Below are 220,361 nucleotides of genomic sequence, written 5' to 3' on the forward strand. Positions count from 1 at the left end.
GGCGAGATCAATTTTCACGACTGGCTCAACGGTCAGTGGGCGGTGCTGTTCTCGCACCCGAAGAATTTTACGCCCGTTTGCACGACCGAACTGGGCGACGTGTCGCGCTTGAAACCCGAGTTCGACCGACGCGGCGTCAAGGTGATCGGCCTGAGCGTTGACGAACTCGCCAACCACGACCAGTGGGCCGACGACATCGAGCAGACGCAGGGGCACCGGCTCAACTTCCCGCTGATTGCCGATGCCGATCGCAAGGTGTCGACGCTCTACGGCATGATCCATCCCGGCGCCGACGACACGATGACGGTTCGTTCGGTCTTCGTGATCGGGCCGGACAAGACGCTGAAGCTGAGCATGACCTATCCGGCGAGCACCGGCCGCAACTTTGACGAAATCCTGCGGACGATCGACTCGCTGCAACTGACCGCGAAGTACAAGGTCGCGACGCCGGTGAACTGGAAGCAGGGCGAGGATGTTATCATCGTGCCCTCGGTCGGCGATGAGGAGGCGCACGAGCGTTTCCCCGAGGGATGGACGACGCTTCGCCCGTATTTGCGCATTGTCCCGCAGCCGGGCGAGTGATGGCTGCGCCGGGGAGCGAACACCCGCTTCGAGCGCGGCGGCCATAGGGTGGCTGCGTTCCACGATGCCGCCACCGGCAACTGCAATATATGATCGCCGCCCGCGCGTAGCGCGGTCGGCGATCATCGACCCTATGCTGGACTATGAACCGCGCGCCGGTGTGGTAACATACCTATTGTCGGCCGGCTGCCCGTTCATGTCCGGGACGAGCGGTTTAAGGTTGCTTCGGTGACAGGTCTGCTCGCAGCTTCGACAGCCGAAAGCCAGTCGCACGATGCTTCGTTGTAGATTTAGTCGTCATTGCTGTCAGTCATGAGAGTGTGCTGCCTTTGGGATCGGTTGATGGGTCGGCGATGGCCGCCGCGAGTTGGAGAGCTTCGGTGAAGCTAGCCCTGTGAGTGACCTGGCGGCCATTCAATCCCAGGGAATGACGCCTGAGCATGTCAAGCGGCTGGGCCTGAGTGCCGGAGAAAATGATATGCGTGCCTGCGGCACAAGCTTGAGTTACGATTTGCTCGAGCGCGGCCGCACCGCTCGCATCCAGGAGCGGCACGCGCCGCATGCGCAAGATGACCGCCTTTGGTGTAGGTCCGACCCGTCGCAAGATATCCAACAGTTCGTCCGCGACGCCGAAAAAGAGCGGGCCTTCGATACGGAAGACCTCGACCCCCCTGGGCAGCCCATCCCGCTGGCCGACGTCCTCGCGCTCGTCCTCCATGTCGCCAGAGAGTTCGTCAAGGCCGCCCGCGATGGCCACCGTTCGACTCATGCGCATCATGAACAGTAGCGAGGCCAGCGTCACACCGACACCGATCGCCACCGTCAGGTCCACCAGCACGGTAAGGGCGAAGGTCAGCAGGAGCAGCGCGCGGTCGCCGCCGGGCATGCGCAGCAAGCGCATGAAACGCTCGTGCTCGCTCATGCCCCAGGCGACCACGAACAGGATCGCAGCGAGCGCGGCCAGCGGCACATAGGCCATAAGGCCTGAAGCGAGCAGCATGAACAGCAGCAGAAAGATCGCATGGAGCATGCCGGCCACGGGGGTGAGCGCGCCGGCTTTGATGTTGGTCGCGGTGCGCGCGAGCGCGCCGGTAGCGGGCAGGCCGCCGAACAGGGCGGAGGCCATGTTGGCGACGCCCTGACCGACCAGTTCCTGGTTTGAACGGTGGCGCGAACCAATCATGCCGTCCGCGACCACCGCCGACAGAAGTGCTTCAATTCCAGCGAGGAACGCGATGGTGAAAGCGCTCGGCATCACCGCCTGCAGTTTTGCCCACGATATATCCGGCAAGGAGGGCGCTGGAAGGCCGGTAGGCAGGTCGGGGAAACGCGAGCCGATGGTTTCGACCGGAAGTTGGAGAAGCGTCGCCACGAACGAAGCGGCGATCACCGCGATCAGGAAGCCCGGCAGGCGCGGTGCCGAGCGCCGCAGCGCGAGAATCAGCAGAAACGATGCGACGCCCAGCACCAGCGCTTCCCATTGCACCGAGCCGAGCGCCGAGAAATAGGCTTGCCACTTGGCAATGAAGTCGGCGGGCAGCTTGTCGATTGAGAGGCCGAGGAAGTCCTTGACCTGGCTGGAGGCGATGATGACCGCAATACCGGCGGTAAAACCGGTGATCACCGGATGCGGGATATAGCGGATCAGACTGCCGAGCTTCGCGTAACCGGCGGCGATCAGCATAAGCCCGGCCGTCAGCGTCGCGAGCACGAGCCCATCATAGCCGTGCTGGGCGATGACGTTGAACACGACGACAACAAACGCGCCGGTGGGGCCGCCGACCTGGACGCGCGAGCCGCCAAGCGCAGAAATGAGAAATCCCGCCACCACAGCGGTGGCGAGCCCCTTGTCGGGTGACGCGCCGCTGGCGATCGCGAGCGCCATGGCAAGCGGCAACGCGACGATGGCGACGGTCAGACCCGCCACGGCGTCGCGGCGCAGCCTGTCCACGCCATAGCCTTCGCGCAAAACAGTGATCAGCTTGGGCGTTAAGGCAAAGCGCCGGGCATCAACCGGCATGACTAGTGCCCGCCGGCTCCTCGATCTGGTCGAACAGGACCGACAGGACACGTTTCGGGCTTTTGCCCGTGACGCTTTCCTTCAAGCGAACCCCGCGCCCCGCGCCGCTGCTCGGGGCATTCTCGCCGATGATCTCGATGCCCGCCGCTTCGAGTGCATTGATCACCTTGACCAGCGTGTCAACGACACTGCGCACCTGACCGTCGGACGCTTCCATACGCTGAATGGTCGGCAGCGACACGCCGGCCAAGGCGGCTAGCTGGCGCTGGTCCAGCCCAAGAAGGGCGCGGGCGGCCCGCATCTGCTGTGACGTGATCATTGGACCTCATGATGTATAAAACATCAAATTACAATCTTACATCTCACATATGCTATATGCTACCGGACTGTCACGGTATTTTCGTCGCTGTGCGACTCACGGTTCAAGGAGTTCAGCCATGCCCAACCTCTTCGCGCGCACCGTGCTGGCCGGAGTCAACGGCCATGCGCGCGCTCTCCATAACCTGGGCACGGCGCAGCTCATTGAAGAGGCGGTGCGGAATGCCGAAGGGCTGCTGTCTAGGGACGGCCCCTTCGTGGTCGCGACGGGCAAGCACACCGGCCGTTCGGCCAAGGACAAGTTCATCGTACGCGACGCCGAGACGACAGGCACCGTCTGGTGGGGTAAGACCAATGCGCCGATGACGCCAGAGCATTTCGCGAACCTGCGCGTGGACTTCATCAAGGCGCTCGAAGGCCTGGACAAGCTCTATGTCGCCGATCTCTTCGGCGGCTCGCAGCCTGAGCATCGCGTCAATGTGCGGGTGATCACTGAGCTCGCCTGGCACAGCCTGTTCGTGCGCACGCTGCTGGTGCGCCCGACCGCCGCTGATCTGGAGGGATTCTCGCCCGAATATACCATTATCGACCTGCCCAGCTTCCGGGCCGATCCCGCGCGGCACGGCACGCGCACCGAGACGGTGGTTGCGGTAAACCTCAGCGAAAAGCTGATCCTGATCGGCGGCACTGCTTATGCCGGTGAGATGAAGAAGAGCGTGTTTGGCATCCTTAATTACCTGCTCCCGGTGAAGGGCGTGATGCCGATGCACTGCTCGGCCAATATTGGCCCGGGCGGCGACACTGCGGTCTTTTTCGGCCTGTCGGGTACCGGCAAGACGACGCTATCGGCAGACGCCAGCCGCACGCTCATCGGTGATGATGAGCATGGCTGGTCAGACACCGCCGTCTTTAATTTCGAGGGCGGCTGCTATGCCAAGATGATCCGTCTGTCGGAAGAGGCAGAGCCGGAAATCTTCGCCACAACAAGACGCTTTGGCACGATTCTGGAAAATGTCGCGATCGATCCCGACACCCGTACGATCGACCTTGATGATGCCTCGCTCGCCGAGAACAGCCGCGGTTCCTATCCGATCGACTTCATCCCCAACGCGAGCAAAAGGAATCTCGGTCCTTTACCGAAGAACGTCATTTTCCTGACCGCCGATGCCTATGGCGTGCTGCCGCCGATCGCCCGGCTCACGCCCGACCAGGCGATGTACCATTTCCTGTCAGGCTATACCGCCCGCGTCGCCGGCACCGAGATCGGCGTGACGGAACCGGAAGCGACCTTTTCGACATGCTTTGGCGCTCCATTCATGCCGCGCCATCCATCCGTCTACGGAAACCTCCTCAAGGAGCGGATCGCAAAGGGGAACGTCAAATGCTGGCTGGTCAACACCGGTTGGTCTGGCGGCAAGGCGACAATGGAGGGCATCAAGCGTATGCCGATCAAGGCGACGCGCGCCCTGCTGAACGCGGCGCTCGACGGCAGCCTTAATGACGCCGAGTTCCGGGAGGATCCCAACTTCGGGTTCGAGGTTCCGGTTGCCGTGCCGGGCGTCGATTCCAGGCTGCTCGACCCGCGCGGCGCTTGGGCCGATCCGGTGGAGTATGACAAGACCGCCCAGGATCTGGTTGCCAAGTTCGTCGACAATTTTGCCCAGTTCGAGAGCCATGTCGACGAAAGCGTGCGCAAGGCTGCGCCGGCGGCCAGCGTCGATGCCTGACGAAGGCACTAAAGTCGCATCGACGGCTGCGCATGGAGGAGAAACGGCCGGAACAGTCTCAGTCTCGCTTTCCGCGCTCGAAGCGTTCAGGCGCGGCGCGCTTGGACGCTGTCCGCGTTGCGGCGGAGCCAAGCTCTTCCCAATATTCCTCAAGCCGATCGCACGGTGCGACACATGCGGTCAGGACTGGACGCCCCAGCAGGCAGACGATTTCCCAGCCTATGTTGCGATCTTCGTCACGGGACATCTGCTTGCCCCGCTGATCATTGTGCTGGTCAAGGATGCGAACCTGTCTGTCGGGGTGCTGACGGCGGTCATTCTGCCGTTCGCGATCGTCATGATGATGGCTCTCATCCAGCCGGCCAAGGGCGCCATCATCGCTATACAGTGGTGGTTTTCCATGCACGGCTTCGAGCGTTCGCCGGTTACGCGGGACTAATGCGCAATTATTTCTGACGCCCATCCCAACCCCGAAAGTCATCTTGTCGTTAGTGTGCATCACCCAATCTTGGGTCGATAATCCTCCATGGCTCAACCCCAAATCTGCGCCTCCGTTCCTACCGACGAAGGCTATGGCGTGCGCGCACCGATCAATATGCGGGATTATAAGGAGGCAGGGCTGCGCCAAGGTGGAAACAAGCTGGATCAAAGACGTGACCATGCGGGCTTCACCCTGGATCATGGGCCTTGAAGCTACTTTCGGGCAGGGCGGCGGCACACACTCCTCTTCAGGTCCGCTGGATGATCAGGTAGCTCAAATAAGCGATATAGGCACCTACGAAGAAACCTCCCTCCAGGCGGGAGATTTTCCGTCCGCTGATGAAGACGGGAATGCAGAGCAACGCGACCGCGAGCATGACAGGAATATCGATGCGGATCAGATGTGCGGTGACAACGACACCGCCTGCCGGAAACAAGCATATGACGCCCAGGATCACGAGGATGTTGTAAACGCTGCTACCGATCAAATTGCCGATCGCGATGTCACGCTCGCCGCGGATCGTGGAGATGATCGTTGTCACGAGTTCGGGCGCGGACGTTCCGATGGCGACGATCGTCAAGCCGATGAAGGCGTCCGAGACATGCCAGAGGCGGGCCAGCGCGATCGCGCCATCCACGAGCCAGTCTGCCCCTGCGACAATTACGATCAGGCCGGCGGCCAGCATGATCATTTCGGTGAGCGCCTGGCGGTTGACCAGGCGCCGGGGGCCGAACTCGCGGGCAAATTCGAGTTTGACCTTCATCGTTTCGCGGCGGGCGATTCGGATGACGGCGAGCGTAAAGACAGCGCCCATTGTCACGAGCACAAACCCTTCCAAGCGCGAAAGCACGCCGTCCCACGCAAAGGCAAGGAGTGTCGCCGACGCGACGACGATGACCGGTAATTCCAGTCGCAGGGTCTGCATCTGGATGGTGAGCGGTTGCAGCGCTGCGCTGAGGCCGAGGATAAGGAGGATGTTGACGGTATTAGTGCCTGCTATGTTGCCGACCGCGAGAGAACCATTGCCTTGAATAGCCGCATCGATCCCGACTGCGAGTTCAGGCGTGCTGGTTCCAAGGGCGACAACGGTAAGGCCGATTAGCAAAGGCGGTATGCCGAGTCTTGCAGCGAGCGCCGAACCTCCTCGCACGACCAGTTCGGCGCCGCCAATAAGAGCCGCGAGCCCGGCAAGTCCCCAGACGAATGCGAGGGTCATCCAGGGCTAGGTCTTACGCTTGGCCGGATCAGGCACGAGGAGGACGTCGCCGGGGACTGCATCGATGATCTTGCGGGCCGTGCTGCCGATAAGGGCTTCATAGATGAAGCCGCCGCCATGCGTCCCCACCACAGTGAGATGGCGCCGCGATTTCTCGGCATAGTCTCGCAGGAGCGCTTCGGGGGAACCATGCTCGACCACGCGGTTTACCTGCTGAGCGGCGGTGGTAGAAAGTCCGGCTTCCGCGAGAAACTTGTCGGCGGCGTCCTTGCCGAAGTCCTCGAACTGCCGTTCGACTTCGGACCGGCCGAGATAGCCGGCGAAAGGGACGTCATCGGCGTGGAAGAGCGAGAGGGCCGCGTCTGGGAACATCCGAACAGCCCATTCGAGCGCTACGCGTGAGGATTGTGAAAAGTCGGTTGTGACCAGCATGCTCTTGTAGGGTTCGAAGGCACGATCTCGGACAATCAAGATCGGAATGGTCGATTTGCGGATAAGCCGTTCGACAGTATCCCCCAGGAAAACGCGGGCAAGCAGTTCGTCGCGGGCCACCCCAGTCACGATCAAACCCGGGCCGGCTTGTTTCGCAGCGGTGAGCACGACCTCGGCGGGCGACCCTGTCTCGACCTGGACCGTAATGTCAGCGGACGGATTTTCGCGGATAAGGTCCCGGTAGATGTGATCGCGGGCTGCCCGGATGGGATCGGGAGGACGTCGCCACGAGGGAACATCGTCGGGGCGGCCAAACAGCGTCGCATTCTCCGGCGGAGCAAGGGCATGGATGACCATGAGTTCGGCTTGCCATGCCGTGGCCAGCAGTAAGGAGCGATCGAGGGCACGATCACAACGGTGACTGAGGTCGGTCGCGAGCGCGATGCGCTTGGGGAATCGGTCTTTAGTCATGTCGTCGTCCTTCTATCCGTTGAGTTCAGTGAACCAGCCGAAGCGCCGCATGACGTGCTTCTCAGCTTCCAGCAGGAGCAACAGCGCGAGGCCGATCATGAAGAGCAGTATGCAGTCCGCCATACTGATCGGTCGGGAGTCAAAGATCGCGTTCATAAAGGGGGCGTAGGTGAAGAGAGCTTGGCCAACGAGCAGGATGCAGATCGCGATCAACACCGGCGGCGTTCCGAGCGCCCCGCGCCAGGTCAACGAGGTCATGTGCAGGTAGCGGACGTTGAAGAGGTAGAAGATCTCCGCGACGATGAACATGTTCACGACCATCGTGCGGGCGACCTCGAGGCTGCGTCCCTGCCCAAGCATATAAAAGAAGAGCCCAAGGGTGATCCCAGCAAAAAGCAGCGAGACAAGGACGACGCGCCAAAGCAGAAAGGGCGAAAGCAAAGGCGCACCGCGCTTCCTGGGCCTGCGGGCCATCGCCCCCGGTTCGGTGGGCTCGAATGCCAGAACGAGGCCGAGGGTGGCGGCGAGGACGAGATTGACCCAGAGGATCTGCGTGGCCGTCATCGGAAGCGCGAAACCGAGCAGGATCGCCAGAACGACGGCCAGGGTTTCTCCGCCATTGGTGGGGATCTCCCAGGAGATGACCTTGCGGATATTGTCGTGGACCGTGCGGCCTTCGCGGACCGCGCTCACGATCGAAGCGAAGTTGTCGTCGAGAAGCACCATTGAGGCCGCTTCCTTGGAGGCTTCGGTCCCCTTGATACCCATGGCGACGCCGACGTCGGCCTGCTTCAGCGAGGGGGCATCGTTCACGCCGTCGCCCGTCATCGCCACGATCGCTCCTTGTGCCTGTAGCGCGCGCACGATCCGGAGCTTGTGCTCCGGACTGGTCCGCGCGAATACCGACACTTCCGCGACCGCCGTCTCGAGTTCTGCGTCCGAAAGCTTTTCCAGTTCGAGACCTATCAGCACCTGCGGGTCGTCGGTGAGGTTCAATTGCCGGGCTATGGCGAGGGCAGTCGCTGCATGATCGCCGGTGATCATTTTGACGGCGATGCCGGCGGAACGGCATTCGGCGATGGCATCCCGAACTTCCACGCGGGGCGGGTCGATGAAGCCGACCAGACCCAGGAGCTGCACGTCGGTCCCCACATCGTCGAATGAAATCCGCTCGCTGCCCGTTGGCATTTCCTTCGCACCAAAAGCAAGGACGCGCTCGCCGTGATTTGCGGCCGCAGTTATGGCGCCTTCCCAATAGGCCAATTCATTGGGTGACGTCATCGCGAAGAGCGCCTCGGGCGCACCCTTCACAAACATGACCGCCCTGTCATCCAGGCCACGGCAAAGTGTCGCCATGAACCGATGCCCGGCGTCAAAGGGAATCTCATCGAGCCGTTCCCATTCCGCGCGCGCTCGCTCGGGATCGACTGCTGCCTTCATCGCCAAGGCAAAGAGCGCGCCTTCCATTGGATCCCCCTCGACGCGCCATTCGTCACTAAGCTTGTGCAGCGAGGCGTCATTGCAGAGCAATCCGCAGCGGATTAGCGGCATCGCGTTCGCCATCGCCTCGGTCTGGTCGCCCGGCCCGTCGATCGTGATATGGCCCTCGGGGACATAGCCGGACCCGGTAGCCAGCATGGTATGGCGCGCGGTAATGATCCGGCGCGCTGTCATCTCGTTGCGGGTAAGCGTGCCGGTCTTGTCGGTGCAGATCACCGACGTCGCACCGAGCGTTTCGACGGCAGGCAGTTTGCGGATGACGGCATTGCGCCCCGCCATCCGCCGAACGCCTATCGCGAGTGTGATGGTTATGACAGCCGGCAGGCCCTCCGGCACGATACCTACGGCGAGCGCGACCACGGCGATCAGAGCGTTGATCCAGTCGTAGCTTCTGAAGAGGACGGCAAAGGCGAAGAGCGCCAGACCACCGGCCAGCACAAACCAGGTAAAGCGACGTGCGAAATGATCGATCTGCTTCAGAAGCGGGGTCGCGGTCTGCTCGACGGACTGGATCAGCGAGCTGATACGACCGATCTGGGTATGCGTCCCGGTGGCGACGGCTATGCCATGTGCCTGGCCTGCAGCAGCCAAAGTGCCGGAGAATGCCATGTTCTGCCGATCGGCAAGTTCGGTCTCCACGGGCAGCACTGCTTCATGCTTTTCTGCAGCTACCGATTCACCGGTGAGGAGAGCCTCGTCGATGAGAAGCCGCCGCGCATGGAGAAGCCTGAGGTCCGCCGGGACACGGTCGCCGGCCTCTATCAACACGAAATCGCCAGGCACGATCTCCGCAACCGCGATTGTCTGCCGGATGCCGTCTCGGACAACGCTCGCTTTCGGCGCGATCAGCTGCTGGATCGCTTCTAGAGCCTGTTCAGCCTTTCCCTCCTGAATGTGCCCGATAATGGCATTGACGATCACGACAGCGACGATGACAGCGGCATCGACCACTTGGTCGAGCAGCGCCGCGGCAAGTGCTCCGGCCAGCAGGACATAGATTAGCGTGTTGTTGAACTGCGCGAGAAAGCGCAGCAGCGGATTGCGGCGTGCGGCCTTGGGGAGCGCATTGGGTCCGAAACAGCTTGCCTGACGGTCGACTTCGTCGCTCGAGAGACCGGTGAGGCCAATGCCGAGGAGCGAACCGATCTCGTCGCCGGCCAATGCATGCCAGTCCGCTTCTTCCAAATCGACGGGTCCCGACATGGGGCCTCCTTGTGTGTTCTGGGCGACGGGATAAGCACGGGGCACGCCGCGCGGGGAGTCGCCGTTCAGATCCCGCTGTGCGCTTCAGTGTCGTTGCTTTTGGTCGACAATGCCTGCTGGACGAATATGCAAACGTAGGCCCGCGCTTGTTGTGAGCTTCGTTTCGTCCACCTGCCGGGTCAATTGCTCGCGGAAGTAGGAAAACATCGCGAAACCTCCGACGATATCGGGGCAGCGCGAGCCGGCAAATCCGCTCAATGGCTCATAAGAATGGGTAGCGGCGCGCCATCGATCAGATCGTGGGTAACCCCGCCAAGGAACAGTTCGCGCAGGCGCGAATGCGCCGACGCACCGATCGCGAGCAGATCGGCATGGTGGCGCCGTGCGAAATCGACCAGAATTTCGGACTCGTTCTGCCCTACGGAAGACAGCGCGTGAACGGTCACCTCGAACCCGTGACGGCTCAGGTTACGAGCGATATCGGCGCCTGGCTCCGATCCATGACCAGTGGTGCTTGGCTTGGCGTCGACGAGGAGGACATCGATCTTTGCGCCCGGTTGCGCGAGTTGCAGCGCATCGCCCAACGCCCGCGTGGACTCCCGGGTCGCATTCCATCCAATTGCGAGATGCGTGAACGGGTGGGGTTTCCATTGTGGCGGGAGGACGATCACCGGCCGTCCCGAGGACAGCGTGATATTCTCGAAAAGCCGTCGGCGAAGAGACTTATCGGCATAGGCGTCCGCTGGCCCGAACAGGACCAGGTCGGCGTAGCGTGCCTGGACCGGTGCTTTGTCCAGTACCGAGCCAGTACCATCGCTCAAAGTCCGCACTTCGAAGCCGTCGCGCTCGCCGATTTTGGTTACCTTTGCTTGCTTTGCCTTGACCGCCTCGAGATAGTCCGAAAAGAGGAAATAGGGCTGCGCGTAGGCCAGGGCATAGTTGGGTGTTTGGATTGCGGATAGGATCGCGACAGTCAGATGCGCTTCGTGATAACGCGCGAATTCGCGCGCATCCTTGAGGAACTGCTCATCTTCATCGCCGATGTCGATGATCGCCAACACATCCTTCACGGTCAGATACTCCTTGCGCACCAATGTCGGCGAGAAGGTCTATCATCCTGCCAAGCGATGCATTTGTGGAATATACGTATCAAGGCTGGTTGCGAGGATTCCGTCCCGCCTGTGCTGCCAGCCGCTGGCTACGCTCACACAGGTTTGTGAAGTGGAAGAAGACAGCCAGGGCAAGCCAAAGAGTTTTGGATCGGGCAACCAGAGCGCCTGGCCTCCGCTTATGGCGGGTCAGTTTGTGTAGGCATGACGACAACTCACGTCTGACGCTCGATACCAATGACTTGAGGCAGAACGCGACGGTCCCTCAACGCGAAGCGCTTGAGCAGTTCGGAAGAGAAAAGGTAGCCGAGAACGAGCAGTCCTATGCTGGCGAACACGGCGCCGCTGGGTAAGGCAAAGCCAAGGATACCTGACCACGGCAGCAGCACGAGTGAACTTGCGGCGGCAAGCCCGGCCAAAGCCGCCACCGTCATAACGATATGCGGCCGGCCGATCCATGCCGGCCGCGCGGTGCGGATGATGAAGACCACGAGGATTTGCGTTGCCATCGATTCGATGAACCAAGCGGCGCGGAACTCGGCAACGCCTGCATGGAAGACCTGGGTCAACAGGAAGAAGGTTGCGATGTCGAATAGGGATGAGAGGGGACCCATGATCGCTGTAAACCGGACGAGGCCGGGCATATCCCAGCCGTGCGGACGGGCGAGGTCGCCAGCGTCAGCGTTGTCGAACGGAATGCCGATCTGCGACATGTCGTAGATGAGGTTGTTGAGCAACACCTGGACGGCGGTTAGCGGGAGGAAAGGCAGCCAGAGCGAGGCCACCGCCATGGTCAGCATATTCCCGAAATTCGAGCTGGTCCCCATCCTGATATATTTCATGATGTTCGCATAAGTGCGCCGTCCCTCCGCGACGCCCTTCGCGAGTACGCCAAGATCCGCGGCGAGCAGGATCATGTCAGCGGCCTCGCGTGCGACATCCGTCGCACCTTCGACCGATACGCCGACATCTGCGGCGTGAATCGCGGGCGCGTCGTTGATCCCGTCACCGATGAACCCGACTGTATGGCCTCTTGCTTGCAGCGCGCGGACAATTCGCGTCTTTTGATCCGGCGTGACTCGGGCGAATAGGTCGACATCATCGACCCGCGCCGCGAGGGCCGGATCGTTGAGCTTGGCGATTTCTTCGCCCGTCAGCACGCCTTCCACGGGGAGAGCAAGGACGGACACCAGATGTTGCACGACAGGCGCGGCGTCGCCCGAAACCACCTTGATACGAATGCCGGCAGCCTCGAGTCTTGCGACAGTCGCTGTTGCGCTCGGCTTGGGCGGATCAACAAACACGCAGTAGCCAGCAAAAATCAGATCGTCATCACAGTCCGAGCCAATGCGCTCGGCACTGTCGGCCGGTTTCCAAGCCACTGCCAGCAGCCGCAACCCTTGCGCCGCGCGATGACCCTCGATCTGGACGAGACTTGTCCGCATGCCGTCGTCCAGAGGCACTATTGCACCCGAACGATCCTGAGCATGGGCGCACAGGGCGAGAAGCGCCTCGGGCGCTCCCTTGACGATTTCGATCCGCCCGTTGGAGTTTTCCGCCAGAACCGAAACCCGCCGCCGCTCGAAGTCGAACGGCCTTTCGTCGATCTTCCGCCAGGCATCCATCGGCGGGCCGGTCATATGGTGAAGCAGGGCCTCGTCGAGAGGACTCTTCAAGCCGGTTTCGAACCGAGCGTTGACCGCAGCGAGTTCCGCAACCCGGTCATCATCCTCCCCGTCGATCCCGGGGTATCCAACGAGGGCAATCTTCGCTTCGGTGAGTGTGCCGGTCTTGTCAGTGCACAAAATGTCCATTTGACCGAGGTCATGGATCGCCGATAGTCGCTTCACGACCACCTTCGCCCTTGCCATCCGCTGGGCACCGCGCGCGAGCGAGACGGTCATGATCATAGGCAGGAGCTCAGGGGTGAGGCCAACCGCGAGCGCCATGGCGAACAGGAAAGTCTGAAGGGGAGGGCGGCCTAAAGCCAGATGGGTCAACAGGACGAAAAGAACCAGGAACAAGGTCATCCGCAAAATGAGGATGCCGAGCCTATGGATGCCACGCTCGAAGGCTGTTGGAGGTTGGGCACTCGCGAGCGAGCCCGCGATCGCACCAAAGCGCGTGCGTTGTCCGGTCGCGACAACAAGCATTGTCGCGGTTCCGCCGATGACCGATGTGCCATGAAACAGTGCATTGTGGGCATCGGCCATTTCGGACGCAGAAGCGGCCGGATCGGCGTGCTTCTCGGCCGGATAAGGTTCGCCGGTGAGCATGGCCTCGTTCAGTTGTGCGCCGTTGGCGCTCAGCACCAAGCCGTCTGCGGGAACGAGATCGCCTGCCGACAACGTCACGACGTCGCCAGCGACGATGTCGCGCACCGGCAGATCGGTGGCCTGGCCATCGCGCAGTACCGTGGCCCGAAGCGCAATGGACCGCTTCAATGCTTCGGCGGTTGCTTCCGCGCGGTGCTCCTGCAGCATGTCCAGGGCGGTCGACAGCAGCACGACGAGGACAATGATCGCAAAGCTTGCAAGATCGCCCGTGGCGCCGGCGATCCCGGCGGCAACGAGCAGGATCGCTACGAGCGGGTTGGCGAGGCGGCGGAGAAGATCCGCCACGAGATGGCGGCGTTGACCCTCGGCAATCTGGTTCGGTCCGTCGCGTTCGAAGCGCTCGGTCGCCTCGGCTGTCGACAATCCAGCGGCCGTTGCGCCGAGACGATCGCACGTGTCGGTAAGCGAAGCATGCCAGAATGCGGGCTCTTCACTCATAAAGTCGATCTAGCGGGGATGGTCTGAGCAGATCACGGTTGTTCGTGATCGGACTGCCGGGAATGGCTTTACCAATTCGTTCGGTAAGCGCATCGCAATGCCCATGTTCGTTGTAGCCACATCGATTTCGAGGATCGAGCAAATTGCCGACGATGGATCGGGTGGCATCGAGGCGGTTGGCCGCTCAGGCCTTCATATCGAGGACGACGCGGCCCTCGATCAGACCCTTGTGCATGCGTTCGAACACAGTGTTGATCTCCGACAGCCGTGCCGTCTCCACCGTCGCTTGAACCTTGCCCTGCGCCGCAAAATCGATGGATTCCTGTAGGTCGAGCCGTGTCCCCACGATGGAGCCGCGCACGGTGATGCCGTTCAGCACCATGCCGAAGATGTTGAGCGGGAAATCTCCGGGCGGCAGGCCGTTGAGCGCGACCGTGCCGCCGCGGGCGACGACGCCAACGGCCTGCGCGAAGGCATTCTCGCTGACCGCCGTCACGAGTGCGCCGTTCACGCCCCCGCCGGTTTCGCGTTTGATGACCTCGGCCGGGTTTTCGTTTCGTGCATTGACGGTGATGGTTGCGCCGAGCCGCCTGGCAAGATCGAGCTTGGCGTCATCGATGTCGATCGCCGCCACATTCAAACCCATGGCCTTGGCATATTGCACAGCCATGTGGCCCAGCCCACCGATGCCGCTGATCGCGACATAGTCGCCGGGCTTGGTGTCGGTCATCTTCAGTCCCTTGTAGACCGTGACGCCGGCGCACAGAATCGGGGCGATCTCGATGAAGCTGATGCTGCCCGGCAGATGGCCGACATAATTTGGGTCGGCGACCACATAGTCGGCAAAGCCGCCGTTGACCGAATAGCCGGTATTGAGTTGGGTTTCACACAGCGTCTCCCAGCCGCCCAGGCAATGCACACAATGGCCGCAGGCGGTGTAGAGCCAAGGAACGCCTACCCGGTCACCCTCCTTGACATGGGTCACGCCTGCGCCAACCTGTGACACGAAGCCCACGCCTTCATGGCCGGGAATGAAAGGCGGATTGGGCTTTACGGGCCAATCGCCTTCGGCTGCGTGCAGATCGGTGTGGCAAACGCCTGAGGCCTGGATGGCGACCTGGATCTGGCCTGGACCGGCTTGGGGTACGGGCACCTCGTCGATCGTAAGCGGCTCGCCGAATTGGCGGACAACGGCTGCCTTCATGGTCTTGGGCATTGGGTGTTCCTTTTGGAGCGGATGGCTCCCTCATCGAGCGGCGAGGGCATACCTTCAGTGGCCTAGAATAAGCGGCAGTTTGCTGGTGCTCAGCATTCGGCGTATAGCGCCCCCGAACAGGGCTTCGACGAGGCAGAGGAAGTGCCGGGCGGCAAACAGGTTGCGCAGATCGTCGATCGTCTCATGCAGCGTGACGTCGGTGACTGTATGTGAAGCTTTCTGCATGGCGCACCTCTGATGACGCTGCATCTTTTCCGCGAACGCAGCGGAGTGAGTATCCGCAATGATACTTAAAACGGGCGGAGCCGACGCATCGATCCGCGGCGCCGCGACGATTTGAGAACGCCCTAACTGATGTTCATTTCGAGGTCCGTAAACTTACGGAATGCCGCTCATGTGCGTGGCGCTAAGACTGCGTCGCGACGGGCTCCGGGCAGTAAAAGGCGACTTTGCCCTGCGCTTGCCGCGTCGATTTATCCATCAATCGGCCGCTCAACCTAATGTCGAAACGTTCCGAGCGTTCAAAGACTTACGGAGAAGCATCATGTCCAAGGATCGTCATCTTCAGGAAAGCGTTCTCGCCGAGTTGACCTGGGAGCCCAGCGTCACCGCAGCCCATATCGGAGTCGCGGCTGATAATGGCGTGGTCACGCTGAGCGGCCACGTTACCAGTGTCGCCGAAAAGCATGCAGCGGAAGGTGCTGCCCGCAGGGTGAAGGGCGTCAAGGCCGTGGTCGAGGAAATCGAGGTTCGGCTGCCCGCCCATGCGAAGCGCCCGGACGAGGAAATCGCGGCAGCAGCGGTTCATCGACTCGCGTGGGATGTCTCTCTTCCGCGCGATGCCATCAAGGCGCAGGTCGAAAAGGGATGGATTACGCTGACCGGCGAGGTCGACTGGCACTACCAGAAAGACAATGCCTCGCAGGCACTCCTGCGCCTGAATGGCGTGAGCGGCATTTCCAATAAGGTCGCGATCAAGCGCAAGGTCGACGTGAACAATATCAGCGACGAGATCATGCATGCGCTGCATCGGTCGTGGTTTTTCGATCCGAAGACCGTCACGGTCAGCGCGGATGATGGCAAGGTCGTTCTGGCAGGGACGGTTACGTCGCCCCATGACAGGCAGGTGGCTGCTGCAACCGCCTGGGCCGCACCCGGCGTGACCGATGTCCGCAACGAAATCACGGTCGCCTAATTCCTCAAAGCGGCTCGGTCGTCAGTGCGTGTCCGATCATGGGTAGCCGGGCCGGCCGGGAGCCGGCCCGGACAAAGCTATGGAACGAGGACGGCCGCGCCTTCGAACCGTCCTGCTCTAAGGTCGCTCAGCGCCTGATTGGCCTGATCGAGAGCATAGCGGTTCGCACGCGTGACGATGCCGATCCTCGGCGCCAGCCCGAGGAAGTCGAGACCATCCTGGCGCGTCAGGTTGGCGACCGACATTATCTGCCGTTCTCCCCACAACAGGTCATAGGGGAAGCCTGGTATCTCGCTCATGTGAATGCCGGCGCACACGACGCGTCCGCCTTTGCGCAGTGCTTTGAGGGCAGCAGGAACAAGCTCGCCGGAGGTCGCATAGATGATGGCCGCGTCAAGAGGCTCGGGCGGCTGTTCGTCGGAGCCGCCTGCCCAGGTGACACCGAGGGATCTGGCGAACGCCTGGGTGGTGACATCCCCGGGGCGGGTGAAAGCAAAAACGGAACGGCCCTGCCATCGCGCCACCTGCGCGACGATATGCGCGGCAGCGCCAAACCCGTAGAGCCCGACCCGATGCCCTTCGCCGGCCATGACGAGCGAGCGCCAGCCGATCAGGCCGGCGCACAGAAGAGGGGCCAGTGACATGTCATCATCTGTCTTGCCGAGTGGAAAGGCGTAGCGCGCGTCGGCGATCGCCGACGTCGCGAACCCACCATCGCGCGTGAAACCGGTGAAAAGGGGGTGGTCGCAAAGGTTTTCCCGCCCCGCCATGCAATAGGAACAGGCTCCGCAACTATGCCCAAGCCAGGGAATCCCGACCCGGTCTCCCAATCCCAGTCCTCGTACGCCCTCACCGAGCGCATCGATGCGGCCGACGATTTCATGACAGGGAATGATGGGAAGGACGGGGTTGGGTAGATCGCCATCGACAACATGGAGATCGGTCCGGCAGACAGCGCATGCGGAGACTTTGACGCGGATCTCTCCCGGTCCCGGCGAGCGTCCGGAAGGTCGGTCCAGACGAGGGGCCGACCAAGTTCGTTCAGCACCATCGCCTGCATGTTGATGTCAGACCTTTGCCAGCTTTGTTATTAATGGGAGAGGAGGGCGCACCGGTTGGCGGCCAGAAGAAGATCGGCGGTGACTCCACCCATCACCCATTCGCGCAGACGGCTATGGCCGTAGGCGCCCGCCACGATCACGTCGGCGGACTGCTCCTGCGCAACGGCTTCGATCGCGGACGCATCGTCACCTGTGGCGCGCACCACAAGCGGTACAGCCGCGATACCGTGGCGCTTGAACCAGTCCGCGACATCGTCGAGTCGCTTGCCCGCCTGCGCCGTATCGTCTTCCGAGGCGATCTCGACGAGCGTGACGTGCGATGCCATTTCCAGCAGGGGCAGGGCGTCGAGCGTTGCCCGCCTCGCCTCCCGGCTATCCTTCCACGCAATCATCACCCGGTCAGGTGTGAGCCTGGTCGCGCCGGCGGGCACAACAAGAACCGGCCGACCGGCGCGGATGATCAAGTCACCCATATCGACGTTTCGCGTCCGATCGAGCAGAGAGCCGCCCCGGTCCGGTTTTGAGATCAGGAGATCCGCGCTGCGGACCTCTTCGCCGATGTAGTCGGCGATCGATGCGCTGGTAATCGCAAACCGCCAGTCGAGATCGGTCACTCTGTCGCCGAGCACCGCCCGGAATTCCGTTTCAGCTGCGGCGGCCTCCTGCTGAATCTCCGCGCGATTTTGGTCCAGCACCGCGCCGGATATGAAGCCGTCGCCATAGACATATTGGATCGGCTGGCATGCGGCGATGCCGATTACGCTCGCCTGAAACCGCTCGGCGAGGTCGCCGGTGATCGTCAGCAGATCGGCATTCGATTTGCCGAGCTCGAGGTGGACCATCATCGTAGCATAGCTCATCGGGGTATCTCCTGTAATCATCTCCGGCCTCTGCCCGCGTTCGCGTATTACCGGGCCGGCATAACCAATGGATACGCACTAAATCTAAGCCGCCCGCCCAAAGCCAAATATCGGGTGATATACTTATCTCCGCGCTGGCCACGTGATCGTGAGCGGCTGAGCTGTTGTACGCTGCGACTGCCATCCGGCTGGAGCATTGATGGTAAACAAGTTCGACTGCACTCAATGACTCATACTTCGTGGGTGCGCGATCCCAGGATGCGGCGGGCGGTGGCCGCCATCTCCCTGAGCGGACCTGTTGCCGAAATGCATTGCCACTGCCCCAGATCGCCAATCGTCAGATCGCCCTGTGCCTTTGCAACGGCGGCATCGGCATCCGATGCGTCGGCACCGCGCCCTTCGACTCGACGCAGTCGGGTATCTGACGCCGCTTCAAGCCACAGCCCGCTGAAGGGCACATCGGCTCGTTCGGCGACCGCCTCGATTCCAATTCGATGGGAGCGCTGCGCGAACACTGCATCCACAACGACGGACTGCCCGCAGGACAAGGCAGCTAGGCCCAGCTTGTCAGCGCAGTCATAGACCAATTCGGCTGCCCGATCAGAATAGCTGCCCCGAGGCAGCCTCTCCTCGGGCGGAAGCCCGGCAAGACGCTTACGCAGAACGTCATTGCGAAGGATCCGTGCTCCCGGTGCGCGCCCGATGCCTCCGCCCAGCACACGTGCCAAGCTGGATTTGCCCGTTCCAGACAATCCGCCGATAGCAACCAGTCGCGGTCGCGCGGGCCGAAGGAGAGCGAGCGCCAGATCGAGATAGCTGCGGGCATTGTCGACCGTCGATCGCTCAGCGCCGGCACGCATCGCCTGCGCAGCAAGCACATGGGCCCGTATCGCGGCACGCACTGATAGGAAGAGCGGCATCAGCGCAATGCCACCTTCATCTTCGCCTGACACATCCAGATAGCGATTGAAGACGAGATTGGCTTCGGTGCGCAGGTTACGGTGCCAAAGGTCCATCAACAGGAAGGCGAGGTCGTAGAGGACATCGATCGTGGCGAGCTCGGTGCTGAATTCGAGGCAGTCGAACAGCGTGGGCCTGTCCTCGATGAGAGCGATGTTGGCGAGGTGAAGATCGCCATGGGCGTGGCGCACGCGGCCCCGTGCACCGCGAGCATCGAGTAACGACGCCATCTCCGCTGTCAGATCGAGCAGTTGCTTGCCGAGGAGGCTGGATTGCTCGGGATCGAGGATATCAGGGCAACTCGCCATACTGTCGACATTGCCTTGGACCACGCTGCGAAAGCGGGCCGAGCCAGTGTCGGCTGCAAAGACTTCGGCTGCAGCATGGAAGGCGGTAATCTGATCGGCGAGCGCCATCAGCATTCGCTCATCGAGATGCCCATGGACGGCCTTCTCGTTGAGCAACGCATCGTCGGGAAAGCGCTGCATCTCGAGAATCCAGTCGATCGAATCTCCGAGGCCTCCGATTTCGAGGTGGCCATCAGGGCTTTGGCTGATGGGATGCACGGCACGATAGAGTTGCGGCGCTGTCCGCCGGTTGAGGCGCAGTTCGGTTTCAAGGGCGTCGCGCCGTCGCTGGGGCGTAGAGAAGTCGAGATAGCCGAACGTCACAGCACGTTTGATCTTCCACGCCCGATCCGCTTCGAGAAATATGCTGGCGCAGTGGGTGTCGATGCGCCGGGGGATTTCGCGGCTGTCGAAAGCCTCGCCGCTCTCGAGGAAGGCGATAATATCTTTCTGGGCGTCTTGGCAGGGCGCTCCTGATCGCTTTGCCGCCATGTGGTCAGATCCGGCCCGGGGCGCGGAGAACACGGTGGGCAAGACTCCCACCGAACACGCCATCCGCGCAATCCTTCCGGCACGAGCATCGACTGGCACCAATGGGATCAGGCAAACAGAGCATGCTCACCTGTTTCCTCAATCGGCTCGGGTATGACCAGCTGGTCATGGTCCTGATGAAAATGGTGCGGGTGTGGAAGGCGCGGAATGTGTGGGTAGAAAGTATCGACCACCGCGGTCCACCAGAGAGTGTAAAACGTCATCGGCGCTGCCAAAAACCGTTGAGCGACGAGGATCGGTTCCAACGCGGACAGAGCCTCCGACTGCCGCGGCACTTCCAGTGCAGGTCCATGAGCCATTTGAATTTCCTATGCCGAATCGGGCCAAAGATTAGGGCTGGGCCAGAATCGGCCCTATTGGGGAGTCTACCTAGAGGTCGCGGGATCTTGGAGAAGGAACGACAAGCTCGCTCATCCCTTATCCTAAGGGGCGCAGTCCGCGTGTAATCCTATCCGGGAATCCCCGTATTTCGGCAGGACTGTCGTTCCGCCACGCTGGATTGAAAGACGCGATTAGCGGCGGCCCGGCTGGCTCGATGCGAGCGTGCCTGTTGCCCGCACGACAAGCCCTGCTCGTGAGCAGACGTCGCGTTTCACGAACGACCAGAGGAGATCGTGACATGCCGGCATGCAAAACGCTTTCGCCAATCGTGACGACTGAGCCCGCCAAGGCAACGTTCAACATCATTGCTTGCGTGGGCCGCGGCCCGCACGCCGACTTCATTGTCCCGCACGCGCTTGCGGTGGGCAAGGCGCTGGGTGCGCCGGTCACATTGCTGCAGGTTATCGAGGCTCAGGCCGTGCGCGACCCCCGGCCCGATCCAATCGAATGGGATATGCGCCGTCATGACGCTCGCAAAATGCTGGGTGGTCTCGCAATGATCGCGGGCGAGCCGTCTCGGCGCGCCGACATCGCCCTTGCGGAAGGCCGGACCGTCGATGAGATTTGCCGCTACGCCAACGGCAAGGCTGAATGCGTCATCATTCTTGGACGTGGCGCGGGGGAAGACGTTGATCCACGTCGGATAGGTAGCACGGTCCACAATGTCGCAGGGCGGGCGCCTGGCTCGATCTTGCTCGTGCCCAACGATGCCACCGCCGATCCGGTACCGCGCTACCGGCGGATCCTGGTGCCAGTGGATGGCTCCGCCTGGGCCGAAAGCGTGCTTCCGCTCGCTGTACGGATGGCAAGAGCCAACGATGCCGAACTGATCCTCGTTCATGTCGTGCCGACGCCTGAACTGACCGAAATCGGTCCGCTCGAGCCCGATGACATCCAGCTTCGCACCCGTGTCGTCGAGCGCAACGAGCGAACAGCGAATGCCTATCTTGCGCGGGTCAAAGCCTATCTTGCGCAGAATGGGGTTCATGTTCGCACGCTGTCGCATCGAAGCGACGACGTCCGTGCCTCCCTGGTCGACCTGATCCGCAGCGAGGCGGCCGATCTGGTCGTGCTGTCTGCACGGGGACATGGCGGGCGGCATCATGCCGACCTGCGCTATGGCAGCGTCTCTGCCTATCTGATGGCGCAATCGCCCGTTCCGCTTCTCATCGTGCGCCCGCGGGAGAGCGAGACCGCAGGATTGCGGGACGAAAGCATCCATCTGCGGCGTCCTTCGGTCGGGCAAGCTTGACGCATGGCGGACATTGACCGGTCGGCTGCGCCAATTGCAGCGTCGGCCGATGAAAGTGCGATCCGACACCAACTGGCCGGACGGATGCCGCGCGCCGAGACTGTCCCGGTTTGGGCCGAGCTTTCTTCGCTACCAAAATGGTTGAGGCGTGCACGAGACGCAGCAAGCACCGCTGACAGCCGCAACGCCGTCGCCGCAGAATGGCTGCTGGACAATGATTACCACGTTCAGCGTGCGATCCTGCAGATCGGCGAGGACCTGCCCCCCAGCTTCTACCAGCGGCTGCCGGGCATTGCCGGGGAGCAGGCGAGGGGAGCCCCGCGCGTCTACATGCTCGCCCATTCCCTGCTGCGCGCATCGCACTTGCAAATCGCGCTTGGCTCGGCGGTGGAGTTTATCGACCGGTATCAGGATGAAGAGCCGCTCAGCATCGCCGAGCTCTGGGCATTCCCGACAATGCTGCGGCTTGCCTGCCTGGAACTGCTGATTGCGGGATTCGCACGGCTCTTCAAGGATGTGCCGCCGCCCTTCGAGATCCACCCCGAGGGGCAGCTGTCCGCAGGCGCAGACGATACCGAATGCGTATCGAGGGCGATCGCCAATCTGGCGGTCATCTCGTCGATCCCCTGGAAAATGTTCTTCGATCGGGTCAGCAGGGTGGAAGCCATCCTGCGACGCGATCCGGCAGCCGTCTACGCGCGCATGGATTTCGACACCCGCGATCGGTATCGGCACGCCGTCGAACAGCTCGCAGCCCACAGCGGTCTGAGCGAGTGGGATGTGGCGGAGCGGCTGCTCAGCCAGTGTTACACCCAGGGCGATCTCCCCACGGGTCACATCGGCTACTGGCTGGTCGGTGCCGGCCGGCCGGCGTTCGAGGACGCTCTTCATGCGCGCGCGCTGACATTTGTCTCGCTTGGCCGGTGGTTGGCCCGCTATCCCGCCGCGCTCTATACGGCCGCGCTCATTCTGGTCGGCATCGCCGGCTTCATATTGCCCGCTGCCTATCTTCTGACCGTCGAGGCCAAGCTCTCCTCGTGGTTGATCGGAATCGCTTTGATCACGATCCCGGCGTCGGTCCTGAGCTTGACCTTCGTCAATTGGCTCGTGACCTTGCTGGTCGCGCCGCGCGTGCTGCCCAAGCTCGACTTTGAAAAGGGCATCGCCGCCGATTGCCGGACCGCGGTGGTCATGCCCGTCATTGTTGGAAATGTCGACGATATCGCGCCTGTGCTGCAGCGGATCGAAAGTCATCGGCTGGCCAACTCCGATCCCTCGCTCCGGTTCGTCCTGCTGAGCGATCATGCTGATGCTGATGCGGAAGCGATGCCTGGCGATGGCGCGATCGAACGGGCGCTGATCGAAGGAATTGACCGCCTCAATCGACGCTATCCCGGCCCGGACGGGAAGGGTCCTTTTCATCTTCTCCACCGGCCGCGGCTCTATAACGCGGCCCAGGGCTGTTGGATGGGGTGGGAGCGAAAGCGGGGCAAGCTTGCGCAGTTCAACGCCCTGATCCTTCACGGGACATCGACGCCTTTCAGCGTTACGACCGGTGACCCCGGCCGCCTTGCCGGTCTCCGCTTCGTGGTGACCGCCGATGCCGATACCCGATTGCCGCCCGGCGTCGTCAACCAGATGGTGGCCGCCCTCGCGCACCCGCTCAACATGGCCCATTTCGATCCGCGCTCAGGCCGGGTGTCGAGCGGATACACCATCCTTCAGCCACGCGTGGAGATCGCGCCCGAAAACAGTGGGCGGTCGCTGTTTACCCATTTCTTCGGGGGTGACACGGCGATCGACATTTATTCCCGGGCGGTTTCGGACGTCTATCAGGACATTTTTGGAACAGGCATATTCGTCGGCAAGGGCATCTACGATGTCGCGGCCTTCGAACGCAGCCTCGCTGGCCGCATCCCGGAAAACACGCTGCTGAGCCACGATCTGTTCGAAGGTCTGCACGGACGGGCGGGGCTCGCCAGCGACATCATCGTCTATGAAGGATTTCCCGCAGGCTATCTCGACTATAGCCGGCGCTGGCACCGGTGGGTCCGTGGGGACTGGCAGATCGTGGCCTGGCTGTTTCCTTTGGTCCCGGGCGCCGATGGTAACCGCGTGCGCAACCGCCTGACATGGTTCGACCGGCTCAAGATCTTCGACAATCTGCGGCGCAGTGTCGTTCCGGCGAGCCTTGTCGCCCTGCTGATCGGCGGCTGGTTCCTGCTGGGGGGTAATCCCCTTGTCTGGACATTGCTCGCGCTGGCTGCCCCGGCTGCCTATCTGTTTACCGACCTGGTGACCGGCCTTGCCCAGGGCCGGCGGCGCGGCGTGCTCCAGGGGGTGCTGCGGCGCTTGTCGGACCATGCCGGCCGGTGGGCCCTCGCGATCACCTTCCTGGTGAGCGACAGCGCGATCGCACTCTCGGCCATCGTGACCACTCTCACCCGGCTCGCTACCAGGCGCCGTCTTCTCGAATGGACGGCGGCCGCGCAGATGTCAGCCCATGTCGCGACGCTCGATCCGAGGTGGGCCGCGTGGCGCGCGATGTGGGTGTCGCCCCTTTTCGCGATTGTCATTGCCGGAGCGCTGGCATTGACCGATCCGAAGGTCCTGCTGATCGCGGGCCCTATCTTGCTGCTCTGGCTGCTCGCGCCCGAGATCGCCATCTGGATCACGCGTCCGGTCGCGCGTTCTGTCGAGACGCTGGATGGTGAGGATCGCCTGTTTCTGCGTCGGCTCGCGCGGCGAACATGGCTGTTCTTCGAGACATTCGTGCGGCCCGAGGACAATTGGCTTCCGCCTGACAATTATCAGGCGCCTCCCGACGAAGCGACCGCGCATCGCACATCGCCGACCAATGTCGGCATGATGATTCTCTCGACGCTGACAGCGTGGAAGCTCGGCCATATCGGTGCGAACGAAGTCGCTGTCCGCCTGCGGAACGTCCTCGATACCCTCGACCGTCTCGAGCGGTATCGCGGCCATATGCTGAATTGGTACGATACCCGCACCGGAAAGGCGCTTGAACCGCGGTATGTGTCAGCCGTCGACAGCGGCAATCTGGCGGTCAGTCTGGTGGTCGCGAAGAGCGCCTGCCGCGAGGCGGTGCGTGCGCCGATTCTTTCGCTCCAGCGCTGGGATGGCTTTGTCGATGTGCTCGATCTTCTCGCCGAGGCGCTCGGCGTGGAGGGCATCGATGGCGACGGCGCCTGCCGCAAACTCGTCGCCGCGATGCGCGAATCCGCGAGGACTGCGCCCGGGGAACCGGCGGCCTGGCATCAGCGCCTCAGCACCCTGCTCGAGCGGGATTGCGGGCAGCTGCAGGGCCAGGTCCATCACATCATCGCCATGGGGGACATGCTTCCGACCGAAGCGCTGCACGAAGTCCAGGTCTGGGTCGAGCGGGCGGATCATCACCTTCGGGCGATGCAGCGCGATGTCGACACTCTGCTGCCGTGGCAGCCGCTTCTCGAGGCGCCGCCCGAAGGCTGCTCCGAAATCGCCGATGGGCTTCGTCCGATGCTGGTCGATGCCTTGTCGGCGGGCTCGGAAGCGACCGCCCTGCGGGCTCGCGCGACCATCGCCGCCTTCGAACAGAGCCAAGCGGAGGGCGGTATCCGTGATTGGGCGCGCGAACTGGGCGCTGCACTTGACCTCGGAGCGGCCACGTCCGCGGCGTTGCGCGATGATCTCGAACGCCTTGCGTCGGATGCTGCAAGGCAAGCCGAGGCGATGGACTTTGCCCTGATGTTTGATGCAACGACCAAGCTATTCAATATCGGCTATAATGTGAGCGCCGATCGGATCGACCCGCATCATTACGATCTGCTCGCGAGCGAGGCGCGGCTGGCAAGCTTTTTTGCCATCTCCAAGGGAGACGTGCCTGCCGAGCATTGGTTCTCGCTTGGCCGTCCGATCACCAAACAGGCCCGTGGGCTTGCTCTGGTGTCATGGAACGGCTCGATGTTCGAGTATCTGATGCCCAACCTGTTCCTGCGCAGCGATCCGGAGACATTGCTGGGACAAAGCGATCGGAGCGCCGTCGATCTGCAACGTGACTATGGCGCTGCGCGCAATATCCCCTGGGGTATTTCCGAATCCTCCTTCGCATCGATGGGTGCCGATCGCGTGTATGGCTATCACGCCTTTGGCGTTCCCGCGCTCGGCTTGCGCCGGGGCCTGTCGCGGGACCTGGTGGTGGCGCCCTACGCGACCGCGCTGGCGCTGGCCGCGCGGCCGGGGCTAGCGATCCGGAACATGCGCGAGCTCGCAGCGCTTGGACTGATCGGTCGCTACGGCTTCTACGAAGCGGTCGATTTCACGCCGGAGCGGGTTCCGGCAGGCGACCGATTCGCGATCGTCCGTTCCTATATGGCCCATCATCAGGGCATGGCATTGGCGGCGATGGGCAATGCCTTGTGCGGCGACATATTCGTCGACTGGTTCCATGCAGATCCGCATATCCGCACGATCGACCTGCTGCTGAACGAGCGCATCCCCTGGGAACTGCCTCCCGAAATCTCGCGGATCGAAACACGCGAAGTTGCGCCGGTGCCGGAGGGCGCCATCCCTCCCCTGCACAGCTGGCCGGCGGAAACCTCAGGTCGAACGATCGCGGTTCATGTTATCGGCAACGGCCGCATGGCGAGCCGCCTGGCCGAGGGCGGGAGTGGCAGTCTCCACTGGCGTCGGCACGCGCTGACACGGTCGGACGCATCTCCCTCCGGCAGCGGGATGTCGATTTATCTGCGGGAACGGGCTTCGGGCGCGCTATGGTCCGCCGGTCCGGAGCCGATCCGCTCGGGAGCGACTGACGTTCACACTCGATTCCACGAGCATCAAGTCGAATATCACCGACGCGATCATGGCATCGCCACCAGCATGACCGTCTCGATCGCGCACGGCGACGATGTCGAGATCCGCCGCATCATGGTCGTCAATGAAACCGATCGGACGCGCACCATCGATTTCACGAGCTATGCCGAGGTCGTTCTTGCGCCGGCCGCCGATGCCGCGCGCCACCCTGCCTTCAGCAAGCTGTTCGTTGGCAGCGAAATGCTCCCCGCAATGGACGGTCTTCTGTTCAGCCGCCGCGCACGCGATCCGAAGGAAAGCCCCCCGGTGCTCCTTCACCGCGCGATCGCCGATGAGCCAGGCCTGCGCGTGCGAGGCGTCGAAACCGATCGCCTCGCATTTCTGGGTCGGCACGGTCATGAATCAGCGCCGGCGGCATTGAACCGCGACAGCTTGCCCGGTGGTCTTGGCTGGACGCTCGATCCGGTGATCGGCCTGCAGGCGGAGATTGAGATACCGCCCTTCGGCCGACGTGAGATCGCATTCCTGACGATCGCGGCCGGATCCCGCGAGACCGTGCAGGAGATCGCGGAGCGGTACACAACGATCCCGTCCATGGACTGGGCGGTAAGCGACGCGGCAACCGCGGTGGCGCGCGAGTTGCATACGCTAGGGCTCGCGCCTCATCGCGTTCCCGAGGCCCAGAAGCTGTTGTCCCGGCTACTTCAACCCGCACCGCCACGAGCGACTTACGAGGGCGTGGGCAGGGGGAGAGCGAGCCGCCAAGATCTCTGGGCGCTTGGTATATCGGGCGATCATCCGATCCTCCTGCTAGGCGGAGGAGACACGGAGCGGTCGGGCCTGCTGCGGTTCCTGCTTTCCGCGCATCAGCTCTGGCGGCATCGCGGCGTGGCCGTCGATCTTGTCGTAATGCACGAAGGCGCCGAGGGCTATCTCGAGCCGGTACGCGAACGTTTGCTGGCGGTCCTGCGGGATGCGGGCGTCCAGGATCAGCTGGGCCAGAATGGCGGCGTCCATTTGGTCGGCATCGACCGTGCCGATGGCGACCGCGCGCGGCTGCTCGAGCGCTCCGCGCATCTTCGGCTCGATGAGCGGGGAGGGTCTATCGCCGATCAGCTTTCGCGTCTTGACGCCGAGCCGTTGTCGGGCCCTCGGTTCACGCCTGTCGTGCCGGAGGGGCCGGTCGAGGTGCCAGCGCCAGGAGCGTCACCTTCGAGGGAAAGCCTCGCCTTCGATAACGGACTGGGCGGCTTCACGGACGGCGGGAGGGAGTATGTCGTCGCGCTTGCGCCTGGGGTGCAAACGCCTGCACCCTGGTCGAATGTGCTCGCCAACAGCGGGTTCGGCACGATCGTCACGGAGGCGGGACTCGGGTTCAGCTGGGCGACCAACAGCGGTGAGAACCGCATCACTCCCTGGCACAACGACCCAGTCAAAGACACGCAGGGGGAAATCCTCTATGTGCGAGACGAGGAGAACGGGCGGGTGTGGACGACCACCCCACAACCGGCCGGGGGCGATTCCGCCGCGCGGGTGCGCCACGGTGCCGGCTACACGATCTGGGAGCGAGAGAGCGAGGGCCTTGCCCAGGAATTGACCGTTGCCGTTCCAAGTGACGATCCGGTGAAGCTCGTCCGCCTGCGTCTGCGCAATCTCCTCCCCCGAACTCGCCGGGTTACTGCGACCTATTATGCCGAGTGGTTGCTCGGCGCTGTGCGCGGCGAATCGGCGCCGCTGCGTGCTGCGGACTATGATGCGGGCGCGCATGTGCTTCTCGCCACCAATCCGTGGAACGAGGAGTTCCAGGATCGGACTGCTTTTCTGACGAGCACGGTGCCGCCACACAGCGTGACGACGTCGCGCTCGGACTTCATTGGGCGTGACGGCGATGCGCGCCGTCCGCAGGGTCTGGACAAATGGGACCTGGGCGGGCGGCAGCAGGCGGCCGGCGGCGATTGCTGCGCGGCGCTGCAGGTCCATCTCGATATCGCCCCGGGTGAGACAGCCGAGGTTTGCTTCGTGCTTGGACAGGGCACGGACCGCGCCCATGCGGTCGCGCTCGCGCAACGTTGGCAGGATCCTGCGGCGATCGATCGCGGCATTGTGCAGGTGTGCCAAGCCTGGGAGACCCGCCTCGGCGCGGTTTGCGTGACCACGCCTGACCCAGCGTTCGATATCATGGTCAATCGCTGGCTACCCTATCAGGTGACCAGCGCTCGGGTTCGTGCGCGCGCCGGCTTCTACCAGGCCGGCGGCGCTTTTGGCTATCGTGACCAGTTGCAAGATGTGCTGGCGCTTCTCCACAGTGATCCGGGGGCGGCACGCGCGCAAATCCTCGCGGCGGCCGCGCACCAGTTCGAGGAAGGCGATGTCCTCCACTGGTGGCATCCGCCCTTCGATCGCGGCGTGAGGACGCGCTGCTCGGACGACATGCTGTGGTTGCCCTATGCGACCGCGACCTATGTCGAGGCGACGGGTGACCGCGCGATCCTCGATGAAGAGCTGCCCTTCCTGCGCGGCCCGCAGCTTTCCGAAGGAGAATCCGATCGCTATGCCCGCTTCGATGTAACCGATTACCGGGCTTCGCTATTTGAGCATTGCGAACGCGCGCTCGATCGCGGTTATCGCCTGGGCGCACACGGTCTCCCGCTCATGGGAGCCGGCGACTGGAATGACGGGATGAATCGGGTCGGCGAGCATGGTCGCGGCGAGAGCGTTTGGCTGGGATGGTTCCTGATCACGGCGATCGATGGTTTTGTGAGACTGTGCGGCACGAGCCGCCCGGAACTCGCGGACCGCTGGACGCAGCGCGCGAGCAGGTTGGGAGAAGCCATCGAACGGTCCGGATGGGACGGCGATTGGTATCTGCGCGCATTCGATGATGATGGTCGTGCCTGGGGATCGCACAACGATGAAGAATGCCGGATTGACGCGATCGCGCAATCCTGGGCGGTTCTGTCCGGCGCAGGCGACAAGGCGCGGGCCGGTCGCGCGGTTGCCGCCGCGAGACGGGAATTGGTGCGTGATGACGATCGCATCATCCGGCTGCTGACACCGCCGTTCGACCGGACGCCGCGCGATCCAGGTTATATCAAGGCTTACCCGCCGGGCATCCGCGAGAATGGCGGGCAATATACGCATGCCGCTGCATGGCTCGGCATTGCCACCGCGCGACTGGGTGACGGCCAGGGCTCGATGGCGCTGTTCGAGCGTATCAATCCGATCAACCATGGCCGCAGCCCTGTCGAGACCGCGGTGTACAGAACCGAACCCTATGTGCTTGCGGGCGATGTTGCTGGGGCGGCCCCGCATGTCGGGCGCGGGGGCTGGAGCTGGTACACCGGCGCTGCTGGCTGGGTCTGGCGTTGGGCGATTGAAGAGATATTGGGACTGCGGCTGGTGGAAGGCGGAATCGCCATGTCGTGCTGCCTGCCGCCGACTTGGTCGCATTTTGAGGCCCGCGTCACACGCGCGTCGGGAAGCCTGCAGATCCGGGTGGATAATCCGGCCGGCCTCGCGACCGGCGTGGAACGGATCAGGGTGGATGGGGCGGTGTGGGACGAGGCGATCATCCCGTTCCCCGACGATGGCAGCACGAGGATTGTCCATGTCGAGCTCGTCCCGCCAGCCGGAACCTGAGCGCTGTATGGAACTTGATCACCAGATGCGGTCTCGCTTATTGCGTCGACCGGGCGAATAGCTGTTCCACATCATCGCGGTGACAAAGATCATTGCCCGGCGTCATCACCGCCGCTGTTCCTGCGGCCAGCCCGTACCTGAAGGCGTTGTGCGCGCTATGCCCGGTGGCAAGGGCATGGGTCATCGCCCCGACAAAGCTGTCGCCTGCACCAACTGCGCTTTGCGCCGCGACGGCGATTGCCGGCAGGCGCAATACCTCATCCGCGTTCGCGAGCAGGGCGCCATCATGGCCCATCGTGACGGCAAGATGAGTCGTCTGGCCCCGCGCCATGAGCGATCGAGCGGCCGCCATTAGCGTGTCCGGGTCGCGCAAGGGCGTGCCCATCAACTGTTCGAACTCTCCCAGACTCGGTTTCACGAGGAAGATCCCGCCAGAGGCCAGGGTGCGTGCGAGCGCTGGACCCGATGTGTCGAGAACGACACGTGCCCCACGGCTCCGTGCGACATCGCCGGCCCATATATAGAAATCCTCCGGAACGCCTCTTGGCAGGGACCCGCTCAAGACAAGCCAATCAAAGTCGAGGGATTCCAAAGCATTGAGGCAGGTCTGCCATTCTGTCTCGGCAATGTGTGGCCCCTCGGGCACGAAGCGATATTCCCGGCCTGTGCTGGCTTCATGAACCGCAAGGCTGATCCGCGTGTGATCTTCGATATCGATGCACAGCCGGGGGAGCGCATACTGGTCGACGAGACTGTTCAGCACCGTCCCTGTCGCGCCGCCGGCAAGATAGACGGCAATCACGTCTCCGCCCAATCTTTGTATGACCCGGCCCACATTGATTCCGCCTCCACCTGCATCATAGCGTTCATTGGTGGTCCGGATCTTATGCGTATGTCGCACTTCCTGCGCCGCACATGCGCCGTCGATGGCGGGGTTGAGGGTCACTGTCACTATATTCGTCATCAACGCTCCTGGTCATGCTCGTTTCGATGGGCGCCTCTCCTTATCGGTGACATTTTCAAGCGGCGGGGCGCTGGTCAAGAAAGATGCGCGGCTTGCCCTCGGAATGAAGATCCGCCTCCGCGACGCTAGGTTCGACGTGGTTCCGCGCGTGATGTGGTTTTATGACGCTTGATGCGGCATCTCCTTTGCACATAATGTCAATCCTCTCGCGAGCGTTGGCGACAGCATCTCCTATTTCCGCGAGTTCGCCACCAAGCGTCGTCCCTCCATCATCGCCTCGGACTTGGGGATATCCCTTATATCCGTGCAGGACTGAGGCGTCATGCTGAGGTCATGCAGACTCATTCAATCAGCGCAGTTCAAACCCCGCCGGCGGATGCCTTTCTGGCTGACGGTGGCGGCCCTTATATTGTCTGGCTCGAAAATGCGCGCAAAACCGATGTCGCCAGTGTCGGCGGCAAGAACGCTTCGCTTGGTGAGATGATCAGCGCTCTGCAACATCGCGGTATCCGCGTTCCGGGTGGTTTTGCCACGACTGCGAACGCTTACAGGGCCTTGGTCGAGGCGCATGACATCCGATCTCCGCTCAATGCATCGATCGAGGCATTCCGGGCAGGGCAATCCACCTTACAGGATACCGGCGAAGCGATCCGGCGCCTGTTCCTCGACGCTGACCTGCCCGAAGACGTTGCAGCCGCTATTCGGGATGCCTATCGCGCGCTGTCCCGCCGGTCAGGCAAGAAGGAAGTCGCGCTTGCGGTGCGATCGAGCGCGACTGCTGAGGATCTGGCGGATGCAAGCTTTGCCGGGCAGCAGGAGACATTCCTCAATGTCTTGGGAGAACGAGCGCTGCTGGATGCCTGCCGGCGCTGCTACGCCTCGTTGTTTACCGATCGCGCGATAGCGTATCGCGAGGCAAAGGGTTTCGACCATCTCGATGTCGCGCTGTCGATCGGCATCCAGTTGATGGTGAGATCCGATCTGGCCGGTGCGGGTGTGATGTTCTCGATCGATCCCGAGACCGGCTTTCCCGATGTGGCCGTCATCAGCGCAGCGTGGGGGCTGGGGGAGACCGTCGTCCAGGGATCGGTGGACCCGGACGACTATGTCGTCTTCAAGCCGCTCGCCATGAATGGGTATTGCCATCCCATCGTCGAGAAGCGCCTGGGTGAGAAAGCCCGCAAGCTCATTTACGCATCCGGAGGAAGTGCGCGGACGAATATCGTCGATACCGTCTCGTCGGAACGATCGCGATTTGTGCTGGAAGACGAGGAAATCCTCGAACTGACACGCTGGGCAATCATTATCGAAGAGCATTACGGCCAGCCGATGGACATGGAATGGGCGAAGGACGGTGAAACGGGTGAGCTGTTCATCGTCCAGGCCCGGCCGGAAACCGTGCAATCCTTACGCGATACGACGACGCTGAGAACCTATCGGCTTGAACGGTCCGGAACGCCTCTTCTGACCGGAGCCGCGGTTGGAGAGGCGATCGCCAGCGGCGAGGTCTGCCTCATCCGCGATCCTAAGGACATTGTCGGCTTCCGCGATGGAGCTGTTCTCGTCGCTGAAATGACCGATCCCGACTGGGTGCCGGTGATGAAGCGCGCTGCCGGCATCATCACCGATCATGGGGGCGCGACGAGCCATGCCGCCATTGTCAGTCGCGAACTCGGCGTCCCCGCCATTGTGGGAACAGGCACGGCCACTCAGTTGCTGCACGAAGGGCAGGCGGTGACGCTCTCCTGCGCGGAAGGGGACCGGGGCACGGTTTATGATGGTGAAATTCCGTTCCGGAATGAGGAACTGAGCATCGGGGAGCTTCCCGAAGTCGGGACCGAGTTGATGGTGAATGTCGCAAGCCCCTCGGCGGCATTCCGCTGGTGGCGGTTACCCAGCAGCGGCGTCGGTCTCGCGCGCATGGAGTTTATCATCAGCAACCTTATCAAGGTCCATCCGATGGCCCTTGTCCATCCTGAGCAGGTCCGGGATGCTGAGGCGCACCGGCAGATCGATGCCCTGACGCAAGGCTTCCCCGACGGAAAGGCGTATTTCATCGAGACATTGGCGCGCGGGATCGCGCGCATCGCGGCGGCCCATTATCCCAAGCCGGTCATCGTTCGGCTGAGCGATTTCAAAACCAACGAATATGCGCACCTGATCGGGGGCGCCGGATTTGAGCCGACCGAAGAGAATCCGATGCTCGGCTTCCGAGGCGCGTCGCGCTACTATGATGAGCGGTACCGCGATGGCTTCGGGCTTGAATGCCGGGCGCTCAAGAGGGCCCGAGAGCATATGGGCTTCAAGAATATTATCGCGATGGTGCCGTTCTGCCGGACGCCGCTCGAGGCCGATAAAGTGCTTGCCGAAATGTCGCGGCATGGCTTCGGTCGTCACGACGAGGGGCTTCAGGTCTATATGATGTGCGAGATCCCCTCGAACGTCATCCTGGCCGAGGACTTCGCAGCCCGTTTTGATGGCTTCTCCATCGGGTCGAATGACCTGACCCAGTTGTTGCTCGGCGTGGACCGTGACTCAGCGCTCCTCGCGCCGCTTTTCGATGAGCGCAACGAGGCGGTGACCCGCACGATCGCCGATGTCATCCAGCGTGCCCATGCCTGTGGCATCAAGGTTGGAATTTGTGGGCAGGCGCCGAGCGATCACCCCGATTTCGCGGCCTTTCTGGTCGACCATGGAATCGATTCCATTTCGCTCAACCCTGACAGTTTCGTGTCCACCTTGCTGCATGTGGCGAAAGCAGAACATACGCGGAGCGAAGGGCGATGACCGTCCCTGAGGAATGCAGGGCAGGGTGCGCAGGACCAGCACAACCAAACGGGAGCTGATGGCGCCGGTCTCGCGGTAGACTGCATGAAGGCCCGCGCCGGCTGTGACGATGGCCTCGCCCTGCTAGTGGACATTGGCTGTCAGTCTCGTCACTCTGAGCCGGAAACGGGAAACGTCGATGAATAGCGAGCGCTTAACCCGATGATTTTTGAAGCTGGCGGTGCTGATATCGGCGATCACGCTGCAAAGCGATAGCCAGCTTCACATAGAGCCGGAGTTTGCGGCCGCAATCGTTCGACTGACCTCGATGCGGATGGCTTCCGGGAGCTGCTGGGCGTCGAGATTGAGGAAGCCCTGGATGATCAGATCCCTCGCCGCGTCCTCGCTCATCCCACTCACCATCAGGTAGGAAAGTTTGGCCTGGTCGATCATGCCGATAGAGGCCTCGTGCGACAGCTGAGCCTGGGCGCTGCGGGCTCCCAACGCCGGCACCGACAGAATCTCTCCCTCGTCGCTGAGCTTCAGTCCGTTGCAGCCGAGGAAGCCCCGCGTGTCCCGCCCTTCGCCGACGAGGGTGGTGCGATTGACGATGGTGCCGCCGCCCGTGACCATGCGTGTGATGCTCGCCGAGCGCGCGCCGACGCCCTTGAGATGGATCTCGCTCTCCATGACGCGTTCGGTACCGGCCGGCGCAAAGATGACTGACTGGTCGTTTGAGACGCCGCCGTCTTCAATGACGGTGCGGCTTTGCGAGTAATGATGTTTGAGGGGAGACACCTGGATATTGCTTTCAATGACGCGCGCGTCCTTGCCGACGTGGGTGCGTGCGTAACTATGGACCTCCATCGCTGATCCCCAGTGTTCGATGGACACGGAGCGGCATGTCGCGCCTTCCCGAAGGTAGGTCTCGGAGATCGAGAGATGGTGTCCGGTATGAACCGACGCCGGGACTGCGGATCCGGAGATCATTTCGACTTCGGCGCCTTCCTCAACGACCGTGATGTTGTGATGGAACTGGCGACCCTGCGGTGTCTCGAGCAGCGTGAAGACCTGCACGGGCAGCCGTACTTTTGTGCCCTTGCGGATGCGGATGAAGTGACCGACCGGGGTATGGCGGCTTTCGGCGGCCTGGGCGACATGCTCGTTCTCAGCCGGGTCGATCAGGTGAAACATGAGATCCTGCACCCAGTCGTAGCGCGCCAGCGCGCCCTTGAGCGGGAGGATTTCAACGTCAGGGTCATTGACCGTGATATGGCGAACCTCCTGGTTCACTAGCACGCACGTTCCGCTGTGCTCGCCTTCGACGCTGTAGCCGACGCGAGTAAGCTGCTGCTTTTCTTCCGGAGAGATATCGTCGTCGAGCAGACTGGCCACGAAAAATTCCTTCCTTCAGATCGCTTGCTGAATATCTGCGCCGGCCGGCGGCAAAGAGTAGCCGTGCGCCTTGATGTGGCTGAACAGGGTGCGTGGATCTCCGGCGCCGACAATCCGGCCGTCGACCATCAGATGGCCAACATCGGCGTGAATATAGTCCAGAATGAAGCCGGTATGGGTGATCACAAGCGCGGTACGTTGCGGATCGGCGGGTGTATCGGCCCCGAGCAACCTGTCGATGGCTTTGCCGACGGCCGCGATATGCTCGAGGTCTACCCCGCTCTCCGGTTCGTCGAAAAGGCACAGATCGGGACGCTTGAGGAAAAGCTTCAGAATCTCCCATCGTTTGATCTCGCCGCCTGAGAACCCGACATTGACATCGCGTTCGGCAAAGCCGCTGAAATCGAGCGCCAAGGCTTCCGTTTCCAGCAGCGCGGTGGATCCGATCGCCGCCGTGAATGCCTCGACCGTGACGCCTTCCAAGGCCGGCGGCCGCTGAAACGACATACCGAGGCCCATCTGTGCGCGTTGATCGACGGACAGCGCATCGATACGCCGACCCTTGAACCAGATCTCCCCGCTCGTGACCCGATAGGGCACAAGGCCCATGATCGTCGCGAGGAGCGAAGATTTGCCCGATCCGTTCGGGCCGAACAGCACATGCGTTTCACCGATCGGGATCGTGAAATCCACGCCGTGCAGGACAGGCAGGCCGTCTGCTGAAACGTGCAGATTGCGGATCTCCAGGAGGATATCGGTCAAACGTGGAACTCCTTTGCTACCAAGCTCTCACGTCGATGGCCCCCCGAATATCTGTAAGGATACGTAGTTCGGGGTGCTGCAAACGATGCGCATTATAACGCGCACGCAAAGAGTCGGTTCGGGTCGGAATAAACTACCCTGTGGACACGCGTCGCCGAAAATCATAGCGTGCGCTGGCCTTTTCCGATCTTGATCGTGAGGAAATGGTCGCAATTGGCGCGTTGAACATAGGCTCTCGGCTTCGGTCGGGCGGCCTGCGAAATGAAAGACCTTCGGGAAATACGCAGGGCGCGTTTTCCTATGTTTGCGCGCGATCAACCGTCCCGACTGGCGGGGCGGCAGCGGGAGTGCGTGATGTCTTTGCCCTTTGAGAGGCGCTCCGCGCGCCGGAGCGCGAGCTATCCGAAGCGCGATCGTGCGGGGCATAACATTTTGTGCCCCTGCCGATTCTTACCTGGCTTTTCGGCATTGATCCGCGTGCATCTGGTTTCCCGGTAAATCTATGATGATCGGCAGCGAGGCACAGGTGAGACGTTCCCAGATCCTGGCGTCGATCATCACGGTAGCAGCGGTCTTGATTGCGGTCGTTGCGCGTTATACGCTCAAACCCTGGCTGGTCGCTGGCGAGCCCTATTTTCTGTTCTGCATTGCCGTCTTGGTCGCTGCGGTTGCCGGCGGCGCCCGTCAGGCGTTGCTTGCCGCGATCCTGTCGATTGTCGCTGCGACTCTGCTCGAACTCTTCGAACCCTCCTTCATGTTCGATACGATCAGTGTTGTGACAGCCCTGGCTTTGGCCGGCGGTATCATATTGTTCGCTGGGGGCAATGCCCCCTGGCAGCGACGGTCCCGCAAAGAGAATGAGCGTGTCGCCGCGCGTCTGCGTGAGGGCGCGGCCGCTGCCGAGGAGCTGAATCTGCTGGTCGACGGCGCCGAAGGCTATGCAATCTACATGCTGGACCCCGAGGGTCGGGTCACGATCTGGAATGAGGGCGCCGAGCGACTGAAAGGGTGGAGCGAGGCGGAGATAGTCGGCGAGCATTGCTCGGTCTTCTATCCGGTCGATGCTGTGGAGGCCGGAAAGCCGGGATCCGATCTCGCGCGCGCGCGCGAGCTTGGCAAATTCGAAGAAGAGGACTGGCGGGTCCGTAAAGATGGTTCGGAATTCCTGGGGCATGTCTCAATCACTGCGCTGTATAACGAAGAAGGAGCGCTTCGCGGGTTCGGCAAGGTCGTGCGCGACGCTACCCAGCAGCGGGCTGCGGAAAGTGCACTGCAAGCGAATGCCAGCCACCTGCGCTCGATCCTCGCGACTGTACCCGATGCAATGGTCGTGATCGATGAACAGGGCAGCATCATTTCCTTCAGCACTGCCGCCGAGAAGCTTTTTGGCTATACGGAAGCCGAGGTCGTCGGATCAAATGTCAGCCGACTAATGCCGTCGCCGGACAAGGAGCGGCATGACGGCTACCTTGAGCGCTATCTTACCAGCGGCGAACGCAGGATCATCGGCATTGGCCGCGTGGTGTTGGCCAGTCGGAGTGATGGTTCGACCTTTCCCATGGAGCTCTCGGTGGGCGAGGCGATCAGCGACAAGCAGCGCGTGTTCACCGGCTTCATCCGCGACCTCTCCGAACGACAGGAGACTCAGGAGCGCCTTGAGGAGTTGCAATCCAAACTCATTCATGTCGCCCGCGTTAGTGCGATGGGCACGATGGCGTCGACCCTGGCGCATGAACTCAACCAGCCAATTACGGCGGTTGCCAACTATGTCGAGGCGGTGCGGGATTTACTGGCAGAAGGCAATTCCGACGACTTGCCGATGATCACCGAGGCGCTGAACGACGCAGCTGGTGAAGCGATCCGCGCGGGCCAGATCGTTCGGCGGCTGCGTGATTTTGTCGCGCGGGGCGAAGTCGAGAAGACGGTTGAGAATCTGCCGGACCTGATCGCGGAGGCGGCAGCGCTCGGATTGATTGGTGCGAAGGAAAAAGGTGTTCGGTCCCATTTCGATTTCGACACCGGCGCGGTGCTGGTACTGGTCGACAAGGTGCAGATACAACAGGTTCTGATCAACCTCGTCCGCAATGCGGTCGAGGCAATGGCAAGCTCGCCTGAGCGGCAGATATGGGTTTGCACACGGCAAGAAGACAGTGGCATGGTCCGCGTCACCGTGGCGGACACAGGCCCCGGAGTTGCGGAACATGTTGCACGGCAGCTGTTCACCGCCTTTGTGACCACAAAAAGTGAAGGCATGGGCCTTGGGCTTTCGATTTGCCGGACGATCGTCGAGGCAAATGGGGGTCGTATCTTTCTTGAGCCGCGCAAGGGGGGCGGATCACAATTTCATTTCACGCTGGTTGGAGCAGACCCGGAGGCGATCAATGACGGATAGACGCATGATCCACATAGTCGACGATGAGGAGGCGATCCGGCGCTCAGCCGGGTTCATGCTGAAGACGTCGGGGTATACGGTCGCCACTTATCCGTCGGGCGTCGCGTTCTTGCGAGAGGTTCGTCATGTCGAGCACGGCTGCATCCTCCTTGATGTCCGGATGCCCGACATGGACGGACTCGAGGTGCAGAAGATGTTGATCGAGCGTGGCGTCGCGATGCCGGTCATCATCCTCACGGGCCATGGCGACATTTCCATCGCTGTCCGTGCCATGAAGGCTGGAGCGGTCGAATTTATTGAGAAGCCGTTCGAAAAGGCGACGCTGATCGAAGCAATCACCGCCGGTTTTGAGCGGCTTGACGGTTTGAGTAAGCGTTCCGAGCGTGCCGCGGAAGCGACTGTGCTGATCGCGGGATTGACGAGCAGGGAGCAAGATGTGCTCAAGGGGCTTGCTGACGGGCTGCCGAACAAGACGATCGCCTTCGACCTCGGCATATCGCCCCGCACAGTCGAGGTGCATAGAGCGAACCTCATGGCAAAGCTGAACGTTAAGAGCCTGTCCGATGCGCTACGCATCGCCTTCGCGGCCAACCTTGGCGATAAAGATGCCTAGGACCACTACGTAAAGACCAGAAGGGCGCCTCTCCGTCATCTGACCGATCCGGCACTTCGTCAGCCGGTCTGTCAGGACGATCATGAACGCACTTCTTCCAATTCTGGACGCAACCCGGCCTGTCATCATGCTCGTTGAGGACGATCCGGGTGTCCGCCGTTCTATCCAGCTCCTTCTTCAAGCAAAAGGCTACGATGTACGCTCCTATGCCTCGAGCAAGGCGTTGCTTGCCGATCCTCTCGCCTTGGCGGCTGCCTGCCTTGTCACCGACTATCTGATGCCGGAGATCGACGGCATTGGCGTCCTGCAGGCGCTGCGGAACAATGGTTGGAAGGGGCCGGCAGTGCTCGTTTCCGCCTATCATTCACCCCGTCTGGTCGACCAGGCAATGCGGGAGGGATTTTCCCGCGTCATCGAAAAGCCACTGCGTGAGCACAGCTTGGCGGACACCGTGGCCCGGCTCGTCGACTATTAGCCGGATGCGCATGATTGGCAGGGCAATCGCTCCTGATTGTCGCTGCTGTCGAAGATCGCGAGAAGGAGCGAGGGCGCGTAGACGCCAGGACGCTGGCGGTCGATCGAAGGGCGATGATGAACGAGGAAGAGTCTGTTTCACTGCAATTCCATGGTGCGGGCCGCACCGTGACCGGCTCCTGCATGGAACTGGTCTGCGGGGAGCGGCGTCTCCTGATCGATTGCGGGTTATTCTAGGGGTCACGCAGCCTGGAGATGCTGAACCATCAGGCGTTCGCTTTCCAGCCGAGTGCGATCGAGGCGGTCATCCTCAGCCATGCCCACATCGATCATTGCGGCTTGTTGCCCAAGCTGGTCTCATCCGGATTTACCGGAAAGGTTTGGTGCACTTCGCCAACACGAGATCTTCTCGCGTTCATGTTGCCCGATGCCGGGCGCATTCAGGAGAATGATACGGCAAGGCGAAACCGGCGGCCCGACCGCGCAGGCGAGCAACCCCTTGAACCGATCTTTACTGAACGGGACGGGACAAAAGCAGCGCTCCGGGCATGTGACATCCCTCTGGAGACCTGGTTCGAGCCGGTGCCCGGTATCCGCGCGCGTCTCTGGAATGCCGCACATATTCTCGGATCGGTTTCGGTCGAACTGGCTGTCGGGGGGCTTCGATTGCTTTTTTCCGGGGATCTCGGGCCCGAGCACAAGGCCTTTTATCCTGACCCGGCCGCTCCCGCCGGCTTCGACCATGTCATTTGCGAAAGCACCTACGGCGACCACACCCACAAGCAAGCCACCATTCGACAACGGCGCACACTGCTCCAGGGAGAGATCAGGCAAGCCATGGCGTTAGGCGGCAATCTGATCATTCCTGTATTCGCACTCGAGCGCACGCAGGAGTTGCTTCTCGATATTGCCAGCCTCCTCAACGCGGGGCGGTTGCCTCGCATGCCGGTCTACATCGACTCGCCGCTTGCGGGGAGGGCAACCGAGGTATTCGGGCGATACGCCGACGGGCTGGAAGACATGGGGCGAGGCAAAATCTTCGATCACCCTTCTTTCCATTACATCGAATCCTCAACGGATTCGATCGCGCTCAACGCCGCCTCGGGAGCGATCATCCTGGCTGCGTCGGGTATGTGCGAGGGCGGCCGCATCCGGCATCACCTCCGGCATAATCTGGCGCGTGCGGACTCGACGATCCTCTTCGTAGGATTTCAGGCGGCCGGCACGCTGGGACGCACTATCCTCGATGGCGCAAAGCGTGTGCGCATGTGGGGTCGCTCTATCGTCGTTCAGGCCCGGGTCCGGCAGATCAATAGCTATGCCGGGCACGCTGATCGCGATGGCCTTATTGGATGGATTGAGAACCGGCATCCCATCACGGGAAGCCTTTTCCTGACACATGGCGAGGCAGGAACAATCGAATCGCTGCGCGCCGAGCTGGTTGCCCGCGGCGCGGCACGATCGATCATGTCCCCTGACATTGGCGATTGCTACCATCTAGCTCGCGGCGGCGCGGCGGCGCGGCGGCGCGGCGAGCCTCATGAATCGAAATCGTGGCGAAGCCAACGAAGCAATCGGCCTGGACTGGCGAAACATGTGCGCGAGTCTTCTCGCCAATCTCAAGGAGGACCTCGAGGCGCTTCCAACGAACGCCGCGCTATCAGCCGCTCTGCGTCGTATGATGGATGCCCTACATCGCCCGCCGGGCTGAGGGAAGGCTCGGCTTGCGCATGGCCGGAAGCTTGGAGCGACGGTCGACGACTTACCGCCTCCCTCACAGCGACAGATCGGCTGCCGGTAACCCAATTCAGGCCCCGGGCGGCGTCGCCAAATTGCGTGTCACGAGAACGAGGGTGGGATCGCCGGGATATTCCTGAATTAAGAAACCGGAATCACGCTCGACCTCAATCGCTGTACGATTACCCCGGTTCTCGATCGATTCGATGACCTTTAGGCCACGCGCGGTCGCGCGCTCCGCCAGAAAGGCGAGCAGGGTCCATCCAATGCCTTGATTATGATGGCTCGCGTGAACGGAAATTGCGACTTCGCCGCGCTCGCCCTGCGTATCACAGGCGAGCATGCCAGTCGCCACTGCGGTGCCATCGGGATCGAATGCGATGTAGCTCTCGATCGTGCTATGATCGGGCTGCGTCATCGCCTTGATTTGATCGGCGCCGACCTGACTGAGGCCGGTGAGAAAGCGAAAGCGCAGCTCCTCCAGACTCACATTGTGGAACAGCTCTACCAGGATCGGTGCATCGTCCGGGCCTGCCTGTCTGACAAGGAGGGTGAGCCCGGTCCGGGTCTGCAATTTTGTGCTGATGTTGTCAGTCATGGATAGGATCCTTTCACGATATGGCCGGTCAGGCCAGCAGATGCTGGCCGCCGTCGACGGGAATGATGGTTCCGGTGATCCGCCTTGCCGCATCGCTGACCAGGAAGGCGGCGAGCGCTCCCACATCCTCGATGTCGACCGGTTGCTGGCCAGGCATTTCGGATGCCGCGCGGGTCAGCAGTTCATCGAACCGTTCGATGCCGCTGGCTGCCCGCGTGGCGATCGGTCCGGGCGAGATGGCGTGGACGCGTATGCCTTTGGATCCCAGTTCGGCAGCGATGTAGCGTGTGGCGCTCTCGAGCGCGGCCTTGACCGGACCCATTAGATTGTAATGCTGGACCACGCGTTCGGAGCCATAGAAGGTGACACATAGCAGGCAGCCGCCGACCTTCATCAGCGGTTCGGCCAGCTTTGCCATCCGCAAAAAGCTGTGGCAGGACACGTCCATGGCCATGGCGAATCCGTCGGCCGAACAATCGACTACCCGACCATGTAAATCTTCCCGCGGTGCGAACGCGATTGAATGGAGCAGAAAGTCGAGGCCGTCCCAGCGCCGTTCCACTTCGCCAAACAGGGCCTCGAGCTGTCCCGGCACGCGAACATCGCATGGTGCCGTCCACTCGACGCCGAGCCTCTCGGCGACCGGCGTGACCCAGTCTTTTGCTTTCTCGTTGAGATAGGTTGCGGCAAGACGCGCGCCGCATCCGGCAAAGGCATCGGCGCACCCGGCGGCAATGCTCTTGTCGTTTGCGATTCCGATGACCAGCCCGCGCTTGCCGGTCAGATCGACGAGCGGCTTCATGCGCTTCTCCGGACGATGTTCATGATATGGATCGTCCGCCTTGGTCGGACGACCGGGACTTTGACTCGGCTATCGGGCATGCAGATAGTCGGCCCATTGTCCACATGCTTGTTATGGCCAGGACGCGTCCTAGAACGGCATCGCGAACGGCAATCATGGTCGCGGCGCCGCGGTTGAACCCATTCGCTGTCTGTAGCGTAACGGCGGGCACCGGATGTTCATTGATATGGCTTTGCGGTTCGGCAAGCAGCTTCCTCGCCGAACCCGCGTCGATATGCAGTGCATCGTTAACTGGCGGCAAGTCCTCCACGGCGAATTGAATATCGACCACGGGACCCCCGAGGGCGACGAAACGTCCCTTTGGCACGAAGGGGGAAGCTGACACGGTACCAAGCTCGCTTTGCATGGCCCACAGCTATCGCCATTTTCCGCAGGGCCGATATGCGTGTCTTTACGGAGGGCTTTGGTGAGGTGCAGGTGCCTGCGGTTCGAGGCGTGCCTGGCCCGCAGCTGGGCCGTCCGCTAATTACGTACATGTCCCGATGGCAAGCAGCGCCAAGGCTTGCGACTTTACCATCCGCGGTCCTATGGCGCCTTAAGCCCACAAGAAACTGGAGAAGCTGACATGTCGCAACCCCTCGATAATGTGCTCGCGCTGACGCAGGCGAATTTGCGTCTTGCGCTGAAGCTTGCCGAAACCTGGCGTGAAAGCGGCCAGAAGATCATCGAGATCGGCGGGCGAGGAGCATCTGAGGTTGCCGCAGAGACCCGCGCTGCGATTTCGAAGAGAGTTGAAGGCGGCGTGGTCTCCTTGCCGGGCACGGGCCCTATGCAAGACTATCTCGGCGAGCTGGAAACGCTAAGGGTTGGCACGGCGGAAAAGGTGGAAGAAGCGGTCGCCGACTGGCGGAATAGCCTGTCCTCGACAGTAAGCTCAAGCCTCGATGCCACGGGCGCGACCCCATTCGATTCTCTTTTCAAGCCTTGGTTCACGTTGCTGCAGGGCGGTGCAACGGCCGAGAAGCCGGATGCAACCAAGCGCGGCAAATGACGAACGTCAGCGGCCGCGACGTGAATGGCCCGGGTTCAGATCAAAGCCCCAGAGAAAGTTCCGGTGCCATCCAAGCGCCGGTTAGCTGAAAAGGATTGAGTTCGATGGCACAATGGTCTGATCCGAAGGCAAACGCCATTCCACGCGCGGCAACCACAGCGGTTGGCGAGGCCGCATTCGACCGCGGGCTGCGCTCCTATATGCTGTCTGTCTACAATACCATGGCGTCGGGCGTCCTGCTCACCGGGATTGTCGCGTTGTTGTTCGCCTCCGGGGGCGCGACGTCGCTTGCGGCGCAGCTCTTTTCCCAGGGCGGCCCGCTGAAGTGGATCGTGATGCTCGCGCCGCTGGCCGTCGTGATGGTCCTCAGTTTCCGCGCCAACACGCTTTCGCTCGGTGCAGCGAAGGGGCTCTACTGGGCTTTTGCCGTGCTCATGGGTCTATCTCTGTCGACGATATTCCTCGTCTATACTGGCACCTCGATCGCACAGACTTTCTTCGCGACCGCAGCGGCTTTCGCCGGCCTCAGCCTCTTCGGCTACACGACCAAAAGGAATCTCTCGGCGATCGGCACGTTTCTCATCATGGGCGTCGTCGGTCTTCTGGTCGCGATGGTGATCAACATGTTCCTGCAATCGAACGCGATGGCGTTCGCCATCAGCGCGATCGGCGTCCTGCTGTTCGCGGGGCTCACCGCCCACGATACCCAGAAGATCAAGAGCATGTACTTCACGATCCAGGGTTCGGATCTCCTCGGCAAATCCGTGGTCATGGGTGCACTGACGCTTTATCTCGATTTCATCAACCTGTTCACCTTCCTGCTTCAGCTGACCGGTGACCGCCGTTAGGGCGGGCAGGGCGACCAGCAATCGCCTGCCGTTCGGGGCGTTGGGGGCAGGCGTTCCAATCAAAGCAGCGGGCTGATCAGGCGAGCTAGGTTCTCGGCGATTTTGCGGTGAAACGGACGGCTGGCCCAATCTTTTGCCAGCAGTTCGCGGCTTCCTGAAAAATAGCGCTCCTGCAGTGTGTTGAGGCGGCGGACTTGATCCGGAGTATAGAGGATGAGATTGGCTTCCGCGTTGAGCGTGAAGGATCGGATATCGACGTTGCTGGACCCGATCGTCGCCAGATCGCCATCGACACTCACATGCTTCGCGTGCAGCAATCGATCTTCGTACAGGAAGATGCGGACGCCGCTGCGCAGCATCTCAGCATAAAATGACCGTTGCGCGAGGCCAACGAGCCGCTGGTCCTGCACAAGGGACAGGACGAGACGGACATCGACGCCCCGCAGCACGGCCGACTGGATCGCCTCGATCAGGCCTTCGTCCGGAATGAAATAGGGCGTCGTCACGACCACCTGCTCACGCGCCGCATAAAGGAGAGCGACGGTCAGGCGCTCACTCCCGGACACCGGGTAATCGGGTCCGCTCGGCAGGAGCTGCAGCGATACGTCGCCGACGCTGATCGGTGGCGGAAAGAGCGGCGGGTCTCCGAATTGCTGCTCGGTCTCGAGATACCAGTCTGCCAGGAACACCGATTGCAGTTGGGCGACGATCGGGCCTTCGACGCGTGCCATCAGTTCTTCGTTCCGGATGCCAGGGCGGAAATCCGCCGCGACGATGTTTTGCGATCCGATATAGCCGATTGTCCCATCGACGATGCAGAGCTTGCGATGGTTACGCAGGTCGGCGCGTGCCGGTCGCCAGCGAAAGGGCCTGACCGGCAGAACTTCGCGCGCCTCGACGCCTTGCGCAAGCAATGCGCGGAGGACGGAAGAGGCCCAGGGCCGGGAGCCCAGCGCGTCAATCATAACCCGGCACCGCACGCCGCGCCGGGTTGCGCGGCCGAGGCACTCGATCACGCGCATTCCCACGGCATCGTCGGCGAATATGTAAGAGAGGAGGTGGACATGGTCGTGCGCTGCATCGATGTCGCGACACAGACGATCTATTACGCCCTGGTAATCGTCGAGCAGATCCAGGGCATTGCCGCCGACCGCGGGCAACTGACCGAGGTTCCTGGCAAGCTTTTCGATCGGTGCCCGTCCATGCTCGATGCCTGGCTCGAAGATCTTCGTCGCGGCTGCGATAAGGGCGTCTGCCTGGCCTGATCGCGGCATTCCCGCGAACCGCTGTTGCCGCCATTTAGGAAAGCGCGGCCGACCCACGAGGAGGTACAGGATAACTCCCGGGATCGGCAGGAAGAAGAGCAGCAGCAGCCAGCTGCGTGCTGCCTCCGGGGACCTTCGGAACGGGACCGCTATGACCATCGCGAGGCGGATGATCCATTCCGTCGAAAGATAGAAAAGGCCCCAATGATTCTCTAGATACGCCATGCGGCCATCGTCACCGCTATGGCGGTCGCCAGCAAGGCCGACCTATCTCGAGAGCAGCAGCGGGATGCGCACGTCTTGCAGCAAATGCCTGGTCACGCCGCCCAGGAAGATATCCCGGACGCGTGAATGCGCGAATGCGCCGATCGCCAGGAGGTCAGCACCGGACGAACTCGTGAATTCCTCAAGCGCGTCCGAGACGGTCCGGCCCACAGAGCTTTGTTGATGTACCTCGACGTCGAACCCATGTCGCGCGAGATGACGTGCGATGTCGGTGCCGGGTGAGGGGCCATGCCCTGACTCGCTGGGTTGGGCGTCGACCGCGACGATATCGATATGCGCGCCGGGGTCTAGTGCCGGCAGCAGATCTTTTGCGGCGCGGCGCGCTTCTGGCGATGCATCCCAGCCTAGGACCGCGTGGCGAACTCGCTCGAGCTGACTGTCATCCGGCAGGATCAGGATCGGGCCTGTGGATGACATCAGCGCGGCCTCGATGCTGCGGCGTCGCAGCTTGGGGTTTTCAAAGGCCGATGGTCCGCCGACCAGCAGCATATCGGCATATCGACCTTCGACGCTCGCTGCGCCGTTCAAATAGGCTGGCGCGTCGGTCACCGCGCGCACTTCGACAGCAATCGGTGCATGCTCGACTAGTGTCTTGACCGCTGTGATCCGGCGCGACTGTTCGGCCTCGATCTGTTCGAACACACCGGAATAGGCTTCATAAGGCGGCAGGATCGCAGGATCCCAGAAGATATCGGTCAGCAAGGTTATCGCGAAATGGGCATCCTGCGCTTTGGCGAACCCGATCGCGCGCTGCACAAATGCCGCGCTCTTTTCACCATTGTCCACGATTGCGACGAGATCCTTGAGCATCGAATCACCTTTTTTGCCTGTGCGGCCAACCTAAAAGGCCGGTAGGTGCGACACACTTGGGGAAACCCCGTAGTTTTCTGCCGAGCATCCAATGCGGCTAGCGAAAGCTTTGCGGCGCAGCGGCGTCGCTCACGCCTCGACACGCCTTACACAGGCCTCCATCCGCCGGAACGGGGGTGACGCGGTTGAGGGAACGCTCTACGGGCGCCATTCGGCCCTTGCTCCATAACGAGCAATGACGATCACTCCTGACATGGGCTGCCCCTCGGAGCCCTTGTCAGGAGACCAGTTTCGCCCTGTCGCTGGTTCACAGCTACGATTTCTTTCACAAGGGCAGACGCATATCGATCAGCAGGAGCGGAAGCATCAGTAACGCTCCGGCCATGCTGAGAAGGAGCGGGAGTGCTGCAGGAAGGCCGCGACGCGTCCCCGCAATCCCGATGGCGATACCTGCCTTCAAGAGCGTGTTGAGGAGAACCGGCGCCGCCAGGATCAGCCCTGCAGTGACCGGCGCAAGACTGGAGGGCGGGAGTCCTCCCATGGTGATGATGGCGGAATCGACATCCACCATGCCGGAAATGGCGAGGACTGTAGCCAGACCAGCATCGCCGAAACGGGCAAGGACCCAGCGTGCGATAAGGGAAAGGATCATGACCAGCGCAACGAGAATCAACGCTGGTCCAAGATCGAACGGGTTGCGAAGTACGAACTGCTTTTCCTCGGTGCTTTGTGGCTTGGCCACTGTGCGCAACGACCACCAAGTGGCGATGAGGCTGATCAATGCCGCAGGTCCGATGATCAAGGTGAGTGATCTCAGGGCAAAGGGCGCGAGAACGGCAACCATCAGCAGAACACGCAGGAACATGACCGCGGACGACACCGCGATGCCCGCAATCAAAATACCTGGCGCTTCATCGTTCGCTCGAAGACGGGTCGCAAGCGAGGCGGTGACTGCCGTCGATGACACCATGGCGCCGGCAGCGGCCGTGACGATCGTGCCTCGCGATGGCCCGAACCTCTTCGATGCAACATAGCCGACGAAGGACAGTCCGGAGACAAGAACCACCATCATCCAGAGCTGTTGCGGGTTCCACGCTTCATAGGGACCCATCGCGCGGTCGGGGAGAAGGGGCAGGATCGCAAAAGCGATCAGTGCAAAACGCGCTATGGCCTGAACTTCGATTTCGCTGAGGCGGCCGAGCCATCCATGCAACTGACGCCGAAACGACAAGACCAGCGTTACGACCGCGGCTGTGACGCTAGCCATGATCGGTTGGCCGATCGTCGCGAGCAATCCTATACAGAGCGTCAGCAGCATGACGATGGCCATCGTTGCGCTGACGTTGGGGGCATTTGCGAGAGACTGCCGATATCCGATCACCACCAGCGCAGCCACTGCTGCGATCAATATGGCCGCGAGAGCGATATGAACCGTCGAGCCGACCAGTCCGGCCAGGCCGCCCGCGAGAGCGATCAGCCCAAAGGTGCGAATCCCGGCAATGCGGGAACCGGCCTGCGCTTCGCGATAGGCCCATCCGCGCTCGACACCGATCAACAAGCCGAGCGCGAGCGCCAGGCCGAGATACCCAAGTTGCACCATCGCGCCCGTGGACTGGGCTGTCACGAGATCTGCCATATCAGACGCGATAGCGGTAGCGATTGAGTGGGAACGCGCTGCCTGCGGATCATATGATTTGAGCGCCCGAGTTTGGTAACGCGTGCGAATCTGTCACTCTCGATGCTCCAGTCGTTTCTTGAGGTGACGATACGGAAGCGCGGAGCCGCCCCGAATAAGCAATGCTACGCGGTCACCTTCGGGCGTCCAACCAGCGAGTGCCACCTCGGCAAACAGGCATTGGTGCGCTCAAAACATAGGAACGTTACGTAGGGACACGCGTCACCATACCGACACATATTGGAAACGATCAAGGACAGATTGGCTCGTGCGAAGATGCAAGAAATGACTGCCCCGGCATCACCGGCCCGCCCCCAGATCGTCCTGGTCGACGACGACATCATGGTCCGCCGATCGTGCCAGCTGACCCTCCAGGGCTGCGGTTATGATGTTCGTGCGCATTCCAGTCCGGTACAGGCGTTGGTGGATCCCGCCATCACCCAAGCGCTCTGCCTGATTACGGAGTTTCGCATGGTCGGCATGGACGGGATTACGCTGGTTCGCAGCTTGCGCGCCAATGGTTGGACGAGCCCAGCCATATTGGTCACGGCGCACCGCGTCGACTATGTCGCTGCGGCGCAGGGCGACGAGATCTTTGTGGAAATCCTGGAAAAGCCTTTGCCCGAGAGGCGCCTTATCGCTTCGGTCGATCGGGCGACGGGACGCGTGTGAGGGCGTGGAGTTGCAAATCATGAGCGATGATCCAACTATCCGTGTCACAACATTTGAGAATGCAGGCAATGCAAGCCGAAACCTCGTCATACCACTTGCTGGGAACGAGAGCTTTGCCCGCCTGCTCGCGGATGCGGAGGACTGGGAACTCGGCGCCGTGGAGACGAGAAGCTTTCCGGATGGGGAAACCTATTTGCGGATACTTTCCGACGTTGAGGACAGATCGGTCATCTTCGTCTGCACGCTCGCTCGGCCTGATGCGGGGTTCTTGCGGCTTGTCTTCGCGGCGGATGGGGCGCGTTCGCTTGGCGCGCGAAGCATCACCCTGATTGCACCTTACCTTGCCTATATGCGGCAGGATCGACGGTTCCAAACGGGCGAGGCAGTGACGTCGCTTAGTTTTGCACGTCTCCTCTCATCGAGTTTTGACCGGCTCGTCACGGTCGATCCCCATCTGCACCGCTATCTTGCTCTGACGGATCTCTACTCGATGCCGGCCATCGCCCTTCATGCCGCACCTCTCCTTGCGGACTGGATTGCTACCAATGTCGACAATCCGCTCCTTATCGGACCCGATACAGAGAGCGAACAGTGGGTCGCAGCCATCGCGGCGCAGGTCGGCGCTCCCTATGCGGTCGCTCGCAAGATTCGCCATGGCGACCGGAACGTGGACATTGAGCTACCCGATCTTTCCCGTTGGCGCGACCGCCAGCCGGTGCTGGTCGACGACATTGCTTCATCAGGACGGACCTTGATCGAAGCGGCGCGGCAGCTCGCACTTCGCGGATTGACGTTGCCCATCGTCGTGATTGTTCACGCCATTTTCGCTGGAGATGCCTTCGAACAGCTCAGCCCGCTATGTCGCCGGATCGTTTCGACCGACTCTGTCAGTCATGCGAGCAACGCGATCGCATTGGCTCCGATGATTGGGCGGGCGCTCGCTGGCCCGGAAGCGGTTGGGGGTGGAAACGTTCGACATCGGTGCCCGCCCGAGCCGATGGATGAAGTGGATCGAGCGGGGGTCGATTCCTTTCCGGCGAGCGATCCCCCCTCTTGGATGGGCGGCGTGGAACGGCACGGAGACTGATGAAGGCTGGCGGAGCGGCTATGGCCCCATTGCGCATAGCGACGAGACGATTGATGGTGTCGGAAGGCTCGCCGGATCAGGCAGGTTCGAACCCGGGCGGCTGTATTCCATTCTTGCGGCGGCGGACAGGCTCACCGCCGCAGCGATGTGGACCGTTATCCATATGACTTATGCCAAGCGCGTGGATCTCTCAGGCGAGCCGCTGGCCCGGGATGCCTTCAAGACGGCGCCCGAAGGTCATACCGGCGGATCGCTTAACATGGTTCCTGCCTTCGTGGGCTATCTGGCGGCCAACGCGCTCACCGCCACGACGCGCGCTTGGTTGATGGGACAGGGGCACTGCGTCGCGGCGATTGAGGCTGTGAATGCCCTCACCGGCGATGTCTCGCCCGCCCAGAAGGGGCGTTATGATCGGAGCGAGGCAGGTTTGTCGAGTCTTGTCGCCGATTTCTATTCATACAGGATCGGCGCAGATGGAGCGCCAGCCGTTCCTCTTGGCAGCCATGCCGGACCGAACACGGCGGGTGCCGTTTCCGAAGGTGGTTATCTCGGCTTCGCCGAAGTGCAATATGCCCATATGCCGCTCCCCGGGGAGCGGCTCGTGGCCTTTCTCAGCGACGGCGCATTTGAAGAACAGCGAGGCTCGGATTGGACGCCCCGTTGGTGGCGCGCCGAGGATTCTGGGCTGATCGTACCGGTGATGATTCTGAACGGCCGGCGCATAGAGGAGCGGGTCCAGATTGCGCAGCAAGGCGGCGCCGAATGGTTCTCCGAACATTTGAGACTCAATGGCTTTGCACCGCAGGTGATCGATGGACGGGATCCGGCAGCTTTTGTCTGCGGGATCCTGCAGGCCGAAGTCGACCTGGAGCGCTTCGCCGCCGATCCGCGGCATGTCTATCCGGCGCCGATCCCCTATGTGATCGCCGAGACGGTGAAAGGCTTCGGCTTTCCCGGCGCCGGAACCAATGCCGCGCACAACCTTCCACTTGGTACCAATCCGGCCGAGGACGAAGCCGCGCGAAACCGTTTCAATACCGCCGCGCGCGCGCTCTTCGTCGGGCCGGCTGAACTCGATCGCGCTGTCGCAGCGTTCACTGAGCATGAGACGCAGGGCCGAGCGCTCGAGAGCCGTCACCCACTGGCCGTGCGCAAGCCGCCGCTTCCGGTGCTTCCAGACGGTGACTGGACACGGGCGGGCGCTCCGGCAAGTTGCGCCATGCATGCGCTTGATGACTGGTTTGTACGCCTGGTCGATGCCAATCCGGGCCTCCGTCCTCGCGTTGGCAATCCTGATGAGATGCGTTCGAACCATATGGGCGCGGCACTGGAAAGGCTGCGGCACCGTGTCGCCGTGCCCGAGCCGGGGGTCGCGGAGGCTATTGACGGCGCGGTCGTCACTGCCCTGAACGAAGAAGCGGTGGCAGGCGCGGCGCTCGCCAACAAGGGCGGTCTCAATCTGATTATCAGCTATGAGGCGTTCGCGGTGAAGATGCTCGGGGCGTTGCGCCAGGAGATCGTCTTTGCCCGCCGCCAGCGCGAGGTTGGCCAGGATCCTGGATGGATTTCGGTGCCGCTCGTTGTCACATCGCATAGCTGGGAGAATTCCAAGAACGAGCAGTCCCACCAGGACCCGACCATTGGCGAGGCGCTGTTCGGCGAGATGTCCGACACCGCGCGGGTCATGTTCCCGGTCGATGCCAACAGCGCGGTAGCCGCGCTTCGAACGATTTACGCTGGCCGCGGCGAGATTGCCTGCCTGATCGTATCAAAGCGCGACATGCCGCATCGCTTCGCCGGCGAAACAGCGCAGCGCCTGGTGACGGACGGTGCGGCGCATGTCGAAGGCGAGGTCGCCGGGGCCGACATACAGTTGGTGGCGATCGGCGCCTACCAGCTAGAGGAGGCGATCAAGGCGGCGCAACGCCTGAAGGCGCGGGGTCGGCGGCCGCTCGTCACCGCCCTTCTTGAACCTGGCCGGTTCAGGATTCCACGGGACGCGATCGAGGCAGCTTTCACCGCGACCGATGAAGCGGTAAATGCCCTGTTTCCACCCGGCTTGCCACGCATCGTCGCATCGCATACTCGGCCCGAGCCAATGCTGGGTCTCCTCAGGCGGATCGATAGCGGGCCTGGCCGAACCACGGCGCTTGGCTATATCAGCCGCGGCGGCACGCTCGACGTCGCCGGCATGCTGTTCGCGAACCGCTCAACCTGGGCGCATCTCGTGGATGCAGCGCGTCACCTCTTTCCCGAACAAAGGGACGCGTGGCTTCGGCCGGCGGAAGTGGATGCGCTCAACGGACGCGGCGATCCGGCCGCGCTTGGTTTCATCATCGAATAGGGGTTGTTCATGCTGACTCTCACCTCACTTGGCGGCGCGGGGACCGTCACTGGTTCGAAGCATCTGCTCACTTGTGGCAACAAGCATATCCTCGTGGATTGCGGTCTGTTTCAGGGTCTGAAAAATCTGCGTGAACTCAACTGGCAGACGTTGCCGATCAAGCCGTCGAGCATTGATGCGGTCATTCTGACGCATGCCCATCTCGATCACTCCGGGTATTTGCCAAAGCTTGTTCGGGACGGATTTCGGGGCCGCATCTATTCCACGGACGCCACGCGCGACGTGGCCGAACTGATCCTGAAAGATAGCGGTTTTCTTAATGAGAAGGATGCCGACTTCGCCAATCGGCAGGGATTCACAAAGCACAAGCCTGCCCTCCCCCTTTACGGCGTGCAGGACGCGCAGCGGGCGATGGAGTTCTTCTCCACGGTCGATTTTGATGTCGAAACGGAAGTCGCTGAAGGTGCAGTCCTCAAATTCCGGCGTGCCGGCCATATACTCGGTGCGGCGGTCGCCGAGATCAGTTGGGGGGGACGCAACATCGTTTTTTCGGGCGATCTTGGACGCTATGGCGACCCTCTGATGCCCGATCCGGACAAAGGCATGGAAGCTGACCATGTGGTCATCGAGTCCACCTACGGCAATCGGAAGCATGACGCCGCTGATCCCACCGAAGTGCTCGGCACCATTATCAGCCGCACCGTAAAGCGCGGCGGCACGGTCGTGATCCCCGCCTTCGCGGTTGGGCGGGCGCAGGCGATCCTCTATCATCTGTGGCGGCTGCAAAGTTCAGGCAGGCTCACGCATATCCCGATCTATCTGGACAGTCCCATGGCGATTTCCGCGACTGGGCTGCTGCATGCTCATCATGATGATCACCGGTTGTCGCCGGAAGAGTGCGATGCGATTTGCGGCATCGCCACCTACACGCGGGAAGTGGAGGCATCCAAAGCGATCTCGGCCAGTTCCTGGCCCAAGGTCGTCATCTCGGCAAGCGGCATGGCGAGCGGTGGTCGCGTGCTTCACCATCTCAAGGCTTTTGCGCCTGATCCTAAGAACACAATTCTCTTTTCAGGCTTTCAGGCTGCCGGCACCCGCGGACGCAAGATGCTGCAGGGCGCGAGGGAAGTGAAGATTCACGGTCAGTGGATTCCTGTTCGGGCTGAGGTGGCGGATCTCTCCATGCTCTCCGCCCACGCCGACGCCGACGAATTGATGTTGTGGCTGCGGGGGTTTCGCAGGAAGCCCGATCGCGTTTTCATCGTTCACGGGGAGGACGATGCGTCGGAAGCGCTTCGCGTCCGAATTGACCGGGAACTGGGATGGGACGCAACCGTGCCACGCCAAGGCCAGGCATTCGATCTTTGATTGTGGCGGAGACAGTCATTCCTTCTCGGCCGGCGCGACATCGCGTTCGTCGGTTACGCCTCCACAGTCAGCATCAGGCGATTGTCCTGATGCGCGCCGATTGCGATGTTTGCCGGGCGGAGGGTTTCGCTGCGCGATCGCAGGTGGTTGTCAGGCACGGCCCATGTGAGGTCCAGGCGACGCTGTATCAGACAGAGGGCGACGACATATTGGCTCTCGACGAGATTGGGCTTTCGGAAACCGCCTGGAATCTGTTGGGCGTGGATGAGGGCGAGGAGGTCGAAATAGCGCATCCTACCGCGCTGGAATCGCTCGCACAGGTTCGCCGCCGTATCTATGGTAACAGGCTTGATTTGACGGCATTCTCGCAGATTGTGGAGGATGTCGTCGCCGGGCGTTATACGGATGTCCATCTCGCCGCCTTTCTCACCGCCAGCGCTGCGCTGCCACTCGATGAGGAAGAAACAACAGGCTTGACCAGAGCCATGGTGAATGTGGGCGAGCAGTTGCGCTGGGACGCGCCGATCGTTCTTGACAAGCACTGCATCGGCGGTCTGCCGGGTAATCGCACAACGCCGATCGTGGTGGCGATCGTTGCCGCCAATGGTCTCGTCATGCCCAAGACCTCTTCGCGAGCCATTACATCGCCGGCAGGGACTGCGGACATGATGGAAACCCTCGCGCCGGTCGAGCTTGATATTGATATGCTGCGACGGGTGGTCGCCGCCGAGGGCGGCTGCGTCGCTTGGGGCGGCGCCGTTGATTTAAGTCCGGCGGACGATATCTTCGTCCGCATCGAGCGGGAACTCGATGTCGATACCGAAGGACAACTGATCGCGTCCGTGCTCTCCAAGAAAATTTCGGCGGGTTCGACCCATGTCGTCATCGATATCCCGGTAGGGATGACGGCAAAGGTGCGCAGCGAAGAAGCAGGGACGCGGCTTGCCGATCGCATCAGTGGCGTCGCGGCGCGCTTCGGCCTTTCCGCGACGTGTTTCCTGTCCGATGGGTCACAGCCTGTTGGCCGTGGCATCGGGCCGGCGCTCGAGGCGTTCGATGTGCTTGCGGTCTTACAAAACGCCGGAAACGCGCCGGACGATCTGCGTCAACGCGCGGTGACTCTGGCGGGTGCGGCGCTGGAGATCGGCGGCAAGGCGGAGGCGGGGCAGGGTGGAGCGCTCGCCATGAAGACGCTCACCACTGGTCGCGCTTGGGACAAGTTTCAGGCGATATGCAAAGCGCAGGGAGGATTGCGCGTCCCGCCAAAGGCATCGCAGCGATATACGATTTCAGCGAAGCAGGCAGGACGGGTGACCCGCATTGATAACCGCAAGGTTTCGCGGCTCGCTAAGCTCGCGGGGGCACCTGCGAGCAAGGCAGCCGGCATTTCAATGGCTGTACGGCTTGGTGATGAGGTAGAGCGGGGCCAGCCTCTGCTTCATGTCCATGCTGCAACACGCGGCGAACTGGCCTATGCGCTGGATTACGCGAAACGGGCAGGGGATTTGATCCTCTTGGAGGCCAAAGACGAGACACAACCATAATAATGGGTTTGTGGTCAAGGTGGTGCAGTTAAACGTAGCAGAGATTAGTGTTCACGAACTGTCCGGAGACATCGCCTCCAACCGATCGTTCGCATCCGTCTGGCGCGCGGCAGCGATCATCAGGCGAAAATGATGATTGTCGCTCAGCGGAGCGCGCCGCCGGCGGCCGATGCGCAATCCTGTTTTCGTCGATAAAGGTCCATCTCGATTAAGTTCAGGCCCAGAGTTCAAATAAGACCGTGGCTTCCGGCTACCGCGCCGGCGACTGCGACGATGCTCGCTGCCAACAACATTTGATGCACGCGCTGCATTCGCACAAAATCCCTTGCGGGAGCGGGCGAGATTGCCATGCGGCGATGCAGAAACAATGGTTCAACGACGAACAGCATCACAGCGAAGATCGACCAAACCAGGACCATCACGTGCATCCACCAGAATGCCGGATTTAGAAAGCGGCCCCACATTTCCCCTTGCCAGGTCATCCAGAAACCGCTTGCGCCAGCCAGCAACACCCAGATGCGGGCCTGCGGCGCGAAGCGGCCTTCGATCCGGTGGAAGGCGGCCAGGCGTTCGTCGGGCGCGTGCAACGCGCGCACGGACGGCATCACCACCAGTGTCACAAAGGCGACGCCGCCGATCCAGAGCAAGACGGCTACGACGTGGACAACGCGTGCGATGGTGATCTCGTCCATGGCGCCTCTTTCAGGCCGCGAGCAGCTCGTCGGCGGGACCGAAGAACTCGTAATGGATACGGCTCGCTGGCACGCCGGCGAGCGAGAGCGCGGATACGGCGTGCCGCAGGAATGGACGAGGGCCGCAGATAAAATAGTCCGCCTCGGCCACCGGCGTGTTGGCGGTAAGCCAGTCGTCAGCGATGATCCCCGCATGATCATAGTCGCTACCCGCCACCTCACCGCGGCGCGGGGTTTGATGGAAGATGGTGGCACGCACCGATTTGCCCTGTATTACCAGATCACGGACCTGATCCCGCATTGCATGCGTCTCGCGATCATGTGTACCGTGGATGTAATGGATGGGCACGTCGGCACCGCCGGTGACAAGGGCTTCGAGCATCGCGATCATCGGGGTCAGGCCTACACCGCCCGAGAGCAGCACGACGGGACGCTCGGGATGGCCTTCGAGGAAGAATTCGCCGGCCGGGGCGGCGACTTTCAATATCGTGCCCGCCACCGCGTCATCGTGGAGCCATCTCGACGCGAGGCCATGCGGTTCGCGCTTGACTGAGATGCGATAGGTTTCGCCGTTGGACGCCGATGAGATCGAATAGTTGCGCTTGACCGGTGGATGACCAGGAATTTCGAACCAGAAGGTCAGGTATTGGCCGGGCTTATGTGACATAACCGGGCCGCCGTCGACGGGCCGCAGGGTGAAGGAACTGATGACGCTGCTTTCCCGAACAACTTCCTCAATGCGAAAATCGCGCCAACCGTTCCAGCCGCCGGTTGTGTCCTTCTGCTCGAGATAGATGCGTCCTTCGCGCGCGATCAGGATATTGGCGAGAAACCAATAGGCCTCGCCCCAGGCGGCAAGGATCTCGTCGGTCGCGACGTCACCCAGCACCGTCTTTATCGCGCCGAGCAGCGCTTCGGCGACGTGAGGATAATGTTCTGGCAGAATCTGGAGGCCAACATGCTTCTGCGCGATACGCTCCACCGCCGGAGCCAGCGCAGCCAGATTGTCGATGTTCGAGGCATAGGCAAGAATTGCACCGGTCAGCGCGCGCGGCTGCGACCCAGCGTCACCATGATGTGACTGGTTAAACAGATCGCGGATGTCAGGGTTCTGAAACATGCGCGAATACATCTCATGCACAATGTCAAGACCATGGGTTTCGAGCGCGGGGAGAGTGGCTTTGACGAGCGCGATGGTTTGCTCGCTCAAGGGCTGCGACATGATAGTCTCCTGTTGGATATAGGCTTGTGAGTAGTTCAGGCGTCTGCAGGCGGTTGATCATAGAAATCGACCCGCATTTTCATGGCTCCGACCGGCGTCACGAAATGCGGCTGCTGCGGGCGGATGAGGCCGGGATTGTCCGGGGTGAGCACGATCTCGGATGGCGGATCGAGATAGGTGAGCCTGAGCTCACCCTCGATCACCCTGACTATCCCCCAGACCCCGGCCTTGGTGTCGTGGCGGTTGCGTAATGCAGCAGGCAGCGTGTCCTGATCGAACACCGGAGTCGAGCGATAAGGGGATGGGGCCGTCATTTCAGGCGGCCATCCGGATGTCGTCGGCATGAGGCTGAGAAAGTGCAGCGCTACCGTTCGGCGCCGGGCCCGAACGTTCGCTGGCGAGGCCATGGCCGGTCGGCATGCCGACCATGCGAGGCACCGCGGCCACTGTCTTGAGCGCGTTGTGATTGCACAGATCGCGGGGCTGATGGAGGACGCGCAGGTTCACAAGGGAAATGTCTGTCATGGCAGCACGCTCATATGATCAGGGGCCGTCGCGTCGGCGATGCGGCGTCCGGGCGGGGAAGCCGGCTGGTCGTCCAGCCGGAAAAACATGGCGAGTTGCAGGCTCTGGGCGATGCGGCCGGCGCGGTCCTGCAGGGCTTCGGCCGCGTCCGGCACCATCAATTCGTTGGTGGTCTGCGCCCACAGCGCGAGCCAGCGGTCGAACAGCGCCGGCGTGATGTGATGCTTATGCTTCACATGGGCCGGCACCGGCTGCCCTTTGTAACGGCCGCTGGTTAGCATGACCGACGACCAAAAGGCGGCGAGCTTTTCCAGATGCTCGGGCCAGTCGGCAATCGCATCGTTGAAGATCGGACCGAGCGCAGGATCCGTCCGGACACGCGCATAGAAGGCATCGACGAGCACCCCAAGCCCTTTATCGTCCAGTTCCAGCACGGTTGTCACTCCCGAGTCGAAATCATGTATTATTGATGCATCTATATATCCGGACTAAAAACATGCAACAAAAATACCTCATTAATGGGTATCCGGATGCGCCTCATGGCACACGGAGTACGCCCTGCGCGTGTGCTCAACCTGGGACGCCCACCTGAGCAATTCTGCTCGATCGCGGAGATCGCCAAAGCCTTTGCGATTTCCCAGAAGCATCTGATGAAGGTCTTGAACGAGCTCGTGGATGGGGTCCTCTGGAGCGCGTCCGTGGCCGGAAAGGCGGCATCAAGCTTGCGCGTCCACCTGCCGATGTCAACTTCGCTGCGCTCGCCCCGCAAGCGAGGACGGGTTAGACCTGGCAGATTGCGGAAGCTGCGTTATCGCTCCGGCCCGCGGCCTCACCAGCGTGTTGGGCGAGGTTTCGCTGGCTTTCCTCACCGTGTTCAACGGTTATCGCAGGCCGATTTCCTCTCGCCAAAAGGGAATTTCAGCCACCCCTTGCACGGGATCGCGGCCTGATATCCCTGGTCAGGAGCGGTCGGCGTGTGCACCCATCTTAAGCTCTGAAACGTCTTCGGGCTAATGGATGACGTCTGGAACGCTGATTCTCAGGCTTGCATTATTCGATGCAGGCCTGTGGCGACACAGCGGGCAGGGTCGTCGGCAATCGTCACGTGCAGGCCGGTCTCCTCCCTGATCTTTCTCCGCAGGAGCGGCGTTACCGCGCTGCCACCGGTGAGCACGATGCCGCCGGTGTGGATGTCGCGGCTCAATTCGGGCGGGGTTATGTTCAGGATTTCGCGGATGACGTCGACAATGTGCATGACGTGCTTTTCCACCACGCCATCAAGTTCGCGGAGCGGAAGGTCTAACGCCTCCGGGCGCTCTGAGGCGAGATTGCGGCCCTTGATCGTGATCGTACCTTCATCTTGGGAGGCCGCATCACGCTCTGCGCCATAATCCTGCTTGATTCGCTCAGCGGTCAACGCGCCCACCAGAAATTTGCGCCGGGCGTGCAGATAGTCCGTGATGGCCTGATCGAGCGATGTTCCGCCTATGCGTCTCGACCGTGTGAGACAGAGGGCGCCAAGAGAGATCACGGCAGCTTCGGTCGTTCCCGCGCCGCATTCGACGATCATCGTGCCGCAGGGTTTCTCTATTGGAAGCCCGGCACCCACCGCTGCGGCGTAAGGCTCGTTTATGAAGCGCACAGAGTTCAGGCCGGCTTCGCGGGCCGCAGTCATCAACGCGCTTCGTTCCGCTTGGGTCGCATCGGCGGGCACAGCGATCATGACGGAAGGTCCCCCAGCGCGTTGGCGGCCGAGCACCGAAAGGAGTGCGTAACGCAGCAGTTCGGTGGCGGCCTGGATATCCTGGAGAACGCCCCGGCGGAGCGGACGCTTGACTGTAAGGTTCGAGTGGGTGCGATCGACCATGGCCGCCGCAGCAGCCCCTGCCGCGACGAGATGGGGACTACTGTCGAAATCGGCGAAACAGCAAAGCGAAGGCTCTTCGAACACAATTCCATCATCGCGCCGGATAAGGCGCAAATTAGCGGTCCCGAAGTCGATCGCGAGTTCGGGCTGTCGACAGGAGAATAAGGATAGCACAAAAGCGCCTGTAGCAAGTGGCAGTGGCCGTGTCGCGCCCCACGGTTGGCGATACGCCCGCAAGTGACTGGCCGGTCGCAGAATTTGACATCGACCGCCACCGGCACCATCATTCACATATGCAGACTCGCAGCCGTCCTTTGCGCTTCCGCCATCATGGGAAGCAGCTTCTCGCGGGCATCTAGCCCCGGGTCCGGCGCGCATAGGCCCTGGACTCGGGGCTCACTCCTTACAACCACCGCCGCGTCCCCGGGGTACTGCGCGCCAAATTCTTTGAAGGACATTGTTATGACGAGCAGCAGGGCGGCCAGGCGACCGCCTATTCAGATGATCGACGAGGAAGCCGAAGCGCTCACGGGGCTTGCCATTGGAGTCGAGGGCCGCCTGCCTCAGGTCGCAGAACTGCTGCTTGATGAGATTGGTCGGGCAAAAATCTGCAAGTCCGGTAGCATTGCAGCGGATATCGTCGTCATGAATTCAACGGTCGCGTTTCTGGACACGGCGAGCGGCAGAACCTACGATTATCAGCTCGTTTATCCCAAAGATGCCAACATTTCGGCAGGCCGGATTTCAATTCTGACGCCGGTAGGAGCCGGGCTCATCGGCCTGAGCGAGGGGCAATCGATCCTGTGGCCGGATCGCAGCGGCAATGAGCGGACACTGACGATCGTCAAGGTCAGCCAGATACCTAGAGACGGGTGAGGGGCATGCATCGAATGGCTGCCCAAAGATCGGCAGCCTCCGTCATCGAGCGCCCGGCTGACGAACGCGGCCGTGTCCCTCGCCGAGAGTCGCAAACGGTGTGCCGTCACCGTCGGCAGGCGGCCAAGCTCATCCAACGAGACCGCGCCTCCGCCACGACGAAGCCCTTGCTTCATGCTGGCGAGGATCACATTCTCTTCGCCGACCTCGGCATACATATATCCCCCGGTCAGAACAGAAGATCGCCTGCGTCAGCGCCGAGCGAACAGGTCGCGCCGCGTCACACACCAGGCACCTGGCCGCTCAAGCGCTCGGAGATCCCGGCGGAGGACCGTGCTGCTGCCGCAATCGGCTATCTATCGCAATGCTGTGACGCGGGACGGTCCGCCTTTGGTGGACGAGCCGCTACCGGTGGATCAGGCGGCGTCCAGAGTCTTGAGAGTGGCCTGCCGATCCTGCGAGAGCAGAGCGGAATCGCCAGGGACAGCGAAGAAGATCGCATTCTGAGCGGCCGTCCCCGCCACCTCGCCGAGATCATGGCCGATCACGCGCCTCAAGAGAATGCGAGTCGAGCGCAGGGCGATCCGAAGCGGCCCGGTCAGGCCGGGTTGCGCAGGGAGAGGAAAGGCCGGTGGCTCGGTCGCTTCCAGCAGATCCAGCAAGGTCCGCTCGTCATCGGTCAGTATGGGCACGGTCGTGTCACCGGCGGTGAAGCGTCGGCCCGACCAAACCTCATGAATCGCGAGCAAGGCCGCGATAGCGGGCGCGAGAAAGCCAGCCCCACGCATTTCGAGCCGGGCAAACAGTGTCGGGAGGATCGGGCGGTGCCGATCGACCGTTTCGCGCCAGCACCGTGCCGCATCGACGATTATTGCTTCAGGTGTAAGGGGTTCAGCGATAGCGCTCACGCAAGACAAGGCGATTTCCTCTCAAAATCCCCCTGTTCTTTATTGCCCGAGACCCATCTACGCCCTTCATGTTGCGCGAACAAGACAAGCGGGATGCCGCTAGCCACGGCGAACGACGAGATCCACCGCCGCTATCCGGGAGGTTTCGTGCTTTGCGGCAGCGGGCTGAGCGCAAGCCCGTAGCGGCATGTCCCACGTCGATCAAATCGAATTGGTGTTTGTGCAAATCCAGTAGCTCACCCGCCTCGGCGCGACCCATCTACCCGGCGCCCTTGAGAGGCTCTCCAGGAAACCTGCTGCCATCAATTGGCCAGCAACCAATTCAGATTCATCGCGCGCAAATCTTCAGTCATCCCACCGAAAATGCGTTCTTTCCACCGTCCCCGAGCGCGAGCACCTGTTACCAGCAAATCATATCCTTCACGCTCAGCGAACTCAGCGATCCATCGCGCGCCGTTGCCTTTGGGCGCCGCCGCATGGAAATATTTTGCGTCAATATCATGCGCGGCCAAATAGCCCTGGACGGCTTCGAGACACCCGGTCGGCGCTTCTTCACCAAGCCCGACAATCATGATCGTGTGAGCCCGACAGAAAAACGGCAGCGCCGCAGTGAGCGCGAGGCGTGCCTCCCGACAGTCCTTCCAGGCGATCAGTATGCGTTGAAACCCCTCCGGTGGCGTTGTCTTTCCGAGTCTGAGCACTGGCACACCCGTGCGTGCTGCTATGTCGATTGGATCTGCTTGAGCAAAATCATGCTCTTTCGGCGGTCCCATAATCAGTATGTCGGCCAGCAAAGCTTGCTCGCTCAGAACGACGCCAGGTTCGGCAATACGTTCGACCCAATCCCCCGAAACGGTGGAGCTTTCCATCGCGCTATCGAAAGCGAGGCGCGAGGCTGCAACGGCAGTTCGCAATTCCTGCTCCTGAGCCGTAACGTCAAGCGGATTGTGGAGCACAGCTTCCGTGAACGAGGTGCCACGGGGCCAAGCTGAGCAGACGCCGGTGAGAATGCCTTTTTCTTGATCGGCAATTTGCGAAGCCACGTTGATGCATTGCACAATTCGGCTGCCGGGACCGGCATCCACCACCAGGCGCCGTAAACTACCCATCATGCTTCATACGCCTCCAAATTATGCTCGACTAGACTAAGGTCGTCGACCACGATGTTCAACGCTTGGCCAGCCGCGAAAAACGATCGCGGAAGAGATGGTGGCGGTCACTCTAACCGGCGAGCACGAACGGAATCTCGACCGTTCCGCGGACCTGCATGGCTTTTCCATCGCGTCTTGTCGGGGACCAGCGCCATCGTCGAACCGCGTCAATCGCAGTGCTATCCAGGCGACTGTAACCACTGCTGCGTAGCACACGGATATCTTGCACAGTGCCATCCGTCGCCAGTAGCAGCTCGAGGAGCACTGCACCTTCTTCCCGCTGCCGTCTGGATTCGCGAGGATAACGCGGCGGAGGCGCATGAATCATGGAGGCGGAAAGATCGCCGACTACCGTCGGCCGGGGCGGTGCGGCGAAGGGCGCGGGCGATGGCGCCGTTACCGGCACTGTAACCGTGACTGGCACCGGTTCATATGTCGCTCCCACCGCTACCTCAACAGGTTCTGGCAGCTCGAGCACCGGCCGGGGCGTATGGATCTTTGCTGAGGACCGCTGCTGTTCCAGCTTGGGAAGCCGTTCAACTTTCGGCTCGGCAGGCGGCGTTTCGAGCTCGAACATATGGACGGTTAGCGTGCTCTGGACTTTGGGCGGTGCCATGGGAAAGCGATAGGTCGTAAGGCCAGCGAGCAGTGCCCCCTGCATGAGGATTACCATCAGTAGCGCCCGCGGCTCGAACCTGCGCGGCGCATAGCGGGAAGGCGGCGTTGAAGAATCCGTCGAGTGTGAGGGCTGGTGCATCATGCGCCGCGCACGAGCACCGCCCGGTCGATATCCGCAATGGTGGCACACCCCGTCAGCGTCATCGCCAACTCCAACTCGGCGCGCAGAAGGCGCAGCACATGCGCGACGCCCGGCGCGCCGGCCGCGGCGAGCGCATGCACATAAGGACGCCCGACCAACACCGCGGTCGCCCCCAGCGCAATCGCGCGCAAAATGTCGTTGCCGCGTCTGATACCCCCGTCCATCAGCACGGGCACCGCGCCATCGGCCGTCTCGACGATCTCCGGGAGCAGTTCGACCGTCGCGCGCACGCCGTCCAGCGTCCGCCCGCCATGATTGGAGACGATGATGCCATCCATGCCGGCCTCGATCGTCCGTGCTGCGTCCGCTGGTTCGGTGATGCCCTTGAGGAGGATGGGCAGGCGCGTAAGGCCGCGCAGCCAGGCCAGGTCCGTCCATGTCGGCGCGGCCGCCAGCAGCGGCGTGCCGAATAGCAGCGTCTCGGGCGAGGGCGGCGGCGGCGTCCGCATGCCCTGGAGGTTTACCGCCTCCATGCCGGCCCGCAGCGCGGTACCCGCCCGTTGCTCACGGTTACGCAGACCATTGACCGGCGCGTCGACAGTGACGACGAGCGCGCGATAGCCAGCTTGTTCGGCGCGCCGAACTAGTGCCGCCGTGAAGTCGCGGTCGGTCTGGATATAGAGCTGAAACCACAGCAAGGACCGCGCATGCGCGGCGATCTCTTCCAGCGAAATGCTGGCCTGCGTGCTCACCACCATGGCCGTGTCTAGCGCGCCCGCCGCAATCACGCTCGCCAGCTCGCCATCGGGATGCGCGAGCTTCTGGAAGGCGATTGGCGCGAGCAGGATGGGTGCGGCAAGTTCGGCGTCCAGCAGGCTGATCTTAGTCGAAGCGTCGGCCATGTCGCGCAGCACTCGGGAGCGTAGCGGGATTCGACTGAAGGCCGCGACATTTTCGCGTAACGTCCATTCGTCGCCCGACCCACCATTGAGATAGGCCCATGCCGGCTCGGACATGCGCTCGCGCGCCAGCGGCTCATAATCGGCAAGCGAAGCGACCTGCGGGGGGATGCGTTCCAGCGGCGGTGGCAGGCTCATGTCTCGGCCCATTCGCGCAGGAGATTGTGATAGAGGCCCGTCAGTCGCACGACTTCAGGATCGTCAGGGGCGCGCACGGCCAATGCCTGAATACTATCGTCGAGCTCAAGCAGGATGGCTCGGCGGCTTTGTTCGCGCACCAGGCTCTGCACCCAGAAAAATGCGGCATAGCGCGCGCCGCGCGTCACCGGCATGACCTGATGAAGCGAATTGGCCGGATAGAGCAGCAAATGACCGGCGGGCAATTTCACCCGCTCGCGCACCATGCCGAATTCGGCGATCAGTTCGCCGCCGTCATAATCCTCGGGATCGCTCAGGAAAAGCGTGGCGGAAAGATCGCTGCGCAGCCGCTCCGGTGAGCCGGGCGTGCTGAATACGGCGCTGTCGATATGGCGGCCATACGACCCCTCGTCGGCATAGAGATTGAAGCGCGGCGGAAGCACCTTGAGCGGCAGCGCGGCCGCGATGAAGCGCGGCGTGCGGGAGAGCCGCTGTATGATCTCCTCGCCCAGCGAGCGTCCCAGCGGATCATCGTCGGCAAGCTGGCGATTGGCTTTGGCGCGGGCCGCGACATGGCCCGCCGTGGTCCGGCCATCCGGCCAGTTCGCTTGTTCCAGGCGGCGCCTTGCGCTTGCGGCTTCCTCACGCGTCAGCACCTGTGCGATATCGATCAGCATATCCTCGCTCCTGTCCCGCGCCGCCGGTCTGCCCCGACGGCGCGGGCCATCGGATCAGAAGCGGAAACCGGCGCTGAGCAAATAGCTGCGCGGCGCGCCCAGGCTGGCGCGGGTGCCGTTCCAGTTGGTTGTCAGAGCATATTTCTCATTGAGGATATTGTCGACGTTGAGACGCAGATTGATGTTCTGCGTCAAGTCATAAGAAAGCAATGCATTGACGAGCGTATAGGAGGGCAGCTTTCCGAAGATGCCGTTGGGGATCACCCGCAACGCATCGTCGGGGCGGCCGAGATAAGACGATCCGACATGCTGCACGCCAGCCCCGACGGTGAGGCCGAAGGGCAGCTTGTAGCTCGACCAGAGCGTTGCGGAGAGGTTGGGCGTGAACGCCAGCCTGTCGCCGCTGAGACCCGACGCCGGGAAGGCGGCGCTGTAATCGCCGGGATTGCCCAGATTGAGCGCATTCTCCATCTCGTCGCTAAGCTGGCGCTTGCTTTTCATCACCAGCACGCCGCCGAAGATGTTCCATGCATCGGTGATGTTGCCGCTGACGCTGAATTCGCCTCCCTCGACGATCAGCTTCTGATAGCCCTGCAGGCTGTTGGCGGCGTCGCCGGGCCGCCGCCCGACCACCGTGACATTGCGCTTCTCGCCGCGGAAGCCAGCCAGCGCCAGAGAGAGATCTCCATCGAACAGGTCGACCTTAGCGCCGATCTCGTAATTGCGCGAACGGACCGGCCGCGCGCCGGCAACCAGGCCAGGGAAAGCATTGTCGCCCGTGCGCGAAATATCCGGGTTGGACAGATAGGAACCCGGCGGGAGCGCGGATGTGCCGAAGGAGGCGTAAATGCTGGCATTTTCTACCGGTTTCCAGTTGATGCCGACACGGCCACCCCAGGTGAACGGCGAATTGCGAAAGCTGTCGAACGCGCCGGTCGGTGCACCGGCAACGGTCCGGCTTTCGATCGTGACCTTGTATCCTTCGCCACGGATACCGCCGCTGATCTCGAAATGATCGCCGATCGAAATGGTATCGTAGAGGAAAACGGCCAGAGTCTCGATGTCGGCGCGCGCAAGCTCCGTCGCCACGAACGGCGCGGCACCCACGCGCGCCGGATCGGGGGCGAACAGATTGGCAGTTCCCGGATTGAACGGATTGGTCCCGCTCGGGCTGGCGAAGCGCGATGCGTTGGACTTCTCCCAGCTGAGTTCCGCCCCTGCCGCGACCGAGTGGCTGAGCAAACCGGTGTCGAACTGGGCGTTCAGCGCCGTGAGGTTGTTGAGGCTCCGGTTCGTCCGATCGTAGAACCAGGTGGCGGTGGGGACCGCGGCAGGCGCGGTGAAGCCGGTGGCGGCCGTCAGGCGGGATCGACGTTCCACGCGCGACCACCGGGTCTGGTTGCTGATGACGAAGCCCGGGAATGGTTCATATTCGATGCGGCCGAAGATGGCGTCGCTGGTCGCATCGTCGAAGTCGGTCGCCAAACCGTAGAAGGCGTCGCGCCGCACCCCCTTCGTCGCAGGATTGTACCGGAACGTGCCTTCGATGCTCGCGCCGGGCACGCCCCAGTCGGGTCGATCGTCACGCTTGACATGCTCCCAGGAAAGCGTCGCGCGAAGGTTGGTGCCGAGCCCCACCGCGACTGATGGCGCCACTCCCCAGAACTTGTTCCTGGCGAGGTCGCGGCCCGGAACGCCGCTATCCTCGATCACCGCGTTGAAGCGGATCGCAGCCGTCCCGCCAATGGGCTGATTGACGTCGATGGAACCACGCTTGCGCGCTTTGCTGCCATACTGGTCGAAACCGAAGCTCAAATCACCGACTATGAACGTGTCGAGCGTGGGCTTCTTGGTGTTGATGTTTATATAGCCGCCAGCACTGCCGCGACCGTTGTCCGCCGAGGCGCCTTTTACGACCTCGATCGACTCAACGTTGAAGACATCCCTGGAATAGCTGCCCGAATCACGCGCATTGTCGACGAACACGCTGCCACTGGTATCGAAACCGCGCAGCGTGAAATTGTTGGAAGACGTGCCGAACCCATTCTCTCCGGCGTCGAAGCTGATTCCCGGCGTGTTGCGCAATACCTCCGCCAGGGTGCGTGCGCCGCGGTCGCGAATTAGTTCCTGCGAGATGACGTTGATCGTCTGCGGGGTGTCGAGCAGCGGCGCGGTGCTCTTGGGCGAAGGCGTTTCGGTGCGGTTGTAGGTATCGACGATCGCAGTGTCGGTTACCGTGACGCCGCCAAGCCGCTGCGGCTCATCTTCGCTCTGTGCCTGCGCCGGCGACATGCCAACGATCAATCCGAGGCAGCCCAGTGCGAGCAATGCACTGGGCGAGGCGGAGGGAACGGATGTGCGACTCAACTCGATATCGCTCACTTTGCTTACCCCTTTTAAAATGATAATCAGTTGCAATTGCTTCGCTAAGGGGGGCTGAGCGGCCCAAGTCAATTCAAGTGGCCATGCTTAAAATTAGAAAATGCAGACGCAACAAACCCGAAACAATCACATGACGGGCCCCTCGATCCCTCGGTTATCTGCGCTGGGACCGCAGACGATCCTGATTGTCGACGACGATATCGGGATGCGACGGGCGCTGCATCGCATTCTTCGCTCCAATGGTTTCCGTTGCCTGCTGGCGGAGGACGGGGCCGCGATGCGCAGCGTGCTCGCCGAGGCGCGGGTCGACCTGATCCTACTGGACGTGATGATGCCGGGCCAAAGCGGCTTCGACTTATGCCGCGACCTGCGGATACGCGACGACAATCCCGTGCCGATCATCATGATCAGTGCGCGCGGAGAACAGACCGATCTCGTGATCGGGCTGGAATTGGGCGCGGACGACTATATTGCAAAGCCGTTCGGCGAGGGCGAACTGCTGGCTCGTGTGCGCGCCATGCTGCGCCGCAGCCGCACCCCTGTCGCGGAACCCGCGCGAACCCGCAGCCGATTTCTGCGCTTCGACGGCTGGACCGTGGATCTAGGTCAACGCGATCTCTTCACGCCCACGGGAGCGCGCGTCGAGCTTTCCGGCGCCGAGTTCGACCTCTTGCTCGCGTTGATCGAACATCCGCAACGTGTAATCGGGCGGGATGCGCTACTGGAAATGTCCAGAGCGCGGATCGGCAATGCATCGGATCGAACAATCGACGTGCATATCTGCCGCCTGCGCCGGAAGCTCGGCGATGAAGAGAAGCGCGAGACGATCCGCACCGTGCGGGGGTTCGGTTATATCTTTACGAGACCGGTAGAGCAGGCGTGAACATGCTGAGATGGTTGCTGGGCTGGTTCGACAGCCTGCGTGGACGGATCGCTATCGCGCTCCTCATCGGGCTTACTGTCCAGTTCATTGGCAGCGACATCATTTTCGAGCGCATCGAAGCAGCACGCCTGGAACGTGCCCGGGCACAGCGGCTCGCCGACTGGCTCTCCTTTGCGGACGAGTTTGCTGGGACGAGGCCTGATGCATTCGAGCGCATGACCAAACTCTGGCAACCAGACCTCATCGTCCGGCGGAGCCTCGCCGCAGTGCCGGAGGGCGGAGTGCGGTCCGACGGCGAAGCCCGGCAAGTACGGCAACTGATACTCGAAGCCCGGCCGCAACTGCGCCATCATGATGTCCGCGCGACCGCTGAGGGGAGGGATCTCGTCGGGTCAATGCATCTCGCCAATGGCGACTGGTTGGTCTTCCGGGCGGAAGACTATTTCACTTTCTCCTCGCAGCTGCAACGCTTCGCGGTGTCGGGGTTCCTGCTCCTGCTCTGCGTGACGTTTATCGTCCTTTTGTTCGGTCGGATGGTCGGGCGCCCCCTCGCCAGGATCGCGAAGGCTGCATCACGTGTGGGGTGGGATGAGGCGGTGCCTGTCGACGTGAACGGACCTCGCGAGGTGCGCCAGGTTGCCATCGCTTTCGGCCGCATGCAGTCGCGCCTGATGGAACAGGTCGCTGATCGAATGCAATCAATGGCCGCCATGTCGCATGATTTGCGGACACCCCTTGCCAGGATGCGCCTCAATATCTCGGCGGTCGGCGACGCTGAAGCGAGGGCCGCGTTCGAACAGGACGTCGAAGAGATGGAGGGGTTCGTTTCGTCCATCCTGGACTATCTGCGCGGCGACGAGGCGGAAGCAGAACAGCGTGTTGACGTCGCTTCGATCGTGATGACCGTTGTGGATGAAGCGCGCGACCGAAGCGAGAATGCCATTTATGCCGGTCCGGATCGACTGGAGGCAGTGACGCGGCCGCTCAAGCTCAAGCGGCTGGTGCGCAACATCGTTCAGAATGCCACTCGCCATGCGGACAACGCATGCGTCACCCTGACGCAGGGGAAGCATGATATCCACATCGTCGTCACCGATGAGGGCCAGGGTATACCGGATACCGATTTGGAGTTGGTGTTTGAACCGTTCCGACGCCTGGAAAACGCGCGGAAGCGCCACATCGGCGGCTCAGGTTTGGGGTTGACCAGCGCGAGGCGGCTTGTCGAGCGGCTCGGCGGTACCATTACCTTGGCCAATCGGCCGCAGAGTTGCGGTCTGGAAGTAACGATACGCCTGCCTCTCGTCAAAGTTTGATAGCGTTGCGCGGGATGGGCGCACCGCTCCATCTTGGCTAGACGACCGCAACGGAAGGCCCGGGATGGCTGTTGCACGCGCCTTACGTCGCTGGGATCATTCGTCGCGAATGAAACGCTAGCGTTGACTGCACTTCAAGTCGATTGATGACATGGCGAGAGGAGAGGGGGAACCGCCTACGTTCGCGACTTCCTTATCCACGCAGCGCCGCCTCGGGCTCCGGTCATCCTTTGGCCGAACAGGCACCACATAGACATCGCCATAACCCGGCACGTTGACGACGCGCGCAACCGAGCGTGTATCGTCTGAAGGCACGGGTTGGACGTAGACAGTGCCTTGTCCCGGTACGTTCACAATGCGCGGTTGTGGGGAGGCTTGCGTCTGATCGGACGACTGCGCCGCGCTCGAGGAGCTTGCAACGATCCCCAGCATCAAGGCTGTTATTGTCGAAGCTGTACGGCGCATGAGAGTGATGTGGGTTGAGCCGAGAGGACTATCAAGCATCGCAGGCAGGAGCTACAACGGCACCTCTATAGACTTTGCGAATCAATTCGCATCGGTGGGCGTTCGGTTTCCAACGCTGCATGACAGCTACCACGTTCGTGCCAGGAGGCGGGTCCCTTTTTCCGACGGCGTGGCGATGCGCTGATGGCAGGCACACGATCGCTTAGCTTCTTAACTCTTAGCATTTGGCGAAGAAAATAGCGCGACTATGCATTATCTTTGCGGTAGGAGTTAATGGGCAGGACGAAACTAAGCGTGACCGCACGGGGACAGGTGATGGAGCGGAGCTACGATGCGGTACGGCGCGACTTTGCCGCCGTGGTCCGCCCGGCATGAGCACGCGCAATGGCGTGGTGAACCGGCCTGTGGTCGAAGCGGGCGGCAACTTCGCGGACGGTTTAATCCTTTTTGACGGCCGATTCCACGGTGTCGAAACCTTCGTGTCGTTCGACAAGAAGGCAGTGAAGCTACTACAAGGGCAGGGGGTGACCGCCTCGTTTGTGAAGAAGCCATGAGGGCGATCTTCATCCGCCACGGCGAAAGCACCGGCAACGCCGGTGCGCCATGCCATGATCTCGCGACGATCCAGCTGACAGAGCGGGGCCACGAGCAGGCGCTCCAGGTTGCGTCGAGCTGGACCGAAGCGCCCGCGCTCATCGTCACCTCGCCCTATACCCGCACCCGGCAGACGGCCGCTCCGACGATGGCGCGCTTTCCCAGTGTGCCGGTCGAAGTGTGGCCGATCGAGGAGTTTACTTATCTTCAACCGGGGCGCTGGAACGGCACGCGCAGCGCCGAGCGGATGCCGCACCTCGAACGCTATTGGAGCGAGGCCGATCCCGATTATTGCGACGGCGAGGGGGCGGAGAGTTTCAGTACATTGCTCCGGCGCTGCGAGGCGGCGCTGACGCGGCTTGCCGCCATGCCAGCCGGGTCGCTGGTCTATGTGTTCGGACACGGGCAGTTCATCCAGGCCGCGCGTGCGATCATAGCCAACGTCGATCTGGATGATCAGGCCAAGATGCGAGGGTTCTGGCTCAAGGGGGAACCGCCAGCGATCAGCAACGCGCAACGGGTAGGGTTCATTTGGCAAGGCGGGTGTTGGCATTGTGCCACGGCGACGGCCGCTTAGATTGACAGGCGCAGGCCATCCGAAACGGATAGCGATCGTCGTTCATCGGCCTTGTGGTCGCAAGATCGTCGCTGGCAGACATTGAACAGGCTGCGCTCGGTCGCTGAATGTCGAGCTTGCGCCCTGGCTCGCTTTCTGGCCGGAGAGAATGGTGCCCTTGCCGTCATGACATGTGCCCCATGGCAGATGGAGGCACGGTCAAAAGTTCGCAGGAAGATAGTCTTGCAGATAGCGTAAATGGCTCTCGGATCAACGTAGGAATTTTCTGAACCGCCATAATGAGAACGCGAAAAAGGTCGAGCCGATGGTGATGAGGGCAATCACTTGCGGCCAGACGGCTTCCAGCCCGGCGCCGCGGAAAAGCACCGCTCTAGCCAGCGCCACGAAATACGTGTCCGGCGCGGCCGTCATCAGAACCCTGACGAAGCCTGGCATGCTCTCCACAGGCGTCACGCCGCCCGCTAGAACCTGGAGAGGGAAAAGAACCAGCATCAGCAGGAGGCCAAACTGCGGCATCGAACCAGCGAGCGTGGCAAGCAGAATGCCTAGCGACGTGGTTGCAAAAAGCTGGAGAGCGAGCCCGAGCATGAGTAGCCAGAGCGAACCAGCAACCGGGATGGCGAGCCAGGTCCTTATGACCACCGCGATGGCCACAAGCGCAGCGACGAAGACGACGAGCGCGGTGGGCCACATCTTGGCGATCATGATTTCGGTGGGGGTTACAGGCATCACCAGCAGGTGCTCGATCGTACCCCGCTCTCGTTCCCTGATCAGGAATGCGCCGGCAAGGATGACCGAAAGCAGCGAGACGTTGTTTACGACCTCCATCATCGCGCCGTACCAATTGGCATCCAGACCGGGATTGAAGCGCGGGCGAAGGACGAGTTCCACGGGCGCCGCCGGCGCCGACCGATAGTGCTGGACAAATTCCTCGACCTCACCGGAAACGATCGCCTGGATGTAGCCGGCGCCGGTGAACGCCTGCGTCATGCGCGTGGCGTCGATATTGAGCTGGATCGCCGGTGCGCTTCCCGCCAGCACGTCGCGCTGGAAACCGGACGGGATGACCAGGGCGAAGGTATCGACGCCGGCATCCATGCGGCGGTTCATCTGCGAAAGCGAGATCAGCTGCGGCGGATTGAACTGCGGCGGGTAGAAGGCTGAGCCTATGCGCGAGGATAGCGCGGAACCATCCTCGTCCACGATGGAGATTGGCGCCCGGTTCAGCGTTTCCGGCATGACCGTCGCGGCGGCGTAGATCTGCACCGTGAACGCCCAGACGATCAGGGCCAGAAGCGCCGGATTGCGCGCCAGGCCCCACAATTCCTTGATGCCCAACCGCCATATCGTGGATATCCGCATGGCTACCTCGCCTGCTTGCGCAGAAAGAGGACACTGAGGCCAAGCAACGTTAAAGCCGCGAGCAGCAAGGGCAAGAACGAACCTTGCAGTTCCGCGAGCCCGAGCGCCTTGGAGAAGGTGCCACGCGCGATCGTGACGAAGTGGGTGGCTGGATTGATCGAGCCGATAAGCGCCGCCGATCCCTCCATGGAGGAAACTGGATCGAGCATGCCGGAATATTCCACCGCAAGCAGCATCGTCGCAAGCGTAGCGAGAAAGATCGCGGCGATCTGGCTGTTCATGAAGCTTGAAATCAGGAGGCCCAGCCCCGTGGACGCAAATGCGTAGAGCACCGCACCGGCCGCAAGGGCGATCAGGCTGCCCGTGAACGGAACGCCCTGCACGAAGATCGCGAACATCGTCAGCGTCACGGTGTTGATCAGGGCGAGGGCGACATAGGGAAGTTGCTTGCCGAGCAGGAACTCCAGCCGCGAGACCGGCGTGACGTAGAGATTGACGATAGAGCCCATCTCCTTTTCCCGGACGATCGACAGCGTCGCCAGCATGGTCGGGATGAAGAGGAGCACAAGCGCGATGACCGCCGGAACGATGGCGATGAGGCTTTCCAAAGTGGGATTGTAGCGGAAGCGCGGCTCCAGCTCGAAGTTTCCTGCGACGGCTTTGGCGCCAATCATCTGTCTGGCCTTTTCCGCCAGCCAGTAGGCGTGCAAACCTTCGACATAGCCCTGCGCGGTTTCAGCGCGCGTAGGCATCGCGCCGTCGATCCACGCCCCAATCGTGACGCTTCGACCGGCGGAAAGATCGCGCGCGAATCCAGGTGGTATCTCGAGCGCGAGGCTGAGTTCACCGCTGCGCATGCGCCGGTCCATCTCGGCAGGGCTGGAGATCGGCGGCCGCTCGGTGAAGAAGCGAGACCCGGCGATCTGTTGCGTGTAGTCCCGGCTCAACGTCGTCTGGTCATAGTCCAGCACAGCATAGGGAAGGTCCTCGACATCCATGCTGATGCCGTAGCCGATCACGAAAAGCAGCAGGACGCTACCGAGAAAGGCGAAGGCGGCCCGGATCGGGTCGCGGCGCAGTTCGATGGTCTCCCGCCTCGCATAGCTCAGGAGACGTCGCGTGTTGAGCCCGCCGGACGCGGCCCTTGTTGCATCGTCCGGCGCACCCTTCGCTGGAGACTCGCCGGGTTGGCGGATGGTTTCCCCTCTATTTTCCTCCGACGGGTTGCGGCCATCCTCGCCCGCGATGGCCGCTTCCAGGTAATGGACGAAAGCCTGTTCCAGGTTTGTGCTGCCGCTCATCTCGACGAGCGCCTGGGGGGTGTCGCTGATCAGCACCTTGCCGGCGTGCATAAACGAGATGCGGTCGCAGCGTTCCGCCTCGCTCATGAAATGGGTGGAAATGAAGATGGTGACGCCATCGTTGCGCGAGAGGTCGGCGAAAATCTGCCACAAGGCGTCGCGGGCTATCGGATCCACGCCCGATGTGGGCTCATCGAGGATCAATATTTCAGGTGCGTGGATCATTGCGACCGCCAGCGACAGGCGCTGGGTCAGCCCGAGCGGCAGGGCCGCGGGCAATACGTCGAGAACCTCGGAAAGCCCGAAACGACGCGTCATCTCATCGATGCGCGCCGGGATGTCGCGCGCAGGCAGATCGAACAGCCGGGCGTGCAGATCGAGATTTTGGCGAACCGTCAGCTCCGAATAGAGCGAAAATGATTGCGACATGTAGCCGACCCGACGGCGCGTCGCGATGTCGCCGGTGTCGACCTGCTGGCCGAACAGACGGGCGGTGCCGTCGCTGGCCGGCAGGAGGCCGGTCAGCATCTTCATCGTCGTGGTTTTGCCGCAGCCGTTGGAGCCGAGAAACCCGAAAATCTCGCCACGCGGTAGGCGGAAGCTGACCTTGTCGACCGCAGTGAAGTCGCCGAAGCGCATCGTCAGCCCGTCCGCTTCGATCGCGGGCTGGCCATCGCCGCCAACAGGGCGTGGAGGAATGACGACACCTCGATGGAGCTTGCGCTTGGATTCCGGCATCAGGGCGATGAAGGCCTCGTCCAGAGACGAAACGCCCGTCTGCCGCCGAAGGTCCTCCGGTGTGCCGGTGGCGAGAACCCGTCCGCCGTCCATGGCGATGAGCCGGTCAAAACGCGCGGCCTCTTCCATATAGGCCGTGGCGACGATGACGCCCATGCCGGGCCGACCGGCGCGGATCGCATCGATGAGGGTCCAGAATTGCCGGCGCGCCATCGGATCGACGCCGGTGGTCGGCTCATCGAGGATCAGCAGGTCCGGATCATGGATAAGCGCGCAGCACAGGCCGAGCTTCTGCTTCATGCCTCCTGATAGTTTGCCCACCGGCCGGTTTTCGAACCGGGCGAGGCCGGTCGCTAACAGCAATTCGCCGATCCGCTGTTCCCGCACCGTCCGGGGATGTCCGAACAGCCGTCCGAAGAAATCGAGGTTCTCAAACACGGACAGTGTCGGATAAAGGTTTTTGCCCAAGCCCTGCGGCATGTAGGCAATGCGTGGCCCGACGTCGCGGCGCTGGCGCCCACTTCGCATATCGGCCCCGAGCGTTTCAACGCGGCCATTCTGGACCTTGCGCGCGCCGGCGACCAGCGAGAGCAAGGTCGATTTTCCAACGCCGTCCGGCCCGATCAGGCCGACGATGCGGCCAGCTTGAAAATCGAGCGTCACATCGTCCAAGGCGCGCGTCTTGCCGAAGACGTGGCTGACGCCTCGCAGGCAGGCAATGACGGCGGCCGGGTCCGGCGACGCCTCGTCCGTCATTCGAGAAGTCCCGTGGTCAGATGTTCGGGCCATTCGGCGGCCGGGTCGAGCCGCACATAAGCGACGCCGGGGAGGCCCGGCTTCACATAGTCTGAATATTTTTGCACGAGTCCGGGGGCGATGCGCACGCGCACGCGAAACATAAGCTCCTGCCGCTCATCGGCCGTTTCCACCGTTCTCGGTGTGAACTGGGCCATATCGGAAATGAAGGATACCGTGGCGGGCACCACGACACCCGGCGCGGTGTCGAGCACGATGCGCGCGGGCGCCCCCAGCCGCAATCGTCCCGCCTCCACTGTCGGCAGGAAGAACGTCATGTAGACGTCACCCAGGTCGATCAGGTTGAGCACCCGCCCGCCGCCCGCGACGACTTCGCCGGGCTGAGCGACGCGATACTGGACGCGGCCGCCGCGCGGCGCACGTAGATCACTGTCACCGATGTCCGCCTCGATCCGCTGGAGGGTAGCGCGGGCCGCGTCGACGTTGGAGCGGGCGCCGATCACCTGATTGCGGGCCGTGGCGATCGCCGCATCCACCGAAGCGAGCTGCGCGCGCGCCGCCTCCAACGCGGCGCTGGCGCCGTCTACCTGGGCGCTGTCATCGTCGCGCTCCTGTATCGCGGTCGCGCCCTCTCTGGACAGGGTCTCGGATCGGGCCAGACGCCTGCGCGCCGCATTAAGCTCCGCCTCGCGCTGCCGCACGACCGCGAAGGCCGAGGCTCGTTCGCTCTGGCGCTGCACGACCTGGCTTTGCGCCACCAGCACTGAGTTGCGCGCCTGCGCGAGTTGCGCCTCGGCCTCGGCGCGCTGGGCAGAGAGGATATCGACCTCCATATGGGCGACCACCTGTCCCGCCTTCACCATCTGCCCTTCCTCGGCGACGATGTCGCGAATCCGGCCCGGCGACTTGGCGGACACGTCGATCTCCACCGCCTCGACCCGCCCGTTGCCGCTGACGATCCCTTCCGGGAGCCCCGATGGTCTCAGCGCGGTCCACATCAGGAAGGCCGCAACGGCGAGCGCCAGGACGGCCCCACCGCGCACGATCCAGGTCTTCGGCGGCTTCTTCATGGGTTTACTATCCTGCGTGCAGCGGTCGTGGACGCGTCCTGATAAGAGAAGCCGCCGCCGAGGGCGGAATAAAGCGCGACGACGCTTGCCAGCTCGGCTCGGCGCAGTTGCACCAGCGCCTGCTCGGTCTCAAACAGATCGCGTTGGGCATCGAGCACTTCGAGGTAGGACGACCGCCCGTTGTCGAAGCTCAGCTGCGCCAGCCGCGCGCGTTCGGTCAGCGCAGCCAGCATCTCGCGGGTGGTCTCGATCTGCAGAGTCAGCTGGCGCCGGCGGACGAGCGCGTCCGACACGTCTCGAAAGGCGCGCTGGATCGTTTGCTCATATTCGGCCACAGCGAGATCGCGCCGTGCGAGGGCGACGTCGAGCGTTCTCTTGAGGCGGCCCGCGGTGAAAATCGGCAGCGTGATCGTAGGGGTGAAGGTCCATGCTTCGCTTCCACCTCGGAACAGGCCATCCAACTCGCTGCTCGCGGTGCCATAGGCACCGGTCAAGTTGATGTTGGGCAAAAAGGCAGACCGCGCTGCGCCGATGTTGGCGTTGGCCGCTTTCAGCCGATGCTCCGCACCGATGATGTCCGGACGGTCAAGTAGCAAATCTGAGGGGAGGCCAATCGGCAACACCATGCTGGGCGCCGCCGCGGCGAGGTGGGGGGGCTCGGGCGCGATCTGGACGGGTCGTCCGACCAGCAGGGCGAGCGCGTTGCGGTTCACCTCGCGATCCTGATCGAGCGCATGCAACGCATTGCGCGCCTGCGCGAGCAGGGTCTGTGCCTGCGTCATGTCGAGCTTCGATCCGGACCCCACTTCGTATCGCCGGCGCATGATGCGCAGTGCTTCTTCGCGGGTCTGGATCGTCCGACGGGCGAGCGCGGCGCGCTCTCCATATTCACACTCGAGGAGATAGCCGTTCGCGACTTGGGCGACGAGGTCAGTCGCCACTGCACGGCGCGCTTCCTCACTCGATAAATATTGCTCACGCCCCGCATCGCGCAGGTTGCGTAGCCTTCCCCAGAAATCGATCTCCCAGCCGGCGCTCATCTGCGCGCTCATCTGCCGAATATCGATCGTCTGCGGGCCAATGCCGGGAAGATTAAACAAGGACCGGCCACGCGTTCCGGTGCCGACCGCATCGAGCGTGGGGTAGAGGGCAGCCCCCTCGATCCGCCATGCCGCGCGCGCCTCGGCCACGCGCGCGGTCGCAATCCGCAAATCGCGGTTGTTGGCGAGGGCATCGGAGATCAGCTCGCGCAAGCCCGCCTCGCGAAAGAAATCCTGCCAACCGATCGCAGCCACCGATCGCTCGTTGACCGTGCCGCTCGGATAGTTCGCCGGGATGGGAGCCGCCGGCCGAACATGGTCGGGCGCAAACGAACAGCCCGCTAGCAGCGCGAGCATTGACACCGTAACGAAGATCGCCAGCCTTCCGGAGCTCCGCCTGATCGTCACGCAAAACATCCGGCGGTTCGACGAATGGAACTCGGCGACCAGTGGACCAGACCGGCTTCCCTCGGACATCTACGGACGAAGAAGCGATCAGGCCAACACCGCTGCAGTGGCCTCAGCGCTGATCGAACGAAGCGCGCTCTGCGAGGCGAGCGCTTCAGGCGCCTCGACAAACGCATTGTGGCAGCTGGTTGGACATCGACATGGGGCGCCCCTCCCGATAAGATGCGCGCATGTATCCAATATTTCCCGTTCGGGGTCAAGATGTGCAGGCTGCTGTAAAGGAAGATAAGGGCATGAACGGCGACGTGAAGCGAATTAACTTTCAGCTGCATCTTATGCTTCAGAAGCAAGCTTTTTCCGCACCGACTAGGGGTAGGAAAATGGTGTCGATCCACGCGGTACGAAGATCCGCGTCTGGCGCCGACCAGGTCATCAGCACATGATGCCGGAAGAGATCAGGCAAGAGGTGAGCGATCGGCGGGGTTAGTCTGCCGGCATCAATCTCCCCCCGCGCCACGCCGCGTTCAAGAATTAGCGCCAAGATATCAGGCTCGTCGTACGATAGCATCGCACGAAGATCGTTGGGCGCCTTGCCCTTGCTGCGCGAGTATTCCGTCGAAAAGAGTGTAAATGCCGCCGCCATCGCCGCTGCGCGTTTGGCGGCTAGGTCGAACATCTCGTTGAGCTCCACGCGCACATCGCCGCGATCGGGAACGTTGACGGGGTAATTGGCCATACGGCGCCGAATGGCAGCGATTACAAGCGCTGCCCGTCCGTCCCAACGGCGGGCTAGTACCGGCCGGCTGGTACCTGCTCGCGTCGCCACTGCGTCCATCGTTAGCCCGGCATAGCCATGTGCGTTTAACTCCGCCCAAGCTGCATCAAGGATAGCACCTTCCAGGTCTGCTCCTCGTCTCCGTTCAGGCATGTACCTGTCCTTATATCAGATGCGACCGCGCATCTTGAGCTCATATGGCAGCCATTGGGTACATGAACGCATCTTATCTGAGGCGGTTTCCATGTCGATGCTCGACCTCACATCGCAAGGCGCGCAGCCTCGCGCTCAGATCGAATCCAGCATATCACCGGGCTGCTTGCTTTGTTGGATCGGCATTCAGGGAACAGATGACATTCTTGGAGGCACTGATGCAGTGCTTATTGCAGGCGCTGGCTAAGGCGCAATCGTCACTTTCGTGAACCAATGACGGTCGTTGTCGCCGAGCTTCGGAAGGCCAGACAATGCGATCCTGCTCTATAACGATGTGTCGATTGCGAAACCTTTTCTAATCAGATCCGGAACTTTCCGCTGGTCTACATCGCCAGGCCATACCCGTATGACGGGGGCGATTTGCTCCATCCGTGGATGTGTGACGGCCTTCGCAGCCATATAGACCTCATCCGTGGATCCCATCGCCTCGACGATGATCGTCCGGACCTCGCCGGAGTCGCGCGACCGCGCCTCAAGAATGAAATCCGGGCGGCAGGAGCCGATCGGGGTGAGGGTGTCGAAGACGGGCTTCTCAAGAGCCAGATCAATCCCGATGCGATCGAACGACGCGCGTAGCTTGATAAGCTCGCGCAGCACGCTGCGCTCAAATTCTGAATCGACCGGTATGAACCTGTTGCCCGAATAGATGGGCTGGGCATAGCCGCGAAGCGGCGCATAGCCATGGGCTTCGGGATATTCGCCGGCGACCACGATCGCCAGATAGGGCCCCTTGACCGGGTTGCCACGTATCGAAGGCGACTTGACCCGGTTGGCGAGAACGACGGGATCGCTCCCGGCGACGTGGATCGTTGAGCCCCGGAACTCTTGAGCGAATAGAGCGAGAAACGCTTGTGGCGCGTGGCCGCGAGGCCAGGAGCGGGCGAGTTCACGCAGGCGAGCGTAGACACGCTTGCTCTGAAGCGCATGCGCATGTGTCCAGAAGGCTCTCCCCAGTTCGATGCCAGGGGCGATTTCGACTTTGCCGGCAGCGGTCGCCAACAACTTGAACTCTTCGCCGATCGAGCGTTCCGGCCGCTCTTCGAAGAGGGGCGGGCAGCGATTGAGCCCCGAGAGATTAAGCAGTCGCCATAAGAGACGTGCTAAGCGGGGAATTGACGCCTGCCTGGTCCGGTCGTCGGTGGTATCCTCTTCCGGTCGCTGGGCAAGTTTTTCAGGCGCGGGCCGCAAGACCTCGAAATAGCCCGTTGGCGGCTCGGCCGGACTTTCCTGCGTCCGCACCTCGGTGATGCGGTTGGTCGCCTGATCGCGGAAAAACGGGCAATCGGGCTGGTGTTCCGGCCGGTTGGTGCTCGTGAGACGACGCAGATAATAGGTTTCGGCTTCAGACAGGAAGGCAGGCGTCAGGATAGGCGGTGCTTCGCCAGGCGGGAGGCAGTCACACGCTATCCATTTCTCGCCAATCCGCGCCTGCTGGACAAGCATGATGCCAGCCTCTTCGTCACCGCGCGAGCCCGCACCCACATACCAGCGTACGAGTGCATCCCGCACTGGCGCAGGCAGCGGAATTCTGCCTGCGCCACAGCCGTTGCTGTGCCGCGCAATCAACCACATGACGGTCTGGATGACGGGTTGATTGCGGCCGCCTCCTCGTCCGGGTGATGGATTGACAAGGAAGGATCGGGTGATCTCCACTTTTCCCGTTGGTTAGTTGGGAGGTCATTATGCGATCGAATTTGACGGCCGTTGGGGTGCTGGCGGTGGCGTTGGGCGCTGGTGCGGCGGCTGCATCCCCTCCCGCGCCGACGGCCCGCAGCGTTCAACTCATCGTCATGGGGGCGCCAGCGCAGCCCGATACGACGTCCGTTCGCGGAACCGTGGCCGCGGAAGCTCCCCCACTCCTGGATACCGCCGAGTTGGCCTCGCAATTTCGCGTCCACGATCTCAGTCGGCGGTGGGTCGAACATCAGATGGGCGCCAGCTTTGCGGCTGGCCCCGAGGCGCAGGACGCCTCGGACGGCGATCCCTTCGCGTACGTCGGCATCGCGCAGCCGCTCGTCTCTCCTGTCGGAGTATCTGTTCTTCCGGCGGCGTTCATTCCCGTGCCGCCCTGGATGCGCGGCGGAGCTGTCTATGCGTCGGCCGCCGCGCGCTACGTCCCAGGGTGTTCGCTTGCGCCCTACAGACCGACGGGCTTCCTGAGATTGGATGCGGAGTCGCGCCGTGCCAGCTATTTCGGAATAATGAGTAACATAGCTTGCGAATACGGAATTCCGGTCGGCTTGTTCGATGCCATGATCATTCGCGAAAGCCAGTACCAGCCCGATGTCTATTCGCCCAAGAACGCATTCGGGCTCACCCAACTCATGCCGGCAACCGCGATTTCGCTCGGCGTCAATCGCTACAGTGTTGAAGGAAATCTGCGGGGAGGAGCAAGATATTTGCGCGAGCAGCTTGATCGGTTCGGCCACTACCATCTGGCGCTGGCAGCATATAATGCCGGGCCTGGACGGGTCCGTAATGGACGCATCCCGCCGATCGCGGAGACCCAGGCCTATGTTGATAATGTGCTGCTCAACTGGTCGCGACTGAGTGGTGTCGGTCGGCAGGCGACCATCGTATCGGGTGAGACAGCCTCCTATGCGCAGCCCGGTCTGAAGACCGGAAGGAGAGCTGCGGTCTCGACGTTCTAGCTCGGTCAGTTTCTGATCGCGGTGAATCACGTCACATCTGGGTTACAGGTGAAAATCGTCGAGCTTGGAGAGGCGATCCCTGCGTTCATGGATCGCTTCGATTTCTTCGGCGACTTTCTTGATGAAGGAGTTCTGAAACGCTGGACTCCAACTGTGCCTGACCTCTGTTCCATCAATTCCGCCAAGTGCCTCGAGCACAGGGATCATCTTCTGGGGTGCTCCGACGCATATGTCGCACAGCATGAAGACAACGCCTGAGTAGCATCGCCGGTGGTAGGCATCGAGATCTTTGAAGGCTTTCAGGCAGACGTATGCGTGAACCAAATTCATGTCGAGAGCATGCAGTATTCGTTCGAACTCTGGAAGAGTCATAGTCGAGCGCTTGCCAGGATCGCCGTGCAGCAAGGCGCCCAGTCTGGACTTGCTGATGCCAGTACGCACCGCCAGCTTGCGTTGCGTATCTTTCATTTCGGCCATAGTCGTGAGGATCAGGGGGACATAGTCCCCTCCGAGCTCATCGCTGTCGGCGACCTCCACAACTTACGCCCCTACCTTGGCATGAGACGACATATGATCCCCCAGCGCAGTACGGATGAGGAAAGAAATCATAGCGGAATAGCCAATGCAACCCCCCAGTTAGCGCCAGATCGGCGCCAGGGGGTTAGCTAACATCCGGTTAATGGGCAGTTTTAACTGCGGGGGTCGTCCCCAGACCCGTTGGAACGAGGTTGACCGGATCCGTCGAGTTCCAGCTTTGCGATCACGCTCGCAGCCTTCTGCTGAACGACGTAATCGAAAAGCAGCGCGGATAAAGCGTCCCCAACAGAAATATTTGTCGCAAGTCTCGTTTCAAGAAGATTTCGAACTCGAACAAGATTCTCCGCACTTGTTTCAGTAATTAACAGGTTTATTCGGATCGATCCGTCTGTTGGTAGCGCAACCAAGTGCTGCCGGATATTCTTCGCGTCCTCATCATCGATCTTTTCTATGCCCGGAACGCGACTGTTCACGAGGTCATCGAGAGTTTGAAAGCACTTCGTCTCATTCGAGCGAAGTCGAAGACTCTCGGTCGTGAGACGAAAGAGGGGTTCGGAAATGTCGAGTGTATAGCCTCGTGAGTCAGCGCCCATAGAGCCCACGTCCTGAATTGCCCTGGTTCATTTGAGCCCGGTTATGGTCGGTTGCCTTAGCAGGATAATGAACAGGCAATGGTTAATATCTGACAGGTTTACCCCCAACGAATCTATCGTGAAAGAGGCTTGTCCGCAATTGCGGGGCACGCTGCCCCGTCACCTCGGGCAGATTGCCCCGAAAACCGGGGCAAGGTGTCCCGCATATCGGGGCAAGCCGCCCCGATAATCCAGCCGATGAGCAGGGAAACGAAAAAAACTTTGCGATTCGCGGCGAGCGATCGCGTGCTCGGTTGCGACCGCCCGAACCGATAGCCCAGCTTTTCCATGGGCGCGGATCCGTCGCGTCTTCATGTGAAGGAAATCCCATCATGCACTCTGTCGTAAAAGAGAGCAGGCGCGCGGAACTGGTGGGCCTCGTGCTCGCGGCGCTGCTGTTCGCCTTTTTCTGGTTCGCCGCACCGGCATTCGCCGGCGCCGACACGACCTTCAACACCGCGCTGACCAAGTTCACCGACTTCCTCGAGGGCTCGGGCGGCAAGATCATCACCGTCCTCAGTCTCGCCGGCGGCATCGTCGCGCTCGCCTCAGGTCGTTTCTCGATGGGTCAGATCGCCATCCCCGTCGGCGTGGGCGTTGGCGCCGGCACCGGTATCCCGATCGTCACCTCGACCGTCACGGCGACGATCTGACAGTCCCGGTGATCGGTCGGAGTAGCAGCTTCGGCCGATCCAAAGGAGAGGGTGGTGCAATGGCTGCGGACAAGTACGTCATCCCAACGCATCTGGATGATCCCGAGCTGATCGGGCTGTGGACCCTGGATGAGTTCCTAGCGATGGTCATACCCTTCGCCTGGGGGATCCTGTCTCAGCACATCCTCATTGGCATAGCGCTTTCGGGTGCGGGCTGGTGGGGTCTCAGAAAGGCTAAGGCAGGTCGGGCGACGTCGTGGCTTCTTCACTTGGCCTATTGGTATCTCCCGGCCGGGTTCACCGGCCTGAGAGCCACGCCACCCTCGTTCCTTCGATTGATGGCGGGGTGATATGGAACTCTCGTACAGCCATTCGAACAGCCAGCGGATCCTACGGCAGCGGAATATCCTGGCGATCGCGGCCGCCGGGCTCTGCGCGTTGACGCTGCTGCTGTTGATCTTCGTTGTGTCACGCGACCGGGAGGTCGTCCTGCAACCGATCCTGCGCTCGCCTCTCACAGTCAGCTCGGCCGGAGTCAGCCGCGAATATCTCGAGATGGTTACGCGCGACACGGTCGTGCTGACGCTCGACCGCAGCCCCCAGAACCTCGAATACTGGATGAACGCCGTCCTCGATATCACGAGCCCGCGCATGCAGGGCAAGATCAAGGCCGACCTGCTCAAGATCGTCAATGAGCAGCGCGGATCGTCGATTTCCCAGTTCTTCACAATCGAGAAGATGGGGCTCGACACCAGCAAACTCCGCTCGGAGGTCACCGGCAGCCTGCACACGATCGTCGGCAACAAGGTGATCTCCAACGAGCGTCGGACCTTCCGGTACGACTGGGAATATTCCGGCCTGTCGCTGAAACTCATCGGTTTCGGGATGGTGACGGCCGAAGAGGGGAAGGACAAATGATGTCGGTCTTCGCAATCGGCAGCGCTGCTGCCGGTACCGTCTTCCTGTCGCGTGTCGACTGTGTGCTGAGCCGCGGTCTCGGTGCCGGACTGGTCGCGTTCGCAGTGCTTTTGGTGGCCGATCCGGCATGGGCGGATCAAACTGTCATGGCTTCGGACAGCGCACAGGTCGACTGCATGGCGTCCGCAAAGGATTTGACACGTATCAGTCTCGTCGAGGACGAGTTCGCGTCGGTCTCGAAGATCTCGACGGGCAATCCGATGGACGACTTCTCGGTGGTCAATGAGCCCGTCCGCGGCGACATTTATCTCTCGGTGCCCGACGGATTTGCCCGGCCGGCGCTGTCCTTTTTCGCCACGAGCAAGCGCGGCTACGTTTACAAGTTCGTCTGCCGGATCAGCGGCGAGCAGGCCGCGCAGGTCTTTGTCTCGAACCCTGCGATCGCCAACGAAAAGGCGGCCGAGAACGGACCGGCTCAGAAGCTCGCGCCCAGGGACGCCGCGGTCGAGCTGGTCCAGGCCATGTATTCCAACGCCGTTGCCGATGGTTACGAGATGCGCCAGCGCGCCTTACGACCCGTCTTCGTCGGCACGCTCAAGGTCCAGATGATCGCGGAGTATCGCGGGTCGGACCTCACCGGCAGGGTGCTACGCATCGAAAACAAGGGCGATCAGCTGGTCGAGCTCACCGAAGCCATGGTGGCGCCGGCGAGCGCACTGGCGGTGTCGGTCGCGGAGAACAAGCTCGCCCCAGGGAAGGTCACGACGGCCTACCTCGTTTCCCAGAACGGCCAATACGCCCAGACACAAAGGTGAGGACATGGCCCTTTCCGATTTCTTCAATCGCAAGCGTCCCCCTCTCGATGGAGGATCCGAGGAAGGCGTCTCGCCGCTCTCGAGCGATCTGGCAGCAAACGAGGCCGTTCGAAAAAAGCAGCGCTTGCTCCTCGCTGGTGTTGCGGGCGGCGGACTGATCCTGTCGTCCTTCTGGATCTTCGGCGGCAACGAGGACAAGAAGATGCTGGGCGAGGACGGAGTGGAAGAGGTCACCGTCTCGACCAAGGATCTCGTCAACCGCAACCTCTCCCAACAAGAGTGGATGGCGCTTTCAGAGAACCGCTTCCAATCGACAGAAAATCAATTGAAGTCAATCGACGGTCAGAACCGCCGGCTTGAGATGCTGACCGCGCAGGTCGAGACGCTGAAGGGCCAAAACCAGGCGATGCAGGCCGACGGGCAGCGTGTTCTGTCCGCCTACCAAGCCGAAAACGAGCAGCTGCGGCGCCAGGTCAACGAACACAGGGCCCCCGCCGCGCCAGCGCCGGGACCAGCGGCATTGTACGGCCCCAATGGACCGCAGGCCTACCAGCGGCCAGATGCCGCGGGCGGAGGGGCAGCAGCCGGGCCGTTGCGATCAGCGAGCGAGGTCAAGCTCGTCAATTTCTCGACCGCGGACACCGGCAATGCGACACGGGTGGCCAAGGGCAACACCGTCTATACCGACAGTGTCAATTACCTGCCGCCTAACAGCTTCGCGCGCGCAAAAGTCATCGTCGGCGTCGATGCAAGTGCGGGCGTGAACAGCCAGACCGATCCGCTCCCCGTCGTACTGCGTGTCACCGGTCCGGCACGGTCCGTGTATCAAAATGGCCGCCTTCTCACGACCAAGATCGAAGGTTGCCTTGTCAACGGCGCTGCCCGCGGAGAGTTGTCGAGCGAGAAGGTCTACGTGAAGCTGCAGAAGATGACCTGTCCGCAGCCCGGCGGCCGCTATGCCGTTTCGGAGGTGAAGGGCTTCATCGCTTTTGGTGGTAAGACTGGCGTCCGAGGACGGGTGGTGTCGCGCGAAGGCTCACTCGTGACGCAGGCGTTCATTGCCGGACTCGCGGGTGGCTTCGGCCGCGGCTTTTCGGCGAATGCGAACAGTGTCTTTCGTGGAACCAACATAAGCACGAACGGTCAGCGCAACCAGCTGTCGGCCGGGGAAATCCTCGAAGGAGGATTTGGGCAAGGCATGGCCCAATCTGGCGACATGATCTCGAAATATCTGATCGAGCGCGCCGAGCAATATCAGCCGGTCATCGAAATGCCGACCGGTGTGGATGTCGAAATCGTCTTCCTGGAGGGTGTTTATGTCCGCAATTGATCGTTTTCGTGTCCTCTCGCGGCCGTCAAGGCTTGTGGTCGCGACCGTCGTTGGACTCGGTATCGCCGGTATCGCGCTTGCCGCCGACACCAACCGCCCCGAGGATCGGGTGCGCTCCTTGCTGAAGACACGGCTGCCGAAAACCGCCATCAGCGCGATCGACTGCGGCAAGATCGGCGGGCTGTGCGAAATCACCGCCGGCGACAATCTCTTCTATGTCGACAGCGCCGCCCGCTATCTCGTGATCGGGCGGGTCTATGACATGCAGACGCGCCAGGACATCACTGCCGCTCGGCTCCTTGAGATGAATCCCGACATGCTCGTCGGCTCCGCGGCTCGAGCGAACGCCGGTGCTGCAGACGGCGAGGAAGGCACGCCACAAAGTATCGCTGCGGCGGCGACCCGGCAGGCAATGCCGGCGGCTCCCGCCAAAGCGCGCAAGCTCTCGCTGTCCAGCCTGCCCCAGGATGGCGCCATCGTCTGGGGAAATCCGTCGGGACAAACGGTGACCGTCTTCACCGATTTCCGCTGCGGCTATTGCCGAGCGCTCACCGCTGTACTCAAGGAGATGAACGTCAGGGTGGTCGAGCGCCCGATCTCTGTGCTGGGGAGCCGAGACGTCGCGGATCGCGTCTATTGCGCAAAAAACCGCGAAGCGGCACTCCACGCAGCCTATGCAGGAGAACCGCTAAAGGCGGGCCCTGCCTGCAACACCTCGGGGCTCGACGCGAATGAGGCGTTCGCGCAACGCCACGGCCTCAACGGCACACCGGTAATCGTTCGCGGCGACGGCGCTGTCATCGAGGGCTATCGGCCCCGCGCCTTTCTCGAACAGTGGCTTGGGGAGAAGCAGTCGTGAGCGCTTACGCCCACTGTCGTCGCCGTCTCGCTGCGTCGGCCGGGCTTGTGAGCCTGCTAACCCTTGCCGGCTGTGCAACCTTCGGCGGTAACGTCAAAGGCAGCTTCTCCTGCTCCGCCCCTGATGGAATCTGCGCACCGAGCTCCAACATCGATGATCGCGCGCTGGCGATGATCTCCGGAGATGCATCCGATGGCCAGGCGTCGCCGGCTGGCAGCTTCGAGCAGCGGACGCCTGATCGGATTCATCGCGCCTCCGCCTCGCAACCGCTGCGAATGGCGGCCAGCGATCCGGCACGCACGCACGAAAAGGTCCTTCGCATCGTTTTCCAACCCTATATCGATGAGCGCGGTCATCTCCATGAGGCCAGCGCCGTCCATGCTGTCGTAGCGAGCGGCGATTGGCAGCAGGCGTTTATGCAAACCGGGCCGGCTTCCGGCCGTCCCACCGCTGCATTGCCGGTCCGGCAAGAATCTTTCGCCGAGGCAGTCGACCGTGTCGACCCACCTGGCGGTCTCGCCGCGATCGATCCCCAGCTCCCCGACCCTGCCGCAGTTGCGGCCGCCCGCGCGCGCGCCGCGGATCCGGTCGGCGCGATCAAGGCGGATGTCGCTGCGCGCCTGGCACCCAAGCTGCGGAGTTCATCAGCGCCGGAGGCGGGGACGGGGCAGCCTGCTGCCGATGCGCCTCCTGCTTCGACACCCGCTATCCCCTCAGGGACATCGCCAGTCAGCTCCGCACCGGCTGGCGGAGCCGCGGGCAGCAGGTCTGTGCCTTCCGCAGAAGGCGTGGCGGCTGTCAATCGCGTCAAGGCCGATCCCGCCTATCAAGGTGTTGCAGCGGGCGTCGCCAAGAGCGCGCGGGATGCAGCAGCGGCCGAGAACGGCGCGGAGCCGGCACCGAAGGGCGTAACGGTCAAGGCCGGGAATTTCCCCGCAACTGTATCCGAGGACAACTGATATGCCGGGCGGGGGTGGTCTCTTCGAGAACCTGCTTTCCGGCATCCTTGGCGACGCCAAGCGCCCGGACGCCGGACGGCCGGAACTGGGCGTGCCCATGCTGGCGCACTGGCTGCCCTATCGCAGCTACGACGCCAAGACCGGGATTTTCTACAACAGCGCGTCGCGCGGCTTCGTCATCGAAGCCGCGCCGCTCATCGGCGCCGATGAGCGCACGGGCGAGATCCTTACTCAGTTTCTGTCTGAAGCGATTCCGGCGCCGGGCTGCCTCCAATTCCATCAATGGATGAGCCCGCGCGTGGGCGAGCGCCTGTCGAAGTGGTACCTGCCGCGCTACTCTGCGCGGGGCGTTTACGAGCGCATGGCCAAGCACCGGATCGATTTCCTGACCGACGGTGTCTGGCGATCGTTGTCGGCGGATGCGCCTTTTTCGCTCCGCCATCACCGCGTGGCGATCTCCTACTCGACGCCTGAGGCCTCGAACGTGTCGGTCGAGGAGATTACCGCGGTGATGGACGGGCTGATCTCGGCGCTCGCGTCGATCAATGTCTCGGCACGCAAGATGGATCCGACCGACCTTATTGGCTGGGTCGACGACATCACTTCACCGACGACGGCGGCGGGCGAGGATGTGGTGAACTACAACCCGCTCGACCCGATCGCCAACCAGGCGATCCGTCGTGACGTCGAGCTGCATATTGAGCCCGATCGGATGCTGCTGCGCACTGAGCGCTTCCGGCCAACCGGCAACACGGTCGATGATGCGCCCGAGATCGGCGAGATCCTACCGGATGTCTTCGACGTGCGGTCCTTTTCGGTCCGGAACCTTCCGACGCGCTGGGCGCCATGGGACGTCGCACGCCTCATCGGCGACCTGTTCACCGACAAGCTAAGGATGCCCTGCCCGGTGGCGACCAATTTATGCGTCGAATTCCCCGATCCTCAGGCATTGACGAACAAGGCCGGATTCAAGTTCATGCGGACGACGAGCCTTGCCGATTCAAAGTCCGCTCGCTTCCTGCCCCAGTTGCGCGATCAGTCGCAGGAATGGCGCTACGTGAACGATGAACTTCGGCAGGGCCGCAAGCTCGTTCGCGTCTTCTTCAGCGTGACCTCGTTCTCGCCCAAGGGCAGGGGCGACGCCAACGAACGAGTTCTGAAATCGGTTTACCGCGCGGCGGGCTGGGATCTGCTCGACGACCGGTATCTGCAGATCATGGGCCTCCTGTGCGCGATGCCGATGACAATGGCCAACGGGCTCTCGCGCGATCTCGACCGCATGAAGCGCATGCGTACACTGCTCACGACGACTGCCGCCAATCTCGCGCCCATTCAGGGCGAGTTCCTCGGCGGTCAGATTCCCCACCTGATGCTCATCGGTCGGCGTGGCCAGCCTTTCTTCTGGTCGCCTTTCGAGAACGCTGCGGGCAACCACAATGTCGCAGTGTTTGGCAAATCCGGGTCCGGGAAGTCGGTCACGCTCCAGGAGCTCTGCGCTTCGCTTTGCGGCGCCGGCGCGCGCGTCGTCGTGATCGACGATGGTCGCTCGTTCGAACATTCGGCCAAGCTGCAGGGCGGGGCGTTCGTGGAGTTCACGATCGCCTCGGGCTTCTGCCTCAATCCGTTCAGCATGATCGACGAGGAGCTGGCCGGGACAGACGAGGACTATCTCCTCGACTGCATGGCGATGCTCAAGGCCATCGTGAACCAGATGTCACGGCACATCGACCGGCTCAACGACACTGAGCGCGGTCTGATCGACGGCGCGGTCAACAGCGTCTGGGAAGCCAAGGGACGTAAAGGCTCGATCGACGACGTGATCGTGGCGCTCGATGCGACTGGCAACGGCCTTGCCATGGACCTGGGCATCGCCATGCGCCCCTTCTCTTCGGGCGGCACCTATGGCCGCTTCTTCCAAGGCGAGGTGTCCTTCGAGCTTTCTGCCCAGCTCACCGTCTTTGAGCTTTCGGACCTGTCGTCGCGTGAGGAACTCAGGAGCGTGGTGCTGACGGCGATTATGTTCATGTCGCAGCAGATGATGCGCAAGGTCGATCGCGCGATACCCAAGGCATTGCTGCTTGATGAGGCCTGGCAGATGCTGCGCGGCGGGGCCATGGCGGACTTCATTGAGACCTATGCGCGCACCTGTCGCAAATATGGCGCTTCGCTGGTGACCGCGACCCAGTCGCTCAACGACTACTATAAGTCGGCGGGCTCGATCGCCGCGCTCGAGAACTCAGACTGGTTCGTCATCCTTCAGCAGAAACCCGAGACGATCGCCGACTTCAAGAAGCACGACCGCTTCGAGATGGACGACCATACGGATGCGCTGCTCCGTTCCCTGAAGATCAACGGCCGCGAATATTCGGACATCTTGATCAAGGGACCGGAGACTCTTGCAGTCGGCCGCCTGGTGCTCGATCCCTTCTCGGCTGCGGTCTATTCGTCGAGCCCTACTGTCTATGCGGCGATCGAGAGCCTTGTCGCTCAGGGACACTCCATGGATGAGGCGATCGAGCGGATCGCATTTCCCGATAATCCGGAGAAATGGGCAGTCCATGCCGACACTGGCCTGGCTGAAGCTGCGGAGTGAGTCATGGCCACTAGAACCTCGCAGCCCCCTATTGCGCGAACCAACCGGCGACGGCTGCCCGATGGGCGCACCCTCCTTTATTTCTATCTGCACCTTGTCGGCTTCATCGTAACGACGCTGCTGCTCACCTGGGGCCTGTTCGCGCTTTTCTTCCTCGCCCTTGGCGGCTTCTCGCTCGACGGTTTCATGATTCAACTCGGCAACCTGACTAGCCGCTACATCGCCGCGAGCCCTGACCGGGTTGCTTCGTTCAAGCACATCTTTGTCGCCGCGCATCTCATCCTGGCAGCCGGCCTGATTGTCCTTCGGCGTCACAGGATCCTTCCGCCAGCGCTGGCCAACGGGAGTCACGACCATGGCTGAACAGCCCGAGCTCGATCTACCGGCGCCTGCGGCGCCGTCCCCGTCGCGGCGACGGCCAATGGTCTTTGCCGGCTTTACACGGCCCCAGATCCTGACAGGCCTCGTGGTACTTGTCGCGCTGGTCTGGGGCATGTGGGTGACCAGGTCGCTGGTGACACCCAAGCAGGATCGCATCGTATCGGCGCGCCTTTCATCGATCGTCGGCGAATATGTCCAAGCGCAGGCGCGCTCCGCGTCGCCGCCCGCTCAGGTCGAGACGGAGATGCGCAGGTTCATGGCATCGCTCGACACCGAGCTCCAGCGCAGAAGCGCAAGTGGTCAGATCGTCCTCGTCGGCGAAGCGGTCCTGACGAAGAACGTCCCCGACATCACCGACAAACTCCGGGAAGCGGTTTACGCCGCGGGCGTGACCCGTCCCAAGCAGGCGTCGGCTGCGGAGCTTCAGCAGCTGGAGCAGCAGGCGATGATGGCAGCGCAGCCGCAAGCTGCTTTGCCAGCGCAGTCAATGGTCCCGATGGGCACTGTCGATCCCATGGCGGCCGCGCCGATGCCCCAGACTGGGGAGCCGATGGCCAGTCAGCAATATGCGCCGCCAACGGCATCGGTCTCAACCTTCGGAGGCGGCGATGACAACGGTAGTCAATAACACGCCTGCGCGCCGGTGGCGCCCGAACCCGAGGCTCTGGCTCCTGTTCGGCACATTCGTGGCCGGAAGCGTGACGTTGGGGGCGATAGGCGACTGGCGGGATGGCCATCTCTTCCTGATCAACACCTCGCACTCGCTCCCGAACTGGGCGTTCCTCATCCGCCGCGGCCAGATGCCGGCAAAGGGCGACTACGTATTTTTCGACCCTCCGCAGAGCGCGCTCTTAAGCCGCCATTTCGGCGTGCGGCCAAAGATGTTCGGCAAGATCGTCTACGGCCTGCCGGGGGACATGGTCGGACATTCCGGACCCGACGTTACGATCAACGGCACCCGCGTGGCGCGCATGAAGGCCGTGACCAGGCTCGGCGAACCACTGACCCCCGGCGCAACGGGATCGGTGCCGCCCGGCTGCTATTTCGTGGGCACGCCTCACAAGGACGGTTTCGATAGCCGCTATGCGGAGATTGGCTTCGTCTGCAGGCGCCAGATCATTGGAACCGGGGAGCCGGTCCTGTGAGGGCCGCTCTGGGCGGAGCCGCTGGGGTCGTGACGCTCGTCGCGGCCGCGCTGCTGCTGGGTCCCATGCGCGGAGAGGCGAAGGATTATGGGCAAGCGGGGCAGGCCTTCCCGATAATCGAGCCCGACCTGCTTGCAACTATCGAGGCCCGGCTCCGCCGGGCAGAGGCAAGCGGCGAACTGACACGAATGAATGAGGTGTTTGCCAAGCGAGTGGAAGCCAAGGTTCGTCGTCCCAAGCCTGTCGAAGGGCTCACGCCGGCGCGGATAGCCCGGAGCTGGGACTATGATCCGACCGTCGCCATCGAGCGCGATATTCGCGACCAGAAGGGCAATCTCATCGCCGCAGCGGGTCAGAAGGTCAATCCGCTCGACTTCGTCGCGATCCGACAGGACCTCGTCTTCATAGACGGCGACAACACAGATCAGCTGGCTTGGGCGACAGCGCGCTACACCGATCTCAACGCCAAAATCATCTTCGTCAACGGTTCGCCGATCGAGCAGATGACGGCGAAGAAGCGGCGCTTCTATTTCGATCAGGAAGGCAGGCTCACCAGCACGTTCGGCATCGAGCACACTCCCGCTATCGTCAGCCAAGCCGGCAAGGTGATGCGTGTTACGGAAATGGTCATCAAGTCAGGGAGCCCGGGATGATGCCGCTCTGGCTGGACATGCTGCGAACGCCAATGGCGGCGCCCGAGACAGCGGGCCTGAAGCGACTGCGCTTCATTTGGCAGCTTCTTTGCCTGTCGCTCGCGGCGAGCATCGCGGGTCTTAGCCCGTTGCGCGCGCTGATCGGCCGCGCGGCGCCCTGCATGATCGCGGTGCTGCTCGCTACGACCCTGCTCACGACGCTCATCTATCTGCGCCGGAAGCATCGTGCCGACACGAGCTACCTCCGGGCATTCGAGGAGGGCCAGTGATGCATCTGCTTCGTTCGATCGGGGCTGCCATATTGCTGATGCTTGGCGCGATCGCCCTGCCACAGTCGGCCCAGGCTGCCGGGCCGACCTGCAACGGCAAGTTCGTCAATCCGATCACCGACGTCTGCTGGTCGTGCCTGTTCCCGCTATCGGTGGGCGGGCTCAAGATATGGCCGAGCGGCCGCCCCGATACCCCCAACCCGGCTTCGCCGATCTGCGCCTGCGCTGATCCCTTGCCGCGCATCGGCATTTCGGTGGGATTCTGGGAGCCTGCGCGGCTGGCTGATGTGACGATGAAGCCGTGGTGCTTTCCCAATCTGGGCGGGATCCGCATCGCTCCCGGCTTCGATATCGGCCAGGGCTATCTCGCCGGCCCTTCAATGGTCGGCGGTCGGTCGCAAAGCACCGCCAAGTGGCACGTGCACTGGTATATCTATCCGCTGCTTTACTGGATGGAGATCTTGACCGACTTCGTCTGTTTCGAGCAGGCCTCGTTCGACATCGCCTATATGACCGAGGTTGACCCGCTTTGGCAGGACGACTCCCTTGCGGCGCTGATCAATCCCGAGGCGATCATCTTCGCCAATCCCATCGCCCAGGCCGCCTGCGCCGGAGACTGCATCGCTGGGACAGTCCATCTTCCGCTCGATCCGCTGTTCTGGTGCGCCGGCTGCCAAGGCAGCATGTATCCCTTGAACGGGAACATCCCGTCCTCGATCGGGCATGTCCAGTCCTCGCGGCTCGCACTGTCGCGCTTCGCCTACAAGATGCACCGCCAGGCACTTGCCTGGGGCACGATGGGCTCGGCCGGCCTGTGCAAGAAGTACCTGATGCCGATCATGCGCAAGCAGCAATACCGGTTCCAGATGACCAACCCGATCCCCACCGTGAGCGGTCGCTTTGCCTGCTCGGCGATCGGAGCATCGACTATGCCGCCGGATGCGGGTCGGGCCTTTCCCGCTGCCGGTGAAGACATGGGCTACCTCGTCTGGCGCAAGCGCAACTGTTGCGTGCGAGCGCCGTGACGGCGCAGAAAGGAAATATGTATGTAATACAACAACATATCCTTTCATCGTCTTGCTGACGAATGACCGGTGGCTGCGATGCCACCCCACCCGGCGGAAGGAGTCGGGGCGGAAGGGGGTCTCCAAGGTTTGCCGCGTTCCGGCGGTCGGCCTCAGAGCAGGAGACCTGAACTGTACCGGATGCGGCCCGTCAGCCGCAGGCCGGGCTACCACAGGATCTATGGTGAGATACAAGCGAATGACGTGTCTGAAGCCTCTTTATTTACAGTTGAACTCCCGATCACCTGACGGGGTGGGGAAATCGCGGTGTGAACCGGTTGGCGTGTTGCGCTGCCTTCTGGTGGGTGCTCGCAGAGCACTCGTGTGCGGGTCGTCCTTTCTTGTCCGCACGCCCGAGCCGCAAGGGGTTAAGCGTCGCACCTACGGGTCCAAGGTTGATCGTCGGAACACGGGAACCATCATCGCCCGCCTGCTTCGGAGCAGGCTATCCGCGGAGACCGGGGATGGGCGCTGGTGGGGCGGAGCCTGCGTAGTAGTCCGAGGGCGGGAAAGCCGTCCACATGGCGAAGGCAGGCAGGAAGCCGGTGGGCTGTCATGACGGAGGAACTACCAGTGGACTCTGGTAATCAGGCCGCACAGGTCTGGCTCCTCGGCGTTCAGCGAAAGCTCTACCAGTGGAGTCGGGAACACCCCGAAGAACCATACTGCGACTTGTGGAATTGGGTAACCGATCCCCGCAATCTGCAGATGGCCTGGAAAACGATTGCCGGTAATCGCGGCAAGCGCACTCCGGGAGTCGACGGGGAGACCGTAGCGAGAATTGCATCCGGTATTGGTGCCATGGAATTTCTGCGGAAGCTTCGCGAGGAGCTTCGGTCGGGCGGCTACCGCCCGTCCCCTGCACGCAGGAAATGGATCGCCAAGCCGGGCAAACCGGGGAAGTTCCGACCCCTCGGTATCCCTACAGTCAAGGATCGCGTGGTGCAGTGCGCGGTCAAGCAAGTACTGGAGCCGATCTTCGAGGCCCGGTTCTGGCCAGTCTCTTACGGGTTCCGGCCCGGACGGGGCAGTCAGGCCTGCCTTGAACATATCCGTGTGACCATCCAGTCGCGGGGCAGACCTGCGGCTGACGGTCGCCGACACAAAGCGCCGTACCAATGGGTAATCGAAGGCGACATTGAGGGCTGCTTCGACAATATCGGACATCACCCGCTGATGGAACGCGTGCGCCACGGCGTCGCGGACCGCAAGGTGAACCGGTTGCTCGTGCAGTTCCTCAAGGCCGGGGTTCTCGAGGATGTTTCGTACAGCCCGACAGACACCGGCACGCCGCAAGGTGGAGTGCTCTCACCGCTGCTGGCCAACATCGCGCTTGGCGTGATCGAGGAACGGTATCGGGACTGGGTAAAACGCCCCGAGGACCCACAGCTGAAATCCGATGGGATAAGGCTGGCGGCAATCAGGCGCGACAAGGATCGCAAGGCCGGGCGACCGGTCTTCTATCCCGTCCGCTATGCCGATGACTTCCTGATCTTCGTGTCGGGAACGGAAGCTGACGCTCTTGCCGAAAAGCAGGCGCTGGCAACCTACCTGCACGAAGCGATGGGTCTGACGCTCTCGCCCGAGAAGACGCGCATCACCGCGCTGACCGAGGGCTGTCGATTCCTTGGATGCCGCGTGAGGCTCAAATGGGACAAGCGGTTCGGGCTGCACGCCCGCATCGAAATCCCGCGCGAGCCGATCAACGGATTCAGGATACGGGTAAATCAACTGGCCCGACGGCAGACGCTTCGGCGTTCGCTCAAGGCCATGCTTCAGGAACTCAATCCATACCTTCGCGGGTGGTCTGCCTACTACCGCTACTGCGTGGGGGCGAAGTCGATCTTCGCCAGTCTCGACTGGCATGTGCGGCAACGTCTCTGGCTGTGGCTGCGGGCCAAGCACAAACGTGTCCCCGGGAGGAAAATCGCATCGTGGCGCAGGCCGGGCATCGCCCATCCGGGCAGCAAGGTCTGGGCTGAAGGCAGCACGGAGCAATTCTTGATGAGCTACGTGCCAGTTCGGAGGTTCGATCTCAAATGGATGAAGAAACCCGAGTACGCCAAGGCTTCTGGAGAGCCGGATGCACAACGAAAGGTGCACGTCCGGTTCGGAGAGAAGGCGTGGGAAACTGGGCGTGGAGACACGCCGCAGCGCCCACGTCTTACTCTACTGTAGGGAGGGGATGATGCGACGCTATCTATTGGTTACTGCCACCATCATTGCAGTCGCCAGCGTCTCGGCGCTGCTGGCACAGACTGTTGACGGCATCGACATCCAGGCAATCAAGCAGCGCTCGGCGGATTTGCAAGCGGATGCGGAAGCCTTCGTCAACCAGGTGAAGGACAGAGGCTCTTCATTCCGCGAAGATGCAACCTCTGTGCATGAAGGGGGCACCGCGAACATGCGGCAGGTGTCTAAGACCGAGCTTCCCAAGGGGCCGGCGGGCCCGATCGATTTCGACGAGATCGTCCAGGGGGCCTCGTCGAATCTGGAGGCCGGTAAGGGAGAGGCCCCGCAGTTCATCGTGTTTGCCAGCTTGTCGATGCCGCCGCAGTCGCTCAAGAAGCTGATCACCGATACCGCCAGAGCCGGCGGGGTCGTCGTCTTTCGCGGCTTTCCCAACAATTCTATGAAGCAATTCGCGAGCCGTTTGGGAAAGATCGTCGACCGCCAAGACGACTTCGCAAACGTAGGTATCGACCCACGGTTATTCCGCGCGTTCGATGTGCAAGCGGTCCCAACCTATGTTGCGGTGTCGTCGGATTTCAATCTCTGCGCCGGCTTTTCGTGCCGAACGGTCGTGCCGCCCTATGATCGCATCGTCGGCAATGTCACTGTCGAATACGCCTTGGACAGCTTCGTCGAAGGCAATGGCCCCGGCGCCCGCGTCGCTGCGATCGGGCTTGCCAACTTACGCAAGGCTCTGCCGTGAAGGCGGCTGTCCTCTTGCTCGCCGCACTAGCTTGGGCAAGCGCGATATCACCCGCATCGGCGCAGATGACGCTTGAGGAGGCGCGCCAGCAAGGCAAAGCCATGGGTAACGACGCCAGACAGAACGACACGCTGGTGCCGACAACCAATGCCCAGGCCGAAGCGGTTCCCGGCTACGCGGGTACGTCCCTTCCTGAAGGCTCCTATTTCGACAGTCCAGAACGCCTCGAAGCCGCGGCCCAATCCTCAAAATCGAGCAACGAGCAATATCGTATTGCCACCGACGCTGAGCGGACCCGGCCCACGTTCAGCAATGCAGAAATTCGGGCGACGACAGCGCGCGCTACATCGGTCGAGGACGATCCATCGACTTACCTCGCCGGCGAGGAATTTGCGGGTGAATCTGGCACTTGTACGCCTTTACCTCCCGGATCGGGGACGCAGGGTTCCTATGAAGCGACCTGCAATAGCGGCACCAAGGTAGTGGAGAATCCGGCAAGCTGTTCGATAAGGATGATGCCCGAAGTCAGCACGGTGGAAAGCTATAATTATTATGTTGTGCCGGACAGCGCCTACGGCACGCCGTTCGCACGCTCCGCCACCGCTGCACCCTACATCTCATCAGGTGTCTGCAAGCCAACGGGAGTAATAAAGCGCGCCTGCGCCGCACATCTCGACTATGGCTGGCCATGGCCCGACAACAAATATTGCAACGGCTACAACGCCACTGAGTATGAGTGCACGGCGAACCTTGCGATTGCTATGGAGGTGAGCCCGAAAACGGGCGCATCATGGCACACGAAAAGCAGCGCGAGCACCGTCATCACAAAGAAGGTCGACACATGCGGTGGTCTCGAAGGTGACGACATGTGTACGCTCCAGTCCGCCGGTGACATCTGCACTGAGGGCCCTGAAACGAGGGTTTTTGATGGTGTTCCGGTTACCGAGGCATGCTGGGCGTGGAAGCGGGATTATCTGTGCAACAGGTTAGCGCCGGCGAATGATTGCACTGCGCTCGAAGCCAATGCGGGTTGCACCTTCCTGAGAACCGAATGCCTCGATGATGAGCCCGACGGCGGTCCCTGCAAGGTCGAGGAGAGGGTTTATCGTTGCCCGACGCCGGGCGGAACATCAGCGGAGACGCCCCAATATATCTGCGGCAACGATGTCTATTGCATCAATGGCGACTGCGAGCCGATCGTGCGCGAAGCCTCGACCGAGTTCAAGGATGCGCTCGTCGCACTCCGCTCGATTGATCAGGCAGGCAAGGAGTTCGACGAGACCAATTTCACGGTTTTCAAGGGCAACAGGGAAACCTGCCAAAAACCCGTCTTCGGCCTCATCAACTGCTGTGCGGGCAAGGTCTCGGGTGTTCTGACGGTAGGGGCGGGTGCCGCGGCATTGGCAGGCGGGCCCGCAGCACTCGCGGCACTCGCGACCCCCTTCCTGACGCTTTTCGCCTGTTCCCAGGATGAGATGAAGCTCGACATTCGGGATCGCATGGGTTTCTGTCACAAAGTCGGGACCTATTGTTCCTCGAGCTTCCTTGGCATCTGCAAGACCAAGCGCACGGCCTATTGCTGTTTCGAGAGCAAGCTCAGCCGTATTCTCCAGGAGCAGGGCCGCATCCAGCTCGGAAGGCCGTGGGGTGCGCCAAAGCGCGAGCAGTGCCTCGGCTTCACCATCGACGAATTCTCCCAGCTCGATCTGTCGATCATGGATTTTACGGAGGTGTACGCCGAGTTCGTAGATGCAGCGCGGCTTCCCGACGAGGTCGAGACGATGACCCAGATCCAGCAGAAGATTCAGGACTATTATGACCTGCGCGGCAAGTGAGATGAGTCGACCGCATCTCCTTACGGCGGGGCAGCAATCCGGTGCACCAGGCGAGGAAACAGACCATGCCGTTCCCCCTTTCCCAACTGTCCACCTTCCTCGCGTCACTCATCCTGCAACCAACGGCTGCGGGGCTGCCCCACCACTGCGGCAAGCCTCCCGCAACTGTCCCAGATTGCTGCGCCCGCTTCGCAGCCAGCGAAGACGTGGCAGCGTTCGCGCCTCCCACTCACTCTTCCGCGCAATCCGCCCCGGCCGATGAAAGGACGAAAAGTGATGCTAACGATCGCTAGACTTTCGTTGTTCATTGCCTTGTCGGTGAGCGCGGCGACGCCGCTCATCGCGCAAGACGCTGCGTCTTCACGCGATGTCATTGAGGAGGGCCGGCCAGACGATTTCTACTGCGGCGAGCGAAAGCTCGGTCAGTGGTTCTACTGTGCAAAGCCCAGGCCGAAAGCGGAGGATACGCAAAGCTCACCGCCACAGCAGAGCGCCGTCGATCGCATGAGCGCAATCACGCGCGAACTCGACGAATTGAAGGCTCGCGCCATCCTCGATCCCAGCGAGGAGAATGTGATCGCCTATGTCCGCTTCCAGCGTGAGCAGCTCGACCGAGCGTCGACCTTTTCGGACACCTGGCAGCGAGCGCTTTGGCAAAATCCCGACCTCGACTACACGCTGCAGCGGCCGGTCTCCACCGTCGGCAAACGCGCCTGGCTCGACAACCGGAAGGCTGATCGCGACGCCGTCCTCACCAATCTCGGTCAACGCTATGGCTTGTTCTACTTCTTTGCGCAGAGCTGCGGCGCTTGCGATCTGTTCTCGCCGATTCTCAGGTCGGTTGCGGACAGCCACCGCATGGCTGTGATGGCCGTATCGATGGACGGAGGCCCGAGCCGCGATTTCCCGAACTATGTCGTCGACGCGGGACAGCGGGCGCGCATGGGCGTGCCGGGCAACGAAACGCCTGCTCTCATTCTCTTTGACACGATGACCAAGCGGACCATTCCCGTGGGCTACGGCATCCTGAGCGCCGATGAGATTATGGATCGCATTTTCGCGCTCACCAACACCAAGGTAGGGAGCGATTACTGATGGCACAGCTTCGCCGCAAAGGCATTTTGCACCGGGTTCTTCGCGGCACGGCAGGCTGGGCCGGGCTGATCGCCGCCGCTAACCTGGCTCTCATCGGTACGGCGCGGGCGGATGTCGCCTCCGAGATGAACAATTTCTTCTCGGAGGCCGGCGGCGCCGCTAATGTGACCGGCCCTTCGGCCTTTCAGGGCCAGTCGGCAGGCTACTATTCTCTCGGTAATGTTTGGACGCGGTTTCCGCAGAAGAGCGTACAGCCGTTCAATCTGCAGCTGCCGAGCGCCCGGGCGGGCTGCGGGGGCATCGACCTTTTCAGCGGCAGCTTCTCCTTCATCAACGCGTCCGAGATCATCGCGATGCTGAAGGCCACCGCCAACAATGCGCTCGGTTTTGCTTTCAAACTGGCGATCGATTCCGTTTCGCCTGAGATCGGCAAAGTCATGGACGAATTCAGCCAGAAGGCCCAGCTCCTCAACCAGATGAATATTTCGAGCTGCGAGACCGCGCAAGCACTTGTCGGCGGAATCTGGCCCCAGATGGAAACGACCCGCGCGACGATCTGCGAGGCCGTCGGCAACAGCCAGGGCGTGTTCTCCGACTGGGCTGCAGCACGCCAAGGCTGCAACAACGGCAACCGCCGGGATTCGACGATTGCCGGCAACACCGATGCCTCCATGAAGGACCAGCTGGTGGGTGAGCCCCACAACTACACGTGGGAGGCGCTGAGGAAGTCGGCAAAGTTCGGAGCCTTCGACCAGACATTCTCGGAATATGTCATGACTTTGGTCGGCACCGTGGTGACGACGCCGTCGACCGATCCCAGTGTGGGTGGGAAGGTTGTGATGTTCGGACCGGCTGAAGAAGCCGTGGTCACTGCACTTCTCGACGGCACCGCAGACGCCCCGCCGGTCAAGATCTTGCGCTGCAACGACCAGAACTGTTACGATGTCGGCGAACAGACGCTGAGCGTGCCGGCATCCATGGCCTTACGGCCGCGGATCGCAACGATGATCCGGTCGATGAGCGACAAGATTCGCGCAGACACGCCGCTTGATGCAGCAGAGAAACAACTCCTGAACCTTGCCACGGTCCCCATCTACAAGATCCTCGCCGTCCAGGCCTATGCCCACTACGCACTTACCCAAGGCGAGATCGAAACGCTCTCCGAAATCGTCGCCGTCGATCTTCTATCGGCCATGCTCGACAACATGCTCGATCGGGTCGAGCAGGCGAAAGTCCACTATCAGACCTTCGATCAGGAAACCGCGGCGCAGTGGAAGCAGCAGATTGCGGCGACGCGTGCAAAGTTCAGCCAGCGCGATGTCAAACTGACCAACAAGCTGCAGGTTACCATGCAGATCATCAACCGCAGCGTCATGTTGGAATCAACGCTGCAGAACTCGATGACACCGGGGATGGCGGCGGCACTCAACTTCTCGCGCGGGCTCAACGCTCAGGGACTGAACTAGGCGTGGGGGCAGGGCGATGCTTGAGGTTTTTACGGTTGGCGGCGGCGAGTATCTCGTCAACATCTTCAATGCGGTCGCGGCCTGGTCGGGAGGAGGGGGCTATCGTTCTCTCATCCGCGTCGTCATGGTCATGGGTCTCATCTACTCGTTGCTCGTGGTCGCCTTCACGCTCAACTACAAAGCGTGGATGAACTGGTTCCTGCAGGCGACCGCAATCTATCTCTGCCTGATGGTACCCACGGTCGACATCAAGGTCACCGATCGGCTCAACCCGAGTCTGGCGCCAGCTACCGTGGACAATGTTCCCATGGGCCTGGGTATCCTCGCCAGTTTCACGACGCAGGTCGGCGACTGGCTCACCCGGACCGCCGAGACGGTTTTCGTCATGCCGAGCGAACTCAACTACTCTACCAACGGCATGGTCTATGGCGCACGGCTGTTCGACGCCACGCGCAATTTTGTCATCCGTGATGCGGAGTTCTCAACGAACCTTGAGAACCATTTCAAGAACTGCCTGTTCGGCGACGTCATGCTTTACCGGAAGTCGCTGACCAATCTGGCGAAGGCTACCGACCTATGGGCCGCGATTGGACCGGGGGCCGAAGCACGTTCGCAGCAATGGCTCGAGCGTCAGGGCGACGGGACGGTCAACAGTTACATCATCACTTGCCGGCAAGCCTATCAGGCGCTCGATGCACAATGGGGCCCAATGATTGAGGCCAATACGCCGCTCTGGGGCAAGGAGACCTACCCCAAGCTCAGCAATGCGCTGGCGGCCGACAAGCTCAAGCAGGACGTGCCGATCATCAGCGCGGCCTTTACCGGCGCGAGCACGAGCTACGCCGAGGTGATGCGGCAGAATACGGCAATCAACGCCTTCATGCAGGCGCGTAACAGCATGGCGGGCGGTGCTGGCGCGGCCTCGATCGACACCTTCGCGCAAACCCGTGCGGACATGCAGGCGCGCAACACTTACAATTCCATTGCGCAGCAGGCGATGGCTTGGGTGCCGATTCTGAACATCGTGCTGACTGTCGTCTTCTTCGCCATGTTCCCGGTGATCTTTCCGCTGTTCCTGATGCCGCAAACGGGCCTGAGCTCGCTCAAGGGCTACACCATGGGGTTCTTCTATCTTGCCGCCTGGGGTCCGCTCTACGTCATCCTGCATATGATCTGTATGACTCGCGCAACCTCGGCTGCGACAGGCGTCGCGGGCGGCGGCGTGACGCTGGCGAGTTATGCCGGGATTGGCGCGGTCAATGGCGAGACAGCGACGATCGCTGGCTTTATGCTCATGAGCGTGCCCTTCCTTGCCGCAGGTCTCGCACGCGGCGCAATGTCGATCGCGGGGCATTCCATGTCGATGCTGGCGCCGGCACAGAATGCGGCGGAGGCCGCCGCGCTCGAGCAGACAACCGGCAATTACGCCTATGGCAATGTGAGCTGGGCAAATTCGACCTCGAACATGCGCCAAGCCGACCAGTGGACCACGGCACCGAGCTATATGGGCGGCGCACCCAGTGTCGGATGGCGGCAGGACAACGGGGCAATGGTCACGGGCTTCGGCAATGGCCAGGAGGTATTCGACACCTCCGGCGCGATCTCGCGTCTCGGCTTCACGCCGACAATGACCACAGGTTCGGTGGCTGAATGGCGGGAAATGGCCAGTGAGGCGCACCGGCAGGCGCAGGCCTATGAGAATGCCGCGGCCGAGGTCCTGACCGCCACGCATGCCAATCGCAGCGCCTTTGGCACCTCGACGGAGCGTTCATCGGGCTGGGATTCAAGCAGCGGCCGTCAGGCGAACACGTCGGTCGATCAATTCGACCGGCGGACGGGGAGCAGCTCGCAGGGTCTCGAGGAGCGCGATACGATTTCCCAAGGCCAACGGATAACGCAGGGACATGACCGCCAAGCGCAGACCAACGACCAAGTCATGGGGTCTATCACAGCCAATGTTGGTGGTCGCCAAGCTGGGGGTCAGACAAGCGGTCGTGGCGGCATATTGGGACGCATGCCGGGCATTGGCGGAAGCGTCTCTAAATCTGGGAGTCAGATCGACGGACTGCGCTATGGGACGGACGAGACCCGCGGTAGCGACAATGCCAGCACATCGTCGAATGGGGTGCGGGATGAACATTCCAGCGGCAGTGGCGCTTCGATGTCTGACGGAACCTATTCGCGCAGCGGGAGCTTCAGCCGGGCATCGGCCACAGCGTCCGCTTCAGCGAGCACCGAGGACTCGCTGGCGCTGGCAAAATCCTATTCGGAAACGGCCCGCCGCCTTGAGGAGCTCTCCCAGCAGCTGTCGCGCGACGCCAGTTATGCGGAGACGCACGGCATGCAGCTCAGCGAGAATCTGAGCCAGGATCTCGCCCAATGGTATCGACGCCAGCAGGTCGAGAATCCGGGTCTCGACGCGCCCGAGCTTTGGGCAACCGATCTGACCGACCAACAGCGGCTCGTGCGACAGGAAATGATCACGCGCTGGATGCACGACAAGCAGGACGGCATCCGAGCCGAGATCGCGGGCCGTCTTCATGATCCGGACCTTGTCGACGTGAGCCGGCCGAGCGTTTCGAGCGCGGCGGACGTCAGGGCTTCCTATCAGCCGCACGGGCCTGGGCGTCTGGCTCCCGGCCCATCGGGTGGCGGCGACGTGGGAGCTGCTGCAATCATCGAGGCCGGCCAGACCGAACTCAGTGGCGATCGGGCGGGGGCGCAGACGATGCGCGGACAGCGCGTGCAGGGTTCCGCTGATCTGCAGCAGGAAGTGAACCGCGATCATGATCGCGGCTTCTTCCAGGATCCCAAGCTTCGCGAATGAACATTAGAGGATATAAAACATCATCCCGACAAAGCCAGCCATCAAAGCATAGGCGAGCGCATAGCCGATCAAGCCGCCTCGCGTCGGATTGCCTTCATCATCGGTAATCATTTCGATGTCAGCGAGTTCCTCTTCCACTACCGCATAAACAGGTCCTCCAGGAAGATCCTTTGTCTGATTGTAGGTATGGAGGTCGAATTTCTGGAAACGCATGATCATCTCCTGGACACGAAGAATAGCCTTTTTGTACGTCAATCTCAACCCAAGGAGAGAAGTTATAGAGAGATTAGCAAGTTTACAGAAAAACGATAAACTGCCATAACCTCGCTATGGATCCACGCCGCAACCCCTTCGCGCCCGGTGCCGGCACGCGTCCTCCCGAGCTCGCCGGTCGAGACGCACTGCTCGAACGCAATGCGGTTGCCCTAGACCGGATCCGCATGGGCCGCGCCGCGCGCCCCAGCGTTCTCTACGGCCTGCGCGGCGTGGGCAAGACCGTTCTGCTGACGGCGATGCGGGACGCTGCGGAAGGGGAGGGCATGGCGATCGTCGCGATCGAGGCACCGGAAAACCGGTCCCTTCCTGGCATTCTGGTGCCCGCCCTTCGGGCCACGCTGCTGAGGCTTGATCGCATGAAGCAGGCTTCGGAGGGCGTCAGGCGGGCGCTTCGGGCGCTGGCGGGATTCGCGAAGCTCAAAGTCAAATATGATGATCTCGAAGTCGGGCTCGATTTCGACGTTGAGCCAGGCCTAGCCGACAGCGGCGACCTGGAAGCCGATCTCGCCGATCTGATGGTGGCGATCGGTGAGGCGGCGCGAGAGAAGGGATCGGCCGTCGTACTCGTGATCGACGAACTCCAATATGTCCCGGAAGAGCAATTGGCCGCTTTGATCAGTGCCCTCCATCGCGCCAGTCAGAAGCAGCTTCCGTCACAATGATCGCCGCCGGCCTGCCGCAACTTGTCGGGCAGCTGGGCCGGGCCAAGTCCTATGCGGAACGGCTTTTCGAGTTTGCCGCCGTGGGCCCACTCGATGATGCGGCCGCCCGCGATGCCATTCGGCTTCCAATCAAGCGGGAAGAAGAAACCGTCAATGATGCGGCTCTGGATGCAATTCTCCAGCAGACCCAAGGCTATCCTTACTTCCTGCAGGAATGGGGAAAGCATAGTTGGGATGCTGCCATAGCCTCCCCGATTACTGGTGACGATGTCGCGGCTGCAACGCGCAGCGCTCTTGCCGAACTGGACGCCAGCTTCTTTCGTGTGCGGTTCGATCGTCTGACACCGGCGGAGAAGCGATATCTGCGCGCAATGGCCGAGCTTGGCGCTGGGCCCCACCGATCGGGTGACATCGCAGAAGCGCTAAGCGTGAAGGTGTCGAGCGTGGCGCCGACGCGAAACAGCCTTATCGCGAAAGGTATGCTCTACAGCCCAGCGCATGGAGACACGGCATTCACCGTACCTTTGTTCGACGCGTTCATGCGCCGCGTGATGTCTGAAGGATAATTGATGCGCTTTAGCTTGTTCCAGGTGCTGGCGCATTGGATCAGACGGATATGCCATGAAGGTAGTTCGCGCCGATAAATTGAAATCATTGCTCGATGCATGGGAGCCCTGCACCGTGGCGACGAACCCGCATCTCGAGGCTCTTGGGCTGACGGCGCAGAATCTGTAGACTCGCGCCCTCCCGCAGTGGCTGGTTTGGTTGGGCTAAGCCCTTCTTCCCCCATACCTATCTCCAGCCCAGAGCCACAGAGGAAGGACAGGCTCGATATCCAGGACGGCGAGGATCTGCCCAACCTCCTGGCAGTTCCTGTCTTGCTCGGCCATCACCTTCCGTTCCGCGCTTCATCCCGTTCAGGATTGCAGCCCTTGTCGGCGACCCTTGCAGTATCGAGGAGAGAACCGTATATGCTATGCCGTAAAGGTCGTATTTTGGTTATCGCAATGCAGCCGATTGTAACGCAGATTGTAAAGCGCCTGGAAGGGGGCGAGACATTGAGCCGCGCGGATTTCGCGCTCGATGCCGACTATGATTCCGTTGGCAGGGCTCTGCGTCAACTGGTCGCGGACAAACAGGTCGTGCGGGTCGGACGTGGGCGATATCGCAAGGCGAGCGGACCTGCGGGTGGTTCGTCGCTGGGCACGATCGCGGATGCGATCGAGAAGAAGGTGCGCCGCTCAAAGCGCAACGTCTTCCTGCGCGGCGATTTCGCTGACCTCGGAAGCTATGATGCGGTGGGCAGGGCCCTTCGGCAAAAGGCCAGGGACGGCAAACTCGTCCAGATCGGGTACGGACTCTATGCGAAGGCGGAACCTTCGCCGTTCACGGGCAAGCCGGCACCGGTCGTTGGCATCAAGCGCCTCGCTACGGAGGCATTGGGCCGGCTCGGCAAGAAGGTATCCTCGTCAAGCTTCGAGCAGGCCTATAACGGCGGCCGCTCGACGCAGGTGCCGACGGGCCGCATCGTTACGGTCAAGGATCGGGTTCGCCGCCGGATCGGATATGACGGCAATTATGTCATTCTCGAACGCACCCGATGAAGACCGGCTAGGCCGGGTCGCGGGTGCGCTGGCGGTCGATGAAGCCTTTGTCGAAAAGGACTGGTACGTCATCCAGGCGATCGGGCGCCTGAGTGAAATGGCGACCGACAATTTCGTGCTGGTCTTCTCTGGCGGCACATCGCTGCTCAAGGGTTATGACCTCATCCGCAGATTCTCCGAGGACATCGACTTCAAGCTCAGCCTCGCAGAGGGTTTCCTCGACCTGTCCCGTAACCAGCGGAAAAACGCGCTGAAAACCTTTCGCGAGAGCGTGGTCGCTGGCTGGCATGATCTCGGCTTCACGGTCACGTCATGCATTTCGCGCGATGAGTATCGGTTCATCGAGCTGGAGATGAACTACCCCAGCATGCTCGCACCGCATAATTCCCTTCGTCCCCATATTCTTGCGCAGATCTCAGCGAAGCCTCCCAGGCTCCCGGTCCAGCAGCGCGCGCTGTCGTCCTTTGTGGGGCAGGCGTCGAGGTCCGGTCCCGAGGTGCCAGCAATCGCTTGCGTGGACCCGGTCGAAACAGCGGCGGACAAGCTGAGCGCATTCTCCTGGCGGATGCTACTGCGCGATCGGACGCATCCCAATGATGATCCAGCAATCGTCCGCCACTTGCACGACCTGGCCGCGCTCGAGCCGCTGGCTATGGGCTATGACGATTTTGCCGAGTTGCTGCGGACCGTGCTGGTGGAAGACAGCGCACGCGGGCAGGGCGGCGTCGCGGAGCTCGGTCCAGTGGCCCGGCTTGCCGCCATGCGCGCCAGGCTCGCGGACGATCCGGTCTACGCCGAGGAATATGCGCGCTTCGTTGGCGGAATGGCCTTCGCCGGCGAGGCGCAGGTCCCCGACTACGAGGCGGCGGTCGCGGCCATCGGCCGATTGTGTGGTCTGCTGACCGACTGACTGGCGATTATCCGTCTCGACATCTTGACGGGAGACATCCCGATCCGAAGATGGTCCTCATGGACTGCTTTAGGATCGACGAGAGCGGCTATACGGGTTTCGACCTGCTGAATGCCGACCAGCGCCTCCAGGGCGCGAGCGCGATTGCCATCAGCGACGATGACGCTGCTCGACTGATCCGTGATCATTTTCCGACCCTTCAGGCGGCCGAGCTCAAATATCGCGCGCTCGCACGCCGCCCGGCAAACCATCCGCGTCTGATCGGGCTCATGCGCGATGCGCTGAGCGCGCACAAATGCACGACCTACGTGTGCGACAAGCGTTTTCTGCTCGCCCTCATGTTCGTCGATTATGCGGTCGAGCCTTTCTACTACGAGCGGAATCTCGACCTTTATGCCGATGGCCGCAACTATGCGATGGCCTCGCTTCTCCATAGCGTCGGGCCGACCTTGTTCGGTGCCGGCTCCTACAGGCGCCTGATGGCAGCTTTCCAGCGAGCCATGAAGGAAAAGAGCCCGACCGGCTTGAAAGCCCTTGTCGCCGCGGCGCGCGCGATGAACTGGCAGGCGCTCGACGAAGTGCTCGGGCCGCTCGCAACAGGGTCGAGGGCGTGCCTTGCGGCGATCGCGACCCCTGGCGTCAGTACGGATGCTGCGATGGTGGTCTTGCAGGCGCTGATCACCCGGATGGAAGAGATGACCGATGGGCCCTACCGCATGGAACACGATCAGTCGAAGAACCTGCTCACCTATCACGGGCTGATCCAGAAGCTGATCGAGCACGAGGATGAGATCGAGTTTCGCCAGTCCGAGATTGCACGGATGAAGTTTCCGCTGAAGCTGGCGGAAGTGACCCAGGTGGACTCGAAGACCAGCCCGGCGGTGCAGATCGCAGACATCCTGATCGGGGCGGCCATCGAGGCGGGAAATATGCGGGCGGGTCTGCGCAAGGGCGGACCCGATCCGCTTGCAGTCCTCTCGCTCTATGCCGAGGACCAGTTCATTCATCTGCTGCCCTCGATCGACTTCGAAGAACAGCATCGTTTCCGTTCGGGCACCCAGGCCTCGGAGTTCATCGACTATTATGCCGCGAACTTCGGTTCGATGTCGTAGGGAAGGGGGCGCCTCGACTCCATCGGAGCGAGGCGCCGGCCGCGAATTAGCCGTTGAGCTTGTCCTTGACCGCCTTCGCCACGGTGAAGGTGAGCTTCCGGGAAGCAGCGATCTGGATGGTTTCGCCATTGGCCGGGTTGCGGCCTTCGCGCGCGGGCGCGTCCTTCACCTTGAACTTCCCGAACCCGTTGAGGCTCACTTCCTCGCCCTTGGCGGCAGCCTCCGCGATCGCCGCGAAGACAAGGTCGACCGCCTTGCGGGCATCCGCCTTGGTCGTGCCCGTCTGGCTGGCGAGGGTCTCGGCGAGCTCACTATTATTCATTCGAACGGTCCTTCATGGCAGTGGAAATCGCTCACTGCATAACCGCCTGAACCGGCCCGCGCCATCGGCGTGCTAGATCTGCATGAAAATGTCGGCCTTATAAGTGTCCGACAGGCTCATGACACGATGGGCGAATGCCTCATTCTCTTCCGCGGCCTGATCGATGAGACGCGCCAGCTTCGCTAGGTTGTCGCGCTGCGGTTCGCTGAGCGCCGCGTGATCGGCACGAACGGTATCCAAGTCGGTGCCGACCACATAGGAGAAGAATTTGCCCAGAAGTCCGGCGACGACATCGCAGACCTGGATCAACGGCTCCTCCTGCGAGTCCACGAACCGGAAACTGTCGACCGGCACGCGGTCCCGCATCAGGGGATCGGCCATGAACTGGCGGCGGACGACCTCCTCGAGGTCGAGCACATGCGTCGAGTTGCGCAGCAGTGCGATCCTGTGCCGGAAGAAGATGTCGAAACCCTCGATGAGGATATGCCGATCCTCATCGCTGCCTTCGATGAATGGGAAGCTCTCGCGCTGAATGGCGTCCTCGAGCACCTGGGCAAGGAGACCCCCATAGAGGGGATGGAGCTGGTCTGCTTCCTCTCGAACCATCTGCAGCAGAACATGGTAGAATTGCGGACCATCGCGCGGATCGAGCGCTGGATAGTTGAAGAAGCGGAAGAGATCGGTGGTTGCCTCAATGTCCCGGCGAAGCGCGATGTTGAGCATGTCCTTGAGAGCCGGCGCAACCAGCAGTAGCTCTTCACGCTCGGCCGCCATAAGCGCGGCGTCGACAATGTCGACCAGCGACCAGTAGATCATGTCCAGGCACTGGTAGTGGAGGAATAGGTCGTTTTCAGCGATCCAGTCGAGAAGGATGCCTAGACGCCGGAAGCCCAGCAGGTCGAGGAAATCGCCCTTGCCGATGTGTGCGAGCTTCATCTCCTTGGTAGTCGGCTGCAGTTTGAGAGCGATGCGCAGAGGGGCGATGTCGATCGGCCTGCAGGCACCCTGATGAGCGATGCCGGCGAGAACGAAGCATCCCGGCTTATCGACATTCAGGCCATCGGCCGTGACATGCAAACGGCGGATGTTGTTCGTCTCGTCATAGTAGAGCGTGTAGGGTATATCGGCGCGATGCAGCCCGTGGAGCCGGACATCGGTGCGGCGGAGGTTGTCGATATCCATATCTCAGTCTGCTTGGCCCTATCCGCGCATCTCAGCGGTTCGTACTCCTGAGGCCCAGAACCCGGCGCCAACGGAGCTGAACAATCCCGATGGCTTGGCGGGCTCTAGTGCCAACTGTGTCACTTTACCTCGCGCCGGGTAAAGTGACGTAGATGGCAAACATTGCGATCGTCGCTTGCGGTTCAAGATGCGTATGATGTTCATGAAGGCCACGACAATGCCGATGGCCATCAGGATAAGCAGGCCCCCGGGAACCTCCCGGCGAAGCTGTCGATGATCCAGCCCAGCAAGGCGCCGCCCGCAACTCGCGCGAGGAAGCTCCGACAGCAGACGGTTGCCAAGCCTGTAGTGGGATCGGCGGGACGCGATCGTTCCTCCTCGGCCGAATGAGCTGCCGTCCGGCTGAGATTGCTCCCCGACAATGTCGAGATTTGATTCATTAGTGCTCATGCAGCAGGTCTAGCATGGCGTGACGACAAGAAGATAATGGGCTCGGGTGAAGTGACACGGATGGCAAAAGCGCCGATCGGCGTTTCCATGAGCATTTGGGGGATTCACAAGAGTCCAACTTTGTGCTTGATTCGTTCCATGATCCAGCAGGACCTCTTCACGGCGGCGGCCCCTCAGCGGAAGACGGGCATGCCCGACGTCGTTCGCACCATCGCGGAGCATTCCGCGCGGCCGCGCTATACCTTCATGGTGCTTGACCTCATTGCGCGGGTTGCCCGGGCAAACGGACAGGCGGGGCCGCTCGTTCGGGAAGGCGAGGCACTCGTGCCGATCCGCGAATGGCTGGCCGCAACAATCGCGCCAAGCGGGGCGCGCCATCATCAGCGCCGCGCGACCGCGGATAAGGTGCGGGCCGCGCTAGTTGGCAAAGGAAATCTGCCGGGCGACGCGGCCGAGGCCGATCGCCTGGTCGAGGCGGAAGTCAACGAGCGCATCCGCGAAACCGGCATGACGGCGATCAGTCGAGCGGTATCGGAGTTGGTGAGGGCAGGGCTCATCACGCGCCACTATCAGGGCTTCTTCGTGGATCACGAAAACCGGGGTGCCCAGCGTCATGCGGTGTACACCGTGACGGATGCGGTCCGGGCCGCGCTTCACCCGAGCATGGCCACCAGTGAAAATCGGCGGCAACCCTATGTCCGCGGGCCGCACGGGCAGCGCCGGGCAGCGGCAGCGCGCGCCGCGGGTTAGATGTCCTGCCCGTGCTGTGGGAGCGCGCGCTTCTCCTGGCGCTCCCAGGTCTCGATCAGGAACAACGCCAGCGAACTGGCGGCGTTGATCGCGAGGCGAGCGATGCGTGGATCGATCCGCCTGAAGCCCTTTTCACGCCCATGGGCGTCACCACCATGCGTTCGCAACGCACCGATGCCTTTCGCGACCGACGTCAGGCCGCTCAGAATCTGGCGGATGTCGCCCTCTATTTCAGCGGGTAGATCGGTGCGGCCCGGCGACAAGTTCAACGGCTCCTGAACGGCGCGGATGAGGCCATCGATGTCCTTGCGGGCCGGCAGGGGCAGTCCGAGCTCGATGAGGATGGAGCGGCAGACCGCCTCGATGAGCGAACAGGCGGCCGTCACCGCATCTTCCGGGTCGTCCTGAAGGTTGGGGAGGGCGCGCGCGATCTCCATCTGCACCGTGTCGAAGTCGAGTGTCGCCACCTTCTGGATGAAAGGCTCGACGATCGTCCCGGAGCTCTGGCGTCTGGTCAGCACCGCCTTGCCGCCGACGATCACCACCGCCAGCTTATCCGCGGCGAGCGCCTTGTTGAGATGCTCGCGAACCGCGTTCGCCTTGTCGGGCTCGGTCAGATATTCGCGCGGATCGCAGACTTTCTCGATGATCCGGGTGATGTAGATGTCGCCTTGGCCGTCATGGTGATTGGAGGTCTGGCGCAGGAAATCCGTCGTCGCCGGCACGCGCGAACTCGACCCAATACGCATGTCGAGGCCGCAATCGAGGAAGAATTGTTCGATCTTCGGGCCCGAGCGATAAATGCCGATTGCCGGGCTATTGTCGTTGCCCGCGCCGCCGGTGATCGTGTCGACCAGTGCCTTGATGACGAAGGTAGAGAATTTGCCGCTCATGGCTTGGTTGCCAGGAGAGCAAGGACCGATTGCTTTCCATCCATCCAGGCGGCGGCGATCTGGCTTCGCCAGGCGATCATGTCATGTATCCGCTGATAATCGTCGTCGATGTTCCGCGTGAACACTGGCTCATGATGCGCGATCCGGTTGCGCAGCAGCCGGATGATACGCAGATCCGCATGTGCTGTCGCACGGCACTGCGCGATGGTTTGAGCCGGCGGCGCACCTGGAAAGCAAGCGCGGAAATGCGCGTTCCATATGCGACTGTCCTGCCCTGCGGTGAAGAGGGTTTCCCAGAACGCGAATTTGAGTTCGGCGATGACTTTGCCCGTCGTAGGCAGGCTGGCTGCGCAGGTTTGCAGGTCGATTGCGGGGTTGTAGCGGAACCGGCCTTTGGGGCGAGGCAGGCTTCGGATGAAGCCGTTATTCCAGGGCCAATTTGCGCCGTGGACGCGCTCGATCGCTTCCGCAACGCCATTCCGGACCGCGACCTCGCATACCTGAAGCGGTACGATCAGGGCCGCGGAAAGGTCGAGATTCCATTCGTAGAGTGCGAGCGCCTGCTCCCGATCGTTGCCCATTGCTTGCAGATAGGTTGCAAAGCGGGGTGCAGAGATGACGATTGGCAGTTCGTGTATCTCGTCCTGGGAAAAGGGCAATGTAGGCGTCCTGTCGGAGGCTATTGACGATCCCGTCAACAACCCTATATAGAGAAGGCTGGCATTGAGAACGCGGGCTTACGCCCCCCCTCATTGCTTAAGGATATCGAAGGCCCGCCGTAAGGTGGGCCTTTTTTTGTGCCAAAACGTGGAGCGAATCGGCCCGAAAGGCAAGTGCAACCTAAGCCCAGATCAATCCAATATATATTGGATCCAGAACCGGGCGGGTAGCGCGGGGTAAGGAAGCCCGATACTCAAGAGCGTGCGCATTACAGAATCGGTCGATGCAACGGCGCCGCTCGTTTCGTGAGATGATGCCCCTTCTATCGTCGTATCGGCCAAACCGCTCGTGAGCACACGGAGGAGCGGGACGCTATTCTTTCGGAACATCGGTCTCGCCTGCCCTGCGGTCCCGATACAATGCGGCTCGCGCTAAGAGCATGAGGGTAACCGGCGTCGTCAACGTCACGAATATGCCGATCAGGATTTCATGCACCACAGGCCGGGATTGCAGCACTGAAAAGCAGGTGATCGAGGCGACCAGAATGCAAAGCGTGCCCAGCGTAGGACCTAAAGTGGGGGCGTGAACTCGCTCGTAAAAGCTGCTCAGCCTGATCAAGCCCAAGGTGCCCACCAAGGTAATCAGCGCACCTAAAAGCACGAATATCCCGACTATGAGCGCGGCCCAGAGCGGAAGTTCGGGCGCTTGGATCATTCGATTACTTCTCCGCGCATGAGAAACTTGGCGAAAGCCACCGTTCCTGCGAAACCCAGAAGTGCAATGACAAGGGCCCCTTCGAAAAACAGCGTTCGGCCGGTCTGTATGCCATAGGTGAGAAGCAGGAGCATCCCTGCGAGGTAGAGCGCATCGAGTCCCAGAACCCTGTCCTGCGCTCGCGGCCCGCGCATCACTCGAAAAGCTGCGCAGCCCATGGCGAGGCCGAGGATGATCTGCGCCGCGGTAATGGCCAGAGCCAGGATCAACGTGTTCAACCGAATATCTCCGTCAGAAGCGTCTCGTAGCGGTTCTTGATGAGCTCGATCCATTGCGCTTCGTCCACCAGATCGAGGACGTGGATCAACACGATCTTGTTGTGGGCTTCGTGCTGCAGCCACAAGGTGCCCGGTGTCGCGGTGATGATGATCGCAAGTGTGGCCAGCGCATAAGGGTTATCTAGCTCGATCGGCAGACGGATGAAGCCGGACTTCCGTTCGGACGGTCGAAAAAGGACGATACGGGCTACGGCGATATTCGACCTCACAATGTCCGCAAAAACGATGGCGGTGAGCTTCATCAGGGCCTTGCCAAACCGGATACGCGGCCGTGCGGGCGCGAGGGGCAGCATGACGCGCGAGAGCAGGATCGCGATCACCGCTCCGAGCAGAATATGACCAAGCGAGAATCCGGTCAGCAGCACCCACATGCCGAAGATCGCGGTTGCAAGCAGGGGAAATGGTAACAGGCGCTTCACGATGGGTCCTCGCCGGCGCGCGGGGCGGAGCGGACGATATCGATATAGCTTGAGCGGTCGGCGAGTGCTGCAGCGGTGGCCTCCATGTAGCGATACAGGGGCCCGGCTCCCACCATCAACGCCAGGCAAGCGGCGAGCAGGACACCGATGGGCGCGACTTCGATCACACTCAGTCGAGCCGGAGAATCCTCTCCGGGTGTCCACAGCAGATCGATGCCGGCCCGGGTCATGGCTATTAGCGTGGCCAGGCCGGAAAGGATGATGAGAGCGATGAGGATCCATGCGGCAGGTTCGATGATGACGTCATCGAACAGGGCATCGATGATCGCGAATTTCGCGATGAAGCCCGACAGGGGCGGCAGTCCGGCAAGGAGGAGCGTGCAGAAGATGAATCCGCCGCCCAGGATCGCGATAGTGCCAGGAATGACCACGCCGATTTCGGTTTCTTCCCCCACCACCGCGCCGGTATATTCGTCGTCGAACACCGGTTCGGCGATACCCGCGATGATGTCTTCCTCGTCCGCGTTGCGTTCAACGGGCTCGATGATCAAGTAAAGCGCGCCCACCGCGAGGGTCGAACTCACGAGGTAGAACAGCAGTGCTGCGGTCAAAGCCTGGCCACCCAGGCCGATAGCCGCCAGCAGCGTCCCCGAAGAGACCAGCACGTAATGACCTGCGACGTGTGTAAGTGAGCGGGTCGCAAGGATACCCAGCGTGCCGAATAGCATTGTCGCGAAACCTGCCCAGATCAACCATTGGTCGGCGAACCCCGCTGCGTCGCCCGATGTGTCGTCAAACATCAGCGAAGTCAGGCGCAGGACGATATAGATGCCGACCTTGGTCATGATTGCGAAGATGGCCGCGACTGGCGGTGCCGCCGCGGCATAGGTGCGCGGCAGCCAGAAACTGAGGGGCCAAATACCCGACTTGACGAGAAACGCGACGCCAAGGATCGCGGCACCGGCTTCCAGCAGCATCAGATCACTGGCCGGCACCATCGGGATCCGCGACGCGAGATCAGCCATGTTGAGTGTACCAGTCACAGCGTAGATTATTGCCACCCCGATCAGGAAGAGTAGCGATGTTGCGATGTTGATAGTGATGTAATGAAGGCTCGCCTTCGTCCGTTCCGCGCCCGAGCCATGCAGGATGAGACCATAGGAGGCCGCCAGCAGAACCTCGAAGAAAACGAAGAGGTTGAAGATATCGCCGGTGAGGAAGGCACCGTTCACTCCGGCCACCAGTAGCAAGAACAGCACGTGAAACCTCGGCCCCGAGCGGTCCCAGCGCGCCAAGGCATAGAATAACGCAGTGAACCCGAGTACGCTCGTGACGAGCAACATCAGGGCTGCAAGCCGATCCGCGACCAGCACTATTCCGAAGGGAGCAGGCCAGTTGCCGAGAAGATAGGCTCCTGCAGGACCGGTGTCACCGATAGCGAGGCGACCGTCGGCCTGCCACAGAAGCAAGGCTGCAATGACGACCAGCCCGGCCATGGTGGTCAGACTGAGCACCCGCTTCAACGCCCGCCGCCGCTCGTTGAATGCAAGCATGACGGCGCTGACCGCCATTGGCAAGACGATCGGGGCGATGATGAAATGCTGCATCCAGCCTGTCATTGATCGTCCTCCTCGCCGTCTACATGGTCTGTTCCGGTCAGGCCTCGTGAGGCGAGCAGGACAACCAGGAGAAGCGCCGTCGTCGCAAAGGAGATGACAATCGCCGTCAGAACGAGAGCCTGGGGGACAGGGTCCGCGTAGAGCGCGGGGTCGGCGACCTCCTTGCCGACGATCGGCGGTGCGTCCATACGCAACCGACCGGCTGCGACGATAAACAGGTTAACCGCGTAGGAGAGGAGCGAGAGGCCCAGCACGACCTGGAAGGTGCGGGGCCGGAAGAGGAGCCAGAGCCCGGAGGCCGTCAGGAAGCCAATGGCAAGTGCGAGCACGACCTCCATCAGGCGGACCTCTCCTGGCTGTCGCTGTCAACCGGAGAGCTTGTCGCCGATCGGCGTGCCGCTGGCGTGCGGATGGATTGGTGCGCGAGCGCGATAAGGATCAGAACGGTCGTACCCACCACCACAGCGAAGACCCCGATGTCGAACAGCAGAGCACTGGCGATGGGGATCTCGCCGATGATTGGCAGATCGAGATAGCTGGAGTGCGTCGTCAGGTAAGGGTAGCCGAATAACCAAGCGGCCGCGCCGGTCGCAGCTGCGCACAAAAGTCCGGCAGCGATCCAGCGAACCGGTTGCACATGAAGCCTTGCCTCAACCGATCGAGTTCCGTTGGCCATGTAGAGCAGGATGATTGCAATCGATGCCGTAACCCCGCCCGCGAAGCCGCCACCAGGAAGATTGTGGCCACGGGCCAGGAGGTAGAGCGCGCAGGTCAATATGAACGGAAATAGCCATTCCATAATGACTCGCGGCACAAGCAAATAGTGTTCGGCGGTATCCCCAAACGCATTGTCGTCATGGGCGTCATCGAAGGCATTCTGCACCTTCTGCTGGTCGGGTAATTCGATGCTCTCGGCGGCAGGGCGGAACCGCCGCAAGAGCGTGAACACCGTCAACGCTACGATGGCCAGCACCGTTATCTCGCCCAGCGTATCGAAGCTTCGAAAATCGACCAAAATCACATTGACAACATTGGTCCCGCCACCGCTCGGATAAGCCCGCTGCATGAAGAAGTCCGAAATACCGCTCGGTGCAGGGCGAGTCATGATCGCGTAAGCGATTGCCGCCACGCCGACGCCGCCCATCACGGCCAGTACTAGGTCGCCGCTGCGGCGGACGCGCACCTTGAAAGGGACCTGATCGTCACGCCAGAACTCTGGGAACCGCTGAGGCAGCCACCGCAATCCCAGCAACAGCAAGACCAGCGTCACGATCTCCACAAGCAGTTGGGTGAGGCCAAGATCAGGAGCTGACAACCAGATAAAGCTGATGCAGGTCGAAAGACCGGCGACCCCTACCATGGCGAGCGCGGCGAGGCGGTGGAATTTGGCTTGAATGGCCGCGCCGATCGCCGCCGCGCTGCCCAGCAGCCAGAGCACGGCGAAGACCGGATCGAGTAGGGTGGGGCCGAGCGTGCCGAAGCTATAACCAAGCGAAAGAAGGGGCAGGCCGCCTGCTGCGATCGCGGTGACGACCAGAAGGCGCAACTGGACCTGTTGTCGGCTTGTACTCACCAGTCGATAGGCAGCACGCGCTCCATCGATGAGGGCTGCGAGCACAACCTCGAACGTTCGTCTGCCCTTCAGCCGGCCAATGATGGGGGGACTGGTCATGGTGTTGAGGCGACCACCAAAGAGCCGGTAGAAGGTTACTCCTCCGACGAGCGCTATCGTGCTCATGAGCAGAGGCAAAGTGAAGCCGTGCCAGACGGCCAGGCTATAGGCGGGCGTCCTGCTGCCCAGCACAGATTGCACCGCCATGTCGAGGAAGGGACCTATCGTCAGGGCCGGGATCGTTCCGACGAGAATGCACAAGAGCACAAGAATCTCGACCGGCAAACGCATCCAGTGGGGCGCCTCATGCGGCGTGCGGGGAAGCTCGGTAGGCGGAGGGCCGAAGAAGGCCTGATGGATGAAGCGTAGGGAATAGAAGACACTGAACATGCTTGCCAGTGTTGCGAGCATTGGCAACGCCCAGTCGAGGAATGTGCCGCTGTGCGCCTCGAGCGCCTCGGCCAGGAACATCTCCTTCGAGAGAAAACCATTGAGCAGAGGCACCCCGGCCATGGCCGCGGCCGCTACCATCGCCAGCGTTGCGGTTACAGGCATGTAATGGACGAGCCCGCTCAGCTTCCGAAGGTCGCGGGTTCCCGTCTCGTGATCAATAATCCCTGCAGCCATGAAGAGCGACGCTTTGAAAGTTGCATGGTTCACGGTGTGGAAGATCGCAGCAACGGCTGCGAGCTGACTGCCAAGCCCCAGCAGCAGGGTAATGAGCCCGAGATGGCTGATCGTCGAATAAGCCAGGAGGCCTTTCAGATCGTGCTGGAAGATCGCAGCCCAAGCGCCGACGAGCAAAGTCGTCAGTCCCGCGGTCGTGACGATCAGATACCAGGTCCCGGTTCCGGCAAGGACTGGCCAGAGTAGGATCAGCACATAGATGCCGGCTTTCACCATCGTCGCCGAGTGGAGATAGGCCGACACAGGGGTGGGAGCCGACATCGCGTGCGGCAGCCAGAAATGGAAGGGAAACTGTGCGCTCTTGGTGAAGGCGCCGATCAAAACCAGGATCAGTGTGGGCAGGTAGAGATCGTGGGTACGGATCAGATCGCCGGCCAACAGTACCTTGTCGAGATCGTAACTGCCAACGATCCGACCAAGCAGCAGGAAGCCGATAAGCAGGCACACTCCGCCGGCGGCAGTCGTGATCAGCGCCATTCGCGCGCCATCGCGCGCACTCTGATTATGATGCCAATAGCCGATCAGCAAAAACGAAAAGAGGCTTGTCAGCTCCCAAAAAAACACGATCTGGAGGAGATTGCCCGACAGTACAATGCCGAGCATGGACCCCATGAATGCCAGCAAGAACGAGAAAAAGCGCGGCACCGGATCCTTTGGTGACATGTAATAACGGGCATAGAGTACCACGAGGGCACCGATCCCAAGGATCAGAAGAGCAAAGAGCCAAGAAAATCCGGTAATTCTGAATGTGAAATCGAGCCCCAATGATGGGAGCCAGGGCTCGATGTATCGAACCGTTATGCCGTCGGAGACGGCGTGATAGAAGCCGAACAGAAGCGCCAAGGCGCCCAGCGTGACCACGCCGGCGAGGATCGAGGCCCAGTTTCTTGCGCGCGCTGGCAGGAATGCAGCGACCAGACTACCGAGAAACGGGAGCGCGAGAATGAGGAGAGCGAGTCGCGCATCAGCCATTCGATGGAAAACGTCCTTTGTGGGCCCAAAGCAACCTCATGAGCATTCCAGCCTTTATGGTTGCAATCCGGCCGATGGGGCAAGGCCTCGAACTATCTTTGTTTTCTTCGGCAAAGTGGGCACCGGCCGGCCCTTGGGTGCCAATCCGACTGGCACACGCACCGCGATACTCGCGCACTAGTTTGACGAGCCAGTGGGGGGGCCGCCGACCAGCGCATCAAAAGGGGCGCAGTTCTCTTGCTTTGACGGTTACATTGGCTTCGGCTTGGGCGGCGTGCTGCCGGCCACCAATTGAGACCGTAGACGGACTGCCAAGAGCTGCAGGCGCCTTCGAAAACCGCCTAGGCACCGCTAGAGCCGGATCGTTTCCAACTGTGGCTCAGAACGGAAAGAAACGCTGTATCGCGAGAATCGCCGCGACGCACGTGATCAGGTTGAGCGGTAGGCCAACGCGGACGAAGTCCATGTAACGATAACCTCCCATCTGATAGACGATGACGTTTGTCTGGTAGCCGAATGGGGTGGCGAAGGCGGCACTCGCCGCCATCATCACGGCGACCAGAAACGGACGCGGGCTGACGGCGAGGCTTTCCGCGAGTGCCACCGCAACCGGTGTGATCAACACAGCCACGGTGGCATTGGACAGGAGCTCGGTCAGGACCATTGTCACGAGATAAAGCACGATCAGCGCAATTAGCGGGCTCAGCCCGTAGACGCTGGCGATCAACATCTCAGATGCGGCGTCGGCGAGCCCGCTTTCCTCCATGGCGATACCGATCACCACCATGCCCGCGATGAGAACAAGGATCTGGGGCTTTAGGCCACTATAAGCTTCGTCCGCGGTGATCACACGCAATAGGATAAGCAGCACCGCGCCTGCGAGGGCCGTCGCGGCAATGGGCGCAGCGTTGAGCGCCGCCAGGGTGTAGCGCGACAAACTGGATGAGGCAATGCGCAGCTCGAAGAGCACCGACGTCTCGGCCTGATCGCGCGAGACGTAGGCGAAGTCGTCGAGAATGAGCAGGTGGTATTTGTCGAGCTTGGTCATCGCGGATTCGAGTGCGAGTTCGCGCCGTGCGACCTGCAGGCGTTGCACGAGGTCGGAAGTTCGGGTGAACAGAACCCTCCAGCCCCGTTCCACCAGAGCGAGGCCAATTGCCGCGGCAAGATGGGTTTTGCCACCGCCGGGCGGACCGAACAGGATGAGGTTGGCGCCTTGCTCGAGCCAGCCATCGCCGGCGCACAGGGCCATGACCTGGGCCTTGGAGATCATCGGCACGGCATCGAAGGCGAAGCAGGCCAGGGTCTTGCCCGCGGGCAGATGAGCCTCTGCCAGGTGACGCTCGATCCGGCGGCGATCGCGTTCGGCGAGTTCGTGCTCGGCGAGCGCGGCAAGGAACCTGCTGGCAGGCCATCCCTCCTTGTCCGCCTGGGCGGCGAAGTCTCCCCAGATGTGCTTGATGGTGGGCAAGCGCAGTTCGCCCAGCATGAGGCTGAGGCGTTGTGCATCGATCATGGGAGCGGCGCTCATGCGGCTTCTCCCTGTTCGATCAGTCCGTCGTAGATCGAGAGCGGCACCAGTTCGACCACGACTTCGGGCAGATCGGCAGGGTCCGGACTAAACCGGGCTCGCAATGTTGTCAGGCACGGCATTCGGCGCGCGGCCAGGTCCTCCGTCAGGAGCCCGGCGAGCTCGGCCTCGCATGCGCGTTCGTGGGCCATGGCCAGAAGTTCGACGGTGGTGCGGCATGCCTCCCGCTCGCCCTGAACTTCCAGCAAGTGGTCGAACATCAGGCGATAGGCATCTCGCGGGAACAGGCTGTCGCGATAGACCAGCCCCAGCAGCGCCATGGGCTTGCGGCGCAAGGAATGGATCACGTGGCGGTAATCGATAACGTGGCCATGCTTCCCGTTCATGCCCGCGCGGCCGCGCGGCAGGGTCATGAGCCTCGTGCCCCCGATGAAGACGTCGAGGCGGTCATCATACAGACGGACCCGCAGACGATGCCCTATCAGGCGGGATGGGACCGTGTAGAACACCTTGCGTAGCGTGAAGCCGCCCGAGGACGTGACCGTCACGAGGATCTCCTCGTAGTCGGTGGTGCGCACGTCCGGCAGCGGCTGCAGGAACTTGCGTTCGGCATCGATCCCGGGGCCGTGCCGCCGGTTGCGCGCATTTACGACCTCGTCGATGAAGCGGCGATAGTCGGCAAGATCGACGAAGTCGCCGCTACCGCGCAGCAGCAGTGCATCCTTCACGGCAGCCTTGATATGGCCATGGGCACTTTCGATCGCGCCGTTCTCATGGGCAATGCCGCGGTTGTTCCTCGTGGGCTCCATTCCATAATGGGCGCAGAGCGCGTCATAGCGCCTGGTCAGATCGATCCTGGCATCGGCGTCCAGATTGCGGAAGGCGGCTGACAGGCTGTCGGTGCGATGAAGCTTCGGCGCGCCGCCTGCTGACCAGAGCGCGTTCTGCAGCCCTTCGGCCAAGGCAACGAAACTCTCGCCGCCCAGGATGATGTGCCCGTGCTCGAAGCCGCCGCAAGGCAGCCGGAAGTGATAGAGCAGGTGGTCCAGCGACTGTCCGGCGATCGAAACTGCCAGATCGTCCATGCACGTAAAATCGGACAGGCCGAGCCGCCCCGCCTCGTGCACTTGCCGGAAAATGACTTCGCGGTCTTGCCCGTTCATGGCGCGCCAGTCGCGAATGCGCCTCTCCAGGGTTCGCCGGGAGCCGAACTCCGTCTCGGGATATCGGCGCCGCAGTTCCTCGAAGATCGCTATGGGCCGAAGGCCCGGAGCAGCCTCCAACATCGGCACGACAACTTCATCGAAGATACCGGCAAGGGGATCAGGCCGGCGTCGACTGCGCGGTGTTTGCCGCTGTGATGGCAGCCGGGTGTCCTGCAGAACCCGATAGCCCGTCGCTGGACTGAACCCGGCCTTCGCCGCCGCCAGGGCGACGGGGTCATTACGTCTGTTGGTCATGAAAAGTCTCACTTGATGATCGTTGATGTGTCGGCCGGCCACACGCCAGGTCCTCCTCCCCGGAAAACCCGATGCATAGCGGCCACCACGACCATCACAGGCACCCCGCAAAGAGCGCCTCCGGTGTGTCGGGACCGGCTACGGGCTACGCCCTCCGCCGATCCCGACACACCGGATTCTCATCTTGATTGTCGCGCCTTCTCATCCAGATCGCCGCGCAACAGCCAGGGAGACTGCGCCGACGAACACCCCCAGTGCGGTCAGGGCCTTGCGCAGCTTAAGCGGGCGTTTCGCCGACCTGGGCGCTGGCGATATGCGATATATCCACCGGTGACACGTCTTCTTCGCGATCTTTATGTTGAAGCAGGCGGCCGCTGATGAGAAACAGGTAGAGTCCACCGACTATGGCCATCGGCAGCCCCACAGGCGTAATCTCGAAAATGCCAAATCGCGGCTGACCAGCGATACGCGCCATGTCGTCGACAAGAAGATTGGTCGAGGTAACGATCAGGGTGCAGCAACCAGTAAGCACGGTGATGTAAGAAAGCGGCATCAAATACCGTTTCGGCGACTGCCGAAGGGCGTTGGCAACGTCGCGGATGACGGGTGCGCCGAGCACGACGATAGGTGTGCTGTTGAGAAAGCAGGAGACCCCGCCGATCATCGAAAGCAGCAGCCAAAGTCCCTTCGGCCCCATCCGTTGGCACAAGGAGACCCCCAGGCTGATGGCCCGGTCGAGAAGACCGGAGAGCTCGAGCGCGTATGCAATGACAAATAGCGAGGCCAGAGCGATGATCGCCGGGCTGGCGAATGCCCCTTGGACTTCTGACGGTCGGACAACCCCGGTCATCAGGAGAATGGCAGCCCCAGTCAGCGCCACGACATCGGCGCGCAGACGATCCCAGATCATCATCACGACAACCCCGGCTAACACCAACAAGGTGAGAACTTGATCTACCGTCATCACAAACTGCCTCGAACGATGGCTTGCACGTGTCAATGATTGGGCTCACCCAGCCGCGTCGATTATGGTCTGGAGAGAACTCATCATTTTGCCTATCAATGGCTGGATGCATGAGCCAAGCCCCAGGACCAGCCGCCTTGTGATTGCCGGCACGCTTGCCGCCACTATGGCAATCGGTACGGCCGGCTACTTTATCGGGCGATCGAGTTCGCCTGGCCCTAGTTCGCCTGCCCTGGCTCCGCAGCAACCGGCCGTGATCGTTACGCCGCGTCCGCCTGAACAGCCCCGCATATTGGGGCGCGCTGATATTCTCACTCTCGGCGATCGTGCGGCCGATGCCTTGGCATCCGAGCGTCCCTTGCCGCAAGATGTCGCCAAGCTTGCGGGACGCCGTTTCGAACTGGCGATCCCTTTCGGCTGCACCGGTCCAGCGCCGAAGGGCGCGGAGCCCCTCTTAAGTTGGCGCTACGATGCTGCAGTCAAGGCGCTGCGTATCAACGTACAGTTGACTGAATGGCAGGCATCGGAATGGAACCTTGCCGATGCGGTCGCCTCATCTCGCAAGATCGAAGGCCTCTGGGTCCGGTGGCCGTGGTCCTCATCGGAAGTCTGCTCGCAAAATGTCGGCCAAGCCGTCGCGACCGATGCGAAGCCCATAACGTTGCCCGGACAGACCCTTGCGATCGGTCTGATCGGACCTTCCGATCTCGCTGGTAAGGAACGGTTCCCACGCGCCTTCGACGCCGTGAAGCAGGTGGAGCCAGATCAACTGAATGCGGCACGCGGCTTCGTGCTGTGGCTGACCGGGCGCGTCGGCAAATTGCCTGATGGTCAGCCAGTTCGCTGTGTTCAGCCAGCAGGTGTCGAGCAAAAGCCGATATGCCTGGTTGCGCTCTCGCCAGAGGAACTGCGGGTCGAGAACCCGCTCTCAGAAGACGTGGTCGCGATCTGGTCGATCGGAGATATTGAGCGAAGAGATTGAGCCATTTGCGTGATCCCGCGCAGAGATTTACCATATCGCAAGTGGCGGTCGATCACTGGGAGGCTCAACCAACAGTCCATGCCGCATCGACGGATTGCTTGGTGATAGGCAGTGCCCCAAGAAATCGGGATAGCTATGTCCGATAAATGGGATTCTCGGACATAGGAATTAGCTCTCAGAGGTTCGTCACGGCAGTTCAGAAATGGTGCGGCGACGACAGATTGACGTGCTTGCGGGGCAGCACGTTCAGGGCGCCATATCATCGCGGAAACGATCCATCTGATGCATGCGCTCATGCAGCACCGAGACGATGCCCACGGTTCCGTCTGACAGGGTCCGCCAGTCGACATAATGATGTTCATGCCGCGCATAAAAGCCATCGACACCGAACTCTGTCGGGATCGCTCGCCATGTGGTTTCACGCCGAGCGATCCGATCGAAGCAATCGAACAGGCCGCGAACATAGCTTTCAGCCTGGGCGTCGCCCCATTTGTCGCTGGTATAGGCAAATATCTCGTCGAGCCGTTGCCCAGCGATCGCGGAAACGCGATAAGCTGCCATGATCAGTTGCGGCGGTTGCGGGCGATCACAGCATCCGCGTCCAACGCGGTGAAGCTGGCTTCGGGCCCATCGAATGCCTGGGTCAACTCGGCCTTGAGACGTTCGAACCGTTCCGCTTCAAGGCGCTCCTTGTCCCGGCGAATGAGATCGCACACATATCCGCTGACATTTTCGTAGCTGCCATCCGCGCCGACATTGGCCGCAACGAAATCGCTCAGCGCGCCGCTGAGCCGAACATTAAGCGTAACGGGTTTGTTAATCGTCGAAGTCTCCTGTGCAGATATTATTCAATATTGTGGACGGTATCAAGACCTCCGGGACGAGGATCGGCGCTTGCGGCCACCTCCCCTGCCCTTACAAGAAATTCTTGAAACTTTCATATTATGGAAGTATTAGGAATTTTATGAACGCCCTCGCCTCCGCCTTGTCCGATGGAAATCTCGCTGGCCGTGTGTTTGATGAGCGTCAACTCGGCGAGGCCGTCGGCGGCGGCTCGGCACGTCGCTATGCGCTCGTCAATCGTGCGCTGAAAGATGGCTCGCTCATTCGTCTGAAGCGCGGAACCTATCTCCTGGGAAGCCGATATCGATCGGATGCCATTCATCCTTTCGCGGTCGCCCAAGCTTTCCTACCGGGAAGCTATGTTTCCTTCGAGACCGCCCTCGCCCACCATGGCTGGATTCCCGAGGCGGTCTACAGTACCGCGAGCGTGACCCCTAGGCGAAAATCGCTGGAATTCGACACGCCCCACATGGGCCGCTTCACCTTTCACCCCCTCGCCATCCAAGACTATCAGTATCTGGTCGGCGTCGAGCGGGAGAAGTTCGGCGCCCTCACTGCTTTTGTCGCGAGCCCTCTGCGGGCCCTCCTCGATCTCGTCGCCCTGCGCAAGCAAGGCTGGACAGGTCTCGACTGGCTCACGAGCGGGTTGCGGATCGACGAAGACCGCCTCCTCTCGCTCAAGCGCAAGGAGTTGGCGAAGCTGACGCCGGTGTACAAGCACAAGCTGGTCAACCACTTCCTGCACGCACTGGAGCTTGCTCTGCCCGCGAGCCGGCCGCGTTCGCCGAAAGGCCCCACTAATGATTGAGATTATCCAGAAGAAGCTGCGCGATTACCGCGCCGCCAATGCCCTCGAGGAAGAGAATGCGACCAAAGAGATCATCCAGGAGATCGCGCTCTATGCGCTCTGGCGCGCCGATTTCTTCGACGTCGCCCTCTTCCAGGGCGGAACGAGCCTGCGCATTCTCCACGCACTTCCGCGCTTTTCGGAGGATCTGAATTTTCTGCTGCGCGCGCCCGACCCGGAATTTCGGTGGTCTCCATACCTCTCCGCGCTGGTCGAGGTGTTCGCTCAGTTCGGCCTGAAGCTCGAGGCTCAGCCCAGAGACAAGATGGACCGGGCGGTGCGCGAAGCGATCCTCAAGGACGATTCCATCGCGAGCCAGCTCAATCTGAGCTTTGCGGGGCCAGGGCGTGCCAGGCCGATCAGGATCAAGCTCGAAATCGACACCAATCCGCCGGCCGGATCGGGGGAAGCGACGACCTTTCTGGATTTCCCTGCCGATTATCAGGTGCGGCACCAGAATCTCGCCTCGAATTTTGCGCTGAAGATCCACGCGCTCCTTTGCAGGCCCTATTTGAAGGGTCGCGACTGGTTCGATTTCTCCTGGTACGTCGCGAACGGCATCTATCCGAACCTCCCGCTGCTCGGCGCCGCGCTTCTGCAGACGGGTCCGTGGCAGAACGAGGTGCTGGAGATCGACGGCGTCTGGCTCGTCCAGAGCCTGAAGGCGAAGATTGGGGCGATCGACTGGAGCGCGGCCGCTGCCGACGTAGAGCGCTTCCTGCGTCCTGCCGACGCCAAGTCGCTCAGCCTGTGGAGCGAGGCCTTCTTCGACGCCAAGCTCGCTCAGCTCGGCCGGGCCGCGTCGAAATGACAGCCGAGCCGCCACGCGCACTAGATCGCCATGAGGCGTCCCTCGGCCGAAGGGGCGGCATGCGAGGTCATGTCTGATGACCCGCGACCTGCTTCCGATTTCAAATAATCTTCCGCCCGATCTGCTCTCGGAGATTGAGGGCGCGCGCGACACGCTGGCGGCGTCCAAGGCTCATTCGACGCAAAAGGCCTACGCCACGGACTGGCAGCGCTTTTGCGACTTCTGCGACGCACGCAATGTCGAGGCGCTGCCCGCGCATCCCGACATCGTCGCACTGTTCGCGCATGTCGAGGCCGAAGCGGGCATCGCGCCCGTCACGATCGGCCGTCGCGTCGCGGCGATCAATCACCATCACAAGGAGGTGGGTCTCGCCTCGCCCAGTGCGCGGGACGCTGCTGGCGTCATCGCCCAGATGATGGCGGGCGTGCGCCGTAAATATGCGCGCAAGAAGGACCAGAAGACGCCGGCGGCGGCGGATGTGCTCACCGCCATGCTCGCGACCATCACGGGCTCGGGCTTGCGCGCCAAGCGCGACCGGGCGATCCTGGCGGTCGGCATGGCGGGCGCGTTCCGCCGTTCGGAAATCGCCGCCATGCTCTTGTCCGATCTCGCCTTCGAGGCGGGCGGCGTGCGGATCACGATTCCGCGCTCGAAAGGCGATCAGGAGGCTGAAGGCCAGGAAATTGCGATCCCCGAAGGCCGGCATATCCGACCAGTGAGCTTGCTCGGCGACTGGCTGGAGGCAGCCGATCTGAGGGGTTCCGATCCTGTTACCGGCAAGCCGCGGACAGGCCCGGTCTTCCGCCGGCTCACGCGGGGCGACGCAGTTACGGCCGATCCGATGACAGACAAGACCGTATCCCGCTTAGTGAAAACCTGCGCATCGGCAGCGGGCTATGACCCGGCCCTCTTCTCCGGCCATTCTCTCCGCGCGGGCTTCCTTACCGAGGCGGCCGCGAGGCGAGCGAACCTTTTCAAAATGAAGGACCATTCGCGTCACAAGTCGCTCGATACAGTTGCAGGCTATGTCCGCGATGCGGCTAGGTTCGAAGACCATGCCGGCGACAAGTTTCTTTGATGCCGGGTTGCGCGGCGCCGGCTAACCTGTCTCGCAGCGAAATCCAACAACCTTGAAGAGCCGGCAATGAAAACGGCGCCAGAATGGCAGGCCTATGCCATGCCGAATTACCATCCGGCGATGGCCCAGGCATCCACAGCTCTGCAACAGCGCATCCTTGTCGACTCCGCCTATCGGTCTTTCGACCGCCCCGCGAGTGGAATTGCGCCGTGAAAGCCCAGACGAGGTTCAGAGTTCGATCAGTGTGTAGCCACGGTCAGAAAGGAGCTTCTTTGCCCAGGATTTGCTGATCGCCACTCCCTCGGCGCGCAGCGTGATTGCATCATCGGCCCGATCGAAAAGCGCGATGCATAGCTCGTCGCTATCGAACCGCGATCGGTACTGAATGCCGTCAAGGCTCGTGTTCTCATAAACGCGGGCGGAAATCTGCTGCGGCACCGCATAGGCGCCTGGATTGTCAACCGGATCGAAGTCGGCCGAGACACTCGCAACGGTAGTCCTGAACCAGCCGAGGCCCGGTCCATGGACCTTGGCCAGTCGGATGGGCCTGGTCGTAATGAAGGTTGCCGCGCGTCTCCTGGCCACCTGATCCCAAAGGACATCCCGGTCGTTTGGCGTCCGCAGCAGAGTTTCCGCGAAAGGACCTATGAGCGTCTTGCCAAGATAGAGAACACCGAATTTGCCTTCTGGATCGTCCCACCGCCAGGTCGCGTCCATGCGGCCATACCATCTGGCAGCGACCGTCGCGCCGTGAACCCGATGGAGCACCCTGCCCGTAGCGGTCGTTGCAACGGGAATCCTCCCTTCCGCCGCCATATTCGTCAGTCTTCGAGGGCACGGGCGAACCGCACGATGCGTTCGACCTCTGCGTCGCTGCCCTTGAGGAGTTCGATGGGGCTCATGCCATCAAGACCTTCATCGCCGCCGATGAGGAACTGCAGGATGGCCCAGCCAGTCGTATGCGGAGCGGCACTGAGAACCTTCGCAATTCCTGGGAGGATCGCGTTGCCGTCGAACTGGAACACCGGGAAAAGCTTGGTCCCATTGTCCTCGACCATCAATAATCGCCGGTCCTTCACAGCCTTATAGACGGCCTGGATCGTCTTGTGTCCGAGCAGCGTGCGCACCCTCTCTGCAGTCAGCGCGCCGCCCGCCGCGTCGATCATCCGTCGCTTGAAAGCGATGGCATTCGTGATCCTCTCTGCAGCTTCCGGGTTATCCGTTTCGACCGCCGGAATGCCAAGAGCGAGATGAAAGACCAGGCTGGGCACGTCGATACTGCTGATGGCGGCGGCCTTTGCCGCCGCCGGCATCATTTTAATTATGCGGTCGGTGCTTGCCACGATGCGGTCGTGGAGGACACGATCCGCATCTACGAAGCCCATATTTCCCGGACGAACCATTTGATCATTCCTGTTGAGTCAGTTACATATAGATTGAAATCACCACAGTTTCAACCAGGGCATTACCCGCCGGCTTAGTTCGCTGCCTGGTGAAGCGTTGCCGGCACCTCGTCTAGACATCGAAGGTGGGACGTAATGCGTGCGCGCCGCTTCATTCGAACATTTCTGACTATGGTGGGGGCCTACGCCTTCCTTTGTCTCTAACGCGCGTGAACTCCTCAAATCAGGCTTGTTGAAAAACCGCGGTCACGGCAGGCATGGTGTCCGAAGGACTCAGTCAACGGCCACCTTTATCGAAATATTCCGGCGGGCAGAAACGTAGTCTCTTGCGTGCCTCTGCTTAGGCACACTGCGCCAGCACCAGACGGATTGCGAACAAACGGTCCAGCTTTGAGAAGAATAGCCTTGGTCAAGTTTGCAACCAAGGCTGACGAGTTGCATCGCCTAGATTTCGTTCTCAATACCAGGCTTCGAAGGTGTTGGTATCGGTGTCGTCCGGGAAAAGACGGCGGAGCGCCCGAACAAAGGTGAGCGCTTCACGTCAGGCGATGCTGTATTGCGCGCTGAACGGGAGAGCGAGCTAGCACCGTGCTCATATGCCGCAACCAGTTCGACCAGTCTGCCTTCATCTTGACGGCCACGCGATGGCCCCAGAACGAGAGCGCTATATGGGGCTCGGCGCTCTCCAATTCGGCCGCATGGGAAGCGTTCCATCTGGGCGCCTGCGGAGATCGATACCGTTGCCGCGACCGCGCGTGAACGTCATCGGGAGTGTGACGGTCTCATAGGTGGCCGAAAAACCGAAGAACGCTTTCTGGCCGTACCAGCGTTGACCTTCCGCAACCTTCATCTGATAGGTGCCCGGTGGGACTGCGACGGTCGCGTGGTCGTTCTTACGAACATAAACCGAGATCACATGCCGCCCGCTGCGAGGTTCAAAGAGCTGGACTACCGCATTGGCGTTGGACGTCGTCACCGCCATGCGCGCGGACGCAGACACTGGATTGACGGCAGAACTGACTGTAACGCTGCCGGTCTCCGGGAACGGCAAGTCCGGTCCCGAATGGGGAAACCATCCCTCCCGCTTCAGGGAGTGCCAGGCCGGTATTGCGACCAACAGAAAGCACAGCGCGAACGGCAGCCAGCGAAATATGCCACGACGCTGAGGGCGGGAACTGCCATTACCGGCTGCGCTGCTGTTCGAAGCCATGGTTGACGGGATCGAACCAGGCTCCCTCGACCCGTCCGGCGCGGTCATTCCATCTGGTGTCTCTGGAGCGAGCACGGTAGCGCTCGCGCATATAATCCCGGTCATCCAGTCCCATCGCCGATTATCCTTCGAAGGCGATCTGAAGTGACTCTTCCCGAAGCGGGCCAACCACCCGAAGCACCGCCGGGATGGTGGGCCGAGCCGATGCGGGAATGCGAAAGGTGCGATAGCCCGCACCAGATGTCATGGCGTCGCGGATGCGGTTCCTCGCCGCGCTATGCGACCAGTCATCGACTTCGATGAGAGCAACCACCTTGCCAGTGGTCGGGTCTTGAACCACGAAGTCGACGATCTTTTGCGAGAACGCATTGCGATCGGCTGGCGAAGATCGTCGGCCAGGCCGTGCCGGCGCTTTCAGAAGCGCGCCCATCGCCACCTGCGCATGGAAACGATACATGGGGAAGATCTCCTCGAGCACGACGAGCATGGCCTCCTCGCGCCGGGTCATGAGGGGTTTGGCAACAGGTGCTGGTGGACCGGACAGTCCAAGGGCTCCGCCCAGGATCGCGAACAGGATCGCAGCCGAGCCCACAAGGACGAGCACCGGCACGATCGAACCCAGCATCGAGCCAACGATATTCAGCTTTTCCATGGCCGCGCTCTCAGCCCCAGCCGTCCCGCCTGCCTTCGCCATTGTCTCGCAGGTTTCGCCTGTCGAGCGCCGAGCGGCGAATGTTGAGCTCGATCTCTTCGCCCTTGCGGGTAATCTGGACGTCGCGCGGGTCGATATTGTTTCGTCGGGCATAGTCGTCCGCCGCCTTCTCACTGCCGAACTTACCGGCCTGCTCGAAGTCCCAACCCATTGTTCGTCTCCTTCTCTTCGCCGCGGGCACCACGCCGGCGGTATGTCCATTCACAAGTCGAGCCCCAGGCTGCGCTCCGGCAGCGGCGGCAGTGGATCGCTGCGATCGGACTTCACGTCCGGCGGCGCCTTCGGATTTTTGGCAGCTGACGCCGAGGCCGAGTTGTCGGGCAATGGCGGCAGGTCGGTTACAAGCGGCGGGAGATCCGAGAGGTCGACGCCGTCGATCGGTCCTGGGTCGAATTTCTCGCGGGGCTGAGCGCCGGGTCCCTTTTTGCCGTCGATATCGAGACGGCCGAGCGTCTCGAGCGCGGAGGTCTTATTGCCCGGATTCATGTCGAGCTGACGCTCGAGCTTCTCCTTGTCGTCCACGATCATGGTCAGCTCGTCGCGCACGCGGGTGACGCCGACGTTGAAAAGGCGCTGGTTCGAGAGGTTGCGCTCGTACGCCGACATGACGGTGATCGCCTTGTCGGTGGTGATTCCCTGCGCCATGTGCATGTTGAGGCTGTAGGCAAGGTCGAGCCGGGACAGCATCGGGTCACCGAGGCCGAGCGTCAGAAGCGCCTTGTCTGCAGTCTCAACCTTCACGCCATTGGCATCGACGCCAATAACACGGGCGAGCTCGGCATTATGCAAGCCGCGCTCCTTGTCGTTGGCGGTCCAGCGGATGCGGTCGCCTTCACGCAGTTGCAGATCCTTTTTCTGGGAGAGCTGCAGCCGGTCGCGCTGTTCCGTCGGCGACAGCTTCTGGGGATCGAACCGAATCCTCCTGCGCCCGTCGGCTAGCTCCACCTTCCCATTCGCATGAACTTTCAGGACGTCGTAGCGCCCTGCCCTGATGCCGACGTCCTGCGCACCGCCACGACCGACCTCCAGTGTCTGGCCCTGCCGATAGGTCGAAGCATAGCGCAGCTCCTCGCGGGTCGTGTTGACTCGCTCGTAGACGGTGAGATGGATCGCCTCGCCCTTGACGCTGCCCTCGGCAATCAATCCGTCCTGGATGCGCTGGTTGATGATAGCCCGGGCATCGCGGCCCGAAGCAAAGACGGCAGTCGCCTCGCGCTCTTGCGGGTCAAGCCCAAGCCACATGTCGGCGGCGGCGGCGGCTGGCTCGGCCGCCTCGACCACTCGATCCCCCAGCACCTTCATCGCCGCACCGGCCTTGCCGATATTGGCGAGCGCGGCGACCGTGCGCAGCTGGTCGGTGCGCTGACGGATATTCTGGTCCATGCGGGCCGTGGTGCCGCCGCCCGCCTGGATCATGGCGAAGGCCTTGCCGGCATCGATCGAGGAAAGCTGCTGGCGATCACCGACCAGCACAAGCTTGTCAACGCCCAGGGCCGCGGTGATCAGGTGGAGCTTGAGCATGTCGTTGCTCGAGACCATCGACGTCTCGTCGACCAGCAACATGGTGCCGGCGAGCTTCTCGCGCGCTGCCTCGTAGCGAGGTGTGTCCCGTTCGCTGATGAAGCGCTCGTTCGCGAGCACGAACGACGCGATCGTTTGCGCCTTGATGCCGGCCCCTTCGGCGAGGTCGGCCACCATCTTGTTCTGGAAGGCGAGGCCGGTGATCGTCTGCCCCTCCGCTTCCGCGACCCGCGCCACCGCCTGGAGCATCGTCGACTTGCCTGCACCCGCGACGCCCTGGACAGAGAGCGAGCGGTCAGCGGAGGAGAGAATCATCGTCGCGGCGGCAAGCTGACCCGGATTGAGAGGCAGAGCCGCCGCATCCTGCAGGCGCTGCGGCGCATCGGCCGCCGCCACGATCGGCTCGGCTTTCCCCTTGCCCTTATCAACAGCCTCGAGAATCTTTTCCTCGGTGCGCAGCGCTTCCTGCGTGGTCACCATACGGCCGGTCCGGTCCGCGACGGTCGCGACGCCCGGAATGAGCTGGCGGTTCGCCACGAGCTGGTCGATCCGCTTCTCGATCATGTCGACGGTGACGCCCTTGAGACCGAGATCGAGGGCGGTCTTGCTCAGCAGGTTGACGGGCCAGGCAGCCTCACGTTCGGAAAGCATTCGCACCGCGGACGCGACCGCAAGCTGCGCGCGCGCTTCCCCCGGCGACTTGACCGCCCGGGCGAGCGCATTGTCCACCAGAGGGTCCTGGGGACGAAGCAGCGCTCCCAGCGTCTGGCGGGCGCCGTCGACGGCATCGACGATGGCGCGGTAGCCGCGCTCCAAAGCGCTTTCGGGAGCCGCCAGCCCGGCACGGGCCTCGGCTGCTGCGCGCAAGTCCTTGCCGTCGAAGCCGTGGGCGGCAGCCTGATCGATCCAGCCCTGCTTGAGGGCCGCGCGGTCCTCGACATCGAGCTTGGGATCGCGCGACCGCTTGGTGATTTCGCGCAGGCCCTCGGGCGACTTGATGCCCAACTGCGTCGCGCGCTCGAGTATCTCCTCGCGGCGTTGACTGAATTCGCCGATCACACCCTTTGGCACGCCCGAGATTTCGAACGTGCCATGCTTGCCCTTGAGGTCCACCTGATAGCCGATCCGCTCGAGCCCAGCGCGCAGGAAGGCATGGTAGACCGAGCCGATGATGCTGTTGTGGCTCCAGAGCTTGTCGGCATGGAGCGCCTGCCATTTGCCGTCGGGCATGCGCGTGAGATTGGCGATCACCGCGTGGATATGCGCCTGGGGATCGAGCGCCCGGCTGGTGTCATGCTGGAACAACGCATAGACGAGATTGCCGGTCTGGACCGGCACCTTGCGGCCTTCGATATCGCGCCGCCCCTCCGCGAGGTTTTTCTCCAGCCAGGCCATGGTCTGCTTGACGGCCGCCATGTTGGCCTCGAGCACACGCTTGTCGCCGGCGACATAGGCCATGATCGACGCCGACTTCGGCATCGAAAATGTGAGGTCGTAGCCCGCGCGCCGGTTCTCGACCTGGGCGACCGCTTCGCCGCTTGGAAGGATGCCGTTGAGGACGCCTTCGAACGCGTCCTTGGAGACCTCGCCGGCGAGTCCGATTGCCTCGGCGCCCTCCCCTCCCCAGGCGCTGATTTCGGACGATCCCTCAACCGTATAATAGTCGTCCTTCGCGAAATAGTTCGCGGCACCGGAAGCGGAGCGGACGCCGGCTACCGAGAGCATCAGATACCCATATCCATGCCGTCATCGTCGCGGCCGCTGGCGAAAGCCTGGCGCAACTCGACAAGGGTCTGGTCCTCGACTTGCGGGCTCGTCTCGCCATGCCGGTGACCGTCGCGGCGATCGTCCCGCTCGCGCGCGGAGACCGGTTGCTCCTCGCCGCCGGCGCGCGCTGCCTGCGCCTTGTCTGCGGCATGGGTACCAGGCGTCGCCTGTTCGTCCCGATCGTCGCCGCGCTGGCCTGCGCGCCGGGCAGCATCGTCGTCCTCCTCGACCTCGGCCGAGAGGATGCTCGCGGCGAGGTCGCGGGCGAGATTGGTGGTCTCGGCCACCTCCTCCACCACCTGCAGCGAGCCGTCGCGCCCGCCGGCCTCCCCTGCCTCTTCCCCCTCGAACGCTTCCTCTCCGCGCTTTGACCGCACCGGCCCGACATCGGGCCGTTGGACGAAGCCCTGGGCGACTTGAGGATAGTCCTTCCATTCGAGCAGAATCCGCGCTGCGGGAAAGCCATCGGGGAACTTCACGAAGCCGTGCATCGAGGGCAAATTGGTGATGTCGTCGGCGATGACGAGTGGCTCGACCTGCTTGCGCGGGGTCAGCGTCGAGGCATCGCGGGTGTTGTTGTAGCCATAGCTGTAGGCTTCATCCATCTGGCGGACCTCGCGGTTGCCGATATAGCGCGCGCACTGCTCGGCGGTGTCGAGATCGGCGGTCGCAAGGATGAGCTTGGAGCGCGCGAGTGAGGCCAGATTGCGAGCCCCCTGCTCGCCATAGACGTCGACCAGCTTCTCGAAGCTGTGGATGCCGAGGATCATCGCGCCACCGAATGCGCGCGCGGTCTGAAGACCGTTCTCGATCGCCGGCAGACGATGGAGCGCGCCAAGTTCGTCAAACATGAACCAGGTGCGCAAGCTGCGCGTGCGCGGCAGCGTCATCAGGCGGTTGATGGCAAGGTCCATCCAGAGCGTCAGCAGCGCCCGGTTCATCGGCAGATCGACATAGTTCGACGTCACGAACAGGATCGAGCCGGGCTTCTTATCGCGGGTAATCCAGTTACGGATGGAGAAGGGCTCGCCCTCGTCCGGCAGGAAGCGCAGGACTTGCGCATTCGTATTGAAGACGGCGCGAATCGATTCCGCCATACGGGCCGCTTCCGGGGCCGTCAGCGGGTCGGCGATGGTGTTGGCGAGGAAGCGGTGAACACGCTTCAGGTCCGCCGTCATCAGGTTCTCGGAGAGTGCGAGATTGCTGGTCTGGCCGCGCTCTATCAAGCGGATGCACATCTCGATGAACAGCGTGCGCGCGGCGAGCGCCCAGAAGGGTTCGGAGGAACCGCCGTCCGAGGGGATGAGCGCCGCAGCGGCGGCGGTAAACTCGCTGTGCGTGCGGCAGTCGTTGAAGATCGACCAGGCCGGGCAGCGCGCGTCCATTGGATTGAGAATCGTGTCGCGGGATGGATCGTAGAAGGCTTCGACATAGGCGCCGGTGAGATCGAAGATGACGGCCGTATCCTGGCGCTCGCGCATTTGACGAACGAGGCTCCTGAGCTCGGTCGTCTTGCCCGAGCCGGTGGTGCCGATGAGCATGGCATGCGACTGCTCGGTGCGGTGCGGGAAAGGGATTCCGGCGAGCGTGTAGGGATGATGGACGCCGGCTTCCTTGCGCGCACGGAACGGTAGCGCCAGAACCTGGCGCGGGGACATGCCCGGGAAGAGGTCGGCGGCATCCTCTTCGAACTTGATACGGTTGTGCTCGTTGATCTCCGCGAGCAGGACGGTGCGGTCGACCAGCATGGCACCGCGTTCGTGGCGTTCCTGAAGGATCGAACGACCCCGTCGATGCGAGATATCGACGAACCAGATGGCCGCCGGAATGGTGATGAAGACCGAGATCAGGAAGGCGCCGATGAGGCCGCGCATGGCAACCCCCCAAGCCGTGATGACCTCGGGGATATAGGGCACCGCTTTCATCACGGTGCGCATGATCTCGCCGTTGGGAAGCGTGACGTTGACGCGCTTGCCCGGATTGAGATCGATCCAGTTCCAGAGCGTCGCGTAGATCTTCATGCAGACAAGCTGGAAGCCATGCTCGTCGAGCTTGATCGACATGATGATGAACCAGGCGGCGAGGAAGGCGAAGAACCACAGAATGAAGGGGAGCCTCGCGCCTGAGAACCACATCAGCATCTCGTGGGTGAGAAGCTGGCTGCCGCGGGTAAAATTACCGGCATTGCGCTGCACGCGGCCACGCGCGGATTGATGGGTGAGCGGGACGGGACGCCCGTCCGTGCGGATGTCCTCACGCGCCATGATATTGCTCCAATCGCTTGTCGGTTTCCGCGATGATGCGATCGCGATATTCGGGGAATTGTTCGCGGATGATGATGTCGAGGGCGAGCTGCTGGAACTCGCTGATACGGGCGATCCGGCGATGGCTGGAGCTCAGCAGCTGGCCCGATCCCAGGAAGGCATCGACAGCCGCGCGCAGCAGGTCGGACGGCGTGCATCCGCGTTCCGCGGCGAGCGCGACGAGGCGATCATATTTGCCGCGGTCGAGGCGGACCGTGCAGTGCTTGTAGGGGATGGTCAAACCGAGCCTCCTAGCAGGGAGGCTGGTGGGGTCTCAGAAACCGGCTCGGTATATAGCGCAATCGCTTCGGTGGAGCAAGGAAATCGGCTTAGCGGCAAGCAGCGTGTGCTCTCGTAACACGCTGAAACGGCGGATTATCGTGGGTTTCGTGAGAGGCTAAGTCCTGTCCCACAGCGGCCCACAGACCAATATAGCCATAACCCATTGAAATTATTTCAGAACCCATGCACCAAAGGTGCGTTCGGTGTGCTTCTCTGCAACAGGGCTGAGATCAGACCCTCGGAGCGTCCAGGACGCTTTCGGAATGGTTGGGAAAGTGCCTCCGGCGGGGCACCTGGCCGGCCTATGGTCGGAATGACGGGCCGGATGGCGGCTGACGAACGGCGCGATCGCGGATGCGGATCGGTGCTTCCGGGAGTGGCCACGAGCGGTTATGGTGAGGCGTTCATAGCCCGATCAGCGTGAACCGAGAGGGCCATCATGGCACGCACGTTGGAACAGGAAAGAGCAGCGATTGAAGAGGAAGGCCGCAAACTTCAGGAGCGGCGGCAACGACTGGAAGAGAAGGAACGTGAGGCCGCAATCCAGGCGGTTGAAAAGACAGGTCTGCTCAAACTCGACGGCAAGCGATTGGGTGGGCTCGTTGCCCGTATCCGGACGCTTGGAATCGAGGAAGTGGAAAAGCGTCTGAAAGCGTGACCAGCCTCCGCCGCGGCCCCTTGTCGCGGCACGGGCATGAGGGGCTCGATGCCCCTCATGCCCGTAACATCGCCGCACAAAAAAAAGGGGAGAGGCGCCTGCGCGCCCCTCCCCGTCTGGCTCAGAATTCATCGATAAGCCCGCCCGGCACGCTGTGGACGATCCGGTCGATGATTGTCATCGGCAGCGCTCCATAATCGCCCTCGTCGATGGTGATGTATCCGGCCTCCTCGTCCGCCACGACATGCTGGTCGAAGTAGCTGTGAAGCGCGCGACGTTCGGCATTCGTGATGGCTGCGAAGAAGGCGGCATTTTCGGCGGCGGCGCTGGTCGAGATCATCTGCATGATAGGCTCCTGTCTGTCTTGAATGACAGGAGCTGCGCGTCGGGCGGCCGAGGCCGGGTCAAGGATCGCGAAGCGACCGCGAAGCGGCGGTGGGGGTCACGATTTTCTTCGGCGGCGACTGACGCCGAAGGAGAAGCGCCATGGTCGATCCGCCGAAGAAAATGGTGGGGCCCCGCCGTCCTTGAGGCGGTCTCGGGCGTCCGACACAATGGGAAGACTGTGAGAGATGTTTCCTCTCGTCGGGAGACCACGGCAAGGCGTAGCGGCGTGCGGACCGACGGGTCCGCGCGGCACGCGAGCGAGCCGGGACTTGATGCCAGCGGTAAAAGAAATGGGACCGAGCGCGAGGCCCGGTCCCGGATGGCGTCAGGGATGACGACCGCAGTGGCAATAGGTCTCGTCGATGCCGCTGATCGAGCAGAGGCCCGGACCGAAGCCGGCCGCCATGACCTCGGGATCGTCGATATAGCCAAGCTCGGTGGCGATCGCGATTGCCTGTGACCGGAGCGCCGGATCGAGCTTGTCGATGGTCGGCTCCAGCGCCTCCGTGAACCAGCGCTCATACATCTCGTAGCTGCCGCCGGTGGTCTGGCGCATCATGTCTTTCGAGATGCGATCCACCTCCTCGCGAAACTGCGCCAGAGCATCCGTTTGTGCGGGTTCTGACAGCGGCGCTTCCTGTGGAGAGTCCGGCTGTGATGGACGCTGTTCGGCTGCGACCTGGTATGTCCTGCCGCAGTTCGAACAGCGGGCGCATTCATCGACCTCGTCATATTGCTCGGGATCGTAGAGCGTCGCGCAGTACGGGCACATCGGAGCGTTGAACAGCGCCCGGAGATCGTCGGAAAGTTTGTCCATAAGAGCCTCCATCAGGATGATGCCGTGCTCCCCATCTTTCATCGATGAGGATGGGCTCATCGGGACGCGGTGTTGAGGCGGTCAGGGACGGCTTGGCCGCCGCGAAGCGGGCAGCGGGGGAACCGATTTTGTTGCCGGGTAGCGGAGCGAAGCGGCGGCAAAATTGGGGGGACCGCTGGTCCTTGACGGGCGAGAAACACCCAGCGTCATGCTTTGGCGATGAAGCTTCGTCTGATGCCGAGATGTGAGAGCGCGCGTGCTTTGTTCTCCTGCCCCACGAGGGTGTTCGGGGTCAACGGCAAAGCACCTTGGTCGAACGTCCGCGAGGTCAAAGTAGCAGGGATATCGGACTTCCCAGTCGAAGGCTTCTTGGTGGGAATCGTGGTCTGTGATAGGGGCCGGGCCGCGCTGCGAAAACGGTGGTGCCGGGGCTCGAAAACCCTGTCGAAGGCGGTACTCGGTGTGAGCTTCACGCCGGGGTGCCTGCGCATATGTCCAGGTACCCGGGTACTAAAAGCGTAGGCGCACTGTTTCGACTGTGTTTTCGAGCCCCGGCTCCCGCGCCCAGTGCGCGGGAGTTTCCGGGGTTTCATATGGTCCCCGTCCCGATGGCCCACGGCTTTTTGACGTATGTCGGAGGGGATATGATCGAGCGGATCGAAGACTTATCGAAGGCTGATCAGACCACGAGGCGAGCGCTCGCTATCGTCCTGATGCGGGAGGTGCTTCCGCTACTCGATATGTTGGGGGAGAATATCGCGGCCGGGCATCTCCAGCTGGCGATCGACACCGTCATGCGGGATGGCGAAAGCGTGCACACGGAAGGATCATGCTAGGCTGACGATGCCTGTCAGGCCCAGGCCAGCCGTGCACCTTCGCCGTCGTTGACGCTTGCGAGGAGACGCTCGATCCGGGGAAGATAGTGATCAACGCCTCGTGCCACCGCGCGGACCGAGGTTTCAGGGTCGGCAAGCCGGTTGCGGAGTTGGTCGAGAGGGATTTCACCGACGCTATCCACGCCGATATCGAGCGCTTCGAGAAGAGCATAGGCGTTTCCGTAAGCGAGATCGAGTTCGAGCCCGCAATCGGATGTAAGCGCGACTCTGATCGTTATTTCGCCCGCGCTCGAACTGTGATGGACGGCGATCCGGCGTCCCCGAAACTGGGCCTCTTCGACGACGCTGATCACAGCCGGATCATGATCGAACTGCGCTGTCACGGCCGCAAGCGCCAGTGGACAGATGCGTGCCTCGAAGCTGTCCCCGAGATATTCGTCGGGTTCGATCAGGGCGATGCCGATCCGTTCTCCCTCGGTGCGTAGATAGCGCCGGAAGGAGGCGAGCTGACGCGCGGTGATGACCGCGTGCGGATCGGTCGTGTCGTCGGCGGGAACAGTGATGCGGAAGAGGACGGACATGGCCTTTGACTCCTTGAGCAAACCGCATGGCTTCACCCCTCTTTTCTTTGGTCGGAGGGGTGCTGCTGAGCGTCTGTCCTGTCGGGCAGCGTCAAGGCGGTGCGCGGGGGTTCGATGCCCCCGCGCACCGCACCGCGCCAAGAAAGGGAAGAGAGGCCCCGGCGGATGCCGGAGCCTCTCGGAATGCACAGAGGTCAGCCCCTGCGCGCCATGCGCTGCGACGAGTGCGGTGCCGGGCGCTGCTGGTCGAGTTTCACGACATGGAGGGGAACGCCTGCCTGCCGCAGCTTCTGTGCGAGGTTCATCTGGATGCCGGAGCCGTCGCAGACCACCGCTTCGACCGGCTTCAGGGCAAGCAGACGGTCGTTGCGAACGAAGGCGGCCTTGGCCCCCAGCCGGCGGTCGAGGCGGAACATGATGACCTTGACGCCGCGCGCTGCCGCCCAAGCCTGGGCGATCGCATCGCACCCTTTGGTCTGGGCGGTGGTGGCGAGGATCATTTCGGGAATGCGGGCCTTGATCGTGTCGAGGCCCTTCCAGAGCATGTCGTGATCTTCCCAGACCTGCCCCCCCGAAAAGGCGACAACGGGGCCTTCGGGCGTGAACTGCTCGCGGCGCTCGCGTCCCCTTGCGGCCAGATAGTCGCGGGCGTCGATCATCGATGCGGTGACGCCGTGAGAGACCCGGCTTCCCCGGGTCGGCGAATAGGGCCGTCCGGTCTCGACGCGATAGACTTCGGCGGCATGGTCGCGCATGCATTCCATCGCATCGCGGCACCCTTGCAGCGTCTGGCAGAGCAGCTGCGCGTCTTCGACCTGCGTGGCGTAGATCTCGCTGGGATCGAAGCTGCGCGCGAGTTCGCCAAGCTCCTTGGCCGCGTCGTCCTCGCGGTCGCTGATCCGCTTCGCGACGACATGGAAGCTGTTGACGAAGCCCCAGGCGAGATCGCTGGCGAAGGGTTCGAGGCGGGTATCGCGGAACACGTCGAACAGCGTCGCCATCACCATCTCGACAGCAGCTCGGGCCTGCTCCGGATCGGGCATTTCGAGCTGTTCGCTCTCGTCGACCGGCGACAGCTTGGCGCGCTCGTCATACTCGATGAATGCGCTCTCGTAGAGCGGGCTGCGCTCGTCGGTTCCGGTTTCGCTGGCGATGAAGCTGGCGAAATCGGCGAAGTTCGAGAAAGACTTGGTCATGTTGGCCTCCATGGCTTTTGAATGTCTCATCCACGCGATGAGGCCTTGCTCAGGGCATGCGGTGGTCAGGGAGGTCGGGCACGTTAACCGGGAAGCCGGCCGCCTGCGGCCGGACCCCGGTTAACGCCGCCGCGCGGGGAGCGGGGGAACCGATTTTTTCGGGTGGGCGCGCCAGCGGCCGCGCGCAAAAATTGGGGGGGACCGCTCATGCTCGACGGACCGCCAACCCCGCATGCCACACTAGGCAGACACAAGAGAGGAATAGGGGTGTACAACCCTCAGCGGGGAGTAACCACGCAAGCGGGATCGTGACCCGGACGGGCGGAGACAGGCCAGGGGCCTGGCTCCGTGAGCTTGGCCGGGGTCCGCTTGCAAAGCGGGCGGCGGCTTAGCGAATAGAGCCCCGGTCCCGTCCGCGCCGAGCGGGCGGGATGCGCCGATCCAGCTGCCACCCCTCCTGGAACGAGCGACAAGCATGGCTCTCTCGGCCATTGCAGGCGCATCGCGCGCAGGACCGCGGCCTCATATCCGCCCGTATGTTACGAGAAAGGATAGCCCGCGGTACAAAGCGCGGCACATGGTGAGACACAACAGTGAAGCACCATGAAACCAACTCGGAGCGTCGTCATTGCGCTGCAATCGCGTGCGTGCGCAGCGGCGCGTGCCCCCGGCGGTCGGTTCAGTTCGGCCCGAAGAGATCCTCGACGGCGAGCGGGCGAAGATCGGGGGTTAGCAGGTCATGGGCGCATTTGATCGCGGGCGCGCTGGCAAAGGAGGCCAGCACCCAGCCGTCCGGATCGCATGGGTTCTCGACAAGGCCGTAGCCATGGTGGCCATGGAAGACGCTACTGCCCCGCACCCATATGCGGCGGGGCCGGGTCTCTTCATCGGGTCTGCACATAGGAACTCCCCTCCGTCGCGTGAACGAAGGGAAGGCCCCTCTTGCCTCTTTCTTCGGCCTGGGCCGCCGCGCGGCCCAGGCGTGGCCCTGCGACCGGAAGCACGGGCCAGCCAAGCGGGCGTGGTTTCAGGTCGGCCTGATCCAGTCCTCTGCCGCGCACCATCCGATGATGTCGCTGCCGCTGTCCGACACAGCATCGCCTGAGATATCGCGCCAGGGCGATCGCGGCCGATAGGTCGGCATATGCCGCGCGGTCAGCAGATCGAACGTCGCGCAGGTGTAGCCGCTCAGCCGGATGGCGAGCACCGGCTGGTTTTCTGGCGGAAGCGCGGTGAAGACCGAGACGAAGCCGCTGGGGACCGGGCGCAGCGTCGCATCGATCATGGTGCGCGCGAGCCGGGTCTCGAGTTCGCCGGGTTCGCTGCCCCAGGGATGGGCATCGATGTCGAACAGATCGGCGCCGCCCATGGTGGGAACGGTGGAGAATTCGCCGGACCAGCAGCGGCTCTCGGGATTGAGCGCGGCGACATCGGCCGCGAGGCCGGGATCGCCGGTCTCGGCGCGGAGCCAGTCGGTCATGCCGGCGGTGAGCTTGCCCGAGAGCTTGCGGGCGCGGACCGGCGCGGCGTCGAGCTCGGGAAACTCGACCAGCCACCAGGCGAGACGATGGTGCATGATGATGCCGTAGCTATGGGCGACGACACATGGTGCGGAAGCGGCTTGGATCATGATGGTGCTCCGTTCGAGGGGCGTGTGACGGGTCAGTGGACCGACCCGTCGTGCGCGAGGATGGTTTCGGGAGTGATCAGCTGGTGCTCGGCGGCGACCAGCGACCAGGCAGCCGCGAGCTCGTCATAATATTCGCAGTCGACGATCGCGTCGGCGCTGGCTTCGCCGAACTGCGCTTGCTCGAAGGCGCGCGTGTGGGCCGCGTCGGCGGCCTCGGTGATGGCCTGGGCCAGGCGGGCGGCGATCTCGTAGCGGCCCAGGCTGTCGGCGGCCCGGCGAATTCGGGCGACCATGCTGGGGTTGGTGACTTCGATCCCGTGGTCGACCCCGGCGATCTCATCGAAGGTGGCGAGATGGAACATTGTGCTGCCTTTCGCAAAAATGAGAAGGGCGGCCCGAAGGCCGCCCGGAGGGATCAGAGGAACTCGATTTCCTCGGCGACGATGTCGGTGTTGTAATAGGTGCGCCCGTCGCGCTCGTTGCGGCTGTAGCGGATCTCGCCGACGACCATGAGCTTGTCGCCCTTCTTCTTGTGGTTGGCGACGGACTTGCCGAGACCGTTGAAGGCCTTGACCGTGTGGAACTCGTCGTAGGTCTCGGTATAGCCATTGTCGTCCTTCTGGACCTGGCCGTCCTTGATCACCGGCTTGGACGTGACGAGGCTGAAGCTGACGCCGCCCTTGCTGTCGGTGCCGAAGCGGCTGATGTCCGACGTGATGCGGCCCGAGAGAAAAACCTTGTTCATGCGCGTAACCTTTCGCGTTGCGCCAGCGGGCCGATCCCGCTGGGATGAACAATCGCGAAGGCCCGTGATCGAGGGGGCGCCGCACCCGCGCCGCGGCGCGGGGAAACCCCCATTTTTCGAGTGGTGCGGGCAGAGGCCGCAAGGCCTCAACACGGTCGGAAAATGGCGGGTTGCGGCGGTCCCGCACGGGCGTAGCGTTCATTCCACCAAGCGGGTGGCCGGATGGCCTGTGAATGTTCGGCGCGGTGATGAGGTGGCTCGCGCCGGCATCTGGAGAGCTTGCCATCGACGCAGCCTTGGCGCGGCGTTGCCCCGCAGTGCGGGCTGGGCCGAGATCATCGGGACAGTGCGCGAAAGGAGAATGGCTCCCGTCAGTCCTTCGTGATCCGCCGTCAGGCGCCGGCCGGTCGCGGCTCGCCAACCGCCCAGGTGGGCGGCAAAGGATTGGCCGCGAAATCACCGCTGCCGCCGCGTGCGTGGGCGTACTGCACCCGCCTGGCATCGCCTGAGGTGCGGGCCGTTCACCGACCCGTCGGCCGGTGGCGGCGCTTCTTGCGAAAACGAGATCGTCACTCTGCGCCGAGCCGAGGCAGAGCATCGACCAGGGCGCCGGCGTTAACCCTGATGCTTCAGGCCGTGACAACCATGACGGCGGCATAACGGGGGGAGAACCATCGGAGAAGAGCTTGCGGGCGTCGCCGGGCGAGAGAGAACGAAATGATCGAGAACCAGAAATTCCGGCCGGCCCGTGTGATTGGACCGCTGGGCGAGCCGCTCACGATGGAGACGCTGCCCGCGCCGGACACCCGGCGCTGGGTCGTGCGGCGCAAGGCCGAGGTCGTCGCGGCGGTCAACGGCGGCCTTTTGACGATCGACGAAGTCTGCGAGCGCTACGGCCTGACGCTGGAGGAGTTCGCAGGCTGGCAGCGCGCGGTCGATCGCTCGGGTATGCAGGGGCTTCGCGTCACCCGTATCCAGCATTATCGCGATCTCTACGAGCGCCAGCAGCGCTATTGAGCGCGCGGGCTTCCGAGATCCTCAAGGCTTGGACGATCATGACGAACCGTTTCAGCCGCCTTGGCTATCATGCTGCTCGGCGGTGTCGCTGGGTTTGCGGTTGCGCGCGTGTCGGATCCCACGGCCGTGTGCGGCGACGGACAGGTTACGCTCCGGTGGACCGCGCCAGCACCGGTCGACGTGCTTCAGGCCAGCGCTGGTGATGTCAGGGTCGCGGCGGCGACGCCGGTATCGATGCGTGACGCGGACGGAACGGCCTCGGTGCGCCGTGGGGCCGAACAATCGCCCCTATTTCCTCCTGCGGGACACGACGGATAGCTCGGTCACGCGAGTCGCGGAACGGCTCGTACCGCTCAAGCTGGGACCGAACTTCCGCGATATCGGCGGGTACGCTGGAACGGGCGGCCGGCATGTTCGCTGGGGCCTGATCTATCGCGCCGGCGCGACGCCGATGCTGTCGGCACAGGATCAGACGCCTGTGAACGGTTTCCACCTGAAGCTCCTGTTCGCGGCCTTGCCGCGCAAGTAGGGCACGTGGCCGATAGCCGGCATCTCCTCGGTGTCGCGGTCCCCCTGGCGATAACCGGGGTGACATGTGGGGCCATGGCAGCTTCGCCGCCCGCGGCCTCGGTTTCGAGCGCTTCGGCGGCAAGGGGCAAGGCCTTTGCCGAAGAGCATCGTTCGGGATGTCGTGCCGTGGTTCCCGAACGGTTTCTCCCAATCCGGACGCGCCGCGCTCCGGGAATGTCGTCGCCAACGTAGGCTTGACGGCCGAAACGCTGACCTAATGGCTGCGGCATTCGCACAACTTCCCCGAGATCATGAATTTCGAGATCGCGGACGATCAGGTCGATGACCTGTCGGCCTATATGCTGATACTCCGTCACCCCCGGCCGGGACGCCGATAGGCTGGGCGAGAACGAAAAACAGGGCCCGCTTCGCCGGGGAGAGCGAAGCGGGCCCTGCGAGGGGCGTGCCCGGCCGGGGAGGCGTGGGACCGAGCACGGCGGGGGTTCAGCTGACGGTTTCGGGCTCCTCCGCCTGCTCGGTCGCGCGCTGGCGGCGCTGCCGGCGGCCGCTTTCCTGCTGGGGCTCACCGCCACCGAACGCGTGTTCGGCGGAGGACTGGCCGAGGCCGGCTTCGGCGCCCTGGCCGCGCTCGGCGGCCTCGTCGGCACCGGGCAGCGGCGGCAGGCCATCGTCGGCCTTGGGCGCCATCTCGGCAGCGAGATCGCGGCGGCGGGTCGGGCGCGACCACACGATGTTGTAGCTGCCGTCCTCCTGACGGAACGCCGAGATGTAGAGCGGCGCGGCCAGGCTCGGGTCCTCGATCTTGCCGTTGAGGAACGCCTCGCCCGTGCCGTTCGAGAACAGCTCGAACAGCGCGCCCACCTGCACCCAAGAGCGCGAGGCCGACAGCGCCAGCACCTCGTACTTCGGCGCCTTTGGATTGGCCGAGTGCACCTCGCGCAGCGCGATCGTCATGGCAATCGTCAGCGTCGCGATCTTGCCGACGAAAATGCCGGCGTCATTCTGCTTGATCGAACCGATGTTCATGGGAAAGTCTCCTGGAAGCTGGTCTCGAACACCGTGTCCGAGCCAAATTCCTCCTCCCCACTCCTCTCCTCGGCCGTTCGGCCGAGCAGGCGCGCAAGCGCCCCATCCGAGGCCCGCGTCCGCGGCCTCGGGATTGCCCATGGCGATATGATGGGCTGTCGTTTTTGGAGCTCGGGTCAGGCCAAAGGCGCGGCCCGGCCATGAGTCAATGGACCCCGTCCAGCCAGTTCTCGACCTTGAGCGCGCGTACCCGCGAGAACTCACCCACATTGGCGGTCACTAGGACCGCTTCGAGGGCATAGGCGTGGGCAGCGATGAAGAGATCGTTGGGGGTGATGGGCTTGCCCGCGGCTTCGAGTTCGGCGCGGATGCCGCCATATTCCGTGTCGGCGGGGACTTGGAGCGCAAGTATCTGCACGCTGTCGAGAATGGCTTCGATCTGAGCGAGCAACCGCGGCGATCCCTTTTTCGCGCAACCGTAACGCAGTTCCGCGGCGGTAATGATGCTGACGCAGATCGTGTCCGGCCCGACATCCGCGATCCGCTTCGCGACGGCGCCCTGGGGATTGCGCGCAAGGTCGGACACGATGTTGGTGTCGAGCATGTAGAGGTTGGTCACAGGACGATGGCCTTGGCTGGCAGCAGCGAATCATCGATATCGGGGAACTGATCCTCCGCCCCAAGGGGTTCCAGTCCGGCCAGCACTTCCAGCAAGTTCTTGCGGCGGATTGGCTCGATAATGAGCCGGTCGCCCTCGCGGTGGATCAAAACGCGGTCGCCGGGAAACTCGAAGTCGGCTGGTATTCGCACCGCCTGGCTTTTGTTGTTGCGGAAAAGCTTGGCCTCTCGAGCAGGGGTGAGGTCGGATTGTGCCATGAGGGCCTCCTTGCATATACATTAGCATATACATGCTCCATGGGGTACATTCAACCGATCCGGCGTAAGGCCGCTGCTTGCGCGGCTACACATCGAGATAGCAGTCATGGGCGAGCAGGAAGGCCTCGGCGAGGGATTCGCCTTCGGCGAGCAGGCGCGGCTCGCGCGAGCCGGCCCAGATCGGACGGGGCAGATCGTCGCCCATGGCGAAGCGCCAGCGGGTGAGGCCATTCGCTGCTTCCAGGACGAAGCCGGCCTCATTCGCATCGAAGCGCTCTATGGTCGCTTTCTCGTTACCGAAGTCGGGCATGTCGAGGATCTGATCATGGCCGGCATAGCGATGCTCCCACGGTGTGAAATCCGCAAGCTGATCGGGATGCACGCCAAGAATGCGCTGGTCGATGACGGCCTTGAGCGACCGGAAATCCTGGGCCGGCTCGATCTGCTCGCGAGTGAGCCAGATCCACCCGTCCGAGCCCGTGAGCGGCAGGACGATCCATGAGCCGCGGTTACATTGCCACCCGGAGAGCCCGACTCCCCCCTGCCCGTAGCTGCCGAGGTGGCTCGAATAGCCCGTGAGCATGCGGCCTTCCGGCCATTTCGGCGGCATGGGACCGATGACGCCGCTGCTCCTGATAGTGCTGAACGAGCCGCGATCCCACAGGCTGTCAGGATTGAGCACACGCCGTTTGGGTCTGCCGGTGCGAGGAAGGTCGAGCACGCGGCGCGCCTTCTCGAGCGGATCGTCGTTCTGGCGGGCACTGATAGCAACCTGCAAGGCGAGCGATCCCGTTGCCGGGCTCGGGCTGTTCTCACAGTTGAGCTCGAGAACGGCTTCGTGCCGGACGGGAGACTGGCCGCTCTCCGGCACGACGGTGCGCTTGGCGGTCCAGTCGATGCGCCGGCGGTCGTACCAGCTTTGGGAGAGAATCCAGCTGCGCGCGCGACGCGCATCCTCGGCCTCGGCTTTGGCGAGAATCCGGTCGGGGACGGGCGCCGTGAAGACGACGTGATAGGTCGGCATGGAGATACTCCGGCTTGAGGGGCCTGAGCGGCGCACTCGACGGCGTCCGCCCAGTTCGTTCACGCAAGCGGTGCCGGCATGGCCAGCCATTCGGGCTGGTCGTTCGCGATCGGCAGGTCGTAGTTCGCGGCCTCGGCCTCGGAGAACACGGTCGCGGTCTCGAGCGAGCCGAAGCCTGTCTTGCTGTTCCAGAACAGGAGGCCCTCTTCGGCATCGCGCGTGGCGATGATCATACCGTTCTCGGGCTCGCCGACGCGGCGCGTCAGGGCCTTTTCGAGGCCTCGGGCCGAGCTGGCGAATTCGATGTCGTCCTCGCGGATCACGACGAAGCCGCCGCCGAATTCGCCGGGCCGCATGCGACCGCAGTCGAGCGCATATTCGAACGCGAAGGGTAAGGTGGATCGCGCCGCCGCCTGGATAAGCGCCGCGGCGGCCTCGATGTCGACCTGATCGCCGTGGATCCAGACGCCGACTGTTTCATCGTCGCCGGCAGGGTCGACCTGCACGGTGAAGCCGAGCCGCGGACAGTCGGGGTCGGGGAAGATTTCGAGGAAGCCCGAGAACGGCTCCTCGTCGGTCGGCGGAAAGGCCGCCTCGAAACCCGGCCCCAGCGCGGCGAACCGTGCGGCGCGCTGATCCGGGTCGAGCGAAGTATCGTCGAGCGCCTCGATGGCGTCGTCGATCTGGCGGAGGACGTCGGCCTCGGCGGGCGTGACGGCGAGCGTGAAGCTCGCCTTGGTGAAGTGATTGGCCATGGAGGAAGCCTCGTGGGGAGGGCGCGCGGGAGCGCGCCGCGTGGGCGGCCTCGGTTCATCCCGGGCCAGCCGCTAAGCTCCCCCTTCCCTTTCATCGCGATCGCCGCGAGGACGCAGTGGCGGCTGGCCGAAGGCCAGAAACCGGCCGGCGCTGTCGTCAATCGGTCTCAAAGTCGCGCCAGCGATGGACCAGTTCGATCATCTCGGCCTTGCGATCAAAGGCATCGGGATAGATTGCCCCCTCGTGCTGGCCGAGGAAGCCGACGATGGTGGTGATATGGGTAGCGATCGTGGGATCGACGCCGAACAGATCGGCGATCGGGAAATGGCCGCAATCCTCACCGTTCCACCAGGCAAGGAGGAAGTTCGCAACGCGGCGCGCCTGGCCCGTGTCGGATCGGGCGATCTCGATCAGGCGGTCGAGGGCATTGCGCGCGGCGGTTTTGCTGAAGGGGCCCCTGTCCATGCGATCAGGCTATATCAGGGATGGCGGCGCGTGAACCGTGAACAGGCACGACAAGATCGGGGTCGAGCCCGGGCGAACCCGCCGGGTTCCCGCGCAGGATCCAGGGCATGGGCTGGATGAGCCGTGCCCAGTCGGCGAACGACGGTATCCGACCGAGATCCTCCTGGACATGGAGTTCGCCAATTAGGCGGACCGGGACATCGCGGCCATCGCTGTTGCGGATCGTGACGCCGAAGATAGCCTCCAAGAGGAAGATACCCTCAGCATGGTGGCGCAAAGCGCGATGGCGCGGATCGGCGATGATCTTCTTGGATTCGTCGAACCATTGGTGGAGCGGGAGATAGTCCTCCGGATCGCCGCCCCATCGCCGAACCGAGCTCAGCGCATGATAATAGCAGTGTGACATGGCTAGATCTCGGCCTCGGTGGTGTCATAGTCAATAAAGCGGCAGTTATGCGTCAGCGTGACGGCGCCGCTGGCGACCTCGATGGCGATCGTCCCGCATGCGCCCTCGCCGTCTTCCCAGCCGGCGTGCCGCGCGCAGACGGCATTCTCGGCAAAAGCGGCGAGCGCGTCTTCGAGGGCGATGGTGCGGGTCGAGGCCTGCCCGTTATATTCGAGGCTGTGATGGTCGCAGAGGATGGACGGGAGCGCGGCGTCTCCGTCCTTATCATAGGCGTGGACCTCGCCGACCGTGCCTTCGTCGCCGCCGCCGTCATAATGGATTTCAACGCGGGCGATGCCATGCGCGTTCAGCAGCGGGAGAAAGGCCTCCTTGCAGCGCGCCTCGACGCTTTGGACGGCCAGGCGCGCCGCCTGCAGGTTGGTGTCGATCGGATCGGGCGTGGCAGAAGCGGCCGCCAGAGTATCGGCGTTCATGGTCAAATCTCCTCGAGAATTTTCTGGGCGGCCTCGGCGCTGGCCGGATAGGCGGCGGCGAGGTTGCGATGGAGGATCTCGAAGTCCGGGATGGCAAAGCGCCCATCGCCATTCGGCCGCGTGGCGATGAGCGCGCCTGTCACGATGTCATCGATCCGGTCTCGGTCGATCGTCGGGGCGTTGCCGTCCTCATAGCGCACGGGCGGAGCGAAGCCGGCCTCGGTCCAGCTTGCGAGGCCATCCTGCGCGGCCTCGGTGTAGGCGGCGACGGCTGGGTTCCGCCGATAGGCGCCGGCATCGACCTTGAGACCGAGCGAACAATAAACGCCGAAGTCGTGGCGGTTGGTGACCGTTACGAGCGCGCAGCCCTCGGGCGGCGGCCCGAAACGGGCGATGATCGCGGCACGGTAGGCGGCAACCTCGAGCCGGTTCAGCCGCTCGAAGTGGGGTGTGTGGCCGAGTTGGGCGCAATCCTCGTTGGCGGGGGCGCCGCCGAGGTCGATGATGTCGGACATTCTGGTCTCCCGTCGCGAATGGACAGGGATCCTCAACCCCTCTTCGCTTTACGGCCGCAGGCCGGTGAGGGATTGAAGCTGATAGCAAAGGGCCCCAGCGTTAGACAGGGCAACAGTCCCGAATAATCTGGGCAGACGTTTCGCTTTTGGCAACCATCACGCTTGTCCTGACATTGCTGTTCACCGTCGTGCCGAGTAGAATGCCGGCCCGTCTTTCGCCATTTTCAGTGCCGCGGCCGCTTGTCCAAATCTCTTGGCTCCGTGATCGGGGTGGTCGCCGACTGGCGGGTGATGCTCGATCCGGACATCGTCTTCCTTCTGCTCCTTCCGCCACTGTTGTTTCTCGAAGGGTGGCGGATCTCGCCCGACGACATGTTCGAGGATGGCGCGACCATCCTCGAGCTGGGGCTGGAGTTCGTCGAGGCGCGCGGTGATGCAATGGCCGTCACGCGCGTTCGCCGGACCACGATCGGGGATCTCATCCAATTGACCGCGAACGGGATCATCGTCGTGATGCCGGGTGAGCAGTTACCCACCATCCAGGCCGGCGCCGCGGACTCGATTCGCGTGACGGGCCATCACGAGCCCGGGTAGCTCGCCATGACGGACGACGGCCTTTCCGGCGCGCGACCTCGCCATCCTGCTCGCGATGGGCGTCATCGTCCTGTCGCTGGGCGCGGCGGCGATCGACTTGCCCCTGATGATGCGCGGCCTCGAGATGCCGGCCGAGCCGTCACGCGACGCCGAGATCGAGGCGGCCCACAGCGCGGTGGCCGAAGCCACGATCGCGAAAATCGAAAGGGTGCAGCATCAGCTTGCGGAGGGCCGCAAGGATGCCGACCTCCATGTGCAAGCTGCGTCGCGGCTGATGGATCTCTCACGCAAGCGCATCAAGCGCGAACTGCGGCTGGCCGCGCGCAAGGTGGAGCGCGCGGAATTCTTCCGACGGGTGAGACGGCGCAGGTTTGGCATCGAGGCTGCGCGAAACTCGTTCGCGACCTCGACCGGGCGCAAGCGCGGCTTGCCGGCTGATCGCCGGTTTGAGGCGCCTGGCACACGCGGAGCTGCCAGATTCGGACGATCAGGAAAGGACCCTGAGACCCAGATGCTCGACGAAGGGGTCGAAGTCCCGATCGTTATGGAGGAGGGTCAAGCCCGAGACGATGCACCGGGTCGCGATCAGCGTGTCGATCGTTTTGCGGACGGTGACACCTTTTGCTCTCAAGGTCCGAAAGTTGCGCGCTGCCTCCACGGCAACATCAGGACCATCGATCTCAATGAACTCGAGCGACTGCAGCAGGGCATGGCCACGATTGAAATCCCGGTCGCTGGTAAAGCCCTGGAGAACTTCCGTAAGGATGATATCGCCGATCAGGAGCGGCTCGTTACCAAGCAAGATTTCGAGGCGGTCTGCCTGAGGCGACGGCGTTCCGCGGAAGAAATCAATCCAGGTGCTGGAATCGACAAGGATCATAGGTCCGTCCGCATGGCGTCGAGGTCGCCATTCCATTCGAACTTGCCGCGGGCCGAGCGCAGCTGGACCTGGGACTGGAGCCTGAGGAGGAGACGCAAGCCGGCTTCCACCGCCTGCTTTTTCGTCTTGAGGCCGGTCACCTGAAGGGCCTGGGCCATGAGTTTGTCATCGATTTCGATATTGGTTCGCATGATGTGTACCTTTTGTCACTTTCTTACACATTAGTAGTTGTCCGGGGATCGGGCAATGCTGTCAAAGTCCTGCGGCAAGCTGACTCTCGGAAAAGAAAAAGGCCCCCGCTCGGATGAGCGAGGGCCTTGATCAGTCACTACTCGAGCTTCAGGCCGCGAACGCGTGTTCGGCGGAGGACTGGCCGAGGCCGGCTTCGGCGCCCTGGCCGCGCTCGGCGGCCTCGTCGGCACCGGGCAGCGGCGGCAGGCCATCGTCGGCCTTGGGCGCCATCTCGGCAGCGAGATCGCGGCGGCGGGTCGGGCGCGACCACACGATGTTGTAGCTGCCGTCCTCCTGACGGAACGCCGAGATGTAGAGCGGCGCGGCCAGGCTCGGGTCCTCGATCTTGCCGTTGAGGAACGCCTCGCCCGTGCCGTTCGAGAACAGCTCGAACAGCGCGCCCACCTGCACCCAAGAGCGCGAGGCCGACAGCGCCAGCACCTCGTACTTCGGCGCCTTTGGATTGGCCGAGTGCACCTCGCGCAGCGCGATCGTCATGGCAATCGTCAGCGTCGCGATCTTGCCGACGAAAATGCCGGCGTCATTCTGCTTGATCGAACCGATGTTCATGGGAAAGTCTCCTGGAAGCTGGTCTCGAACACCGTGTCCGAGCCAAATTCCTCCTCCCCACTCCTCTCCTCGGCCGTTCGGCCGAGCAGGCGCGCAAGCGCCCCATCCGAGGCCCGCGTCCGCGGCCTCGGGGCGACCGGCTCAACGGGAGGCCGAAATGTCGGGCGAGCCTTGCCCCCCTCGCTTCTTGAGCGGCAGCCCTGTGTCGCGACCAGCTTGTGGGCCTCGATCCATGCCCCGATTTGCATAAGTGGACTTCGGGTTTGCCGTGCGAAGGGTCTGCGACGAGGTCTAGTGGATCGAGCCGAACAGGCGTTTCTTGGCCTCGGCCTGGTGGGCGCCGTCCTTCACGCCGACGGTGGCATCCATATCGGCCGCGAGATCGGCTGCGAGCGTCAAGGGAACTTCGGCATAGACCGCAACGACGCGGACGGCGGCCTCGGGGCTTGGAAGCTCGCCCGGTTCAGTGCCGAGCCAGATCGTTGCCTCGCCTTCCTCGGGCTCTTCCTCGGTAGGCGTGAACACCTGGGCGAAGAAGGTCTGGAGGGGACGGTCCCAGCCGATCACGGCCTTGATGACGCCGTTTCCCGCCCTCGGCTTCAGTTCGTAACGGCTCATCCCTGGCTCCTGCGGATGCGGTGGCCGACACGCCGGGCCGCGCTTTCCGTGCTGCGCAGCGCCTGGCGGACCGCCGCGGCGGCGCGGAGCGCACCGCTTCTCGCAAGAAGGTGACGCGCGCTGCGCAGATGGTCAATCGCCTCGTGCACGGCGGCGCGGTCTGCCGGGCGGGCCGCCCTGATCGATCGCATAGAAGGGTCCTTTCTAAAGCCGCGGTCAGGATGCCGGCGCTGGGGTGACGGGCTCGATGCGGATGTCGATCGCGTTGCGCCCGATGACCGCCGCGAACTGCCGCCCCTCTGGCACGAACCATTGCGCCCTGTAGGAAATGATCGCGCGCAGCCGTTCGACCAGCGCTGCGTCGTCGCCAAGAAGCAGGCGGGTCGCCATTTCCCGTGCATCAAGGAGGAAGCGGTCGTTCTGCGTCTCCCAGCTGTCAGCCTCGCGATCGTCGCTGGCGCAGAAGCAGGATGCTTCGAGCAGCTCGACAAGCTCATCCGGGGAGATCGCGTCGCGCGAGGCGAGAAGGATGTTCGCCTCCTCGAAGCCCCAGTGATGTGCATCGTCATAGTCGATGACGACGGGGGCCGCGACGGTCAGCGTCTCGGGCCGCGAGCCTGTGATCTCGACCACGAGCGCGAGCCGGTCGACCGTCCCGCTTTCGAGGTCAGACAGGGTATCGCTGTCGAAGACATGGGCGGCGCCGTCGCGCTCGATCTCGAACCTCAGCACTGTGATCCGTGGCAGAGCGTCGTACCAGCCATATCCCGCCATCGCATCGTCAGGGTCTGCGAGGCGGCCTTCGAAGCGGCCGTCGCGGGCGAGCGCGAAGGCCGCGCATTGCTCGAGCGGCGCACCGAAATGCTCCATAAGGACGAGCTCGCCAGCTGGTATCAGGCCGGAACCATCGCTCACGCTGTTGAGATCGGCCTTGGCCGGTGTCCATCCGCGAAGGAGCGGCGTCGCCTCGGGCAAATCAACGCCGAGCTGCCGGGCCTCGGCCCATTGGGCGAAGGGCAGGCGATGGCTGCCGAGCGAGGCGATATGGCTGTAGATGATCTTCCGGACGGTATCGCGAAGCGCATCGAGAGCATCGTTCTCGACCATTTCGCCTCGAGCGGGGAGCACCAACTGCAGGGCGGGTGCGTCGACGATGTCTATCCGTGCCCACCAGCTCCGCTCCTTTTCGTCGACCGAAGGCAGGGTGCAGGGAACGGTGAGGCCGTGGAAGTTGATGAGCGGCTGATAGTGGGCCGCGCGCGTTGCGTTGAAGAGGCCGATCCGGACCCCGTCGGTCTCGACGATGACGGCTGCGTCGGCGAGCCAATCCGACTGCGCCAGCTGCGAGCCTCTGAATCGGATCGGCGTCGGGCAATAGCGGGCCGCACCGATGGCTGCAACTTCGAGCGTCTTCGCCCATTCGTCATCCAGAAGGAGCCGGATTTCGGTGCCGAAAGGTTGGTCGCAGCGGGCGACCGGGATGGGAGTACCCGATTCCCAGTCGCCGGGCGCGATCGAGACCTGCCAGGCTTCACCACCGGCGCGCGGATGCGAGCGGATTTCGACCTGGCGGCCGGCGAGGCTGAACACGCCCATGCCGGCAGGGTCTTCGCGGGCGGCGATCTCTTCGTCCCAGCCGGAACGGCCGAGCGCGAGGATCACCGCGGGATCGGCGATCCCGGCGCCGTCGTCGGCGATAACGAGCCATTTCCCGTCCTCGGCCTCGGCGACGTCGAGGTCGATACTCGTCGCCCCGGCCCTGCGCGCATTCTGGACAAGCTCGGCGAGCATCGTTCCGAGCGTGTTGTTAAACAGGCGCGTCACCTTGGTGATCGCGGCCGGATCCACCTGGCTGTGGATGACATTGGGAAGGGGCATCGGGGTCTCCTGGGCAAGAGCGAACAGGCTCACCCCTCCCCTGCCCTTCTCCTCTTTCGCTCGGGCCGGCGCACACACGGACGGCGTCGGCGCAGAGGAGTGAAACGGCCGGGGAACCCACGCTACGCGCAGCGACGTTCCTTCTCGGCCGGCGATTCGATGTTGACGTAGCGCTGGCCGCCCCTGCGGCGTTTGCGGATGCGGCCATCGACGAACGCCTGGGCCCAGCGGCTGGCTTCGTCCGCGCGGGCGGCCATGGCGCATTCATCAGCCTGTTTGAACAACGCATAGGCGAGCGCATATTGGGCGCGCTCGGGCAGGGCGAGCAGCGTCGCGGTGACGGGCAAGGCCCCCTCGTAGAATTCCAGGATATGACGGCCGCCACCATGGTGCATCAGGATGGCAAGGAGGCTCCTGCTTCCAGGACCGGTCGGCCTCGCGATCTGAATGTCATGCGAGCCATAGGTCACGGAGGTCTGGGACGCCCCGGGCTCGCCGCGATGGAAGACGCGATCCTCGCGGTCGGGCAAGGGGTGGGCGAGCACCTCGTAGCCGTCGAAATTGTCGGCGCCGCGGATGCGATTATGTCCGATGACGGTCATGGCAAGTTCTCCTCATCCCCGGGCGAAGGTCGCCGGGTTTGGATGGGCACGGGATGGGCGTGGTAGTCGGTCGGGCTTCAGTCGCCGCGCGGGAGCGGGATCGGCACGGCCTGGCCGCTGGCGAGGTTGATGAAGGCGCCGGCGTGGCCGATGGAACCGCGACCGAGCAGATCGAACAGCAGCGCGAGCGCGTGACTGGCCAGCACTCGGTTGACGAAGAGGGACTGGCGTTCGAGCGCCTCGGCCACCGAGCAGGAGGGAGCATCGTCCTCAGCTAGAGTTTCGTCGGCGAGCTCCGGGAAGGCCTCGAGCACGGTCGGCAGGCGAAGCTTCACATTGCCCGTCGGGCGGCATGGGCAGCCGATCAGATATTGTCCGTCGCTGGCGCGGTTGCCGAGGTCCATCCAATAGGTCGGCACGGTCCTGCCATCGCCAAGGACGGCGCCCAATTCGCGGCGGGCCGAAGCGGTGTCGACGCAGGTGATGAGAATGTCGGTGCCGTCGATTTCGACCGCATCGGGGGCTCGCCCATGAACCGCCTTCCAGGCCAGGCCGTGGGCGAGGTTGATCCGTTCGGTGAGGGTGCGCGCCTTCGAGTTGCCGACATCGCAGCGATAGAAGGGCTGACGGCCGAGATTGGCCTCGGTTACAATGTCGTCGTCGACTACGGTGACCTCCAGCGAACGCGAGGAGATCGCGCGCAGAGCCGTGTCGAGCGAGGCCAGGCCCATCAGCATCTGAGCTCCATTGCCGCCGCATCCCACGAGCAGGATCCGGACCGCGCGATTGTCGAAGATGGCGGGAAGATAGTGGCGCTGGGGCTTGTCAGGCTGCATGGAACATCTCCCGAAAATGGGCTGCGCGGCACGGCGAGGAACATGCCCCCGGCGCAGAGCCGGGCGGCCATTACCGGCCCCGCCGGATGGTCGAGCCGGCCGACGACGAGCGAGATCTTGGTGGCATGGGTATCGTCGGCATCGTCGGTGGCGCTGAAGAATGCGGAGCCCCGCCCGTGGCTATGGATGTCGCAGACCATGTGCCAATCGGGCGGCAGCACCGGGGTTCGGTAAACGAGGCGCGAGGGCGTCGCCTCGTCGACATCCGGAAGATTCACCGCGAACTCACCGCTCGCCTCGTTCCACAGTATGAAGGCGGCCGCTTCATTGGGGAGCGCTGCGCGGAAGTGGTCGAGGATCGCGGCCAGATGCTCGCCTGGGATCAGTCCGCAGCGCAAGTCGGCCTTGGGTTCGCCAATGCTGCCATAAGGGATATGGGCGGCGAAGGGCGGCGAAAGGGGAGCGTCAAGCGCCAGCCAGGGGCGGCGCAGGATGAGCATCACGCCGTCTTTACCAACGGCCAGGCCATGCCCGGCGCGACCGTCACGAAGCGCATCGAGCGCGGGCGATCGTCCCGTGGACGGGACCGGATAACAAGGAGCGGCAGCGATCAGCGCCGCCGCGGTGGGATCGTCGGCGAGCATGGTCATCTCCCGGCAGCGGCCGCAATCAGTCTGCCCACGGTGACGGCGTTAGCCGGTGGGCGAGCCTGTCGTGGTCGGGCGGCAGGATGGAAGGGCTTGAGACGTCGGACCGGGAAACGACTGGCGCCGCGTGCGGCGAGATCATCCCAGAGCCTGACGAGGCCGCCCTTGCCGGTGACGGTGTGCTCCTGGCCGGGATTGGGGTGGGTCGACCAGGAGTCGAACACGGCCCGCTCGTATTCCGCGATGGCGGCAACGCCGAGGGTCTTCGGCCTCGGGATATTGCCCCAACAGAGCCCGCCCTGGATGAAGACGTTGAGAATGGGTGAGTGTAGCACCGGTGTGTCGGCCGCCGGGCGCTCGCTTGACGGGAGCGCGTAGACGCCAAGGCCAGTGCGCGCGGCGATGAGAAGATGCGCGGGATAGGGCACGGTGACGGTCGTGCGTCGCGCGAGCGCACGAAGCCCCTCGGGTGGCGACGACAGCGCGAAATAGGCGGGGCGCACCTGTGCCGGCACCCACCAGGCGAGCACGTCGGGATGGGACACCAGCACGGTGTCGGGCAGGATCTCAGGGACCGCCGTGCGGCCAAGGGCCTCGGTCCATCGGCGCAGCTGCGCGCGCGACAAGGGCACGCCGGCGGCAATGGTCGGATGGCCTTCCGCATCGTGCTCGACGGCATGCATGCTGGCGAAAGCCATCGTATCGTTCCTGGGCGCACTGTAGGCGTTCGGAATCGTGGACGTTCCCGCTTGATAGAGCAGGATAGCGTTAGTCAGGAGGAGACCGCCGCCGGTGGCTTCGAAGTGGCTGCTGTGGTCGGACATGAGGGCCTCACGGGTTGGGCGGGTCGAAGCGGACGAGGTGCTGGGCGGCGAGCAGAAACTGGACGCCGAGCCGCAGGCTCTCGAACCAGTCGTCGATCCGACTCACCTCGGGCAGCGGGCAGATGCCGCAGACATCCATGAAGCCCATCTCCATGCCGTGGCGGGCAACATCATCGAGCTCGCGCGCGAACTGCTCGAACGGAACGAGCGTCAGCGGTGGCAGAGACGAACATTCCTCGATGCCCGGCACATATTCGTAGAGAATGTCGGTATCGAAGTGCCAGGCGTTGCGCTCCGAGGCGAGGCGGTCGAGCGCCTTGTGCCCATCGCGAAGTCGGCGCAGAGCGGCGCGAAGGGTTTTCGGGAGGCTGGCGGCCTTCGCCGCGTTCGTGCCGATCATCCAGTCGGGGCGGCGCGCGTTCATCTCCGAGGGCAGTGTCTGCTCTGCGAGTTCTTCAGCACTGAGACCGTGATAGGCGGTCAGGCTTTGGCGCGCGCTCTCGTCGTCGATCTCGCCGTCCCAATAGTACATGGAGATTTCATCGAAGAGATCCTGATAGCCGAAGACCGGAAGCGCGGTGCCGAGCGTCTCCCCGAGGGCCGCGTAGGCGGCGGCGCGCCAGGGAACGGGCGCGTCACCGGTTTCGATCCAGCCTAGATCCAGCTGCCCCAGGCTCTCGCAGACCAAGGCGATTGCCGGCGGATTGTCGTTTTCGCCGGCGAGGACGGCGACCCGCAGATCGACGAGTTCGATTGGCGCCAAGATTTCGAGCACCGCGGCATTGAAGACATCTTCGATTCGCTTGCGGGCGCCGACGCGCGTGTATCGTCTGGTCGTTCCTTCCCGTGCGGCCACCCACCGGCCCATCAGCTTGTGATGATTGCTGAGCGGCTGATCGAAGGTGGCGGGGATGTCTACGGAGAGCGCGACGGACCGGCCCGCGAGATCAGCCGAGCGGGGCGAGCCTGAGACCGACAGGGGGCTGAAGCGGCTCCGCCGCTTCGCCCTTATGAGGGACTTCGGGGAGGATTCGCGCGTGAAGGGCGAGGGCCTGGGCGCTGCAGGGAAGCTGGGGGAAGCCGGTCGTGTTGCCATCGTCGTGCTCGATCCATTCGAGGAGCGTCTTGCGCGGTGCGGCGGGGATGGCCGCGCTCTGGGAGCGGGGCACGGGTCAGCCCTTGGTGCCGACGGCGCGCCGATACTCGATGACATGCGCAGCGCCCGATACGCCGGCGTCGACAATCTCGGCGTTGAGGATCGGCGGATAGAGGGTTGCATGGTAGGCACGCAGGCCGGCGGCATCGTCAGCAAGATGCGGCGGCACCGGAAGGTCGATGCCGTCATATCGGTAGGTTCGGGTCAGGTGGTTGATCTGCATGGCGGCCTCCTGGGCGTGGGTTCGGGAGAGGTTCGAGGGGCTGCCTCACCAGAGGCTGGCGGGCTCCTCGGCCTTGGCGTCGGCGGGCGGACTGGCGGTAGCCGGAACCTTCGCGGCCGTGGAGGCGGGCTTCGGCGTGGACGTTGCGGCCTTAGCCTTGGCGGCCTCGGCCGCGGCGGTGCGGGCGGCATCAGCGGCCTCGCGCTGTTCGGCGAGCTGGTCGGCGAGTGTCTTGCGGATCGTGATGAGCTGTCCGAGCGCGCCGTCTTCGCCCTTGGCGAGTTCGGCATCGATCTCCGCGGCGCTGGCGGTGAGCGAGATCGGGCGGGTCTCGCCGGTCTCGAGCTTGTGCGCGGCGCCTTCCACCTTGCGGGGAATGACGGTCAGGGTGACCGTGTCTTCGGGGCCTGCCACGAGATCGAAGCCGAGCGAGTAGCGCGCAAGCAGTGGGAGCAGGTTGGAAATCAACATGGGTCCAAATCCTTGTCTATGTGAGCGTTGGGGGGTTATGCGGCGAGCTGCTTGATCGGGGCGGCGGCCGGCGGCGCGGCCTTCACCGGCGGCGGCCCATATTGACCGTCGAGCGTCATCGAACTGGGCAGGCGTCCGGCCCAGTCGAAGCCGGGGCGGTTGAGCATGCCGGCGATGAGGTCTGCCTTTTTGGCACTGAGCAGCTTGGCGAAGCCCTTTTCGCCGACATGCGCGACCAGGCCGGATTCCTGGGCGATGAACTTGAGCTCGTCCTTGGTGTAGCGCTCGAGAAAGGCCTTATCGACCTGCCAGACGTCGCGCAGATCGACGTCGAAAGCGCGGGCGAGGTCGGCGACATGCCCGAAGGTCAGCACGTCCTTGGCATAGGCGGCGCCGACAGCGGACAGCACATTCGCTGCCTGCGGCTCGGACAGCGCTCGGATTTCTGTGATCTTGTCGCCATAAGAGATGTCCGGGAAGGAAGCGCCCACGAGGAGGCCGGCACGGGCCTTCAGGGTCTCCGCCTTGATCTGGGGAAGCGTGCCCGACATCGCGGCGACGAGAATGGCGGTATGGGCATGGGCGACATTGGCCGCGAGCGCGCGGGCCACCGCAGTCCGCCAGGTCGCCTCGCGCAGGTCGCTGGTGCGCCCGGCGATCGATTTGACGGTGACGGTCGACTTGTGAGCGCTCGAACCGCCGGCGGTCGATGGCAGCGGGGTCTGCGGAGCCAGGGGGCGGGGTTCGGTTCGGCCGGGGGTTTCGGCGCGATCGACGGACGAGACTTCGGTTTCGGACTCGCTGTCGTCGAGACCGTCATCCGCTTCGCCGTCACCGTCGTCTTCGTCGGCAGCGGGCGGAGCCGCGGCCCGTGCCGCCTTTTCGGCGCGCTCCTGCTCTTCGAAGCGGATCGCCTCGGCGGTCTGGGTCTTCAGCTCGAAGCATCCGGGATTGGTGCAGTGCCCGTCGTCGACATGGGTCTCGAAGAGAGTGCGCTGGGAGGCCGAGTTGAACGGACAGGTTGTGCATTCGGTTTTGTCGAAGCAAGCGGCGGCGAGGTTCTGCGTGACGCGCATGAGGAGATCGCGCGTCTTGCTGACGTCCAGGCCCGAGGCGAGGATCGTCTCCAGGGCCTTGTCCTGCTTGTCGGCGGGGATTGCGGCGAGAAGCTCGGCGTGACCGACCTTGATCCGGCGTTCGTCGAGCGCAAGCTTCACGGTTTCGGACAGCTCCGCCAGCGCCAGACGGCGATCGAGCTTGCTGCGTGACCAGCCGAGCCGCCTGGCGGCTTCGGCGCGATCGTTCTGGCACGCCGCGAGGTAGCGGACGGCGGCATCGGCCTGTTCGGTTTCCGAAGGATCATCGCGGTCGTCATTTTCAGCGATGGCGGCGTCCAGAGCCTGCTGGTCGGTCATCTCCCGGACGATGACGGGAACCTCGGCATCCGCGCCGTAGGCTTCGAGAGCAGCCCGATAGCGGCGCTCGCCCGCGACGATGGCAAAGACGTCCTCCCTGCCGGGCGCGGGGCGAAGCAGGATGGGTTGCAGGATGCCGCGCAAGCGGATCGAGGCTACGAGGTCGTCATGCTTTTTCCTGTCGAAATAGCGACGGGGATTATCGCCCTTCACGATCAGGGAAAGCGGCAGCGTGTTGACGGGGGTCGGTTGCGGAGCGGTCAAGGCGGATCTCCTCGTGGAATGCGGCAGGCTCGCCCTTTCGGCCGCGCGCCTTCATTCTGGCGAGCCTGATGCTCGCCTTCCCCCTTGCCTTTCCTGGCGCTGAGGACCGGAAAGGTGGTGGCGGTGGCGTTCGAAGGAGCAGTCGTGTTGGAGCCGGCGGGCTCAATAGTCTTCGGCGAGCATGACGGTGAGGACGCGGCGCGTGATCGAGGCGTCAGAGGGATCGTCCGAGCCAAATTCCAGCGCCAGGTCGTAGTAGTCGATCTTGAAGAAGATGCGTTCGCCCTTCAGATCGAAGCCGCCGAAATCCCGCTCGGGCCCGTCTCCGGGCTTGAACGCATAGCGGCGCACGGCCGCAAGCAGTTCGGCCTGGGCGAGGACTTCCGCGATTCCGACATCGTCGCCGGTCAACCGGGCGAGGCAGTTACGGGTCACCATGATGCGAGCGTTGGGATCGAGGCCCTGCCGGCAACGGTCGTTGAGCCTGGCGATCCGTTCAATTGCGGGAATTGTCATGTTGCCTCCAGCAAGCCGAGGGCGTGATGGCCGATCTACGCCCTGGGATAGCCAGGGGCGACCCGGTCGAGACGGCCATTCCAGCGCCAATGATCGTGACTGATTTTCGCATGTTGCGCTGCTGCAATCTTGGTTCTGCAGCGCCTGAGACGCTGATCACCGCGAGCGACCCGGTTGGCCGGGTCGTTGCTTTCGGAAACGCTGGTCGAGCCGCACTAGCGAGGCGGTCGATGTATATTCGACGGCGGATGCCGTCGTTTTTTGCGACGCTCTTCGTTACATAATCCAAAGGAGGCGACAACGGGTTCGGATCAGCTAAAAGGACGGTTCGCAGCCGGCTCCCTGTGGACCCGACGCATTGCCGCGATGGCTAAGAGGGCGTCGGCATGAGGATTACTGAGGACGAGACGGCGCAAGCCGGTAAACGGATGGCGACGCTTCGCGAAGCCGGCCATGCGGTGTCGGCGCGTTATGATCGTCGCCGCGCCCGTGTGGTCGTTGGCCTCAATACGGGGGTTGAACTAACGTTTCCGGCGCACCTGGCCGAGGGCTTGGCCGACGCCTCGCCGGACAGTCTGGCTGTAATCGAAATCAGCCCTGCGGGCCTTGGGCTTCATTGGCCAAAACTCGACGCCGATATCTATGTCCCCGGCCTGCTGCGAGGTGTGTTCGGTTCGAAAAAATGGATGGCCCACCAGCTTGGATCCGAGGGCGGAAAGGTACGGACCGCGGCGAAGAATGCCGCGTCGAGCGCCAATGGCCAAAAGGGTGGTCAACCGCGAAAGCTGGCTGATGCCCCCGATCCGATCGAGGCTGAGAATGTTACAAGTTCAGGCCAGTAGCCCGACACGCATAGCCTTCAAGCTCTGGGCCCGGATTGCCATCACCCCCGAACCGACCGGGTTTCGTCGCCACGCGCTTTGCTGCTTCTAAGGCTCGCGTGCCAAGCGCGCGCGCTGCGCCGATCTGTCGCCTGACAGTGTTGATCGGGCGCGTGGGTGGGTACCCCCTGAAGCCTTGTTCCTGATTCCCCGAATTCGGGACGGCTGTTCCTGAAACCCCGATTAGTCATGCACTGTTCCTGAAACCCCGAATCTGGTGTGTGATCTCCCGAACGACTGGCTGCTACCTTAGTACCCTCGGGGCGAGTTCGACGGATGGTAGGTTCGGTGGGACACTTGATTGGCTATCCGATCGGTTCAATATTTTGTTCAGCATTTAGGGGTTGAACCGCTGGTACAAAAGTCGGGCCGATCAGTCCCGTCCGCTCATGTATTTCCTTGCGGATAGGAAGGGTGGCGTTGAAGGTCTCGAGCCACTCCGCCATTGCTGGCCGCTCGGGGAGTGGAACATGCGCGGCGACGTCCTGGAACCTGACGAGATCGGCGGGCGCGTCGCGCATGATGGCGTCGATGTCGGTTGCGGGGAGCAGTTCCTCCGCCCGGATGAAGTCGGTCATTCGGCCGGGTCGGGTTGAGGTCGATCGGCGCCAAAGCCCTTCAACGGTGCGCAGGCGCGGAGCCGCCCGTGCCTCCACGAGGACAATGAGACGCAGGCACCAGGCCGGGAGCGCGCGGACCTCGGCGGGCTTCATTGCAGCGCAGATAAAGCAGCTCGACTTGGGCGGGACGGGAAGGCCCGCAGCCTCGATGCGGGCGATGCAGGTGTCACGGTCCCATTGCCATTCGCGCAAGGGGTACCGGCACTCAAAAAGGTCGTTGGCGATGGTCGACGCGTGGTTATAGCGGCGCGTATCTGCCGGCGAGGCGTCATAACCGATGAGGCGAATGACTTTCTGTCCGCGCCCCCAGGCGGCCTTCGCGGGTTCCCACCCCTTAAGGAAGGCATCTTGCGGGGCCACCTTCCATTTGAGCGAGCATTAGGTCTGTATCGACCTGTCTTATTGGCTCCGCAAAGCCCGTATTTCCGCCATTCCTACTCCTCCTCCCCTTTCAAGACGCCCGATTAGGGCGTGACCGCCTTCAGGCAGCGGTAGGATCGGGCGCTTCGGCGTTGGTGCGGATGGGGACGGGCCGGCGTATCCGATCGAGTTCCTGCACAAGTTGCGCGTTACGGCGTTCGAGCCGCTCCGCGCGCTGCTCGGCTTCAACAGCGCGGTTCAGCAGGCTGGCATTATGTGTCGCGAGGGCGATGTTCTTGGCTATCGCGTCATGAAGAGTGGCGCGTGTGCTGTCGGCCTCGCCGGCGGCCGTTTCAGTGGTACCCTCACGTTGCGATTGAATGTCGCGCAGGGCGTCGAGAACGTCGCTATGGTGCGTATAGATGATGTTGCGGCCGACCCCGGCTGCTCGTGCGAGACCGGCGACCGTTGGCGCGGCGGACGGGTCTTTGGCGAGGAGGGCAAGGGCTTCGCGCAGGCGTGCATTGGTGTTCGCCCGGCGACGGGCCTGCGGGGTGGATGGGTCAGATTCAGACGTCACCAGCATTTCCTTCGTCGAGCCGGTCAAGGATACGGTGGGATTCCTGGATGCGGGCTTCGGCAAGTGCTCGGCTCTCGTGATCGAGGTCATCGCGCTGGATCAATGCGGTGTTCCGTTCAAGGCGCGCTTCCCAGACCGGCCTATGCCGGTCAGTCACGGCGAAGTTGGCGCAAGTCGAGCAGGTGCTTTGTGTGCGAAGCACCGGGTTCGGCTCGCGCTCGCCGCCGAGGCAAGCGGAGGTCTCCCGGCGGTAGAGGCAGTAGCCCCAGTCGCACACGCCGAGGCGCATATCCGTTTCGGCGAGGATCTCGGTGATATAGCCATCGACGTCGCCCGACCGAGTGCGCCCGTGGAACGGCGATCGCTCGGACAGCATGACGCCCGCCTTCCCGGCGACGTTCGGCGCCAGGAGCAGGTCTTCCAGCGCCTTGCGGGTTTTTTCGGCGGCCTGGTCGTCGATCAGCTCGGCAAGTTCGAAGTCTGTGCCCACATAGGCCCGGTCGGTCATCGCGCGATGGACATGGCCGAGATGGCGTTGCAGCGCCGTCAGGCCGGTGCGGTCGCGCCGCCCGATGAACCGCGAGAACGTCTTGCGACCCTGATAGGTGGTCAGGTGCCAGGTGCCGCCTTGGTGTTCCGGCAAGGCAAGGAACGGCGCAAGTCGTTCGTTCAAGCGGATATTGACCATAGGTGATCGCAGTCGAGCGACGGGCATCATCGTCGGAAGCGGCGAGCGTCCCCGGCCGAGCTGGTGGAGCCAGAGGTTCCTCTTCCCGCTAAGTTCGCGAAGCGGAGCGGAGAGACGTTCGAGGATGTGGATCGCCCGCTGGACCGGCTCGGGCGCGAGCCAGCGATGGATGTCCCCATGTTCCGTCAGCGACGTCTTCGTGATCGTGCCGACCAGATAGACGTGTTCCTCGCCGTCTCCATCGGCCGCGCGCCGTTCGAGGCAACCCTCCTCAAGCCTGAGTATTTCGGAGGCTCTCGCGCCAACAAGATAGGCGATGACGACGAAGCAGGCGTCGCCAAGGCGATCGAGCATGAACGTCAGGCGGCGCAGCGGCCATTCCGGATTCGGATACATGTCCGCGTAGGGGCATGGCTCAGACAACATGGCGCGTCTGATATGCCAGTGGAGCCTTCGCCCCTGATGCTGTGGTCGGAACTGCTCATACAAATCTTCGAGACGGTCGCGCAGCGCGAGTATCTGTTCCGCTGGGTCACCGAGCAGTTCCATAGCGCCGCTGATGAGAGGCACAGCGATCTCGTCGGGCGTATAGGGATGGCCGCCATAAGGTTTCCAGTGCCGCTTCTCGACCGAACCGGCGCGAGGCGGCGCCATCAGCGGCGCGTCGTCCAGCTTGTCGCGCTGCATGTGGAATGTGCGGATCGTGCCGAGATAGCCTTCGGCGGTGCTGAGGGAGAGCCGTGAAGCGTTCCTGCCGGGACGAGCGCGCAACATGGCCACGAACCGGTCGACGGCGTCTTGATCGAGATCCTTGAAGCATCGGACGTTCTCGACTGCCATCCATCGAACGAGGAAGCGGATGTGGCTGAAGTGGCCATCGACCGTTTCCTTGCGAAGTGGCATCCGCCCTTCGGGCGGATCGGCTTGCAGCGAGAGCAGGAACAGTTCGGCGGCGTGCCGGAGCGGCGTCCAATGATCATCCCCGAACCGGCTCCCGTCCGGCATTTCGAAGCCCCAGTTGAACGTCGTGGCGGCGGGGACGCCTTCGTTTCCGAGCAATGGCGCCGGAAGTTGGGTAAGCGTGGATGTCGGGACGGAGGCCATGAGGCTATTCCAGGTCCGGCAGCGGCGGCAAGGCGGGTATGAGCCGTTCCGCGTCCGGCATCATTTCGGGCGGGAACGCCGGCAGCAGGTCTTGTGTCAGCACCCGAAGGCTGGGCGCATAAAAGAGGCTGAACCGGATCGGGTCGATGCGTTCCCGCGCCGCTTGAAGATGCCTGGTGGCCTGGACGATGCGCGCCAGATGATCCGGGTCGATCGGGACGATCAGGCCCGGACAGGCGAGGCAGCCTCCCAGTTTCGGGCACATGCGGCCAGGCCGCGCCTGCCCGCCGTCGACCGGTCGAAGGCAGTCGTGGCCGAACAGCGCCGTTACCCGGACGCTGGTATGCGGCCCTTGATGTTGCGAGTCTTGGCAGGGCGTCTCGCCGGTTACCCATGTGATCATCAGCGACTGGAGCCGAGCGATCGTATCGCGTTCGAGACGGCGGACCGCCTCGCCATCGACATAGATATCCGTGGTGACGATGCTGGCATGGTTGAGCACGGCCTTGGCCGCCATAATATCGCCCTGGGACGCTGTGTAATGGGTGCTTGCCATGCTGCTGCGGAACAGCTTGGGCGAGAAGTCTGGAAGCAGGGCACGGGACTTGCCGGGATGGGTTTCGTTCCAGGACGCGATCGCGCCATTATGCCGCTCGTAGAAGCGCAACATTGCCGATCGCAACGTGGCCTGCACGATATGTCCGGCGTGGTGCTCGCGCTCGAGGCGTCCTGTCGTCATGAGGAAGCGGTGGAGGAACAGCCGGTCGCGTTTGGACGGCTCCACATGCGGCAATAGGGGTGCCGTCATCGCAAGGAGCTTTTCGATCAGGCGCGGCGCCGCATAGGGTCGGCGATTGTCGAACGAGCGCCGTTGCATGCGCTTCACCTTACCACCGGCGCGGGGTTTTACCCACTCGACCATGACGCGATGCCGCTCGAGCGGATGCGGCACGAGGCAGTCCCGCTTGATCTGGCGCAGCGGACCGGCATTGGCCGCCGTCTGGATCAGCAGCACCATATAGAACGCAACCAGCGTGTCGGTCGTGAGGTGGAGATAACCCTCAAGCTCGCGGAACCCGCCTACCTCGGCGATCCTCTGCCGATCGGGCTTGTTAAGGTCCAAGCCTCGGTCGGTCGGCAGGATGCCGTGGCCAAGGCGGTGGAGCTTCCAGATCCAGCGATCCCGTTCGGCGGTCCGGCCGCCATGAAGCAGCACATTCGGAAGACCAACAATAGCTTGCCCGTGCTGGAACTTGTCCCAGGCAGTGTCGATGTCGGCATAGCACACTGCCAGCAGCGCGCGCATTGCGCCGGGTGTCAGTCGGTCCTGCGGTAGCCGCTGGACGCCGGCGAGCGGGATCGGATTGTTGGGAACGGCAAAGCCCGATGCGAACAAGCCTGGATTGTCCGCGATCGCGCGCTTGAGCACCGGCCGGATCATACCAAGCTGACCGGATTGTGAGCGGACGCCACGCCTGCGCCCGTTGGTAGGCATCGCCAGCCAGGTGATGAACCGGCGGATCGTTGCCGTGTCGAGGTCTCCCGCGCGCCTGACACGCGCGTCCTCGCGCAGGAACCTCCCGAACACGCGCAGCGCGAACCAGCGCGCCGTGCGGGTCGCAGCGCTGGTTGCTACATCATGATCGCGGAAGGCCCGGGCGATGGCGGCGCCGATATCATCCGGCATTCCGAACAGCGCCGGGTCGAAGCGTTGGATGATCTTGCCCCATTCATCGCGGAACTGGATTTCGGCGATCCCTGCGGGGTGGTCCGCTGGTGCCGGATCGAGTTTCAGCGTCCGATCGAGGCGGCCCCTAGCCATCGGCGGGGATCAGCTCACCATAAAGATAGGCGAGGCTTTCGCTCAGGTCGCGTTCGTGCAGTTCGAGACAGCGCAGATAGATTGCCGTCGTCGTGATCGAGGCGTGGCCGAGCAGCACCTGCACGACCTTGAGCGGGTTGAGATCGGGATTGGTGCGGGCTTGGATCTGAAGGCGGGCCAGCATCGCCATCGCGAAGGTGTGCCGCAGCCAGTGCAGCGTGCCCCGAAGTCCCGCGGCCGCAAACGCTTCCGCGAGCTGTGCCGTCAGGAGTTTCCGCGTGATGGCGCGGCCATGCTCGTTCAGCAGGAGATTGGACGGCGCGCGATAGCCTCGGTCAGAACGGCGGATACGGCGGACGATCCGGGCGCGATCCTCGCCCACATACCAGTGCGTATGATCGAGCAGCCGAAGCGGCGGATAGACTGTCCTTGGCCGGTCTCCTTTGGTGATATGGAGCGGCACGCCGACAAGTGGATCGCTGTCGTGGTCAAGTGGCCAGCTATCCGTGATCTGGTCGACGGCGAGCGCGCAAAGCTCCTTGCGGCGCAGCCCCGCCCCAAGCGCCCATTGCGCGGCAAGTCGAGCAGTAGGCCTGAGATGCGCGAACAGCCGAGACAGTTCGTCGGCGCGCAACGGTCGCGGAAGCTTCTCGGGAAGCGAGACGATCAGCTCGTTGACCTGGCGCCGTTGTAGTCCGGGACGATAGGCGCCGTCCAACATCAGCGTCATCTTCTCGGTCAACCGGAACGGGCAATGGTCGATCAGCTTTCGATCTAGGGCCCAGCTATAAAAGCGGCAGACGGTCGAGACACGCGCATTGATCGTGGTCCGGGCGTAGGGCCGCCCGGTATGCGTGCTGGGATTCTCCAGCATCCGGTTGCGATAAGCGGCGATGACACGTTCGTCGGCTTCGCGCCATTCGATCCCTGATTGTTCGAGCGAGTCGAACCAGTCGTGGAGATGCTCGCCGTAGGTCCGCACGGTGTCATTGGCCTGGGCGCGACCGCTTAGCTCTGAGTGCCCCATGAGCCAGAGGAACGCCGGCTCGATGATCGCCATGTCGGCGTCAAACAGGATCGGGAAGCCGGCGGGAATGCCTGGCTCACCCGCCAAAGCCCGAATGATCGATACCATGCTGTCGGAATCCCCTCGCGCTGAGATTCCGGCGAACAATAGCGCTATTTGGGAGCCGGCAGGCAAACGGTTCGGCGGATCGGTGTCTTTCCGGGATGCATCGCCGCCCGCCGTCGGCGCGGATCACATGTAGAAGCTGTAACTGACCTGTGGTTTCTCGCTGACGCTCACATATTTCATGATGTCGCCGATCTTCTTCGCGCATTCGAGCGTGATCGGGAGGCGCCCGTCCATCTGGGTGTTGTTCCAGTTCATCTTCGTCAGACCGAGGATCTCGTCGCAGAGGCTTTCGAGCGAAGAGTCCTGTTCATATACGGTGATTTTCAGAGGGCTCGGCACATACTGCCCAGGATAGGTCTTGTAGAAGTCGACCGTCCCGCGGGTATATAGAACGCCCTCCGTCTCCGAGATCGTCAGCAGTGTCCCCCGCTTCGGCGGATACTTCTTGTCGCTGAACAAACGGACGTCAGTGTCCGTGATCGCGACGAAATCCTTCGAACGGATGCCCTTCTCCTCCAGCGCCCGCAGGAAGCCCTTGCGCTCGCCGTCGCGGAAACGGCTCGACTTGTGAATCACGATCCTGGCCGGCATGTGTTCCAATGCCCGGTCGTACTCATCAAGAGCGTCACGCAGGAGTTCGTAGGCCTGATCCTCGCTCAGATATGGATGACGGTTCTTCTTATCGATCGACACTGGGGTCCCGCGCAGGATGATCCCATGCCCGAACTCGTCAAAGACCTGTGCCAAGCTGGACGACACGGTCTCACCGTCACGGCTCTTGTAGAAACCAATACCGATGTAGCACGAGCGGAGCTTGGCTGTGTCCTCGACGAGCCGCCAAGGAATTGTTCGGTTGCCCTTGTAGTAAAGCGCCGTGCAGAAGTTCCATGCCTTCGTCGCTGGGTCCTGCTGTTCCCCGGCGAACTTGGTGATCAGGATGGTTTTCTCCCGCACCAGCTGAAGCGGCGTGCCGAGGTGCATGCACTTGGCTTTCAATATCCGCCGGAAATTATGCTCGAGCTCGCTCTCATCCTTCGCGTCGCCAGTGGCCGAGATGGTCACGGAATCAAACATCTCGTTCGGCAATACGCAGACGATGACGTCAACCGACCTGTTCTCCGCCAGGAAGCGGATCTGCTCATAGTAGAGCTCAACAGCCCTCTCTACCCGGTCGGCGCGGGAGGCAAGTTTCACGATTCCGGTGATATCCGACTTCTTTAGTGTCCGCGTATACTGGGGCGAGTTGATCAGCCGGGTTAGGAAGCCGTAGCTCTGGTTCACCCCGCCGAAGCCACGGAACAGGTTGAGAAGTTGCGATTCCTTCTTCCGTTCGATGCCGTCCCGGCACCTCTCGAGCCACTCGTCCAGCAGATCAATGCCCTCGCCTCGACCGACGACCCCGACCCTTAGTTCCGTCCTGCGCAGTTCATCGCGCTTGTCATACACGCCCATGTGCTCGATCCCCGTACGCGGGCATATGTGGGTGCCGGTGCCGAACTCGAGCATCGGCTCCGCGAGAGTCGTCAGCCTCATGCCGCCATCCCTTCGTCGGTCGCATCGTCATCATAGTCGGCGATAGAGACGTCGCCTTCGTCAAGATCGTCATCGACCTCGTCGCCAACGTCGAATTCGAGGAGCGTCCCGAAGCTCAACGGCGCCTCGTCCAAGCCTTCCTCACTGCTGGTGTTGGAGAGGAAGTAGGCGACGAAACGAACCGCGTTCCTGACGCTGAGATTCAGTTCAAGCCGCTTCTGCTTCGAGAGCAACTTGTCGTGCCAGTTCGAGCGCTTGAAACCGTCATAGGAATAATACCAGCTCGGCACGATCTGCGAGAACCAGGTCCCGCCTAGATTTGAAAACGTCAGATCAAACGATAAGTGCTGGTGATGCGCGATCTTGTCAGGGTCCTTCTTCTGATACTTCACTACGTACACGGTGCGTGTCGCGCTGGCCTTGCCGACCCAGGCCTCCTTGCGAAGCTCCTGCCCATCCTCGCCGGGCACGAAGAAGAAGAAGCCGTCCTTTGGATGGGAGCGCACGTTGCGCGCCTTCAGCATCTGCCGCGTCTCGGCCCACATGAGTTGCTTGAGAATGTTCACGTTGTCCGGCTCGTCAGAGTCGGCCAGATCGGATATCTCCAGCCGTTCGATCGTGCCCTCGTCCACGATGCTGATCAGGCCGCTGGCCTCAATATCGGTGAATGAGAACAGCTTGTTGTTGTAACAAACCCATGCGTCCGTCGACACATCGTTCAGAAGGAGCGCCATCTTCACGACAGACCTTCGACTCTTTGCGTAGCCCTTGTAGTTCAGTTCCGCCTTGGCCTGCGCGATCACCGCCTTGTCGTCGATCGTCAGCTCCGCAACGTAGACTGCCTCGGGCAGCCGGATCTCCTGTAGGTTGGTTGTGATCGCAGTTGGCGCCTCAACCGTCTCCGATCTCATGCTGATGAAGGCATCCACCTCGCCGAGGATGTGCTTAAGCTCCGAGAGCACGCGCTCTTGCGCTGTCAGACGCAGTCCGGTCACCATGCGGAGGATGTCGCTAAGGTCGATGATGTGCTTTGCGCAGTTGAACGAGAAATCCTCCGTCAGCAGGGCATTTACGGCGCTCTGACTGTAGGATGCCTGCTTCTTGCCCAGCATGAGTACGTATAGCTCATCGAAGGTGTTATAATACGACCGGCTCATGAATTGCCCGATCGTGAACTTCACCTTCTCCAGCCCGATGGTAGAAGTGACTTGGAAAGCGACACGGTCATGGTCGTCGCCGAGGTCGATGCCGGGGAAGTTCTTCTGCTTCCGGTTGAGATTGATGAGGTGCGGCAGGTTGAAGACCGACTTCAGGATCGGGATGAATGCATCTTCGAGCGCGAGGTTGATGTCGGTCCGCCCCTGCGCGGTCGCCAGTTCTACCTGTACGACAATACGGCTCACTACGTCGCGGAGCTGATTCTCAACCTCAAGCTGCCTCATACCGCCGCGCTCCTCCCAAGATGGCCTCCATGGAGTATGGGAACGCACCAAGAACATTGCAAGCGGGCGATAGCTGATGACGGGCCTTTGAAGCCTGAAGAGCCTTCAACGCCCGCTCTCCGCTAAGCTCAGATGCCTCCGAGTGCTGAGCGGTGGGGAATAAACCGGGATCGCTGGGAGGCAGGCCACCTCATATGGAACGAAAGGTAACAAATCAGATGGGTGACCTCTGCAGATTTCAGCATGCGCCAGCACTTTGGCGGGGCGACTGTGCCCAAAAAGCCATCGCCTATTACAACACAGAACAGGTATGTGTATGGGCATGGGCATGGGCATGGGTAGCGGGATCGAATCGACGCGCGCGCCTCTTTTTCAGAAGGCTCGTAACACACTGTTATTATTTAGAAAAAAATCATCCTTTTATAAGTCGATGTTGCGGAAGTATTAATTCTCTCCCCCTCGACGCGATCGGCCCAGAATGCGAATTATTTCCAAATAATCTCATCCATAATGGATGAATATTCCCACGAATATGTGATAAAATTAATTTATGCAATAAAATCTTATTTTGATTTCAATACATCCATTCGTAATTACCAAATTACGCCGATTTTACTTATGCGTGAAATGAACATCCCAATATTTACAGTGTGTTGGCAAATATTTATCCAAATTCATCGCGGTTGATGGCATGATGGACTCCTTCAAAATAGCGTGTATTATGGCGATGCATCGAAAGGAGTATCCCTATGTCGATCGATACCGAAGTTCGGGCGCCGGAAGCTAGCCCCGAAATCCGCACCGCCCTCCTGCGTGAACAGCCTCTGAATCCGGCGCTGCGCCGGCTGAAGGGTCGCGTTCTCGCCGAAGCGGAAGCAAGCGAAGTCATCACGAGCTACGACCGGATGCATCACCGGCACAATCGCTCCTAAGGACTTCCTCGCATGACCCCCGCCAGGATCACCTCGTTCCTGGTCAAGGTCGCGTCGCGTTGCAATCTCGATTGCGATTATTGCTACGTCTACCACCACGCCGACCAGAGCTGGCGCGCCATGCCGAAGCTCTTGTCGGCGGAGGACCGGTCTTGTTTCGCGACCCGACTAGGTGCCTATACCGCGCAAGCGGAGATCACGCACTGCGCGGTCGTATTCCACGGCGGCGAACCTTTGCTTGCTGGTGCGGATAAGCTGGCGGCGTTTGCCGCCCAAATCCGTGCCGCGACAACCGCGAAGGTTGATGTCGGGCTCCAGACCAACGGGCTGCTGCTTGACGATGCCGCGCTCGATCAACTTGAGGCAGCGGACATCGGTGTCTCGCTGAGCTTGGATGGGCCGCGCGCGGCACAAGACAAGCATCGAACGACGCGCAAGGGGCGCTCGAGCTTCGATAAGGTTCTCGCTGCGCTGGAGCGGCTCAAGAAGCGCCCCAGGCTATTTGCAGGCGTCATCGCCGTCATCGATACCGCGACCTCGCCGGAGGATCTCTTCGCCTTCTTCGACGCGCATCATCCGCCGAATCTCGATTTCCTGCTACCCGACGCCCACCATTTGCGCCTCCCGCCAGGCCGCGCGCTCGATCCCTCGCTCTATGAGCGCTGGCTGATCGGCGCATTCGATCTGTGGCTCGACCATTATCCGCATTTGCCGGTGCGAACCTTTGAAGCTTTGCTCGATGCCGTTTCCGGGCTGCCTTCCCGGACTGACGCATTTGGCTTCGGGGACGTCAGCCTTATCTCGATTGAGACCGACGGAAGCTATCACGATCTCGACGTGCTCAAGGTGACCCAGGACGGAGCGACCAGCCTTGGCGGTTCGGTACGGGATACGCCGATCGCAGACATAGCGACCTCGCCCCGGATCGCAGCGCATCGCGCGCTGCTCAGCAAAGCAGGACTATGCCGCGAGTGCCAAGCCTGTCCGATTGTCGAAATCTGCGGGGGCGGATCGCTCCCCCACCGCTTTGGCACCGACGGCTTCAATCATCCGACCGTTTATTGTCGTGAGATGCTCGCGCTGGTCGAACATGCGCGGGTCCGCCTCGCGGAACTGCTCTTGCCCTCGGATGATGCGCTGGATTCGGCCCTGCCCACTGGCACCGACCTAGCAGCGTTCGATCTCGCGGAGAGTGCCACGGCGATGATGGACGATCTCTGCGCCGGTGCGCGGTCAGCCGCGCGTGACGCGCTGCTGGGGACGGTCCGCGAGTTGCGTGCCACCCACCCCGAACTCGGTCCGGCGATCACGGCGTTCGATGCGCTGTCCGTTTCCGAGCAGGAAGAACTGGCGAGTGCTCCGGGCGCCATCGCGTGGCGGCACACACTCGACATTCAGACCGCCGCCTATGAAGTTCAGGCCGTCGACGGCGCAGCAATCCAAGCCGACGCATCCTATCTGCAGGACTTGCTTGCCCAGCCATCACGCGACGGTTCCGGCTTTCAGATCGGTTTCCCCGATCCCTGGCTTCGCATTCCCTTTGGCGAGGCAATCTATTTTGAGGATGAGGCGACCACCGCTAAGGTCAAGCCGATCGTTGAGGAGGCGCTGCAGATCATTGAGCGCTGGCGCCCGGCAATGGCGCGCGAGATGAGAATGGCTTGCGGCGCAATCCAATTTATCCGCGATCCGCTTGCGCATCCCGACAAGATCGTTTCGTTCAGCGACAACTCGGTCCCAGGTGCTCTCTATGTGTCGGTCCTGCAGGGCGACGATCCGATCGACGCCTACGATCTCGCCGACTCGTTGTTGCACGAGCACCGGCACCAGAAACTCTATCTCCTGGAGCGGCTTGCGCCGACCGTGGCTTCCACCGCGGCGCTGGTCTCCTCGCCGTGGAGAGAGGATCTTCGCCCACCTTCAGGCCTGCTTCACGCCGTGTTCGTCTTTGTCGAATTGCGGCGTTTCTGGCTTCATGTCAGGGACGAAGGGCCTGCCCGCCTCCACAATCGGGCGATCAATCAGCTCCGTGACACCGAGGAGAATCTTCGCGACGCATTCGTGACCCTCGATAGCTGTCCGCTGACCCCACTGGGACGCGAACTGGTTGCTGTCCTCAAAGCCTCCGCCGAACGCGAATTGGCCTGATGCCCGACAATGTGATCACCCTTCCTTTCGATCGGCTTCCGGGAACAGCAGCCGAGCGTCATGCTACGCTGCGCGACTATTTTTGTGACAAGGATGCCTGCGTTAAACGGACTACCGGGGGCTGGGAGCTGACGCTCGGTTGGCCCAATGATGCCGCGCGGCATGTCGATCCCAAATTGTCCGCCGGACTCGCGTGGTGGGGTGAGGGCCTTGAGCGTTCCGATATGGCGCTCTCGATGCGCCGTAGCGGTCGCATTCTCAGTACGCTCTACGACAGTTGGACGCTTCTCAGCTGGAGCGAATGGCTGGAGCGGGCCGGCCTACAGGCTGCGCCGATCGTGGTGCTCCATGTTGACGATCACCGCGATCTGGGCGCGCCGCGGCTGTTCGTGGAGCAGGCGGGTTGGCGCGATCCTATGACTGGCCATCTCGTCGACCTTGCCCAGCCTAATAGCGTTGCAAGCGCGATACGAAGTGGTGCCATCGGCATGGGCAGCTTTCTAACGCCGTTCCTCCACGCATTCCCGACCACCGAGGTTCGCCATCTTTGCCAGCCGCCGAAAGCGGTCGATACTAGAGACTTTCGTGTCGAGCTGACCGAGGAGCAGGACACGCTGCTCGACCCTGGCGCATTGCGCCCCGCTGTCGATCTCGTTCCGGTCGCGCGCGAGACCGGTCCGGGGCGATATCGCATCACGCCTGACCTTGGAGATTGGCTGCAAGGGATCGGCCCTGGACCGATCCTGCTTCACATCGACATGGACTATTTCAACAATCGCTATGATGGCGACAGCGACTGGCTCGACCGGCGCCGAAAGCTCGACCCTTCGCTGGCATCGGTGCTTGATAAGGTCGATGCCCTTGCCGATGCGCTGCACGGCGCCAGGCTCGCATCGCGGCTCGAAGATGTCGTAATTGCCTATTCGCCGGGCTTCTTCCCCAGCGAATATTGGCAGGCGGCGGACGAGCGTTTGCGCGCGGCCTTTGCGCGGCTAGATGTCCGTTAAGCCCTCATCCGCCAAGCAGAGGCAACGGCGCCGAAGGGCCAGCCCGACGCCGAAGCCGCCTCCTGTCGTTGCGCATTCGCCGCTCGGGCCGATCGATCCGGAGAAAGTACGATTGGTCCCGAGCAAAGGCACGCCCAAACGCGGCGGAGGCCCAGGTGGCGAGGCCTGGGCTATCGAGGCCGACGGCGAGCGCGCGGGAACCGTCTTCATCAACCTGATTGAAGAACCCCCGATCGGAAAACATGCCTCGCTCCAGATTTTTCTGAACCGGGAAAGCCAGGGGCGTCAGATCGGCCGTCTCGCCTATCGTGCCGCGTGCGATGCAAGCGAATATAATGTCGTCTACGCCCATATGCGCAAATCCAACATCGCTTCGCGGCGCGCCGCCGAAGAAGCCGGCTTTGCGGACGTGACGCCAGCAGGTCACTCTCAGTTGATTATGAAGCATGTTCGTCGTGAAGGGTCGTCGACCGGAGGCTGAGCGCGACCGCACCGGAATTCTGAAAGGTCCGAATGCGCGCCTATATCGTCATGCCCTGCCTTAATGAGCAACGAGAGCTAGTGGCGACCTGCGCTTCGCTCGGCTTTGGCCCGGGCGCGGCTACGGATAAGCCGGACGGCACGCTGGTCCTTGTCGACAATGGATCGACGGATCGCACGTTCGAACTCTCGCGCGATATCCAGCAAACCTCGCCACCCGGTACCGTGGAACTCACGTACGAACCCGAGCGCGGATACGTTCCCCCGCGCCGGCGCGGCATCGATCTCGTCGCACAGTTGGCGCTCGAGGAAGGGGTGGTCGCCGAGGATGTCCTGATCCTGCAAGCGGACGCCGACACACAATATCAGCCCGGCTATGTTGCCGAGATGCGCGCGGCGGGTGAGACGGCGGGCCCGCAGACGCTGCTCGAAGGACGAGCGGAGGCCGCTCCCGAGTTCGCCCTCGAGCATTCGGCATATCAGGCGCTTTGCGAACAAGTGAGTGCCTCGGTTCGCGCGCTCTGCGTCGCCGAAGCGGATGATGTCATCGTCGACGACAAAATCTGCGCCTTCCGTCTCGCCGACTATCGCGTGTGGGGCGGACACGAGCGGGAGTATGATCCCCATGGTGAGGAGATCCACGCCGAAACCTCGCGCCTGTTTCTGCGGGCCAAGTCCTACAACGCCAGAAAGATCATAGTTGAGAGGGCGACAGCCCAGCCTTCGCGCCGAAAGTTATACGAGAGCCCTGGGCTCTATTTCGCGACCTCTGGGTTCCCACACGGTGCTGATTGGGTGGCGCGGTGGCGCCGCGACTATGCCGGGATCGACAGTTTCGAAGCATTGCATCAATCACATTCCCCAGTGCACGAAGCGATATTGCTCCGCCAATGCCATGACCTGATCCTATTTGGTGTCTTGCCGCTATGGGTCGGTCACGCGCTTGGGACCCTGGCTACGACCGATGCACTGAGAGCAAGGTTCGCACCTTTATTGAGGCTCTTGCCGCCATTGACGCGCGACCAGCTACGCCACACACCCGGGCTTGTTCTCCACACAGCATTGCAATTGATCGATACACAATTGCCGCAACTGAAGAGCTATCTGGCGGAAAATACAAACCTTGGCTGATGGTGCCTGGCGGCCGTTCCGCTTCTCAGAATAGGGCGAAAGGCAGTGGCTCGCTGTCGTCGCTACGCGTGCCCTCTTTGATCAAAACGCAGCTTTTGAGATCAACTGCCGGCGCTCGCCTCACGGATCGCCGATCCGATACCTTAGTGCTTAAGTGAAGGGAGGACAGGCCGGGCGCCGCCAGCTTTTTGGATTAGCGCGTCGCCCGGCCTGTCCTCCCTTCACGGCGAACTAACAGGACACTAGCTAAGCCCAGACCTAAGCTGCAGCTATGGCGCCCCAGCGAGATGCTCGGCAGCGTCGCATTTGTAAGGACGTTCGCCAGGAGGTCGTAATAAGGCGGCCAGTGCTTGAACCGCCGCGGCGTGTAGCGCACAGTCTCGTAACGGATGCCCCGCGCGCCCATCCAGGCGGCCATCATCTCCTGATAGGCGTAGGTCTCTGGCTTCTCGACACCGGGGTCGCCAGTGATCACGAGGTCGGGCGGCGTTCCTCGTGCATCCAGCTCGATGAGCAAGGCGGTGCTGTCGACGCCGATGCCATAGGCGAGCACGATCGGCGGCGGTTCGGACACGCGGATATAATCGATTTCACGGGACTCCGCGGTCAACGCGGAACGATCGGTCGCCAGCATGGAAGTACTCCGGTCTCGCGCAGCCAGTCTGCGCACCGAACCAATCCCACTCCACCTTCTTTCTCGGCAGCATCGGCCGCGAGCGCGCCGGCTCGCGTCAGGCCCTGTCTTGCAGACTGGAGTCGCGGTCGTCGAGGTCGAGGTGGATTCCGAGTTCGGTTCCCTCGGCAATGGTCAGGTCGCGATGATCATCGCTCTCCAGCGCGCTCGCCATTTCGATAACCGGATGGACCGAGACCACCTCGCCCGAAGGAAGTCGGAAAAGGTTCGCCAGGCCTTCAACCGCCTGGGTTCCAACCGGAACGGCGAAACTGCCGCTGATTTTGAATGCAACGTACATGACTATACTCCTTATTGGGACGGATGCGCGCTCAGGTGGCGATGGGCAGAAGCTTCGGATAGGGCAGCCGCGGGAGGTCACGGCCCTGACGGCGCGCGGCGCGCGTGAGTTCGAAACAATAAGTGAAGAGGCCCGAATGCCGATGGCGCGTGAGGAGACCTTCAGTCTGGAGGCGTTGGAGCCAGGCTTCCGGTCTTTCGCGAAGAGCGGGAGCGGGAAGACCGAGCCGGACAATCTGGTCGATGGCTCCGTCCATTCCGCGCTCGCGGAGGCGGATTTTCGACAGCGTACGGTCGGAAATCGTGCGATCGCCAGTCCGAAGGACGATACGCGGACGCGTAGTTCCGCGGTGCGCTCCCGACAAGGCGGCGTAAACCCGGCCAATATGGCCAGCCTCGGGGTCGCTATAGGAGACGACAGCCTCGATCGCGGGGCGGGCCTCTCGAAGAAGCCGGAACGCGCGCGCGCAAAAAAAGCTCTCGCCGTTCTGGGGGACGCTGTCGAGAAGGATCAGGCGAGCGAGGACAGTGCCTTTGGTAGGGTCCAGAAAGCCGGTGTGTCGGGTGATGACGGCGTCAGTCGCCGGCACCGCGAAGACGCAGACGCCCTCGAGAACGGCGCGGCGTCCGAAAAGACCGATGGCGACTTGCGCAGCTGGATAGTTGGGCAGATAGTGATGCTCGGCGATGAAAGCGCGCGCCATGCGGTGCTCGATGAGATCGACCGAATAGGCTCTGGGGTTGATGGTGCGGAAGTCTGTTGCCCACAAGGCGCGTCTTTCCCGCCAGCGCTGGCTGCGTGAGGTTTCCATGTCCGGCCTCGGGTTGAAGGGACGTCGGCGGCTCTAGCCCCTCCGACTTGTCCTTTCGGCCCATTCCCCTCTTCTTGTGACATGGATTGAACTGGTGGCAGTTCATGGAATATTTGCTTTACGGCGATAGGAGTGGCGCGGGGCAAGCCGTGCGCAACTGGCAACTGCGTTTTCGACGCGCCGGAAGCTTCACAAGCCGCTCCGTTCCCGGTAGCGAGCAGTTTTCGGGACTCCTCTGAAAATCGAAGGAAAGCAGATCATCATGAGCGACTTGTCGGAAGGCGATAGCACGCTGATTACCCTGACCGCCGACATCGTCGCGGCTCATGTGACGAACAACAGCGTCGCGGTCTCGGATCTGCCGCTATTGATTCAGAATGTTCATGCGGCGCTGAGCAATCTCGGCAAAACCGAGGCCGCAGCGGTAGTGAAGCATGAACCGGCCGTTTCGGTTCGCGCCTCGGTGAAGCCGGACTATATCGTCTGCCTCGAGGACGGTAAAAAGCTCAAGATGCTCAAGCGTCACCTGATGACACACTATCAGATGACGCCGGCTGACTATCGTTCGAAGTGGAATCTTCCGGCCGACTATCCGATGGTCGCGCCCAATTATGCCGAGCAGCGCCGTACGCTCGCAAAAAGCATCGGTCTCGGCCGCAGGCCCAAGACGGCCAGCGCAGCCGCGCCGGCAAAGACGGCGAAAGCCGCCCCCGCTCGTCGCGGACGCGCAAAATCAACCGAAGGGCCGCCTGCCCAATAAAATCATCTAGGCAATTCCTCTCGAAGAAGGCGGGCTTGGAACAGGGACAGTCAGATCAAAGTGCGTCGTCGCGTCGCTTGACAATATTTGCCTAGCAAATCGAGGCGAGCACCCTGCCCTATCTTGGTGCCGAAACAACCGTTGGCATCGTGATGACCCCGCTGTGCACCCTTCAATCGATCGAAAATTGTTGGGCGGATTGCAGCATGATCTTGCCTAACGCACCCGACTGGCGGTCGAAAAAGGGCTTTCCTTCTGTCGATGCACCGCGGAGCATTTGATCAGGTTGAGTGATCAATGTGACTATCTAGTGGTGAGACATAGTCCCGAACAGCTCTCCGACCCAAAGTTTAAGGTCTATTGGTGACTAGGAACTCATCTTGCGGTGAGATGTTTGAAAGCGAGCCGCGAAGGCCCTGCAGCCAATCAAAACAGGGTAAACTGTTCTCCAATCGTTCGGGGCTTTGCGTCCGGCGGTGGCGTGCAAGGAGATGAGCGATCCCCGGCCCTCTGTGGCGCGGAACGCGGCGGCGGCTCGACTACGCGAGGCTGATTTGCAAGCTTCGCACTCCAACCTCCCAGAATGTGAGCCGGGGTGAACCAATGTTCGCGAACGTCGTTGCTCAGGGAGTTGCCGACCATGAGATGGGCCGGGATGTGCAATAGCGAGAACTGGATATAGGCCATGTGCACCGCGCGCGGGTCTATATCGACCGCTGTCACGTGGAGATGGCGTTGGTAGTTGATGTCGGCTGCGAGCATTGCCTGGGCAAGCGCGATGACCATGGCGCCGGCGCCGCAGGCGGGCTCCATCGCGCGGACATAGCCCTTGTCGGCGATCAGCGCCCGGGCGCTCTGGGCATCGCCGAGCGTGACCTCGGCCATCATCTGGCAGACCGGATAGGGCGTGAAGAACTGGCCCCGGCTTTTGTTGTGGATCTCAAGCGCGGTGAAGATGCTGCCCAGAACATCGCCCGGCGCGGTTTCCAGCGCCATGGTGATCTCGCCCAGGATACGCGGGAACATCTCGATCGTAGGGCGATCATAGCGGCCGACGATCTGGAGATAGCGTGCCTCCCGATGGTCGCGCGAACGGATGTCGACGCTGTTCGAGATGCTGATCGCGATGAGCTCCATGCAATCGGAGAACAGCGTGTAGCGATCATGGCGATGGCCATGGGCCTCGAACAGCTTGAGGACGTTCCTGATGTATCGATCCTGGGGCGGCATGAGGGTTTCCCGAGCGCAGGCCGGCTGGGCAAGCTGACGCGCTTTGTCTGAGTGAATGGTTCGAGAAAGCCGGCTGGCGGCGGCGGAATCACGCCGCGGCGAGCAGGGCCTCCAGCGTCACGGTGCGTCTCGGCCTGCGCCCGAACTGGTAGCCGTGGTTGGTCGCATATTTGCTGAGCGACATGGCTTTGCGGTCGAGAGCGACGGCGAGATCCGCGATCGAAACCCCGGTGCGGAAAGCGATCTCGAGGGCGCGCGTTTCCTCGTCGCTGAACGGCCGGATGTAGCCGTGGACGAGGCCGAGGCTGTTTGCCCGCGAGGTGAGCGCAGCCTTGGTCCGGCCCATGCGCGCGGCAAGAAGCTTGGTCGGAACACGGCCATAGTCCGCGCGCAGCCGCGCCTCCTCGGCCTCGGTCCAGTCCGGACCAATGCGCCATCCGTTGCGGTTGGCATGACGACCGCGCAGCTCCAGATATTCGGCGCGGTGGCGCAGCGAGCCGGATGTGCGGCCGAGCTGCCGCCGCAGCGGCGTCAGGCTGGTGCCCTCGCCATAGGCTTTCTGGAGGAGGGCGTCTTCTTCGGGCGTCCAGGCCCGGCCCCAGCCCCGGCCGTATCCGAGTTTGCGGATCGCGAGCCCGAAGCCCCGGATGGTGCGCTGCGGAAACCCCTCCCTGGCGAGCATGTCAACGATCGCGGTATAGCGGTGGCCTGCTTCGGCGAGCTCAAGCGCGCGTGCCGTTTCCTGCGCGGACCAGTCGGGCGGATGGTTCGCGTGGACGATGCCGAGAGTGCCAGCCCGGCTCGACAGGCCGCCAAAGGGTCGGCCGATCAGCGTCGCGATCTGGGCAAGCGGCACGCCGCGGCGATACCCTTCGACGAGCTGGGCATCTTCCCAAGGCGACCATTCGGGAGGATTGCCCTCGGTCAGGTCGAGAATCCGGGCACGGGCATAGACGGCCGAGCAGGATCGGCCGAGATCGGAAGCGATGGTCGCGGTCGGTTCGCCGCCATAGCGGCGGGTCAGCTCGGCATCGTCGAGTTCGGTCCAGGCCCTTGCCGAGTTGCGACGAAGCCCGAGCAGAGCGATCCGTTCGGCGACCGCCGCCCTGCCCCGGCCGAGCGCAAGCGCCATGTCGGCGATCGCGGTATCGTCGAGAAAGAGCGTCCGGAGCCGTTCACTCTCGGCCGGCGTCCAGGCATCGGCACGAAAGGCCATTTCGCGCAGCGGCTGGGGTCGGGGGAATGGGCCCGGTGCGGGGGCGAGCTCGACGACATCTGCGCCCAGATCGAGCGGCTTCATGCGAGCGCCACCACGGGTATGTCGCTAATCTTGGCCCTGAGCCGTGCATGCAGCCGGGCGATGCGGTCCTCCCCGCGCGGCATGGTATCGACCGCCGCGATCGCAGCCAGCATGTCGAGCGCATTGTCGATGGCCTCGCGTGGGCAACCGAGGTGGCCGGCAAGATCGTCGGCCGTGGTTGCGTTGGGGGCGATGCGCTTGAGCGCGCCGATGATCGAGGCCGCGTGCGGCGCGGACGGATCGAGGAGGAACGCGTCGAGCGCCCGCGTGCCCTTGAGGGTCAGCGTGGTGTCCCGGCCGCCGCTCGAAACCTCGCGCAGGGCGGAGAGATCGAGCAGTCTTTCGGCTTCGTCGCTGTCGATCGCGGCGGCGGCGGTCAGCCGGGGTGTCGCACCGAGATGCTCGGTGATCGTCTCTTCCATGTGGGCCAGGACGGGGAGCGGCGACATGGCCGGCCCCATGGCGAAGAATTCACCGGGCGCGAGTTTGCGCAGCCGGTCGGCTTCCTTGGCGGAAAATCCGAGCAGGTCGGCGGCGCGCGCGATGTCGCGGTCGAAGACGTTGAGGCCGACCAGGAAGTTTTGCAGCTCGGAAATCACCGAGGAGGAGAGCTTGGCGAGGCGCTGGGTGGCGATGACCGGCGCGATCCCGCGCTTGCGGCCGCGGGCGCAGAGGTCGGTGAGGGTTGCGACGCCGAGGCGGCGGGTCTCCGCGTCACGGGCCGATCCTGCGTGATGGGGGGCGAGCAGATGGCCCTCGTCGATGCAGACGAGGACGGTGTGGCTCCAATGCTCGCGCGGCGCGCCGATCAGCCCGGCGAACAGGGCGGCCGCCTTGATGATGCGCTGGTCGGGGTCGAGATCGGTGAGATCTACGTGGAGCGAGAGCCGGTATTGCCGGGCGCGCGCGGCGGCCGCCGTCAGGCCGTCCGACGTCAGTTCGCAGCCCTTGAGCGACGTCGCGCCGATATGCGCGGCGAGATTGCCGAATTCGCCCTCGGGATCGACGAGCACGATGGTCGTGAAGTCGAAGGCCTCCTCGATGATCTTGCGCAAGGTTCGGCTCTTGCCCGCGCCGCTGCTGCCCTGGATCAGCAGGCGGCCGGCGAGCAGGCGCTCGAGATTGAGCATGAGCGCGCCGCGGCTGTGCTTGCCGATCGGCACGGACCATTGATCGGCGGAAGGGTCGATCGAAACGACTGTTGCCATGATGGGATCTCCTGGGCTCGGCCTGTCTGGCCACCGCCCACTCGATCCCCCTTCCCTTTGCTCGTCCGGCCCCTGTGTTCGCTATCGGCGCGCCGGGAGCATCACCCGCCGGGACGCGGGGTGCGATCCTTGTTGCGCTTGTCGGCGACGTAGCTCTGTCCGTTCTCGCCTTTGAGGATCTCGAACAGCCCGGTCGCGGTGAAGAGCGCCGTGAAGTTCTTCACGCCGTAGTTGCGAGGATCGATGGGGGCCTGGCGCTTCGCAGCGCTGCCCGCCGCGGACATGAGCGCCCAGCCGTCCTCGCGCGCGGAGGCTTCGACGGCACCGCGCAGGATCGTCACGAGCTTGGTGTTCTGTGCCAGGGTCTTTTCCGCGGCCTTGGCGGCCGAATGCTTGGGCTTTGCCTTTGCCTCGGCCTTGGTTTCGGTCTTGGCCGCGACAGGCGTGTCGGGAGCTTCGCCAGGTGCCGCTGGCTGGCTCGGATCCTCGAGACCATCGAGATAGAGGAACGTGGTGCAGGCGTTGACGAAGGGCGTGGGCGTCTTGCGCTCGCCGAAGCCATAGACCTCATGACCATTGGCCTTGAGCTGCATGACCAGCGGCGTGAAGTCGCCATCGCTCGATGCGATGCAGAACGCGTCGGGCCTTTGCGTATAGAGCAGTTCCATCGCGTCGATGACGAGCGCGATGTCGGTCGCGTTCTTGCCCGTCGAATAGCTGAAATGCTGGATCGGCCTGATGGCGAAGTCGTGGAGCTTGTCGGTCCAGCCTTTGAGGCCCGGCTTGGCCCAATCGCCATAGGCACGCCGAATGTTCGCCGTGCCGTATTTGGAGAGTTCCGCGAGCATTGCCGCGATCTTCGTGTGGGAGACATTATCCGCATCGATGAGAAGCGCGATGCGCCGATCCGATGTGCCGCGTCCACGATCCTCATTGTCCACGTTCAGTACCTCCCCAATTTGTTTCTTTGCAGCCTTTCATCGTCGTGCGCGGCGCAGGGTCTCAGAGATCTCGATCGACAGGTCGTCCGATCGCCGCAGCGATCAGGGCATCGCGGATCTGTCGAAAGAGTCCCGAGGGGAGAAAGCCATGACTTATCGACGGCTCTCGGCCGCGCACCGGCCGTATGTCGTAACCAGGCCAAGTGAACCTGTTCCATTCGGTGACGATGACCCATGAGCGTTCGCCCGAGAGACCAAGCTGACGTCTTACTGCCTGGGGGACTTCCACCGCTTGCTGACCACGGGTGGGAGGCCGGGTCGTCATGGGCACGACATGAACTTGATCGAACCCATCATCGGATTGGGTGACTAGCACGACGGCAACGGGGCGATCTTTGACGCCCTCGTCGCGACCGTCCTTGTATTCGTACTCCCAAAGATAGCTGTAATTGATAACCTCGCCCGGCTTAGGAAGCGCTAAGTCGAGCTTCCGCTTCGTCGCACTCGGGCGCGGGCTCGACGGCCCGGATCGCGTCGAGGGTTTCTTCATCCAAATCCTCCGCACGGCCTGCAACTCGTTCACGGCGACGCAGGCGCTCATAGTCGTCAATAGGAACCATGACGAAACGCAACCGCCCGTTCCTGCTGACGCCGACGGGACGGATCATCGCCTCGTCAGAGTAGCGGCCGAATTGTTTCTGCAATTCACCTGAAGGAACGATTTCCATGCTCTTCGCCATGAGCTTTGGGCTCCAATCTCTACGTCCGGAAGTGATGCCTGTGCGAAAATAGGTTCGGATATAACTACCAACGATTTAGGCCGAATTTTCTAATCCACCGCTTGGGATATCTGTCGCGCCTTCGTACTGATTTTACCGTCCCGACTATATTTTACGATTTTCCCGGATCATGAGGGCTCGTATTTGCCCGATAATATGGAACATAGGGAAAACCCGGGAAATCGTCAAGATGCGGGTTTGTAGAACCTGCCTGCCGCTTTGGCGGGAGAATGTTGCAGCTTTCTGGTCATTCGCTCGAGCGGCTACGCATGCCCCAGTCGGGCGCATAGTCCTGGCCATAGTTCGCGCTGCGCAGGTATTCCGTGTCGCCGGCCTCGTCGACGAGATAGCCGGTCACTTCCTCGGCATAGTCGGCGTCGAGCGCGCCCTCGGCGGTGGGGATCAACCGCACGCCGAACCTTCTGGCGAACAGGGCCGCGTCGGCGGCACGCATGGCGTCTTCGTGGCTGGCGGCCGTGACGGCGAGCTTGACGCGAACGGTCGCATAGACTTGAACGAAATGGGTGGGCTCCGACATCATCGGTCTCCAGATGAGGAATTGGGGGGTGTGGGCCAGGGTCGAAGCGTTCGACGACCCTTGTCCCGGGAATGCTGCACTGATCGGCCTAGGATTAGAGATCCATGATCGCGGCGCCCAGGACGGCATAGAGGCCGACGTCAAAGCGAAGTTTCTGCAGCGCTCGAAACTTGGCGTCGCGCCGAGCCTCGACATGGAACGCGCTGCGGCCGGTGTCGGCCTCCTTGATGCCGGTCGAGAGCGTGGGGTAGGTCTTGCCGGCACGTGGACCGGTCATGATCTGGGCCGTGGACCGGCAGTCCAGCGTGCGATCGAGCGCATAGCCCAGACCGCGCAATTGCGCTTTGATTTCGCTGAGCGTGACGGGATGCCAGCCATCGGCGGCGCGGGCGGCCAGTTCATTGGCGAGAGCGGGGTTCATGAGCGAAGCTCCTTCGCATTTGCACCGACGGATTCCTGTAGGTCCTCGGCCAATCGTTTGGGGGTGCCGAGCGGCGAACCTCAGGCCAGCGGCACGTCGTAGGCGGCCGCGCAGCCCGGTTCGCCTGGATAGACCCCGTCCGGATCGCACAGTAGCACCTGCAGCACGTCATATTCCTCGTGGCGAAGGTAGCGCCCCGCCTGGAGCGTAAAGCGCTGGCGCGCCTGGGCCGAGGCTTGCCGAACGCGGGCAGGAAAGCGGCCGCCAACGTCGATGTCGCCTTCGAGCGGCCGGCGCGCGCCGCGCATTTTCCGGCCGAGCTCGTTGATGATCGAGCCGGCGACGCGGGGCGAGTAGTTGCCGATGAGCAGGAGTTCCGGCAGGCCCTGCAGCGCGTTTCCGATGGTGTAGGCGAAGGCGGGCGTCTCGCCGTCGGCGAAGATCAGGAAGAGATGCTGACCGCTCCGCGTGATGTTGCGCTCGATGGCGGCGTAGAAGTCTGAAGCATCGATCATGAAATCCTCCTCCGCGATGGGAGCGAATTCAGGCGGTCGCGGGGTGAGTCAGGACTTCGAGATAGTCTGTCTCGACCAGCTCGGTCTTCTGGCTGCGCTCACGCGGCGTCATGTCGAGCTTCACGTAGAAGCCCGCGAAATGCGTCTTCACGATAACGCCGTCGCGGCCGGCATAGCGGTCCCCCCCGACGCGCGGACGTCGGCGGAGACGCACACGCGCACCGATCTCGGGCTTGAGGATTGTTTCGACGGGCGTCGCGCGCTCGGCGAGAAAGATTTCTAGACGCGCCCTGTCGTCATGTTGGTCTTTGGCCTCGCAGCAGGCGCGGGCAAGGATGATCCAGCCGCGCAGGCTCATCGCATCGCCGGCGAGAGGGCGGTCGCGCGGCTCGTGATCATCCGCCGCCAATTGGCCTGCTGACAGATGCGCGTCGGGATCGAACGCGAAAATTGTGGCCGCATGATATTCGCTCTCGCTGAGTGCGACGAAGAGGTGCTCGAGTTGCGGGAGGAGCTTGGCGGCGGCGCTGGCGGCAGGGAGTGAGACGACATTGGTTTCGGGCATGGATCGGGTTCCTGTAAGTGGACGAAAATGCGGGCACCGGCCGCTCAATCCGCCGGCACATTTCCCGGACACCCCCTCCCCCTTGCACGCGCGCGGGATCAGGCCGTGGCAAGGTCGAGGAGATCAGGCGCGCGATTTGCGACAAGCCGCGTGGCTCCACCGAAGGCGCGCAGGCGGGAAGCCATCGCCTTGCGCAGATGAGCCCGGTTGCCGATGACGGTCTCGGGGGACAGCGGTTCGCCGCGGGCTGATACATAGCCGCTTGCAAGCTGCCCGTCCGGCGTCTCGACGGTGATGCGGTGGCCGCCGCCGGGCTGCTTCCCGGCATAACGGGCCGTGAATTCGCCGAGCTTGCCGGTGAGACCCTTCACCGCCTTGCCCCAGCGGATGTGGCCGGCGCCCAGGCTTTCTCCCGGCATGAGCCCGCGATCCAGCCAGATGCGGAAGTGGGCGCGCTGCTGCAGCAAGGTGTTGCGGGTGCGCTCCATGGTCCGGCAGAGCGGCAGCGCCACCGCATGCAGGTCGAGGAGCGCAAGATAGTCGCCTTGGGCGGCGATCAGGATATCGTCAAAATCTCGGCCAGCGAGAAGGCTGCGAAGCTGGTCTTCCAGTCGGGGATCGAACGAGACAGCGTCGCCGCTCAAGGACTCGATCGCGGCCGCGTCCGGCATGGAATTCTGGAGCGCATGGAAGCCTGTGCTCGAAATCACGACGATGGCGAGTTCGTCTTGCCCCTCGCTCGCCTGGAGAGCTGGGAGCAGGAGCGGGGACTCGATCTTCGCGGCCGCGCTTTCGCGGATCCATCCCGCTTCGGGCGCGCCGAGGATAAGGAGGCGACGCGCCCACCGCGCGGGGACCGGATCGTCGGTCGGCTTGGGCCAGGTGCTCGGCAGCGGCCGCCCTGTGGTGGGAACCGGCTGCGCCTCGGGCAACGAAGCTGCGTCGTAGGCGCGGCGCGCGGTATCGAAGAGGTCGTCGCGATTGCCGCCGCCATCGGCGAAGCCCTCCTCGTAGGCCAGGGTCGCGGGCGTCTCGCCTTGCCCTCGCCGTGCCTCCGGCTCCCACCCGGCGGTGGCGGCAAACCATCCCGACGCGTAGCGGACGGCCCGGTCCCAGTCGTAGCGATGAAGGTTGCGCGCGCGCAGGATGGCGCGATCGCGATCGTCGCCCTTGCCGCTGGCAATCCGCGTTTCGGTGAAGGCGAAATTGCGGGCCTGCCGCTCCGCATCGGCGGCTTTGGACATGGCGTCCATGACCGGACGCAGCGCGAGCGCCCGCTGCCGCATCCGCGCGCGCCTGGCTTCCCGATCGGCGTCGTTGGGCAGGTCCGGGAAACGCCGCCAGGCATCGGCCAGGATGGCGGCGTGGTCCGGCCGGCGGCCACGAGCGATCCAGGTGGCCTCATCGGCCGGATCGAACGGCTCTGAGATCATCGGTCGCTCTCCCGGTGAAATCCGAGGCCCTCAGCGGTGAGGTTCTCCAGCGCACGCGAGAGCGGCTCGTAGCGTCCCGACAGGTTGTCGATCGTTGCAAAGAGCCGTGCATTGGCGGGGGCGGCCGGCACGCTGAGACGAAACTGAACGGGTTGCTCCGCCATCTCGGGAAAGACCTGTCCGAGCAGGATCGCCCCCAGGCGATCGGCAACGCCGTCGATGCGCTTGCCAAGGTTGTGCTTGTCGAGGCCCGGCGCGGATCCGAGATGCGACATCGGCGCGATGACGTCCGGAAGCCGGGCAAGGAGGCCGGCACCCATGCCGTAGTCTGAGTGCATCGAGATCAGCGCTTGGCGCTCGAGCGAAATCTCTGTGAAGGGGACATAGACCCGGAAGGAGTAGCTGGGTGGTTCCGTGCCGATCCGGGTGCGGGTGAGGAGGATACGCATCCGCGCCTTCCTCAGGCGACCAGCCGCGGCGCGGCGGGGGTGGCGGCGGCGAGATTGAGATCGCGGCGGATGCGCGCGGCGAAACGATCGGGCTCGACCAGTTCCCGGACCGACGCCCAATGGTTGCGTTCGCCGATATGATCCTGGCGATTGCGGACTTTGCGAAAGCAGACCTCGCGGTCGGGCCCGAACGGTCCTAGCGAGAACTGGACCCAGAGCATGTCGGCATGCAGCGTGATCTCGCCCGACACCGCCGGCCCCGCCTTGTTGGAGCGGATGTCAAAGCTTCCCTCCTCAAGGCCGAGCGCGTCGGCAAGGCGGCGCATCGCGGCGCGGCCTTCGGAATGGAAGAGGCGCTTGGCAGGTTCGTCATAGGCGACGCCGCGCAGGGCGAGCGTCTTGAGCATTGGCCGGTTTCTGAGGTCCGCGATCCGCGCCATGCAGTCGCGGCGTAGCTCCGCATCAGCTGGCCGATCGGCACAGACCTGCGAGAAATGGCGCACGAGCAGAATGACGGCGGGGTCGGTTTCGACCTCGATGCCTGCGTTGCGGCAATCGGTGATCGCTGCCTGAATGGCATGGAGCGTCGTGCCGATGGTGATCAGAGCGCTGGGGTCGAGCGCCTGGCCGTAGCGAAATGCCACATCATAGCTCATGGGGTCCTCCGGGAATCTCGAGCGGTCATTCCGCTCGCGCTCCCAGCCCCGCTTCCCTCTTTTCTGCCCGGCGGGATGGAAGGGCACGTCGCCGAAAGACGACAGCAAGCGATCGAGAGTGTATTGCGTCCTCGCGAAGCGAGGAGCCGGGGCGACGGAGGAAATGGATGGAAGATATCGCGGGTTGGATCGCTTCGATCGCAACGATGATCGCCGCGATGATGACCGCGGCCAATCTCGGGGCGAAGGTCACGGGCTCGGGGTTCCTCGTATTCACGATCGGATCGATCTGCTGGTCGCTGGTGGGTCTCTCGACCGGGCAAACCAATCTGCTCGCGACGAACGGCTTCCTAACCGTCGTGAACATGGTGGGCGCGTGGCGATGGCTGGGTGAGCAGCGCAGATATGAAGAGGGCGGCAAGTCCGCCGATAGGGCCAGCCGCCGCTGTCGAGCGATGAGCTTTTCACCGCGACCGGTCTTGCCGGCATGGAGATCGATGACTGCCACGGACGGCGTCTCGGACGCGCGGTCGAAGCCTTGGTCGAGTCCTCCTCGGCGAGGATAAGCTATGTGGTCATCTCTCGGGGCGGAATTGGCGGGATCGACGAGACGCTGCGCGCCGTTCCTTGTGACGTCGTCTGCTTCGGCGCGCAGCGACTCTCCCTCACGATCGATCTCGCGGGTTTCGAGGGGCCACCCGTCCTCGAAACAGGAGATTGGCCCGCGGAGGCGCCCCGGATGGTGTCAACCACTGACGGCAGCCTGCAGAGCGCTTAAGGTGTGCAATCGAAGCGCCCTTGCGATCATCCCCGCCTGGCTGATCGGATTCGGCCCGCGCCGGGTCCGATGGCGCGGGCAATGTGACCCGCATAGACACCGCAGGCCGCCCAGTACGAGGCGAGGGGCGGCTTGCGGCTGCGCCAGCTCGTTTCTGCGCGCTGCCTCGCATCCTGCTGCAATTCGAGGAGCAAGTCCTGCAGCAGTGCGCGCGTATTAGGGTCGAGCGCCCGCAGCTTGGCAACCGCAGGCAATGTGAGGATCGGATTGCGGACCTCCGCGCGATTCGAGCGTACGGGTATCCGCTCGGTGACGATGAAGGAGTGGGGCATGGGGGGCTCCTCGATCTGCAGGAGCTCTAACTCCCGTCAGGTTGCCCTCGCATCCCCTCTCTTCTCTGGCTGCGGGCCAAGACGCGCTGGTCTCGTCAGCGGGGCGCTGTCGACGACAGCTAGAAGCGACATGGTGACGTAAACGATATCGGTGATGAGGAGGAACATCAGTAGGAGGAAGTCGGGCGGCGTGTCCCCCGCCCCCTTGGCGGAATAACGAGATCGCCACGTCCGCTGGGCGCCAGAAGGAGTTCCTTGAGTGTCGGCCGCACGCGGCGTTGAGACCGATGCCACTCGGCGGCAGGCACCAGAACCGCCGCCTCGATACCTCGCTTGGTGATCATCTGGGGTCCGTTCACCGTGCATGCTTGAAGCATCTCGTTGAAGCGCGCCCTTGCGTCCTGAATCGTCCAAGCCTGCATAATGTTTTCTTCCGCATTGGTCCTCTAACGCGTTCTCCAGCTTTTTTCAGTCCCAACCGAGGCTCAGCCCGTCATGCGCTCGCGATAGATGTCGGCAGCCCATTGCTCGATCCACTGGGCGGTGGTCTCGTCATGATCGAGTTCCCCGGATTCGATGAGTTCGCGGATTTGCTGCCGCGCTTCGGCAATCGCGGCCTCCCAGGGATCGTCGGGCGGCCCGGCATCCGGCGTCAGCGGCTGCATGGGAAGCTGGCGCTGCGGCTGGCGCAGGCGCGCATGCTGGGTGTGGACCCAGTGCTCCATATGATCGGCGACGACGGCGTCGGTCTTCGCGAGGTTATGGCGCCTTGCCGCGGTCCTGGCTGCGACCCCGTAAGCCTGGCTGTCGATCGAGGCGACACGGTGGCGGAAGGCTGAAAGATAGGGGAGCGCTTCCCCTTTCACGCCGAAAAGGTGCAACCGCGTAAGGCGCGGGAGCACGCGGTCGAGATGATCGACGACTGCCATCAGACCTTCGGGCCCGTGGATAGGGCGCCTGCACATGGATCCGACGCCGACCAGTCCTGCCCGCTCAATCGTCAAGGACAGGGCCTCGGCGCAGCGCTCATAGTCGGACGGCAGGCGCCCCTGGATGACTGGCATGAAGGTGTCGAGAATCCCTTGGTCGTCGCCGCGCAGGCGGCACTCGATATTGGCCCGGATCGTGCGCGAAATTCGGTCGAGCACCTCGTCGCGGTCGCCGGCGACCTGATGCTCGACGCAATAGTCGAGGCTGGCCCACCAGCCGAACGGATAAGCCGCCGCAAGGCGGATATAATCGTCCACGGTCCACGGATATCCGCCGTAGGTGACCATCGCACTGAACCCGGCGCTGTCGAGGCAGAGGCTGTGGAGGCCCGCCGCGTTGCCGAGCGGGCGAAACGACCAGCCGGTCCATTCCCGCCAGCCGCGGCGCCTCGACCAGCGCGACAGAGCGTTCGCCGAAATGAGGACGGGCTGCTGGAGCCGCCTCGCCCGATCGAGCAGCTTGCCCTCGGACAGATGGGGCAGCCCTATCATGACCGCGATCGTACTCGGCTTGACCCTACCCGTGTTCATATTACGTTCCCTACGAAAGGAGATACCCGATGACCGATTCCGCCGCCCGCTATCTTGACCATTTCGATCTGGACGTGACGCTGCGCGATGCGGCCCTGGACGAGCAGAACCGCCCGACCCGGCGGATGATCGCCAATGCGGCGATCGGTATGCATGTCGAGGACGCCTTTTATTCGGTCCGCGAACTTCGCGAGGCGGTGAGCTGGATCCACGAGGGCGAACAGGGCGGCAAGCGCAAGCTGGCCTCGATCCTCAGCAATCCGGCCGGCGATGACTTCCAGCGCTGTATCTATTTCTGCCTCGCGGGCCGCGGCGTGGTCGAGATGATCGACGATCTGATGTGGCTGGAAGAGCTGCTCGAGGCGCGCGGCCGGATCGCGGGCGAGATGCGCCGGCGCAAGCTCAAGGCCCGGGCTCTCGTACGTCCCTATGTGGCGGATGAACCCGATGGCCCGGTGGTCTCCATGTCGGAGGATTTTCAGCAGGGTCAGTCCTGGTGGGCCGATCCCGGGCTGAGCGCCTGAAGCACGCGCGGCAGGCGCCTCGGTCGCGCGCCCTCTTGGTTTATCCCTTGTCCGGTGCCGGCTGTCTGGTGCCCGCCTTCAGCGTTCGCAGGTTAGCCTCTCGGCGCGTCGTTACTGCGCCTCGGCGAACGCGTCGGTGTAGTGCGCCGAGCCTTCGTGATGGGACCTCATATGTTGCGGACGATTGACATCCATTCTCCTCAGCGAAGCGCGTTCACGGTGCGTTGGCATGCCGGCGCAGCCGGGATCGAGACGGCCGTGGCGATGGCGAACCACAGTTCTCCCAGCACTGCCGAGCTCCATGATCACCGGCCCGACGACGTTACGCTGGACAAGGTGTAGCGGGTGTTGATCTAGGGTGACGGAAATCCCTCGAAATCGGGTTGCCGGACACTTTCCCAATCCGACAGTGTTTTTCGCGCAACCGGATTGAGGCAACGGTGTGCCAGTGATCGAGATGGACCATCAGCGGCGCGATTCATGTGTGTGTCGTCATACTGATTGCGAAGCAGCCATCACGCGACGGTTTCCACGCCATGTTCGCTCAGGCTCAATCAAGTAAGGCCTGACTGCTTAAGCACATTCGCCAGTTCGTCGGAAATGAACGGGCCGCCGTTCGACAAATGTTTGTCGCTCCACATTTGCGCGCATATTTGGGAGAGGTTGAATACCATCTCACCGTCCCGAATAACGAGTGGTGGGACAAAGCCGTCATTCAAGCTTGTAGTCAAGAATTACGGCCATTGACGGGAAATCTGCGGGCGGTCCAAATCCTTCTCGGTCATAACAAGATAGAAAATACGGTGCGCTATCTCGGGATCGACGTAGAGAACGTGCTTGCCCTTGCCGAAAACACTGAGATCTGAGCCCAATCGCGCCCGTTTTCGGGAAAGAGCCGAACACGGGCGTCTGGAACGAAGCAGTCGTTCGTAAATGTAAGGCGTAACGGCGGCTTATGGTGTTATGTGACGTTTCGCTCCAACGAACATGACCCAGGAATTTGGGCCTTCAATCGCGTATCAAGCGCAGGTCGACACTGTCGCACCACTGATCGCCTAGCCATGACGGGATTGGGGTGCTCGTGGTGGTTCCGACCATGACCAGAATGGGGCGCGTAACCGAAAGGTGCCCTTGACCATATCAACCGGCAGCTCTTGTCGGGGCCAAACATCGCCTCCTCGGATGCGAACGTCTGCGTCAGATCGGCAAGAGCTCCAGAAGCCACTCCTGCGCGTTCTCGTCGGCAATCCTCTCGCAGATGCCAATGTCGCGATAGGAGAATGACCATGGAGATGCCTGAAACCACACCCAATGCCTAAGGCCGGCTTTTCGGCGTGCCCTTCGCCATTTGAAGGGTGACCTTGTTGGCTTGGTTGCTCAAGCTCCTGTCGCCGTTTCATCCCACTCCGGATGGCAACAGTCGCCAAACTGCTCACCATCTTTCGCGCATGACTGGATAGCGTGCGGAATACGGATCTGTCGGTAAAAGCCGGTGAGCCAATCAAGCGAGACGTGCATCCGGATCATTGGCAAACGCGCGATTGGTTGCCAGCTTTTCTTCAAACTCGGCTTTCACCTTGACATCTTGTTCCAGAAGCCGGTCTGCCATTGGCGCGAGAACAGAATCCTCGATGCCCGGCCCCGGCTGCAGCGCAGCATGGAAGAGGCCCCATGCAAACAGCGAATCCTGACTTTCGGTTCCAGAAGTACGGCCGCAAGGAGGTCAAGCGGCTGATCGCTGGGCACCCGTAAGGTGCCGGCCGGAAGTGTCGTGGTGCGATCTTCGTGCACAAGGCGGGCTTCAACCGGTATCCGCCCTTCGCTCGTTAGCTTCAGTTTCGGATCGAGGATCCGGACATGGTCGAGCGTCAATGTGCGCGGCCTTGGGATCACCTCGAAGCGGATGCCGTGCAGCGTGAGCCGTTCGACGACCTCGGTCTGTCCCGCGAGCACCCACCATGCCGTGGGCAACTTCGCCTGTTCGGTCGCGGTCTGGCCGATGATCGGCATTCTGAAGTGGATCGGGCGGCCGAGCCAGCGCTGTTCAAGCCGGCCTGACGCGGGGAAGCGATAGGTTTCGAACGCCACGCTCTTGAATGCGTCGATGAAGCCGACGGCTGCTGCGCCGGCTGCCACCGGGTCATCAGTTCGGCCTGGCGAGCGGAGCGATCCGTCGCCTTGGCGTCGGCGATGCGCTGTGCGTCCTCGCCCGCGAGGCGCAATGCTGCCTCCATCAATACGTAGCTGCCCAATACACGCTGGCGATACGGCTTCAGCGCATGGTTCTAGACCAACACGGTCGGCACGCCGATGAAGTCGCCATAGCCGGTGGAATAGCGCGGCCCTTCCGGGCTGAACCGAATGCCCTTGGCGGGATCATGGGCATCGACCGCGCTGGGATAAACGCCGGGGATGTGCCCGGCGCGCCGAAGGTCATCTCTGACGACTGGGTCGAAGCGCTGCTCCAGCCAATCAGCCGTAGCGCGGTGCCGGGCATATTTTTCCCAACCCGCATAGGTGAAGGTGATATCATACTGGTGGTCGAAGCCATCGCTAACGTGGAAATCCATGTCGAGCGCGGGATCAAGATCGCGCAGCAGCCTCACGATCGCGCGCGTTTTCCGGCGCATCGAGCTTGGCATAGTCGCGGTTCAGATCGAGATTGCGATATTACATATCTTCCCACAACAGGGGAGGTGTTACGAAACACTTCCCGGGTCGTGGCGTCGAAGGGGTGGTCATCGGCTTTTCGTCCGCTAAGCTGGGCGGACAGCAATCATAATCGTAGCCAGTTTTGAGGGTTTCTCGTGGCTGAAATTATCTACCGACGAGCAACCTCTGTCGATCTTCCCGCAATAATCGATCTTCTAGCCGATGACATCTTGGGCGCAGGGCGGGAAAGCGCGGGTAACGGAGTATCACCTCAGTACACATCTGCGTTCGCGCAGATCGAGGCTGATCCGAACCAGCTTCTCGTCGTCGCCGACGACGAAGGTGCCGTTATCGGCACGCTCCAGCTTTCCTTCATTCCCGGATTGTCACGCGGTGGTTCGATGCGAGGCCAGATTGAGGCCGTGCGCGTCGCAAAGGAGCGACGGAGCGAACATATCGGTGAGGCCATGTTCACATGGGCGATCGAAACCTGTCAGGAGCGTGGCTGCACCCTCGTCCAACTGACCACAGATAAGGCCCGGCCGGATGCACATCGTTTCTATGATCGATTGGGATTTCAACCCACGCATATAGGTTATAAGCTCTATATCTGACTGAGCAGCGCGTTCGCGTGCCGCGTTTGCGAGAGCGCTACCGGCGCCGACATGCCTCTCAAGAACGGAGAGCGAACATGCTCACAGGGCCTGCAGCTTCCTGGCAGCCCGCTCCGAAGCATTCCATCGGCAGCTTCTGTTAGGAGCAGACGTAGAAGATGGTCGATTTGAACGACCGGGTCTGGTCGGCTGCCGACCCCCGCGCGAGCGTCGGTTGTCCCCGCGACCCGGCTCCAATCCGGACATTCGCCTATCGGCCCGAGCCGGTCATTCCGCAGTGTGCGAAAGTCAGGCGATTCCCGCTCGGCGCCTTGTTCGGCCCTATGTGGCGATCGAGCCGGTTGTCTTGTCCCCGCCCTCACCGTTCGCAGGTTAGCCGCTCGCCGCGCCGCCACCGGGCGGGTTCCAGCCAGCTTCCGGCGAAGGCTCCGGCGCGTTGCCGCTGCGCCTGGGCGAACGCGGCCGTGTAGCGCGCGGAGCGTGCGGGATCGGACCGCAGATATTGCGGCTGCGGAATGGCGAGTCCGGCGGAGATCATGACTTCGCCGAGGTCTCTACCATCTATCGAGACGGTGGCCACCGGGCGGCCATAGCTCGAGCGCGAAGACAGGCGGATCTGCGCGTCGCCGCCTCGTAAGGTGCGCGCGGCGAGATCCTGCGCGGCCTTGCCGCATTCCCAGCAGGCGCCGGCGCGTTCGCATAGCTGACGCCGTTCGAACGCATCGACGCCGAGCAGACGGAAGTCGGTGGCGACCGTATCGCCGTCGAGGGCGCGCGCCTTGGCGCTGAACGAGGTGTCCTCGGCGGCATCGCTAGGCGTGCTGGCGGCCGCCAGCAGAAGCGCCAGGACGACAAGGCGGTTCATGCGACCATTTCGAGCACGATGAGGCCCGGCGTCGCCGGGTCGGTTGATACACGGAAGGGTTGCAGCGGGTCCGCGGTGCGCAGGATGCTGACCCGTTCCTGGGAATGATCGAAGATCCGGCCCGCGACGCGCATGGCGTTCTCGCGACTGCAGAGCAGTCCGCGCTTGGAGGAGAGGCCGTTCCTTTCGATGGCGATTGTCATGACATGATCCACTTCATCACGAGGATATACGGATTGATGCTCAGGCGAACACCGTCTTGTGGATTTTGGTGACGGGCACGATCGACCAGGCCCGCTCCATGAGCCGGCTGATCCGATAGAAGCAGCCGTTGGCCGGGTCGCGCAACATGAGGCTGCGTTGGCGCTTGCAGACCACGAACTCCTGCGCGACGTGGCCGTCGCTGAAGGTGACCGGCTGCTCGAGCCGGATGCGGTCGCCGTCCGAGAGCTTGCGCGCGCGCCGGGCGATGTTGGCGCGGCACCGTTCGCGCCAGTCGAGAGCATGCTTGTTGTCGGTCGGCGAGAGGAGGTCGAGGATCGAAGCAGGGCAGTCGGCCTCGCACGGTCCCATGTTTTCGCTCATGTCCTTGTATCCAAATTGGTGGCCATCGCGCGAACGCGGGTTCCAGCGCACCAGGCAAACGACGGCAAAGACGCTTCCGGGAACGCCGCCGACCAGTTCCTGGGCCGCGGCGTAATAGGTCCGGTTCCCGGGACAAGAGGACGCCAGCACCCGGAGCCCGCGGGTGGTGCCGTCGTCGAGCGTGCATTCGTAAGTCAGTTGCGCGTCGAGATAGGATTTGGCGCTCTTGTGGCCTCCCATCGACGTGAAGGGCATGAAAAGCCATCCCATGGTTGATTGTCCTTTCTGATGGTGAGAAGCCGACGTCAGGCTGCGAGCGCGGGTGCCGGCGCGTCATCCTCGTGGCATTCGCCTTCAGCTGCCGCGCTGCCGAAGCTCTTGAGGTAGGCGAAGGCCTGCTCTGCCTTGGCGGCCGCATGGATGATCGCGGTCTTGTCGCCGCGCAGGATCCCGAGCCAATGCCCGACATAGCTCGCATGGCGATCGTGCAGCACATTCGGCAGACCCAGATCCGCGCAGCAGAGCCCCGCCCCGATTTCGGCGACGAGCTCTTCGAACGCATACGCCTTGTCGCCGAAGCGCTTGCCGAACGTGCGGGCCAGCCTGTCGGAGTGGCCCGACCAATGGACGGTCTCGTGACATCTCGTCGACGCGTACAGATCCATGCTGCGAAACGAGGTTCGGCTGGGCATCTGGATATGGTCAAAGGTCGGCGTGAAGTAGGCTTGGTTGCCGCCATGGCGAACGTCGGCGGGGATCGCGTCGAAGAAGGCGTCGATCGCCGCCTGGCGGGTGGAGGGTTCCACCGGCGTTTCCGGTTCTTCGGGGGCGTAGAAATAGGCCGGGAGCGCGTCGATCTGGTCGGCATTGAAGACGACGTAGTGGCGAAGGAAGCGGATGTTCTTCTCGACCTCCTTGCCGGTTTCGGGATGCTCCTCGGTTTTCTTGAACGACGAATAATAGACCGAGATCGCGCCGGTCTCGCCGCGCCGGACATTGGCGCCGAGCGCCTCGGCCTGGCGATAGGTCATCCAGAAGCGCGAACGGTAGCCCATCGCGTCGCCGAGCGCCCAGAGATAGAGCGTGTTGATGCCGGTGTAAGGCGTCCCGCAGTGCCGGAGCGGGCGGCCGCCGGCGCCGCTGCATCGCCAGGGTCTCGACCAGGGCGGAACGCCCTCCTCTAGCTTGCGGATGATGAGATCCGTGATTTCCGCGGCGACGTCGCGGCTGGATCGACGTGAAGCTGACATGGTGAGAACTCCGCTGTGCGGGAAAGGGAAACCGCCGACGCGTGTCTGCGCGCCGGCGGTCAGCACTCCAGGAGGTGAGAGGCGTCAGGCCGCGAGCGCGTCCTGATCGTCCAGCTGAGGTTCGCCATCGGCGTCGTTCACCGCGACCGTGTCCTGATCGCCACCCTGGTCCTCGGGTTCGTCGTCGACATCGAGATCGTCGGCGGGCGCAGAATCGAGGAACTTCATCGCGTTCGGCACCCAGGCGAGCGCCGCGTCGCGAACCTCCGGCTCGACGATCGCTTCGCCGGCGAAAAGCTTGGCGCACGATTCCGAGATTTCGGACTTCTTCATCGTCGCGTGACGCGCCGTGAGCGCCGCACCGCCGACATCGGCGAGCAAGGTCAGGATCGAACCCTTGCTGACCCGGTCGAAGAAGTTCTCCGAGGTCGGCCGCCACCAGCTTGCGACATCGATTTCCATGATGGTCGCAAGCCGGTTTTGCAGCGGGGACTGCTCGGCGCGGGAATTTGGCGCTTCGAGCGACATCGCGACGATATAGGCGAGCCAGGCCGCCTTGGCGTCGTCGTCGAGACCGCGGAAGGCCTCGAACCGGTCGACCTGCGACTGGTACTCGGTCCAGCCGGCATCGAGCCCGTCATGGGCTTCGGCGAGATAGCTACGGGCGCGGGTCGCAGGCTGCTCGCCGGTGACCGGGTCCTGGGGCGAGCGAGCGCGAATGGTCGAGCCATAGGCGCTTTCGGCGGTCATGCGATCGTCGATCATGACGAAGAGCGCATAATCGAGCGCGAGGGCCGGGTGGCTGAGGAGCGTCGCCGCCAGGACGTCGCGCCGCTGCATCGCGAGCTCGTCGTAGAGCCGCGCGCTGAGCGGCTTGCCGCCCGGAGCCACCGCTTCCGGCCGGGAGGCCGGGGTCGCGGATTCCCTGCCGGCACCGCTCGGCCGGCCGCGCGAACCTTTGTCCGCGGTGTCGCCCGTCTCGTCCTCGGTGCCGCCGATCCGGATAGCCTCCTCGCTGTAATATTCGGCGTCGAGCACCATTTCGCCCTTGGGCGTCAGCTTGAGGAAGGCGCCGACCAGCGGCCGCAGTTCGTCCGGCAGAACTGGCGCGACCTTGCGGATCGCAAGCTCCTCGGCGCTGAGCGCGTCATATTCCTGGTCCAGCGCCTTATACGCGTCCTCGCCGATGGCTTCGTCGTCCATCGCCACGGAAATCGCCTGCTGACGCTCCGCGATCGCCTCGAGCCGGGCCTGCTGTTCCTCGGTCGGGTCCGCGGTGGGCAGGATGACGCGATAGAGGCCGGCGGCGGCGCTGTGGGTATAGTTGGACGCGATCGGACGGATCCAGCCAAGGCCGAGCTCCTCGCCGACAAGCTTGGCTTCTGCCTCCATGATGTCCGCGGCGAGCCGCTGCGCGATCTCGGGATTGACCCACTTGTCGCCGCTGTCGCTGAAGAGGTCGCGATCGACCTTGCCGCCGGCGTCCGCGTAGCGGTCCTCGCCGACCAGGATGGCGACGGGATCGGTCGAGTTCATGGTCTCGTTGGCGATAACACGGCGGATGGTGTCGGCGTTGGAATAGCTGGTGCCGTAGCTGTTCCAGACGAGCAGCTGCTTCTCCTGGTTCTCTGTCGACGCATAGGCCTTGGCGACGTCGAGCGTGATCGTGCCTTCGCTCAGCGCCTCGAAGATCGGCTCGGCGAGCGTCGCAAGGCGCAGGCGGCCCTCGACGAAGCGGCGGGTGAGGCCGAAGCGTTTGGCAACGCCGTCGATGTCGCCCGTCAGCCCAATGAAATACTGGAACGCCCGGCATTCCTCGGCCGGCGTCATCTTGAGCTGGTGGAAGTTGGCCGCCGTCGAAGTCTCGGACAGGGTCGCCTCGTCACCGACCAGGACCTTCACGGGAACGTCATAGGTCTCGGGGTCGATCACGCCGCGCTCGGCGAGCAGGCGCAGGCCGCGCAGGCGGCGGCCGCCGTCGAACACCTCGAAGGTGCCGCGCGGTTTCCGGACGGGGGTGACAAGCAGGTTCTGCAGGACTCCGCGCGCTTCGAGATCGGCCGCCATCTGCGGGATTTCGAGCAGTTCGTCGGGTCGCTTGCGGACGTTGATGGGTGAAAGCGTGAGCTTGGCGAGCTTAACGGATGCGGTCATGGGAAGGAGCTCCATCTGGCGTCCGGATCATCCCGGACACCAGCTCCGTCCCCCCCTTCCCTTTCCCCGATTGGCTTACGGCGAACCAGCGAGCTGCAGAGCCGCCGAGCGATCGCTTTTCGGTCCAGCTTCGATTTTTACTGTCGGTGAACTGGCGAGCGATTAGGCTGGAACCAAGGGGGTACGTGTGAATCCGCTCGATCTGATCTCGGCAGCGCCGTGGAAGCGTGCTGCCTTCACGACCTATGCGCTTTCGCTGTCGTTCTTCGAGGCAGTGCTTCTCGACGCGCTGCTTCGCGGGGGTAGCCGCAATGCTCTCATCCTGGCCGATCCGGAAGGCGTGCGCGCCGGCCTGAGCGAGGAAGGTGCGCGCAGGGTCGGCCGCGACTATGAGATCGAAGCCGTCGCCTGCGCAAATCAAGGGGTGTTCCACGCAAAAGTGGGCGCGCTGTTCGGCGATGATGATGCTCATCTGCTCGTCGGATCGGGCAACCTGACTTTCGCGGGCTGGGGCGGCAATCTCGAGCTGGTCGAGCATCTGCACCCAAGCTTCGCGGCGGATGCATTCGACGATGCGGCGGCGTTTTTCGAACAGCTCGCCGCGTCGGCTCAGATCATCACGACGGCAGGGCCTGCCTGCGAGACGATTGCCGGCTTTCTGCGACGATCGGCGCAGGGACAGCCGCGGACGGGCCATATCCATGTGGTGCACAGCCTCGATGCGCCGATCGCGGAACAGCTCGCGCTCTATGCCGACGACCTTGGCGGCGTGACCCGCCTTACGGCGGTCTCGCCCTATTACGATCTACGCGCCGACGGGCTGGATGCGCTCGCGACACTGCTGGGTATCGAAAAAGCGCATCTCCATGCCCATCCCGCAGGAACGGTCCGCGGTCCGGGCTCGAATGCCTGGCCCTTCGAGGGCGGACCCAAGTGGCAGCCGGTCGACGTGGCTGACGCGTTCGGCCACGATGACAGACCGCTCCATGCCAAGTCGATCGAACTGGTTTGCCGCAAGGGACGCCTCCTTCTCAGCGGCAGCGCCAATGTGACGCATGCCGGTCTGTTCGGGCGAAACGTCGAGGCCGGGGTGCTCCGGGTCCAGCGGGGCAGCAAGAGCTACTGGGTGACGGCCCCGGGAACGGCCCCTGCCCGCCTCCCGGCAGACGCGCTGGACGAGAACGAGACGAGCGACTCCGCGATCGGAATCCTGAGCGCCTCGCTGGAAGGAGAACGGATAGCGGGCCGCGCGCTGACACCGAGGCTTGGCGGGAACGCAAGCGCCGTGCTGCGAACCCCCAGGGGATCCCATGCGCTGGGTCCGGTCGTGGTCTCTGGCGACGGCCATTTCCAGCTCGATGCGCCGGGCATCGAATTAGAAAGCTGGGAAAACGGTCGTCTGATCCTCGGACTCGAGCAGGGCGGCCGACGCTGGGAAGGCTTCGTGTCGATTGCGGCGGCGCTCGAGCTGATCCGGCGCACAGGTTCGATCGCCACGCGGCTCATGGCGATGCTCGCCGGCACCGAAACGCCGACCGACGTCGCCGCCATCCTGGCGTGGTTTCGCGAGGATCCGAGTCGCATGCCCGCATCGCTCGGCATCGGCGGTGGCGGTAGTGGCGGCCGGCCAGACGGGATCGAAGGCGTGGTGACGCTCGCCGACCTCAATGCGGCTGCCCTCGGCGCTAACTTGCTGTCGGCAGCGCCCGGAGAGGAAACATCGTCCGCATGGCGCCACACCATGGCTCTGATCCGTGCCGTGTTTAGACAATCGCGGGGCCCCTGGGGCGCCGGCGGCGAAACCGACGATGATGACGACGACGATGAGAAGGACCGCGAGAAGCGAGCGAGGTCCGAAGAAGCGGCGAACTATCGGTCGCTCCAGATCTTCGACGAACTCCTGATGACCATGCTGGCGCCTGAGGCCGCGGGTCGTAACGCGCTCATGGCGCTGTCGCTGTCGCATTTCCTGGCCGACCGGATCAGACCGGCACCGGCCAAGGTGCAACTCTGGCTCGACAAGGTGTTGCCGCAGATCGCCGCGCTTGACAGCCCCGAAAGCGACCTCGCCGCCGCTTCCATCCTCCTTCATCATGCCGCCGGCCGACGGGACGACAATGCCATTCGGGCGCGACGCTATTTCCTGCGTCGCGGGATCGATCCGGCCACCATTGCCGTCTCTCCAGATGTGATCCCGGCTTTCATGGCGTTGCTCGGCCAAGGCATCGACCTGGACGGCTTTCTCGGCGAAGTGCTGACGGCAAGGACCATGGGCGAGCAGATCGACGCCTATCTTGCCGCCAGCGATGGGCATGGTCCCGATGTCGGATTTGATAGCCTTCGCTCGTCGCCGCACTGGCCCAGTCTTGACCGGGCGCTGCGCGATCCCGCGTCGTTCGCCAAGCTGATGATACTCGAGACCTTCAGAGCGTCGTGCCCTCGTTGCAATATGAGGCTTCCCCTTGCGGCCGGAGAGGATCTGCGGCTGCGGGGATTGGCGAGCTGCTGTGGCCGAATCCTGCTTAATCGGGATTGCTGATCGTGATGGATCTGAACGAACTCCTCGACGTCGCACGCACCGCCGGCGAACCCCGTCCGGTCGACAGAAGCAAGATCGGCATGGGGGGTGTGGATCCGCTCGGTCTGCGCCAGATCAATTTCGGCCTGATGGACCGGGTGCTCCCTGACCTCAACAACGTGGCAAGCCACATCCGGCCCTATACGCTGATGGCCTGGGCCTGGCGGCGTGTCCGCCATATCCTGGAGCGCGGAAGGCGACAGAGCGCGCAGCCCGAGGAAATGCGCGATTTCGTCGACCGGATCGAGGCGATCTACGCCTGGTCCCAGTTCCTGATCGATCCCAAAGCCGACATACCCGGAGCACAGGCCATGCGCCCGATGCTGGATGCCGTGCGCTATCGGTTTGGCGGCGAGGAATGGGAAGCCCGGCGTAACATGCGACGCTATTCCACCGGTTTCATATCGCCTCTGAACTACGGCCCGAGCCTGCGCACGATGGGATGGTTGATCCCGATCGAGGGCGCCGCTGGCATATTCCAGCCCGATCCCGCCCTCGAGCCGGTGCTCGACGCTTTCGAAAAGCGCGTCGAGGCGGAATTGGATCACGAGGCGTTCCATCGCTTCGGAAGCGTCAGCGTGAAGCGGGCGGACGCCGAGCGCTGGGGTAAACTCTGGACGATGGACAAGCCTCGCGCGGCCGAAGCGAAGGCCATGTTCACCAGGCTCGGCGGCGAACGCGCGGCGCCCGCCCGCCAGAAAGGCGTCGCTCTGATCCAGGCTGCCTATGCGGATCTCGCGGACGAGGAGGCGACTTACGAGGACATCAGAATGCGCATGGCCGATCGGGCCGACGCATGGAACAGTGCGAACGACCGCCCGATCGCGGCGGACGAATGGCGAGCGGTCCAGATCCGGCAGCTGTTCCGGCTCGCGCTCGAAGGCCTGTTCTATTGGACGATCGGCGCGCTTCTACCTGGCCCTCGCTCCACCGGGCAACTCGCACAGGCCTTCATCGATGCCGTGGATGAGACGTCGAAGGCGGATAGCGCTGGAGACTGGATTCTCGTGTCGAAGGACACCGCGAATCCTGTCCAACGTCTTCGCTCCCTGCAGAAAGTCCTGCGCGACCAGGAACAGCTTCCGGCTGCCATTGTCGCAGCCCTTGCTCTCTGCCTCCGGGAAGCGCCGAACCAGGGCCATCCCTTCGAGAATCCCGATCGATTGCCCCTCAGCCGTGCCAAGAGGGAGGCGGAAGGCTGGCGTGAGCTCTCGCCGGCCGGCTTCGTCGGGCGCGTGCTCGAGATCTGGATCATGGCGCAGCATGCCTATTGGTCCGTGGGACGGGGCCTGGCCGACGCTCGCAATCGGGGCAAGACGATCCTCCGTTTGCGGATTGTCATGGATGAGGGCGGATGGACGCTCACGCCGGGCACGACGCGCCAGGGCAATCCTCCAGAGCCGACACCCGACCGCCTCGAAACGGCTACAAGCCTACTCGTCGAATGCGGTCGACTATAGATCGACGGGAGTGTCATCTTCGTGCAAGGGATTGGTCGTTATCCGCGAACTCATGTCCCCGCGGCCTGGGGACTTTCGAGGCGAAGGCACTCGCGGGTCAGGCAGAGCACGGACCGCCGACAACGTCTCTGCGAGCTGCCACCGCGTGTTGCGGCCCGCTTTTTGGAAGTTTTTCCGTGTTTTGCAAATGACGATTCGGGCTTCGGCAGACACTTAACCGAGCATCTGGCCGAGGATCGCCTCTGCCGACGGCATCGGTACGAAAACCCGCGTGCGATACTGGATCACTTCGGTGAAGCAGCCGATCGACTTGAGCCAAGGCAGCCGCTCGTGTGGGCAACCCACCAGCTCGATCCGCTGCGAACCGTTGACGACCGAGCGCTTGATGGTGAGCGGGAACGGGTGCGAGACATCGACGCTGCGCCCCGCCGAGACTGCCTTGGCGATGGCGTCGGGCGGGAGCGTATCAGAACGATCGATCCCGAGCTTGGTGAAGAGCTGGGGCACATGATCGTCGAACACGAGGCGCCCCAGCCAGGACTGCCCTTCCCCATCAACGATGCGGTTGACCGCCATATGATCGCTCGGCAGGGCTGACCAGATCGGCAGCAACAGGCCCGTCGCGAGCCGGATCGTCTCGCTGTCGACGGTTTCCCGGGCTATTTCGACTTCCCTCGTCCATTCGGTGCTGAACGTCACGCGGTCGACTTCCTCCCAGGAGGACTCGTAGAGGTCGTCCTCGCGCATATATTCGTTGCGCGTCGGTCGCATCATCTCGACGCGCGCAATGGGCGTCCCCTCCTTCTCCTCCATGAGCGATCGCGCCCGGGTCCGAAGCGCGGCCTTCCCCGACTTGCGGTTGATCATGAAGCCGGCGCTGCCGTCGCCGTCGGCAATGCGCAGGATGCGCTCGAGGGACACGGGGTTGCGCCGCCGCGCTATCTCGATGGTGAGGAGATGCGAGGTGGCCCCGGTGCGTGGATCGGTACGCAGCACGACGTCGTCGATCAGCGTGGCCTTGTCGACGAGGATCGTCTCGACGCCGACGTCGAGCCGTCCTGCCTCGCGCGCGGCCGAGACGCGTGTTTCGATCAGCGACAGGAATTCGTCGAAGATGCTGTTCTGCAGCGCGATCGGCAGCGCGAGGATTCGATTGAGCCAGCGCTGGATCGGCGGCATCTCGTCCTTGAGGACGCCATCCTTGTCGCAGAGCTCGAGGCCGGTACGATGCTGGAAGTCGTCGAGCGTGGTGCTTGAGAGCTTGCCGGCCGCGAGCAGGTCGAACCAGGAGAGGAGCGCCGCGCAGGCATATTCGCTTTCGAGGTTGTCGGCCGGGTCGAACAGCCCCTGCCCACCCGTCTGGCGCTGGCCGCGCGTGAGCGCGCCGAGACTGTCGAGGCGCCGCGCGATCGTGCTGGTGAAGCGCAACTCGCCCTTGCAGTCGGTCGTCACCGGGCGGAACAGCGGCGTGGTCGCCTGATGCGTGCGGTGGGTCCGGCCGAGGCCCTGGATCGCGCGATCGGCGCGCCAACCGGGTTCGAGCAACAGGTGGACGCGCTGCTCCTGGTTCAGAACATCAAGCGAGGCATGGTAGCTTCGGCCCGTGCCGCCGGCGTCGGAGAAGACCAGCATGCGCTTCTTGCCGGCCATGAACGCGGCGGCTTCGGCCTGGCTCGTCCGGGCCGATCGGCTCTCAAGCTTCTGCCGGCCGTCGCTTGCCGTGATGAGGCGCTTGGTGCGGCCGGTGACCTCGGCGACATTGTCGTGGCCGAAATGCTCGAGCAGAGCGTCCAGCGCGGACATGATGGGCGGCATGGCGCAAAGTTTCTCGATGAGAGCATCGCGCGCGGCTTCCGCCTCGGGATTGTAGACCGGATGCCCATCGTCACCCACCATCGGCAATGAGCGCGGCGTGCCAGTGTCGTCCTTGAAGACCTGCATTTGCCGGGTCGGAAAAGCCCGCTCGAGGTAGTCGATAATGTACTCACGGGGGCTCAAATCAATTTCCAGCGTCGCGCGCTCGTCGGGCGAGAGATCGCCCAACCGCCGGTTGAGGATCGATTCCGCGGTGGTCACGAGTTGGAGGACCACCGATTGCCCTGCTGCCAGATGGGCTTTCGCCGCCGCGATCACGGTCGGAAGCTTCATGCTGAGAAGGAGTTGGCCGAAGAAGCGCTGCTTGGTTGACTCGAACCGCGAGCGCGCCGACGCCTTGGCGCCGCTGTTGAGGGTCGCATTTTCGAGCCCGTCGACCACGGCCGTCAATTCGAGGGCATGCTCCATGTTGCGGTGGATGATGCCTTATCGCGAGGAAGCGATAATGCGCAGGAACGCGGCGTAGTCGCGGAATTTCCGTTATCTGGCGCAAATTTGCTGCGCATTATTTTGGTTGCGAACCTCGGCGGTCTCTGGACCAACCGAGGAGACAATCATGTTGAAGTTGCACGATGAGCTGATCGCCAAGCTCACGAATTTCCTGACGGAGCGAAATTACAATCCCGTGGTGGTTGCGAACCATCGCCTCTATGCTCGTGCGTTTCTCGATTACCTGGCCGAATGCGATATCCGGGTGGAATCCGTGACGCCCGGGCAGGTCGATCAGTATTTCCACTATGCGATCGAGGATTTTCAGGCCCGGTATGGCCGGGATCCCAGCCCACGCTGGCACAAGCTGCCGCGCACGGCGATTTCCAAGCTGCTTCGGCTTGCCCAGGGCAAATGGCCTCCCGAACCGGAACTGACCGGACCCGACGCGGCGTTCCGCCATGCGATCTGCTGCGAATACGAGGCATGGCTGCGCGACGAACGCGGTCTGGCGAGTGCGAGCATTGCGGCGGCGATGTGGGAGGCACGAAACTTCCTGCGCTGGCAGTTCGATCGCGGCGGCGGAGCTGGTCTCGCAACACTGAATGTCAGGGATGTCGATCTCTACATGGACATGCGCGGGCCTGGCCTGCGGCGCAAGTCACTGGCGGATGTTGCGGAGCGGCTCCGCTCGGTGGTCCGCTATCTGCACCGGACGGGTCGTATCCCGACCGATCTCACCCCGCACATCATCGGTCCCATGCTCTACGCCTATGAAGATGTGCCCTCGACGCTGGACACGGAGCAAATCGCGGCGGTGCTGGCAGCTGCGAAGACGGACCTGTCGCCGCGAGGGCTGCGCGATCATGCGATACTTCAGCTGCTTGCGACATATGGCCTGCGCGAAGGCGAAATCTGTCGCCTGCGCCTTGAGGACGTGAACTGGCGCGAAGAATCCCTGCATATCCGCCACACCAAGACCAATGCGCATTCCGCCATGCCGCTCCTGGCGCCGGTTGGCGAGGCGCTGTTCGATTACCTTCGCCATGGGCGGCCCCGGACCGAAGCGCGGGAGGTCTTCGTCCGGTCCTGCGCGCCCTATATCGCGATGACGAACCTGTATGGCATGGTCAGGGGACGGTTGTCGGCCGCAGGCGTCGAACCGCCCGGGAAGCGGGGACCGCATGTGTTCCGTCACGCCCGTGCGGTTGAAATGCTGCGGGCGTCGGTCCCGCAAAAGATTATCGGCGACGTGCTCGGGCATCGATCCACCGAATCCACCAATACTTATCTCAAACTGGCAACAGATGATCTCCGAGCCGTGGCACTCGATGTGCCTGGAATGGAGGTGCTGTCATGAGCGCCTGGCACGATCCCGATCGCACCGTCGTCGACGCCTTCCTGGTAAAATCGCAGTTCCGGCCGGGAAGCGTACCGACCTATCGCTGGTTCCTTCGCACCTTCGAAGATGTTGCCCGCCGGCATCCGGCGGTGGACCGGCAGATGCTCGAGGCCTGGCTGAAGGAAATGGCAAGACGCTGGCGAATGTCGACATTGCTGAACCAGGTCTGCATCGTCGATCGCTTCCTTGACCACCTCGCCGAAATCGGACTGATCGCCGACAATCCCATTGTCGCGCTTCGCCGTCGGTACAACGTCAAACACAGCAAGCCGATCTGGCGCGCGCTGGCGTCGTCCAATCCCGATGAGGAACTCGCCGCGTTGCGACAGCCTGCACCCTTCGGCAGCGTGCTGGGCGACTTCATGCGCGATCATGTCGCGCTGATGCACAGCCGGGGCTATCAGTATGAAACGCAGGGCCACTGGATATTGCGGTTCGACCGGTTCCTTCAGGCGAACCCCGAACTTGCCGGGTCATCGCTTGAAACCATGCTGGCGTGCTGGAAGGCGGCCAAACCAACTCGCAATCACGCGGCTGAATGCCAGAAGCTCGGGCGCCTCCTGACCAAGGCGCGGCATCGCCTCGATCCCGGCATCCCGCCGAAACGCTTTGACGCCCGGCCCGAACGGGAAGTGGCGCGAGAACATCGGCGGCCGCATATCTTCAGCCCGTCCGATGTCCGGAACATGCTCAATGTTGCCCGTTCCTACCCGTCGCCAAATGCACCGCTGCGACCGATGGTCCTCTACACCATGGTGCTTCTGGCCTATTGTGCCGGTCTGCGCCGCAGCGAACTCGCCAGACTCGATCTGGGCGACGTGGACTTCCAGTCGGGCACGATCACGATCCGGCAAACGAAGTTCTACAAGACCCGGATCCTGCCATTGACAGGCAGCGTCCTCGCCGAACTGCGCGCCTATATCGATGCAAGGCAGCGCGCAGGTGCGCCGCAAAATCCGGAATCAGGTCTGTTCTGGCACGGGCACTTCAATGATCGCTACACGCCGCGGTCTGTCTCGACGATGATCACCGATGTCATGCGCCGCGCCGGGTTCAAGGCCCCGACCGGGCGAACGGGGCCGCGCGTTCACGATCTGCGCCATTCGATGGTCGTCAACCGGATACTCCAATGGTACCGGGCCGGCGTCAATCCGCAGGACAAGCTGCACTTCCTCTCCACCTACATGGGCCACCGGGATATCAACTCCACGCTGGTCTACATCACCGTCACGCAGGATCTGCTGCAGGAAGCAAGCGAACGCTTCCGTGCCGTCGGCGCCCGATGCCTCACCATGGAGGCGCGGCCATGACGAGAAGCGACCCGTTCCCCTCTCTGTTGCGGGCGTTCTTCCAGGAATGGCTGGTCGAGCAACGCAGTGCTTCGGTCCATACGATCCGGTCCTATCGTGACACCTGGCGGCTGTTGCTGCGCTTTATCGCCGAGCGAAAAGGCGGCGGGGTCGCGCGAGTCGCACTGGCCGATATCTCTGCCGACGAGGTGCGCGCGTTCCTCCACCATACCGAACATGGGCGCGGGTCCACGATCGGCACGCGTAACTGCCGGCTCGCCGCGATCCGCAGCTTCTTCAGCTTCGTGGCGGACAGGAATCCGGAATATGTCGCGCAATGCGCAGAGGTTCTGACCGTACCGCTCAAGCGGGAACCGACATCCGCGCCGTGCTATCTCGAGCCGGCGGAAGTCGAGGCGATTCTCGCCCAACCCGATCGGAGCACTGTCGCGGGAATGCGCGACCATGCGTTGCTCTCGTTCCTGTACAACAGCGGCGCGCGGATCCAGGAAGCGCTTGATCTGTGCCCCGACGCGATCCGGTTCGATGCACCCCACTGCGCTCGCCTCAATGGCAAGGGGCGCAAGGAACGGATCTGTCCGCTCTGGCCGGAAACCGTGACGTTGATCGAAAAGTTACTGGAACGCCAACCGCGTGCGCCAGACGAGCGCATCTTCGTCAACCGATATGGCAAGCCGCTGGGCGCGTCGGGCGTGCGGTTCAAACTCGCCGCCTATGTTGACGAGGCAGCCAAGGCTGTGCCGTCGCTCCGGTCCAAGCATGTGACGCCGCACAGCTTCCGGCACGCAACCGCCGTCCACCTTGTAGCAGCCGGAGTGGACATTACCGTTATCCGCAGTTGGCTGGGGCATGTCAGCCTCGACACGACCAACCACTACGCACAGGCCAATCTCGAGACCAAGCGAAAGGCGCTGGAACAGGTGGGTGCGCCGGCGGCGAGCAACGTACCCCCTTCGTGGAAACGGGATGCCAGCCTGATGGAGTGGCTCGACACCCTGTGAAATAATGCGCAGGAAATGCCGTAATGTTCCGCAGTCTGGCGGGGCCTACGCCGCGTTCCTGCGCATTATCGCTTCCTCGCGATAAGCCGTGTTATGAGCAGCTGCGCATAAGATCGCCCAGGCGTCGGCATAGGCGTCGTAGATCGCGATCTGCTCGCGCGTCAGTTCATGCCGCAGGATGTCATATTCGACGCCGGCAAAGCTCAGCGCGCGGGCGGTGTAGAGGCCGAGCGCCTTCAGGTCGCGAGCGACGAGCTCCATCGCGGCGATGCCGCCCTTGCGGATTCCCGAGATGAACTGCTCGCGGTTGCTGAAGGCGGTTTCCGGCCCCCACAGACCCAGCCGCACGGCATAGGCGAGGTTATTGACGTCGGAGGCGCCGGTTGCCGAGGCGTAGAGGACGCGCGCGCCGGGCAGATGATTCTGGAGCAGCACGCCGGAGATGCCCTGCTGCGAGCCCTCCTTCTTGCCGAGCGCGCCTTCGCCGCCGGCGACGCCGCCCATCTCGTGCGCCTCGTCGAAGCCGATCACGCCTTCAAAGTCGTCGCCTGCCCAGTCGATGACCTGCTGGAGACGGCTATGATCGCCGCGTGCCGAACGAAGCGTCGGGTAGGTGACGAAGAGCACGCCCTGCTCCAGCGGTATCGCCTGGTCGATTTTCCAGTTGGAGAGAGGCTGGATGTCGGCCGCGAGACCGCCGAGAGCAGTCCAATCACGGCGCGCGTCTTCGAGCAGCGCCTCGTTCTTCGAAATCCAGATGTTCCGGCGGCGCCCGGCGAGCCAGCTGTCGAGGATGCACGCGGCAACCTGCCGCCCCTTCCCCGCCCCGGTGCCGTCGCCGAGGAAATAGCCCATGCGATAGGCGCGGCCATCCTGCGCTTCCTCGAGCCCGACACCTTCCTTGGCGGGCCTGAACTTCCCCGGCAGAAACTGGTCCCAAGCATGTCCCGCATAGACGACGGTTTCGAGCTGCGAGGCCGACAGCAGACGTTCGGAGACTGTGCGTTCGGGGAGCCGCGGCACATAGGCCGGGATCGGCGCCGCGATCGAGCCCATCGCGACGGATTCGACCAGGGCGGTCGGATGTTCGCCGGCCGCGTCGAAGGTGATCCGGCTCGGGCGATAGGGAAGATAGACGCCGACCTGGTCGAGCAGCGGCGCGGGCGTCTCGAGCGGCGCGTAGTCGACGGGCAGCACGTTGTTGCGGACCGGAACGTAATAGGGCCGCGGCTGCGCGCGATTGCTCTTCATGGCGCGGAACAGTGAGGGGCTGCTCGATCGCTTGGGAGCCGGTGCCGATGGCGCTGCGAGGGTCCCGCGCTCGTGAATCGTGAGCGCGCCGATGAGCTCGCGGATGGAGGTGCGCTGGATCGTCGCGGGAATGGTCGTGCCGGGGACCTTGTCGATCACGAACAGCCGGACCGCGATGCTGGTGCCATGCTTCAGATAGCATTTCTCGAGTCGCACCGAGGTCCGCACGCTGACATCGCGCAGCGTGGTCTCGAAGAGATCACGCATCCGCGCATTGGGACCGAACCAGTCGGGCATGATCGCAACCAGACGGCCGCCGCCGCGCAGCCGGCGAAGCGCTGCCTGGAGATGGCGGACGGCGGCGTGGGCGTCGGCGCCTAGCCCGACCGACCGCGAGAATGGCGGGTTCATGAGGATCAGACTGGGGCGCGTTGCCGCCGCCAGGCTGGAGTTGATCGTGGCGCCGTCGTGGCCGGTGACGGCCGCGTCCGGGAAAATGTCTGCAAGGCGGGCCCGGCGAGCCGATGCATATTCGTTGAGCTGGAGCGCGCCATAGTCCCGGCAATGCGCCACGAGGAGCCCGTTGCCGGCGCTCGGCTCGAGGATGACATCGTCTCTCTGGATGTTGGCGAGGAGAACCGCGACCGCGGCGAGATCGATGGGCGTCGAGAATTGCTGCCATTCGATCTGGTCCTCGCTGCGAACGGTCTGGGTAGGCAGCCGGTCAAGGAGATCGCAGGCGGCTCCGACATCATCGAGCGAGTGGAGGGGATAGGGGCCGAACTGGAGATGGTGCGCGAGCGCGTGTTCGAGGATCTCGAAGCTATCACGCTGGGTCCAGAAGCCATCGGCGTCCGTTCCCCCGAAACCCTCGATCATTGCCGCGTTGAGATCCGCGCGGGTGATCGGGTCGGTCGCACGCAGGCGATCGGCAAGAATGACGGCCGCGCGGCGTTCAGCCGCGGTGGCGGTATCGAAGAGATCGGACATGGTGGGGTCTCCGGACTGGCTGCCCCATCGGCAGCATCAATCCTCCGACCCCCCTCCCCTTCTCATTGCGCTGTGTTGGCCATGTTCTGGGGCAGGGGCCTTGGAAGCGGAACAGCCATAGTGTGAAGCGCCGGAATCTGTCCCAGCCCGTCAGGCCGGCATCTGCACCACGATCTTGCCCTTCGCGTGCCCGGATTCGAGATGCACGAATGCGTCCGCTATGTCGGCGAAGGGAAACACGCGGTCGATCACAGGCTCGAGCTTCTTCTCTTCGATGAGGCCGCCGAGTTCGGCAAGCTCAGGTCCGCTCGGATGCATGAACAGATATCGATAGGTGACGCCGTGCTTCTTTGCCTGCGCGCGGAGCCGATAGCTCACCGCCCAGAACAGCGCGGTGAGCAAAAAGCCCCCGCCGAGATCCTGTCTTGCTGTCTGCGGTTCGGGCATGCCGGCGATCGAAACGACCTTCCCGCCAGGCTTCACGACCTGGAACGACTTCATGAGGGTATCCCCGCCGATCAGGTCGAAGACACCGTCCATGTCGCGCACATGATCCTCGAAACGCTGTGACGTGTAGTCGATCACGACGTCGGCACCGAGGCGCTCGACCAGTGCCCTGCCCCGCTCTGAAGCCGTGGTCGTAACCTCGGCGCCGAGCCATCTGGCAATCTGGATGGCAAATGTGCCGACGCCTCCGGCACCGCCGGGGATGAACACGCGGCTCCCCGGCCTGAGCTGCAATTCGTCACGAAGGGCCTGAAGCGCAGTCAGGCCCGCAAGTGGCACGCCTGCGGCCACAGCGAAATCAAGCGTCGCGGGCATCCTGGCCAAAAGGCCTTCCGGCACGACGGTGTAGTCTGCGAACGCGCCCATGGATTCCTTGGGCATCCGCGCGAAGACGCGATCACCAGGAGCGAATTGTGTCCTGGCTGTCGGGGACGTCTCGACGACGCCGGCAAGTTCGTTCCCATCGTGATCGGCAAGGGATAGCGCTGGACGATTTTCAGCATGCCCTCACGCGTCTTGAAGTCGACGGGATTTAGGCCGGCCGCATGCACACGAACCAGGATTTCACCCGGCCCGGGTTCGGGACGCGGAATCTCGCGAACTACTGTCGCCTCGGGGCCCCCATAGCCTGTCAGCATAAAGGCCTTCATGGTCGTATCATGCCTGAGATCGGCCGGCGTTGATAGATTCCTCCTTCAAGAGGTTGGAGGGGTGACGGCCCCTCATGCTGCCATGCGTCTCTCGAGCACCCTTGCCCAATCCTTGATGCCGCGCGGCGGCGGCATTCGTTCAATCGTGAGGCCCGGGCGAGCGTAGAACTGCTCGGCCTGGTCGGCAGCGCGGGCGCCTTCCGCATCGTTATCCTGGGCGAGGATGAGGGTTTGAAGTTGCTCCGGCAGCCGGATCTGGTGAAGGCGCCTCGCTCCGAGACTTGCCCAGCATGGAAGCGCATTGAGAATGGTGAAGGCGCGCGCGGTCTCGAAGCCTTCGGCGAGTGCGAGGACGGCGGCGCCCCGCCCTCCTCCCTGCCACGCGCCCGCCGCCGGCCGACCGAGCATGAGCTTCATGCGATAGCGCGCCGTTGTCGGATCGAGGAATATTCGCTGCACGGCTGTCAGGCGCCGCCCTTCTCGCACCGCCACAAGAAGAGCCGGGTGGAAGCTTGTCCAGGGCTTTGGCCGGTACGGGCATCGCGGATGGAAACGGAGATCCTCGGTCATCGGCGCAAGGTAGCGCGACGCGAGATAGCGTTCCGCCAGCGTACCTTCGAGGGAAAGGGCGTCATCCCATAGCCGGTTTGCATTGCCGGACGAGACCGCCGAAACATCGGTGTAGCTGAAATGATTGCGGATCGGTACGCGCCGGAGTTCGCGCAGGATGTCTTCTCGATCGCACCCGGCGAAACAGGTCACCAGGATGCCGCGATTACCCTGGCGGATCGACAGGCTTGGGGTGCTGTCGGAATGCGACGGGCACAGGCACATCGCGGTTCTTCCATGCCAGGTGCCACCAAGTGCGCCAACGAGATCGATGAGTTGCTGGGAAGGTCGTTCGGCTGTGAGGGCCATGATCGGCTCCTTTCACAACCTCGTCCCCCCTCCCCTTCTCCTCGGCCGGCCTCTAGCGCATCATTTCGGATGCTATTGAAAAGCTAAGCCCAACGGACCGTGCAATGAGGCGTGTCACAAAATCTTTTGATGACAAAGAATAGCCCTGGCTGGTGCCGAGTCGGTGTGGATTTAGATCCTCCTCCCCTGTGCGCTGTGTCTGCGGAGAAACTTTGAGGCGATTCGCGTTGCTTTGGATTGGCGTCGGCCGGGCGTGCAAGTCTGACGATATTTGCGGATAAGTCCTTGAGCATGGCGTGCAGGTGGGCGACTCATCTTGATTTTCGGGAGGGTTTCTAGGTGAAATGATACTTCCCGAACGGTCCGGGACTCGGCGGCGACAAGGAGGCCTGTCCCTGAGTGCCGCAGATCCTGCCGCCCTATTTGACTAACTACCCTGTATTTGGCATAGCTGTCCGGGATTAGGGGCCATTATGCGGTAATTTTCACGAACCGTGGCCGGTTTGGGTTCAAGAAGGGGACATGCCCATGCTGTCGGGTCAGATTCTCGATGCGATGATAACCTCGTGCGAGAATGCCAAGACGGTCCTGCGGCAAGCGGCTATCGATCCATCCGATCGCAAAACGCTGAACATTTCAATGGGGGCAACCGTCGCCGCTGAATTGCTCGGGCGAACGCCGGAAGCGCTTTCCAAGGCGGAGGCGCGTGGCCGACTGCCCGCTCCCAAGACGGCAGCCAATGGACGCCGGTTTTACACAGTCGAGGACTTGATCGCGATCCGCGAGAAGCTGGGCATCAAGATGGGCAAATTGCCCTCGGAACGAGCCGTCGTGATCGCCGTGCAGAACTTCAAGGGCGGCGTCAGCAAATCGACGACGGGCAAGCATCTCGCAGATTATCTGGCGCTGCGGGGTTACCGAGTGCTCGTGGTCGATTGCGATCCCCAGGCCTCGATGAGTGTGATGTTCGACGTCAATCTCGAGGCATTGGTGGACGAGACGCATACGCTCTCGAACTTCCTCTCGCCGCGTATCGACGAAGCCGATTCGCTGCGAAAGACGATCCAGAAGACCGCCTGGCCCAATATCGATATCTGCCCGGCGAACCTGGGCCTGCAGGACACCGAATGGGAACTGACCGCAACCATCGAGGAAGGCCCGACCGCCATTGCCGGCGCGTTCAGGATGTTGAGGATCGGCCTGGAAGAAGTGCGGCACGATTATGATGTCGTGATCCTCGATCCTCCCCCGGCCATGGGCTTTTTGGGTGTGAACACGTTGACGGCTGCGGACGGCTTGCTGATCCCCGTGCCGGCCCGGCAGCTCGACTATCTTTCGACGATCCATTTCATGCAGACCTGTCGGGAAGCGATGGACCTCGTCTCGAAGTTCGATACTTCGATCGACTACGGGTTCATTCGTGTCGTCTGCACCATGTTCCAGCCCAACAGGACCAACGAAGCGCAGATGCTTCAGGTCATGGAGAAAACCTACGCCGGTCAGATGCTATCGACGCCGATCCTCCTGTCGGAAGAGATCAAGAATGCCGGTCTGTCGATGTCGTCGATCTACGAGATTAACAAGCCATACGGATCACACCAGACCTACACGCGGTGCCGCGACAACCTCAACATGGTGTTTCGCGAGATCGAAAAGGATATTTGCAAACAGTGGCCGTCGCGGATGGCGCAGGTCGGCACCGACAGACTGACGGAGGCGGCATGAGCAGCGCTGGGGGCAGGCGTCGCAGTCTACTGGCGAGCGCCATCGAGAGCATCGGGACGACCCCTGCCCCGACTTCCGTGCCAGAGGCGGTCGACGCCGAAGTGCTGGTCGATCGCGACAAGCCCGTCGACGAGCCGTCCACACCCTCTTTTTTGGAGCGGCGCGGTATTGCGTTCGACGAGATTGCACGCACCGTCAAACGCCCGACGATCCGTCTGAAGCCCTCGGAATGCTCTATCTGGCCGGGGAACGCTCGCGATCATGCAGCTCTGAGCTACGAACGCTGTGCGTCGCTCATCGACTCCATCCGGGAGGAAGGATCCAACCGCGAGCCGGTTGTTGTGCGGCGGACGCCGAACGCCGACAATCCCTATGAGTTGATCGTCGGCACCCGCCGCCATTTCTCGGTTTCATGGCTACATGCCAACAACCATAGCGAAATCGAGCTCGTTGCTCGTATCGAGACGCTTGACGATGAGGCCGCATTCCGGCTCGCAGATCTTGAAAACCGCGAGCGCGAGGACGTCACTGATCTCGAACGGGCGCGCAATTACAGGCACGCCGTAGATGCCTATTACAACGGCGTGCGCACGCAGATGGCCGATCGCTTGGCGATCCCCAAGCAGAACCTCCACAACCTCCTCCAGCTAGCGGAGTTGCCGGACGAAGTTGTAGCAGCGTTTGCTGAGCCTGGAGACGTCAAGGTCCGGCACGGCATGCGGCTCTCCCCGTTGCTGAAGAACGAGCAGTACCGCGACGCGATCATCGCCGCGGCTGTGGCGCTGCGTGCGGAGCAGCAGGCGCTGAAGGATGCCGGGAGCGACAAGATAGAGGGGATCAAGGTTTGCGAGCGCCTGGCTGCAGCCGCGGCGACGCCTGCGGTGTCGAAGATGCCCCCTCCCCGAGCCAAGCCCGCCCTCACCGCCGCTTCAGGCAAGGAGATCGGCCAGATCCTCGCCGATACACGGGCTAAGGGTATTACCATCAACATCAATCCAAAGGGCGCAGCTTCGGTCGAGGAGATTCTCGAAGCGCTTCGCCCTGCCATTGAAAGTGCGAAGTTCAGTCGGAATTAGGCAGAAATCTGATTTAAGTGTTTATTTTCAATTAGTTGGCTCCCGGTAAAATGCGTTTTACCGACGCCACGGGACACGAG

206 protein-coding genes and 10 pseudogenes (1 of these 216 only partly in view) are annotated in these 220,361 nt (G+C 62.6%); 79 read left to right on the top strand and 137 right to left on the bottom strand.

Translation table 11 applies throughout. The features are described 5' to 3' along the window. Positions 1-582: the 3' portion of a peroxiredoxin gene (locus JI59_RS22490; RefSeq protein WP_007015691.1), read on the top strand. 54 nt of this gene lie to the left of the window's left edge; the window shows 582 of its 636 coding nt (coding positions 55-636); its start codon lies off the left edge, out of view; the stop codon is at positions 580-582. A gap of 310 nt (positions 583-892) precedes the next feature. Here the strand turns inward: JI59_RS22490 and JI59_RS22495 are convergent, their stop codons facing one another. Together JI59_RS22495 and JI59_RS22500 are read right to left on the bottom strand one after the other, a co-directional pair. Continuing rightward, the gene (locus JI59_RS22495) at positions 893-2,602 is read right to left on the bottom strand and encodes a SulP family inorganic anion transporter (protein ID WP_007015689.1); all 1,710 of its coding nucleotides are present in this window, start codon (positions 2,600-2,602) and stop codon (positions 893-895) included. After that, the gene (locus JI59_RS22500; RefSeq protein WP_007015688.1) at positions 2,592-2,921 is read right to left on the bottom strand and encodes a helix-turn-helix domain-containing protein; all 330 of its coding nucleotides are present in this window, start codon (positions 2,919-2,921) and stop codon (positions 2,592-2,594) included. Before JI59_RS22500 ends, JI59_RS22495 begins: the two co-directional genes overlap by 11 nt. A gap of 118 nt (positions 2,922-3,039) precedes the next feature. Between JI59_RS22500 and JI59_RS22505 the strand changes: the two genes are divergently transcribed. Together JI59_RS22505 and JI59_RS22510 are read left to right on the top strand one after the other, a co-directional pair. Then, a complete protein-coding gene (locus JI59_RS22505) occupies positions 3,040-4,647 on the top strand; it encodes a phosphoenolpyruvate carboxykinase (protein WP_007015687.1) in 1,608 nt (535 codons plus the stop codon). Then, on the top strand, positions 4,640-5,086 hold the full coding sequence (locus JI59_RS22510; protein ID WP_052118042.1) for a DUF983 domain-containing protein: 447 nt from the start codon (positions 4,640-4,642) through the stop codon (positions 5,084-5,086). The genes JI59_RS22505 and JI59_RS22510 overlap by 8 nt, the downstream gene beginning before the upstream one ends. A 289-nt stretch (positions 5,087-5,375) precedes the next feature. Here JI59_RS22510 and JI59_RS22515 read toward each other — a convergent pair whose 3' ends face one another. The 7 genes from JI59_RS22515 to JI59_RS27195 form a co-directional block, all read right to left on the bottom strand. Further along, the gene (locus JI59_RS22515) at positions 5,376-6,344 is read right to left on the bottom strand and encodes a calcium/sodium antiporter (RefSeq protein WP_007015685.1); all 969 of its coding nucleotides are present in this window, start codon (positions 6,342-6,344) and stop codon (positions 5,376-5,378) included. A 6-nt stretch (positions 6,345-6,350) separates the two neighbouring features. Further along, positions 6,351-7,247 carry a universal stress protein gene (locus JI59_RS22520; protein WP_007015684.1) on the bottom strand — a complete coding sequence of 299 codons (897 nt, stop codon included), beginning with the start codon at positions 7,245-7,247 and terminating at the stop codon, positions 6,351-6,353. Between the two features lie 12 nt (positions 7,248-7,259). Beyond that, positions 7,260-9,950, bottom strand: coding sequence for an HAD-IC family P-type ATPase (locus JI59_RS22525; RefSeq protein WP_007015683.1), 2,691 nt, complete (start codon positions 9,948-9,950; stop codon positions 7,260-7,262). 254 nt (positions 9,951-10,204) lie between these two features. Then, on the bottom strand, positions 10,205-11,041 hold the full coding sequence (locus tag JI59_RS22530; RefSeq protein WP_007015681.1) for a universal stress protein: 837 nt from the start codon (positions 11,039-11,041) through the stop codon (positions 10,205-10,207). 233 nt (positions 11,042-11,274) lie between these two features. Next, entirely contained in the window at positions 11,275-13,833 is a 2,559-nt protein-coding gene (mgtA, locus tag JI59_RS22535) for a magnesium-translocating P-type ATPase (RefSeq protein WP_007015680.1), read from the bottom strand. A gap of 184 nt (positions 13,834-14,017) precedes the next feature. Beyond that, the gene (gene adhP, locus JI59_RS22540; RefSeq protein WP_007015679.1) at positions 14,018-15,049 is read right to left on the bottom strand and encodes an alcohol dehydrogenase AdhP; all 1,032 of its coding nucleotides are present in this window, start codon (positions 15,047-15,049) and stop codon (positions 14,018-14,020) included. Between the two features lie 54 nt (positions 15,050-15,103). Further along, the gene (locus JI59_RS27195; protein WP_007015678.1) at positions 15,104-15,274 is read right to left on the bottom strand and encodes a hypothetical protein; all 171 of its coding nucleotides are present in this window, start codon (positions 15,272-15,274) and stop codon (positions 15,104-15,106) included. A 169-nt stretch (positions 15,275-15,443) separates the two neighbouring features. Here JI59_RS27195 and JI59_RS22550 point away from each other — a divergent pair, with 169 nt between their 5' ends. Then, positions 15,444-16,244 (top strand): BON domain-containing protein, encoded by an 801-nt coding sequence (locus tag JI59_RS22550; protein WP_238532660.1) that lies wholly within the window; start codon positions 15,444-15,446, stop codon positions 16,242-16,244. 77 nt (positions 16,245-16,321) lie between these two features. Here JI59_RS22550 and JI59_RS22555 read toward each other — a convergent pair. The 4 genes and pseudogenes from JI59_RS22555 to JI59_RS22570 form a co-directional block, all read right to left on the bottom strand. Next, positions 16,322-17,304, bottom strand: a pseudogene (locus tag JI59_RS22555) (zinc-dependent alcohol dehydrogenase family protein). Between the two features lie 30 nt (positions 17,305-17,334). Next, positions 17,335-18,165, bottom strand: coding sequence for a universal stress protein (locus JI59_RS22560; RefSeq protein ID WP_007015675.1), 831 nt, complete (start codon positions 18,163-18,165; stop codon positions 17,335-17,337). A 230-nt stretch (positions 18,166-18,395) separates the two neighbouring features. Then, positions 18,396-20,015 (bottom strand): bifunctional aminoglycoside phosphotransferase/ATP-binding protein, encoded by a 1,620-nt coding sequence (locus JI59_RS22565; protein ID WP_239000644.1) that lies wholly within the window; start codon positions 20,013-20,015, stop codon positions 18,396-18,398. A 56-nt stretch (positions 20,016-20,071) separates the two neighbouring features. Further along, complete coding sequence (locus JI59_RS22570) at positions 20,072-20,323, bottom strand: hypothetical protein (RefSeq protein WP_039858768.1); 252 nt, start codon at positions 20,321-20,323, stop codon at positions 20,072-20,074. Between the two features lie 320 nt (positions 20,324-20,643). Here JI59_RS22570 and JI59_RS25830 point away from each other — a divergent pair, with 320 nt between their 5' ends. Both JI59_RS25830 and JI59_RS22580 read left to right on the top strand, forming a co-directional pair. After that, positions 20,644-21,657: a universal stress protein gene (locus tag JI59_RS25830; RefSeq protein ID WP_052118043.1), complete on the top strand. Its 1,014-nt coding sequence runs from the start codon at positions 20,644-20,646 to the stop codon at positions 21,655-21,657. A 141-nt stretch (positions 21,658-21,798) separates the two neighbouring features. Further along, the gene (locus JI59_RS22580) at positions 21,799-30,111 is read left to right on the top strand and encodes a GH36-type glycosyl hydrolase domain-containing protein (RefSeq protein WP_239000645.1); all 8,313 of its coding nucleotides are present in this window, start codon (positions 21,799-21,801) and stop codon (positions 30,109-30,111) included. A gap of 37 nt (positions 30,112-30,148) precedes the next feature. Here the strand turns inward: JI59_RS22580 and JI59_RS22585 are convergent, their stop codons facing one another. Next, complete coding sequence (locus JI59_RS22585) at positions 30,149-31,075, bottom strand: 1-phosphofructokinase family hexose kinase (protein ID WP_039858731.1); 927 nt, start codon at positions 31,073-31,075, stop codon at positions 30,149-30,151. Between the two features lie 333 nt (positions 31,076-31,408). Between JI59_RS22585 and ppsA the strand changes: the two genes are divergently transcribed. Beyond that, positions 31,409-33,862 carry a phosphoenolpyruvate synthase gene (gene ppsA / locus JI59_RS22590; protein ID WP_007015666.1) on the top strand — a complete coding sequence of 818 codons (2,454 nt, stop codon included), beginning with the start codon at positions 31,409-31,411 and terminating at the stop codon, positions 33,860-33,862. A gap of 261 nt (positions 33,863-34,123) precedes the next feature. On the opposite strand, the gene JI59_RS22595 is transcribed toward ppsA, so the two are convergent. Together JI59_RS22595 and JI59_RS22600 are read right to left on the bottom strand one after the other, a co-directional pair. Then, on the bottom strand, positions 34,124-35,236 hold the full coding sequence (locus tag JI59_RS22595) for a SufD family Fe-S cluster assembly protein (RefSeq protein WP_007015664.1): 1,113 nt from the start codon (positions 35,234-35,236) through the stop codon (positions 34,124-34,126). A gap of 15 nt (positions 35,237-35,251) precedes the next feature. Further along, a complete protein-coding gene (locus JI59_RS22600) occupies positions 35,252-35,998 on the bottom strand; it encodes an ABC transporter ATP-binding protein (protein WP_007015663.1) in 747 nt (248 codons plus the stop codon). A gap of 502 nt (positions 35,999-36,500) precedes the next feature. On the opposite strand from JI59_RS22600, the gene JI59_RS22605 reads away from it, so the two are divergent. From JI59_RS22605 to JI59_RS22620, 5 genes are all read left to right on the top strand, one after another. Continuing rightward, positions 36,501-38,390: a PAS domain-containing sensor histidine kinase gene (locus JI59_RS22605; protein ID WP_007015662.1), complete on the top strand. Its 1,890-nt coding sequence runs from the start codon at positions 36,501-36,503 to the stop codon at positions 38,388-38,390. Next, positions 38,380-39,003: a response regulator transcription factor gene (locus JI59_RS22610; RefSeq protein ID WP_039858728.1), complete on the top strand. Its 624-nt coding sequence runs from the start codon at positions 38,380-38,382 to the stop codon at positions 39,001-39,003. Before JI59_RS22605 ends, JI59_RS22610 begins: the two co-directional genes overlap by 11 nt. Positions 39,004-39,085: 82 nt before the next feature. After that, positions 39,086-39,478: a response regulator gene (locus JI59_RS22615; protein ID WP_007015660.1), complete on the top strand. Its 393-nt coding sequence runs from the start codon at positions 39,086-39,088 to the stop codon at positions 39,476-39,478. 14 nt (positions 39,479-39,492) lie between these two features. Then, entirely contained in the window at positions 39,493-39,714 is a 222-nt protein-coding gene (locus JI59_RS27840) for a hypothetical protein (RefSeq protein ID WP_007015659.1), read from the top strand. 18 nt (positions 39,715-39,732) lie between these two features. Further along, positions 39,733-41,424 (top strand): MBL fold metallo-hydrolase, encoded by a 1,692-nt coding sequence (locus tag JI59_RS22620; protein WP_007015658.1) that lies wholly within the window; start codon positions 39,733-39,735, stop codon positions 41,422-41,424. Positions 41,425-41,437: 13 nt separating this feature from the next. On the opposite strand, the pseudogene JI59_RS22625 reads toward JI59_RS22620, so the two are convergent. Further along, positions 41,438-41,938 (bottom strand): annotated as a pseudogene (locus JI59_RS22625) (N-acetyltransferase family protein); the annotation flags it as partial. Continuing rightward, entirely contained in the window at positions 41,841-42,614 is a 774-nt protein-coding gene (fabI, locus tag JI59_RS22630) for an enoyl-ACP reductase FabI (RefSeq protein ID WP_007015657.1), read from the bottom strand. The pseudogene JI59_RS22625 and the gene fabI, both read right to left, overlap by 98 nt. A 625-nt stretch (positions 42,615-43,239) precedes the next feature. Here fabI and JI59_RS22635 point away from each other — a divergent pair. Both JI59_RS22635 and JI59_RS22640 read left to right on the top strand, forming a co-directional pair. Further along, positions 43,240-43,665, top strand: a complete 426-nt coding sequence (locus tag JI59_RS22635; protein ID WP_039858721.1) for a hypothetical protein — start codon at positions 43,240-43,242, stop codon at positions 43,663-43,665. A gap of 104 nt (positions 43,666-43,769) precedes the next feature. After that, positions 43,770-44,513: a Bax inhibitor-1/YccA family protein gene (locus JI59_RS22640; RefSeq protein ID WP_007015654.1), complete on the top strand. Its 744-nt coding sequence runs from the start codon at positions 43,770-43,772 to the stop codon at positions 44,511-44,513. 59 nt (positions 44,514-44,572) lie between these two features. Here the strand turns inward: JI59_RS22640 and cls are convergent, their stop codons facing one another. The 3 genes from cls to JI59_RS22655 form a co-directional block, all read right to left on the bottom strand. Then, on the bottom strand, positions 44,573-46,003 hold the full coding sequence (gene cls / locus JI59_RS22645) for a cardiolipin synthase (protein WP_007015653.1): 1,431 nt from the start codon (positions 46,001-46,003) through the stop codon (positions 44,573-44,575). A gap of 42 nt (positions 46,004-46,045) precedes the next feature. Next, complete coding sequence (locus tag JI59_RS22650) at positions 46,046-46,873, bottom strand: universal stress protein (protein WP_007015652.1); 828 nt, start codon at positions 46,871-46,873, stop codon at positions 46,046-46,048. 325 nt (positions 46,874-47,198) lie between these two features. Further along, entirely contained in the window at positions 47,199-48,509 is a 1,311-nt protein-coding gene (locus JI59_RS22655) for an MgtC/SapB family protein (protein WP_007015651.1), read from the bottom strand. A gap of 315 nt (positions 48,510-48,824) precedes the next feature. Here JI59_RS22655 and JI59_RS22660 point away from each other — a divergent pair, with 315 nt between their 5' ends. The 5 genes from JI59_RS22660 to JI59_RS22680 are packed head-to-tail and all read left to right on the top strand — an operon-like array spanning position 48,825 to position 55,563. Beyond that, the gene (locus tag JI59_RS22660; RefSeq protein ID WP_239000646.1) at positions 48,825-49,220 is read left to right on the top strand and encodes a response regulator; all 396 of its coding nucleotides are present in this window, start codon (positions 48,825-48,827) and stop codon (positions 49,218-49,220) included. Positions 49,221-49,239: 19 nt separating this feature from the next. Continuing rightward, positions 49,240-50,307, top strand: coding sequence for a ribose-phosphate pyrophosphokinase (locus JI59_RS22665; RefSeq protein ID WP_052118044.1), 1,068 nt, complete (start codon positions 49,240-49,242; stop codon positions 50,305-50,307). Continuing rightward, positions 50,264-52,651 (top strand): phosphoketolase family protein, encoded by a 2,388-nt coding sequence (locus JI59_RS22670; RefSeq protein ID WP_039858735.1) that lies wholly within the window; start codon positions 50,264-50,266, stop codon positions 52,649-52,651. Before JI59_RS22665 ends, JI59_RS22670 begins: the two co-directional genes overlap by 44 nt. 9 nt (positions 52,652-52,660) lie before the next feature. Further along, positions 52,661-54,019 carry an MBL fold metallo-hydrolase RNA specificity domain-containing protein gene (locus JI59_RS22675; protein ID WP_007015647.1) on the top strand — a complete coding sequence of 453 codons (1,359 nt, stop codon included), beginning with the start codon at positions 52,661-52,663 and terminating at the stop codon, positions 54,017-54,019. 2 nt (positions 54,020-54,021) lie between these two features. Beyond that, positions 54,022-55,563, top strand: a complete 1,542-nt coding sequence (locus JI59_RS22680; RefSeq protein WP_041565051.1) for a thymidine phosphorylase family protein — start codon at positions 54,022-54,024, stop codon at positions 55,561-55,563. Positions 55,564-55,790: 227 nt separating this feature from the next. Here JI59_RS22680 and JI59_RS22685 read toward each other — a convergent pair whose 3' ends face one another. The 6 genes from JI59_RS22685 to JI59_RS22710 all read right to left on the bottom strand — a co-directional run bounded on the left by JI59_RS22685 (position 55,791) and on the right by JI59_RS22710 (position 60,043). Further along, entirely contained in the window at positions 55,791-56,255 is a 465-nt protein-coding gene (locus JI59_RS22685; protein WP_007015644.1) for a hypothetical protein, read from the bottom strand. Positions 56,256-56,265: 10 nt separating this feature from the next. Further along, a complete protein-coding gene (gene hmpA, locus JI59_RS22690; protein ID WP_007015643.1) occupies positions 56,266-57,477 on the bottom strand; it encodes an NO-inducible flavohemoprotein in 1,212 nt (403 codons plus the stop codon). A gap of 35 nt (positions 57,478-57,512) precedes the next feature. Continuing rightward, positions 57,513-57,791 (bottom strand): TehB family protein, encoded by a 279-nt coding sequence (locus tag JI59_RS22695; protein ID WP_039858717.1) that lies wholly within the window; start codon positions 57,789-57,791, stop codon positions 57,513-57,515. Position 57,792: 1 nt separating this feature from the next. Next, entirely contained in the window at positions 57,793-58,002 is a 210-nt protein-coding gene (locus tag JI59_RS22700; RefSeq protein ID WP_138921559.1) for a hypothetical protein, read from the bottom strand. Then, positions 57,999-58,436 (bottom strand): group III truncated hemoglobin, encoded by a 438-nt coding sequence (locus JI59_RS22705; RefSeq protein ID WP_007015640.1) that lies wholly within the window; start codon positions 58,434-58,436, stop codon positions 57,999-58,001. The genes JI59_RS22700 and JI59_RS22705 overlap by 4 nt, the downstream gene beginning before the upstream one ends. A gap of 605 nt (positions 58,437-59,041) precedes the next feature. Next, positions 59,042-60,043, bottom strand: a complete 1,002-nt coding sequence (locus JI59_RS22710; RefSeq protein ID WP_039858711.1) for a rod shape-determining protein — start codon at positions 60,041-60,043, stop codon at positions 59,042-59,044. Between the two features lie 288 nt (positions 60,044-60,331). Between JI59_RS22710 and rnk the strand changes: the two genes are divergently transcribed. Beyond that, positions 60,332-60,745: a nucleoside diphosphate kinase regulator gene (gene rnk, locus JI59_RS22715; RefSeq protein WP_041565052.1), complete on the top strand. Its 414-nt coding sequence runs from the start codon at positions 60,332-60,334 to the stop codon at positions 60,743-60,745. Between the two features lie 416 nt (positions 60,746-61,161). Here the strand turns inward: rnk and JI59_RS25835 are convergent, their stop codons facing one another. The 6 genes from JI59_RS25835 to JI59_RS22745 all read right to left on the bottom strand — a co-directional run bounded on the left by JI59_RS25835 (position 61,162) and on the right by JI59_RS22745 (position 67,720). Next, complete coding sequence (locus JI59_RS25835) at positions 61,162-61,653, bottom strand: hypothetical protein (RefSeq protein ID WP_007015638.1); 492 nt, start codon at positions 61,651-61,653, stop codon at positions 61,162-61,164. 302 nt (positions 61,654-61,955) lie between these two features. Further along, positions 61,956-62,765: a universal stress protein gene (locus JI59_RS22725; protein ID WP_238532653.1), complete on the bottom strand. Its 810-nt coding sequence runs from the start codon at positions 62,763-62,765 to the stop codon at positions 61,956-61,958. 109 nt (positions 62,766-62,874) lie between these two features. Continuing rightward, positions 62,875-63,564 (bottom strand): energy transducer TonB, encoded by a 690-nt coding sequence (locus tag JI59_RS25840; protein WP_052118045.1) that lies wholly within the window; start codon positions 63,562-63,564, stop codon positions 62,875-62,877. Then, complete coding sequence (locus tag JI59_RS22735) at positions 63,561-64,661, bottom strand: alpha-hydroxy acid oxidase (protein WP_041565053.1); 1,101 nt, start codon at positions 64,659-64,661, stop codon at positions 63,561-63,563. The genes JI59_RS25840 and JI59_RS22735 overlap by 4 nt, the downstream gene beginning before the upstream one ends. Continuing rightward, positions 64,658-65,338 (bottom strand): Fe2+-dependent dioxygenase, encoded by a 681-nt coding sequence (locus JI59_RS22740; RefSeq protein WP_007015633.1) that lies wholly within the window; start codon positions 65,336-65,338, stop codon positions 64,658-64,660. Before JI59_RS22740 ends, JI59_RS22735 begins: the two co-directional genes overlap by 4 nt. A gap of 54 nt (positions 65,339-65,392) precedes the next feature. After that, positions 65,393-67,720, bottom strand: a complete 2,328-nt coding sequence (locus JI59_RS22745) for a TonB-dependent receptor (RefSeq protein WP_007015632.1) — start codon at positions 67,718-67,720, stop codon at positions 65,393-65,395. Between the two features lie 130 nt (positions 67,721-67,850). Between JI59_RS22745 and JI59_RS22750 the strand changes: the two genes are divergently transcribed. The 4 genes and pseudogenes from JI59_RS22750 (at position 67,851) to JI59_RS22765 (ending at position 71,552) form a co-directional block, all read left to right on the top strand. Then, complete coding sequence (locus JI59_RS22750) at positions 67,851-68,603, top strand: response regulator transcription factor (protein ID WP_007015631.1); 753 nt, start codon at positions 67,851-67,853, stop codon at positions 68,601-68,603. A gap of 2 nt (positions 68,604-68,605) precedes the next feature. Beyond that, positions 68,606-69,916 carry an ATP-binding protein gene (locus JI59_RS22755; RefSeq protein ID WP_052118046.1) on the top strand — a complete coding sequence of 437 codons (1,311 nt, stop codon included), beginning with the start codon at positions 68,606-68,608 and terminating at the stop codon, positions 69,914-69,916. A gap of 836 nt (positions 69,917-70,752) precedes the next feature. Then, positions 70,753-70,935 (top strand): annotated as a pseudogene (locus JI59_RS22760) (VapC toxin family PIN domain ribonuclease); the annotation flags it as partial. Continuing rightward, positions 70,932-71,552, top strand: coding sequence for a histidine phosphatase family protein (locus JI59_RS22765; protein WP_007015628.1), 621 nt, complete (start codon positions 70,932-70,934; stop codon positions 71,550-71,552). The pseudogene JI59_RS22760 and the gene JI59_RS22765, both read left to right, overlap by 4 nt. Positions 71,553-71,801: 249 nt before the next feature. On the opposite strand, the gene JI59_RS22770 is transcribed toward JI59_RS22765, so the two are convergent. From JI59_RS22770 to JI59_RS22795, 7 genes and pseudogenes are all read right to left on the bottom strand, one after another. Then, entirely contained in the window at positions 71,802-72,914 is a 1,113-nt protein-coding gene (locus tag JI59_RS22770) for an ABC transporter permease (protein ID WP_007015627.1), read from the bottom strand. A gap of 2 nt (positions 72,915-72,916) precedes the next feature. Next, entirely contained in the window at positions 72,917-75,709 is a 2,793-nt protein-coding gene (rbbA, locus tag JI59_RS22775) for a ribosome-associated ATPase/putative transporter RbbA (RefSeq protein ID WP_007015626.1), read from the bottom strand. Continuing rightward, positions 75,706-76,779, bottom strand: coding sequence for an HlyD family secretion protein (locus JI59_RS22780; RefSeq protein ID WP_007015625.1), 1,074 nt, complete (start codon positions 76,777-76,779; stop codon positions 75,706-75,708). The genes rbbA and JI59_RS22780 overlap by 4 nt, the downstream gene beginning before the upstream one ends. After that, complete coding sequence (locus JI59_RS22785) at positions 76,776-78,296, bottom strand: efflux transporter outer membrane subunit (protein WP_338042188.1); 1,521 nt, start codon at positions 78,294-78,296, stop codon at positions 76,776-76,778. Before JI59_RS22785 ends, JI59_RS22780 begins: the two co-directional genes overlap by 4 nt. Before the next feature lie 271 nt (positions 78,297-78,567). Then, on the bottom strand, positions 78,568-78,963 hold the full coding sequence (locus JI59_RS22790) for a TetR-like C-terminal domain-containing protein (protein WP_007015623.1): 396 nt from the start codon (positions 78,961-78,963) through the stop codon (positions 78,568-78,570). Between the two features lie 24 nt (positions 78,964-78,987). Continuing rightward, a pseudogene (locus tag JI59_RS28070) lies at positions 78,988-79,155 on the bottom strand (helix-turn-helix domain-containing protein); the annotation flags it as partial. A 324-nt stretch (positions 79,156-79,479) separates the two neighbouring features. Beyond that, positions 79,480-80,787, bottom strand: a complete 1,308-nt coding sequence (locus tag JI59_RS22795) for a hypothetical protein (RefSeq protein WP_039858694.1) — start codon at positions 80,785-80,787, stop codon at positions 79,480-79,482. A gap of 137 nt (positions 80,788-80,924) precedes the next feature. Here JI59_RS22795 and JI59_RS27480 point away from each other — a divergent pair, with 137 nt between their 5' ends. Further along, positions 80,925-81,866: a lytic transglycosylase domain-containing protein gene (locus JI59_RS27480; protein ID WP_007015620.1), complete on the top strand. Its 942-nt coding sequence runs from the start codon at positions 80,925-80,927 to the stop codon at positions 81,864-81,866. 42 nt (positions 81,867-81,908) lie between these two features. Here the strand turns inward: JI59_RS27480 and JI59_RS22805 are convergent, their stop codons facing one another. Beyond that, entirely contained in the window at positions 81,909-82,403 is a 495-nt protein-coding gene (locus JI59_RS22805; RefSeq protein ID WP_039858688.1) for a helix-turn-helix domain-containing protein, read from the bottom strand. A gap of 152 nt (positions 82,404-82,555) precedes the next feature. Next, positions 82,556-82,876, bottom strand: coding sequence for a hypothetical protein (locus JI59_RS27485; RefSeq protein ID WP_239000636.1), 321 nt, complete (start codon positions 82,874-82,876; stop codon positions 82,556-82,558). A gap of 491 nt (positions 82,877-83,367) precedes the next feature. Here JI59_RS27485 and JI59_RS22815 point away from each other — a divergent pair, with 491 nt between their 5' ends. The 20 genes from JI59_RS22815 to JI59_RS22910 all read left to right on the top strand — a co-directional run bounded on the left by JI59_RS22815 (position 83,368) and on the right by JI59_RS22910 (position 104,832). Then, positions 83,368-83,688, top strand: a complete 321-nt coding sequence (locus tag JI59_RS22815; protein ID WP_039858685.1) for a TrbC/VirB2 family protein — start codon at positions 83,368-83,370, stop codon at positions 83,686-83,688. 59 nt (positions 83,689-83,747) lie between these two features. Beyond that, positions 83,748-84,038, top strand: coding sequence for a type IV conjugative transfer system protein TraL (gene traL, locus JI59_RS22820; protein WP_039858682.1), 291 nt, complete (start codon positions 83,748-83,750; stop codon positions 84,036-84,038). Position 84,039: 1 nt separating this feature from the next. Beyond that, positions 84,040-84,606 (top strand): type IV conjugative transfer system protein TraE, encoded by a 567-nt coding sequence (locus JI59_RS22825; protein ID WP_039858680.1) that lies wholly within the window; start codon positions 84,040-84,042, stop codon positions 84,604-84,606. Next, positions 84,603-85,421: a type-F conjugative transfer system secretin TraK gene (locus JI59_RS22830; protein WP_007015614.1), complete on the top strand. Its 819-nt coding sequence runs from the start codon at positions 84,603-84,605 to the stop codon at positions 85,419-85,421. The genes JI59_RS22825 and JI59_RS22830 overlap by 4 nt, the downstream gene beginning before the upstream one ends. A gap of 4 nt (positions 85,422-85,425) precedes the next feature. Beyond that, positions 85,426-86,751, top strand: a complete 1,326-nt coding sequence (locus tag JI59_RS22835; RefSeq protein ID WP_007015613.1) for a TraB/VirB10 family protein — start codon at positions 85,426-85,428, stop codon at positions 86,749-86,751. Continuing rightward, complete coding sequence (locus tag JI59_RS22840) at positions 86,738-87,610, top strand: DsbC family protein (RefSeq protein WP_039858677.1); 873 nt, start codon at positions 86,738-86,740, stop codon at positions 87,608-87,610. Before JI59_RS22835 ends, JI59_RS22840 begins: the two co-directional genes overlap by 14 nt. Continuing rightward, the gene (traV, locus tag JI59_RS22845; RefSeq protein WP_041565054.1) at positions 87,607-88,569 is read left to right on the top strand and encodes a type IV conjugative transfer system lipoprotein TraV; all 963 of its coding nucleotides are present in this window, start codon (positions 87,607-87,609) and stop codon (positions 88,567-88,569) included. The genes JI59_RS22840 and traV overlap by 4 nt, the downstream gene beginning before the upstream one ends. 1 nt (position 88,570) lies before the next feature. Then, complete coding sequence (traC, locus tag JI59_RS22850; RefSeq protein WP_007015611.1) at positions 88,571-91,162, top strand: type IV secretion system protein TraC; 2,592 nt, start codon at positions 88,571-88,573, stop codon at positions 91,160-91,162. A gap of 3 nt (positions 91,163-91,165) precedes the next feature. After that, positions 91,166-91,525, top strand: a complete 360-nt coding sequence (locus JI59_RS22855; RefSeq protein WP_007015610.1) for a hypothetical protein — start codon at positions 91,166-91,168, stop codon at positions 91,523-91,525. Beyond that, complete coding sequence (locus JI59_RS22860; RefSeq protein ID WP_039858667.1) at positions 91,518-92,171, top strand: type-F conjugative transfer system protein TrbI; 654 nt, start codon at positions 91,518-91,520, stop codon at positions 92,169-92,171. The genes JI59_RS22855 and JI59_RS22860 overlap by 8 nt, the downstream gene beginning before the upstream one ends. Continuing rightward, on the top strand, positions 92,152-92,688 hold the full coding sequence (locus JI59_RS22865) for a S26 family signal peptidase (protein WP_041565055.1): 537 nt from the start codon (positions 92,152-92,154) through the stop codon (positions 92,686-92,688). Before JI59_RS22860 ends, JI59_RS22865 begins: the two co-directional genes overlap by 20 nt. Beyond that, complete coding sequence (traW, locus tag JI59_RS22870; RefSeq protein WP_039858665.1) at positions 92,685-93,341, top strand: type-F conjugative transfer system protein TraW; 657 nt, start codon at positions 92,685-92,687, stop codon at positions 93,339-93,341. The genes JI59_RS22865 and traW overlap by 4 nt, the downstream gene beginning before the upstream one ends. Next, positions 93,341-93,610, top strand: coding sequence for a hypothetical protein (locus tag JI59_RS22875; RefSeq protein WP_039858671.1), 270 nt, complete (start codon positions 93,341-93,343; stop codon positions 93,608-93,610). The genes traW and JI59_RS22875 overlap by 1 nt, the downstream gene beginning before the upstream one ends. Continuing rightward, positions 93,610-94,635 (top strand): conjugal transfer pilus assembly protein TraU, encoded by a 1,026-nt coding sequence (gene traU, locus JI59_RS22880; RefSeq protein WP_007015605.1) that lies wholly within the window; start codon positions 93,610-93,612, stop codon positions 94,633-94,635. The genes JI59_RS22875 and traU overlap by 1 nt, the downstream gene beginning before the upstream one ends. A gap of 612 nt (positions 94,636-95,247) precedes the next feature. Next, positions 95,248-96,852, top strand: coding sequence for a group II intron reverse transcriptase/maturase (ltrA, locus tag JI59_RS22885; protein ID WP_138921578.1), 1,605 nt, complete (start codon positions 95,248-95,250; stop codon positions 96,850-96,852). Between the two features lie 10 nt (positions 96,853-96,862). Further along, positions 96,863-97,609 (top strand): type-F conjugative transfer system pilin assembly protein TrbC, encoded by a 747-nt coding sequence (gene trbC, locus JI59_RS22890; protein WP_039858661.1) that lies wholly within the window; start codon positions 96,863-96,865, stop codon positions 97,607-97,609. Continuing rightward, on the top strand, positions 97,606-99,444 hold the full coding sequence (locus tag JI59_RS22895) for a conjugal transfer protein TraN (RefSeq protein WP_007015603.1): 1,839 nt from the start codon (positions 97,606-97,608) through the stop codon (positions 99,442-99,444). Before trbC ends, JI59_RS22895 begins: the two co-directional genes overlap by 4 nt. Positions 99,445-99,720: 276 nt before the next feature. Continuing rightward, positions 99,721-100,539 carry a conjugal transfer protein TraF gene (locus JI59_RS22900; RefSeq protein ID WP_039858650.1) on the top strand — a complete coding sequence of 273 codons (819 nt, stop codon included), beginning with the start codon at positions 99,721-99,723 and terminating at the stop codon, positions 100,537-100,539. Then, positions 100,539-102,005 carry a conjugal transfer protein TraH gene (locus JI59_RS22905; protein ID WP_007015601.1) on the top strand — a complete coding sequence of 489 codons (1,467 nt, stop codon included), beginning with the start codon at positions 100,539-100,541 and terminating at the stop codon, positions 102,003-102,005. The genes JI59_RS22900 and JI59_RS22905 overlap by 1 nt, the downstream gene beginning before the upstream one ends. Positions 102,006-102,021: 16 nt before the next feature. Continuing rightward, entirely contained in the window at positions 102,022-104,832 is a 2,811-nt protein-coding gene (locus JI59_RS22910; RefSeq protein WP_007015600.1) for a conjugal transfer protein TraG N-terminal domain-containing protein, read from the top strand. A gap of 3 nt (positions 104,833-104,835) precedes the next feature. Here the strand turns inward: JI59_RS22910 and JI59_RS22915 are convergent, their stop codons facing one another. Beyond that, positions 104,836-105,051 (bottom strand): hypothetical protein, encoded by a 216-nt coding sequence (locus tag JI59_RS22915; RefSeq protein WP_007015599.1) that lies wholly within the window; start codon positions 105,049-105,051, stop codon positions 104,836-104,838. A gap of 110 nt (positions 105,052-105,161) precedes the next feature. Between JI59_RS22915 and JI59_RS22920 the strand changes: the two are divergent. The 4 genes and pseudogenes from JI59_RS22920 (at position 105,162) to JI59_RS22935 (ending at position 109,396) form a co-directional block, all read left to right on the top strand. Beyond that, positions 105,162-106,336, top strand: a pseudogene (locus tag JI59_RS22920) (AAA family ATPase). Between the two features lie 492 nt (positions 106,337-106,828). Further along, complete coding sequence (locus tag JI59_RS22925) at positions 106,829-107,374, top strand: hypothetical protein (RefSeq protein WP_239000637.1); 546 nt, start codon at positions 106,829-106,831, stop codon at positions 107,372-107,374. Then, positions 107,337-108,284: a nucleotidyl transferase AbiEii/AbiGii toxin family protein gene (locus JI59_RS22930; RefSeq protein ID WP_125962554.1), complete on the top strand. Its 948-nt coding sequence runs from the start codon at positions 107,337-107,339 to the stop codon at positions 108,282-108,284. Before JI59_RS22925 ends, JI59_RS22930 begins: the two co-directional genes overlap by 38 nt. A 59-nt stretch (positions 108,285-108,343) precedes the next feature. Next, a complete protein-coding gene (locus tag JI59_RS22935) occupies positions 108,344-109,396 on the top strand; it encodes a DUF3800 domain-containing protein (protein WP_039858651.1) in 1,053 nt (350 codons plus the stop codon). A gap of 46 nt (positions 109,397-109,442) precedes the next feature. Here the strand turns inward: JI59_RS22935 and JI59_RS22940 are convergent, their stop codons facing one another. Then, on the bottom strand, positions 109,443-109,718 hold the full coding sequence (locus tag JI59_RS22940; protein ID WP_007015592.1) for an HU family DNA-binding protein: 276 nt from the start codon (positions 109,716-109,718) through the stop codon (positions 109,443-109,445). 72 nt (positions 109,719-109,790) lie between these two features. After that, entirely contained in the window at positions 109,791-110,900 is a 1,110-nt protein-coding gene (locus tag JI59_RS22945) for a DUF3800 domain-containing protein (RefSeq protein WP_007015591.1), read from the bottom strand. A 588-nt stretch (positions 110,901-111,488) separates the two neighbouring features. On the opposite strand from JI59_RS22945, the gene JI59_RS22955 reads away from it, so the two are divergent. Continuing rightward, a complete protein-coding gene (locus tag JI59_RS22955; protein ID WP_007015590.1) occupies positions 111,489-112,100 on the top strand; it encodes a hypothetical protein in 612 nt (203 codons plus the stop codon). On the opposite strand, the gene JI59_RS22960 is transcribed toward JI59_RS22955, so the two are convergent. The 11 genes and pseudogenes from JI59_RS22960 to JI59_RS23010 all read right to left on the bottom strand — a co-directional run. Further along, a complete protein-coding gene (locus tag JI59_RS22960; RefSeq protein WP_007015589.1) occupies positions 112,097-112,993 on the bottom strand; it encodes an abortive infection family protein in 897 nt (298 codons plus the stop codon). The genes JI59_RS22955 and JI59_RS22960 overlap by 4 nt on opposite strands. After that, positions 112,990-113,574 (bottom strand): hypothetical protein, encoded by a 585-nt coding sequence (locus tag JI59_RS22965; protein ID WP_239000638.1) that lies wholly within the window; start codon positions 113,572-113,574, stop codon positions 112,990-112,992. The genes JI59_RS22960 and JI59_RS22965 overlap by 4 nt, the downstream gene beginning before the upstream one ends. A gap of 451 nt (positions 113,575-114,025) precedes the next feature. Continuing rightward, the gene (gene mnhG, locus JI59_RS22970; RefSeq protein ID WP_039858646.1) at positions 114,026-114,367 is read right to left on the bottom strand and encodes a monovalent cation/H(+) antiporter subunit G; all 342 of its coding nucleotides are present in this window, start codon (positions 114,365-114,367) and stop codon (positions 114,026-114,028) included. Then, positions 114,364-114,645, bottom strand: coding sequence for a K+/H+ antiporter subunit F (locus JI59_RS22975; protein ID WP_007015586.1), 282 nt, complete (start codon positions 114,643-114,645; stop codon positions 114,364-114,366). Before JI59_RS22975 ends, mnhG begins: the two co-directional genes overlap by 4 nt. Beyond that, the gene (locus tag JI59_RS22980; RefSeq protein ID WP_007015585.1) at positions 114,642-115,124 is read right to left on the bottom strand and encodes a Na+/H+ antiporter subunit E; all 483 of its coding nucleotides are present in this window, start codon (positions 115,122-115,124) and stop codon (positions 114,642-114,644) included. Before JI59_RS22980 ends, JI59_RS22975 begins: the two co-directional genes overlap by 4 nt. Further along, positions 115,121-116,743, bottom strand: coding sequence for a monovalent cation/H+ antiporter subunit D (locus JI59_RS22985; protein WP_041565056.1), 1,623 nt, complete (start codon positions 116,741-116,743; stop codon positions 115,121-115,123). The genes JI59_RS22980 and JI59_RS22985 overlap by 4 nt, the downstream gene beginning before the upstream one ends. Then, complete coding sequence (locus tag JI59_RS22990) at positions 116,740-117,081, bottom strand: Na+/H+ antiporter subunit C (RefSeq protein ID WP_007015583.1); 342 nt, start codon at positions 117,079-117,081, stop codon at positions 116,740-116,742. The genes JI59_RS22985 and JI59_RS22990 overlap by 4 nt, the downstream gene beginning before the upstream one ends. After that, the gene (locus JI59_RS22995; RefSeq protein WP_007015582.1) at positions 117,081-120,014 is read right to left on the bottom strand and encodes a monovalent cation/H+ antiporter subunit A; all 2,934 of its coding nucleotides are present in this window, start codon (positions 120,012-120,014) and stop codon (positions 117,081-117,083) included. The genes JI59_RS22990 and JI59_RS22995 overlap by 1 nt, the downstream gene beginning before the upstream one ends. Before the next feature lie 379 nt (positions 120,015-120,393). Then, entirely contained in the window at positions 120,394-121,545 is a 1,152-nt protein-coding gene (locus JI59_RS28075; RefSeq protein ID WP_007015581.1) for an SLC13 family permease, read from the bottom strand. Further along, positions 121,542-123,047, bottom strand: coding sequence for an IS21 family transposase (gene istA, locus JI59_RS23005; RefSeq protein ID WP_007015580.1), 1,506 nt, complete (start codon positions 123,045-123,047; stop codon positions 121,542-121,544). The genes JI59_RS28075 and istA overlap by 4 nt, the downstream gene beginning before the upstream one ends. 180 nt (positions 123,048-123,227) lie before the next feature. Then, a pseudogene (locus JI59_RS23010) lies at positions 123,228-123,969 on the bottom strand (SLC13 family permease); the annotation flags it as partial. 253 nt (positions 123,970-124,222) lie between these two features. Between JI59_RS23010 and JI59_RS25845 the strand changes: the two are divergent. Continuing rightward, positions 124,223-124,951: a hypothetical protein gene (locus JI59_RS25845; RefSeq protein ID WP_125962555.1), complete on the top strand. Its 729-nt coding sequence runs from the start codon at positions 124,223-124,225 to the stop codon at positions 124,949-124,951. 246 nt (positions 124,952-125,197) lie between these two features. On the opposite strand, the gene JI59_RS23020 is transcribed toward JI59_RS25845, so the two are convergent. Together JI59_RS23020 and JI59_RS23025 are read right to left on the bottom strand one after the other, a co-directional pair. After that, the gene (locus tag JI59_RS23020) at positions 125,198-125,512 is read right to left on the bottom strand and encodes a type II toxin-antitoxin system RelE/ParE family toxin (protein WP_007015577.1); all 315 of its coding nucleotides are present in this window, start codon (positions 125,510-125,512) and stop codon (positions 125,198-125,200) included. Positions 125,513-125,514: 2 nt separating this feature from the next. After that, positions 125,515-125,772 carry a ribbon-helix-helix domain-containing protein gene (locus JI59_RS23025; RefSeq protein WP_039858634.1) on the bottom strand — a complete coding sequence of 86 codons (258 nt, stop codon included), beginning with the start codon at positions 125,770-125,772 and terminating at the stop codon, positions 125,515-125,517. A gap of 143 nt (positions 125,773-125,915) precedes the next feature. Here JI59_RS23025 and JI59_RS23030 point away from each other — a divergent pair, with 143 nt between their 5' ends. The 4 genes from JI59_RS23030 (at position 125,916) to JI59_RS27490 (ending at position 128,743) form a co-directional block, all read left to right on the top strand. Next, positions 125,916-126,602, top strand: a complete 687-nt coding sequence (locus JI59_RS23030; RefSeq protein ID WP_041565057.1) for a type IV toxin-antitoxin system AbiEi family antitoxin domain-containing protein — start codon at positions 125,916-125,918, stop codon at positions 126,600-126,602. Then, on the top strand, positions 126,595-127,452 hold the full coding sequence (locus tag JI59_RS23035) for a nucleotidyl transferase AbiEii/AbiGii toxin family protein (protein WP_041565058.1): 858 nt from the start codon (positions 126,595-126,597) through the stop codon (positions 127,450-127,452). Before JI59_RS23030 ends, JI59_RS23035 begins: the two co-directional genes overlap by 8 nt. A gap of 76 nt (positions 127,453-127,528) precedes the next feature. Beyond that, a complete protein-coding gene (locus JI59_RS23040; RefSeq protein ID WP_007015574.1) occupies positions 127,529-128,530 on the top strand; it encodes a site-specific integrase in 1,002 nt (333 codons plus the stop codon). 66 nt (positions 128,531-128,596) lie between these two features. Beyond that, entirely contained in the window at positions 128,597-128,743 is a 147-nt protein-coding gene (locus tag JI59_RS27490) for a hypothetical protein (protein ID WP_007015573.1), read from the top strand. A gap of 15 nt (positions 128,744-128,758) precedes the next feature. Here JI59_RS27490 and JI59_RS23045 read toward each other — a convergent pair whose 3' ends face one another. From JI59_RS23045 to JI59_RS23080, 9 genes are all read right to left on the bottom strand, one after another. Beyond that, complete coding sequence (locus JI59_RS23045; protein ID WP_039858626.1) at positions 128,759-129,346, bottom strand: RES family NAD+ phosphorylase; 588 nt, start codon at positions 129,344-129,346, stop codon at positions 128,759-128,761. A 5-nt stretch (positions 129,347-129,351) separates the two neighbouring features. After that, the gene (locus JI59_RS23050) at positions 129,352-129,933 is read right to left on the bottom strand and encodes a hypothetical protein (RefSeq protein WP_162829768.1); all 582 of its coding nucleotides are present in this window, start codon (positions 129,931-129,933) and stop codon (positions 129,352-129,354) included. A 664-nt stretch (positions 129,934-130,597) separates the two neighbouring features. Next, entirely contained in the window at positions 130,598-130,915 is a 318-nt protein-coding gene (locus JI59_RS27855) for a hypothetical protein (RefSeq protein ID WP_007015569.1), read from the bottom strand. A gap of 199 nt (positions 130,916-131,114) precedes the next feature. Further along, the gene (locus JI59_RS27860) at positions 131,115-131,258 is read right to left on the bottom strand and encodes a hypothetical protein (RefSeq protein ID WP_007015568.1); all 144 of its coding nucleotides are present in this window, start codon (positions 131,256-131,258) and stop codon (positions 131,115-131,117) included. 6 nt (positions 131,259-131,264) lie between these two features. Next, entirely contained in the window at positions 131,265-131,795 is a 531-nt protein-coding gene (locus JI59_RS23060) for a DUF2726 domain-containing protein (protein ID WP_007015567.1), read from the bottom strand. A gap of 10 nt (positions 131,796-131,805) precedes the next feature. After that, positions 131,806-132,006 carry a hypothetical protein gene (locus JI59_RS23065; RefSeq protein ID WP_007015566.1) on the bottom strand — a complete coding sequence of 67 codons (201 nt, stop codon included), beginning with the start codon at positions 132,004-132,006 and terminating at the stop codon, positions 131,806-131,808. Between the two features lie 50 nt (positions 132,007-132,056). Next, positions 132,057-135,101, bottom strand: a complete 3,045-nt coding sequence (gene mobF / locus JI59_RS23070; RefSeq protein WP_007015565.1) for a MobF family relaxase — start codon at positions 135,099-135,101, stop codon at positions 132,057-132,059. Then, entirely contained in the window at positions 135,101-137,407 is a 2,307-nt protein-coding gene (locus tag JI59_RS23075; RefSeq protein ID WP_007015564.1) for a type IV secretion system DNA-binding domain-containing protein, read from the bottom strand. Before JI59_RS23075 ends, mobF begins: the two co-directional genes overlap by 1 nt. Then, positions 137,397-137,687: a hypothetical protein gene (locus JI59_RS23080; protein WP_007015563.1), complete on the bottom strand. Its 291-nt coding sequence runs from the start codon at positions 137,685-137,687 to the stop codon at positions 137,397-137,399. Before JI59_RS23080 ends, JI59_RS23075 begins: the two co-directional genes overlap by 11 nt. 480 nt (positions 137,688-138,167) lie before the next feature. Between JI59_RS23080 and JI59_RS23085 the strand changes: the two genes are divergently transcribed. Next, positions 138,168-138,386: a hypothetical protein gene (locus JI59_RS23085; RefSeq protein WP_007015562.1), complete on the top strand. Its 219-nt coding sequence runs from the start codon at positions 138,168-138,170 to the stop codon at positions 138,384-138,386. A gap of 121 nt (positions 138,387-138,507) precedes the next feature. On the opposite strand, the gene JI59_RS23090 is transcribed toward JI59_RS23085, so the two are convergent. Both JI59_RS23090 and JI59_RS23095 read right to left on the bottom strand, forming a co-directional pair. Next, complete coding sequence (locus JI59_RS23090; protein WP_007015561.1) at positions 138,508-138,732, bottom strand: hypothetical protein; 225 nt, start codon at positions 138,730-138,732, stop codon at positions 138,508-138,510. 366 nt (positions 138,733-139,098) lie between these two features. Continuing rightward, a complete protein-coding gene (locus JI59_RS23095; RefSeq protein WP_238532647.1) occupies positions 139,099-139,590 on the bottom strand; it encodes a hypothetical protein in 492 nt (163 codons plus the stop codon). A gap of 644 nt (positions 139,591-140,234) precedes the next feature. Between JI59_RS23095 and JI59_RS23100 the strand changes: the two genes are divergently transcribed. Then, a complete protein-coding gene (locus tag JI59_RS23100) occupies positions 140,235-140,426 on the top strand; it encodes a hypothetical protein (protein WP_007015559.1) in 192 nt (63 codons plus the stop codon). A gap of 14 nt (positions 140,427-140,440) precedes the next feature. Here JI59_RS23100 and JI59_RS23105 read toward each other — a convergent pair whose 3' ends face one another. The 6 genes from JI59_RS23105 to JI59_RS23130 all read right to left on the bottom strand — a co-directional run bounded on the left by JI59_RS23105 (position 140,441) and on the right by JI59_RS23130 (position 144,578). Then, positions 140,441-141,007 (bottom strand): hypothetical protein, encoded by a 567-nt coding sequence (locus tag JI59_RS23105; protein ID WP_007015558.1) that lies wholly within the window; start codon positions 141,005-141,007, stop codon positions 140,441-140,443. Between the two features lie 194 nt (positions 141,008-141,201). Further along, positions 141,202-142,203 (bottom strand): DUF2493 domain-containing protein, encoded by a 1,002-nt coding sequence (locus tag JI59_RS23110; protein ID WP_039858629.1) that lies wholly within the window; start codon positions 142,201-142,203, stop codon positions 141,202-141,204. Positions 142,204-142,882: 679 nt separating this feature from the next. Beyond that, the gene (locus tag JI59_RS23115) at positions 142,883-143,104 is read right to left on the bottom strand and encodes a hypothetical protein (protein ID WP_039858624.1); all 222 of its coding nucleotides are present in this window, start codon (positions 143,102-143,104) and stop codon (positions 142,883-142,885) included. Between the two features lie 126 nt (positions 143,105-143,230). Next, positions 143,231-143,833 carry a hypothetical protein gene (locus tag JI59_RS23120; RefSeq protein WP_007015555.1) on the bottom strand — a complete coding sequence of 201 codons (603 nt, stop codon included), beginning with the start codon at positions 143,831-143,833 and terminating at the stop codon, positions 143,231-143,233. A gap of 32 nt (positions 143,834-143,865) precedes the next feature. Further along, positions 143,866-144,195, bottom strand: coding sequence for a hypothetical protein (locus tag JI59_RS23125; RefSeq protein ID WP_007015554.1), 330 nt, complete (start codon positions 144,193-144,195; stop codon positions 143,866-143,868). Between the two features lie 53 nt (positions 144,196-144,248). Further along, positions 144,249-144,578: a single-stranded DNA-binding protein gene (locus JI59_RS23130; RefSeq protein ID WP_007015553.1), complete on the bottom strand. Its 330-nt coding sequence runs from the start codon at positions 144,576-144,578 to the stop codon at positions 144,249-144,251. A gap of 717 nt (positions 144,579-145,295) precedes the next feature. Between JI59_RS23130 and sciP the strand changes: the two genes are divergently transcribed. After that, positions 145,296-145,595, top strand: coding sequence for a CtrA inhibitor SciP (gene sciP / locus JI59_RS23135; protein WP_007015551.1), 300 nt, complete (start codon positions 145,296-145,298; stop codon positions 145,593-145,595). A gap of 268 nt (positions 145,596-145,863) precedes the next feature. Further along, complete coding sequence (locus tag JI59_RS25850) at positions 145,864-146,124, top strand: tyrosine-protein phosphatase (protein WP_007015550.1); 261 nt, start codon at positions 145,864-145,866, stop codon at positions 146,122-146,124. 485 nt (positions 146,125-146,609) lie between these two features. Here the strand turns inward: JI59_RS25850 and JI59_RS23150 are convergent, their stop codons facing one another. The 9 genes from JI59_RS23150 to JI59_RS23190 all read right to left on the bottom strand — a co-directional run bounded on the left by JI59_RS23150 (position 146,610) and on the right by JI59_RS23190 (position 151,667). Next, entirely contained in the window at positions 146,610-147,152 is a 543-nt protein-coding gene (locus JI59_RS23150; RefSeq protein WP_041565059.1) for a DUF736 domain-containing protein, read from the bottom strand. A gap of 205 nt (positions 147,153-147,357) precedes the next feature. Continuing rightward, the gene (locus JI59_RS23155) at positions 147,358-147,771 is read right to left on the bottom strand and encodes a type II toxin-antitoxin system VapC family toxin (RefSeq protein WP_007015549.1); all 414 of its coding nucleotides are present in this window, start codon (positions 147,769-147,771) and stop codon (positions 147,358-147,360) included. Then, entirely contained in the window at positions 147,768-148,028 is a 261-nt protein-coding gene (locus tag JI59_RS23160) for an AbrB/MazE/SpoVT family DNA-binding domain-containing protein (RefSeq protein ID WP_007015548.1), read from the bottom strand. The genes JI59_RS23155 and JI59_RS23160 overlap by 4 nt, the downstream gene beginning before the upstream one ends. 85 nt (positions 148,029-148,113) lie before the next feature. Then, entirely contained in the window at positions 148,114-149,052 is a 939-nt protein-coding gene (locus tag JI59_RS23165; RefSeq protein WP_007015547.1) for a hypothetical protein, read from the bottom strand. Between the two features lie 59 nt (positions 149,053-149,111). Then, complete coding sequence (locus tag JI59_RS23170; protein ID WP_007015546.1) at positions 149,112-149,807, bottom strand: hypothetical protein; 696 nt, start codon at positions 149,805-149,807, stop codon at positions 149,112-149,114. A 157-nt stretch (positions 149,808-149,964) separates the two neighbouring features. Then, positions 149,965-150,273, bottom strand: coding sequence for a DUF7673 family protein (locus tag JI59_RS23175; protein ID WP_007015545.1), 309 nt, complete (start codon positions 150,271-150,273; stop codon positions 149,965-149,967). Between the two features lie 4 nt (positions 150,274-150,277). Beyond that, entirely contained in the window at positions 150,278-150,679 is a 402-nt protein-coding gene (locus JI59_RS23180) for a DUF6915 family protein (RefSeq protein WP_007015544.1), read from the bottom strand. 2 nt (positions 150,680-150,681) lie between these two features. Next, on the bottom strand, positions 150,682-151,152 hold the full coding sequence (locus tag JI59_RS23185) for a DUF6878 family protein (RefSeq protein WP_007015543.1): 471 nt from the start codon (positions 151,150-151,152) through the stop codon (positions 150,682-150,684). Between the two features lie 2 nt (positions 151,153-151,154). Continuing rightward, complete coding sequence (locus JI59_RS23190; protein ID WP_007015542.1) at positions 151,155-151,667, bottom strand: hypothetical protein; 513 nt, start codon at positions 151,665-151,667, stop codon at positions 151,155-151,157. A 240-nt stretch (positions 151,668-151,907) separates the two neighbouring features. On the opposite strand from JI59_RS23190, the gene JI59_RS28245 reads away from it, so the two are divergent. Beyond that, positions 151,908-152,261, top strand: coding sequence for a hypothetical protein (locus JI59_RS28245; RefSeq protein ID WP_039858622.1), 354 nt, complete (start codon positions 151,908-151,910; stop codon positions 152,259-152,261). A 487-nt stretch (positions 152,262-152,748) separates the two neighbouring features. Here JI59_RS28245 and vapC read toward each other — a convergent pair whose 3' ends face one another. The 16 genes from vapC to JI59_RS23275 form a co-directional block, all read right to left on the bottom strand. Beyond that, positions 152,749-153,141 (bottom strand): type II toxin-antitoxin system VapC family toxin, encoded by a 393-nt coding sequence (vapC, locus tag JI59_RS26455; RefSeq protein ID WP_039858621.1) that lies wholly within the window; start codon positions 153,139-153,141, stop codon positions 152,749-152,751. Further along, positions 153,138-153,332, bottom strand: a complete 195-nt coding sequence (locus JI59_RS26460) for a type II toxin-antitoxin system VapB family antitoxin (protein WP_039858620.1) — start codon at positions 153,330-153,332, stop codon at positions 153,138-153,140. The genes vapC and JI59_RS26460 overlap by 4 nt, the downstream gene beginning before the upstream one ends. A 148-nt stretch (positions 153,333-153,480) precedes the next feature. Beyond that, positions 153,481-153,942, bottom strand: coding sequence for a DUF736 domain-containing protein (locus tag JI59_RS23205; protein ID WP_041565060.1), 462 nt, complete (start codon positions 153,940-153,942; stop codon positions 153,481-153,483). A gap of 291 nt (positions 153,943-154,233) precedes the next feature. Continuing rightward, on the bottom strand, positions 154,234-154,560 hold the full coding sequence (locus JI59_RS23215; protein ID WP_007015539.1) for a hypothetical protein: 327 nt from the start codon (positions 154,558-154,560) through the stop codon (positions 154,234-154,236). Further along, positions 154,557-154,751, bottom strand: a complete 195-nt coding sequence (locus JI59_RS23220) for a hypothetical protein (protein WP_007015538.1) — start codon at positions 154,749-154,751, stop codon at positions 154,557-154,559. Before JI59_RS23220 ends, JI59_RS23215 begins: the two co-directional genes overlap by 4 nt. A gap of 25 nt (positions 154,752-154,776) precedes the next feature. Beyond that, positions 154,777-156,438 (bottom strand): ATP-binding protein, encoded by a 1,662-nt coding sequence (locus JI59_RS23225; protein ID WP_039858617.1) that lies wholly within the window; start codon positions 156,436-156,438, stop codon positions 154,777-154,779. 122 nt (positions 156,439-156,560) lie between these two features. Further along, positions 156,561-157,040, bottom strand: a complete 480-nt coding sequence (locus JI59_RS23230) for a hypothetical protein (protein ID WP_007015536.1) — start codon at positions 157,038-157,040, stop codon at positions 156,561-156,563. 77 nt (positions 157,041-157,117) lie between these two features. After that, entirely contained in the window at positions 157,118-157,876 is a 759-nt protein-coding gene (locus JI59_RS23235) for a PRTRC system ThiF family protein (RefSeq protein WP_039858611.1), read from the bottom strand. Further along, entirely contained in the window at positions 157,771-158,526 is a 756-nt protein-coding gene (locus tag JI59_RS23240; protein WP_007015534.1) for a PRTRC system protein A, read from the bottom strand. Before JI59_RS23240 ends, JI59_RS23235 begins: the two co-directional genes overlap by 106 nt. Further along, positions 158,523-159,347, bottom strand: coding sequence for a PRTRC system protein B (locus tag JI59_RS23245; RefSeq protein ID WP_007015533.1), 825 nt, complete (start codon positions 159,345-159,347; stop codon positions 158,523-158,525). The genes JI59_RS23240 and JI59_RS23245 overlap by 4 nt, the downstream gene beginning before the upstream one ends. Positions 159,348-159,354: 7 nt before the next feature. Further along, positions 159,355-160,110 carry a hypothetical protein gene (locus tag JI59_RS23250; protein ID WP_239000639.1) on the bottom strand — a complete coding sequence of 252 codons (756 nt, stop codon included), beginning with the start codon at positions 160,108-160,110 and terminating at the stop codon, positions 159,355-159,357. A 184-nt stretch (positions 160,111-160,294) separates the two neighbouring features. Beyond that, on the bottom strand, positions 160,295-160,516 hold the full coding sequence (locus JI59_RS27865) for a hypothetical protein (protein WP_081474089.1): 222 nt from the start codon (positions 160,514-160,516) through the stop codon (positions 160,295-160,297). A 3-nt stretch (positions 160,517-160,519) separates the two neighbouring features. Further along, the gene (locus tag JI59_RS23255) at positions 160,520-160,726 is read right to left on the bottom strand and encodes a PRTRC system protein C (protein WP_007015531.1); all 207 of its coding nucleotides are present in this window, start codon (positions 160,724-160,726) and stop codon (positions 160,520-160,522) included. Positions 160,727-160,771: 45 nt separating this feature from the next. After that, positions 160,772-161,197 (bottom strand): PRTRC system protein E, encoded by a 426-nt coding sequence (locus tag JI59_RS23260; RefSeq protein WP_007015530.1) that lies wholly within the window; start codon positions 161,195-161,197, stop codon positions 160,772-160,774. Between the two features lie 35 nt (positions 161,198-161,232). After that, positions 161,233-162,876 carry a PRTRC system ParB family protein gene (locus tag JI59_RS23265; protein ID WP_007015529.1) on the bottom strand — a complete coding sequence of 548 codons (1,644 nt, stop codon included), beginning with the start codon at positions 162,874-162,876 and terminating at the stop codon, positions 161,233-161,235. Between the two features lie 162 nt (positions 162,877-163,038). Then, on the bottom strand, positions 163,039-163,392 hold the full coding sequence (locus tag JI59_RS23275) for a DUF3768 domain-containing protein (RefSeq protein WP_007015528.1): 354 nt from the start codon (positions 163,390-163,392) through the stop codon (positions 163,039-163,041). Positions 163,393-163,778: 386 nt separating this feature from the next. On the opposite strand from JI59_RS23275, the gene JI59_RS23280 reads away from it, so the two are divergent. Then, a complete protein-coding gene (locus JI59_RS23280) occupies positions 163,779-164,234 on the top strand; it encodes a DUF2442 domain-containing protein (protein WP_007015527.1) in 456 nt (151 codons plus the stop codon). A gap of 449 nt (positions 164,235-164,683) precedes the next feature. Here the strand turns inward: JI59_RS23280 and JI59_RS23285 are convergent. The 7 genes and pseudogenes from JI59_RS23285 to JI59_RS23315 all read right to left on the bottom strand — a co-directional run. Next, positions 164,684-165,271 (bottom strand): annotated as a pseudogene (locus tag JI59_RS23285) (hypothetical protein); the annotation flags it as partial. 103 nt (positions 165,272-165,374) lie between these two features. Then, positions 165,375-165,860 carry a hypothetical protein gene (locus JI59_RS23290; RefSeq protein ID WP_239000640.1) on the bottom strand — a complete coding sequence of 162 codons (486 nt, stop codon included), beginning with the start codon at positions 165,858-165,860 and terminating at the stop codon, positions 165,375-165,377. Next, positions 165,823-167,625 (bottom strand): site-specific integrase, encoded by a 1,803-nt coding sequence (locus JI59_RS23295; RefSeq protein WP_007015524.1) that lies wholly within the window; start codon positions 167,623-167,625, stop codon positions 165,823-165,825. Before JI59_RS23295 ends, JI59_RS23290 begins: the two co-directional genes overlap by 38 nt. 4 nt (positions 167,626-167,629) lie before the next feature. After that, positions 167,630-169,447 carry a site-specific integrase gene (locus JI59_RS23300; RefSeq protein ID WP_007015523.1) on the bottom strand — a complete coding sequence of 606 codons (1,818 nt, stop codon included), beginning with the start codon at positions 169,445-169,447 and terminating at the stop codon, positions 167,630-167,632. Continuing rightward, complete coding sequence (locus tag JI59_RS23305) at positions 169,440-170,582, bottom strand: tyrosine-type recombinase/integrase (protein ID WP_007015522.1); 1,143 nt, start codon at positions 170,580-170,582, stop codon at positions 169,440-169,442. The genes JI59_RS23300 and JI59_RS23305 overlap by 8 nt, the downstream gene beginning before the upstream one ends. Before the next feature lie 123 nt (positions 170,583-170,705). Further along, complete coding sequence (locus tag JI59_RS23310) at positions 170,706-172,115, bottom strand: argonaute/piwi family protein (protein ID WP_007015521.1); 1,410 nt, start codon at positions 172,113-172,115, stop codon at positions 170,706-170,708. Further along, positions 172,112-173,614: an SMEK domain-containing protein gene (locus tag JI59_RS23315; protein WP_202946113.1), complete on the bottom strand. Its 1,503-nt coding sequence runs from the start codon at positions 173,612-173,614 to the stop codon at positions 172,112-172,114. The genes JI59_RS23310 and JI59_RS23315 overlap by 4 nt, the downstream gene beginning before the upstream one ends. Before the next feature lie 692 nt (positions 173,615-174,306). Between JI59_RS23315 and yhhA the strand changes: the two genes are divergently transcribed. The 5 genes from yhhA to JI59_RS23340 all read left to right on the top strand — a co-directional run bounded on the left by yhhA (position 174,307) and on the right by JI59_RS23340 (position 179,255). Then, a complete protein-coding gene (gene yhhA / locus JI59_RS23320; RefSeq protein WP_007015519.1) occupies positions 174,307-174,489 on the top strand; it encodes a YhhA family cyclophane-containing RiPP in 183 nt (60 codons plus the stop codon). 12 nt (positions 174,490-174,501) lie between these two features. Then, positions 174,502-176,637, top strand: a complete 2,136-nt coding sequence (gene yhhB / locus JI59_RS23325; RefSeq protein WP_007015518.1) for a cyclophane-forming radical SAM/SPASM peptide maturase YhhB — start codon at positions 174,502-174,504, stop codon at positions 176,635-176,637. Next, positions 176,637-177,644: a hypothetical protein gene (locus JI59_RS23330; protein ID WP_007015517.1), complete on the top strand. Its 1,008-nt coding sequence runs from the start codon at positions 176,637-176,639 to the stop codon at positions 177,642-177,644. The genes yhhB and JI59_RS23330 overlap by 1 nt, the downstream gene beginning before the upstream one ends. 112 nt (positions 177,645-177,756) lie before the next feature. Then, positions 177,757-178,125 carry a GNAT family N-acetyltransferase gene (locus JI59_RS23335; protein ID WP_007015516.1) on the top strand — a complete coding sequence of 123 codons (369 nt, stop codon included), beginning with the start codon at positions 177,757-177,759 and terminating at the stop codon, positions 178,123-178,125. A gap of 32 nt (positions 178,126-178,157) precedes the next feature. Beyond that, positions 178,158-179,255, top strand: a complete 1,098-nt coding sequence (locus JI59_RS23340; protein WP_007015515.1) for a glycosyltransferase family 2 protein — start codon at positions 178,158-178,160, stop codon at positions 179,253-179,255. A 259-nt stretch (positions 179,256-179,514) separates the two neighbouring features. Here JI59_RS23340 and JI59_RS23345 read toward each other — a convergent pair. The 3 genes and pseudogenes from JI59_RS23345 to JI59_RS23355 all read right to left on the bottom strand — a co-directional run. Next, a pseudogene (locus tag JI59_RS23345) lies at positions 179,515-179,889 on the bottom strand (hypothetical protein); the annotation flags it as partial. Between the two features lie 97 nt (positions 179,890-179,986). After that, positions 179,987-180,229, bottom strand: a complete 243-nt coding sequence (locus JI59_RS23350; RefSeq protein ID WP_007015513.1) for a hypothetical protein — start codon at positions 180,227-180,229, stop codon at positions 179,987-179,989. A 31-nt stretch (positions 180,230-180,260) separates the two neighbouring features. Next, positions 180,261-181,040, bottom strand: a complete 780-nt coding sequence (locus JI59_RS23355; protein ID WP_041565062.1) for a Mom family adenine methylcarbamoylation protein — start codon at positions 181,038-181,040, stop codon at positions 180,261-180,263. A 262-nt stretch (positions 181,041-181,302) separates the two neighbouring features. Here JI59_RS23355 and JI59_RS23360 point away from each other — a divergent pair, with 262 nt between their 5' ends. Next, entirely contained in the window at positions 181,303-181,800 is a 498-nt protein-coding gene (locus JI59_RS23360) for a Ros/MucR family transcriptional regulator (RefSeq protein WP_007015511.1), read from the top strand. 426 nt (positions 181,801-182,226) lie between these two features. Here the strand turns inward: JI59_RS23360 and JI59_RS23365 are convergent, their stop codons facing one another. From JI59_RS23365 to JI59_RS23420, 12 genes are all read right to left on the bottom strand, one after another. Then, on the bottom strand, positions 182,227-183,030 hold the full coding sequence (locus JI59_RS23365) for an N-6 DNA methylase (RefSeq protein ID WP_007015509.1): 804 nt from the start codon (positions 183,028-183,030) through the stop codon (positions 182,227-182,229). Positions 183,031-183,118: 88 nt separating this feature from the next. Then, positions 183,119-184,330: a hypothetical protein gene (locus JI59_RS23370; RefSeq protein ID WP_041565063.1), complete on the bottom strand. Its 1,212-nt coding sequence runs from the start codon at positions 184,328-184,330 to the stop codon at positions 183,119-183,121. Beyond that, positions 184,327-185,538 carry a helicase HerA domain-containing protein gene (locus tag JI59_RS23375; RefSeq protein ID WP_007015507.1) on the bottom strand — a complete coding sequence of 404 codons (1,212 nt, stop codon included), beginning with the start codon at positions 185,536-185,538 and terminating at the stop codon, positions 184,327-184,329. The genes JI59_RS23370 and JI59_RS23375 overlap by 4 nt, the downstream gene beginning before the upstream one ends. Before the next feature lie 101 nt (positions 185,539-185,639). Continuing rightward, entirely contained in the window at positions 185,640-186,479 is an 840-nt protein-coding gene (locus JI59_RS23380; protein ID WP_007015506.1) for an NYN domain-containing protein, read from the bottom strand. A 467-nt stretch (positions 186,480-186,946) separates the two neighbouring features. Further along, entirely contained in the window at positions 186,947-187,219 is a 273-nt protein-coding gene (locus JI59_RS23385; RefSeq protein WP_007015504.1) for a type II toxin-antitoxin system Phd/YefM family antitoxin, read from the bottom strand. Between the two features lie 286 nt (positions 187,220-187,505). Next, on the bottom strand, positions 187,506-187,799 hold the full coding sequence (locus JI59_RS23390) for a hypothetical protein (RefSeq protein ID WP_007015503.1): 294 nt from the start codon (positions 187,797-187,799) through the stop codon (positions 187,506-187,508). 91 nt (positions 187,800-187,890) lie between these two features. Continuing rightward, positions 187,891-188,217, bottom strand: a complete 327-nt coding sequence (locus JI59_RS23395; RefSeq protein ID WP_007015502.1) for a hypothetical protein — start codon at positions 188,215-188,217, stop codon at positions 187,891-187,893. Positions 188,218-188,297: 80 nt separating this feature from the next. Beyond that, positions 188,298-188,732 (bottom strand): DUF4262 domain-containing protein, encoded by a 435-nt coding sequence (locus JI59_RS23400; protein WP_007015501.1) that lies wholly within the window; start codon positions 188,730-188,732, stop codon positions 188,298-188,300. Between the two features lie 28 nt (positions 188,733-188,760). Next, positions 188,761-189,297 (bottom strand): hypothetical protein, encoded by a 537-nt coding sequence (locus JI59_RS23405; protein WP_007015500.1) that lies wholly within the window; start codon positions 189,295-189,297, stop codon positions 188,761-188,763. Positions 189,298-189,395: 98 nt separating this feature from the next. Beyond that, positions 189,396-190,730 carry a hypothetical protein gene (locus JI59_RS23410; protein WP_007015499.1) on the bottom strand — a complete coding sequence of 445 codons (1,335 nt, stop codon included), beginning with the start codon at positions 190,728-190,730 and terminating at the stop codon, positions 189,396-189,398. Continuing rightward, complete coding sequence (locus JI59_RS23415; RefSeq protein ID WP_007015498.1) at positions 190,727-191,179, bottom strand: hypothetical protein; 453 nt, start codon at positions 191,177-191,179, stop codon at positions 190,727-190,729. The genes JI59_RS23410 and JI59_RS23415 overlap by 4 nt, the downstream gene beginning before the upstream one ends. A gap of 11 nt (positions 191,180-191,190) precedes the next feature. After that, positions 191,191-191,835: a hypothetical protein gene (locus JI59_RS23420; RefSeq protein ID WP_007015497.1), complete on the bottom strand. Its 645-nt coding sequence runs from the start codon at positions 191,833-191,835 to the stop codon at positions 191,191-191,193. A gap of 167 nt (positions 191,836-192,002) precedes the next feature. On the opposite strand from JI59_RS23420, the gene JI59_RS28135 reads away from it, so the two are divergent. Beyond that, positions 192,003-192,401, top strand: coding sequence for a hypothetical protein (locus JI59_RS28135; protein WP_007015496.1), 399 nt, complete (start codon positions 192,003-192,005; stop codon positions 192,399-192,401). A gap of 238 nt (positions 192,402-192,639) precedes the next feature. Here the strand turns inward: JI59_RS28135 and JI59_RS23430 are convergent, their stop codons facing one another. The 3 genes from JI59_RS23430 to JI59_RS23440 all read right to left on the bottom strand — a co-directional run bounded on the left by JI59_RS23430 (position 192,640) and on the right by JI59_RS23440 (position 194,465). Then, positions 192,640-192,945 (bottom strand): hypothetical protein, encoded by a 306-nt coding sequence (locus tag JI59_RS23430; protein ID WP_007015495.1) that lies wholly within the window; start codon positions 192,943-192,945, stop codon positions 192,640-192,642. Positions 192,946-193,112: 167 nt separating this feature from the next. Further along, positions 193,113-193,367 carry a type II toxin-antitoxin system Phd/YefM family antitoxin gene (locus JI59_RS23435; RefSeq protein WP_039858586.1) on the bottom strand — a complete coding sequence of 85 codons (255 nt, stop codon included), beginning with the start codon at positions 193,365-193,367 and terminating at the stop codon, positions 193,113-193,115. Positions 193,368-193,430: 63 nt separating this feature from the next. Continuing rightward, positions 193,431-194,465 (bottom strand): deazapurine DNA modification protein DpdA family protein, encoded by a 1,035-nt coding sequence (locus tag JI59_RS23440; RefSeq protein WP_039858583.1) that lies wholly within the window; start codon positions 194,463-194,465, stop codon positions 193,431-193,433. 29 nt (positions 194,466-194,494) lie between these two features. Here JI59_RS23440 and JI59_RS23445 point away from each other — a divergent pair, with 29 nt between their 5' ends. The 3 genes and pseudogenes from JI59_RS23445 to JI59_RS27875 all read left to right on the top strand — a co-directional run. Then, positions 194,495-194,989, top strand: coding sequence for a hypothetical protein (locus tag JI59_RS23445; RefSeq protein ID WP_007015493.1), 495 nt, complete (start codon positions 194,495-194,497; stop codon positions 194,987-194,989). A gap of 219 nt (positions 194,990-195,208) precedes the next feature. Further along, positions 195,209-195,331, top strand: coding sequence for a hypothetical protein (locus JI59_RS27870; RefSeq protein ID WP_007015492.1), 123 nt, complete (start codon positions 195,209-195,211; stop codon positions 195,329-195,331). Between the two features lie 404 nt (positions 195,332-195,735). Beyond that, a pseudogene (locus JI59_RS27875) lies at positions 195,736-195,855 on the top strand (integrase); the annotation flags it as partial. Between the two features lie 511 nt (positions 195,856-196,366). Here the strand turns inward: JI59_RS27875 and JI59_RS28140 are convergent. The 3 genes from JI59_RS28140 to JI59_RS28150 all read right to left on the bottom strand — a co-directional run bounded on the left by JI59_RS28140 (position 196,367) and on the right by JI59_RS28150 (position 197,619). Next, positions 196,367-196,516, bottom strand: coding sequence for a hypothetical protein (locus JI59_RS28140; protein ID WP_203226103.1), 150 nt, complete (start codon positions 196,514-196,516; stop codon positions 196,367-196,369). A 45-nt stretch (positions 196,517-196,561) separates the two neighbouring features. Next, entirely contained in the window at positions 196,562-197,125 is a 564-nt protein-coding gene (locus tag JI59_RS28145; protein ID WP_007015489.1) for a hypothetical protein, read from the bottom strand. A gap of 149 nt (positions 197,126-197,274) precedes the next feature. Continuing rightward, complete coding sequence (locus tag JI59_RS28150; protein WP_007015488.1) at positions 197,275-197,619, bottom strand: M14 family metallopeptidase; 345 nt, start codon at positions 197,617-197,619, stop codon at positions 197,275-197,277. 177 nt (positions 197,620-197,796) lie between these two features. On the opposite strand from JI59_RS28150, the gene JI59_RS23460 reads away from it, so the two are divergent. Beyond that, a complete protein-coding gene (locus JI59_RS23460; RefSeq protein ID WP_007015487.1) occupies positions 197,797-198,255 on the top strand; it encodes a GNAT family N-acetyltransferase in 459 nt (152 codons plus the stop codon). 358 nt (positions 198,256-198,613) lie between these two features. On the opposite strand, the gene JI59_RS23465 is transcribed toward JI59_RS23460, so the two are convergent. The 5 genes from JI59_RS23465 to JI59_RS23485 all read right to left on the bottom strand — a co-directional run bounded on the left by JI59_RS23465 (position 198,614) and on the right by JI59_RS23485 (position 203,109). Next, positions 198,614-199,120: a thermonuclease family protein gene (locus JI59_RS23465; RefSeq protein WP_007015486.1), complete on the bottom strand. Its 507-nt coding sequence runs from the start codon at positions 199,118-199,120 to the stop codon at positions 198,614-198,616. Continuing rightward, positions 199,117-199,323: a hypothetical protein gene (locus JI59_RS23470; RefSeq protein ID WP_041565064.1), complete on the bottom strand. Its 207-nt coding sequence runs from the start codon at positions 199,321-199,323 to the stop codon at positions 199,117-199,119. Before JI59_RS23470 ends, JI59_RS23465 begins: the two co-directional genes overlap by 4 nt. 40 nt (positions 199,324-199,363) lie before the next feature. After that, a complete protein-coding gene (locus JI59_RS23475; RefSeq protein WP_007015484.1) occupies positions 199,364-199,975 on the bottom strand; it encodes a DUF6927 domain-containing protein in 612 nt (203 codons plus the stop codon). A gap of 35 nt (positions 199,976-200,010) precedes the next feature. Further along, positions 200,011-200,955 carry an ArdC family protein gene (locus JI59_RS23480; protein WP_007015483.1) on the bottom strand — a complete coding sequence of 315 codons (945 nt, stop codon included), beginning with the start codon at positions 200,953-200,955 and terminating at the stop codon, positions 200,011-200,013. Between the two features lie 84 nt (positions 200,956-201,039). Then, positions 201,040-203,109: a ParB/RepB/Spo0J family partition protein gene (locus JI59_RS23485; protein ID WP_007015482.1), complete on the bottom strand. Its 2,070-nt coding sequence runs from the start codon at positions 203,107-203,109 to the stop codon at positions 201,040-201,042. Between the two features lie 187 nt (positions 203,110-203,296). Here JI59_RS23485 and JI59_RS23490 point away from each other — a divergent pair, with 187 nt between their 5' ends. Next, complete coding sequence (locus tag JI59_RS23490) at positions 203,297-205,648, top strand: phospholipase D-like domain-containing protein (RefSeq protein WP_007015481.1); 2,352 nt, start codon at positions 203,297-203,299, stop codon at positions 205,646-205,648. Positions 205,649-205,653: 5 nt separating this feature from the next. Beyond that, on the top strand, positions 205,654-207,147 hold the full coding sequence (locus JI59_RS23495; protein ID WP_238532645.1) for a septum formation inhibitor-activating ATPase: 1,494 nt from the start codon (positions 205,654-205,656) through the stop codon (positions 207,145-207,147). A gap of 213 nt (positions 207,148-207,360) precedes the next feature. On the opposite strand, the gene JI59_RS23500 is transcribed toward JI59_RS23495, so the two are convergent. Then, entirely contained in the window at positions 207,361-209,088 is a 1,728-nt protein-coding gene (locus JI59_RS23500) for a strawberry notch C-terminal domain-containing protein (protein ID WP_337999261.1), read from the bottom strand. Between the two features lie 490 nt (positions 209,089-209,578). Between JI59_RS23500 and JI59_RS23505 the strand changes: the two genes are divergently transcribed. The 3 genes from JI59_RS23505 to JI59_RS23515 are packed head-to-tail and all read left to right on the top strand — an operon-like array spanning position 209,579 to position 213,164. Continuing rightward, a complete protein-coding gene (locus tag JI59_RS23505) occupies positions 209,579-210,811 on the top strand; it encodes a site-specific integrase (protein WP_004212848.1) in 1,233 nt (410 codons plus the stop codon). After that, complete coding sequence (locus tag JI59_RS23510) at positions 210,808-212,163, top strand: tyrosine-type recombinase/integrase (RefSeq protein WP_007015939.1); 1,356 nt, start codon at positions 210,808-210,810, stop codon at positions 212,161-212,163. The genes JI59_RS23505 and JI59_RS23510 overlap by 4 nt, the downstream gene beginning before the upstream one ends. Further along, on the top strand, positions 212,160-213,164 hold the full coding sequence (locus tag JI59_RS23515; protein WP_007015940.1) for a tyrosine-type recombinase/integrase: 1,005 nt from the start codon (positions 212,160-212,162) through the stop codon (positions 213,162-213,164). Before JI59_RS23510 ends, JI59_RS23515 begins: the two co-directional genes overlap by 4 nt. A gap of 45 nt (positions 213,165-213,209) precedes the next feature. Here JI59_RS23515 and JI59_RS23520 read toward each other — a convergent pair whose 3' ends face one another. From JI59_RS23520 to JI59_RS23530, 3 genes and pseudogenes are all read right to left on the bottom strand, one after another. Then, entirely contained in the window at positions 213,210-215,405 is a 2,196-nt protein-coding gene (locus JI59_RS23520) for a strawberry notch-like NTP hydrolase domain-containing protein (protein ID WP_081976348.1), read from the bottom strand. A 150-nt stretch (positions 215,406-215,555) separates the two neighbouring features. Beyond that, positions 215,556-216,562: pseudogene (locus JI59_RS23525) on the bottom strand (NADP-dependent oxidoreductase). A 72-nt stretch (positions 216,563-216,634) separates the two neighbouring features. Further along, positions 216,635-217,480 (bottom strand): DUF7146 domain-containing protein, encoded by an 846-nt coding sequence (locus tag JI59_RS23530; protein WP_007015476.1) that lies wholly within the window; start codon positions 217,478-217,480, stop codon positions 216,635-216,637. A gap of 528 nt (positions 217,481-218,008) precedes the next feature. On the opposite strand from JI59_RS23530, the gene JI59_RS23535 reads away from it, so the two are divergent. Both JI59_RS23535 and JI59_RS23540 read left to right on the top strand, forming a co-directional pair. Then, the gene (locus JI59_RS23535) at positions 218,009-219,205 is read left to right on the top strand and encodes an AAA family ATPase (protein ID WP_007015475.1); all 1,197 of its coding nucleotides are present in this window, start codon (positions 218,009-218,011) and stop codon (positions 219,203-219,205) included. Next, entirely contained in the window at positions 219,202-220,281 is a 1,080-nt protein-coding gene (locus JI59_RS23540; protein ID WP_039858570.1) for a ParB/RepB/Spo0J family partition protein, read from the top strand. Before JI59_RS23535 ends, JI59_RS23540 begins: the two co-directional genes overlap by 4 nt. Positions 220,282-220,361 lie beyond the last annotated feature (80 nt).

This window comes from Novosphingobium pentaromativorans US6-1 (assembly GCF_000767465.1).
Lineage (GTDB): Bacteria > Pseudomonadota > Alphaproteobacteria > Sphingomonadales > Sphingomonadaceae > Novosphingobium > Novosphingobium pentaromativorans.

Coding starts and splice junctions, on each gene's coding strand:
- JI59_RS22495 (WP_007015689.1), bottom strand. CDS start 2,602: ATGCCGGTTGATGCCCGGCGCTTTGCCTTAACGCCCAAGCTGATCACT.
- JI59_RS22500 (WP_007015688.1), bottom strand. CDS start 2,921: ATGATCACGTCACAGCAGATGCGGGCCGCCCGCGCCCTTCTTGGGCTG.
- JI59_RS22505 (WP_007015687.1), top strand. CDS start 3,040: ATGCCCAACCTCTTCGCGCGCACCGTGCTGGCCGGAGTCAACGGCCAT.
- JI59_RS22510 (WP_052118042.1), top strand. CDS start 4,640: ATGCCTGACGAAGGCACTAAAGTCGCATCGACGGCTGCGCATGGAGGA.
- JI59_RS22515 (WP_007015685.1), bottom strand. CDS start 6,344: ATGACCCTCGCATTCGTCTGGGGACTTGCCGGGCTCGCGGCTCTTATT.
- JI59_RS22520 (WP_007015684.1), bottom strand. CDS start 7,247: ATGACTAAAGACCGATTCCCCAAGCGCATCGCGCTCGCGACCGACCTC.
- JI59_RS22525 (WP_007015683.1), bottom strand. CDS start 9,950: ATGTCGGGACCCGTCGATTTGGAAGAAGCGGACTGGCATGCATTGGCC.
- mgtA (WP_007015680.1), bottom strand. CDS start 13,833: ATGAGTGAAGAGCCCGCATTCTGGCATGCTTCGCTTACCGACACGTGC.
- adhP (WP_007015679.1), bottom strand. CDS start 15,049: ATGCCCAAGACCATGAAGGCAGCCGTTGTCCGCCAATTCGGCGAGCCG.
- JI59_RS27195 (WP_007015678.1), bottom strand. CDS start 15,274: ATGCAGAAAGCTTCACATACAGTCACCGACGTCACGCTGCATGAGACG.
- JI59_RS22550 (WP_238532660.1), top strand. CDS start 15,444: ATGTGCGTGGCGCTAAGACTGCGTCGCGACGGGCTCCGGGCAGTAAAA.
- JI59_RS22560 (WP_007015675.1), bottom strand. CDS start 18,165: ATGAGCTATGCTACGATGATGGTCCACCTCGAGCTCGGCAAATCGAAT.
- JI59_RS22570 (WP_039858768.1), bottom strand. CDS start 20,323: ATGGCTCATGGACCTGCACTGGAAGTGCCGCGGCAGTCGGAGGCTCTG.
- JI59_RS25830 (WP_052118043.1), top strand. CDS start 20,644: ATGCCGGCATGCAAAACGCTTTCGCCAATCGTGACGACTGAGCCCGCC.
- JI59_RS22585 (WP_039858731.1), bottom strand. CDS start 31,075: ATGACGAATATAGTGACAGTGACCCTCAACCCCGCCATCGACGGCGCA.
- ppsA (WP_007015666.1), top strand. CDS start 31,409: ATGCAGACTCATTCAATCAGCGCAGTTCAAACCCCGCCGGCGGATGCC.
- JI59_RS22605 (WP_007015662.1), top strand. CDS start 36,501: ATGATGATCGGCAGCGAGGCACAGGTGAGACGTTCCCAGATCCTGGCG.
- JI59_RS22610 (WP_039858728.1), top strand. CDS start 38,380: ATGACGGATAGACGCATGATCCACATAGTCGACGATGAGGAGGCGATC.
- JI59_RS22615 (WP_007015660.1), top strand. CDS start 39,086: ATGAACGCACTTCTTCCAATTCTGGACGCAACCCGGCCTGTCATCATG.
- JI59_RS22620 (WP_007015658.1), top strand. CDS start 39,733: ATGCTGAACCATCAGGCGTTCGCTTTCCAGCCGAGTGCGATCGAGGCG.
- fabI (WP_007015657.1), bottom strand. CDS start 42,614: ATGAAGCCGCTCGTCGATCTGACCGGCAAGCGCGGGCTGGTCATCGGA.
- JI59_RS22635 (WP_039858721.1), top strand. CDS start 43,240: ATGTCGCAACCCCTCGATAATGTGCTCGCGCTGACGCAGGCGAATTTG.
- JI59_RS22640 (WP_007015654.1), top strand. CDS start 43,770: ATGGCACAATGGTCTGATCCGAAGGCAAACGCCATTCCACGCGCGGCA.
- cls (WP_007015653.1), bottom strand. CDS start 46,003: ATGGCGTATCTAGAGAATCATTGGGGCCTTTTCTATCTTTCGACGGAA.
- JI59_RS22650 (WP_007015652.1), bottom strand. CDS start 46,873: ATGCTCAAGGATCTCGTCGCAATCGTGGACAATGGTGAAAAGAGCGCG.
- JI59_RS22655 (WP_007015651.1), bottom strand. CDS start 48,509: ATGGCAGATCTCGTGACAGCCCAGTCCACGGGCGCGATGGTGCAACTT.
- JI59_RS22660 (WP_239000646.1), top strand. CDS start 48,825: ATGCAAGAAATGACTGCCCCGGCATCACCGGCCCGCCCCCAGATCGTC.
- JI59_RS22665 (WP_052118044.1), top strand. CDS start 49,240: ATGAGCGATGATCCAACTATCCGTGTCACAACATTTGAGAATGCAGGC.
- JI59_RS22675 (WP_007015647.1), top strand. CDS start 52,661: ATGCTGACTCTCACCTCACTTGGCGGCGCGGGGACCGTCACTGGTTCG.
- JI59_RS22685 (WP_007015644.1), bottom strand. CDS start 56,255: ATGGACGAGATCACCATCGCACGCGTTGTCCACGTCGTAGCCGTCTTG.
- hmpA (WP_007015643.1), bottom strand. CDS start 57,477: ATGTCGCAGCCCTTGAGCGAGCAAACCATCGCGCTCGTCAAAGCCACT.
- JI59_RS22695 (WP_039858717.1), bottom strand. CDS start 57,791: ATGACGGCCCCATCCCCTTATCGCTCGACTCCGGTGTTCGATCAGGAC.
- JI59_RS22700 (WP_138921559.1), bottom strand. CDS start 58,002: ATGACAGACATTTCCCTTGTGAACCTGCGCGTCCTCCATCAGCCCCGC.
- rnk (WP_041565052.1), top strand. CDS start 60,332: ATGACGAGCAGCAGGGCGGCCAGGCGACCGCCTATTCAGATGATCGAC.
- JI59_RS22725 (WP_238532653.1), bottom strand. CDS start 62,765: ATGATGGGTAGTTTACGGCGCCTGGTGGTGGATGCCGGTCCCGGCAGC.
- JI59_RS25840 (WP_052118045.1), bottom strand. CDS start 63,564: ATGATGCACCAGCCCTCACACTCGACGGATTCTTCAACGCCGCCTTCC.
- JI59_RS22735 (WP_041565053.1), bottom strand. CDS start 64,661: ATGAGCCTGCCACCGCCGCTGGAACGCATCCCCCCGCAGGTCGCTTCG.
- JI59_RS22740 (WP_007015633.1), bottom strand. CDS start 65,338: ATGCTGATCGATATCGCACAGGTGCTGACGCGTGAGGAAGCCGCAAGC.
- JI59_RS22750 (WP_007015631.1), top strand. CDS start 67,851: ATGACGGGCCCCTCGATCCCTCGGTTATCTGCGCTGGGACCGCAGACG.
- JI59_RS22755 (WP_052118046.1), top strand. CDS start 68,606: ATGCTGAGATGGTTGCTGGGCTGGTTCGACAGCCTGCGTGGACGGATC.
- JI59_RS22765 (WP_007015628.1), top strand. CDS start 70,932: ATGAGGGCGATCTTCATCCGCCACGGCGAAAGCACCGGCAACGCCGGT.
- JI59_RS22770 (WP_007015627.1), bottom strand. CDS start 72,914: ATGCGGATATCCACGATATGGCGGTTGGGCATCAAGGAATTGTGGGGC.
- rbbA (WP_007015626.1), bottom strand. CDS start 75,709: ATGACGGACGAGGCGTCGCCGGACCCGGCCGCCGTCATTGCCTGCCTG.
- JI59_RS22780 (WP_007015625.1), bottom strand. CDS start 76,779: ATGAAGAAGCCGCCGAAGACCTGGATCGTGCGCGGTGGGGCCGTCCTG.
- JI59_RS22785 (WP_338042188.1), bottom strand. CDS start 78,296: ATGTCCGAGGGAAGCCGGTCTGGTCCACTGGTCGCCGAGTTCCATTCG.
- JI59_RS22790 (WP_007015623.1), bottom strand. CDS start 78,963: ATGGCCAATTACCCCGTCAACGTTCCCGATCGCGGCGATGTGCGCGTG.
- JI59_RS22795 (WP_039858694.1), bottom strand. CDS start 80,787: ATGTGGTTGATTGCGCGGCACAGCAACGGCTGTGGCGCAGGCAGAATT.
- JI59_RS22815 (WP_039858685.1), top strand. CDS start 83,368: ATGCACTCTGTCGTAAAAGAGAGCAGGCGCGCGGAACTGGTGGGCCTC.
- traL (WP_039858682.1), top strand. CDS start 83,748: ATGGCTGCGGACAAGTACGTCATCCCAACGCATCTGGATGATCCCGAG.
- JI59_RS22825 (WP_039858680.1), top strand. CDS start 84,040: ATGGAACTCTCGTACAGCCATTCGAACAGCCAGCGGATCCTACGGCAG.
- JI59_RS22830 (WP_007015614.1), top strand. CDS start 84,603: ATGATGTCGGTCTTCGCAATCGGCAGCGCTGCTGCCGGTACCGTCTTC.
- JI59_RS22835 (WP_007015613.1), top strand. CDS start 85,426: ATGGCCCTTTCCGATTTCTTCAATCGCAAGCGTCCCCCTCTCGATGGA.
- JI59_RS22840 (WP_039858677.1), top strand. CDS start 86,738: ATGTCCGCAATTGATCGTTTTCGTGTCCTCTCGCGGCCGTCAAGGCTT.
- traC (WP_007015611.1), top strand. CDS start 88,571: ATGCCGGGCGGGGGTGGTCTCTTCGAGAACCTGCTTTCCGGCATCCTT.
- JI59_RS22855 (WP_007015610.1), top strand. CDS start 91,166: ATGGCCACTAGAACCTCGCAGCCCCCTATTGCGCGAACCAACCGGCGA.
- JI59_RS22860 (WP_039858667.1), top strand. CDS start 91,518: ATGGCTGAACAGCCCGAGCTCGATCTACCGGCGCCTGCGGCGCCGTCC.
- JI59_RS22865 (WP_041565055.1), top strand. CDS start 92,152: ATGACAACGGTAGTCAATAACACGCCTGCGCGCCGGTGGCGCCCGAAC.
- JI59_RS22875 (WP_039858671.1), top strand. CDS start 93,341: ATGCCGCTCTGGCTGGACATGCTGCGAACGCCAATGGCGGCGCCCGAG.
- traU (WP_007015605.1), top strand. CDS start 93,610: ATGCATCTGCTTCGTTCGATCGGGGCTGCCATATTGCTGATGCTTGGC.
- trbC (WP_039858661.1), top strand. CDS start 96,863: ATGCGACGCTATCTATTGGTTACTGCCACCATCATTGCAGTCGCCAGC.
- JI59_RS22900 (WP_039858650.1), top strand. CDS start 99,721: ATGCTAACGATCGCTAGACTTTCGTTGTTCATTGCCTTGTCGGTGAGC.
- JI59_RS22905 (WP_007015601.1), top strand. CDS start 100,539: ATGGCACAGCTTCGCCGCAAAGGCATTTTGCACCGGGTTCTTCGCGGC.
- JI59_RS22910 (WP_007015600.1), top strand. CDS start 102,022: ATGCTTGAGGTTTTTACGGTTGGCGGCGGCGAGTATCTCGTCAACATC.
- JI59_RS22915 (WP_007015599.1), bottom strand. CDS start 105,051: ATGATCATGCGTTTCCAGAAATTCGACCTCCATACCTACAATCAGACA.
- JI59_RS22930 (WP_125962554.1), top strand. CDS start 107,337: ATGACGGCAATTATGTCATTCTCGAACGCACCCGATGAAGACCGGCTA.
- JI59_RS22935 (WP_039858651.1), top strand. CDS start 108,344: ATGGACTGCTTTAGGATCGACGAGAGCGGCTATACGGGTTTCGACCTG.
- JI59_RS22940 (WP_007015592.1), bottom strand. CDS start 109,718: ATGAATAATAGTGAGCTCGCCGAGACCCTCGCCAGCCAGACGGGCACG.
- JI59_RS22945 (WP_007015591.1), bottom strand. CDS start 110,900: ATGGATATCGACAACCTCCGCCGCACCGATGTCCGGCTCCACGGGCTG.
- JI59_RS22955 (WP_007015590.1), top strand. CDS start 111,489: ATGATCCAGCAGGACCTCTTCACGGCGGCGGCCCCTCAGCGGAAGACG.
- JI59_RS22960 (WP_007015589.1), bottom strand. CDS start 112,993: ATGAGCGGCAAATTCTCTACCTTCGTCATCAAGGCACTGGTCGACACG.
- JI59_RS22965 (WP_239000638.1), bottom strand. CDS start 113,574: ATGGGCAACGATCGGGAGCAGGCGCTCGCACTCTACGAATGGAATCTC.
- mnhG (WP_039858646.1), bottom strand. CDS start 114,367: ATGATCCAAGCGCCCGAACTTCCGCTCTGGGCCGCGCTCATAGTCGGG.
- JI59_RS22985 (WP_041565056.1), bottom strand. CDS start 116,743: ATGACAGGCTGGATGCAGCATTTCATCATCGCCCCGATCGTCTTGCCA.
- JI59_RS22990 (WP_007015583.1), bottom strand. CDS start 117,081: ATGGAGGTCGTGCTCGCACTTGCCATTGGCTTCCTGACGGCCTCCGGG.
- JI59_RS22995 (WP_007015582.1), bottom strand. CDS start 120,014: ATGGCTGATGCGCGACTCGCTCTCCTCATTCTCGCGCTCCCGTTTCTC.
- JI59_RS28075 (WP_007015581.1), bottom strand. CDS start 121,545: ATGAGCGCCGCTCCCATGATCGATGCACAACGCCTCAGCCTCATGCTG.
- JI59_RS23020 (WP_007015577.1), bottom strand. CDS start 125,512: ATGGCAGCTTATCGCGTTTCCGCGATCGCTGGGCAACGGCTCGACGAG.
- JI59_RS23030 (WP_041565057.1), top strand. CDS start 125,916: ATGAACGCCCTCGCCTCCGCCTTGTCCGATGGAAATCTCGCTGGCCGT.
- JI59_RS23035 (WP_041565058.1), top strand. CDS start 126,595: ATGATTGAGATTATCCAGAAGAAGCTGCGCGATTACCGCGCCGCCAAT.
- JI59_RS23040 (WP_007015574.1), top strand. CDS start 127,529: ATGACCCGCGACCTGCTTCCGATTTCAAATAATCTTCCGCCCGATCTG.
- JI59_RS27490 (WP_007015573.1), top strand. CDS start 128,597: ATGAAAACGGCGCCAGAATGGCAGGCCTATGCCATGCCGAATTACCAT.
- JI59_RS23045 (WP_039858626.1), bottom strand. CDS start 129,346: ATGGCGGCGGAAGGGAGGATTCCCGTTGCAACGACCGCTACGGGCAGG.
- JI59_RS23050 (WP_162829768.1), bottom strand. CDS start 129,933: ATGGTTCGTCCGGGAAATATGGGCTTCGTAGATGCGGATCGTGTCCTC.
- JI59_RS27855 (WP_007015569.1), bottom strand. CDS start 130,915: ATGGCGGTGACGACGTCCAACGCCAATGCGGTAGTCCAGCTCTTTGAA.
- JI59_RS27860 (WP_007015568.1), bottom strand. CDS start 131,258: ATGGGACTGGATGACCGGGATTATATGCGCGAGCGCTACCGTGCTCGC.
- JI59_RS23060 (WP_007015567.1), bottom strand. CDS start 131,795: ATGGAAAAGCTGAATATCGTTGGCTCGATGCTGGGTTCGATCGTGCCG.
- JI59_RS23065 (WP_007015566.1), bottom strand. CDS start 132,006: ATGGGTTGGGACTTCGAGCAGGCCGGTAAGTTCGGCAGTGAGAAGGCG.
- mobF (WP_007015565.1), bottom strand. CDS start 135,101: ATGCTCTCGGTAGCCGGCGTCCGCTCCGCTTCCGGTGCCGCGAACTAT.
- JI59_RS23075 (WP_007015564.1), bottom strand. CDS start 137,407: ATGGCGCGTGAGGACATCCGCACGGACGGGCGTCCCGTCCCGCTCACC.
- JI59_RS23085 (WP_007015562.1), top strand. CDS start 138,168: ATGGCACGCACGTTGGAACAGGAAAGAGCAGCGATTGAAGAGGAAGGC.
- JI59_RS23090 (WP_007015561.1), bottom strand. CDS start 138,732: ATGCAGATGATCTCGACCAGCGCCGCCGCCGAAAATGCCGCCTTCTTC.
- JI59_RS23095 (WP_238532647.1), bottom strand. CDS start 139,590: ATGGACAAACTTTCCGACGATCTCCGGGCGCTGTTCAACGCTCCGATG.
- JI59_RS23100 (WP_007015559.1), top strand. CDS start 140,235: ATGATCGAGCGGATCGAAGACTTATCGAAGGCTGATCAGACCACGAGG.
- JI59_RS23105 (WP_007015558.1), bottom strand. CDS start 141,007: ATGTCCGTCCTCTTCCGCATCACTGTTCCCGCCGACGACACGACCGAT.
- JI59_RS23110 (WP_039858629.1), bottom strand. CDS start 142,203: ATGACCAAGTCTTTCTCGAACTTCGCCGATTTCGCCAGCTTCATCGCC.
- JI59_RS23115 (WP_039858624.1), bottom strand. CDS start 143,104: ATGTGCAGACCCGATGAAGAGACCCGGCCCCGCCGCATATGGGTGCGG.
- JI59_RS23120 (WP_007015555.1), bottom strand. CDS start 143,833: ATGATCCAAGCCGCTTCCGCACCATGTGTCGTCGCCCATAGCTACGGC.
- JI59_RS23125 (WP_007015554.1), bottom strand. CDS start 144,195: ATGTTCCATCTCGCCACCTTCGATGAGATCGCCGGGGTCGACCACGGG.
- JI59_RS23130 (WP_007015553.1), bottom strand. CDS start 144,578: ATGAACAAGGTTTTTCTCTCGGGCCGCATCACGTCGGACATCAGCCGC.
- sciP (WP_007015551.1), top strand. CDS start 145,296: ATGATCGAGAACCAGAAATTCCGGCCGGCCCGTGTGATTGGACCGCTG.
- JI59_RS23150 (WP_041565059.1), bottom strand. CDS start 147,152: ATGAACATCGGTTCGATCAAGCAGAATGACGCCGGCATTTTCGTCGGC.
- JI59_RS23160 (WP_007015548.1), bottom strand. CDS start 148,028: ATGGCACAATCCGACCTCACCCCTGCTCGAGAGGCCAAGCTTTTCCGC.
- JI59_RS23165 (WP_007015547.1), bottom strand. CDS start 149,052: ATGCCGACCTATCACGTCGTCTTCACGGCGCCCGTCCCCGACCGGATT.
- JI59_RS23170 (WP_007015546.1), bottom strand. CDS start 149,807: ATGGCCAATCACTTCACCAAGGCGAGCTTCACGCTCGCCGTCACGCCC.
- JI59_RS23175 (WP_007015545.1), bottom strand. CDS start 150,273: ATGGACAGGGGCCCCTTCAGCAAAACCGCCGCGCGCAATGCCCTCGAC.
- JI59_RS23180 (WP_007015544.1), bottom strand. CDS start 150,679: ATGTCACACTGCTATTATCATGCGCTGAGCTCGGTTCGGCGATGGGGC.
- JI59_RS23185 (WP_007015543.1), bottom strand. CDS start 151,152: ATGAACGCCGATACTCTGGCGGCCGCTTCTGCCACGCCCGATCCGATC.
- JI59_RS23190 (WP_007015542.1), bottom strand. CDS start 151,667: ATGTCCGACATCATCGACCTCGGCGGCGCCCCCGCCAACGAGGATTGC.
- vapC (WP_039858621.1), bottom strand. CDS start 153,141: ATGATCCTTGTCGATTCCAGCACCTGGATTGATTTCTTCCGCGGAACG.
- JI59_RS26460 (WP_039858620.1), bottom strand. CDS start 153,332: ATGCGAACCAATATCGAAATCGATGACAAACTCATGGCCCAGGCCCTT.
- JI59_RS23205 (WP_041565060.1), bottom strand. CDS start 153,942: ATGAACATCGGTTCGATCAAGCAGAATGACGCCGGCATTTTCGTCGGC.
- JI59_RS23215 (WP_007015539.1), bottom strand. CDS start 154,560: ATGAGCCGTTACGAACTGAAGCCGAGGGCGGGAAACGGCGTCATCAAG.
- JI59_RS23220 (WP_007015538.1), bottom strand. CDS start 154,751: ATGCGATCGATCAGGGCGGCCCGCCCGGCAGACCGCGCCGCCGTGCAC.
- JI59_RS23225 (WP_039858617.1), bottom strand. CDS start 156,438: ATGCCCCTTCCCAATGTCATCCACAGCCAGGTGGATCCGGCCGCGATC.
- JI59_RS23230 (WP_007015536.1), bottom strand. CDS start 157,040: ATGACCGTCATCGGACATAATCGCATCCGCGGCGCCGACAATTTCGAC.
- JI59_RS23235 (WP_039858611.1), bottom strand. CDS start 157,876: ATGCAGCCTGACAAGCCCCAGCGCCACTATCTTCCCGCCATCTTCGAC.
- JI59_RS23240 (WP_007015534.1), bottom strand. CDS start 158,526: ATGACCATGCTCGCCGACGATCCCACCGCGGCGGCGCTGATCGCTGCC.
- JI59_RS23245 (WP_007015533.1), bottom strand. CDS start 159,347: ATGTCCGACCACAGCAGCCACTTCGAAGCCACCGGCGGCGGTCTCCTC.
- JI59_RS23255 (WP_007015531.1), bottom strand. CDS start 160,726: ATGCAGATCAACCACCTGACCCGAACCTACCGATATGACGGCATCGAC.
- JI59_RS23260 (WP_007015530.1), bottom strand. CDS start 161,197: ATGTTGATTTCCAACCTGCTCCCACTGCTTGCGCGCTACTCGCTCGGC.
- JI59_RS23275 (WP_007015528.1), bottom strand. CDS start 163,392: ATGACAATTCCCGCAATTGAACGGATCGCCAGGCTCAACGACCGTTGC.
- JI59_RS23280 (WP_007015527.1), top strand. CDS start 163,779: ATGAGGATTACTGAGGACGAGACGGCGCAAGCCGGTAAACGGATGGCG.
- JI59_RS23295 (WP_007015524.1), bottom strand. CDS start 167,625: ATGGCCTCCGTCCCGACATCCACGCTTACCCAACTTCCGGCGCCATTG.
- JI59_RS23300 (WP_007015523.1), bottom strand. CDS start 169,447: ATGGCTAGGGGCCGCCTCGATCGGACGCTGAAACTCGATCCGGCACCA.
- JI59_RS23305 (WP_007015522.1), bottom strand. CDS start 170,582: ATGGTATCGATCATTCGGGCTTTGGCGGGTGAGCCAGGCATTCCCGCC.
- JI59_RS23310 (WP_007015521.1), bottom strand. CDS start 172,115: ATGAGGCTGACGACTCTCGCGGAGCCGATGCTCGAGTTCGGCACCGGC.
- JI59_RS23315 (WP_202946113.1), bottom strand. CDS start 173,614: ATGTTCTTGGTGCGTTCCCATACTCCATGGAGGCCATCTTGGGAGGAG.
- yhhA (WP_007015519.1), top strand. CDS start 174,307: ATGTCGATCGATACCGAAGTTCGGGCGCCGGAAGCTAGCCCCGAAATC.
- yhhB (WP_007015518.1), top strand. CDS start 174,502: ATGACCCCCGCCAGGATCACCTCGTTCCTGGTCAAGGTCGCGTCGCGT.
- JI59_RS23330 (WP_007015517.1), top strand. CDS start 176,637: ATGCCCGACAATGTGATCACCCTTCCTTTCGATCGGCTTCCGGGAACA.
- JI59_RS23340 (WP_007015515.1), top strand. CDS start 178,158: ATGCGCGCCTATATCGTCATGCCCTGCCTTAATGAGCAACGAGAGCTA.
- JI59_RS23350 (WP_007015513.1), bottom strand. CDS start 180,229: ATGTACGTTGCATTCAAAATCAGCGGCAGTTTCGCCGTTCCGGTTGGA.
- JI59_RS23355 (WP_041565062.1), bottom strand. CDS start 181,040: ATGGAAACCTCACGCAGCCAGCGCTGGCGGGAAAGACGCGCCTTGTGG.
- JI59_RS23360 (WP_007015511.1), top strand. CDS start 181,303: ATGAGCGACTTGTCGGAAGGCGATAGCACGCTGATTACCCTGACCGCC.
- JI59_RS23365 (WP_007015509.1), bottom strand. CDS start 183,030: ATGCCGCCCCAGGATCGATACATCAGGAACGTCCTCAAGCTGTTCGAG.
- JI59_RS23370 (WP_041565063.1), bottom strand. CDS start 184,330: ATGAAGCCGCTCGATCTGGGCGCAGATGTCGTCGAGCTCGCCCCCGCA.
- JI59_RS23375 (WP_007015507.1), bottom strand. CDS start 185,538: ATGGCAACAGTCGTTTCGATCGACCCTTCCGCCGATCAATGGTCCGTG.
- JI59_RS23385 (WP_007015504.1), bottom strand. CDS start 187,219: ATGGCGAAGAGCATGGAAATCGTTCCTTCAGGTGAATTGCAGAAACAA.
- JI59_RS23390 (WP_007015503.1), bottom strand. CDS start 187,799: ATGATGTCGGAGCCCACCCATTTCGTTCAAGTCTATGCGACCGTTCGC.
- JI59_RS23395 (WP_007015502.1), bottom strand. CDS start 188,217: ATGAACCCCGCTCTCGCCAATGAACTGGCCGCCCGCGCCGCCGATGGC.
- JI59_RS23400 (WP_007015501.1), bottom strand. CDS start 188,732: ATGATCGATGCTTCAGACTTCTACGCCGCCATCGAGCGCAACATCACG.
- JI59_RS23405 (WP_007015500.1), bottom strand. CDS start 189,297: ATGCCCGAAACCAATGTCGTCTCACTCCCTGCCGCCAGCGCCGCCGCC.
- JI59_RS23410 (WP_007015499.1), bottom strand. CDS start 190,730: ATGATCTCAGAGCCGTTCGATCCGGCCGATGAGGCCACCTGGATCGCT.
- JI59_RS23415 (WP_007015498.1), bottom strand. CDS start 191,179: ATGCGTATCCTCCTCACCCGCACCCGGATCGGCACGGAACCACCCAGC.
- JI59_RS23420 (WP_007015497.1), bottom strand. CDS start 191,835: ATGAGCTATGATGTGGCATTTCGCTACGGCCAGGCGCTCGACCCCAGC.
- JI59_RS28135 (WP_007015496.1), top strand. CDS start 192,003: ATGGAAGATATCGCGGGTTGGATCGCTTCGATCGCAACGATGATCGCC.
- JI59_RS23430 (WP_007015495.1), bottom strand. CDS start 192,945: ATGCCCCACTCCTTCATCGTCACCGAGCGGATACCCGTACGCTCGAAT.
- JI59_RS23435 (WP_039858586.1), bottom strand. CDS start 193,367: ATGCAGGCTTGGACGATTCAGGACGCAAGGGCGCGCTTCAACGAGATG.
- JI59_RS23440 (WP_039858583.1), bottom strand. CDS start 194,465: ATGAACACGGGTAGGGTCAAGCCGAGTACGATCGCGGTCATGATAGGG.
- JI59_RS23445 (WP_007015493.1), top strand. CDS start 194,495: ATGACCGATTCCGCCGCCCGCTATCTTGACCATTTCGATCTGGACGTG.
- JI59_RS28140 (WP_203226103.1), bottom strand. CDS start 196,516: ATGATCCGGATGCACGTCTCGCTTGATTGGCTCACCGGCTTTTACCGA.
- JI59_RS28150 (WP_007015488.1), bottom strand. CDS start 197,619: ATGCGCCGGAAAACGCGCGCGATCGTGAGGCTGCTGCGCGATCTTGAT.
- JI59_RS23465 (WP_007015486.1), bottom strand. CDS start 199,120: ATGAACCGCCTTGTCGTCCTGGCGCTTCTGCTGGCGGCCGCCAGCACG.
- JI59_RS23470 (WP_041565064.1), bottom strand. CDS start 199,323: ATGACAATCGCCATCGAAAGGAACGGCCTCTCCTCCAAGCGCGGACTG.
- JI59_RS23475 (WP_007015484.1), bottom strand. CDS start 199,975: ATGGGATGGCTTTTCATGCCCTTCACGTCGATGGGAGGCCACAAGAGC.
- JI59_RS23480 (WP_007015483.1), bottom strand. CDS start 200,955: ATGTCAGCTTCACGTCGATCCAGCCGCGACGTCGCCGCGGAAATCACG.
- JI59_RS23485 (WP_007015482.1), bottom strand. CDS start 203,109: ATGACCGCATCCGTTAAGCTCGCCAAGCTCACGCTTTCACCCATCAAC.
- JI59_RS23495 (WP_238532645.1), top strand. CDS start 205,654: ATGGATCTGAACGAACTCCTCGACGTCGCACGCACCGCCGGCGAACCC.
- JI59_RS23500 (WP_337999261.1), bottom strand. CDS start 209,088: ATGCAGGTCTTCAAGGACGACACTGGCACGCCGCGCTCATTGCCGATG.
- JI59_RS23505 (WP_004212848.1), top strand. CDS start 209,579: ATGTTGAAGTTGCACGATGAGCTGATCGCCAAGCTCACGAATTTCCTG.
- JI59_RS23510 (WP_007015939.1), top strand. CDS start 210,808: ATGAGCGCCTGGCACGATCCCGATCGCACCGTCGTCGACGCCTTCCTG.
- JI59_RS23515 (WP_007015940.1), top strand. CDS start 212,160: ATGACGAGAAGCGACCCGTTCCCCTCTCTGTTGCGGGCGTTCTTCCAG.
- JI59_RS23520 (WP_081976348.1), bottom strand. CDS start 215,405: ATGTCCGATCTCTTCGATACCGCCACCGCGGCTGAACGCCGCGCGGCC.
- JI59_RS23530 (WP_007015476.1), bottom strand. CDS start 217,480: ATGGCCCTCACAGCCGAACGACCTTCCCAGCAACTCATCGATCTCGTT.
- JI59_RS23535 (WP_007015475.1), top strand. CDS start 218,009: ATGCTGTCGGGTCAGATTCTCGATGCGATGATAACCTCGTGCGAGAAT.
- JI59_RS23540 (WP_039858570.1), top strand. CDS start 219,202: ATGAGCAGCGCTGGGGGCAGGCGTCGCAGTCTACTGGCGAGCGCCATC.